Origin of the sequence: Comamonas granuli NBRC 101663, assembly GCF_000739995.1 — a bacterium.
In the GTDB taxonomy this organism is placed as follows: Bacteria; Pseudomonadota; Gammaproteobacteria; order Burkholderiales; family Burkholderiaceae_C; genus Simplicispira; species Simplicispira granuli.
In genome coordinates this window covers 1-186,577 of record NZ_BBJX01000009.1, presented here as the reverse complement: position 1 = coordinate 186,577, position 186,577 = coordinate 1, and the positions used below count along the sequence as shown (strand labels likewise).

188 protein-coding genes, 7 tRNA genes, 1 other RNA gene, 1 pseudogene and 1 riboswitch are annotated in these 186,577 nt (G+C 68.4%); of the genes and pseudogenes, 92 read left to right on the top strand and 105 right to left on the bottom strand.

The features are described from left to right. A partial coding sequence (locus tag CGR01S_RS11340; protein ID WP_156967558.1) for a PAS domain-containing protein occupies positions 1–1,192 on the bottom strand: 1,192 nt, incomplete at its 3' end. A gap of 162 nt (positions 1,193–1,354) precedes the next feature. On the opposite strand from CGR01S_RS11340, the gene CGR01S_RS11335 reads away from it, so the two are divergent. The 4 genes from CGR01S_RS11335 to CGR01S_RS11320 all read left to right on the top strand — a co-directional run bounded on the left by CGR01S_RS11335 (position 1,355) and on the right by CGR01S_RS11320 (position 4,342). After that, positions 1,355–1,708, top strand: a complete 354-nt coding sequence (locus CGR01S_RS11335) for a hypothetical protein (protein ID WP_042426824.1) — start codon at positions 1,355–1,357, stop codon at positions 1,706–1,708. A 78-nt stretch (positions 1,709–1,786) separates the two neighbouring features. Continuing rightward, entirely contained in the window at positions 1,787–2,737 is a 951-nt protein-coding gene (locus CGR01S_RS11330) for a homoserine kinase (protein WP_042426822.1), read from the top strand. Between the two features lie 32 nt (positions 2,738–2,769). Beyond that, positions 2,770–3,603, top strand: coding sequence for a BPSS1780 family membrane protein (locus tag CGR01S_RS11325; RefSeq protein ID WP_042426819.1), 834 nt, complete (start codon positions 2,770–2,772; stop codon positions 3,601–3,603). After that, positions 3,557–4,342 (top strand): FecR family protein, encoded by a 786-nt coding sequence (locus CGR01S_RS11320; RefSeq protein WP_156967557.1) that lies wholly within the window; start codon positions 3,557–3,559, stop codon positions 4,340–4,342. The genes CGR01S_RS11325 and CGR01S_RS11320 overlap by 47 nt, the downstream gene beginning before the upstream one ends. Before the next feature lie 103 nt (positions 4,343–4,445). On the opposite strand, the gene CGR01S_RS11315 is transcribed toward CGR01S_RS11320, so the two are convergent. From CGR01S_RS11315 to CGR01S_RS11305, 3 genes are all read right to left on the bottom strand, one after another. Next, the gene (locus tag CGR01S_RS11315; protein WP_042426816.1) at positions 4,446–6,653 is read right to left on the bottom strand and encodes a PhoX family protein; all 2,208 of its coding nucleotides are present in this window, start codon (positions 6,651–6,653) and stop codon (positions 4,446–4,448) included. Positions 6,654–6,799: 146 nt separating this feature from the next. Continuing rightward, positions 6,800–7,810 (bottom strand): FUSC family protein, encoded by a 1,011-nt coding sequence (locus CGR01S_RS11310; RefSeq protein WP_245616794.1) that lies wholly within the window; start codon positions 7,808–7,810, stop codon positions 6,800–6,802. A gap of 113 nt (positions 7,811–7,923) precedes the next feature. After that, positions 7,924–10,329, bottom strand: a complete 2,406-nt coding sequence (locus CGR01S_RS11305) for a UvrD-helicase domain-containing protein (protein ID WP_042426813.1) — start codon at positions 10,327–10,329, stop codon at positions 7,924–7,926. 44 nt (positions 10,330–10,373) lie between these two features. On the opposite strand from CGR01S_RS11305, the gene CGR01S_RS11300 reads away from it, so the two are divergent. The 5 genes from CGR01S_RS11300 (at position 10,374) to CGR01S_RS11280 (ending at position 14,716) form a co-directional block, all read left to right on the top strand. After that, the gene (locus CGR01S_RS11300) at positions 10,374–11,108 is read left to right on the top strand and encodes a hypothetical protein (protein WP_042426810.1); all 735 of its coding nucleotides are present in this window, start codon (positions 10,374–10,376) and stop codon (positions 11,106–11,108) included. 207 nt (positions 11,109–11,315) lie between these two features. Then, the gene (locus CGR01S_RS11295; RefSeq protein ID WP_042426809.1) at positions 11,316–12,293 is read left to right on the top strand and encodes a GMP reductase; all 978 of its coding nucleotides are present in this window, start codon (positions 11,316–11,318) and stop codon (positions 12,291–12,293) included. Between the two features lie 39 nt (positions 12,294–12,332). Further along, positions 12,333–13,202, top strand: coding sequence for an NAD(P)-dependent oxidoreductase (locus tag CGR01S_RS11290; protein ID WP_042426806.1), 870 nt, complete (start codon positions 12,333–12,335; stop codon positions 13,200–13,202). Between the two features lie 74 nt (positions 13,203–13,276). Continuing rightward, positions 13,277–13,352, top strand: a tRNA-Lys gene (locus CGR01S_RS11285). Between the two features lie 131 nt (positions 13,353–13,483). Next, positions 13,484–14,716, top strand: coding sequence for a multidrug effflux MFS transporter (locus tag CGR01S_RS11280; RefSeq protein WP_042426804.1), 1,233 nt, complete (start codon positions 13,484–13,486; stop codon positions 14,714–14,716). Here CGR01S_RS11280 and CGR01S_RS11275 read toward each other — a convergent pair. Both CGR01S_RS11275 and CGR01S_RS11270 read right to left on the bottom strand, forming a co-directional pair. Continuing rightward, a complete protein-coding gene (locus CGR01S_RS11275) occupies positions 14,713–16,191 on the bottom strand; it encodes a sensor domain-containing diguanylate cyclase (RefSeq protein WP_174435702.1) in 1,479 nt (492 codons plus the stop codon). The two genes, CGR01S_RS11280 and CGR01S_RS11275, sit on opposite strands and share 4 nt — an antisense overlap. 112 nt (positions 16,192–16,303) lie before the next feature. After that, positions 16,304–18,043 (bottom strand): DEAD/DEAH box helicase, encoded by a 1,740-nt coding sequence (locus tag CGR01S_RS11270; RefSeq protein WP_042426799.1) that lies wholly within the window; start codon positions 18,041–18,043, stop codon positions 16,304–16,306. Between CGR01S_RS11270 and CGR01S_RS16720 the strand changes: the two genes are divergently transcribed. Next, positions 18,042–18,194 (top strand): hypothetical protein, encoded by a 153-nt coding sequence (locus CGR01S_RS16720; protein WP_156967556.1) that lies wholly within the window; start codon positions 18,042–18,044, stop codon positions 18,192–18,194. The genes CGR01S_RS11270 and CGR01S_RS16720 overlap by 2 nt on opposite strands. Before the next feature lie 86 nt (positions 18,195–18,280). Here the strand turns inward: CGR01S_RS16720 and orn are convergent, their stop codons facing one another. Then, entirely contained in the window at positions 18,281–18,907 is a 627-nt protein-coding gene (gene orn / locus CGR01S_RS11265) for an oligoribonuclease (protein WP_042426797.1), read from the bottom strand. A 37-nt stretch (positions 18,908–18,944) separates the two neighbouring features. Here orn and CGR01S_RS11260 point away from each other — a divergent pair, with 37 nt between their 5' ends. The 3 genes from CGR01S_RS11260 to rsgA are packed head-to-tail and all read left to right on the top strand — an operon-like array spanning position 18,945 to position 21,556. Further along, the gene (locus tag CGR01S_RS11260) at positions 18,945–20,261 is read left to right on the top strand and encodes a M48 family metallopeptidase (RefSeq protein WP_042426795.1); all 1,317 of its coding nucleotides are present in this window, start codon (positions 18,945–18,947) and stop codon (positions 20,259–20,261) included. After that, the gene (locus CGR01S_RS11255; RefSeq protein ID WP_042426793.1) at positions 20,258–20,596 is read left to right on the top strand and encodes a 4a-hydroxytetrahydrobiopterin dehydratase; all 339 of its coding nucleotides are present in this window, start codon (positions 20,258–20,260) and stop codon (positions 20,594–20,596) included. Before CGR01S_RS11260 ends, CGR01S_RS11255 begins: the two co-directional genes overlap by 4 nt. Before the next feature lie 15 nt (positions 20,597–20,611). Next, positions 20,612–21,556, top strand: a complete 945-nt coding sequence (gene rsgA / locus CGR01S_RS11250; RefSeq protein ID WP_042426791.1) for a ribosome small subunit-dependent GTPase A — start codon at positions 20,612–20,614, stop codon at positions 21,554–21,556. A 27-nt stretch (positions 21,557–21,583) separates the two neighbouring features. Here the strand turns inward: rsgA and CGR01S_RS11245 are convergent, their stop codons facing one another. The 6 genes from CGR01S_RS11245 to rpsP all read right to left on the bottom strand — a co-directional run bounded on the left by CGR01S_RS11245 (position 21,584) and on the right by rpsP (position 25,614). Continuing rightward, positions 21,584–22,570 (bottom strand): CobD/CbiB family protein, encoded by a 987-nt coding sequence (locus CGR01S_RS11245; RefSeq protein ID WP_042426789.1) that lies wholly within the window; start codon positions 22,568–22,570, stop codon positions 21,584–21,586. 64 nt (positions 22,571–22,634) lie between these two features. After that, entirely contained in the window at positions 22,635–23,348 is a 714-nt protein-coding gene (locus CGR01S_RS11240; protein WP_042426787.1) for a CoA pyrophosphatase, read from the bottom strand. 85 nt (positions 23,349–23,433) lie between these two features. Then, complete coding sequence (rplS, locus tag CGR01S_RS11235) at positions 23,434–23,820, bottom strand: 50S ribosomal protein L19 (protein WP_042426784.1); 387 nt, start codon at positions 23,818–23,820, stop codon at positions 23,434–23,436. Positions 23,821–23,932: 112 nt separating this feature from the next. Continuing rightward, a complete protein-coding gene (gene trmD, locus CGR01S_RS11230) occupies positions 23,933–24,703 on the bottom strand; it encodes a tRNA (guanosine(37)-N1)-methyltransferase TrmD (protein ID WP_042426781.1) in 771 nt (256 codons plus the stop codon). A gap of 12 nt (positions 24,704–24,715) precedes the next feature. After that, positions 24,716–25,285: a ribosome maturation factor RimM gene (gene rimM / locus CGR01S_RS11225; protein WP_042426778.1), complete on the bottom strand. Its 570-nt coding sequence runs from the start codon at positions 25,283–25,285 to the stop codon at positions 24,716–24,718. 74 nt (positions 25,286–25,359) lie between these two features. After that, positions 25,360–25,614 (bottom strand): 30S ribosomal protein S16, encoded by a 255-nt coding sequence (gene rpsP, locus CGR01S_RS11220; protein WP_042426891.1) that lies wholly within the window; start codon positions 25,612–25,614, stop codon positions 25,360–25,362. Between the two features lie 194 nt (positions 25,615–25,808). Between rpsP and CGR01S_RS11215 the strand changes: the two genes are divergently transcribed. Then, the gene (locus CGR01S_RS11215) at positions 25,809–26,255 is read left to right on the top strand and encodes a TM2 domain-containing protein (RefSeq protein ID WP_042426775.1); all 447 of its coding nucleotides are present in this window, start codon (positions 25,809–25,811) and stop codon (positions 26,253–26,255) included. Between the two features lie 140 nt (positions 26,256–26,395). Here CGR01S_RS11215 and CGR01S_RS11210 read toward each other — a convergent pair whose 3' ends face one another. The 8 genes from CGR01S_RS11210 to CGR01S_RS11175 form a co-directional block, all read right to left on the bottom strand. Next, on the bottom strand, positions 26,396–27,406 hold the full coding sequence (locus CGR01S_RS11210) for an inorganic phosphate transporter (protein ID WP_042426773.1): 1,011 nt from the start codon (positions 27,404–27,406) through the stop codon (positions 26,396–26,398). Positions 27,407–27,430: 24 nt separating this feature from the next. After that, positions 27,431–28,078: a DUF47 domain-containing protein gene (locus CGR01S_RS11205; protein WP_042426770.1), complete on the bottom strand. Its 648-nt coding sequence runs from the start codon at positions 28,076–28,078 to the stop codon at positions 27,431–27,433. 116 nt (positions 28,079–28,194) lie between these two features. Continuing rightward, complete coding sequence (locus CGR01S_RS11200; protein ID WP_042426768.1) at positions 28,195–28,566, bottom strand: DMT family protein; 372 nt, start codon at positions 28,564–28,566, stop codon at positions 28,195–28,197. Between the two features lie 76 nt (positions 28,567–28,642). Next, positions 28,643–29,368: an ABC transporter ATP-binding protein gene (locus CGR01S_RS11195; protein ID WP_042426765.1), complete on the bottom strand. Its 726-nt coding sequence runs from the start codon at positions 29,366–29,368 to the stop codon at positions 28,643–28,645. A gap of 2 nt (positions 29,369–29,370) precedes the next feature. Further along, positions 29,371–30,153 carry an ABC transporter ATP-binding protein gene (locus tag CGR01S_RS11190; protein WP_042426762.1) on the bottom strand — a complete coding sequence of 261 codons (783 nt, stop codon included), beginning with the start codon at positions 30,151–30,153 and terminating at the stop codon, positions 29,371–29,373. A gap of 22 nt (positions 30,154–30,175) precedes the next feature. Further along, positions 30,176–31,252, bottom strand: coding sequence for an ABC transporter permease subunit (locus CGR01S_RS11185; protein WP_042426888.1), 1,077 nt, complete (start codon positions 31,250–31,252; stop codon positions 30,176–30,178). A gap of 13 nt (positions 31,253–31,265) precedes the next feature. Next, the gene (locus CGR01S_RS11180; RefSeq protein WP_042426760.1) at positions 31,266–32,195 is read right to left on the bottom strand and encodes a branched-chain amino acid ABC transporter permease; all 930 of its coding nucleotides are present in this window, start codon (positions 32,193–32,195) and stop codon (positions 31,266–31,268) included. Positions 32,196–32,451: 256 nt separating this feature from the next. Then, positions 32,452–33,852 (bottom strand): replication-associated recombination protein A, encoded by a 1,401-nt coding sequence (locus tag CGR01S_RS11175; protein ID WP_042426757.1) that lies wholly within the window; start codon positions 33,850–33,852, stop codon positions 32,452–32,454. A gap of 29 nt (positions 33,853–33,881) precedes the next feature. On the opposite strand from CGR01S_RS11175, the gene CGR01S_RS11170 reads away from it, so the two are divergent. From CGR01S_RS11170 to CGR01S_RS11160, 3 genes are all read left to right on the top strand, one after another. Continuing rightward, positions 33,882–34,271, top strand: a complete 390-nt coding sequence (locus tag CGR01S_RS11170; RefSeq protein ID WP_042426885.1) for a DUF488 domain-containing protein — start codon at positions 33,882–33,884, stop codon at positions 34,269–34,271. Next, complete coding sequence (locus tag CGR01S_RS11165) at positions 34,271–34,855, top strand: uracil-DNA glycosylase family protein (protein ID WP_042426754.1); 585 nt, start codon at positions 34,271–34,273, stop codon at positions 34,853–34,855. The genes CGR01S_RS11170 and CGR01S_RS11165 overlap by 1 nt, the downstream gene beginning before the upstream one ends. A 67-nt stretch (positions 34,856–34,922) precedes the next feature. Next, positions 34,923–35,279 carry a DUF1304 domain-containing protein gene (locus CGR01S_RS11160; RefSeq protein ID WP_042426751.1) on the top strand — a complete coding sequence of 119 codons (357 nt, stop codon included), beginning with the start codon at positions 34,923–34,925 and terminating at the stop codon, positions 35,277–35,279. Positions 35,280–35,289: 10 nt separating this feature from the next. Here the strand turns inward: CGR01S_RS11160 and lolA are convergent, their stop codons facing one another. Genes lolA through CGR01S_RS11145 form a run of 3 tightly spaced genes read right to left on the bottom strand, consistent with a single transcriptional unit; the run spans position 35,290 to position 38,997 of the window. Next, on the bottom strand, positions 35,290–35,922 hold the full coding sequence (lolA, locus tag CGR01S_RS11155) for an outer membrane lipoprotein periplasmic chaperone LolA (protein ID WP_042426745.1): 633 nt from the start codon (positions 35,920–35,922) through the stop codon (positions 35,290–35,292). A 20-nt stretch (positions 35,923–35,942) separates the two neighbouring features. Next, entirely contained in the window at positions 35,943–38,282 is a 2,340-nt protein-coding gene (locus CGR01S_RS11150) for a DNA translocase FtsK (protein ID WP_042426741.1), read from the bottom strand. 40 nt (positions 38,283–38,322) lie between these two features. Beyond that, complete coding sequence (locus CGR01S_RS11145) at positions 38,323–38,997, bottom strand: Crp/Fnr family transcriptional regulator (RefSeq protein WP_042426738.1); 675 nt, start codon at positions 38,995–38,997, stop codon at positions 38,323–38,325. Positions 38,998–39,143: 146 nt separating this feature from the next. On the opposite strand from CGR01S_RS11145, the gene trxB reads away from it, so the two are divergent. Beyond that, positions 39,144–40,097, top strand: a complete 954-nt coding sequence (gene trxB, locus CGR01S_RS11140; RefSeq protein ID WP_042426735.1) for a thioredoxin-disulfide reductase — start codon at positions 39,144–39,146, stop codon at positions 40,095–40,097. Between the two features lie 57 nt (positions 40,098–40,154). After that, positions 40,155–40,242: transfer RNA gene (locus CGR01S_RS11135), tRNA-Ser, on the top strand. 146 nt (positions 40,243–40,388) lie between these two features. Here the strand turns inward: CGR01S_RS11135 and CGR01S_RS11130 are convergent. Beyond that, complete coding sequence (locus tag CGR01S_RS11130; RefSeq protein WP_042426732.1) at positions 40,389–41,372, bottom strand: quinone oxidoreductase family protein; 984 nt, start codon at positions 41,370–41,372, stop codon at positions 40,389–40,391. Positions 41,373–41,469: 97 nt separating this feature from the next. On the opposite strand from CGR01S_RS11130, the gene CGR01S_RS11125 reads away from it, so the two are divergent. After that, entirely contained in the window at positions 41,470–42,369 is a 900-nt protein-coding gene (locus tag CGR01S_RS11125; RefSeq protein ID WP_042426728.1) for a DMT family transporter, read from the top strand. On the opposite strand, the gene CGR01S_RS11120 is transcribed toward CGR01S_RS11125, so the two are convergent. From CGR01S_RS11120 to CGR01S_RS11110, 3 genes are read right to left on the bottom strand one after another with little or no spacing between them, the layout of a single operon-like run. After that, positions 42,358–44,994, bottom strand: coding sequence for a bifunctional diguanylate cyclase/phosphodiesterase (locus CGR01S_RS11120; RefSeq protein ID WP_042426725.1), 2,637 nt, complete (start codon positions 44,992–44,994; stop codon positions 42,358–42,360). The genes CGR01S_RS11125 and CGR01S_RS11120 overlap by 12 nt on opposite strands. Then, a complete protein-coding gene (locus CGR01S_RS11115) occupies positions 44,991–46,082 on the bottom strand; it encodes a TRAP transporter substrate-binding protein (protein WP_084690647.1) in 1,092 nt (363 codons plus the stop codon). Before CGR01S_RS11115 ends, CGR01S_RS11120 begins: the two co-directional genes overlap by 4 nt. A 32-nt stretch (positions 46,083–46,114) precedes the next feature. Continuing rightward, a complete protein-coding gene (locus tag CGR01S_RS11110) occupies positions 46,115–46,945 on the bottom strand; it encodes an SDR family oxidoreductase (RefSeq protein WP_042426721.1) in 831 nt (276 codons plus the stop codon). 92 nt (positions 46,946–47,037) lie between these two features. On the opposite strand from CGR01S_RS11110, the gene CGR01S_RS11105 reads away from it, so the two are divergent. Both CGR01S_RS11105 and CGR01S_RS11100 read left to right on the top strand, forming a co-directional pair. After that, positions 47,038–47,616 carry an SH3 domain-containing protein gene (locus CGR01S_RS11105; protein WP_156967554.1) on the top strand — a complete coding sequence of 193 codons (579 nt, stop codon included), beginning with the start codon at positions 47,038–47,040 and terminating at the stop codon, positions 47,614–47,616. 10 nt (positions 47,617–47,626) lie between these two features. After that, positions 47,627–48,622 carry a M48 family metalloprotease gene (locus tag CGR01S_RS11100; RefSeq protein ID WP_042426715.1) on the top strand — a complete coding sequence of 332 codons (996 nt, stop codon included), beginning with the start codon at positions 47,627–47,629 and terminating at the stop codon, positions 48,620–48,622. Between the two features lie 54 nt (positions 48,623–48,676). Here the strand turns inward: CGR01S_RS11100 and CGR01S_RS11095 are convergent, their stop codons facing one another. The 3 genes from CGR01S_RS11095 to CGR01S_RS11085 all read right to left on the bottom strand — a co-directional run bounded on the left by CGR01S_RS11095 (position 48,677) and on the right by CGR01S_RS11085 (position 54,991). Next, a complete protein-coding gene (locus CGR01S_RS11095) occupies positions 48,677–50,479 on the bottom strand; it encodes a methyl-accepting chemotaxis protein (protein WP_042426713.1) in 1,803 nt (600 codons plus the stop codon). 100 nt (positions 50,480–50,579) lie between these two features. Then, a complete protein-coding gene (parC, locus tag CGR01S_RS11090) occupies positions 50,580–52,928 on the bottom strand; it encodes a DNA topoisomerase IV subunit A (RefSeq protein WP_042426710.1) in 2,349 nt (782 codons plus the stop codon). Between the two features lie 86 nt (positions 52,929–53,014). Continuing rightward, complete coding sequence (locus CGR01S_RS11085; RefSeq protein ID WP_042426705.1) at positions 53,015–54,991, bottom strand: DNA topoisomerase IV subunit B; 1,977 nt, start codon at positions 54,989–54,991, stop codon at positions 53,015–53,017. 116 nt (positions 54,992–55,107) lie between these two features. Here CGR01S_RS11085 and CGR01S_RS11080 point away from each other — a divergent pair, with 116 nt between their 5' ends. From CGR01S_RS11080 to bamC, 5 genes are read left to right on the top strand one after another with little or no spacing between them, the layout of a single operon-like run. Continuing rightward, positions 55,108–56,325 (top strand): MFS transporter, encoded by a 1,218-nt coding sequence (locus tag CGR01S_RS11080; RefSeq protein WP_042426702.1) that lies wholly within the window; start codon positions 55,108–55,110, stop codon positions 56,323–56,325. A gap of 13 nt (positions 56,326–56,338) precedes the next feature. Continuing rightward, a complete protein-coding gene (locus CGR01S_RS16855; RefSeq protein ID WP_169742456.1) occupies positions 56,339–56,494 on the top strand; it encodes a hypothetical protein in 156 nt (51 codons plus the stop codon). A 43-nt stretch (positions 56,495–56,537) separates the two neighbouring features. Then, positions 56,538–57,116 (top strand): class I SAM-dependent methyltransferase, encoded by a 579-nt coding sequence (locus CGR01S_RS11075; RefSeq protein WP_042426699.1) that lies wholly within the window; start codon positions 56,538–56,540, stop codon positions 57,114–57,116. A gap of 30 nt (positions 57,117–57,146) precedes the next feature. Further along, entirely contained in the window at positions 57,147–58,043 is an 897-nt protein-coding gene (dapA, locus tag CGR01S_RS11070; RefSeq protein WP_042426696.1) for a 4-hydroxy-tetrahydrodipicolinate synthase, read from the top strand. 43 nt (positions 58,044–58,086) lie between these two features. Beyond that, complete coding sequence (gene bamC / locus CGR01S_RS11065) at positions 58,087–59,181, top strand: NlpB/DapX family lipoprotein (protein ID WP_042426693.1); 1,095 nt, start codon at positions 58,087–58,089, stop codon at positions 59,179–59,181. A gap of 92 nt (positions 59,182–59,273) precedes the next feature. Here the strand turns inward: bamC and selD are convergent, their stop codons facing one another. Beyond that, positions 59,274–60,350 carry a selenide, water dikinase SelD gene (gene selD / locus CGR01S_RS11060; RefSeq protein ID WP_042426878.1) on the bottom strand — a complete coding sequence of 359 codons (1,077 nt, stop codon included), beginning with the start codon at positions 60,348–60,350 and terminating at the stop codon, positions 59,274–59,276. A gap of 59 nt (positions 60,351–60,409) precedes the next feature. Between selD and mnmH the strand changes: the two genes are divergently transcribed. Then, positions 60,410–61,459 carry a tRNA 2-selenouridine(34) synthase MnmH gene (gene mnmH, locus CGR01S_RS11055; RefSeq protein WP_042426690.1) on the top strand — a complete coding sequence of 350 codons (1,050 nt, stop codon included), beginning with the start codon at positions 60,410–60,412 and terminating at the stop codon, positions 61,457–61,459. 76 nt (positions 61,460–61,535) lie between these two features. Here mnmH and CGR01S_RS11050 read toward each other — a convergent pair whose 3' ends face one another. Beyond that, complete coding sequence (locus CGR01S_RS11050) at positions 61,536–61,784, bottom strand: DUF2249 domain-containing protein (protein ID WP_042426686.1); 249 nt, start codon at positions 61,782–61,784, stop codon at positions 61,536–61,538. Between the two features lie 101 nt (positions 61,785–61,885). Next, positions 61,886–63,289, bottom strand: a complete 1,404-nt coding sequence (fumC, locus tag CGR01S_RS11045; protein ID WP_042426683.1) for a class II fumarate hydratase — start codon at positions 63,287–63,289, stop codon at positions 61,886–61,888. 120 nt (positions 63,290–63,409) lie between these two features. Between fumC and CGR01S_RS11040 the strand changes: the two genes are divergently transcribed. Together CGR01S_RS11040 and murI are read left to right on the top strand one after the other, a co-directional pair. Further along, on the top strand, positions 63,410–64,960 hold the full coding sequence (locus CGR01S_RS11040) for a fumarate hydratase (RefSeq protein ID WP_042426681.1): 1,551 nt from the start codon (positions 63,410–63,412) through the stop codon (positions 64,958–64,960). A gap of 26 nt (positions 64,961–64,986) precedes the next feature. Further along, positions 64,987–65,859, top strand: a complete 873-nt coding sequence (gene murI, locus CGR01S_RS11035) for a glutamate racemase (RefSeq protein WP_042426677.1) — start codon at positions 64,987–64,989, stop codon at positions 65,857–65,859. Positions 65,860–65,915: 56 nt separating this feature from the next. Here the strand turns inward: murI and CGR01S_RS11030 are convergent, their stop codons facing one another. The 12 genes from CGR01S_RS11030 to CGR01S_RS10975 all read right to left on the bottom strand — a co-directional run bounded on the left by CGR01S_RS11030 (position 65,916) and on the right by CGR01S_RS10975 (position 77,928). Continuing rightward, entirely contained in the window at positions 65,916–66,542 is a 627-nt protein-coding gene (locus tag CGR01S_RS11030; RefSeq protein WP_042426674.1) for a DUF6806 family protein, read from the bottom strand. 15 nt (positions 66,543–66,557) lie between these two features. Further along, positions 66,558–66,649, bottom strand: a tRNA-Leu gene (locus CGR01S_RS11025). Between the two features lie 135 nt (positions 66,650–66,784). Beyond that, a tRNA-Gly gene (locus CGR01S_RS11020) sits at positions 66,785–66,860 on the bottom strand. A gap of 114 nt (positions 66,861–66,974) precedes the next feature. Beyond that, positions 66,975–67,048 (bottom strand) — tRNA-Cys (locus CGR01S_RS11015). Between the two features lie 51 nt (positions 67,049–67,099). Next, positions 67,100–67,175 (bottom strand) — tRNA-Gly (locus CGR01S_RS11010). An 89-nt stretch (positions 67,176–67,264) separates the two neighbouring features. Further along, the gene (lon, locus tag CGR01S_RS11005) at positions 67,265–69,694 is read right to left on the bottom strand and encodes an endopeptidase La (RefSeq protein ID WP_042426671.1); all 2,430 of its coding nucleotides are present in this window, start codon (positions 69,692–69,694) and stop codon (positions 67,265–67,267) included. A 161-nt stretch (positions 69,695–69,855) separates the two neighbouring features. Continuing rightward, the gene (clpX, locus tag CGR01S_RS11000; RefSeq protein WP_042426668.1) at positions 69,856–71,121 is read right to left on the bottom strand and encodes an ATP-dependent Clp protease ATP-binding subunit ClpX; all 1,266 of its coding nucleotides are present in this window, start codon (positions 71,119–71,121) and stop codon (positions 69,856–69,858) included. Positions 71,122–71,222: 101 nt separating this feature from the next. Then, positions 71,223–71,831, bottom strand: a complete 609-nt coding sequence (clpP, locus tag CGR01S_RS10995) for an ATP-dependent Clp endopeptidase proteolytic subunit ClpP (RefSeq protein WP_042426665.1) — start codon at positions 71,829–71,831, stop codon at positions 71,223–71,225. Positions 71,832–71,965: 134 nt separating this feature from the next. Beyond that, the gene (gene tig / locus CGR01S_RS10990; protein ID WP_042426662.1) at positions 71,966–73,291 is read right to left on the bottom strand and encodes a trigger factor; all 1,326 of its coding nucleotides are present in this window, start codon (positions 73,289–73,291) and stop codon (positions 71,966–71,968) included. A 70-nt stretch (positions 73,292–73,361) separates the two neighbouring features. Continuing rightward, positions 73,362–73,448: transfer RNA gene (locus tag CGR01S_RS10985), tRNA-Leu, on the bottom strand. Between the two features lie 93 nt (positions 73,449–73,541). Then, a complete protein-coding gene (locus CGR01S_RS10980; protein WP_042426659.1) occupies positions 73,542–76,703 on the bottom strand; it encodes an efflux RND transporter permease subunit in 3,162 nt (1,053 codons plus the stop codon). 7 nt (positions 76,704–76,710) lie between these two features. Beyond that, complete coding sequence (locus CGR01S_RS10975) at positions 76,711–77,928, bottom strand: efflux RND transporter periplasmic adaptor subunit (RefSeq protein ID WP_084690645.1); 1,218 nt, start codon at positions 77,926–77,928, stop codon at positions 76,711–76,713. 109 nt (positions 77,929–78,037) lie between these two features. On the opposite strand from CGR01S_RS10975, the gene hpnC reads away from it, so the two are divergent. Both hpnC and CGR01S_RS10965 read left to right on the top strand, forming a co-directional pair. Then, positions 78,038–78,892 carry a squalene synthase HpnC gene (gene hpnC / locus CGR01S_RS10970; protein WP_042426657.1) on the top strand — a complete coding sequence of 285 codons (855 nt, stop codon included), beginning with the start codon at positions 78,038–78,040 and terminating at the stop codon, positions 78,890–78,892. Positions 78,893–79,173: 281 nt separating this feature from the next. After that, positions 79,174–80,559 carry an L-serine ammonia-lyase gene (locus tag CGR01S_RS10965; RefSeq protein ID WP_042426654.1) on the top strand — a complete coding sequence of 462 codons (1,386 nt, stop codon included), beginning with the start codon at positions 79,174–79,176 and terminating at the stop codon, positions 80,557–80,559. A gap of 49 nt (positions 80,560–80,608) precedes the next feature. Here the strand turns inward: CGR01S_RS10965 and CGR01S_RS10960 are convergent, their stop codons facing one another. Both CGR01S_RS10960 and CGR01S_RS10955 read right to left on the bottom strand, forming a co-directional pair. Continuing rightward, positions 80,609–81,772, bottom strand: a complete 1,164-nt coding sequence (locus CGR01S_RS10960; protein WP_042426651.1) for a branched-chain amino acid ABC transporter substrate-binding protein — start codon at positions 81,770–81,772, stop codon at positions 80,609–80,611. Positions 81,773–81,921: 149 nt separating this feature from the next. Beyond that, positions 81,922–82,359, bottom strand: a complete 438-nt coding sequence (locus CGR01S_RS10955) for a CBS domain-containing protein (protein WP_042426648.1) — start codon at positions 82,357–82,359, stop codon at positions 81,922–81,924. 327 nt (positions 82,360–82,686) lie between these two features. Here CGR01S_RS10955 and CGR01S_RS10950 point away from each other — a divergent pair, with 327 nt between their 5' ends. Then, positions 82,687–82,983: a hypothetical protein gene (locus CGR01S_RS10950; RefSeq protein ID WP_084690649.1), complete on the top strand. Its 297-nt coding sequence runs from the start codon at positions 82,687–82,689 to the stop codon at positions 82,981–82,983. A gap of 180 nt (positions 82,984–83,163) precedes the next feature. Next, positions 83,164–84,081, top strand: a complete 918-nt coding sequence (ybiB, locus tag CGR01S_RS10945; RefSeq protein WP_042426641.1) for a DNA-binding protein YbiB — start codon at positions 83,164–83,166, stop codon at positions 84,079–84,081. An 86-nt stretch (positions 84,082–84,167) separates the two neighbouring features. On the opposite strand, the gene mdeB is transcribed toward ybiB, so the two are convergent. Next, positions 84,168–86,828 carry an alpha-ketoglutarate dehydrogenase gene (gene mdeB / locus CGR01S_RS10940; RefSeq protein ID WP_042426635.1) on the bottom strand — a complete coding sequence of 887 codons (2,661 nt, stop codon included), beginning with the start codon at positions 86,826–86,828 and terminating at the stop codon, positions 84,168–84,170. Between the two features lie 102 nt (positions 86,829–86,930). On the opposite strand from mdeB, the gene CGR01S_RS10935 reads away from it, so the two are divergent. After that, a complete protein-coding gene (locus CGR01S_RS10935) occupies positions 86,931–87,416 on the top strand; it encodes an Lrp/AsnC family transcriptional regulator (protein WP_042426628.1) in 486 nt (161 codons plus the stop codon). Here the strand turns inward: CGR01S_RS10935 and CGR01S_RS10930 are convergent. Beyond that, positions 87,352–88,626 (bottom strand): methionine gamma-lyase, encoded by a 1,275-nt coding sequence (locus CGR01S_RS10930; protein WP_042426626.1) that lies wholly within the window; start codon positions 88,624–88,626, stop codon positions 87,352–87,354. The two genes, CGR01S_RS10935 and CGR01S_RS10930, sit on opposite strands and share 65 nt — an antisense overlap. Positions 88,627–88,759: 133 nt before the next feature. Here CGR01S_RS10930 and CGR01S_RS10925 point away from each other — a divergent pair, with 133 nt between their 5' ends. After that, positions 88,760–89,233, top strand: coding sequence for an Lrp/AsnC family transcriptional regulator (locus tag CGR01S_RS10925; RefSeq protein ID WP_042426623.1), 474 nt, complete (start codon positions 88,760–88,762; stop codon positions 89,231–89,233). Here the strand turns inward: CGR01S_RS10925 and CGR01S_RS10920 are convergent, their stop codons facing one another. The 5 genes from CGR01S_RS10920 to CGR01S_RS10900 all read right to left on the bottom strand — a co-directional run bounded on the left by CGR01S_RS10920 (position 89,234) and on the right by CGR01S_RS10900 (position 92,259). Then, a complete protein-coding gene (locus CGR01S_RS10920) occupies positions 89,234–89,905 on the bottom strand; it encodes an alpha/beta hydrolase (protein ID WP_042426619.1) in 672 nt (223 codons plus the stop codon). Between the two features lie 49 nt (positions 89,906–89,954). Continuing rightward, a complete protein-coding gene (locus tag CGR01S_RS10915; protein WP_042426615.1) occupies positions 89,955–90,791 on the bottom strand; it encodes a DODA-type extradiol aromatic ring-opening family dioxygenase in 837 nt (278 codons plus the stop codon). 117 nt (positions 90,792–90,908) lie between these two features. Further along, positions 90,909–91,319: an alternative ribosome rescue aminoacyl-tRNA hydrolase ArfB gene (arfB, locus tag CGR01S_RS10910; protein WP_042426612.1), complete on the bottom strand. Its 411-nt coding sequence runs from the start codon at positions 91,317–91,319 to the stop codon at positions 90,909–90,911. A 4-nt stretch (positions 91,320–91,323) separates the two neighbouring features. Continuing rightward, on the bottom strand, positions 91,324–91,770 hold the full coding sequence (gene aroQ / locus CGR01S_RS10905) for a type II 3-dehydroquinate dehydratase (protein WP_042426608.1): 447 nt from the start codon (positions 91,768–91,770) through the stop codon (positions 91,324–91,326). A gap of 123 nt (positions 91,771–91,893) precedes the next feature. Next, positions 91,894–92,259 carry a hypothetical protein gene (locus tag CGR01S_RS10900; RefSeq protein ID WP_042426605.1) on the bottom strand — a complete coding sequence of 122 codons (366 nt, stop codon included), beginning with the start codon at positions 92,257–92,259 and terminating at the stop codon, positions 91,894–91,896. A gap of 177 nt (positions 92,260–92,436) precedes the next feature. Between CGR01S_RS10900 and CGR01S_RS10895 the strand changes: the two genes are divergently transcribed. The 3 genes from CGR01S_RS10895 (at position 92,437) to CGR01S_RS16715 (ending at position 97,410) form a co-directional block, all read left to right on the top strand. Continuing rightward, entirely contained in the window at positions 92,437–94,275 is a 1,839-nt protein-coding gene (locus CGR01S_RS10895) for a glutamine--tRNA ligase/YqeY domain fusion protein (RefSeq protein WP_042426602.1), read from the top strand. Next, a complete protein-coding gene (locus CGR01S_RS10890; RefSeq protein ID WP_042426599.1) occupies positions 94,276–94,866 on the top strand; it encodes an ATPase in 591 nt (196 codons plus the stop codon). A gap of 258 nt (positions 94,867–95,124) precedes the next feature. Next, positions 95,125–97,410 (top strand): hypothetical protein, encoded by a 2,286-nt coding sequence (locus CGR01S_RS16715; RefSeq protein ID WP_156967553.1) that lies wholly within the window; start codon positions 95,125–95,127, stop codon positions 97,408–97,410. Between the two features lie 73 nt (positions 97,411–97,483). On the opposite strand, the gene CGR01S_RS16960 is transcribed toward CGR01S_RS16715, so the two are convergent. Then, the gene (locus tag CGR01S_RS16960) at positions 97,484–97,714 is read right to left on the bottom strand and encodes a hypothetical protein (RefSeq protein ID WP_217997535.1); all 231 of its coding nucleotides are present in this window, start codon (positions 97,712–97,714) and stop codon (positions 97,484–97,486) included. A gap of 183 nt (positions 97,715–97,897) precedes the next feature. Between CGR01S_RS16960 and CGR01S_RS10875 the strand changes: the two genes are divergently transcribed. The 4 genes from CGR01S_RS10875 (at position 97,898) to CGR01S_RS10860 (ending at position 99,482) form a co-directional block, all read left to right on the top strand. Continuing rightward, entirely contained in the window at positions 97,898–98,227 is a 330-nt protein-coding gene (locus tag CGR01S_RS10875) for a hypothetical protein (RefSeq protein ID WP_084690643.1), read from the top strand. Positions 98,228–98,425: 198 nt separating this feature from the next. Continuing rightward, positions 98,426–98,716, top strand: a complete 291-nt coding sequence (locus CGR01S_RS10870; protein WP_042426591.1) for a nucleotidyltransferase family protein — start codon at positions 98,426–98,428, stop codon at positions 98,714–98,716. After that, a complete protein-coding gene (locus CGR01S_RS10865) occupies positions 98,713–99,066 on the top strand; it encodes a HepT-like ribonuclease domain-containing protein (protein WP_042426588.1) in 354 nt (117 codons plus the stop codon). Before CGR01S_RS10870 ends, CGR01S_RS10865 begins: the two co-directional genes overlap by 4 nt. Positions 99,067–99,152: 86 nt before the next feature. Continuing rightward, a complete protein-coding gene (locus tag CGR01S_RS10860; RefSeq protein WP_042426585.1) occupies positions 99,153–99,482 on the top strand; it encodes a hypothetical protein in 330 nt (109 codons plus the stop codon). Positions 99,483–99,512: 30 nt separating this feature from the next. Here CGR01S_RS10860 and CGR01S_RS10855 read toward each other — a convergent pair whose 3' ends face one another. After that, positions 99,513–99,740: a DUF2798 domain-containing protein gene (locus CGR01S_RS10855; RefSeq protein WP_042426583.1), complete on the bottom strand. Its 228-nt coding sequence runs from the start codon at positions 99,738–99,740 to the stop codon at positions 99,513–99,515. A 49-nt stretch (positions 99,741–99,789) separates the two neighbouring features. Further along, the gene (locus CGR01S_RS10850) at positions 99,790–100,281 is read right to left on the bottom strand and encodes a DUF2938 family protein (RefSeq protein WP_042426581.1); all 492 of its coding nucleotides are present in this window, start codon (positions 100,279–100,281) and stop codon (positions 99,790–99,792) included. 86 nt (positions 100,282–100,367) lie between these two features. On the opposite strand from CGR01S_RS10850, the gene CGR01S_RS10845 reads away from it, so the two are divergent. Continuing rightward, a complete protein-coding gene (locus tag CGR01S_RS10845; RefSeq protein WP_042426579.1) occupies positions 100,368–100,793 on the top strand; it encodes a helix-turn-helix domain-containing protein in 426 nt (141 codons plus the stop codon). 73 nt (positions 100,794–100,866) lie between these two features. Further along, positions 100,867–101,424 carry a DUF924 family protein gene (locus tag CGR01S_RS10840; RefSeq protein WP_042426576.1) on the top strand — a complete coding sequence of 186 codons (558 nt, stop codon included), beginning with the start codon at positions 100,867–100,869 and terminating at the stop codon, positions 101,422–101,424. Here the strand turns inward: CGR01S_RS10840 and CGR01S_RS16710 are convergent. The 3 genes from CGR01S_RS16710 to CGR01S_RS10825 are packed head-to-tail and all read right to left on the bottom strand — an operon-like array spanning position 101,421 to position 102,684. After that, a complete protein-coding gene (locus tag CGR01S_RS16710) occupies positions 101,421–101,900 on the bottom strand; it encodes a hypothetical protein (protein ID WP_052382546.1) in 480 nt (159 codons plus the stop codon). The two genes, CGR01S_RS10840 and CGR01S_RS16710, sit on opposite strands and share 4 nt — an antisense overlap. Beyond that, complete coding sequence (locus tag CGR01S_RS16705; protein ID WP_042426573.1) at positions 101,897–102,319, bottom strand: MarR family winged helix-turn-helix transcriptional regulator; 423 nt, start codon at positions 102,317–102,319, stop codon at positions 101,897–101,899. Before CGR01S_RS16705 ends, CGR01S_RS16710 begins: the two co-directional genes overlap by 4 nt. Then, positions 102,316–102,684, bottom strand: a complete 369-nt coding sequence (locus CGR01S_RS10825) for a GIY-YIG nuclease family protein (protein WP_042426866.1) — start codon at positions 102,682–102,684, stop codon at positions 102,316–102,318. Before CGR01S_RS10825 ends, CGR01S_RS16705 begins: the two co-directional genes overlap by 4 nt. 316 nt (positions 102,685–103,000) lie before the next feature. On the opposite strand from CGR01S_RS10825, the gene CGR01S_RS10820 reads away from it, so the two are divergent. Both CGR01S_RS10820 and CGR01S_RS10815 read left to right on the top strand, forming a co-directional pair. Continuing rightward, on the top strand, positions 103,001–103,318 hold the full coding sequence (locus CGR01S_RS10820) for a DUF2322 family protein (RefSeq protein WP_042426570.1): 318 nt from the start codon (positions 103,001–103,003) through the stop codon (positions 103,316–103,318). A gap of 111 nt (positions 103,319–103,429) precedes the next feature. Next, positions 103,430–103,882: an SRPBCC family protein gene (locus CGR01S_RS10815; RefSeq protein ID WP_042426566.1), complete on the top strand. Its 453-nt coding sequence runs from the start codon at positions 103,430–103,432 to the stop codon at positions 103,880–103,882. Between the two features lie 72 nt (positions 103,883–103,954). On the opposite strand, the gene CGR01S_RS10810 is transcribed toward CGR01S_RS10815, so the two are convergent. Next, positions 103,955–104,884, bottom strand: a complete 930-nt coding sequence (locus CGR01S_RS10810; RefSeq protein WP_042426564.1) for a M14 family metallopeptidase — start codon at positions 104,882–104,884, stop codon at positions 103,955–103,957. Between the two features lie 107 nt (positions 104,885–104,991). On the opposite strand from CGR01S_RS10810, the gene CGR01S_RS10805 reads away from it, so the two are divergent. Continuing rightward, the gene (locus CGR01S_RS10805; protein ID WP_042426561.1) at positions 104,992–105,243 is read left to right on the top strand and encodes a hypothetical protein; all 252 of its coding nucleotides are present in this window, start codon (positions 104,992–104,994) and stop codon (positions 105,241–105,243) included. A gap of 22 nt (positions 105,244–105,265) precedes the next feature. Here the strand turns inward: CGR01S_RS10805 and CGR01S_RS10800 are convergent, their stop codons facing one another. Both CGR01S_RS10800 and CGR01S_RS10795 read right to left on the bottom strand, forming a co-directional pair. Beyond that, on the bottom strand, positions 105,266–105,796 hold the full coding sequence (locus CGR01S_RS10800) for a DUF2242 domain-containing protein (RefSeq protein WP_042426863.1): 531 nt from the start codon (positions 105,794–105,796) through the stop codon (positions 105,266–105,268). A 251-nt stretch (positions 105,797–106,047) separates the two neighbouring features. Beyond that, positions 106,048–107,775, bottom strand: coding sequence for an AMP-binding protein (locus tag CGR01S_RS10795; protein ID WP_042426559.1), 1,728 nt, complete (start codon positions 107,773–107,775; stop codon positions 106,048–106,050). 222 nt (positions 107,776–107,997) lie between these two features. On the opposite strand from CGR01S_RS10795, the gene CGR01S_RS10790 reads away from it, so the two are divergent. Together CGR01S_RS10790 and CGR01S_RS10785 are read left to right on the top strand one after the other, a co-directional pair. Continuing rightward, positions 107,998–108,489, top strand: a complete 492-nt coding sequence (locus CGR01S_RS10790) for a hypothetical protein (RefSeq protein ID WP_052382544.1) — start codon at positions 107,998–108,000, stop codon at positions 108,487–108,489. Positions 108,490–108,511: 22 nt separating this feature from the next. After that, on the top strand, positions 108,512–109,207 hold the full coding sequence (locus CGR01S_RS10785; RefSeq protein ID WP_042426557.1) for a DUF4124 domain-containing protein: 696 nt from the start codon (positions 108,512–108,514) through the stop codon (positions 109,205–109,207). 213 nt (positions 109,208–109,420) lie between these two features. On the opposite strand, the gene CGR01S_RS10780 is transcribed toward CGR01S_RS10785, so the two are convergent. Beyond that, complete coding sequence (locus tag CGR01S_RS10780; RefSeq protein WP_042426857.1) at positions 109,421–110,362, bottom strand: NAD-dependent epimerase/dehydratase family protein; 942 nt, start codon at positions 110,360–110,362, stop codon at positions 109,421–109,423. A gap of 115 nt (positions 110,363–110,477) precedes the next feature. On the opposite strand from CGR01S_RS10780, the gene CGR01S_RS10775 reads away from it, so the two are divergent. Then, positions 110,478–111,542: a CDP-6-deoxy-delta-3,4-glucoseen reductase gene (locus CGR01S_RS10775; RefSeq protein ID WP_042426555.1), complete on the top strand. Its 1,065-nt coding sequence runs from the start codon at positions 110,478–110,480 to the stop codon at positions 111,540–111,542. Positions 111,543–111,760: 218 nt separating this feature from the next. On the opposite strand, the gene CGR01S_RS10770 is transcribed toward CGR01S_RS10775, so the two are convergent. Together CGR01S_RS10770 and CGR01S_RS10765 are read right to left on the bottom strand one after the other, a co-directional pair. Continuing rightward, positions 111,761–112,366, bottom strand: coding sequence for a 2-hydroxychromene-2-carboxylate isomerase (locus CGR01S_RS10770; protein WP_042426552.1), 606 nt, complete (start codon positions 112,364–112,366; stop codon positions 111,761–111,763). 34 nt (positions 112,367–112,400) lie between these two features. Next, on the bottom strand, positions 112,401–113,147 hold the full coding sequence (locus CGR01S_RS10765; protein WP_042426548.1) for an SDR family oxidoreductase: 747 nt from the start codon (positions 113,145–113,147) through the stop codon (positions 112,401–112,403). Between the two features lie 93 nt (positions 113,148–113,240). On the opposite strand from CGR01S_RS10765, the gene CGR01S_RS10760 reads away from it, so the two are divergent. After that, on the top strand, positions 113,241–113,804 hold the full coding sequence (locus tag CGR01S_RS10760) for a TetR/AcrR family transcriptional regulator (protein WP_042426855.1): 564 nt from the start codon (positions 113,241–113,243) through the stop codon (positions 113,802–113,804). Positions 113,805–113,911: 107 nt separating this feature from the next. Here CGR01S_RS10760 and CGR01S_RS10755 read toward each other — a convergent pair whose 3' ends face one another. Continuing rightward, the gene (locus CGR01S_RS10755; protein WP_245616793.1) at positions 113,912–114,697 is read right to left on the bottom strand and encodes a ChbG/HpnK family deacetylase; all 786 of its coding nucleotides are present in this window, start codon (positions 114,695–114,697) and stop codon (positions 113,912–113,914) included. Between the two features lie 6 nt (positions 114,698–114,703). Here CGR01S_RS10755 and CGR01S_RS10750 point away from each other — a divergent pair, with 6 nt between their 5' ends. Further along, a complete protein-coding gene (locus CGR01S_RS10750) occupies positions 114,704–115,204 on the top strand; it encodes a GtrA family protein (RefSeq protein ID WP_369345551.1) in 501 nt (166 codons plus the stop codon). Here CGR01S_RS10750 and CGR01S_RS10745 read toward each other — a convergent pair. The 6 genes from CGR01S_RS10745 to hda all read right to left on the bottom strand — a co-directional run bounded on the left by CGR01S_RS10745 (position 115,164) and on the right by hda (position 121,432). After that, positions 115,164–116,729, bottom strand: coding sequence for an ArnT family glycosyltransferase (locus tag CGR01S_RS10745; protein ID WP_042426542.1), 1,566 nt, complete (start codon positions 116,727–116,729; stop codon positions 115,164–115,166). The genes CGR01S_RS10750 and CGR01S_RS10745 overlap by 41 nt on opposite strands. Continuing rightward, on the bottom strand, positions 116,726–117,658 hold the full coding sequence (locus CGR01S_RS10740) for a glycosyltransferase family 2 protein (RefSeq protein WP_042426539.1): 933 nt from the start codon (positions 117,656–117,658) through the stop codon (positions 116,726–116,728). The genes CGR01S_RS10745 and CGR01S_RS10740 overlap by 4 nt, the downstream gene beginning before the upstream one ends. Positions 117,659–117,887: 229 nt before the next feature. Next, positions 117,888–118,406, bottom strand: a complete 519-nt coding sequence (gene folK, locus CGR01S_RS10735; protein ID WP_042426536.1) for a 2-amino-4-hydroxy-6-hydroxymethyldihydropteridine diphosphokinase — start codon at positions 118,404–118,406, stop codon at positions 117,888–117,890. Beyond that, positions 118,403–119,989, bottom strand: coding sequence for a polynucleotide adenylyltransferase PcnB (gene pcnB, locus CGR01S_RS10730; RefSeq protein ID WP_042426534.1), 1,587 nt, complete (start codon positions 119,987–119,989; stop codon positions 118,403–118,405). The genes folK and pcnB overlap by 4 nt, the downstream gene beginning before the upstream one ends. After that, on the bottom strand, positions 119,986–120,684 hold the full coding sequence (locus CGR01S_RS10725; RefSeq protein WP_042426531.1) for a histidinol-phosphatase: 699 nt from the start codon (positions 120,682–120,684) through the stop codon (positions 119,986–119,988). Before CGR01S_RS10725 ends, pcnB begins: the two co-directional genes overlap by 4 nt. Positions 120,685–120,733: 49 nt before the next feature. Then, a complete protein-coding gene (gene hda, locus CGR01S_RS10720; protein WP_042426528.1) occupies positions 120,734–121,432 on the bottom strand; it encodes a DnaA regulatory inactivator Hda in 699 nt (232 codons plus the stop codon). Positions 121,433–121,715: 283 nt separating this feature from the next. Between hda and purM the strand changes: the two genes are divergently transcribed. The 3 genes from purM (at position 121,716) to CGR01S_RS10705 (ending at position 124,348) form a co-directional block, all read left to right on the top strand. Beyond that, positions 121,716–122,780 (top strand): phosphoribosylformylglycinamidine cyclo-ligase, encoded by a 1,065-nt coding sequence (gene purM / locus CGR01S_RS10715; RefSeq protein ID WP_042426525.1) that lies wholly within the window; start codon positions 121,716–121,718, stop codon positions 122,778–122,780. Between the two features lie 16 nt (positions 122,781–122,796). Further along, on the top strand, positions 122,797–123,843 hold the full coding sequence (locus CGR01S_RS10710; RefSeq protein ID WP_042426851.1) for an AI-2E family transporter: 1,047 nt from the start codon (positions 122,797–122,799) through the stop codon (positions 123,841–123,843). Between the two features lie 109 nt (positions 123,844–123,952). Further along, positions 123,953–124,348 (top strand): universal stress protein, encoded by a 396-nt coding sequence (locus tag CGR01S_RS10705; RefSeq protein ID WP_042426522.1) that lies wholly within the window; start codon positions 123,953–123,955, stop codon positions 124,346–124,348. A 66-nt stretch (positions 124,349–124,414) separates the two neighbouring features. Here CGR01S_RS10705 and CGR01S_RS10700 read toward each other — a convergent pair whose 3' ends face one another. Then, positions 124,415–125,254, bottom strand: a complete 840-nt coding sequence (locus CGR01S_RS10700) for a SirB1 family protein (protein WP_042426848.1) — start codon at positions 125,252–125,254, stop codon at positions 124,415–124,417. Positions 125,255–125,279: 25 nt separating this feature from the next. Further along, positions 125,280–126,845, bottom strand: coding sequence for a murein biosynthesis integral membrane protein MurJ (gene murJ / locus CGR01S_RS10695; protein WP_042426519.1), 1,566 nt, complete (start codon positions 126,843–126,845; stop codon positions 125,280–125,282). Between the two features lie 89 nt (positions 126,846–126,934). On the opposite strand from murJ, the gene rpsT reads away from it, so the two are divergent. The 4 genes from rpsT to ssrA all read left to right on the top strand — a co-directional run bounded on the left by rpsT (position 126,935) and on the right by ssrA (position 129,142). Beyond that, positions 126,935–127,234, top strand: coding sequence for a 30S ribosomal protein S20 (gene rpsT, locus CGR01S_RS10690; RefSeq protein WP_042426516.1), 300 nt, complete (start codon positions 126,935–126,937; stop codon positions 127,232–127,234). Positions 127,235–127,370: 136 nt separating this feature from the next. Beyond that, positions 127,371–128,084, top strand: coding sequence for a bifunctional 2-polyprenyl-6-hydroxyphenol methylase/3-demethylubiquinol 3-O-methyltransferase UbiG (gene ubiG / locus CGR01S_RS10685; protein ID WP_042426845.1), 714 nt, complete (start codon positions 127,371–127,373; stop codon positions 128,082–128,084). 2 nt (positions 128,085–128,086) lie between these two features. Further along, positions 128,087–128,752: an HAD-IA family hydrolase gene (locus CGR01S_RS10680; RefSeq protein ID WP_042426513.1), complete on the top strand. Its 666-nt coding sequence runs from the start codon at positions 128,087–128,089 to the stop codon at positions 128,750–128,752. Between the two features lie 13 nt (positions 128,753–128,765). After that, positions 128,766–129,142, top strand: a transfer-messenger RNA (tmRNA) gene (gene ssrA / locus CGR01S_RS16460). Between the two features lie 258 nt (positions 129,143–129,400). Here the strand turns inward: ssrA and CGR01S_RS10675 are convergent. Together CGR01S_RS10675 and CGR01S_RS10670 are read right to left on the bottom strand one after the other, a co-directional pair. Continuing rightward, a complete protein-coding gene (locus tag CGR01S_RS10675) occupies positions 129,401–131,539 on the bottom strand; it encodes a 7-cyano-7-deazaguanine synthase (protein ID WP_042426510.1) in 2,139 nt (712 codons plus the stop codon). Between the two features lie 119 nt (positions 131,540–131,658). Then, on the bottom strand, positions 131,659–131,922 hold the full coding sequence (locus CGR01S_RS10670) for a hypothetical protein (RefSeq protein ID WP_042426507.1): 264 nt from the start codon (positions 131,920–131,922) through the stop codon (positions 131,659–131,661). A 100-nt stretch (positions 131,923–132,022) separates the two neighbouring features. Between CGR01S_RS10670 and CGR01S_RS10665 the strand changes: the two genes are divergently transcribed. The 6 genes and pseudogenes from CGR01S_RS10665 to CGR01S_RS10640 all read left to right on the top strand — a co-directional run bounded on the left by CGR01S_RS10665 (position 132,023) and on the right by CGR01S_RS10640 (position 135,789). After that, entirely contained in the window at positions 132,023–132,334 is a 312-nt protein-coding gene (locus tag CGR01S_RS10665) for a cupin domain-containing protein (RefSeq protein WP_042426503.1), read from the top strand. Between the two features lie 50 nt (positions 132,335–132,384). Then, positions 132,385–132,561, top strand: a riboswitch (yybP-ykoY riboswitch). 4 nt (positions 132,562–132,565) lie between these two features. After that, positions 132,566–133,144, top strand: coding sequence for a TMEM165/GDT1 family protein (locus CGR01S_RS10660; protein WP_042426500.1), 579 nt, complete (start codon positions 132,566–132,568; stop codon positions 133,142–133,144). Positions 133,145–133,246: 102 nt separating this feature from the next. After that, positions 133,247–133,525, top strand: a complete 279-nt coding sequence (locus CGR01S_RS10655; RefSeq protein ID WP_042426495.1) for a metal/formaldehyde-sensitive transcriptional repressor — start codon at positions 133,247–133,249, stop codon at positions 133,523–133,525. Positions 133,526–133,557: 32 nt separating this feature from the next. Next, positions 133,558–134,253: pseudogene (locus tag CGR01S_RS10650) on the top strand (cation diffusion facilitator family transporter); the annotation flags it as partial. Then, a complete protein-coding gene (locus tag CGR01S_RS10645) occupies positions 134,250–134,567 on the top strand; it encodes a YnfA family protein (RefSeq protein WP_042426492.1) in 318 nt (105 codons plus the stop codon). The pseudogene CGR01S_RS10650 and the gene CGR01S_RS10645, both read left to right, overlap by 4 nt. Positions 134,568–134,589: 22 nt before the next feature. Continuing rightward, positions 134,590–135,789 carry an MFS transporter gene (locus CGR01S_RS10640; protein WP_042426489.1) on the top strand — a complete coding sequence of 400 codons (1,200 nt, stop codon included), beginning with the start codon at positions 134,590–134,592 and terminating at the stop codon, positions 135,787–135,789. A gap of 15 nt (positions 135,790–135,804) precedes the next feature. Here CGR01S_RS10640 and CGR01S_RS10635 read toward each other — a convergent pair whose 3' ends face one another. Beyond that, on the bottom strand, positions 135,805–136,047 hold the full coding sequence (locus tag CGR01S_RS10635) for a TIGR04438 family Trp-rich protein (RefSeq protein WP_042426486.1): 243 nt from the start codon (positions 136,045–136,047) through the stop codon (positions 135,805–135,807). A gap of 99 nt (positions 136,048–136,146) precedes the next feature. Here CGR01S_RS10635 and CGR01S_RS10630 point away from each other — a divergent pair, with 99 nt between their 5' ends. Beyond that, a complete protein-coding gene (locus CGR01S_RS10630) occupies positions 136,147–136,452 on the top strand; it encodes a c-type cytochrome (RefSeq protein WP_042426483.1) in 306 nt (101 codons plus the stop codon). A 156-nt stretch (positions 136,453–136,608) separates the two neighbouring features. On the opposite strand, the gene acs is transcribed toward CGR01S_RS10630, so the two are convergent. The 8 genes from acs to CGR01S_RS10590 all read right to left on the bottom strand — a co-directional run bounded on the left by acs (position 136,609) and on the right by CGR01S_RS10590 (position 146,604). Beyond that, the gene (gene acs, locus CGR01S_RS10625) at positions 136,609–138,603 is read right to left on the bottom strand and encodes an acetate--CoA ligase (RefSeq protein WP_042426481.1); all 1,995 of its coding nucleotides are present in this window, start codon (positions 138,601–138,603) and stop codon (positions 136,609–136,611) included. 123 nt (positions 138,604–138,726) lie between these two features. Further along, entirely contained in the window at positions 138,727–139,686 is a 960-nt protein-coding gene (locus tag CGR01S_RS10620; RefSeq protein WP_042426478.1) for an NAD(P)H-dependent flavin oxidoreductase, read from the bottom strand. Positions 139,687–139,796: 110 nt separating this feature from the next. Beyond that, positions 139,797–141,587, bottom strand: a complete 1,791-nt coding sequence (locus CGR01S_RS10615) for an acyl-CoA dehydrogenase (RefSeq protein ID WP_042426474.1) — start codon at positions 141,585–141,587, stop codon at positions 139,797–139,799. A gap of 71 nt (positions 141,588–141,658) precedes the next feature. Next, the gene (locus CGR01S_RS10610; RefSeq protein WP_042426471.1) at positions 141,659–142,591 is read right to left on the bottom strand and encodes an electron transfer flavoprotein subunit alpha/FixB family protein; all 933 of its coding nucleotides are present in this window, start codon (positions 142,589–142,591) and stop codon (positions 141,659–141,661) included. Positions 142,592–142,611: 20 nt separating this feature from the next. Continuing rightward, complete coding sequence (locus CGR01S_RS10605; RefSeq protein ID WP_042426469.1) at positions 142,612–143,361, bottom strand: electron transfer flavoprotein subunit beta/FixA family protein; 750 nt, start codon at positions 143,359–143,361, stop codon at positions 142,612–142,614. A gap of 169 nt (positions 143,362–143,530) precedes the next feature. Then, entirely contained in the window at positions 143,531–144,832 is a 1,302-nt protein-coding gene (locus CGR01S_RS10600; RefSeq protein ID WP_042426466.1) for a mechanosensitive ion channel family protein, read from the bottom strand. Then, positions 144,832–145,632, bottom strand: a complete 801-nt coding sequence (locus CGR01S_RS10595) for an enoyl-CoA hydratase (protein ID WP_042426464.1) — start codon at positions 145,630–145,632, stop codon at positions 144,832–144,834. The genes CGR01S_RS10600 and CGR01S_RS10595 overlap by 1 nt, the downstream gene beginning before the upstream one ends. 18 nt (positions 145,633–145,650) lie before the next feature. Continuing rightward, on the bottom strand, positions 145,651–146,604 hold the full coding sequence (locus CGR01S_RS10590) for a histone deacetylase family protein (protein WP_042426461.1): 954 nt from the start codon (positions 146,602–146,604) through the stop codon (positions 145,651–145,653). A 42-nt stretch (positions 146,605–146,646) separates the two neighbouring features. Between CGR01S_RS10590 and CGR01S_RS10585 the strand changes: the two genes are divergently transcribed. The 4 genes from CGR01S_RS10585 (at position 146,647) to mltB (ending at position 151,761) form a co-directional block, all read left to right on the top strand. Further along, positions 146,647–147,567 (top strand): AAA family ATPase, encoded by a 921-nt coding sequence (locus tag CGR01S_RS10585; protein WP_042426459.1) that lies wholly within the window; start codon positions 146,647–146,649, stop codon positions 147,565–147,567. A gap of 6 nt (positions 147,568–147,573) precedes the next feature. Further along, a complete protein-coding gene (locus CGR01S_RS10580; protein WP_042426458.1) occupies positions 147,574–148,563 on the top strand; it encodes a DUF58 domain-containing protein in 990 nt (329 codons plus the stop codon). 79 nt (positions 148,564–148,642) lie between these two features. After that, on the top strand, positions 148,643–150,691 hold the full coding sequence (locus CGR01S_RS10575) for a transglutaminase TgpA family protein (protein ID WP_042426456.1): 2,049 nt from the start codon (positions 148,643–148,645) through the stop codon (positions 150,689–150,691). Continuing rightward, positions 150,688–151,761: a lytic murein transglycosylase B gene (gene mltB, locus CGR01S_RS10570; protein WP_042426455.1), complete on the top strand. Its 1,074-nt coding sequence runs from the start codon at positions 150,688–150,690 to the stop codon at positions 151,759–151,761. Before CGR01S_RS10575 ends, mltB begins: the two co-directional genes overlap by 4 nt. A gap of 35 nt (positions 151,762–151,796) precedes the next feature. Here the strand turns inward: mltB and CGR01S_RS10565 are convergent, their stop codons facing one another. Then, complete coding sequence (locus CGR01S_RS10565) at positions 151,797–152,708, bottom strand: alpha/beta fold hydrolase (protein WP_245616791.1); 912 nt, start codon at positions 152,706–152,708, stop codon at positions 151,797–151,799. 111 nt (positions 152,709–152,819) lie between these two features. Between CGR01S_RS10565 and CGR01S_RS10560 the strand changes: the two genes are divergently transcribed. Then, positions 152,820–153,560 (top strand): AraC family transcriptional regulator, encoded by a 741-nt coding sequence (locus CGR01S_RS10560; protein WP_042426451.1) that lies wholly within the window; start codon positions 152,820–152,822, stop codon positions 153,558–153,560. A gap of 19 nt (positions 153,561–153,579) precedes the next feature. Here the strand turns inward: CGR01S_RS10560 and CGR01S_RS10555 are convergent, their stop codons facing one another. Continuing rightward, positions 153,580–154,917, bottom strand: a complete 1,338-nt coding sequence (locus tag CGR01S_RS10555; protein WP_042426447.1) for a branched-chain amino acid ABC transporter substrate-binding protein — start codon at positions 154,915–154,917, stop codon at positions 153,580–153,582. Between the two features lie 90 nt (positions 154,918–155,007). Between CGR01S_RS10555 and CGR01S_RS10550 the strand changes: the two genes are divergently transcribed. Beyond that, a complete protein-coding gene (locus CGR01S_RS10550) occupies positions 155,008–155,391 on the top strand; it encodes an Hsp20/alpha crystallin family protein (RefSeq protein WP_042426443.1) in 384 nt (127 codons plus the stop codon). 98 nt (positions 155,392–155,489) lie between these two features. On the opposite strand, the gene CGR01S_RS17125 is transcribed toward CGR01S_RS10550, so the two are convergent. Then, a complete protein-coding gene (locus CGR01S_RS17125) occupies positions 155,490–155,822 on the bottom strand; it encodes a phage integrase N-terminal SAM-like domain-containing protein (RefSeq protein WP_245616790.1) in 333 nt (110 codons plus the stop codon). Between the two features lie 279 nt (positions 155,823–156,101). Between CGR01S_RS17125 and CGR01S_RS17275 the strand changes: the two genes are divergently transcribed. From CGR01S_RS17275 to CGR01S_RS10525, 11 genes are all read left to right on the top strand, one after another. Continuing rightward, entirely contained in the window at positions 156,102–156,353 is a 252-nt protein-coding gene (locus CGR01S_RS17275) for an excalibur calcium-binding domain-containing protein (protein WP_084690648.1), read from the top strand. A 12-nt stretch (positions 156,354–156,365) separates the two neighbouring features. Further along, on the top strand, positions 156,366–156,458 hold the full coding sequence (locus CGR01S_RS17270) for a DUF1010 domain-containing protein (RefSeq protein WP_369345550.1): 93 nt from the start codon (positions 156,366–156,368) through the stop codon (positions 156,456–156,458). Between the two features lie 169 nt (positions 156,459–156,627). Continuing rightward, entirely contained in the window at positions 156,628–156,699 is a 72-nt protein-coding gene (locus tag CGR01S_RS17265) for a DUF1010 domain-containing protein (RefSeq protein WP_369345552.1), read from the top strand. Positions 156,700–156,708: 9 nt separating this feature from the next. Beyond that, entirely contained in the window at positions 156,709–157,128 is a 420-nt protein-coding gene (locus CGR01S_RS16700; RefSeq protein WP_156967551.1) for a hypothetical protein, read from the top strand. Between the two features lie 68 nt (positions 157,129–157,196). Next, entirely contained in the window at positions 157,197–157,637 is a 441-nt protein-coding gene (locus CGR01S_RS10540; RefSeq protein ID WP_042426440.1) for a hypothetical protein, read from the top strand. Positions 157,638–158,205: 568 nt separating this feature from the next. After that, positions 158,206–158,751, top strand: a complete 546-nt coding sequence (locus tag CGR01S_RS16695) for a hypothetical protein (RefSeq protein ID WP_156967550.1) — start codon at positions 158,206–158,208, stop codon at positions 158,749–158,751. A gap of 75 nt (positions 158,752–158,826) precedes the next feature. Continuing rightward, a complete protein-coding gene (locus CGR01S_RS16445) occupies positions 158,827–159,066 on the top strand; it encodes a DUF1010 domain-containing protein (RefSeq protein ID WP_084690639.1) in 240 nt (79 codons plus the stop codon). 39 nt (positions 159,067–159,105) lie between these two features. Continuing rightward, entirely contained in the window at positions 159,106–159,381 is a 276-nt protein-coding gene (locus CGR01S_RS16440; RefSeq protein WP_156967549.1) for a DUF1010 domain-containing protein, read from the top strand. Between the two features lie 33 nt (positions 159,382–159,414). Continuing rightward, on the top strand, positions 159,415–159,807 hold the full coding sequence (locus CGR01S_RS10535; protein ID WP_042426437.1) for a hypothetical protein: 393 nt from the start codon (positions 159,415–159,417) through the stop codon (positions 159,805–159,807). 335 nt (positions 159,808–160,142) lie between these two features. Further along, entirely contained in the window at positions 160,143–160,484 is a 342-nt protein-coding gene (locus CGR01S_RS10530; RefSeq protein WP_084690637.1) for an ArsR/SmtB family transcription factor, read from the top strand. Between the two features lie 83 nt (positions 160,485–160,567). Then, complete coding sequence (locus CGR01S_RS10525; RefSeq protein ID WP_042426434.1) at positions 160,568–161,359, top strand: SDR family NAD(P)-dependent oxidoreductase; 792 nt, start codon at positions 160,568–160,570, stop codon at positions 161,357–161,359. A 39-nt stretch (positions 161,360–161,398) separates the two neighbouring features. Here CGR01S_RS10525 and CGR01S_RS10520 read toward each other — a convergent pair whose 3' ends face one another. The 7 genes from CGR01S_RS10520 to CGR01S_RS10490 all read right to left on the bottom strand — a co-directional run bounded on the left by CGR01S_RS10520 (position 161,399) and on the right by CGR01S_RS10490 (position 168,037). Next, the gene (locus tag CGR01S_RS10520; protein WP_042426430.1) at positions 161,399–162,601 is read right to left on the bottom strand and encodes an ABC transporter permease; all 1,203 of its coding nucleotides are present in this window, start codon (positions 162,599–162,601) and stop codon (positions 161,399–161,401) included. Continuing rightward, positions 162,601–163,353 (bottom strand): ABC transporter ATP-binding protein, encoded by a 753-nt coding sequence (locus CGR01S_RS10515; RefSeq protein WP_042426427.1) that lies wholly within the window; start codon positions 163,351–163,353, stop codon positions 162,601–162,603. The genes CGR01S_RS10520 and CGR01S_RS10515 overlap by 1 nt, the downstream gene beginning before the upstream one ends. Then, positions 163,350–164,687, bottom strand: a complete 1,338-nt coding sequence (locus CGR01S_RS10510; protein ID WP_042426423.1) for an efflux RND transporter periplasmic adaptor subunit — start codon at positions 164,685–164,687, stop codon at positions 163,350–163,352. The genes CGR01S_RS10515 and CGR01S_RS10510 overlap by 4 nt, the downstream gene beginning before the upstream one ends. A gap of 40 nt (positions 164,688–164,727) precedes the next feature. Continuing rightward, on the bottom strand, positions 164,728–166,152 hold the full coding sequence (locus CGR01S_RS10505; protein ID WP_084690636.1) for an efflux transporter outer membrane subunit: 1,425 nt from the start codon (positions 166,150–166,152) through the stop codon (positions 164,728–164,730). A 113-nt stretch (positions 166,153–166,265) separates the two neighbouring features. Then, positions 166,266–166,928, bottom strand: a complete 663-nt coding sequence (locus CGR01S_RS10500; protein ID WP_042426420.1) for a glutathione S-transferase family protein — start codon at positions 166,926–166,928, stop codon at positions 166,266–166,268. Between the two features lie 39 nt (positions 166,929–166,967). After that, the gene (locus CGR01S_RS10495; protein ID WP_042426417.1) at positions 166,968–167,180 is read right to left on the bottom strand and encodes a DUF2788 domain-containing protein; all 213 of its coding nucleotides are present in this window, start codon (positions 167,178–167,180) and stop codon (positions 166,968–166,970) included. After that, positions 167,177–168,037: a DUF2189 domain-containing protein gene (locus CGR01S_RS10490; RefSeq protein WP_042426414.1), complete on the bottom strand. Its 861-nt coding sequence runs from the start codon at positions 168,035–168,037 to the stop codon at positions 167,177–167,179. Before CGR01S_RS10490 ends, CGR01S_RS10495 begins: the two co-directional genes overlap by 4 nt. 138 nt (positions 168,038–168,175) lie before the next feature. Here CGR01S_RS10490 and CGR01S_RS10485 point away from each other — a divergent pair, with 138 nt between their 5' ends. From CGR01S_RS10485 to CGR01S_RS10475, 3 genes are all read left to right on the top strand, one after another. Then, the gene (locus CGR01S_RS10485) at positions 168,176–168,568 is read left to right on the top strand and encodes a DUF2946 family protein (protein ID WP_156967548.1); all 393 of its coding nucleotides are present in this window, start codon (positions 168,176–168,178) and stop codon (positions 168,566–168,568) included. A gap of 107 nt (positions 168,569–168,675) precedes the next feature. Next, positions 168,676–170,934, top strand: a complete 2,259-nt coding sequence (locus CGR01S_RS10480; protein ID WP_042426408.1) for a TonB-dependent receptor — start codon at positions 168,676–168,678, stop codon at positions 170,932–170,934. Positions 170,935–171,058: 124 nt separating this feature from the next. Continuing rightward, on the top strand, positions 171,059–171,616 hold the full coding sequence (locus CGR01S_RS10475) for a hypothetical protein (RefSeq protein ID WP_042426405.1): 558 nt from the start codon (positions 171,059–171,061) through the stop codon (positions 171,614–171,616). A 7-nt stretch (positions 171,617–171,623) separates the two neighbouring features. On the opposite strand, the gene CGR01S_RS10470 is transcribed toward CGR01S_RS10475, so the two are convergent. Then, positions 171,624–172,079, bottom strand: a complete 456-nt coding sequence (locus tag CGR01S_RS10470; RefSeq protein ID WP_042426401.1) for a ferritin-like domain-containing protein — start codon at positions 172,077–172,079, stop codon at positions 171,624–171,626. A 252-nt stretch (positions 172,080–172,331) separates the two neighbouring features. Between CGR01S_RS10470 and CGR01S_RS10465 the strand changes: the two genes are divergently transcribed. The 5 genes from CGR01S_RS10465 to CGR01S_RS10445 all read left to right on the top strand — a co-directional run bounded on the left by CGR01S_RS10465 (position 172,332) and on the right by CGR01S_RS10445 (position 178,955). Next, positions 172,332–172,694 (top strand): TraR/DksA family transcriptional regulator, encoded by a 363-nt coding sequence (locus CGR01S_RS10465; RefSeq protein ID WP_042426398.1) that lies wholly within the window; start codon positions 172,332–172,334, stop codon positions 172,692–172,694. A 57-nt stretch (positions 172,695–172,751) separates the two neighbouring features. After that, the gene (gene hemH / locus CGR01S_RS10460; RefSeq protein WP_042426393.1) at positions 172,752–173,840 is read left to right on the top strand and encodes a ferrochelatase; all 1,089 of its coding nucleotides are present in this window, start codon (positions 172,752–172,754) and stop codon (positions 173,838–173,840) included. Between the two features lie 89 nt (positions 173,841–173,929). After that, complete coding sequence (locus CGR01S_RS10455) at positions 173,930–176,392, top strand: Lon protease family protein (protein WP_042426390.1); 2,463 nt, start codon at positions 173,930–173,932, stop codon at positions 176,390–176,392. Beyond that, a complete protein-coding gene (locus tag CGR01S_RS10450; protein ID WP_042426387.1) occupies positions 176,389–177,699 on the top strand; it encodes a glycerate kinase type-2 family protein in 1,311 nt (436 codons plus the stop codon). Before CGR01S_RS10455 ends, CGR01S_RS10450 begins: the two co-directional genes overlap by 4 nt. Positions 177,700–177,806: 107 nt before the next feature. Continuing rightward, on the top strand, positions 177,807–178,955 hold the full coding sequence (locus tag CGR01S_RS10445; RefSeq protein WP_042426384.1) for an ABC transporter substrate-binding protein: 1,149 nt from the start codon (positions 177,807–177,809) through the stop codon (positions 178,953–178,955). Positions 178,956–178,997: 42 nt separating this feature from the next. Here CGR01S_RS10445 and CGR01S_RS10440 read toward each other — a convergent pair whose 3' ends face one another. The 7 genes from CGR01S_RS10440 to CGR01S_RS10410 form a co-directional block, all read right to left on the bottom strand. Further along, positions 178,998–179,864 (bottom strand): alpha/beta fold hydrolase, encoded by an 867-nt coding sequence (locus tag CGR01S_RS10440; protein WP_042426830.1) that lies wholly within the window; start codon positions 179,862–179,864, stop codon positions 178,998–179,000. A gap of 70 nt (positions 179,865–179,934) precedes the next feature. Further along, positions 179,935–182,055, bottom strand: a complete 2,121-nt coding sequence (locus CGR01S_RS10435) for a D-(-)-3-hydroxybutyrate oligomer hydrolase (protein WP_042426381.1) — start codon at positions 182,053–182,055, stop codon at positions 179,935–179,937. A 48-nt stretch (positions 182,056–182,103) separates the two neighbouring features. Continuing rightward, a complete protein-coding gene (locus tag CGR01S_RS10430; protein WP_042426377.1) occupies positions 182,104–183,177 on the bottom strand; it encodes a branched-chain amino acid ABC transporter permease in 1,074 nt (357 codons plus the stop codon). A gap of 16 nt (positions 183,178–183,193) precedes the next feature. Continuing rightward, entirely contained in the window at positions 183,194–184,177 is a 984-nt protein-coding gene (locus CGR01S_RS10425; protein WP_042426374.1) for a branched-chain amino acid ABC transporter permease, read from the bottom strand. 86 nt (positions 184,178–184,263) lie between these two features. Then, positions 184,264–184,992, bottom strand: a complete 729-nt coding sequence (locus CGR01S_RS10420) for an ABC transporter ATP-binding protein (RefSeq protein WP_042426371.1) — start codon at positions 184,990–184,992, stop codon at positions 184,264–184,266. Further along, positions 184,989–185,765, bottom strand: coding sequence for an ABC transporter ATP-binding protein (locus tag CGR01S_RS10415; protein WP_042426827.1), 777 nt, complete (start codon positions 185,763–185,765; stop codon positions 184,989–184,991). The genes CGR01S_RS10420 and CGR01S_RS10415 overlap by 4 nt, the downstream gene beginning before the upstream one ends. A 213-nt stretch (positions 185,766–185,978) precedes the next feature. Continuing rightward, positions 185,979–186,577, bottom strand: a 599-nt coding sequence (locus tag CGR01S_RS10410; RefSeq protein ID WP_042426367.1) for an ABC transporter substrate-binding protein, incomplete at its 5' end; no start/stop codon positions are given.

Below are 186,577 nucleotides of genomic sequence, written 5' to 3'. Positions count from 1 at the left end.
CTTGCTTGCGGTCGGTGATGTCGCGCGAGACGCCCAGCACCCCGGTGGTGCGGCCCTGCACATCGCGGATAGGCGAGAGAATGGTCTCGAACTGGCCCTCGTAGCCGTCTTCGGCAAAGACCAGCGTGTCCTCCACCGCCAGGGGCTGCCAGGCTTGCATGGCGTGCCGGTCGTGGCGGCTGAAATGCGCGGCCGCCGCCGGCGCCAGGAGCTCGGCGTCGGTGCGGCCGAGGATCTCGCGCTCGCTGCGGCCCATGAAGCGCTCGAACACCGGGTTGCAGGCCTGGTAGACGCCCTGCGTATCCTTGAGGTAGACCATGTCGGGCATGGCTTTGAGCAGGCTGGTGAGCAAGGCCTTTTGCCGCTGGAGCTCGCTTTGCGCGTTCTTGAGTTCGGTCAAGTCGTAGGCGAAGAGCACGATGGAGCCGATCGCGCCGTCGGCCGTGCGCTCGGGCACCAGGGTGGTGTGGCGGTAGCGCACCTCGCCATCGGGGCGGTCGATGCGGTTGACGAACACCACCGTCTCGCCGCGCACGGCGCGCTCGAAGTACGGCGTCATGCGCTCCATCAGTTGCGCCGAGATCACCTCGGGCACGCGCTTGCCGATGAGCGTATCGGCCTCGGCATCCACCCACTGGGCCTGGGTGGAATTGACGTAGAGCACTTGCAGATCCAGGCCCAGCCGCGCCACGGCGCCGGGCAGGTGGCGCAGCACCCCGGCCAGCTGGGTCTCGTAGGCGCGCGTGGCGGCCTCGGCACGCACCTGGCCGGTGACGTCGGTCAGCAGCCCGTCCCAGGCCACGCGCCCATGGCCCAGGGCGCGCGGCGTAGCGCCCATGCGGATCCAGCGGATCTCGCCATCGGGCCGGTGGATGCGGAACTGCACCTGCACCGTCTCCAGGGATTCATAGGAATGGTTCACGGCGCCCTTGTAGGCCGGAAAGTCCTCCGCGTCGATCATGCGGTAGAACACCGTGAAATCTGCCAGCAGTTCGGCCGCATCCACGCCCGCAATACGCTCTATGCCCTCGCCCATGAAGGCAAAGCGCCGGCTGCCGTCGGCCTCGCGCACGCTCTGGAAGAGCACGCTGCCGGGCAGGTTGCGCCCCAGGGACTGCAGGCGCGCCTCGGCCTCCTGCAGGCGCTCCTGCAGGCAGGCAAGGGTTTCCGGGGGAGTGAACAGACCGGTCATGAGGGAGGCAGCAACAAGGACAAAAGGCACGCCCCAAGGGATGCAGGCCTATCGAACGACGCCGGGGTACGCGCCGCACCGCACCGCGCACCCCAAGCCCAATGTAGCGCAGCGGCACGCCTGCGGGCATCGGCGCGAACCCTAGAAGCCTACAATTGCGTCATGCGTGCCCTTCCCACCCTTTTGCTGCTGGCCTTGGCGGGCGCCCCTGCCTGGGCACAGAATTCGAGCCAAACAAGCCCCCAGGGCACAGCCCAAGAGCGCGAGCAGCTATCAAACCAAGAGCAATCCGCCGGCCGCCTGAACCAGCGCACCGAGCGCATCCGCGTGGAAGACGGCGGCAGCCGCATCGACGAGCTGCGCGTGGGCGGGCAGACGCAGAGCATCACCGTGCAACCCAAGGTGGGCGTGCTGCCCGAGTACGAGGTGCAGCCCGCCGATGGCGTGCGCAACCGCGCGCGCAGCGGCGCCGAAGCCACCACGGGCGCGCGGGTGTGGAACCTCAAGAAGTTCTGACCCGCACGCCCCGGCGCCTACCGTCCGCAGCGGCCGCCGCGCCCTGCCCTGCCTGCCCCCCTCCTCCTGTTCCGACCCATGGCCGTTTTCACCCCCGTGTCCGACACTGAAGCCAGCGCGCTGCTGCAGGCGCTGCAACTGGGCGCGCTGCACGCGCTGCGCGGCATCGAGGGCGGCATAGAGAACACCAACTACTTCGTCACCTGCGACGCGGGCGAGTTCGTGCTCACGCTGTTCGAGCGCCTGTCGCACGCGCAGTTGCCCTTCTACCTGCACCTGATGAAGCACCTGGCGCACAAGGGCATCCCCGTGCCCGACCCGCGCGCCAACGCGGCCGGCGACATCCTGCACACCGTGTGCGGCAAGCCGGCCGCCGTGGTCAACCGTCTGGCCGGACGCAGCCAGCTCGCGCCGGGCGCCGTGCACTGCGCCGCCGTGGGCGACATGCTGGCGCGCATGCACCTGGCCGGGCGCGATTACGAGCGCCAGCAGCCCAACCTGCGCGGCCTGCCCTGGTGGAACGAGACCGTGCCCGTGGTGCTGCCGCACCTGGGGCCCGAGCAGGCGGCGCTGCTGCGCGCCGAGCTCGCCTACCAGAACCACGTGGCCGCCGGCAGCGCCTACGCCGCCCTGCCGCGCGGCCCCATCCACGCCGATCTGTTCCGGGACAACGTGATGTTCGAGGGCGAGCAGCTCACGGGCTTCTTCGATTTCTATTTCGCCGGCGTGGACACTTTCCTGTTCGACCTGGCCGTGTGCCTGAACGACTGGTGCGTGGACCTGCCCACGGGCGTGCATGACGCCGCGCGCGCCGCCGCCATGCTCGGCGCCTACCAGGCCGTGCGCCCCCTCACCGCAGCCGAGCGCGAACTGCTGCCCGCCATGGCGCGCGCCGGCGCGCTGCGCTTCTGGATCTCGCGGCTGTGGGACTTCTATCTGCCGCGCGAGGCCGCCATGCTCAAGGCCCACGACCCTACCCATTTCGAGCGCGTGCTGCGCCAGCGCGTGCAACACCCCGTGGTGCTCTGACCAGCGCCCCCACCCCGCCTTACCATGCCCGCATGAAACTGCGCATCGTTCCCGCCCGCACCGGCATTGCCTGGGTGCGGGGCGGCATCTCCGTCTTTCGCCGCCAGCCGCTGGCCATGGCGGCGCTGTTCTTCATGGCCATGGCGGCCATGTCGCTGGCCTCGCTGTTTCCCTTCATCGGCCCGGTGCTCGCCCTGGTGCTGCTGCCCTCGGTCACGCTGGCGATGATGGTGGCCTCGGCCGAGGCCATGCAGGGGCGCTTTCCCACGCCCGAGGTGCTGCTGGCGGCCTTTCGCACCGGGCGCCAGCGCATGCGCCACATGCTGCAGCTCGGGCTGCTCTATGCGGCGGGCTTTCTGCTGGTGATCGGCGTGTCCGCGCTCATCGACGGCGGTGCGTTCGCCCAGGTGTACCTGGGGCGCGCGGCCCTCACGCCCGAGCTGGTGGACGATGGGGACTTCCAGGCCGCGATGTGGGTGTCCATGCTGCTGTACCTGCCACTGTCGCTGCTGTTCTGGCACGCGCCGGGGCTGGTGCATTGGCACGGGGTGCCGCCGGTCAAGAGCCTGTTCTTCAGCATCGTGGCCTGCACGCGCAACCTGGGCGCCTTTGTGGTCTACGGCCTGGGCTGGATGGCGGTGTTCGCCTTCGGCGGGCTGCTGGTGAGCCTGCTCGCCACCCTGCTGGGTGGCGCCGGCGCCCTGGGCGGCATCATGCTGGGGCTGGCCATGGTGATGGCGACCATGCTGTTCGGCTCCATCGTGTTCACCTTCCGCGACTGCTTCGAGCCGCCCGAGCAGGCGGCAGAAAGGCCCAGCGATGCAGAAACCCCTGTCCCCCCTGGCGGACCCGGCACGGGCACCTGAGGCCGACGACGCCCGCGCGCGCCGCCGCCTGGTCCAGGCGGCCCTGGCCGGCCCCCTGCTGCCCGGGTGGCACGCCGCCTGGGCACAACAGCCCGCCGCGGGCCGCGTGGTGCAACTGCGCGGCGACGTGCTGCGCAACGGCCAGCCGCTGCCACCCCAGGCCAGCGTGGCCGCAGGCGACCGCATAGACACCGGCCCGGGCTCCAGCGCCGTGTTCACCGTGGGCGACAGCGCCTACCTCGTGCGCGAGAACACGCGCCTGGAGCTGCAGGGCGACGCCCCCGGGGCCGTGCGCGTGCTGCGCCTGCTCACCGGCGCGGTGGCCAGCGTGTGGCGCCGGGGCACGGACCGCCAGGTCATCACGCCGACGCTGACAGCCGGCATACGCGGCACGGGCGTGTACGCCGAGGTTTTTCCCGAGGAGGACTGGCGCAGCTACTTCTGCAACTGCTATGGCACGGTGGAGCTCGCTGCCGGCGGCGAGCGCGTGCTGAGCGAGTCGCGCTATCACCAGTCCTTCTGGGCCGAGGCCAGCCCGCGCCAGGGGCGCAGCCTGCGGCCCGCCGCGGCCATCAACCACACGGACGAAGAGATGGAAATGCTCGCGGCGCTGGTGCAAGAGCGCACGGCCTGGCAGATCAGCGGCATGAAGGGCCCCAAGGACGGGCGCGGCCGGCAGTACGACAAACGCCCGGTGCCGGCGCCACAGCCGCCCTCCGGGCACGATATCTACAACTAGCGGTTCACGGGCCGCCCCGCCGCGCTGGCGGCCTCCCCCTTCCCGCATGGCGCTGCCATGCGGGAGAAAGGCGAAGCGGCGCAGTCGCTCAAGGGGTCGTCCGTCAGCTTCCGATGCGGCCGCCGTCGTTCTTGGTGATGACGATGGTGGCCGAGCGCGGGCGCTTGCCCGCGCCGTAGCCGGCGTTGGCGGGCCACTGGCTCTGGTACTTGGCGGGGTCGGCGATGTCGGCCATCTTGGTCGATTCGCCGGGGTGCTGGATGTTCACGAAGATGGCCTTGCCGTCGGGCGTCTCGGCCAGGCCGGTGATCTCGCAACCCTTGGGGCCCACCAGGAAGCGCTTGAGCGTATCGGGCGTGGCGGCCTTGCCGACGTAGGTGGCCACGTCGAGCTTGCTGCCGTCGGCCTTGGTGTAGCTCAGCGTCTTCTTGCCGCCGTCGCCCACGCTGCCGGGCAGAGCGGCGAGCATCATGCAGTTGGAGACATCGGTGAAGGCGCCGTCGTCGGTCTGGATCCAGCAGATACCGGTGGCCTTGCTGAACACCAGGCCATCGGGGCTGGAGAAGTCCTGCTCGGCCGTCAGCGCCGAGATGTTCACCATGCCCTTGTCCGCATCGGCCTCGGCGCCGAACAGGTACACGTCCCAGGTGAAGGCCTGGCCCGCGCCTTCCTTCATGCGCACGAGGTGGCCGTTGGGGTTGCCGTTCTGCTTGGTGGCGCCCTTCATGTCGGTGTAGGCACGCGGGTTGGCGGCGTCGGGCAGGTACTGGCCGCTGGCGGGGTCGATGCTGCGGTTGCTGTTGTTGGTGAGCGTGAAGTAGATCTCGCCGTTGGCGGGGTTCACGGCGTTCCACTCGGGGCGGTCCATCTTGGTGGCGCCCACAGCGTCGGCGGCCAGGCGGGTGTTGATGGCGATGTCGCCCGCGTCGCTGAACTTGTAGGCGGCGTAGCCGGCGATGGTGGCGTTGGCCATGGACAGTTCCACCCACTGGCCCGTGCCGTCGGCGTTGAACTTGGCGACGTAGAGCGTGCCGCTGTCGAGGTACTTGTCGCCCACGGCCAGGCGGTCGGCGGCATTGGCGTCCGCCGCGCTCCACAGCGCGGTGGAAACGAACTTGTAGATGTACTCGCCGCGCGAGTCATCGCCCATGTAGACGGTGAGCGGCTTGCCAACCTCGACCTTGCCGAAGGCCGCGCTCTCGTGGGCGAAGCGGCCCAGCGCGGTGCGCTTCTTGGCCGTGCGGGTCTTGTCGTAGGCGTCGATCTCGACGATGTAGCCCATGCCGTTCATCTCGTTGCGGTAGTCGTCGCTGCCGTCCGCCGAGGCGCCGGTCTTGCTGTTGTTCCAGCGGACGTACTGGTCGGCCGTGCCGCCGCTCTCCCAGCCGTGGCGCGAGGCGGCGCCCTGGTTGCGGCCGTAGCGCTTGAGCGCGGTCACGCTCTTGTCGTTGCCGCGCGCGGCATCGTCGGCGGCGCCGCGCGTGAAATAGCCGAACCAGTTTTCCTCGCCGGTCAGGAAGGTGCCCCAGGGCGTCTTGCCGGTGCCGCAATTGTTCAGCGTGCCGCGCGTCATGGTGCCGGTGGGCGAGTACTTGGTGACCATCTGCGCATGGCCGCGCGCCGGGCCGGCGATCTCGATGGGGCTGAGCGGCGTGAGGCGGAAGTTCAGCGCCGATCCGGGCACATAGCCCCACTTGCCGGCCGTCTTGGTCACCTCGATCACGGCGATGCCGTGCAGGGCCACTTCCTTGTCCACTTCGGATGCCGGGCGGGGCAGCGTGGAGGTACCGCCATTGGCATGGATGAAGAAGGACGAGAGCTTCTCGTCGGTGGTGGCCTCGTGGTTGATGGTCAGCAGGCCGCGCTCGGTGGCGCTGTCGTTGCGCTTGCCGTCGGCGCCCAGGCCGAACCACTCCATGCCGTCGTGGTGGTCGCCGCCGCGCTGGTCGAAGTCGGTGTCGGTGCCGTCGTTCTTGTAGGCCGGCGTGCCCGCGATGATCGGGTCGCCCAGCGCATAGAGCACGCTGGCGGTGTAGCCTGCGGGCACGCTCACCACGTCGGCCAGGCTCTTGGGCACGGCGGCAAAGCCCAGCAGCTTTTCAGCGGGCGCCAACGGGTCGTCGCCGCCGCCGCAGGCGCTCACGCCAAAGCCGGCCAGCATGGCCGTGCCCACGCTGCCCACGCTGCCGCGCAGCAGGCCCCGGCGCGAGAGGCGCGCACCCAGCACGGCCTCGAAGGTGGGGTTGGCACAGGTGTTGGAGTTTTCGTCGTTGAAGTTGGTGGCCTGCGTGGGATCGCCGCGATGGGTCATGGGGTTCCTCGGTGGGGTTGTGGTTGCAAACCCCTTGAGCGTAGGAAGCGACCATGACGGCGCCGTGAAGCTTGCATGACGCCAACAAGACACCCCGATCGCCTCGCCGCCGCGGCCTGAGCCTGGCAGCGCAAGAAAGGACGACTTCAGCGCCCCTGGCTGCGGTGCGCATGCAGGTGCACCCGGTCATCCACGCTGGAGAAGACCACGGCCGCCACGATGCCCAGGGCCGCGCCCAGGATGGTGTCGAGCACGCGCTCGACCGGCATGCCGCTGCCGACCGCGGGCGAGGCCAGGGAGGTCATCAGCAAGGCCATCGGCGTCACCGTGATCTGGCCCAGCGCGTAGTTGAAGCCGATCACCACCTCGGTGAGGAACTGGAACAGCACGATGGCCGCCACCACCGCCCAGAACGGCGGGTGCTGCGCCAGCAGGGCCCAGACCACGAAGGCCCCCACCACCGTGCCCGCCATGCGCTGCAGCGCGCGGTTCATGGTGACATGCAGGTGCCCGCCCTGCATCACGGCCGTGGCGCCGATGGCGGCCCAGGCCGGGTGCTGCCAGCCGGCGGCGTGGGCGATCAGCGCCGCCAGGCCCGCCACTGCGGCGATGCGGGCGCCCGCGATCGCCTGGTGGCTGAGCGGCGGCACATGGGCCGGCGGCAGGCGCAGGCCGGCCAGGCCGGGCGCGCGCAGCGGGTCGGTGAGCCAGCAGGTGCCCCAGGCCAGGGCACCGCCTGCGGCCGTGGCCAGCGTGCGCAGGAGCACGGTCTCCGGCGCCTGCGCCGGCGCGAGCGCAGCCCCGGCCGCGAACACGATGATCACCGCCCCGGGTCCGCCCAACTGCCAGCGCGCCACCGCCATGGTCGAGCCCCCGGCCACCAGGGCGAGCACGAGCACCAGCACCACCGGGGACGCCCCGAGCAGCGACGCCAGCGACGGCAGGAGCACCGCCAGCGTGAGCAGCGCGGCGCAGAGGGCCACAATGCGCATGCGCTCGCGCCCCAGCGGCGCGAAACGCCCGAACAGCGCGGCCAGCGCCCCCAGGGCCGGAAAGCCCACCAAGTGCGGCCAGGGCGAAAAATGCGCCACCACGATGGCGACCAGCACCGCCAGCGCCGACTGCAGGCCCGCCACGCAGGCGATGCGCAGGGACACCAGCGGAGCGATGGCCAGGCTCTCCCGCCACTGCGCCGGACTCAGCAGGTGCCGCGTCGCATGCTTGCGCGTCGGCCGCAGGGCCGGCGGTGCCGCGCTCCGCCGCGGCGGCACTACTCCACCACCGTCAGCTTGGCCACCGACAGCGCCAGCCACTTGGTGCCGTGGCGCGGAAAGCTGACCTGGGCGCGCGCGTCGTCGCCCTGGCCCTCGATGGCCAGCACCTTGCCTTCGCCGAACTTGGTGTGGAACACGCCCAGGCCCACGCGCAGGCCGTGCGCGGGCGGTGCTTTCTGCACCGGCACGGGCGGGCTGGCGAAGGTTTCGGATTTGAAGCCAAAAGTGCCTCTGGCGCCCTTCTGGTAAGCGCCACCAGCTCCTGAATCAGGAGCATACGTCCCAAATCCCTGCTGCCGGGGTGTGATCCACTTGAGGGTTTGCTCGGGCAGTTCGTCGAAAAAGCGGCTGCGGATGTTGTAGCGCGTCTGGCCGTGCAGCAGGCGCGTCTGCGCGTGGCTCAGGTACAGGCGCTGGCGCGCGCGCGTGATGGCCACGTACATCAGGCGGCGCTCCTCTTCCAGGCCGCCGTGGTCGCTCATGGCGTTCTCGTGCGGGAACAGGCCCTCTTCCAGGCCGGCGATGAACACGGCATCGAACTCCAGGCCCTTGCTGGCGTGCACGGTCATGAGCTGCACGGCGTCCTGCCCGGCCTCGGCCTGGTTGTCGCCCGCTTCGAGCGCGGCGTGCGTGAGGAAGGCCGCCAGGGGCGAGAGCGTCTCGCCCGTGTCCGCGTCCAGGATGCCGGGCGCGGCCGGCGCGGGCGCATCGGGCTCCAGCCCCTGGCTCACGGGGCTTTGCGTGAGCGGCGTGCCGTGCTCATCGAGCGGCAGGGCCACGGCATCGCGGCCAAAGCCCTCCTGGGTGACGAAGCTCTCGGCAGCGTTGATCAGCTCCTGCAGGTTCTCGATGCGGTCGGCGCCGTCCTTGTCGGCGCGGTAGTGCGCCAGCAGGCCGCTGTCGTCCAGCATGTGCTCGATGATGCCGCGCAGGCTCTGGCCCTGCGTGCGCTCGCGCAGCACGTCGACGAGCGCGACGAATGCGCCCAGGTTGGCCCCGGCCTTGCCCGGCACGGTGGTGACGGCGTCGTGCAGCGAACAGCCCGCCTGGCGCGCAGCGTCCTGCAGGTGCTCGAGCGTGCGCGCGCCGATGCCGCGCGGCGGGAAGTTGACCACGCGCAAAAAGCTGGTGTCGTCGTGCGGGTTCTCCAGCAGGCGCAGGTAGGCCAGGGCGTGCTTGATTTCGGCGCGCTCGAAGAAGCGCAGCCCGCCGTACACGCGGTAGGGAATGCTGGCGTTGAACAGCGCCGATTCGATGACGCGGCTTTGCGCATTGCTGCGGTAGAGGATGGCAATTTCGCGGCGCGGCAGGCCGTCGCTCTTCACGAGCTGGCGGATCTCATCGAGCATCCACTGCGCCTCGGCAAAGTCGCTCACGGCCTCGTAGACGCGCACGGGCTCGCCCGCGCCCTGCGCCGTGCGCAGGTTCTTGCCCAGGCGCGAGCGGTTGTGCGCAATCAGGTGGTTGGCCGCATCCAGGATGTTGCCGTGGCTGCGGTAGTTCTGCTCCAGCTTGATCTGCTGCTCCACGGCAAACTCGCGCACGAAGTCCTGCATATTGCCCACGCGCGCGCCGCGGAAGGCGTAGATGCTCTGGTCGTCGTCGCCCACGGCCATGACGCTGGCATGCGTCTGCAGGCGGCCGTCCACCTCGTCGCCCGCCATCTGCTTGAGCCAGAGGTACTGCAGGCGGTTGGTGTCCTGGAACTCGTCGACCAGGATGTGGCGAAAGCGCCGCTGGTAGTGCGCGCGGATGGCGTCGTTGTCGCGCAGCAGCTCGTAGGAGCGCAGCATCAGTTCGCCGAAATCGACCACGCCCTCGCGCTGGCATTGCGCCTCGTAGAGCTCGTAGAGCTCGACTTTCTTGCGGCTGTCGCTGTCGTGGACGGGCACGTCGCGCGGGCGCAGGCCCTCTTCCTTGCACCCGGCGATGAAGTACTGCAACTGCTTGGGCGGGAAGCGCTCCTCGTCCACATTGAACTGCTTGCACAGGCGCTTGACGGCCGAGAGCTGGTCCTGCGTGTCCAGGATCTGGAAGGCCTGCGGCAGACCCGCCGCCTGGTGGTGCGCGCGCAGCAGGCGGTTGCACAGGCCGTGGAAGGTGCCTATCCACATGCCGCGCACGTTGACGGGCAGCATGGCCGTGAGGCGCGCGACCATCTCGCGCGCGGCCTTGTTGGTGAACGTCACGGCCAGGATGCCGCCCGGCGTGGCCTGGCCGGTCGAGAGCAGCCAGGCAATGCGCGTGGTGAGCACGCGCGTCTTGCCCGAGCCTGCGCCCGCCAGGATGAGCGCGTGCCCGGCCGGCAGGGTGATGGCGGCCAACTGCTCCGGGTTGAGGTGGGACAGCAGCGGCGGTGGGGCCGGCACGGGCGTGCCGGTCAACGGATCTTGTGGGAACATGGGAGCATTGTAGAAAGCCCCCCGCGCAGCACAGGAGCACGACCATGAAGACCTTCCCGGCGCCATCGGCCGTTTTCCGGCACGCCCTCCGCCCGCTGGCCGCCGCAGTGCTGGCCTGGGCGGCCGGCACCGCCGCTGCGCAGATGAGCGCCTGCACCAGCGACGCAGCGCTGCCCCCGCCGGCCCTGTTCGAGCGCTTCATCAGCGCGGACTGCGCGGACTGCTGGCGCGACCCGCACACGCCGGCCCCCGGCGCCGCGGCCCTGCTGCTCGACTGGATCGTGCCCGGCGCCGCCGGCGAGGAGGCCCCGCTGTCCGCCGCCGCCCGGCGCGACGCGCTCGAGCGCCTGCAGGCGCTGGGGCGCGCCGTGCCGGCCACGAGCGACGTGCACACCGCCCCCGTGCGCGCGCCGCGCGGTCCGCGCCCCGCCCTGCGCCTGGCCCTGGGGCCGGCGGTGAACGACTATGTGGGCGCCAGCGTGCGCGTGCGCGCCCCTGCCAGGGGCACGACGCTGTGGCTGGTGCTGGCCGAGGCCCTGCCCGCGGGCAGCGAAGGCAGCCCGGTGGCCCGTTTTGTGGTCAGAAACACCTTCTCACGCTTGATGGGAGAGCGCGAGCAGCTATCAAAAGAGAAGCAACCGGCAGTCTGGCAGCAGATCGTTCCCATGTACCTGCCCGAAGGCACCCAGGTGCAGCGCCTGCAGTTGCTGGCCTGGATGGAGGCCGACTCCGGCGAAGTGCTCGCCGCCGCCCGGTCCGTGTGCGCGGCCACACCCTGAAGCGGCACACCCGGCACACGCGCGCGGCAAGGCAGGTACAATCAGTCACCGGGCCCAAGTTTCTTGACGCCCGGTTTTTTGTGCCCGCGCACTGCGGGGTCCGGTGCCGGCTGCCACGCCCGCACCCACGAAGCCGGTCTTCAGGCCAAGCGCCCCGCGCCGCCCAAAATCCTTTGGCGGCGACCTTTCACAGGAGCTTGGAATCTCATGGAAATCTTCGACTACGACAACATCCTGCTGCTGCCGCGCAAGTGCCGCGTGGACAGCCGCTCGGAATGCGACGCCAGCGTGCAGTTCGGCCCGCGGCGCTTTCGCCTGCCGGTGGTGCCCGCGAACATGAAGACGGTGGTGGACGAGGCCATCTGCACCTGGATGGCGCAGAACGGCTACTTCTACGTGATGCACCGCTTCGACCTGGACAACGTGCAGTTCGTGCGCAGCATGCAGGCCCAGGGCTGCTACGCCTCGATCTCCCTGGGCATCAAGCCGCAGGACTACGCCACGGTGGACCGGCTCAAGGCCGAGGGCCTGGTGCCCGAGTACATCACCATCGACATCGCCCACGGCCACGCCGACAGCGTCAAGGCCATGATCGCCTACCTCAAGCAGCACCTGCCCGCGGCCTTCGTGATCGCGGGCAACGTGGCCACGCCCGAGGCCGTGATCGACCTGGAGAACTGGGGCGCCGACGCCACCAAGGTGGGCGTGGGCCCGGGCAAGGTGTGCATCACCAAGCTCAAGACGGGCTTCGGCACGGGCGGCTGGCAGCTCTCGGCCCTGAAGTGGTGCGCGCGCGTGGCCACCAAGCCCATCATTGCCGACGGCGGCATCCGCAGCCACGGCGACATCGCCAAGAGCATCCGCTTCGGCGCCACCATGGTGATGATCGGCTCGCTGTTCGCCGGCCACGAGGAATCGCCCGGCCGCACGGTGGAAGTCGACGGCGAGCTCTTCAAGGAGTACTACGGCTCGGCCAGCGACTTCAACAAGGGCGAGTACCGGCACGTGGAGGGCAAGCGCATCCTCGAACCCGTCAAGGGCAAGCTCGCCGACACCCTGGTCGAGATGGAGCAGGACGTGCAAAGCTCCATCAGCTACGCGGGCGGCACCAAGCTCATGGACATCCGCAAGGTGAACTACGTGATCCTGGGCGGCGACAATGCGGGCGAACATTTGCTGATGTAAGCGCCGGCCGGCCCTGCCCGGCAGCCGCAAGGAGAACCCATGAAAGTAGCCGTACTGGGCATAGGCCTCATGGGCCTGCCCATGGCCCGGCGCCTGCTGCAGGCGGGGCACGAGGTCCATGTCTGGAACCGCACGGCCGCGCGCGCCGAGCCCCTGGCCGCAGAGGGCGCCACCGTGCACGCCAGCGCCGCACAGGCCGCCGCCGCGGCCGAATGCACCATCACCATGCTGGAGAACGGCCCCGTGGTGGACGAGGTGCTCTTCGGCCTGGGCACGGCCCAGGCCCTGGGCCCGGGCCAGCTCGTGATCGACATGTCCTCCATCCGCCCGGCCGAGGCCCGCGCGCACGCCGCGCGCCTGGGCGCGCGCGGCACAGCCCACCTGGACGCGCCCGTCTCCGGCGGCACCGTGGGCGCCGAGCAGGGCACGCTGGCCATCATGGCCGGGGGCGAGGCGCGCGACTTCGAGCGCGCCCTGCCCCTGTTCGCCGCCCTGGGCCGCGCCACGCACGTGGGCCCGCACGGCGCGGGCCAACTGACCAAGCTGGCCAACCAGATGATCGTGGGCATCACCATCGGCGCCGTGGCCGAGGCCCTGCTGCTCGCCGCCAAGGGCGGCGCCGACATGGCCCAGGTACGCGAGGCCATCAGCGGCGGCTTTGCCGACAGCCGCATCCTGCAACTGCACGGCCAGCGCATGGTCGAGCGCGACTTCGCGCCGCGCGGGCGCCTGAGCGTGCAGCTCAAGGACATGCGTAATGCCCTGGCCACGGCGCAGGAGATCGGCTTCGACGCCCCCATCACGCAGTTGTTCGAGTCGCTGTACGCCGCAGGCGAAGCCCATGGCCTGGGCGGGCTGGACCACAGCGGCCTGTTCGTGGAACTGGCGCGACGCAACGCCATGGAATAAATGCACATTTTTTCTTGCGGCCGCCAAAAAATGGTGCATAATTGTGGTCTTCGCCAAGCACGGCGAGGCACAGTGGGTTCTTAGCTCAGTTGGTAGAGCAGCGGACTCTTAATCCGTAGGTCGTAGGTTCGAATCCTACAGGACCCACCACTTTTTTCAGGGCCTGGCGCATGCCAGGCCCTTTTGCTTGGAGCCGGCGCCGTGCCCGGGAACCTGCGACACTCCCTGCTTGTCGCAGGTGCCCTCGCCCTGCACCGCAGAGCATCCACTCCACCTGCACCATGAATCCGCAAGCCGATCAACTGTGGCGCGGTCCGCGCTGGGCACTGGCCGTCCTCCTGGCCGTGCTGGGCATGCTCGGGCCGTTTTCCATCGACACCTACCTGCCCGCCTTCACCGGCATCGCCCAGGCGCTGGATGCCAGCCCGGTGCAGATGCAGCAGACGCTGTCGGCCTATCTGTTCGGCTTTGCCTTCATGAACCTGTTCCATGGCGCGCTCTCCGACAGCTTCGGGCGCCGCCCGGTGATTCTGTGGGGCCTGGCCATGTTCACGCTGGCTTCGGCCGGCTGCGCGCTGGCGCAGAACATCGGGCAGCTCGTGTTCTTCCGCGCGCTGCAGGGCTTTTCCACGGGCGCGGGCATCGTGGTGTCGCGCGCGGTCATCCGCGACATGTTCCCGCCCTCGCAGGCGCAGAAGGTCATGAGCCAGGTGACCATCTACTTTGGCGTGGCGCCTGCCGTGGCGCCCATCGTCGGCGGCTGGCTGTACGTGCATGCCAACTGGCACAGCATCTTCTGGTTCCTCACGGGCGTGGGGGTGGTGCTGTGGGTGGCGAACTGGCGCCTGCTGCCCGAGACCCTGCACACCAGCCACCGCCAGCCCTTCCACATGCGCCACCTGCTGCAGGGCTACGCGCACATGGCATCCAGCCCGCGCTTTCTGCTGCTGGCGCTGGCCAGCGGCGTGCCGTTCAACGGCATGTTCCTGTACGTGCTGGCGGCGCCGGCCTTCCTGGGCCAGCACCTGGGCCTGGGGCCGACGCAGTTCTTCTGGTTCTTCGCGCTCACCATCTCGGGCATCATGGCCGGCGCCTGGCTCAGCGGGCGCCTGGCGGGGCGCATTGCGCCCGAGCGCCAGATCCGCATGGGCTTTACCGTGATGCTGGTGGTGTCGGTGGTCAACCTGCTGGCCAACCTGCTGTTGGCGCCGCATGCGTCCTGGGCGCTGCTGCCCATCAGCATCTTTGCCTTCGGCTGGGCACTGATGGTGCCCGTGGTCACGCTGCTGGTGCTGGACCTCCACCCCGAGCGGCGCGGCATGGCCTCATCGCTGCAGGCCTGCATCGGCTCGGTGGCCAATGGGCTGGTCGCGGGCCTGATCGTGCCCCTGGTCATGCACTCGCCGCGCCTGCTGGCCGCCACGTCCCTGGCCATGATGGCCGTGGGCCTGGTGGCCTGGGTCTGGCTGCGCCACCGCTGGCCGGAGACCGGGGCGCACATCGCCGTGCACTAGCCCGCTGCGGGCCACTGCCGGCGCCGGTCCAGGGCGTGCTCGTCGTAGTAGCGCTTTTTTTCCTGGTACATGTTCTGGTCGGCCTGCTGCAGAGCCTCATCGACATGCTCGCCCGCCTGGCAGACGGCGCGGCCCATGGCCAGGCTCAGGTGCTGGCCGGGGTAGAACTGGTTGTTCATGTCCACGAGCGACTGGATGCGCTCCTGCACCGCCACGGTGCCGCGCTCGTCCACACCGGGCAGCAGCACCATGAACTCATCGCCCCCCACGCGCGCGGCGCAGTGCGCTGCCTCCACCGCCTTGGCCAGCACCTCGCCGGCGCGGCGCAGCATGGCATCGCCCGCGGCATGGCCATGCTCGTCGTTGATGGCCTTGAGGCCGTTGAGATCAATGGCCAGCACGCCCAGCGGCCAGGGCCCCTTGCGGCGGATGCGGTTGAGCTCCTCCACATAGAAGGCCCGGTTGCGCAGCTGCGTGAGCACGTCGTGCTTGCCCAGGTATTCGAGGTAGGCTTCGGCCTGCTTGCGTGCAGTGATGTCCACCAGCGAGAGCAGCACCAGCGACCAATCATCCTGGTGCCCCTCCATGACGGAGAACTGCATGTGGATGTTCACCGGCTCGCCCGAGAGCGCGTAGTTGACGACCTCGCGCTGCTGGAACAGCTTGCCATCCCACAGGTCCTGCAATTGCTCGGCAAAGGACTCGTGCATCTCGCCGCGGAACACGCGGGCGGTCTGGTTGAGCAGCTCGGCCTTGCTGTGCGCGCCGAACATGTGCAGCGTCTGCTGGTTCACGTCGATGACGCGGATCTCCTTCATGCAGCGGTCCACGAACTCGGGGTGCACCTTGATGAAGGTCTTGAAGTCGCGGATGCCCTGGCGCCGCACCTCGTCCATGAGGCGCTTGATGACGCTGAAATCCTCCACCCACAGCGATACCGGCGAATGCTCGAACAGGCCGCGCGCATAGCGTTCGCTGCGCTGAAGCTGTGCCTGGGCCCGCATCTGGGGCGTCACATCCTCCAGCGAGACCAGCACCCGGCTCCACGTGGCCTCATGCCCGGGCAGCACGCGCACGCGGATGAAGACGTCGAGCCGCCGCCCGTCCAGGGCGTAGTTCACGGTCTGGTTGGAATACTCCAGCGCACCGGACCACAGCGCCTCGAACTCGTTGCCCACCTGCAGCAGCATGTCGTCGCGAAAGATCTGGTCCAGGCTGCGCAGCAGCTCTTCCTGGCTGGCCGCGGCAAACAGGTCCAGGGTGCGCTGGTTGACGCGCAGCACCTGCAGGCTGGCCATGCACTGGTGCAGTTGCTCCGGGTCCTGCTCCAGATGGGCGCGCAAGTCGCTCACGCCCGCAGCGCGCCAGCCATCGAACAGACGCCGCAACTGGCTGAAATCCTCCAGCCAGAGCGACACCGGCGCCAATGCGAACATGTGTTCGAAATCCAGACCCGACGAAACCATTGCATCCATGTTCCCTGCCCTCCATGCAGCGCGATTGTGCGATGGAAGAGGGCTCCGTGTCGCTGCGGGCAAAAAAGGGCCTCGCAGGGAGGCCTTTTCATGCGATCACGCCCCCCTGGGATCAGGGGCGGGCGCTGCGCTTGCGCGGTTCGTAAGGGACGAAGGCACGGGCACCAGCGCCGGCCGCCTTGCCGTGGGCGGGGCGCTGCGGGGCAAAGCCGCCCTCGGAGCGGCGCGGCTGCGCGGCGCGCTGGGGCTCACCGAAACCGGCCTTGCGGCCATAGCCCTCGTGCTCGCGGCGGGCGCCGCCGCCTGCCGGCCGGCCGAAGCGCGGGTCGCGCTCCTCGCGCGCGCCGTAGCCGCCCTGGGGTGCGCCGCGGCGCTCGCCGCCGAAACCGCCGCGCCCGGGTGCGCCGAAGCGCCGCTCACGCCCGCCGCGGCCGGCGAAATCGGCCTGCGGAGCGCGCTGCACGGGCTCCAGGCCCGCCACCACGGATGCCTTGAAGGGCTGGCGCGTATAGCCTTCGATGTCGAAGATCTTGCGGCGGTCGCGGAATTCGGCAAAGGTCACGGCCAGGCCGTCACGGCCGGCGCGGCCGGTGCGGCCGATGCGGTGCGTGTAGTCCTCGGCCTTCATGGGCAGGCCGAAGTTGAACACGTGGGTGATGGTCGGCACGTCGATGCCGCGCGCCGCCACGTCGGTGGCCACGAGGATCTGCACCTGGCCGTTGCGCAGCGCCATGAGGCGGCGGTTGCGCAGGCCCTGGCTCAGGGCGCCGTGCAGCGCCACGGCCGAGAAGCCCGCCTGCTGCAGGTCGCCCGCGAGCTCGTCGCACTCGATCTGCGTGCTGGCGAACACGATGGCCTGGTTGATGGCCGTGTCGCGCAGCCAGTGGTCGAGCAGACGGCGCTTGTGCTGGGGATTGTCGGCCCAGTAGAGCATCTGCTGGATGTTGGCGTGCTTTTCCTGCGGGGTGTCGATCTGCACGCGCTGCACGTTGCTGCCGCCGTCGTGCATCACGCGCAGGGCCAGTTGCTGGATGCGCGGCGCAAAGGTGGCGCTGAACATCATGGTCTGCTTGCGGCCGCTGGTGAGCTGGTGGATCTCGGCCAGATCGTCGGCAAAGCCCAGGTCCAGCATGCGGTCGGCCTCGTCGATGACGAGGAACTGCACCTGGTCGAGCTGGATCTGCTGCGAGCGCTGCAGGTCCAGCAGGCGGCCCGGGGTGGCGACCACGAGGTCGGCGTTCTGCAGCTTGGCGATCTGCATCTGGTAGGGCATGCCGCCCACCACCGTGGCAATGCGCAGGCCCTTGCAGTGCTTGACCAGGTCGATGGCGTCGTGCGCCACCTGCTGCGCCAGCTCGCGCGTGGGGCACAGCACCAGCGCACCGGGCACGGCCGGCTGGAAGTTGCGCGCCAGCGTGGGGTTCTTGCGGCGCGGGCGCTTCGGCGGCGCCTCACCGCGTGCAGCGGCCTCTTGCGCCAGGCGCTCGAACTCGGCGCGCGCCGCACTCTCGGCCTGCGCCTTTTGCTCCATCAGCGTGTGCAGCACGGGCAGCAGAAAGGCTGCGGTCTTGCCGCTGCCGGTCTGGCTGGAGACCATGAGGTCGATGTAGCGCCCGTCCTGGGCCTGCGCGCCCATGGCCAGCGGAATGGCCTTGCGCTGCACGGCCGTGGGCTGGGTGTAACCCAGGTCGGCGACGGCTTGCACCAGCTCGCGGACCAGGCCCAGCTCGACGAAGCCATTGGGCTCGGCGCTCACGCCGCTGGCCAGGTCACCCATGTCGGGGGTGGAAAGATCGGAAACAAAGGAATCGGCAGGCGCAAAGTCGCCCCGCCCCTGGAGGGTGTCGGTCATGGTTTTCTCACGCGAAGAAAACAACCGCAGGCGCTTTCCTGCGGTGGTTTCGTTCGATGGTTACAAAACATCAACCATCAAACGAAACCTGGTGGCCGCAGCGGTCGGCCCAGGCGGGCATTATTTGCATGGCGCCGCGCAGATCGGGTGATTGCGCCGGCGTGCAGGGCCCGGTGTGTGAAGGGAGATGCACAAAACTTGCCGCGCAACGAGCGCTGCCCGGCAAGCCTGCGATTATCACACAGATTGGGGTTTTCCCGCAAGCGCCTCCGCCGGCAGGGGCTCGGGGACGGCGATGAAATGCCGGCGGTAGTGCATGAGCTCCTCGATGGACTCATGCACGTCGGCCAGCGCAGTGTGCTTTTGCGCCTTCTTGAAGCTGGCGTAGGCCTCGGGCTTCCAGCGTTTGGCCAGCTCCTTGAGGGTGCTGACATCCACATTGCGGTAGTGGAAAAAGGCTTCGAGCTTGGGCATGTAGCGCGCGAGAAAGCGCCGGTCCTGCCCGATGCTGTTGCCGCACAGCGGCACCTTGCCCTTGGGTACGTACTGCGTGAGAAAGGCCAGGAGCTGCGTTTGCGCCTGCTCCTCGGTCAGCGTGGAGGCCTTGACCTTGTCGATCAGACCGCTCTTGCCATGCGTGCCCTTGTTCCAGGCGTCCATCCGGCCCAGCAGCTCGTCGGACTGGTGGATGACCAGCACCGGCCCCTCGACGCGCGGCTCCAGATGCGGGCCGGTGACGACGACGGCGATTTCGATGATGCGTTCCTTCTCGGGGTCGAGGCCGGTCATTTCGCAGTCGAGCCAGACCAGGTTCTGGTCCGATTTGGCGAGCACGGAGGCGGTGGGGGCAGTGGTTCCAGACATGGGCGCAATTGTCGCCGATGGCCTACACTCGCGCCTCATGCCTGCCGACGCTCCCGCCGCCCTCTCTCCCTCGCTGGCCCTGACGCTGGCCTTTGTGGCAGCGCTGCTGGCCGGGCTCTGGCTCAAGCTCTGGCTGCAGTCGCGCCAGATCCGCCACGTGATGCGCCACCGCGCCCAGGTGCCGGCCGCGTTCGCGCAGCGCGTACCGCTCGCCGCCCACCAGAAGGCGGCCGACTACACCGTGGCCAAGGCGCGCCTGGGCCTGCTGGAGATGGCGCTGGGCGCGGCCGTGCTGCTGGGCTGGACGCTGCTGGGCGGCCTGGACGCGCTGCACCAGGCCCTGCTGGCCTGGCTGGGCGGCGGCATGCTGCAGCAACTGGCGCTGCTGGCCGCCTTTGCGCTGATCAACGGGGTGATCGACCTGCCCCTGTCGCTGTACCAGACCTTCGTGCTGGAGCAGCGCTACGGCTTCAACCAGATGACGCTGCGCCTGTGGCTGGCCGACCTGGCCAAGTCGCTGCTGCTGGGCGCGCTGATCGGGCTGCCCATCGCGGCAGCCATCCTGGGGCTCATGGGCAGCGCGGGCGGCCTGTGGTGGCTGTGGGCCTGGGGGCTGTGGATGGGCTTGAACCTGCTGCTCATGGTGGTGTACCCGCTGTTCATCGCGCCGCTGTTCAACAAGTTCGAACCCCTGGGCGACGAGTCGCTCAAGGCGCGCGTCACCGCGCTGATGCAGCGCTGCGGCTTCACGGCCAAGGGCCTGTTCGTGATGGACGGCAGCCGCAGAAGCCGCCATGCCAATGCCTATTTCACCGGGTTTGGCGCGGGCAAGCGCGTGGTCTTCTACGACACCCTGCTCAAGCAGCTCGCCCCCGCCGAGGTGGAGGCCGTGCTGGCGCATGAGCTGGGGCATTTCCACCACCGCCACATCGTGCAGCGCATGGTGATGATGTTTGCACTGAGTCTGGCGGGCTTCGCCCTGCTCGGCTGGCTCTCGGGGCAGGCCTGGTTCTACGCCGGGCTGGGCGTGCGCCCCGGCCTGGACCTGCTGGTGCCCGGCGCGCCGGCGGTGCCGCACGATGCGCTGGCGCTGCTGCTGTTCCTGCTCGTGGTGCCGGTGTTCACGGTCTTTCTGGCGCCGCTGTTCGCGCAGCTCTCGCGCCGCCACGAGTTCCAGGCCGACGCCTACGCCATGACCCAGGCCAGCGGCGCAGCCCTGGCCTCGGCCCTGCTCAAGCTCTACGAGGACAACGCCTCCACCCTCACGCCCGACCCGGTGTACGTGAAGTTCCACTACTCGCATCCCCCCGCGAGCGAACGCCTCGCGCGCATGCCCTCCCCCATCACCGCATGACCTCCATGTTGAAGCAAAAAGACTGGTCCACGCAGGCGCGACGTGCGCTGACAGCTCCTGAATTGGTAGCAAAACTCGCCCAGCTCGACGGCTGGCAGCTCCAGGGCGACGGTGCCGACCTGGCCATTGTCAAGACCTACCGCTTCGCCAACTACCACGAGACCATGGCTTTCGTGAATGCCGTGGCCTTCATCGCGCACACGCAGGACCACCACCCCGACCTGTCGGTGCACTACGACCGCTGCGTGGTGCGCTTCAACACCCACGACGTGGGCGGCATCTCGGACACCGACCTCGACTGCGCCCAGCGGGTGGACGCGCTGCTCGCGGCCTGAACCCGGACGGCCCCCATGCCCTCCCCCAGCACGCCACGTGAAGGTCTGGTGGTCGCCACCCACGGCCGCCACTGCGTGGTGGAGACCAGCGACGGCCAGCAGCGCATCTGCCACCCGCGCGGCAAGAAGAGCCAGGCCGTGGTCGGCGACCGCGTGCTGTGGCAGGGCGCCGCCGCCGGCCAGGGCGAGGAAGGGACGATCGAGCGGGTGCAGGAGCGGCGCAACCTGTTCTACCGGCAGGACGAGGTGCGCACCAAATCCTTCGCGGCCAACATCGACCAGGTGCTGATCCTCATCGCCGCCGAGCCGGTGTTTTCCGAAAGCCAGCTTGCGCGCGCCCTGATCGCGGCCGAGGCCGCGCACATCGCGCCGCTGATCGCCCTGAACAAGCGCGACCTGGCAGGCCCCTTTGCCCGCGCCTGGGAGCGCCTGGCCCCTTACCGCCGCATGGGCGGCGCCCACCCCTACGAGGTGCTGGCCCTGGGCCTGGCAGAGGCCGACGCCGCCGACCGCGCTGCGCTGCTCGATCGCCTGCAGGGCAAGGCCACGCTGGTGCTGGGCCCCTCGGGCTCGGGCAAGAGCACACTGATCAACCTGCTGGTGCCCGGGGCGCAGGTGCAGACGGGCGAGATCTCCCAGGCGCTGAACTCGGGCAAGCACACGACCACCGCCACGCGCTGGTACTGGGTGGACCGCGCCCGCGGCACGGCACTGATCGACTCGCCGGGTTTCCAGGAGTTCGGCCTGCGCCACATCGCCCCCACCCAATTGGCCGCCTGCATGCCCGATATTGCGGCCCATGCCCAGGGCTGCCGCTTCTACAACTGCACCCACCTGCACGAGCCGGGCTGCCGCGTGATTGCCGCCGTGGAAAACGGCGAAAGCGCTGACGGAATCAGCGCCAACCGCTACAAGATATATAGCGAATTGTTCGCCGAACTGGCGCAGACGCGGTATTGAGCGCGCTCGCCCCGGGGCGGCCGTGCGTCAGCCCAGCAGGCGCGCCAGGGTCAGCAGGGCGAGCAGCAGCATCCACACCACCACCGAGCGCCACACCAGGCCCACGACGCTGCGCAAATGCCCCACCTCGGGTGCACGGCCGGGGGTGCTCTCGCTCTCGCCGATGGGGGCATCGACCTGGAAGCCCTGGGTGCTCAGGGGGTGGGCATCGGCCTTGAGGGCCTCACCGCCCAGACGCACGTTCAGCGCGCCCGCCGTGGCGGCCAGGATGACGCCATCGTTGTCGTTGGGAAAGCGCTGCGCGTGAAAGCGCCAGCCCTCGATGGCCTCCTCGAAGCTGCCGACCACGGCGAAGCACAGGGCGGTCAGGCGCGCCGGCAGCCAGTCGATGACCGTCCAGGCCTGCGCCGTGGCCGCGCGCAGGGCCGGGCTGGCGCGCTGCGCCGCGTCGTCGCCGCCGTCGGCCCAATAGCGCGAAACGAACTCGGCCATGCGGTAGAGCACCGCCCCCATGGGCCCCAGGCCCAGGGCCGCCAGCACCGAGAACCAGGCGAGCACACCGAACACCGAGCGGTGCGCAGCCAGCACGGAATACTCGATCACGTGGCGCACGATCTCGCTGCGCGGCAGCTCACCCACGTCCACGCGCTGCCACTCGGCCAGGCGTGCACGGGCGCTGGCCTCGTCGCCCATTTCCAGCGCGTCGCGGATGCCGGTGAAGTGGTAGCTGAACTGGCGAAAGCCCAGCGTGATGTAGAGCACCGCCACGTTCCAGACCACGGCCACGGGCCAGCCCACCCACCAGGTCAGCGCGGCGTGCACCGCCAGCACGAAGACCGCGGGTACCAGCACCGCCAGACTCCAGGCCACCCAGCCGTGGTGCGCCGCGCCGGCATCGAAGCTGCGGCTGACCGACAGCGACCACGCGCGCAGCCCTGCATGGATGGGGTTGCTGCGCGCCAGCGGACGCGCCTGCTCGATCAACAGCGCAAACAGAATGGCGAAGAAACTCATGGCTCCGGATCATACCGGCCATACCACCGCCCGCGGCCAGCGCGGCGATGCGCTCAGCGCATTCCTAGCGCGCGCTCATGAAGCGGTAGAAATTGCGCAGCATGCCGGCCGTGGCGCCCCAGATGAAATGCGTCTTGGCCCCGTCGTCCCAGGGCATGGAAAACCACTCGCGGCGCACGCCTTCCCAGACGACGGCGTGGCGCCGGTGGTGCGCGGGGTCGAGCAGGAAGGACAGCGGAACCTCGAACACGTCCGCCACCTCATGCGGGTTGGGGCGCAGGGTGTGGCCGGGATCGACCAGGGCCACCACGGGGGTGATGATGAAGGCCGAGCCGGTGCGGTACAGGGGCAGGCTGCCCAACACCTCGGTGTAGCGCCGCTCCAGGCCGACCTCTTCGTGCGCCTCGCGCAGCGCCGTGTCGGCGGGGCTGGCGTCTTCGGGGTCGGCGCGCCCGCCCGGGAAGGCCACCTGCCCGGAATGCGTGGACAGATGGGCCGTGCGCTCGGTGAGCAGCACCATGGGCTCCTGGCGCAGCACGATGGGCACGAGCACCGCGGCCTGCGCGGGCGCGCGGCTGGAGAAGCGCCGCTCCACCACCACCTCGGGCTCCCAGGCCGGCGGCGCGCGAAAGCGCGCGCGCAGCGCCTCGGGCGTCTGCTGCGCCAGCGGCACGGCGGGCAGGTCGGCGTCCACGCGCTCGACGGGCACGCTGCGCGGGTCGAAGTCGGGCAGCGCGAGCGACTCCGTCGGCGGCGAAGGGGGAGAGGACGTACTCATGCGCGGCAGGCAGGACAAAAGCAAAAAGCCGCTGCGGGCAAAACCTGCAGCGGCTGGTGGCGGGCGTACAGAAGCAGGCGAGGCCTTATTCTGCCGCGCCTTCCGTGGTCTTGACGCGGGAAGGCAGCTTTTCCTTGATGCGGGCCGACTTGCCGCTGCGCTCGCGCAGGTAGTACAGCTTGGCGCGGCGCACGTCACCGCGGCGCTTGACCTCGATCTTGGCGATCAGGGGGCTGTAGGTCTGGAAGGTACGCTCCACGCCTTCGCCGCTGGAGATCTTGCGCACCGTGAAGGCGCTGTTGATGCCGCGGTTGCGCTTGGCGATGACCACGCCTTCGTAGGCCTGCACGCGCTTGCGCGTGCCTTCCACCACGTTGACGCTCACGATCACCGTGTCGCCAGGCGAAAAATCAGGGATGTTCTTGCCGAGGCGGGCGATTTCTTCCGCTTCGAGGGTCTGGATCAGATTCATGCTTGCATCCTTGCGATCGTGTCCGCGCCATGATTGGCTGTGTCGGGATTGACATCTGTGCTTCGCTGCGGTGTGCGCAAAGCGGCCGGGCAGAGGATCGAAAAGCCTTTGATTATAACGGTTTCTTGTCCAGATCCGCGAGGGCTTTCTCATCCTGCGCCGTGAGCCTGCCGCTGGCGCGCGCCTGGGCGATCAGGTCCGGGCGGTGGCGCGCCGTGGTCTGCAGGCGCTGGGCGCGGCGCCACTGCTCGATCTGCGCATGGTGGCCCGAGAGCAGCGCCGCGGGCACGCTGCGCCCCTCCCAGACTTCCGGGCGGGTGTAGTGCGGGCAGTCGAGCAGACCGTCGAGCTGCGGGTTGAAGCTGTCGAACTGGTGGCTGCCCTCGTCGCCCAGCACGCCGGGCTGCAGGCGCGCCACGGCGTCGAGCAGCGCCAGCGCGGCGATCTCGCCGCCCGAGAGCACGAAGTCCCCCAGGCTGATCTGCACATCCACATGCGCCTCGATGAAGCGCTGGTCTATGCCCTCGTAGCGCCCGCACAGCAGGATGGCGCCGCTGCTGGCGGCCCAGCGCTGCACGGCCGCGTGGTGCAGCGGCTCGCCGATGGGCGAGAACAGCACCACCGGCGCCTGCGCCGCCGGCGGCTCGGCGCGCGCGTTGCGGATGGCGGCCAGGCAGCGCGCCAGCGGCTCGGCCAGCATCACCATGCCGGGGCCGCCGCCGAAGGGCCGGTCGTCCACCCGCCGGTAATTGCCCTGGGCATGGTCGCGTGGGTTCCACAGGTGCACGTCCACCAGGCCCGAACCGAAGGCCCGGCGCGTCACCCCGCTCTGCAGGAACGGGCCGAACAGCTCGGGGAACAGGGTGATGACGTCAAACCGCATGGTGGCCCTGCCTCAGTAATCGGGCTGCCAGTCCACCGTGATGCGGCGGCCCGCCAGGTCCACCTGGTCGACAAACGCGGAGACGAAGGGAATCAGGCGCTCGCGCGGCTTGCCGCCCTCTTCGTACTCCAGCACCAGCGTGGTCTGCGGGCCGGTGGCCAGCAGGTCGCGCACCTGCCCGAGCGGCACGCCCTCGCGGTTGACAACCTGCAGGCCGATCAAATCCACCCAGTAATACTCGCCGTCCTGCGCGGGCGGGAAGTCGGCGCGCGCGAGGAATACCCGCGCGCCGCGCAGCAGCTCGGCGGCGTTGCGGTCCGCCACGTCCTGGGCGCAGGCCACCAGGCCGCCCGCGTGCTCGCGCACCTGGGTGATGGCCAGTTGCACGGTGCCGCTGAAGGTGCGCGCGCCGCGCTCCGCAGGCTGCAGAAACCAGCGCCGCGCAGTGCGCAGCGCCTGCGGCTGGGCGCTGTGGGGCACGACGTGGAACCAGCCCTTGACGCCCCAGGCATCGCCGATGCGCGCAAGCTCGACGGCATCGGCCGGCAGTTCGGCAGGAGAAAGCTGCAAGGCAGTGGTCATGGATGGGGAATAAAAAAAACGGGCTGCGTCAGCCATGCAGCGACGCAACCCGCATTGGCCGCAGCCCGGGAGGCTTAGGCGGCGATCTTCTTGGCAGCCACCTTGATCAGGCGCTCCACGGTGGGAGAAGCCTGGGCGCCCACGCCTTGCCAGTAGCTCAGGCGGTCCTGGGCGATGCGCAGGCCTTCCTCGTTGCCCTTGGCCAGGGGGTTGTAGAAGCCCAGGCGCTCGATGAAACGGCCATCGCGGCGCACGCGCTTGTCGGCCACGACGATGTTGTAGAACGGACGGGCCTTGGCGCCGCCGCGGGAGAGTCGAATCACGACCATGATCAATCCTTCGGGTGGTTGACAGCAATTGCTGCAGGTTTTTTGCGGCGTTTGAGACACGCGACATGGCCACCCGGCCAGCGACACGCTGCAAAGCCGCCGATTATATCTTTCTTTCTCCTGCCTGCGGCAGCTCCTGCCGGGACAAAGACCTCGGAGCGCCACCGAAGGCGTCCAGCCCCAATAATGGGCGCATGAAAAACAAGACCCTGGCCACCTGGCTGGCCTTTCTCGGCGGCCCACTGGGCCTGCACCGCTTCTACCTGCACGGCCTGACCGACCCGCTGGGCTGGCTGCTGCCCCTGCCCACGGCGCTGGGCGTGTACGGCATCGAGCGCGTACAGCAGTTCGGCGTGGACGACCATTGGAGCTGGCTGCTGATCCCGCTGCTGGGCTTCACCATCGCCGGCTGCGCGCTGCGCGCCATCCTCTACGCCCTCACGCCGCCCGAGCGCTGGAATGCGCGCTACAACCCCGCCGCAGACAGCGAGGCCGCCGCCGGCCGGACGAACTGGTTCACCATCGCCGCCATCGTTGCGGCGCTGATGGTGGGCGCCGGGGTGCTCATGGCCAGCCTGGCCTTCAGCTTCCAGCGCTACTTCGAATACCAGATCGAGGAAGCGCGCAAGATTTCTCAGTGAAATCGGGCTCCAGCGCTTGCGGGGCAAGCGCTGTCAGCTATAGAAAGAGAAGCAGAAGCGAGCGCCCGCACCTGGTACGGCAAAGGCCCGCGCGCCCGGAAAGACGCGGGGCCTGCCACCCGGCGCGCAGGGGCTGCTCCTCAGTACATCTGCAGGCTCACCCAGTAGGCCACTGCCGCGACGAAGGCGCTGGCCGGGATGGTGAGGATCCACGCCCAGACGATGTTGCCGGCCACGCCCCAGCGCACGGCGCTGGCGCGCTGCGTGGAGCCCACGCCGACGATGGCGCCGGTGATGGTGTGCGTGGTGGACACCGGAATCCCCAGCAGGGTGGCCATGAACAGCGTCAGGGCGCCGCCCGTCTCGGCGCAGAAGCCGCCCACGGGCTTGAGCTTGGTGATCTTCTGCCCCATGGTCTTGACGATGCGCCAGCCGCCGAACATGGTGCCCAGGCCGATGGCCGCATAGCACACGACGATGGTCCAGGTGGGCGGCGCGGAGTCCGCAGCCGAGGTGTAGCCCGTGGCGACGAGCAGTAGCCAGATGATGCCTATGGTCTTTTGCGCATCGTTGCCGCCATGGCCCAGGCTGTAGGCGCCGGCCGAGAGCAGTTGCAGGCGCCGGAACCAGCGGTCCACGCTGCTGGGGCGCGTGCGCCGGAACAGCCAGGCCACCGCCACCATCATCAGCGAGCCGAGCAGAAAGCCCAGCAGCGGCGAGACGAAGATGAAGGCCACGGTCTTGAGAATGCCCTTGGCCACGAGGGCGCCGGCCCCCGCCTTGGCGATCACGGCCCCCACGATGCCGCCGATGAGCGCATGCGAGGAGCTGCTGGGGATGCCGTAGTACCAGGTGATGACGTTCCAGGTGATGGCCCCCACCAGCGCGCCGAACACCACGTGCGTATCGACCACACCCGGGTCCACGATGCCCTTGCCGATGGTCGCCGCCACGCTCAGGTGGAAGATGAAGATGGCGACGAAATTGAAGAACGCGGCGAAGACCACGGCCTGGCCTGGGCGCAGCACGCCGGTGGAGACGACGGTGGCGATGGAGTTGGCCGCGTCGTGGAAGCCGTTCATGAAGTCGAACAGCACGGCCAGCGCGACCAGGAGGATGACGACCCAGAGGGCGGAAGGAACGGTTTCCATGGGGGGACCGCTTGCGCCAGGGGGTCAGGAGTTCTCGAGGACGATGCCCTCGATCAGATTGGCCACATCCTCGCACTTGTCGGTGATGGTCTCGAGCAGCTCGTAGATGGCCTTGAGCTTGATGAGCTCGCGCACGTCCACATCCTCGCGGAACAGCTTGCTCATGGCGCTGCGCAGCACGCGGTCGGCGTCGCCTTCGAGCTTGTCGATCTCCTCGCAGGTCTTGAGCGCGGCCTCGGCACTGGCCGGGTCGGCCAGCTTGTTGAGCAGCCGGACGGCGTCCTGCAGACGCTCGCAGCTCTTGACGCTCAGGTCCGTCAGGCGCGTGATCTCGTCCGTCATGTAGCGCACGTCGTACAGGCTCATGGTCTCGGCCGAGTCCTGGAACAGGTCGGCCACATCGTCCATGGTGTTGATCAGCGAATGGATCTGCTCACGGTCTATGGGCGTGATGAAGGTCTTGTGCACCGCCTTGTTGATGTCGTGCGTGACACGGTCGGCCGCGCGCTCGGCGTTGTCCACGTCCTGGGCGTATTTCTCGCGCAGGTGCAGATCGTTGTAATTGGCCACCAGCTGCGAGAAGGCACGCGCCGCTTCGACGATGCGCTCGGCGTGCTGGTTGAACATATCGAAAAAATTGCCTTCGCGCGGCAACAGCTTGCCAAACAGCATGAGGGCTCCAAGTCGGGGTAGTCGTGGGGAGTAGGGTCGGGGTATGCCGCAATTGCATCATTGTGTGAACACGGCGGCAGACCGCAGAGTTTAACCGGGCCGCCGCCCGCAGGCGCTCAGCCCCCGCGGAAAATGAAGTACACCGCCCCCACCATGCACAGGCCGGCCCACAAATAGTCCCATTTGAGCGGCTGCCCCAGGTAGAGCACGGCAAAAGGCACGAAGACCGACAGGGTGATGACCTCCTGCAGGATCTTGAGCTGCCCCACGTCGAATTGCGTGAAGCCGATGCGGTTGGCGGGCACCTGCAGCAGGTACTCGAACAGGGCAATGCCCCAGCTCGCCAGGGCGGCGATGTACCAGGGCGCGGTGGCCAGGTTCTTCAGGTGGCCATACCAGGCAATGGTCATGAACACATTGCTGGCCACCAGCAGCAGCACGGTTTGCAGACCGACGGGCAGGGATTGGAGGGTTTGCAGGACGTGCATGGCGATCAGGCAGCGGCAGGCAGAAACGACAAGGCACCGCCTTGCGGTGCCTTGCTGCGCAAGGGGCGAGAGCGTATCACTCGCCCAGGTAGGCGGCGCGCACCTTGGGGTCGCTCAGCAGGTCCTGGCCCGCGCCGGTCATGGTGATCAGGCCGGACTCCATGACGTAGCCGCGGTCGGCCAGGGCCAGCGCGCGGCTGGCGTTCTGCTCGACCAGCACGACGGTCACGCCGAGCTGGTACACGTCGCGCACCACCTCGAAGATCTTGTCCACCATGATGGGCGACAGGCCCATGGAGGGCTCGTCGAGCAGCAGCACCTTGGGCTGGCTCATGAGCGCGCGGCCCATGGCCAGCATTTGCTGCTCGCCGCCCGACATGGTGCCGGCGAGCTGGTCCTTGCGCTCGCGCAGGCGCGGGAAGATGGTGAACATCTTCTCGATGTCGGCGGCGATGCCCGCCTGGTCATTGCGCGTGTAGGCACCCATGAGCAGGTTTTCCGTGATGGTCATGCGCGCGAACACGCCGCGTCCTTCGGGCACCATGACCAGGCCTTCCTTGACCAGGTCCCAGGCGCCGCGGCCGCGGATGCTCTTGCCCAGGTATTCGATGTCGCCATCGTTCATGCCCAGGGTGCCGGTGATGGCCTTCATGGTGGTGGTCTTGCCCGCGCCGTTGGAGCCGATCAGCGAGACCAGTTCGCCCTCGCGCACCTCGAAGTCCACGCCCTTGACGGCCTGGATGCCGCCGTAGGCGACCTTCAGGCCCTTGACCTTCAGCAATACGTTGGTTTTTTCGGCCATGCTCAGTGTCCTCCGGTGCCCAGATAGGCCTCAATCACTTTTTCGTTCTTCTGCACTTCAGCAGGCGTGCCTTCGGCGATCTGCTTGCCGTAGTCCAGCACCGTCACGCGGTCGCACAGGCCCATCACCAGCTTCACATCGTGCTCGATGAGCAGGATGGTGCGGTTGTCGTTGCGGATGCGGTCGATCAGCTCGCGCAGTTGCACCTTCTCGGTGGCGTTCATGCCGGCGGCGGGCTCGTCCAGCGCGATGAGCTGCGGGTCCGTGGCCAGGGCGCGGGCGATCTCCAGGCGGCGCTGGTCGCCGTAGGACAGGGTGCGCGCCTTGTAGTCGGCGAACTTGCCGATGCCCACGTAGTCGAGCAGTTCCTGGGCGCGCTGGGCGATCGCGGCTTCCTCGGCCTTGAAGCCCTGGGTGCGGAAGATCGCGCCCATGAGGCCGGAATGCGTGCGGATATGGCGCCCCACCATCACGTTCTCCAGCGCCGTCATCTCGGCAAAGAGGCGGATGTTCTGGAAGGTGCGCGCAATGCCGGCCTTGGCCACCAGGTGCACGGCCGTGGGCTCGTAGGGCTGGCCGGCGAGCTCGAAGCTGCCGCTGTCGGGGGTGTACAGGCCCGTGATCACGTTGAAGAACGTGGTCTTGCCCGCGCCGTTGGGCCCGATCAGGCCGTAGACCTGACCGCGCTGGATGGTGATGCCCACGTCGGAGAGGGCCTGCAGGCCGCCAAAGCGCTTGGAAATGCCGGCGACCTTCAGCACCACATCGTTGGTTTTTTCTGCCATGTTCAAACTCTCGGTGGTGTTCTCAGGACTTTTGCGTCAGGCTCTTGCCGTGCTCGGGCGAGGGCCACAGGCCGCGCGGACGCAGCAGCATGACGATGATCATGGCCAGGGCGATGAGCAGCTGGCGCAGGATGGCGGCGTCCAGGCGCCCGTCGGTCATGGCCTGCAAGGGGCCGGCCACGTAGCGCAGCACCTCGGGCAGGGCCGACAGCAGCACGGCCCCCAGGATCACGCCCGGCAGGTGGCCGATACCGCCCAGCACCACCATGGCGACGATCATCACCGACTCCATCAGGCTGAACGACTCGGGCGAGACGAAGCCCTGGAAGGCACCGAACATGGCGCCCGACACACCGCCGAACGAAGCGCCCATGCCGAAGGCCAGCAGCTTCATGTTGCGCGTGTTGATGCCCATGGCCTTGGCGGCGATCTCGTCCTCGCGGATGGCCATCCAGGCGCGGCCGATACGCGAGTCCTGCAGGCGGTAGCAGATGATGATGGTGAAGATCACCAGCACCAGGAACAGGTAGTAGTACAGCGTGACGGAGTTGATGTCGTAGCCGAACAGCTCCAGCCGCCGCCCCAGGTCCAGGCCGAAGACGCGCACCGAGTCGATCTGGCCAATGCCCTTGGGGCCGTTGGTCAGGTTGACGGGGTGGTCCAGGTTGTTCATGAAGATGCGGATGATCTCGCCGAAGCCCAGCGTCACGATGGCCAGGTAGTCACCACGCAGCTTGAGCACCGGAATGCCCAGCAGCACGCCGGTGCAGGCCGCCAGCACCAGCGCCAGCGGAATCACCAGCCACAGCGAGATGTGCATCCCGTCGGGGAAGGTGGCGGCAAACCAGGCGAAGTTGTCCGTCAGGTGAGGCGAGGCCAGCAGGCCGAACATGTAGGCGCCCACGGCGTAGAAGGCGACATAGCCCAGGTCGAGCAGGCCGGCGTAGCCGACGACGATGTTCAGGCCCAGGGCGAGCATGACGTAGAGCAGCGCCAGGTCGGCGATGCGCACCCAGGCGTTGCCGAAATACTGCAGCACGAGGGGCAGCACGAGCAGGGCAATGCCGCCCAGGATCCACTGGATCTTTTGGTTCTTCATGGTGTGGTTCTCCTCAGGCGCGATCGGCCACTCGCTCACCCAGCAGACCCGAGGGGCGCAGCGTGAGGATGATGATGAGCACGATGAACGCAAAGATGTCGGTGTAGTGGCTGCCCAGCACGCCGCCGGTCAGCGAGCCGATGTAGCCCGAGCCGATGGCTTCGATCAGGCCCAGCAGGATGCCGCCGATCACGGCGCCGGCCAGGTTGCCGATGCCGCCGAACACGGCGGCGGTGAAGGCCTTGAGGCCGGGCAGGAAGCCCATGGTGTGCTGCGCCGTGCCGTAGTTGGAGGCGTACATCATGCCGGCGATGGCCGCGAGCACGGCGCCGATGATGAAGGTCGCCGAGATCACCATGTCCGGCTTGACGCCCATGAGGGCGGCCACACGCGGGTTCTCGGCCGTGGCGCGCATGGCGCGGCCCAGGCGGGTGTAGTTCACCAGGTACACCATGGCCGCCAGCGAGACCGCCGTGATGCCCAGGATGAGGATCTGCGTGGGCGTGATGAAGGCCCCGCCGATGGAGAACGGCGTGCTGGGCAGCAGCGTGGGATAGGGCTTGTAGTTGGGCTTCCAGATGATCATGGCCAGCGTCTGCAGCAGCAGCGACATGCCGATGGCGGTGATCAGCGGAGCCAGGCGCGGACTGTTGCGCAGGCGCTTGTAGGCCACTTTCTCAATCGTGTAGTTGAGCGCGGCCGCGACGATGCAGGCGATCAAGGCGGCCAGCAGCAGGATGAGCCAGCCGGGGGCATCGGGCATGGCTTCCTTCATCAGGCCAATGCAGGTCCAGCTCGTGAGCGCTCCGATCATGAGCACTTCGCCGTGGGCAAAGTTGATCAGTTGGATGATGCCGTACACCATGGTGTAGCCCAAGGCTATCAAGGCGTACATGCTGCCGAGTACCAGACCGTTGATGATCTGTTGCAGCAAGATGTCCATAAGAAATGTCCTTCGTTTTTGACGGGTTCGCGCTGGAGGCACCAGGAACGGTACAGCCTTTTGAGCCCGCCTGCCATGTAGCAAAAAACCCGCTGGGAATGCGGCCACGCGGGTTTGGGTGCGGAATTGTAGCTATTGGAACCTTGGCACCGCCACCCCGTCACGGAGGGGTTTTCCCTCGGGTTTACAACGCATCAGCCATGATCGCACCACATAAGATTATTTGATGCCCCGCTGAATACTGCACCCCTTCTTATCAATCTGGGGACGGGTCGGGCGCCGCGGATGCCGGCGCGGCAGGCGCCGGAGAGGGTTCCTGGGCGGCCGCGTTGCGTGCACGCAGGTCGGCCAGTTTTTGGGCGATCTTGATCTCCAGCCCGCGCTCGACCGGCTGGTAGAAGCCGGGCGGCGCCATGCCCTCGGGCAGGTAGCTTGCGCCAGCGGCAAAACCGCCCTCCTCGTCGTGCGCGTAGCGGTAGCCCTTGCCGTAGTCGAGCTGCTTCATGAGCTTGGTGGGCGCATTGCGCAGGTGCAGGGGCACGGGGCGCGTGGCGTCCTGCTTCACGAAAGCGCGTGCCGCGTTGTAGGCCTTGTAGCCCGCGTTGCTCTTGGGCGCCACGGCCAGGTAGATCACGGCCTGGGCCAGGGCCAGTTCGCCCTCGGGGGAGCCCAGGCGCTCGTAGGTCTGGGCGGCCTCATTGGCGATCTGCAGGGCGCGCGGATCCGCGAGGCCCACGTCCTCCCAGGCCATGCGCACGATGCGCCGCGCCAGGTAGCGCGGGTCGGCGCCGCCGTCGAGCATGCGCACCAGCCAGTAGAGCGCAGCGTCGGGGTCGGAGCCGCGCACCGACTTGTGCAGCGCGCTGATGGTGTCGTAGAACTGCTCGCCGCCCTTGTCGTAGCGGCGCATGCGCTCGCCCAGCACCTTGAGCAGCCAGGCGTCGGTGATTTGCGCCAGCCCCTCCTGCGCCGCCGCCATCTCCAGTGTCTCCAGCGTGTTGAGCAGGCGCCGCGCATCGCCATCGGCATAGGACACCAGGCGCTCCAATGCTTCATTTTCGATAGCTGGCAGCGCTTGCTGTGCCTGCGCCAGAGCCACAATTTGCTTCAAATCATCGGCCGACAAGGGCTGCAGCACATACACCGCGGCGCGCGACAGCAGGGCCGAGTTGACCTCGAACGAGGGGTTCTCGGTGGTCGCGCCGATGAAGGTGAACAGGCCGCTCTCCACATGCGGCAGGAAGGCGTCCTGCTGGCTCTTGTTGAAGCGGTGCACCTCGTCCACGAAGACGATGGTGCGCTGCTGCATCAGGCCCTCGCGCGCGCTCTGCGCGCGCTCCACGGCGTCGCGGATGTCCTTCACGCCGCCGAGCACGGCGCTGATGCTGATGAACTGCGCGTCGAAGGCATCGGCCATGAGGCGCGCGATGGTGGTCTTGCCCACGCCCGGCGGCCCCCAGAGGATGCAGCTGTGCGGCCGGCCCGACTCGAACGCCAGCCGCAGCGGCATGCCCGGCCCCAGCACATGCTGCTGGCCGATGACTTCGGAAAGCTGGCGCGGGCGCAGGCGCTCGGCCAGGGGCTGGTGGGGGGGGACGGACGGTTTCACGGTAGCCACGATGGTAGCGGGCAAATACGCCCCCAAGCCGCCCGCCATGGGTCAGAATGGCCGCCCAGGAGGTTCCCATGGCAGTCCGCATCGTTCAACTCGGCAGCCCGCGCGCCCCCGGCGAAGGCACGCGCATCGGCACCGTGCGCCGCCCGCCGCGCGGCGTGCCCAAGGAGCAGTTCGCGGCGCAGAACTGGTACGACGTCTGGTACCCCAACCTCGCGCCCAGCCCCGAAACCGTGAAACAGGCCCAGGCCGCAGCCACACCCCAGGAATGGGCCGCCTTCGTGCGCAAATACCGCGCCGAGATGGCCACGCCCGAGAACCGCCATACCCTGGCGCTGCTGGCCCGCCTGTCGCAGGACGCAAACTTCTCGGTGGGCTGCTACTGCGAGGACGAGGCGCACTGCCACCGCTCGGTGCTGCGCGAGCTGCTGGCCGAAGCCGGTGCACGCATCACACCGTGATGCCGGGCGAGCCGCTCGACGCCCTGCTCGCGCGCGTGCGCGCCTGCCAGCTCTGCGCGGCGCACCTGCCGCTGGGGCCGCGCCCGGTGCTGCAGGCCCATGCGGATGCGCGCATCCTCATCGCCGGCCAGGCGCCGGGCCGCAAGGTGCATGCCTCGGGCGTGCCCTTCGACGACGCCAGCGGCGAGCGCCTGCGCGCCTGGCTGGGCATCGGGCGCGACACCTTCTACGACCCGCGCCAGGTGGCCATCCTGCCCATGGGCTTTTGCTACCCCGGCAAAGGCCCATCGGGCGACCTGCCGCCGCGCCCCGAATGCGCCCCGGCCTGGCGCCAGAGCCTGCTGGACCACCTGCCGCACCTGCACCTGACTGTGGTGCTGGGCCAGCATGCGCTGGCCTGGCACCTGCCGCAGCACCGCGGCCCACTCACCGAGGCCGTGCGCCAGTGGCGCCGCCATGGCCCCCGCCTGCTCGTGCTGCCGCACCCGAGCCCGCGCAACAACGGCTGGCTGCGCCAGAACGCCTGGTTCGAGGCCGAGCTGCTGCCCGAGCTGCGTGCGCGCGTGGCACAGGCACTGGCCTGAGCAGGGCGCCTGCAGGTTTTGCGCGGCGCGACTATGCTGTGCCTCTTCGCCACCAGAATGCACCGCCATGTCCCTTGCCGCCAACGCCGTCGTCGCGCTGATCGCCCTGCTCCACGTCTATATCCTGGTGCTGGAGATGTTCCTCTGGGACAAGCCCGCCGGGCGGCGCGCCTTTGGCCTGACGCAGGAAATGGCCACGGCCACCAAGACGCTGGCGGCCAACCAGGGGCTGTACAACGGCTTCCTGGCCGCCGGCCTGTTCTGGGGGCTGTGGCTGGGCGGCGCCGGGCAGGCGGTGCAGGTGTTCTTCCTGCTGTGCGTGCTCGTGGCCGGCGTGTTCGGCGCCGCCACGGCCAGCCGCAAGATTTTGTTCATCCAGGCGCTGCCGGCCGCCATCGGCCTGACGCTGGTGCTGCTGGCCTGAAGGCTGCGGCTTATTGCTTGAGCATGTCGGCCCCGGCCGGGGGCTTGAACTGGAAGGTGCTTGCGGGCAGTTGCGGGTTGGCCTGCAGGTTGGCGAAGCGGATGGAGGAGCGCTGGCCGAAGCCGTCGAGGATCTCCAGCACTGCGAGCTGCCCGTCGCGGAAACCCACGCGCACGTTCTGCAGCGCCCCGTCCTTGGCCTTCGGGACGGCCTGCACCCACTCCAGGCCGTCCTGCGCAGGCGCGGATTCGAGCGTGAAGTCGCTGCGCAGCGCCTGCAGGTCGGGCGCCGAGGCCAGCAGCGCCGCCGGCGTGCTGCCCAGGGCCTGGGCCTGCGGGCGCTGGGTGACCTGGTTCAGGTCCACGTCGTACAGCCACAGGCTCGTGCCGTCGGCGACGATGGTCTGCTCAAAGGGCTTCTTGTAGACGAAACGGAAGCGCCCGGGCCGCTGGAACTCGAAGCTGCCGCTGGACGTCTTCTGGCGCGCCTCCTGCCCGTCCTTGGCGGGCGTGGTCACCACCTGGGTGAAATCGGCACGCGCCGACTGGGTGCCCTTCATGAAGGATTCCAGGCTTTTCAGGCCGTCAGCGCTTGCCCACTGAGCGCCAGTAGCTATCAAAACAGCAGCAAAAATACGTTTCATCGGAGCTCCGGAAAGACGGCCTACTCGCCGCCGCGCATGGGCACCAGGACTTCGCGCTGCCCGCTGGCGGTGAGCGCGCTGACCAGGCCGGCCTTCTCCATGTCCTCCAGCAGCCGGGCCGAGCGGTTGTAGCCGATGCGCAGCTTGCGCTGCACGTAGGAGATGCTGGCCTTGCGGTCCTTGAGCACCACTTCGACGGCCTGGTCGTACATGGGGTCCTTCTCGCCGCCCTCGCCGCCGCCGCCTTCGAACCCGGCGTCGCCCTCGCCGTCCAGGCTGCCGCCCTCCAGCACACCTTCGATATAGTCCGGCTCGCCTTGTTCCTTGAGGTAGCTGACGACGCGGTGCACCTCGTCGTCGGAGACGAAGGCGCCGTGCACGCGGATGGGCAGGCCCGTGCCGCTGGCCATGTAGAGCATGTCGCCCATGCCCAGCAGGGCCTCGGCGCCCATCTGGTCGAGGATGGTGCGGCTGTCGATCTTGCTGCTCACCTGGAAGGCGATGCGCGTGGGAATGTTAGCCTTGATCAGGCCCGTGATCACGTCCACGCTGGGACGCTGCGTGGCCAGGATGAGGTGGATGCCCGCCGCGCGCGCCTTCTGTGCCAGGCGGGCGATGAGCTCCTCGATCTTCTTGCCCACGACCATCATCAGGTCGGCCAGCTCGTCGATCACCACCACGATGTGCGGCAGGCGCTGCAACGGCTCGGGCTGCTCGGGCGTGAGGCTGAAGGGGTTGGGGATGTGCTCCTCGCGCTGCCCCGCCTCGTCGATCTTGGTGTTGTAGCCCGCGAGGTTGCGCACGCCCAGCTTGCTCATGAGCTTGTAGCGCCGCTCCATCTCGGCCACGCACCAGTTCAGGCCGTGGGCGGCCTGCTTCATGTCGGTGACCACGGGCGCGAGCAGGTGCGGAATGCCCTCGTAGACCGACATTTCCAGCATCTTGGGGTCGATCATCAGGAGGCGCACGTCGCGCGCCTCGGCCTTGTAGAGCAGCGAGAGGATCATGGCGTTGATCCCCACCGACTTGCCCGAGCCCGTGGTGCCGGCCACCAGGCAGTGCGGCATCTTGGCCAGGTCGGCGACCACGGGGTTGCCCACGATGTCCTTGCCCAGGCCCACCGTGAGCATGCTCTTGGCGTTGTGGTAGACCTGCGAGCCCAGGATCTCGGACAGGCGGATGGTCTGGCGCCGGGCGTTGGGCAGCTCCAGCGCCATGGTGGTCTTGCCCGGAATGGTCTCGACCACGCGGATGGACACCAGGCTCAGCGAGCGCGCCAGGTCCTTGGCGAGGTTGACGATCTGCGAGCCCTTGACGCCCGTGGCGGGCTCGATCTCGTAGCGCGTGATGACCGGACCGGGCTGGGCAGCCATCACGGTCACCTCCACGCCGAAGTCGCGGAGCTTCTTCTCGATCAGGCGGCTGGTCATCTCCAGCGTCTCGGGCGCCACGGCCTCCTTGTGCTGCGGCGCGCCGTCGAGCAGATCCACCTGCGGCAGGCGGCTGTCGGGCATCTCGGCAAACAGGGGTTTCTGGCGCTCCTTGGCCACGCGCACGCTCTGCGGCACCTCGGCCAGCACGGGTTCGATGATCTGCACGGGCTGCGGGTGGTGCTCCTCGATCTCGTGGCGCTCCTCGCGCACCACTTCCTGGCGCTCGCGTGCGGCGCGCCGGCCTTCGGCCGCGTCGCGCGCCGCCTCGCGCCGTGCGCGGCCCGACTGCACCAGCGCCTCGATGCGCGCGCCCAGCTGTTCGGCCAGCAGGCCCCAGGAGAAGCGGAACACCAGCGCCACCGACGCCACCACGAGCACGATGCCCACCAACCCCGAGCCCGTGAAACCCAGCCAGCGCACGCTCAACGGCCCCAGCAGGTAGCCCAGCAGGCCGCCCGCATGCCCGGGCAGGGCCGGCTCGAAGCGGTACAGGCGCGACCACTCCAGCGCCGTGCTGGCGCACAGCAGCACCGCCAGCCCGCCCCAGAACCAGGCCCGCACCCAGAGCGCATGGCGCGGGCGCGCCCCATCGGGCAGCGGCTCGCCCGCCCGCATCCAGCGCGCCAGGCCGCTGAGCCAGGCGAACACCGCGGCCGCCACGCACCACCAGACGGAAAAACCGAGCGCGAAATAGCTCGCATCGGCCAGCCAGGCGCCCAGGCGCCCGGCCCAGTTGCGCACTGCGCCGCCCGCCACGCCCGTGGTGGACCAGGCCGGGTCCAGCGGCGAATAGCTCACCAGCGCCAGCAGCCAGAGCACCAGCGCCAGCAGGCCCAGCGCCAGGACGGCATCCTGCCCCAGGCGGGGGCCGGTGCGCGCGGTGTGTTTCTCGGACGAGGCGTTCAGGGTATTGAGCGAATAGGTCATAGGCGTGCGGCCGCAAGCTTACCGCAAGCCCCGCGCCCCATCAGCCCAGGGTCTGCAGGTGCGTGCGCAGCAGCGTCGCGCCCTCGGGCAGCAGTTCGATGAAGCCGCGGTTTTCCAGGTCCTTCATCACGCGGCTGACCATTTCGCGCGAGGCGCCTATGGACTTGGCCAGATCCTGGCGCGAGATCTTGCCGGCAATGAGCATGCGCCCCTGGGCGTCGGTCTCGGCCCGCTCCAGCAGGGCATGGGCCACGCGCCCATAGACGTCGAGCAGCGCCAGCGATTCGATCTTGCGGTCGGCCTGGCGCAGCCGCTTGACCAGGCCGCGCATCAGCACCAGGCCCATGGAGGCGTTCTCCAGCAGGCAGCGCGTGAACTCCGCGCGCCCGAGCACCAGCACATCGGTGTGCACCTCGGCGCGCACGGTGGCCGAATGCGGCTCGTTGTCGATGATGCTCATCTCGCCCAGGTAGTCGCCCGGCCCCAGCGTGGCCAGGATGACCTCGCGCCCGCGGCTGTCGGCCGCCGTGACGCGCGCGCGCCCGGTCAGCAGCAGGAACAGCGCATCGGACTTGCACCCCTGCTCCACCAGCACCTCGCCGCGCTTGTAGCGCCGCTTGATCACGGCCGCGCCGATCACCTGGGCCTGCACCTCCGTCAGGCGCGCAAACAGCGGCACGCGGCGCAGCAGATCGAAATTGGACAACATCGCCATTCATGGTTCTCCTTGCCTGCGCTGCCGTTCTTCGCTTTGTTCAATAGCCGCCATAAAGCGGGTATTGCTGGCGCGCGTGGCACATGGTTGATACTTATGCCCTCACTCTTCATGCGCCATCGGCGCACAAAACCCGAGCTTTTACCATGTCCGACGCCCTGCACGCCAAAGTCCTGATCCTCGGCTCCGGCCCTGCCGGCTACACCGCCGCCATCTATGCCGCCCGCGCCAACCTCCAGCCCGTGCTGATCACCGGCATGGCCCAGGGCGGCCAGCTCACCACCACCACCGAGGTGGACAACTGGCCCGCCGACGTGCACGGCGTGCAGGGCCCGGCGCTGATGGAGCGCTTCCTGCAGCACGCCGAGCGCTTCCAGACGCAGATCGTCTTCGACCAGATCAACGAGGTCGATCTCTCCCGGCGCCCCTTCACCCTCACCGGCGACAGCGGGCGCTACACCTGCGACGCGCTGATCATCGCCACGGGCGCGTCGGCCAAATACCTGGGCCTGCCCTCGGAGGAAGCCTTCATGGGCCGCGGCGTCTCGGCCTGCGCCACCTGCGACGGCTTCTTCTACCGCGACCAGGACGTGTGCGTGGTCGGCGGCGGCAACACCGCCGTGGAAGAGGCGCTGTACCTCGCCAACATCGCGCGCAAGGTCACGCTGGTGCACCGGCGCGACAAGTTCCGCGCCGAACCCATCCTCGTGGACAAGCTCATGGCCAAGGTGGCCGAGGGCAAGATCGTGCTCAAGACCTTCTTCGCGCTCGACGAGGTGCTGGGGGACGCCAGCGGGGTGACGGGCATCCGCATCCGGCACACGCAGGACGGCCACACCGAGGACATCGCCCTGCAGGGCTGCTTCATCGCCATCGGCCACGCCCCGAACACCGCGATCTTCCAGGGCCAGCTGGCGCTGGAGAACGGCTACATCGTCACCCAGGGCGGGCTGCAGGGCTTTGCCACGCAGACCTCGGTGCCCGGCGTGTTCGCCGCGGGCGACGTGCAGGACCATGTCTACCGCCAGGCCATCACCAGCGCGGGCACGGGCTGCATGGCCGCGCTCGACGCCCAGCGCTACCTCGAACAGCAGGGCTGAGCGCGCCGCGCAGCGGCCGCCGGAGGCCTGCCCATACGCACATACAATGGCGGCCTCGGAGAGCTGGCAGAGTGGTCGATTGCACCGGTCTTGAAAACCGGCAGCCCGCAAGGGCTCCAGGGTTCGAATCCCTGGCTCTCCGCCAACAGCGTCCGCCTGCGGCTGGCCCGCCCTCGGGCGGGCACCCGCCCAAAGCTCCTCATTCGATAGCTGCCAGCGCTTACCCAGTAAGCGCTGGAGGCAGATTTGACTTGAAATACCCACCCCGCCCGCCCACAGGGCCGGCCGCCGTCACAGCGTGAGGATGGTGGAGCCCGTGGTCTTGCGTGCCTCCAGGTCGCGGTGCGCCTGCTGCACGTCGCGCAGGGCATAGCGCTGGGCGATGTGGATCTTCACCTGCCCGCTCTGCACCACGGCGAACAAATCGTCGGCCATGGCCTGGGTGGACGCGCGCGTGGCCATGTGCGTGAACAGCGTCTGGCGCGTGACGTAGAGCGAGCCCTTGGCGCCCAGCATGCCCGGCGCAAAAGGCGGCACCGGGCCCGAGGCGTTGCCGAAGCTCGCCATCAGGCCGAAGGGACGCAGGCAGTCCAGGGATTTGTCCCAGGTGTCCTTGCCCACGGAGTCGTACACCACCTTCACGCCCTGGCCGCCGGTGATCTCCTTGACGCGCGCGGCAAAGTCCTCGGTGTTGTAGTTGATGGCATGGGCGGCGCCATTCTCCAGGGCCAGACGGCATTTGGCGTCGCTGCCGGCCGTGGCGATGAGCTGCAGGCCCAGGGCCTTGGCCCACTGGCAGGCGATCAGCCCCACGCCGCCGGCCGCCGCGTGGAACAGCACGTAGTCGCCGCTCTGCAGGCCCTGCACGGGCAGCGTCTTCTTGAGCAGGTACTGCGCCGTCAGGCCCTTGAGCATCATGGCCGCGCCGGTCTCGAAGCTGATGGCGTCGGGCAGCTTGCACACGCACCGGGCGGGCATGACGCGCACCTCGCAGTAGCTGCCCGGCGGCTGGCTGGCGTAGGCCGCGCGGTCGCCCGGCTGCAGGTGCGTAACGCCCGCGCCCACGGCCTCGACCACGCCCGCGCCCTCCATGCCTATGCCTGCGGGCATGGCCAGGGGGTACAGGCCGGTGCGGTGGTAGACGTCGATGAAATTCAGGCCGATGGCGTGGTGGCGGATACGGATCTCGCCGGGGCCGGGCTCGCCCACGGCGAGGTCGACGAGCTGGAGTTCTTCGGGACCGCCGTGCTGGCGGATCTGGACGGCAAGGCTCATGGCGGCATTTCTCCTGCGGCAAACAACACCCAGCATGGTGCCATGGTTCCCGCCGCGCTGCACTGCGGCGCGCAGCACAGGCCGTTACAGTAAGGGCATGAATCAACCATTGACGCCAGGCACGGCACTGCTGCTGGCGGCCGCGCCCCTGCTCTGGGCGGGCAATGCCGTGGTCGGGCGGCTGGTGCACGAGCTGATCTCGCCCAGCCTGCTCAATTTCCTGCGCTGGGTACTGGCCTTTGCCATCCTGCTGCCCCTGGGCCATGGGGTGCTGCGCCCCGGCCACGCGCTGTGGCGCCACTGGCGGCGCTATGCGCTGCTGGGCCTGCTGGGCATCGGCAGCTACAACGCGCTGCAATACCTGGCGCTGCAGACCTCCACCCCCATCAACGTGACGCTGGTGGGTTCGAGCATTCCGGTATGGATGCTGGCCGTGGGCGCCCTGTGCTTCGGCACGCCGGTCACGCGCCAGCAGTTCACCGGGGCCCTGCTGTCCATGGCCGGGGTATTGATCGTGCTCAGCCGCGGCGAGTGGGCACAGTTGCTGGCCCTGCGGCTGGTGCCCGGGGACATGTTCATGCTGCTGGCCACGCTGGCCTGGGCGTTTTACAGCTGGCTGCTGGCGCGTACCAGCGAGCCGGCGGGCGTGCGCACCGACTGGGCCGCCTTTCTGATGGCGCAGCTGGTGTTCGGCCTGGGCTGGTCGGGGGCCTTTGCGGGGCTGGAGGGCGCGCTGGGCCACACGCACATCGACTGGGGCTGGCCCCTGGCGGCGGCGCTGGTCTTCATCGCCGTCGGGCCGGCCGTGCTGGCCTACCGCTGCTGGGGCGTGGGCGTGCAGCGCGCGGGGCCGGCGGTGGCGGGGTTTTTCTCCAACCTCACGCCGCTGTTTGCCGCCCTGCTGTCGGCGGCCTTTTTGGGGGAGCCGCCGCGCGTGTTCCACGCCGTGGCCTTCGCCCTCATCGTGGGCGGCATCGTGGTGTCGTCACGCCGCTGAGGCGCTCACGCCCTGCAGCAGGGCCTGCAGCGCCTGCACGGGCGCGGGCCGGCCCAGCAGGTAGCCCTGGTACAGGTCGCAGCCGTGCTCGGCGAGTATGTCCTTCTGCGCCTGGGTTTCCACGCCCTCGGCGATGACCTCCAGGTCCAGGTTGCGGCCCATGCCGATGATGGTCTGCACGATGACGTCGTCCGACGGGCGCATGCCCAGGTTGCGCACGAAGGACTGGTCGATCTTGATCTGGTGCAGCGGCAGGCGCGTGAGGTAGGACAGCGAGGAGTAGCCCGTGCCGAAGTCGTCCACGGCGAAGCGCACGCCCTTGGTGCGCAGCTGGTGCATCTTCTCGATGGTGTCCTCGACGTTGTCGAGCACCAGCGATTCGGTGAGCTCCAGCGTCAGCAGGTGGGCGCGCGCGCCGGTGGTCTGCAGGGTCTCGACGACCTGGTGCACGAAGTCGCTCTGGCGGAACTGGCGCGCGCTCACGTTGACCGAGAGTTGCAGGTGCGCGCACTGCGGCTGGTGCTGCCAGGCGGCCAGTTGCGCGCAGGCCGTCTGCAGCACCCAGCGGCCGATGGCGAGGATGAGTTCGCTGTTCTCGGCCACGGGAATGAACTGCCCCGGCGGCACCATGCCGCGCTGGGGATGGGGCCAGCGCAGCAGGCATTCGGCGCCCACGATGCTGCCGTCAGGCCGGCATTGCGGCTGGTAGTGCAGTTGCAATTGCCCGCGCGCCAGGGCGTGGCGCAGGTCGGACTCCAGTTGCGCACGCTCGTTGATGGCCGTCTGCATGGCCGGATCAAAAAAGCACAGCCCATTGCCGCGCTGCGCCTTGACCTGGTACATGGCGATGTCGGCGCGGCGCAGCAGCTCGATGGCCGTTTCCGCATGGGCGCCAAACAGCGTGGCGCCCACGCTGGCCGCGCCCTCGTACACGTAGTCGCCGAGCTGGAAGGGTTCGCCCAGGCAGCGCAAGACCTTGTCGCCGATGCGCTGCGCCTGGGCGCCGGCCTCCTGGCTATCGGCCGAGAGATCGCTGAGCATGACGACGAACTCGTCCCCGCCGAGCCGCGCCACGGTATCGGCCACGCGCACATTGCCCAGCAGGCGCTGGGCCACCTGCTGGAGCAGCGCATCGCCGACCTCGTGGCCCTTGGTGTCGTTGAGCGCCTTGAAGTGATCCAGGTCGAGGAACAGCAGGGCCCCGATGCGGCCCGAGCGCTGGGCGAGCACGATGGCCTGGCTCAGGCGGTCGAGCAGCAGGCGCCGGTTGGGCAGCCCGGTGAGCGGATCATAGAAGGCGAGGCTCTCGATTTCCTCGCGCGCCCGGCGCAGGTCGGTGACGTCGTGGTAGGTGATGACCATGCCCCCTTCGGGCGTGCGCCGCTCCAGCACCTGGATGCACCGCCCGTCGGGCAGCAGCAGGTCATGCGTGCCCGCGGCCTGCTGCTGCAGGGCCAGGCGCTCCTCCACCCACTGCTGCCGCTCGACGGCGCTGCCCCCCGGCAGCACATGCGCGGACGCCGCCTCCAGCAGGCTGCGGAACGGCAGCTGCGGCGCCAGCATGGCGCGCACCCAGGGGAACAGCTCGCCGTAGCGGCGGTTCCAGTGCACCAGCCGGTTCTGGCGGTCGAGCAGCATGAAGCCGCCCACCATGGCCTCCAGCGCCTGGTCCAGCAGGGCCTTGGAGGCAGCCGTGTCCTGGCGTGCCGCACTGATCTGGCGGAACACCGCCACCGTCACCGCGGCGGCCAGCAGCACCATGGCGCAGAACAAGAGCGTTACCACCACCACGGCATCGCGCTCGGCGCGCCAGCGCTGCAGGGCCTGGGCCTCGTGCAGGCTGACGGACACGCGCAGCCCCGGGTAGACCAACTGGCGCGAGAGCACCAGCGCAGGCACGCCGCTCAGGCGCGCTGGCGTGCCCCAGACGGGCTCGGGCACTGCCGTGGCGGCGGCGCCCGCATTCGCCGGCGCCAGCGGTGGCAGGTCGGGCACGGCCAGCAGGCGCTGGCCGTCATTCTTCTCGAACAGGATCTCCAGGCCCGACAGGTCGTGCCCCTGCGCCCCATGCGACATCTTGGCCAGCGGCACCTCGGCCACCACCCAGCGCGGGCCGTCGCGCCCCTGCATGGGCCGGGCAAAGTACAACACCTGCTGGGCCGTGGCAAAGCTGCGCGAGGCGGCGCTGATGTGCAGGCGCTGCACGGACGCCGCCGCCGCCGCGGCCAGAAAACCCGGGGGCAACGCAAAGTCCTGCTGCACCCCTCCCGGGCCGGAGGCCGCATGCACCCGGCCCTGCACGTCGAGCACTGCCAGGCGGCCGACCAGCAGGTTGTCGCGCGAGACCAGCGAGAGCATGCGGCTGTCGCTCTGCGCATCGGCCACCGGCTGCAGGCGCAGCAAGTCCTGCACGCCCGAGAGCAGCAGGTCGATGGAGAGCAGGTTGCGGTTGAGCGAGGCCTCCACGTCCGAGAGGATGTGCTCGGCCAGCTGCTCGCTGCTGCGCAGGGCGGTGGCGCGCATGTTCCAGAGCAGCCCCGTGGCTGCGGCCGCCAGCACGGCGACGAACGCCGCCGCCAGCAGCCAGACGTAGAGCGGAATGCGGGCGGGGTTCAGACGCCTCATCGCGCAGGAATCCCCCGCGCGGGGCCTATGGTCTGGTTCCAGACGGCGGCGCAGCTCTGGCCGCAGCGCTGCAGCCAGCGCGGCAGCACGGTGGCGGCAAAGATCTCCTGGCGGCGGCGCTCGTCGCCTGGCGCCACCGGCACCAGCGCCATGCGGCCCAGGCGCCCCTTGGTGCAGGCGGCCTGGCCGGTATTGCAGGCAATGCCCTGGGCCGTATCGCGCTCGGACTCGTTCCAGATGGCGGCCTCCAGCTTGGGCAGCTCGCGCAGCAGCAGGCTGCGCAAGTCGGCGGGCAAAGACTCCCAGGTGTTCTGGTTGACGGCAAACAGGGCCACGCCCCAGTTGAGCGGCAGGGCGTGCAGGTAGCGCGTCACCTCGTGCAGGCCCAGGCCGTTGCCCGAGAGTGTGCCCGTGACCGCGCAATCCACGCTGCCCGACTCCAGATGCGCCACGATCTGGGCAAAGGGCGTATGCACCGGCTTGGCGCCCAGGGCCTCGAGAAAATCGGCCTGCCCGGCAGAGGAAACGCGCACGCGCCGCCCGGCCAGGTCGGCCAGCGCGGCAAACGGCTTTTTGCAGAACACGACCTGCGCCGGGTAGACGTACAGGGCCAGCAATTGCACGCCATGCTGCTCGCGCAGGCTGTGCTCCAGGTAGGGCCGGAAGACGGCCACGCTGGCGCGCGCGCTGGCCATGTCGGGGTTGAGCCCGGCGAGGTCGGGCGCGGAATACTGCGGATGGCTGGCCGTGAGACTGCTCATGAGCACGGTGCCGAACGGCACCACGCCCAGTTGCAACAGGCGCAGCATGTCGTCGCCCGAAATGCCCGCGCGGTCGAAGGGCACGATGTCGGCCTTGAAGCGCCCGCCGCTCATGCGCGGCAGCTCGCGCGTCCAGAAAGGCTCTTCCCACTGGGTGAACTGGCTCACCCCGGCCAGGCCGCCCACCACGCGGAACTGGTACTCGGGGGGGGCGGCGCGCACCGGCGCGCTGCACAGGGCCAGGCACAGGGCGCCGCCCACCAGCCCACGCAGGGCGGCGGGCCAGCGGCCGGGCAACGGAATCAGCGAACGAAGCGGTATGGGCATGCTTTCCTGGGGTCGTCCGGCTTGTGGAGGGATCAGTGCACGCCCGGGTAAGCGCCCCCGTCGGCCAGCCAGTTCTGGCCGGTAATATAGCCTGCATGCACGCTGCACAGGAAGGCGCAAATGGCGCCGAACTCCTGCGGCGTGCCAAAGCGGCCGGCCGGAATCTGCGCCATGTGCGCGGCGCGCACCTCGGGCAGCGTGCGCGCGCTGCGCTCGGCCTGGGCCGTGAGCGTGGCGGCCAGGCGGTCGGTGTCGAACTTGCCGGGCAGCAGGTTGTTGATCGTCACTCCGCGCGCGGCCAGGCGGCTGCGCGCCGCCCCGGCGACGAACCCCGTCAACCCGCTGCGCGCGCCATTGGACAGGCCCAGGATGTCGATGGGCGCCTTCACCGCGCTGGAGGTGATGTTCACGATGCGCCCGAAGCCGCGCTCGGCCATGCCGTCCACGGTGGCGCGCATCAGCTCGATGGGCGTGAGCATGTTGGCGTCCAGCGCCTGCAGCCAGGCCTCGCGCCCCCAGTCGCGGAAATCGCCGGGCGGCGGCCCGCCCGCGTTGGTGACCACGATGTCAAAGGCCCGCCCCGGCCCGCCCGGCACGCCGAACACCGCCGCGCGGCCCTCGGGGGTGGTGATGTCGGCAGGCGCGCACAGCACCTGCGGTTTTGCATGTTTTTGGCCTGTAGCGCCCGCAGATTCATCGCCAGCAGCTAGCAATTCAGTAGCAGTCTGCTGCAAAACCCCCGGCTCGCGCGCGTTGATGACGAGGTTCACGCCCTCGCGCACCAGCGCCTGGGCGCAGCCGCGCCCCAGGCCTTTGCTCGCGCCGCACACCAGCGCCCATTTGCCGGCGATTCCCAAATCCATAACAATCTCCTGTCGTTCTTGTCCGGCCGCAGAGCCCAGGCGCTGTGCGCACGGGGGAAGCGGTGGCACATCATATAAAAATGGAGGTTTCGATGAGAGGACCCTTGTGGCATGCCCTGGCCCGGGCACTGGTGGTATGGGGGCTGTGCGGCGCTGCAGCGCTGGCGCAGGCCCAGGAGGCCACCGTCAAGCGCGCCACGGCGCTGCGCGCAGCGCCGGGCGACCAGTCCGCCAGCCTGGGCGAGCTGGCGCCCGCCAGCGCGGTGGCGCGCACCGGCGAGCGCCAGGGCTCCTGGGTCAAGGTGCGCACCGCACAGGGCACGGCCGGCTGGGTGCACATGTTCGACCTGGGCGCACAGCCCGCCGCCGCCGCGGGCAACAGCACGGCAGGCGGCCTGCGCAGCCTGGGCGGCCTGTTCGGCGGCGGCAGCACGACCACGGCGACCTCCACGGTGGGCATCCGCGGCCTGAGCGCCGAGGACATCGCCAACGCCCAGCCCAACCCCGCTGCCGTGCAGGAGGCCGAGAAGATGCGCCTGTCTGCCGACCAGGCGCGCCAGTTCGCCGGCAGCGCCGCCCTGCACGCGCGCAGCATCGAGCCCCTGCCCGAGCCGCCCCGCCCGGCCAGCACGACCCCCGCCGCCACCCCCGATGCCACCTACGCCAACTGAGGAGCCCGCCATGCCTGCACGACTTCCTGCCGCGCGCGCCCTCCGGGCCGGCGCCCTGTGCCTGGCCCTGGGCCTGGCACCCGCTCTGGGCCAGGCCCAGGGCGGTGTGATGAACCTGCTCAACTCCCTGGGCGGCAGCTCCGGCGGCGGCCTGCTGGGCGCCGTCACCGGCCAGAGCGCCCAGCCCCAGGGGGACGACCTCATCAGCCTGCTGTCGCGTTCGGTGGAGAACATCGACGAGGCGCGCGAGATCGAGATCGGCCGCCAACTGGCCGCCGTGCTGCTGGGCAGCAAGCCGCTGCACCCCGACATGCGCCTGCAGCGCTACGTGAACCAGCTCGGCCGCTGGATCAGCCTGCAGTCCGCACGCCCCGGCCTGCCCTGGACCTTCATCGTCCTCGACGACAAGGGTTACAACGCCTTTGCCGCGCCCGGCGGCTATGTGTTCGTGACCAAGGGCCTGATCGACACCTGCGCCGACGAGGCCGAGCTCGCCGGCATCCTGGCGCACGAGATCACGCATGTGACGGCCAAGCACCATCTCCATGCCATGCGCAAGACGGCGCAGTCGGGCGTGCTCACGCAGCTCGTGGCCTCGCAGATCCGCACCAATGCCGTGGGCAATCTGGTGGCCTCGCAGGTCCTGGCGCTGGGTCGCAACCTGTATGCGCGCGGCCTGGACCAGGCGGACGAATACCAGTCCGACCGCGAAGGCGTGGTGCTGGCCGCGCGCGCGGGCTTCGACCCCTACGGCCTGGTGGCCGTGCTGCAGGGCCTGCGCACCGCCACGCCGGACAACCCGCTGTTCACCCTGGCGCTGGCCACGCACCCGCCCGCCCAGTCGCGCCTGGACCAGCTCGAACAGGCCATGGGCCGCCGCCTCGACGGCCTGCCGCCCGGGCCGGAGAAAACCCTGGCGCAACGCCTGGGGGGCCAGGCACCGGCCGCACAGGCGGCACCCGCTGCGGCGCCCGTGCCCGCCGCAGCGCGCAAGGCCAAGAAGTAGGCCACGGCGGCGGCGCGGGTGCGCGGCCTGCGCACGCCGCCGCAGCGCTGGCGTTCAGAAGGTTTCCCAGTCGTCGTCGTTCCCTGGGGCCGGCGCGGCCGCGGCCGGCTTGGGCGCTGCCGGCTTGGGCGCAGCCGCCGCGCGCGGTGCGGAAGGCGCTGCCGGCCGGGCCAGGCTGGCGGCTGCCTTGGGCGCCGGGGCGCGCACGGCTGCGCTCGCGCGCGCTGGCGCCGGGGCACTGACCGGCCGAGGTGCCGGTGCGGCCACCGGTGCGCGCGCCACGGGCGGGGCGGCGTGGAATACGCCCGCCCCCTCTTCGCCCACCTTGAACACGGCCACAGCCTGCGCCAGTTGCTCGGCCTGCTCGCGCAGGCTTTGCGCGGCGGCCGTGCTTTGCTCGACCAGGGCGGCGTTCTGCTGCGTCATCTGGTCGAGCTGGCCCACGGCCTGGTTCACCTGGGCGATGCCCGCGCTCTGCTCGGTGCTGGCCGCGGTGACCTCGCCGATCATGTCGGTCACGCGCTGCACCGACTGCACGATGTCCTGCATGGTGCTGCCCGCGTTCTGCACCAGTTGCGAACCGGCCTCGACCTTTTCGACCGACACGCCGATGAGCTGCTTGATCTCCTTGGCCGCCTCGGCCGAGCGCCCGGCCAGGGCGCGCACCTCGGAGGCTACCACGGCAAAGCCGCGGCCCTGCTCGCCCGCGCGCGCCGCTTCCACGGCGGCGTTGAGCGCCAGGATGTTGGTCTGAAAGGCGATGCCGTCGATCACGCCGATGATGTCGGCAATCTTGCGGCTGCTGTGCTGGATGTCCTCCATGGTCGAGACCACCTGCGCCACCACCTCGCCGCCCTTGCGCGCCACGCTGGCCGCGCCGTTGGCCAGGCTGCTGGCCTGCGCCGCGCTGCTGGCGCTTTGCTGGATGGTGCTGGTGAACTGCTCCATGGCGGCCGCGGTTTCCTGCAGATTGCTCGAGGTCTGCTCGGTGCGCGCGGAGAGGTCGTGGTTGCCCTGGGCGATCTCGGCGCTGGCGGTGGCGATGCTGTCGGTGCTCTGGCGCACCTGGTGCACCATGCGACCCAGCGCACCGCTCATGGCATAGAGCGCATGCAGGAGCTGGCCGAACTCGTCGCTGCGCGTGATGGTTTCGCGCGCGCTCAGGTCGCCGCCGGCGATGCGCTCGGCCAGCAGGCGCGCCTGCAGCAGGGGCTGCTCGATGCTGCGGATCAGGAAGAAGGCCCCCACCACGATGCCCAGCAGCACCAGGGCCACCATGCCGGCGGCCCACTGCACGGTGCGCAGGCGGTCCGCCCCCAGATCCGTCTGGCGCTCGCGCGAATAGCGCTGCTGCAGGTCCACGAACTCGCGCAGCGACTGCAGGTAGGCCGCCACGGCCGGGTTGTACGACTGCTTGACCAGGGCAATGGCCTCGTCGGCGCGCCCTTGGTCCTTGATCTCGTTGGCTTTCTTGCGCAAGTCCAGCATGGCGGCGCGCGCCGCCGCGATCTTGGCCATCTGCGCCTTGTCGGCATCCGTGAGCGCCATGCCTTCGAGCGATTTCTGCACTTCGCTGATCTGCGCCGAGGTCGCGGCGATCGCGTCCTTGAACTCGGCCCCCACGGCCGGATCGCTGCTCACGATCATGGCCTGCGTGCGCGCGGCATTGGTTTCCGTCAGGCCTTTCCAGAGGATGGCCGACTCGACCCGCAGGGCCAGTTCCTTGAGGATGGCGTCGGCCTGCGCCTGGGATTGGGACGAGCGGTAGCCCGCAAAACCCACCACCGAGACCAGCATGACGACGATCAGCAGAACGGCCAGCCACAGCTTGTGGGCCGTACGCAGGTTGGACAGCATGGTGTATCTCCTAAGTGCTAAACCATGGCAGATATGCAACAGAGTGCAAATACCATGACCTTGAGTTTACGCAGTTTGGCGCGCGTCTACACCTGCCGGTTCACTCCACGCGCAGCACGGCGGCCGGCTTGAAACCCAGGTCCGCGGCCTTGCCCTTGCGCCCGCGCAGGGCGCGGGCGTTGTTGAGGCTGCGGATTTCGAGCTGCTCCTCGCGCTCCTTGCCGCCGCGCCCCAGGCCGGCGATGCGCACGCTGCGCGTGTAGGCCGCCACGCCCGCCAGACTGTCCTTGGCGTCCAGGTCGATGAGCATGAGCCCGCGCCCGCCATGGGCCATCTGCTTGAGCTCGCCGATCTCGAAGGTGAGGATGCGTCCGCCCACCGAGGCGCAGCACACATGCGTGGCCGGCGCCAGGGGCGTGCTGGCGTTGCTGCCCGCGGCGTGCGCGGGGGCGCACAGGCTCTCGCCCTCGCCCAGGGTGACAAAGGCCTTGCCGCCCTTCTGGCGTGAGACCATGTGCTCGACCAGCGCCAGAAAGCCATAGCCCCCCGTGCCGGCGAGCAGCAACTGCGCCTGCAGCGGCCCGGCAAAGAAGTGGCGGATCTGCGTGCCCGGCTCCAGTTCGATCAGCGTGGTCACGGGCTGGCCGTCGCCGCGCCCGCCGGGCAGGCTGGAGACGGGCACGGAGTACACGCGCCCATTGCTGCCGAAGACGATCAGCGGATCGACCGTGCGGCATTCAAAGGTGCCGTACAAGGCGTCGCCCGCCTTGAAGGCAAAGCTGTCCACGGCGTGGCCATGGCCCTGGCGCGTGCGCACCCAGCCTTTTTGCGAGACCACGACGGTGACGGGCTCGTCCACCACCTTGAGCTCGGCGACCACCTTTTTCTCGGCCTGGATGAGGGTGCGGCGTGCATCGGCAAACTGCCTGGCGTCGGCTTCGATCTCTTTGACCATCAGGCGGCGCAGCGACGCCGGGTGGGCCAGGATGTCTTCGAGCTTGCCCTGCTCCTCGCGCAGCTCGGCCAGCTCCTGCTCGATCTTGATGGCTTCGAGCCGCGCGAGTTGGCGCAGGCGGATCTCCAGGATGTCCTCGGCCTGGCGCTCGCTCAGGTGGAAGCGCTCCATCAGCGCCGCCTTGGGCTCGTCGGCCGCGCGGATGATGGCGATCACCTCGTCGATGTTGAGCAGCACCATCTGCCGCCCTTCGAGGATGTGGATGCGCTCGAGCACCTTGCCCAGGCGGTGCTGGCTGCGCCGCGTGATGGTCTGCTGGCGAAACTCCACCCACTCCACCAGCATCTGGCGCAGCGACTTCTGCGTGGGCTTGCCGTCCAGCCCCACCATGGTGAGGTTGATGGGCGCGGAGGTCTCCAGGCTGGTGTGCGCCAGCAGCGCCGTGGCGAGCTCCTGCTGCGGCACCTTGCCCGTCTTGGGCTCGAAGACGATGCGCACGGGCGCGTCCTTGCTCGACTCGTCGCGCACGCCGTCGAGCACGGCCAGCATGCTGGCCTTGAGCTGCGTCTGCTCCTGCGTGAGCGCCTTCTTGCCCGCCTTGACCTTGGGGTTGGTGATGTCCTCGATCTCTTCCAGCACCTTCTGCGCCGACACCCCCGGCGGCAGCTCGGTCACCACCATCTGCCACTGGCCGCGCGCCAGCTCCTCGATCTTCCAGCGCGCGCGCACCTTGAGGCTGCCGCGCCCGCTGCGGTAGGCGTCCTGGATGTCGCTGCTCGTGCTGATGATCTGCCCGCCGCCGGGGTAGTCCGGCCCGGGGATCAGCGTGAACAGCTCTTCGTCGGACAGTTGCGGGTTCTTCACCAGCGCCACGCAGGCGTCGGCCACCTCGCGCAGGTTGTGGCTGGGGATTTCGGTGGCCAGGCCCACGGCGATACCGCTGGCACCATTGAGCAGGGCAAACGGCAGGCGCGCCGGGAGCTGGCGCGGCTCCAGCGTGCTGCCGTCGTAGTTGGGCTGGAAGTCCACCGTGCCCATGGCGATCTCGTCGAGCAGCAAGCGGGTGATCTTGCTCAGGCGCGCCTCGGTGTAGCGCATGGCCGCGGCGCCGTCGCCGTCGCGCGAGCCGAAGTTGCCCTGGCCGTCGATCAGCGGGTAGCGCTGGTTGAAGTCCTGCGCCAGGCGCACCAGCGCGTCGTAGGCCGACTGGTCGCCATGCGGATGGAAGCGGCCCAGCACGTCGCCCACCACGCGCGCGCTCTTGACCGGCTTGGCCGGCGTGTTGCCGCCCGGGCCGCCGTAGCCCAGGCCCATCTGCTCCATGGCGTAGAGAATGCGCCGCTGCACGGGCTTGAGCCCGTCGCACACATCGGGCAGGGCGCGGCCCTTGACGACCGAGAGGGCGTATTCGAGGTAGGCGCGCTGGGCGTAGCCGCCCAAGGAGTCATCGCTCGCCGAAGGGGCCGAAAAATCGAGAACGGGTTGGTCGGTCATGCTTCAAAAATAAGAGCGGTCAGCGCTTGCTGGAAAAGCGCAAAACCCGAAAACTTCCAATATCTTCCTGCAGGGCGGCAGCGGGCTCAGACATCCACTTCCACCGCGTCCCCATGCAGCTCCATGAGCGCGCGGCGCGCGGCCGCCTCGCCCTTGCCCATGAGCTGCGTCATCAGCGCCTCGGTCGCCGGCACGCCCAGCGCCCCCACCTGCACCGCCAGCAGGCGGCGGGTGTCGGGGTTGAGCGTGGTCTCCCACAGTTGCTCGGCGTTCATCTCGCCCAGGCCCTTGAAGCGGCTGATCTGGCATTTCTCGCGCGCCACGCCCTCCTTGGCGGCCTTGTCGAGAATGGCGTCGAGCTCGCCCTCGTCGAGGGCGTAGAGCTTGGCGGCCGGCTTTTTGCCGCGCGCCGGGATGTCCACGCGGTAGAGCGGCGGGCGCGCCACGTAGATATGCCCGGCCTCGATGAGCCCGGGGAAGTGGCGGAAGAACAGCGTGAGCAGCAGCACCTGGATGTGCGAGCCGTCCACGTCGGCGTCCGACAGGATGCAGATCTTGCCGTAGCGCAGGCCCGTGAGGTCGGGCGTGTCCTGCGGCCCGTGCGGATCGACGCCGATGGCCACCGAGATGTCATGCACCTCGGTGTTGGCGAACAGACGGTCGCGCTCGACCTCCCAGGTGTTGAGCACCTTGCCGCGCAGCGGCAGCACGGCCTGGGTTTCCTTGTCGCGCCCCATCTTGGCGCTGCCGCCCGCGCTGTCGCCCTCGACGAGGAAGAGCTCGTTGTAGGCCAGGTCGCGGCTTTCGCAATCCGTGAGCTTGCCGGGCAGCACGGCCACGCCGCTGCCCTTGCGCTTTTCCACCTTCTGCCCGGCCTTCTGGCGCGTCTGCGCGGCCTTGATGGCCAGCTCCGCCAGCTTCTTGCCGTACTCCACATGCTGGTTGAGCCACAGCTCCAGCGCAGGCCGCACGAAGCTGCTCACCAGGCGCACGGCGTCGCGCGAATTGAGGCGCTCCTTGATCTGCCCCTGGAACTGCGGGTCCAGCACCTTGGCCGAGAGCACGTAGCTGGCGCGCGCGAACACGTCTTCGGGCATGAGCTTGACGCCCTTGGGCAGCAGGCCGTGCAGCTCGATGAAGCCCTTGACGGCCTGGAACAGCCCGTCGCGCAGGCCGCTGTCGTGCGTGCCGCCGGCGCTGGTGGGGATGAGGTTGACGTAGCTCTCGCGCACCACCGCGCCCTCTTCGGTGAAGGCCACGGCCCAGGCGGCGCCCTCGCCCTCGGCAAAGCTCTCGTGGCCGCTGTCGGCAAAGCCCTCGCCTTCGAACAGCGGGATGACCGGGTCCGCGCTCAGGGTCTGCGAGAGGTAGTCGCGCAGGCCGCCCTTGTACTGCCAGGTCTGGGTTTCACGGGTTTTCTCGTTGACCAGGGTGACGGCCACGCCGGGCATGAGCACGGCCTTGCTGCGCAGCAGGTGGGTGAGCTCGCCCAGGGGCAGTTGGCTCGACTCAAAGTAGCGCGCGTCGGGCCAGGCGCGCACGGTGGTGCCCTGCTTGCGCTCGCCGGCTTCCAGGGGGCGTGCGACCAGGGGCTCGATCACGTCGCCGCCCGCGAACACCAGGCGCGCCACCTGGCCCTCGCGGTGCGTGGCCACTTCCAGCCGGGTGGAGAGCGCGTTGGTCACCGACACGCCCACGCCGTGCAGGCCGCCCGAGAAGCTGTAGGCCCCGCCCTGGCCCTTGTCGAACTTGCCGCCCGCGTGCAGGCGCGTGAACACCAGCTCCACCACCGGGGCGTTTTCCTCGGGGTGCAGGCCAAAGGGGATGCCGCGGCCGTCGTCCTCCACGCTGACCGAGCCATCGGCATGCAGCGTGACCTTGATCTTCTTGCCAAAGCCGGCGAGCGCCTCGTCGGCGGCGTTGTCCAGCACCTCCTGGATGATGTGCAGGGGGTTGTCGGTGCGGGTGTACATGCCCGGGCGCTGCTTGACGGGCTCCAGGCCCTTGAGCACACGGATCGAGCCTTCGGAATACGCGGGTGCGGGGGTGGGTTTGACTGCCATGGGCGCGAATTGTAGTGGGCGCCGCGCCGGAATGCTGGATAAACAAACAGCCTTTGCGGCGCCTGAGCGCCGCGTGCGCCAGCGCAAACGGCGCAAGCCCGTTACCATTTGTGCATATGCACAACGCTCCCCCCAAACTCTCCATGGTGCAGGTGCTGGCCTGCGGCGCCGCCGTCGTCACCCTGTCCATGGGCATACGCCACGGCTTCGGCCTGTGGCTGCAGCCCATCACCCAGGCCATGGGCTGGACGCGCGAATCCTTTGCGCTGGCCCTGGCCATACAGAACATCGCCTGGGGCCTGTTCGGCGTGTTCGCCGGCATGGCGGCCGACCGCTTCGGCGCCTTCCGCGTGCTGGTGGGCGGGGCCGCGCTCTACGGCCTGGGCCTGGTGGGCATGGCGCTGTCGCCCAGCACGCTGCTGTTTGCGCTCACCGCGGGCGTGCTCATCGGCGCGGCGCAGGCGGGCACCACCTATGCCGTGATCTACGGCGTGCTGGGGCGCCAGATCGCACCCGAGAAGCGCTCCTGGGCCATGGGCGTGGCGGCAGCGGCGGGCTCGTTCGGGCAGTTCCTCATGGTGCCGGTGGAAGGCTTCTTGATCACCCGCCTGGGCTGGCAGGACGCGCTGCTGGCGCTCGCGCTGCTGGTGCTGCTGATCGTGCCATTGGCGCTGGGCCTGCGCGAGCCGGGCTTCCAGGGCACGGCGCCCGCGCAGCGCAGCCAGACCGTGGGCCAGGCGCTGACGGAGGCACTGCGCACGCCCAGCTTCACGCTGCTGACGCTGGGCTACTTCGTCTGTGGCTTCCAGGTGGTGTTCATCGCCGTGCACATGCCCAGCTACATCAAGGACCTGGGCCTCTCGCCCCAGGTGGCGAGCTTCTCGCTGGCGCTGATCGGGCTGTTCAACGTGTTCGGCACCTACATCGCGGGCTCGCTGGGCCAGCGCATGCCGCGCCGCTTCATCCTGGCCTTCATCTACCTGGCACGCTCGGTGGTCATCGTGGTGTTCCTGCTGGTGCCGATCTCGCCCATGTCGGTGTACGTGTTCTCGGCCGTGATGGGCGTGCTGTGGCTGTCCACCGTGCCGCCCACCAACGCCACCATCGCGCAGATCTTCGGCGTGCAGCACCTGTCCATGCTGGGCGGCCTGGTGTTCTTCAGCCACCAGATCGGCAGCTTCATGGGCGTATGGCTGGGCGGCGTGCTGTACGACCGCACGGGCAGCTACGACATCGTCTGGTACATCTCCATCGGCCTGGGCGTGCTCGCCTGCCTGGTCAACCTGCCCGTGCGCGAGCGCCCGCTGGTGCGCACGGCGCCACAACCCGCCTGAGGGCCCCGCGGCCATGGACACGCCCTCCCCCACCCCCCGCACAGCGCCGCGCTGGCGCCGCTGGCTGGGCGCAGCCGCGGCCCTGCTCGTGCTGCTGCTGGTGCTGCAGCTCTACCGCGACCCGGAATTCATGCGCATGCTGGCCGACCAGGTCTGGGCCTGTTTCTAAGCCCAAAGTGGCTCCAGCGCCCGCCGGACAAGCGCGATCAGCTATGACTTCAATAACATCACCACCCGCACCCCCCGCTCCGGGGCCGGATGCGCCCTCGGCCTGGGTGCGCCGCTGGGCGCACCTGGTGCCGCCCGGCGCGCCGGTGCTCGACCTGGCCTGCGGCGCGGGCCGGCACCTGCGCTGGTTCCGGGCGCAGGGCCACCCGGTGACAGGCGTGGACCGCGACCCCCAGGCCGTGCAGGCGGCGGCCCGGGAGGGCGAGGCCATTGCCGCCGACATCGAGAACGGCGCCTGGCCGCTGGCGGGGCGCCAGTTCGGCGGCGTGGTGGTGACGAACTACCTCTGGCGCCCCCTGCAGCCCGCCATCGTGCAGTGCGTGGCGCCGGGCGGCGTGCTGATCTACGAGACCTTTGCCCAGGGCCAGGAGACGGTGGGCCGCCCCGCGCGGCCCGAGTTTCTGCTGCAGCCGGGCGAATTGCTGCGCGCCTGCACGGACCTGCGCACCGTGGCCTACGAGGACGGCTTTGTGGATGCGCCCGCGCGCTTCGTGCAGCGCATCGCCGCCGTGCGCCCGGCCGCCGGCGCCGCGGGCCCCCTCAGGTACCGGCTGCATAGTTAGAATGCCCCTTTACCGTTTTTTGCCGCGGACATGACCACTCCCACCGCCCCCCTCACCGGCAGCATCGTCGCCCTTGTCACCCCCATGCTCGAAGACGGCAGCGTGGACTACGCGAGCCTGCGCAAACTCATCGACTGGCATATCCAGGAGGGCACGGACTGCATTGGCGTGGTCGGCACGACGGGCGAGTCGCCCACGGTGAACGTGGAGGAGCACTGCGAGATCATCCGCGTATCCGTCGAGCAGGCCGCCGGGCGCGTGCCCATCATGGCGGGCTGCGGCGCCAACTCGACGGCAGAGGCCATCGAACTGGCCAAGTTCGCCCGCAAGGTGGGCGCCAACAGCCAGCTGCAGGTCGTGCCCTACTACAACAAGCCCACGCAAGAGGGCCAGTACCAGCACTTCAAGGCCATCGCCGAGGCCACGGGCGACCTGCCCATCGTGCTCTACAACGTGCCCGGCCGCTCCGTGGCCGATATGCAGCACGACACCGTGCTGCGCCTGGCGCAGGTGCCGGGCATCATCGGCATCAAGGAGGCCACGGGCAACATCGAGCGCGCGCAGTGGCTGATCCGCGACGTGCCCAAGGGCTTTGCCGTCTACTCGGGCGACGACCCCACCGCCGTGGCCCTGATGCTGTGCGGCGGCCAGGGCAATATCAGCGTGACGGCCAACATCGCCCCGCGCCTCATGCACGCGCTGTGCGTGGCTGCCATCGCCGGTGACGTCAAGCGCGCCATGGAAATCCAGTTCCAGCTCCTGCCCGTGCACAAGCACCTGTTCGTCGAGGCCAACCCCATCCCCGTGAAGTGGGCCATGGCCCGCCTGGGCCTGTGCGGCGGCACCCTGCGCCTGCCCATGACGCCGCTGTCGCGCAGCAGCGAAGGCGTGGTCGAGGGCGCACTGCGCGCCGCCGGCCTGCTGTGACCCCTGGCTGCTCCCTGCCCCCCGTTTTCAAGAGGATTGCCGCGTGAAATCCATCGCTAGCCTGGGCCTGCTTGGCCTGACCCTCGCCCTGGGCGCCTGCTCCGTGCTGGAGGGCGACAAGATCGACTACAAGAGCTCCGCCAAGGGCACTTCGCTGGAGGTGCCGCCCGACCTGCGCCAGCTCTCGCGCGACACGCGCTACGCCGTGCCCGGCAGTTCGGTCTCGGCCAACGCCCTGGCCGCCAGCCAGGCCGCACAGCCCTCGGGGCCGCAGACGGCCGCCACCACCCTGGGCGACGTGCGCGTCGAGCGCAACGGCAACCAGCGCTGGCTGGTCGTCAACCGCCCGGCCGACAAGCTGTGGGAGCCGGTGCGCGAGTTCTGGCTGGAAAACGGCTTCACGCTGGCGCTGGACCAGGCCAACCTGGGCATCATGGAAACCGACTGGGCCGAGAACCGCGCCAAGATCCCGCAGGACCTGATCCGCAGCACGCTGGGCAAGGTGCTCGATTCGCTCTACTCCACGGGCGAGCGCGACAAGTTCCGCACGCGCCTGGAGCGCAATGCCCAGGGCGGCACCGAGATCTACATCAGCCACCGCGGCATGCAGGAGGTGTTCAACACCTCCACCAAGGAGTCCACCGTCTGGCAGCCCCGCCCGGCCGACCCCGAGCTGGAGGCCGAATTCGTGCGCCGCCTCATGGTCAAGCTGGGGGTGAGCCAGGAGCAGGCCCAGGCGGCCGCCGCCTCCAGTGCCGCCCGCCCGCCCGCAGCGCGCGTGGCCAGCGCCAACGGCGCGCCCGTGGTGCAGATCGACGAGGGCTTCGACCGCGCCTGGCGCCGCGTGGGCCAGGCGCTGGACCGCACGGGCTTCACCGTGGAAGACCGCGACCGCAGCCAGGGCCTGTACTACGTGCGCTACGTGGCCCCCAAGGCCGACAAGAAGGAGCCCGGCTTCCTGGGCAAGCTGCTGAGCTTTGGTTCGTCGGAAAAGGCTGTTGCGCCGCTCAAGTACCGCATCGTGGTGCGCAGCCAGGGCGAGGCCACCACGGTGTCGGTGCTCAACGCCGCCGGTGCGCCCGAGACCTCGGCCAACGCCGAGAACATCGTGCGCGTGCTCGCCGACGACCTGAAGTAAGCCGTTCCCTGCCCATCCCCCTGGCGCCGCGCGGCGCCACGGCGGCAACCAGCCACCAGCCCGCGCCGCGTTTCAGGCGCGCGCGCCGCGCGTCACGCAAAGACCAGCAGGGGCCCGTCGGCCGGCGCAGCCGCCTGCATCTGCCCCACCACGCCCGCCTGAGCAAAGCCATCCGCCGCGAAAGCCTGCAGCACGGCCGGCACGGCCGCGGGGGCGCAGCTCACCAGCAGGCCGCCGCTGGTCTGCGGGTCGGTGCACAGCGCGCGCAGCCACTCGGGCGCCTGGGCCGGCCAGTGCACCTCGTGCCCATAGGCCGCCCAGTTGCGCGCCGAGGCGCCCGTGAGCACGCCCTGCTGCGCCCAGTGCACGGCGCTGGCGATCAAGGGCAGGCGCGCCAGCTCCACGCGCGCCGACACGCCCGAGCCCCGGCTGATCTCCAGCAAATGGCCGGCCAGGCCGAAGCCCGTCACGTCGGTCATGGCGTGCACGCCGTCGATCTGCGCCAGGGCGCTCCCCACGCGGTTGAGCTGGGTGGTGTGGCGCAGCATCTCGGCATAGCCTGCGGCGTCGAGCAGGCCCTTCTTCAGCGCCGCCGAGAGCACGCCCACGCCCAGCGGCTTGCCCAGCACCAGCGCATCGCCCGCCTGCGCGTCGGCGTTGCGCCGCACGCGGTCCGGGTGCACCAGGCCCAGGCCCACGAGGCCGTAGATGGGTTCGAGCACGTCGATGGAATGCCCCCCGGCGATGGGGATGCCCGCCTCGCGGCACACGGACGCGCCGCCTTCGAGCACGCGGCCGATGACCTCGGGCGCCAGCTTGGCGATGGGCATGCCCACCACGGCCAGCGCCAGGATGGGCGTGCCGCCCATGGCGTAGATGTCCGACAGCGCATTCGTCGCGGCGATGCGGCCGAAGTCGTAGGGATCATCGACGATGGGGGTGAAGAAGTCCGTGGTGGCGACCAGCGCCTGCGCATCGTTGAGACGGTAGACGGCGGCGTCGTCGCTGGTTTCCGTGCCCACCAGCAGTTCGGGCGGCACCAGGCCCTGCGGCGCGCGTGCCAGAATCTCGCGCAGCAAGCCCGGCGCAATTTTGCAGCCGCACCCGCCGCCATGGGCGAACTGGGTGAGCTTGATGGTTTCTTCGATTACGGGTGCGGAGTCGGTCATGGTGGCGGCCATTGTGCCAGCCGGGCTGGCTCCCCGCCCCTCTCCACTGGAGTTCTCCCATGAGCCACCGCGGCCCTGTGCGCGTGCACGAACGGCATGCCTTCGACGCCCTGATCGACGCCCGTTCGCCGGCCGAATTCGCGCTCGACCACCTGCCAGGCGCCATCAACTGCCCCGTGCTCGACGACGAGGAGCGGCGCATCGTCGGCACGCTGTACAAGCAGCAGGGCGCCTTCGAGGCGCGGCGCGTGGGCGGCGCTTTCGTGGCGGCCAACCTGGCGCGCCATTTGCGGGAGCAGTTTGCTGACAAGCCCGCCTCCTGGCGGCCGTTGGTGTACTGCTGGCGCGGCGGCATGCGCAGCGGCTCCATGGTCACCTGGCTGCGCCTGGTGGGCTGGGATGCGCAGCAGCTCGCGGGCGGCTACAAGTCCTGGCGCCGCCATGTGATCACCCAGTTGGAGACGCTCAGCCCGCAACTGCCTCTGCGCGTGCTCAGCGGCCCCACGGGCAGCGCCAAGACGCGCGTGCTGCATGCCCTGGCCGCCCTGGGCGCGCAGACCCTGGACCTGGAGGCCTGCGCGCGCCACCGCGGCTCGGTGCTCGGCGCACTGCCCGGCGTGGCCCAGCCCGCGCAAACGGCGTTCGAGACGCTGATCGCCGCGCAGATCGAAGGCCTGGACCTGCAGCGCCCCGTGTACGTGGAGGCCGAGAGCAGCCGCATCGGCCGCCTGACGGTGCCGCTGCCGCTGATCCGCCACCTGCGCGCCAGCCCGTGCATCGCCATCGAGGCCGATACCGGCGAGCGCCTGGCCTTTCTGCTGCGCGAATACGCCCACCTGGGCCAGGACCGCGCGGCGCTGGCAGGGCTGCTGGGCACGCTGTGCGAGCTGCATGGGCGCCAGGTCATCGAGCGCTGGCAGGCCTGGGCTGCAGAAGGGGCCTTGCAGCCCCTGTTCGCGGAGCTCATGGCGCTGCATTACGACCCACTGTACGCCCGCTCGCAAAGCACCCATTTGCACCAGTGGGCACAGCGCCGGACGGTGCGCGCCGACAGCCTCACGGACGCCGGCATCGAGGCGCTGGCGTGCCAGATCCTGGCGCTGCCCTGAGCGGAGCAATACATATAAAAACAGCTTCCAGCGCCCTATATACAAGCGTTGGAAGCTATTTTTTTGATAGCGAATCTTATTCGCGGATGAAGTCGATCAGGATGGCGCCGGGCTCGCGCTGGCGGTACTCGATGCGCACGCCATTGCCATAGCGCATCTGCATCTGGTGCAGCAGCGGCAGGGGGTCGTGGTCGTTCACGAAACGCATGGTCTCGCCCGGGTGCAGCGCGTCGAGCGCACCAAAAATGGCCGCATGGCGAAACCGCTTGGCAACGCCGCGGGCATCGAACGGGTAGATGGCTTCAGGGGTGGAATGGTCGTGCATGGCTTAAACATTCATGTGAAATGAACTTTAAGTATACGCCGGTTTCCCGCGCCGTGCCTTTGCCGGGCCGCGGGCGCCAGGCAAAGACCGCCAACACGTCCCTACACCATGCGCGCAGGCTGCACCCAGGCGTCGAACTGCTCGGCCGTCACATGGCCGCTGGCAATGGCCGCGGCGCGCAGGCTCAGGCCCTGCTGGTGCGCGGCCTTGGCGATCTGCGCGGCCTTGTCGTAGCCGATGTGCGGGTTGAGCGCAGTCACCAGCATCAGCGAGCGCTCCAGCAGCTCGGCGATGCGCGCGCGCTGCGGCTCTATGCCCACGGCGCAATGCTGATCGAAGCTGCGCATGCCGTCGGCCAGCAGGCGCACGCTCTGCAGGAAGTTGTGCGCCACCAGGGGGCGGAACACGTTGAGCTCGAAGTTGCCGCTGGCCCCGCCGATGTTGATGGCCACGTCGTTGCCCAGCACCTGGCAGCACAGCATGGTCAGCGCCTCGCACTGCGTGGGGTTGACCTTGCCGGGCATGATGGACGAGCCCGGTTCGTTCTCCGGGATGCTGATCTCCCCCAGCCCGCTGCGCGGCCCGCTGGCGAGCCAGCGCACGTCGTTGGCGATCTTCATCAGGCTGGCGGCCAGGGTCTTGAGCGCGCCATGCGCGTGCACCAGGGCGTCGCAACTGGCCAGGGCCTCGAACTTGTTCGGCGCCGTCACGAAGGGCATGCCCGTCAGGTCGGCCAGCTCCTGCGCCACGGCCTGGGCGTAGCCCGGCGGGGCGTTGAGCCCGGTGCCCACGGCCGTGCCGCCCAGGGCCAGCTCGCACAGGTGCGGCAGCGCAGCGCGCACATGCTGCTCGGCGTGCTGGAGCTGCGCCACCCAGCCCGAGATCTCCTGGCCCAGCGTCACCGGCGTGGCGTCCTGCAGGTGCGTGCGGCCGATCTTCACCACGTCGGCAAACGCCTCGGCCTTGCCCGCCAGCGTGGCGCGCAGGGCCTGCAGCGCGGGCAGCAGGCGGTGCAGCAGCGCATCCACGGCCGCCACGTGCATGGCCGTGGGGAAGACGTCGTTGCTCGACTGGCTCAGGTTCACCTCGTCGTTCGGGTGCACCAGGCGTGCCGGCCCGCGGGCGCCGCCGAGCAGCTCGCTCGCGCGGTTGGCGAGCACCTCGTTCATGTTCATGTTCGTCTGCGTGCCCGAGCCCGTCTGCCAGACCACGAGCGGAAACTCCGCCCCCGGCCCGTTCGCGATGATCTCGTCCGCCGCAGCGACGATGGCCGTGGTCTTGCCCGCGTCGAGCAGGCCCAGGCGGTGGTTCACGTAGGCACAGGCGCGCTTGACCTGGGCGAGCGCGCACAGCAGCTCGGGCGCCATGCGCTCGCCCGAGATGGCGAAATGCTGCAGCGAGCGCTGGGTCTGCGCGCCCCAGAGCCGCTCGCGCGGCACCTCGATGGGGCCGAAGCTGTCGCGCTCGGTGCGCGTGGCGTGGCTGGATGCGGCAAGGCTGGACATGGCGGCTCCCGGGTAGACACGGCCGCAGCATACCCCGGCCCCCTGCAGGGCGACAGATCCATGCAAGCCCCGGGGGGATAATCGGGGGTTTCGCGACACCCGTTCCCCCTCCCCCACGCCATGACGACCATCCGCCAAGAAGACCTGATCGAGTCCATCGCCGCCGCGCTGCAGTACATCAGCTACTACCACCCGGCCGACTACATCCAGCACCTGGCCCGCGCCTATGAGCGCGAGCAAAGTCCCGCCGCCAAGGACGCCATGGCGCAGATCCTGACCAACAGCAAGATGAGCGCCTACGGCCACCGCCCCATCTGCCAGGACACGGGCATCGTCAACGTCTTCCTCAAGGTGGGCATGAACGTGCGCTGGGAAGGCTTCACCGGCAGCCTGGAAGACGCCGTCAACGAAGGCGTGCGCCGCGGCTACAACCACCCCGACAACACGCTGCGCGCCAGCGTGGTGGCCGACCCGCTGTTCGCGCGCAAGAACACCAAGGACAACACGCCCGCCGTCATCTTCACCGAGATCGTGGCCGGCGACACCCTGGACATCACCGTCGCGGCCAAGGGCGGCGGCAGCGAGAACAAGTCCAAGATGGTCATGATGAACCCCAGCGACAACCTGGTGGACTGGGTGCTCAAGACCGTGCCCACCATGGGTGCCGGCTGGTGCCCGCCGGGCATGCTGGGCATCGGCATCGGCGGCACGGCCGAAAAGGCCGTGCTGCTGGCCAAGGAAAGCCTGATGGACGACCTGGACATGTACGAGCTGCAGGCCAAGAGCGCGCGGGGCGAGAAGCTCACGCAGGTGGAAGAGCTGCGCCTGGAGCTGTTCGAGAAGGTCAACGCCCTGGGCATCGGCGCGCAGGGCCTGGGCGGCCTGACCACGGTGCTGGACGTGAAGATCAAGATGTACCCCACGCACGCGGCCAGCAAGCCCGTGGCCATGATCCCCAACTGCGCGGCCACGCGCCACGCCCATTTCGTGATGGATGGCTCCGGCCCGGTCTACATGGACCCGCCCAGCCTGGACCTCTGGCCCAAGGTGGACTGGGCGCCCAACACCGAGACCAGCAAGCGCGTGGACCTCAACACGCTCACCAAGGAAGAGGTCGCGAGCTGGAAGCCCGGCCAGACCCTGCTGCTCAACGGCAAGATGCTCACCGGCCGCGACGCCGCGCACAAGCGCATCCAGGACATGCTGGCCAAGGGCGAGAAGCTGCCCGTGGACTTCACCAACCGCGTGATCTACTACGTCGGCCCCGTCGATCCGGTGCGCGATGAAGTCGTCGGCCCCGCCGGCCCGACCACCGCCACGCGCATGGACAAGTTCACCGACATGATGCTCTCGAGCACCGGCCTGATCGCCATGGTGGGCAAGGCCGAGCGCGGCCCCGCCGCCATCGAGGCCATCAAGAACCACAAGAGCGCCTACCTCATGGCCGTGGGCGGCGCCGCCTACCTGGTCTCCAAGGCCATCAAGGGCGCCCAGGTGGTGGGCTTTGCCGATCTGGGCATGGAAGCCATCTACGAATTCGACGTGGTGGACATGCCCGTGACCGTGGCCGTGGACGCCGGCGGCACCAGCGCCCACATCACCGGCCCGGCCGAGTGGCAAAAGCGCATCGCCACGGGCGAGTTCAAGGGCATCAGCGTCAACGCCGGCTGACCGCCCGGGCGCTCTCTGCCGCACGCATGACCGACGCAGCGCAGCAGCCCATCGGCGTGTTCGACAGCGGCGTCGGCGGCCTGAGCGTGCTGCAGGCGCTGCGCACCGAGCTGCCGCACGAGCGCTTCGTCTACCTGGCCGACAGCGGCAACGCGCCCTACGGCGAGCGCGGTGACGCCTTCGTGGCGGCGCGCACGCACGCCATTGGCGACTACCTCTGCACGCAGCACCACATCAAGGCCTTGGTCGTGGCCTGCAACACGGCCACGGCCGCCGCCATCCACGAAGCGCGCGCACGCCATCCGCAACTGCCCCTGGTGGGCGTGGAGCCCGCGCTCAAGCCCGCCGTGGCCGCGACACGCACCGGGCGCATCGGCGTGATCGGCACGCGCGGCACCCTCAGCAGCCACAAGTTCGCCCGGTTGCTGGCCTCGCTGCACGGGCAGGCGGAGTTCATCGTCCAGCCCTGCAACGGCCTGGCCCACGCCATCGAGCGCAGCACGGCCGTACCGCCCGCCGCGGTGCAGGACGCTACTGAAATAAGAGCGCTTTGCGCCCGCTACACGGGCGCTATGGGCCGATTTGGCTCAAATCCCGGAGACATCGATACCCTGGTGCTGGGCTGCACGCACTACGTCTTCGCCCAGGAGGTGCTGCGCGACCTGCTGGGCCCCGGCGTCACGCTGATCGCCACGGGTGAGCCCGTGGCGCGCCAGACGCGCCGCCTGCTGCAGGCCGCCGGCACCCTGGCCGCAGAGAGCGGGCTGCCGCCCCTGCCGCAGGAGCGCATCACCCTGCTGACCACCGGCGCGCTGGAGCCGCTGCAAAACGCCGCCCAGCGCTGGCTGCAACTGCCGCCGCACTGCTGCGCCACGGTGGACGTGCCGCATCCGCGTTAACGGCCCGCTCCCACTGGCATTGCCAGTGCGCGCCGGCCCTGGGCCGGTACCGCCGCTCAATGCAGGTGGCGCGGGCGGCGGCCGCCGCCATGCCCGCCCGCCGGGCCGCCGGGACCGCGCGGTGGCTTGCCCAGCTCCAGCGAGTTGACCAGGGCATCGAAACGCTGGGTGAACAGCTTGTCGATCTCGGCGACCACGCCGCCGAGCTCCGAGCCGTCGAAATGGCGCTCCATCATGTTCACCACGTCCTGCACCAGCAGGTCGCGCTGCGCCTGCATGATGGCCGCCGGCGTGGGGCCCACGAACAGCATGACGAAGTCATCCCGCGCCTCGGCATCCGCGTCGGCCTCGTCCTCATCGAACTCGGTGTCGTAGAAGGTCACTTCCAGGGCAGCGCCCTGCTCGGCCAGCTCGTTCAGGCCCATGCACAGGTCGTCCAGCGACTGGCGAAAATCCTCGTCGCCCCGCACCGTCCAGCAGATCTGCAGCAGATGGGTCTTGGCGTCGAATTCGATGCCCGGCTCCTCTTCGTAGGCGCTGGCCGCCCCGGCAGCCAGGGAGCGCGCGCCTGCGTACTTCCACAAGGGCTTGAGGGCCTCCTGCAACTGGTCGTAGCCGACATCCGCGCGCAAGGGCACCTGGCCATGCACATGGATTTCAAAAGGAGCGTTGTAGTTTGACATGTTCGTTCTCAGTGGTGGTGCCCCGAGCCGGGGTCGAACCGGCACGCCCCTTTGCAGGAAGCGGCGGATTTTAAGTCCGCAGTGTCTACCAATTTCACCATCGGGGCGCGCCAGGCCCGCTCTGCCCGCACGGGCACAGGGTACTCCCTGGACCGCCGTGCGTGCAATGCCCGGCACCGCAGCTGCCCTGGCCACCGTTTCCGCAAAAGCAAAAGGGAAGCCGAAGCTTCCCTTTTTCAAACTGGAGCGGGAAAAGAGTCTCGAACTCTCGACCTCAACCTTGGCAAGGTTGCGCTCTACCAACTGAGCTATTCCCGCACGGTGCCTGTTCGACCTGCTGTCGCAGACCTAGGCTGGCAAGCCTCGCATTATAGTGCATTTTCACGCACTTTCCAGAAAATTTGCACCGCCTGTCCGCCGGGCCCATTCATCTGGAGGCGCGGCCCGGAGTCGAACCGGGCTAACCGGATTTGCAATCCGGGGCATAACCGCTTTGCTACCGCGCCGCAAACCTATGACAAAAAAGGGAAGAGCAAGCCTTCCCTTTTCTGAAAATGTGGAGCGGGAAAAGAGTCTCGAACTCTCGACCTCAACCTTGGCAAGGTTGCGCTCTACCAACTGAGCTATTCCCGCATTGACTACAGCCTCACATTATACAACGCTTGTCTGCAGTGTTTGCATTGTAGCGCATTTTTTGGGTGGTTTTGCAAAAAATCCGCATCTCAATGCTTGATGGATTGCGCGGGCAGGGCCTTGCCCTCGCCCGCCACGGCAGCGGCCGCGGCGGCGGCCACCTCCTCGTCGGTCAGCGGCACGGGCTTGCGCTCCAGGGCCACCTCGAGGACCTTGTCGATCCACTTGACGGGCACGATCTCCAGGCCGCTCTTGACGTTGTCCGGGATCTCCTGCAGGTCCTTGACGTTCTCTTCGGGGATCAGCACCGTGCGGATGCCGCCGCGCAGCGCCGCCAGGAGCTTCTCCTTGAGACCGCCGATGGCCGTGACCTCGCCGCGCAGGGTGATCTCGCCCGTCATGGCGACGTCGCCGCGCACCGGGATGCCGGTAAGCGCCGAGACAAAGGCCGTGACCATGGCCGCCCCGGCGCTCGGGCCGTCCTTGGGCGTGGCGCCGTCGGGCACGTGGATGTGCACGTCCTTCTTCTCGAACACCTCGTCCTTGATGCCCAGCAGGCGGGCGCGCGAGCGCACCACGGTGCGCGCCGTCTCGACCGACTCCTTCATCACGTCGCCCAGCGAGCCCGTGCGCGTGATCACGCCCTTGCCCGGCATGGTGGCCGCCTCGATCGTGAGCAGGTCGCCGCCGACCTCGGTCCAGGCCAGGCCCACGACCTGGCCCACCTGGTTCTGCTGCTCGGCGCGGCCGTAGGTGTACTTGCGCACGCCCAGGAAGTCGGGCAGGTTGTCGGGCGTGACCACGACCTGGGGCGTGTACTTCTTGAGCAGCAGGCCCTTGACCACCTTGCGGCAGATCTTGGAGAGCTCGCGCTCGAGCGAGCGCACGCCGGCCTCGCGCGTGTAGTAGCGCACCATGTCGCGCACCGCCGCCTCGGTGACCTCCAGCTCACCTTCCTTCACGCCGTTGTTCCGGATCTGCTTGGGCAGCAGGTAGGTCATGGCGATGCGGGCCTTCTCGTCCTCGGTGTAGCCCGAGAGGCGGATGACCTCCATGCGGTCGAGCAGCGCCGGGGGGATGTTCATGGAGTTCGACGTGGCCACGAACATCACATCCGACAGGTCGAAATCGACCTCGATGTAGTGGTCGGAGAAGGTATGGTTCTGCTCGGGGTCGAGCACCTCCAGCAGCGCACTGGACGGATCACCGCGGAAGTCCGTGCCCAGCTTGTCGATCTCGTCGAGCAGGAACAGGGGGTTGCGCGTGCCCACCTTGTGCAGGCTCTGCAGCACCTTGCCCGGCATGGCACCGATGTAGGTGCGGCGGTGGCCGCGGATCTCAGCTTCGTCGCGCATGCCGCCCAGCGCCATGCGCACGTACTTGCGGCCCGTGGCCTTGGCGATGGACTGACCCAGCGAGGTCTTGCCCACGCCCGGCGGGCCCACCAGGCACAGGATGGGCGCCTTGACCTTGTCCACGCGCTGCTGCACGGCAAGGTATTCCAGGATGCGGTCCTTGACCTTTTCCAGGCCGTAGTGGTCCTCATTGAGCACCACCTCGGCATGACCCAGGTCGTGCTTGATCTTGGTCTTCTTGCTCCAGGGCAGCGAGACCAGGGCGTCGATGTAGTTGCGCACCACGGTGGCCTCGGCCGACATGGGCGACATGAGCTTGAGCTTCTTGAGCTCGCCCTCGGCCTTCTTGCGCGCCTCGGCGGGCATCTTGGCGGCCTTGATCTTTTTCTCGATCTCTTCGAGGTCGGCGCCGTCCTCGCCCTCGCCGAGTTCCTTCTGGATGGCCTTGACCTGCTCGTTGAGGTAGAAGTCGCGCTGGTTCTTCTCCATCTGGCGCTTGACGCGGCCGCGGATTTTCTTGTCCACGTTGAGGATGTCGACCTCGCGGTTGAGCTGCTCAAAGAGGTTTTCCAGGCGCTCCTTCACGTCGGCCAGGTCCAACACGGCCTGCTTGTTGTCCAGCTTGAGCGGCAGGTGCGCGGCAATGGTGTCTGCCAGGCGCCCCGGGTCGTCGATGCTGCCGATCGAGGTGAGGATCTCGGGCGGAATCTTCTTGTTGAGCTTGACGTACTGGTCGAACTGCTGCATTACCGCGCGGCGCAGCGCCTCGATCTCGCTCGGCGCATGGGCCTCCAGCATGGCCTCGACGGGGGCCACCGTGGCGTTGAAGTGCGTCTCCACGTCCTGGATGTCGCGCACCTGGGCGCGCTGCTGGCCTTCGACGAGCACCTTCACCGTGCCGTCGGGCAGCTTGAGCATCTGCAGGATGGTGGAGATGCAGCCCACGTCGAACATGTCCTTGACGGAGGGTTCGTCCTTGGCGGCGGCCTTCTGGGCCACGAGCATGATGCGGCGGTCGGCCTCCATGGCCAGCTCCAGCGCCTTGATGCTCTTGGGGCGGCCCACGAACAGCGGAATCACCATATGGGGGAAAACGACCACGTCGCGCAGCGGCAGCAGCGGCAGCTCGACGGGGGTGGAGGGCAAGGGGGTATGTCCGGACATGGGATTCCTCATCTAACTATCGGGAATATGGCCCGCCGACGACGGATTTCAAGTCGTATGTGCAGCGCCACAGTCCGCACACCGATCACGCTGCAGCATACACGGCAGCGGTGCCGGCGCGCCAGCCGGGGCCGGGCGCGCCGCAGCAGCCGGGAGGCTGCTCAGGCCGTCTTCGCTGCCTCGCGGTACACCAGCAGCGGCGGCTTGCCTTCCTCGATGGTGGACTCATCGACCACCACCTTCTCGACATTGCTTGCGTTGGGCAGATCGAACATGGTGCCGATCAGCGCCTGCTCCAGAATGGAGCGCAGGCCGCGCGCACCGGTCTTGCGCGCCAGCGCCTTGCGGGCGATGGCCTTGAGCGCGGCCGGGCGGATCTCCAGCTCGGCGCCCTCCATGGCCAGCAGCTTGTTGTACTGCTTGACGAGCGCGTTCTTGGGTTCGGTGAGGATTTGCACCAGCGCGTCCTCACCCAGCTCGGCCAGCGCAGCGACCACCGGCATGCGGCCCACCAGTTCGGGGATCAGGCCGAACTTGATCAGGTCCTCGGGCTCGATGTCCTGGAACACCTCGCTCAGGGAACGCTGCTTCTTGCTGCGCACGGCGGCGCCAAAGCCGATGCCCGAGGCCTCGGTGCGGCTTTCGATGACCTTTTCCAGGCCGGCGAAGGCACCTCCGCAGATGAACAGGATGTTGGTCGTGTCGATCTGCAGGAAATCCTGGTTGGGATGCTTGCGCCCACCCTGGGGCGGCACGCTGGCCATGGTGCCCTCGATGAGCTTGAGCAGCGCCTGCTGCACGCCCTCGCCCGACACGTCGCGCGTGATGCTGGGGTTGTCGGACTTGCGCGAGATCTTGTCTATCTCGTCGATGTAGACGATGCCGCGCTGGGCGCGCTCGACCTCGTAGTTGCAGCTCTGCAGCAGCTTCTGGATGATGTTTTCCACATCCTCGCCCACGTAGCCGGCCTCGGTCAGCGTGGTGGCGTCGGCCATCACGAAAGGCACGTCGAGCTGGCGTGCCAGGGTCTGGGCCAGCAACGTCTTGCCCGAGCCCGTGGGGCCGATGAGCAGGATGTTGCTCTTGGAGAGCTCGACATCGTCCTTGTGCGCCTTGTCCTTGTGGCGCAGGCGTTTGTAGTGGTTGTACACGGCCACGGCCAGGGTGCGCTTGGCCGCCTCCTGGCCGATGACGTAGTGGTCCAGGTTGGCCTTGATCTCGGCCGGCGTGGGCAGGTCGGTGCGCGCCTCACGGCCCGCGTCACTGCCGGGCAGCTCGTCGCGGATGACTTCGTTGCACAGATCGATGCACTCGTCGCAGATGAAGACCGACGGGCCGGCAATCAGCTTCTTTACCTCGTGCTGGCTCTTGCCGCAGAACGAGCAGTAAAGGGTTTTTTCGCTGGATGAGCCTTTTTTCTCGGCCATGGGGAAGCTGTGCCTTGTGTAGTACGGAAAGTGGACCGGATGATAACCAAAGGAGAGCGCGGGTGCCGGGCGGCGCTGCGCCCGGCCCCAGGCCCGTCAGGTCAGGGGCGCTTGGCGATGACCTGGTCGATGATGCCGTAGTCCTTGGCCTCGTCGGCCGTCATGAAATAGTCGCGCTCGGTATCGGCCTTGACCTTCTCCATCGGCTGGCCGGTGCGCTCGGCCAGGATGCGGTTCATCTGGTCCTTGGTGCGCAGGATGTCGCGCGCATGGATCTCGATGTCGGTGGCCTGGCCGCGTGCGCCGCCCAGCACCTGGTGGATCATGATCTTGGAGTTGGGCAGCGAGAAACGCTTGCCCTTGGCCCCCGCAGCCAGCAGGAAGGCGCCCATGCTCGCGGCAAAGCCGCAGCACAGGGTCGAGACGTCGGGCTTGATGAACTGCATGGTGTCATAGATGGCCATGCCCGCGGTGACGCTGCCGCCCGGCGAGTTGATGTAGAGCGAGATGTCCTTGTCCGGGTTTTCGCTCTCCAGGAACAGCAACTGGGCGACCACGAGGTTGGCCGTCTGGTCGTTGACCTCACCCACGAGGAAGATGACCCGCTCCTTGAGCAGGCGCGAGTAGATGTCGTAGGCACGCTCGCCGCGGCCCGACTGTTCGATGACCATGGGGACCATGCCCAGGGCCTGTGTTTCCAGTGCGCTCATGTGTATTTCTCCATTCAGGCGGGTACTGTACCCAGAAATGAATTGGGGCTTGTGCCCTTGACCACAAGCCCCTCCCGGCATGGTTTCGCCGCCCGCCGGGGCCGCAAGCGCACGGCCCCGGTACGGCAGACCGATCAGGCCTGCGCCTGGGCGGCGCTGCCCATCAATTCGTCGAAGGACACGCTCTTGGTGTTCACCTTGGCCTTGCCCAGGACGAATTCGGCGACATTGTTCTCGATCACCACGGCCTCGACCTCGCCCAGGCGCTGGCGGTCGCTGAAGTACCAGCGCACCACGTCCTCGGGCTTCTCGTAGCTGGCGGCCAGCTCGTCGATGTGGGCCTTGAGCTGCTCGGGCTTGGCCTGCAGTTCGTTGGCGCGCACCACTTCGGCCACGACCAGGCCCAGGCGCACGCGACGCTCGGCCTGGGGGCGGAAGATGTCGTCGGGCAGCTCGGCCTTGTCGGCGTCCTTGATGCCGCGCTGCTTGAGGTCGGCACGGGCGCCGTCCTTGAGGCGCTCGATCTCGGCCTGCACGCTGGCGTTGGGCAGGTCGAGCTCGGCCTTGGAGAGCAGCGCGTCCATCACGGCAGCCTTGTTGCGGCCCAAGAGGCGGAACTTGACCTCACGCTCCAGGTTCTTCTTGATGTCGGCGCGCAGGGCGTCCACGGTGGCTTCGAGAATGCCCAGCGACTTGGCGAACTGCTCGTTCACTTCGGGCAGGTGCGAGGCCTCGATCTTCTTGACGGTCACGAGGAAGTCCGCCGTCTTGCCCGCCACATCCTTGCCATGGTAGTCCTCGGGGAAGGCAAGCGGGAAGGTCTTGCTCTCGCCGGACTTCATACCGCGCACGGCGTCCTCGAATTCCTTGAGCATCTGACCTTCGCCGACGAGGAACTGGAAGCCCTCGGCCTTGCCGCCGGCAAAGGGTTCGCCGTCGATCTTGCCCTCGAAGTCCACGGTCACGCGGTCGCCGTCCTGGGCGGCGGCGTCCAGCGCGCGCTGGGCAAAGCTGCGGCGCTGCTTGCGCAGGATCTCCAGGGTGCGGTCGATGGCGCCGTCGGTCACTTCGGTTTCGAGTTTCTCGACCTCGACCTCGGACAGGTCACCGATCTTGACTTCGGGGAACACCTCGAACACGGCATCGAAGGTGACCTCGCCCTCGGGCGCGCCTTCCTTCTCGCTGATGCGCGGCTGGCCGGCCACGCGCAGCTTGGCCTCGTTGGCCGCCTGGGAAAAGGCTTCGCCGACCTTGTCGTTGAGCACCTCGTAGTGCACCGAGTAGCCATAGCGCTGCGAGACCACGCTCAGCGGCACCTTGCCGGGACGGAAGCCGTCCATCTTGACGGTACGCGCCAGGCGCTTGAGGCGCGACTCGACCTCGTTCTGGATGGCCGCCAGGGGCAGGCTCAACGTGATCTTGCGTTCCAGTTTTTCCAGGGTTTCAACGGTAACTGCCATGGCTACTCCTACATTTGTGATGAATGCGCCGACCGCTCGGCAGCGGCGCCGTGTCCCGAATTCAGATACGTGGTGCGCGGGGGGGGACTCGAACCCCCACACCATTGCTGGCGTCAGGACCTAAACCTGGTGCGTCTACCAATTTCGCCACCCGCGCGGTCTGCAAACAGGCAGGCGGCATGGCCACGCATGCCCCTGCATGAATTTGGTGAACCCTTGATTTTAACCTGACGCGCCCGGCACCCCCCGCTCAGCCCACCTCGGGCGCCGGCCGACGCACGCGGAACCAGGCCGCGTACATGGCAGGCAGGGCCAGCAGCGTGAGCACGGTGGCAACGATCAGCCCGCCCATGATGGCCACAGCCATCGGCCCCCAGAACACGCTGCGCGAGAGCGGGATCATGGCCAGCACGGCGGCGGCGGCCGTCAACACGATGGGGCGCAGGCGGCGCACGGCCGACTCGACGATGGCGTCCCACGCGGGCACGCCGCGCGCCCTGTCCTGCTCGATCTGGTCGATCAGGATCACCGAGTTGCGCTGGATCATGCCCATGAGCGCGATCACGCCCAGCAGCGCCACGAAGCCGAACGGCCGCCCCAGCAGGATCAGCGCCGCCGCCACCCCGGCAATGCCCAGCGGGCCGGTCAGGAACACCAGCATGGCGCGGCTGAAGCTGTGCAGTTGCAGCATGAGCAGCGTGAAGGTGATGAACAGCATGATGGGCACGCCCGCCGCGATGGACGACGAGCCCTTGGAGCTTTCCGCCACGGCGCCCGCCACGGTGATGCGGTAGGCATTCTGCCCTGCGGCGTGCCAGTCGGCCTCGATCTTGCGCAGCGCGGGCAGGAGCTGCTGCGTGACCGTGGCGCCCTGCAGGCCCTGCACCACGTCGCCCTGCACGGTGATGGCGTACTCGCGCCCCTCGCGCCACATCACGCCCGGCTCCCAGGTGAACACCGGCTTGGCGATCTGCGTGAGCGGGATCGACTTGCCCGAGGCCGTGGGCAGGTAGGCGTTGGCAATGTCCGTGATGGCGCGGCGCTCGTCCTCGGGCTGGCGCAGCACGATGTCGATGAGCTTGTCACCCTCGCGGTACTGCCCCACCTGCATGCCCGACTGCATGACCTTGGAGGCCTGCGCGATGGACTGGCTGGTCACGCCCAGCGCGCGCGCCTTGTCCTGGTCTACCTCCAGGCGCAGCACCTTGACGGACTCGTTCCAGTTGTCGTTCACTCCGCGCATGTTCGGCGAGGCGCGCAGCACGGCCTTCACCTCGTCGGCGTGCGCGCGCAGCAGCGCCGGGTCGGGGCCCAGCACGCGGAACTGCACCGGGTACGGCACCGGCGGCCCGTTGGGCAGCAGCTTGACGCGCCCGCGCACCTCCGGGAACTCCTGCGCCAGCAGGGCCGGCAGCGCGCGCAGCAGGGCTTCGCGCTTTTTCAGGTCCTCGGCCAGCACGATGAACTGCGACACATTGCTCTGCGGAAACACCTGGTCCAGCGGCAGATAGAAGCGCGGCACGCCCGAGCCCACCCAGCCGCTGACCGTGGCCACGCCGGGCTGCTCCCTGAGGCGCTTTTCCACGCGCAGCGTGACTTCCTCGTTGCCCGCAAACGAGGTGCCCTCGGGGAACCACAGGTCCACCAGGATCTCGGGGCGGTTGGAATCCGGGAAGAACTGCTGCTGCACCTTGCCCATGCCCACGATGCCCAGGGCAAAAACCAGCACGGTGGCGCCGATGGTGACCCAGCGGTGCTCCACGCACCAGTGCACCAGGCGCCGGAAAGCCGTGTAGAACGGGCTGTCGAACACCTCGTGCGGGTCGTCGGTGATGCCCGCCGCCAGCACATGCGGCGGTGGCTTGAACAGCAGCGTGCCCAGGTAGGGCACGAAATACACCGACGCAATCCAGCTCAGCACCAGCGCGATGACCGTGACCGCAAAGATGGCGAAGGTGTACTCCCCCACCGCCGACTTGGCTATGCCGATGGGCAGGAAGCCCACCGCCGTGATCAGCGTGCCGGTGAGCATGGGAATGGCCGTGATCTCGTAGGCAAAGGTGGCCGCGCGCAGCTTGTCGTAGCCCTCTTCCATTTTGCGCACCATCATCTCGACGGCGATGATGGCGTCGTCCACCAGCAGGCCCAGCGCGATGATGAGCGAGCCCAGCGACACCTTGTGCAGGCCGATGCCCCAGTACCACATGGCCAGAAAGGTGACCGCCAGCACCAGCGGAATGGTGATGGCCACCACCAGCCCGGGGCGCGGGTCGATGTACCAGCGGCGCCACCAGCGCTGCGCGCCCGTGCGCTGGTGCAGCCCCAGGCTGACAAAGCTCACGGCCAGCACGATGGCCACGGCCTCGATCAGCACCTTGACGAATTCATTGACCGAGCTGGCCACCGACTGGGGCTGGTCCTGCACGTTCACCAGTTGCACGCCGGCGGGCAGGGTCTTGGCGAGTGATTCGGTGGCTGCGTGCAAGGCCTTGCCCAGCCGGATGATGTCGCCGCCCTTGGTCATGGAGACGCCCAGCGCAATCACCTCCTGGCCTTCGTGGCGCACCTTCACCGCCGTGGGCTCCACGTAGCCACGCCGGATCTCGGCGATGTCGCCCAGGCGCAGCATGTGGCCCGACGCCCCCCGGATGGGCATGGCGCGCAGGTCTTCGATGGCCTGGAACTGCCCGGCCACGCGCACCTGCACCTGGTCCTGCGGCGTCTGCACCACACCTGCGCTCTCCACCGCGTTCTGCTGGCCCAGTTGCGCCAGCACCTGGTTCATGTCCAGGCCGAGCTGCGACAGGCGCCTCTGCGAGATCTCGATGTAGAGCTTCTCGTCCTGCACGCCGAACAGCTCCACCTTGGCCACGTCGGGCACGCGCAGCAGTTGCTGGCGCACGTCGTCGGCGAACTGCTTGACCTCGGCATAGCTGTAGCCCTGGGCCTGCAGCGCATAGATCACGCCGTAGACATCGCCGAAGTCATCGTTGAAGAACGGCCCCTGGATGCCCTGCGGCAGGGTGTAGCGCATGTCGCCCACCTTCTTGCGCACGGTGTACCAGATGTTCGCCACCTCGGCGGCGCGCGTGCTGTCCTTGATCTCCAGGATGATCTGCGACTCGCCCGGCTTGGAGTAGCTGCGGATCTTGTCGGCGTTGGGCACCTCCTGCAGGGTGCGCTCGATCTTGTCGGTCACCTGCTCGGCCACCTGCTGCGCCGTCGCGCCGGGCCAATAGGTGCGCACCACCATGGCGCGGAAGGTGAAGGGCGGGTCTTCGTCCTGCCCCAGTTGGAAGTAGGCCGCAATGCCCAGCACCATCAGCACCACCATCAGGTAGCGCGTGAGCGGGGCATGCTCGATGGCCCAGCGGGAGAGGTTGAAGCCCTCTTTCGGTTGCACTGGCGTCATGGCAGGCTCACTGGGCAGAGGAGGCCGCGGCCGGCGCGGCGCCATTTGCTACTGTTTTTGTAGCTGCTTGCGCCTGCCCAGATTGCCCTGGAGCCGATTTTTGCTGATAGACCACGACCTTCTGCCCCGGCGTGAGCACATGCACGCCGGTGCTCACCACCTGCATGCCGGGCGTGAGACCGCCCACGATGACGGCCTCATTGCCGTCGGCCGTGGCCACCTGCACGGCCTGCGAGCGCACCGTGCCCTTGTCGGCCTCGTACACCCACACCGCCGTGGCCTGGCCCTCCTGGCGCAGCGCCGTGGTGGGCAGCTTGATGGCCTGCTGCCCCTGGGCCGCCAGCGCCTGCGGCGCCACGTACACCGTGGAGCCCAGCGGCGGCGCGCTGGCCGCGGCGATGTCCACCTTGACGGTGAAGGTGCGCGTGACCGGGTCGGCGCTGGCCGCCACCTCGCGCACCGTGCCGGGCAGGGACGCGCCCGTGGCCCAGGCGCGCACCTGCACCGGCTGGCCCGCCCGCAGGCGGGCGACCTTGTCCTCGGGCACGGCAAACACCACGTCGCGCGCGCCGTCCTGCGCCAGGCGCAGCACCGGCGTGCCCGCCGCCACCACCTGGCCGGGCTCGGCCTCGATAGCGGTGATGACGCCCGCGGCATCGGCCAGCAGGCGCGTGTACTGCGCCTGGTGGCCCTGCGCCTGCGCCTGGGCCTGGGCCTGCTGCAACTGCGAGCGCGCCGCCTTCAGCGCGCTCTCGCGGCGCTCGAGCTCGGCGCCGCTGATGAAGTTCTGCTCCTGCAGCTTGGCAAAGCGCTGGAAGTCTGCCGCCGCCAGGTCGTACTGGGTTTGCGCGGCGGCCACCTGGGCGCGCGCCGCGGCGGCGCTCAGTTGGTAGTCCTGCGGATCGAGCTGCGCCAGCACCTGCCCGGCCTGCACGCGCTGGCCCAGTTGCGCGGGGCGCTCGACCAGCTTGCCCGCCACGCGAAAGCCCAGGCGCGACTCCACGCGCGCACGCACCTCGCCGGCGTATTCCTGCTCGGCCTGCAGCGCACTGGCGCCCACGGTCAGCAGCTTGACCGCGCGCACGGGCTCGGCCACAGGCTCGGCGGGCGTGCAGGCGGCCAGCAGGGCCAGCGCCGCCGCCGCAGCGGCCGCCTGGGCCCCGGGCCGGGCGGCGGAAACCAAAAAAAGCCCCTGACGGGGCCGCGGTGCGGACGAGGTGCGCATGGGTGGGTCCAGAAAATTACTGACTGACTGGTTAGTAATCTATGTGATCGCCTGCCGCTTGTCAAGGCACCCGCGCAGCGCAGGCGGCGCCTGCAGCGACAATGCGCGCGTGGACCCGAACCCCAGCCCCCCCCTCGCCGTCACGCACTACGAGAACTTTCCCGTCGCCTCCTGGCTGTGCCCGCCGCAGCTGCGCGCGCCCATTGCCGCCATCTACGCCTTTGCGCGCACGGCGGACGACCTGGCCGACGAGGGCCCGGCCAGCGCCGCCGAACGCCTGGCCGCGCTCGCCGCCTACCGCGCCGACCTGCACGCCCTGGCGGCGGGCCAGGCCCCGTCGGCGCGCTGGCCGGCGGTGTTCGCGCCCCTGGCAGTCATGCTGCAGCGGCACAGCCTGCCCGTGCCGCTGCTCGACGACCTGCTCAGCGCCTTCATCCAGGACGTGGAGAAGACGCGCGACGGCGCGGGCTACGCCCAGCGCACCGAGCTGCTGGACTACTGCCGCCGCTCGGCCAACCCCGTGGGCCGGCTGCTGCTGCACCTGTATGGCGTGCACGACGCGCAGGCCCTGCGCGAGAGCGACGCCATCTGCACCGCGCTGCAGCTCATCAATTTCTGGCAGGACCTGAGCGTGGACCTGCCGCGTGGGCGCTTTTACCTGCCCGAGGCCGACTGCGCCGCACACGGCGTGGACCGCGCGCAGTTGCAGGCGCTGCAGCCGACGGCGCAGACCACGGCGCTGATCGGCGACCTCGCGCACTGGGCGCGCAGCACCATGCAGCAGGGCACGCCCCTGGTGCACCGCCTGCCCGGCCGCATCGGCTGGGAGCTGCGCCTGGTGGTGCAGGGGGGGCTGCGCATCCTGGACAAGGTGGACGCGCTGCGCGGCCGCAGCCTGTGCCAGCGCCCGCGCATCCGCGCCTGGGACGCTCCGGGCATGCTGGCCCGTGCCCTGGCCATGTAAGAAACATTCATGGGCCGCAACCGGGGCTGCTCAGCGCCAAAGAAATCAGACAAAAACGGCTCCAGCGCCCTGGGATAAAGCGCGAGCAGCTCTTTTTTTCATAGCAAACTCCACTCCCGCCCCACCCGACACGCACGGGTCGGGCTGCCGGCTCAGGGAATGCGCGCTTGCCAGCGCGCCGCGGCGGCCGCACGCTGCGGGCCAACGGCCCCAGGCTGCGCCCATCCGCGGCGGCCTGGTTCATTTCCCCGGGGGCGCTGGCCCCCGTTGCACACCAGACCATGACCGTCAGCGTATTCGACCTGTTCAAGATCGGCATCGGGCCGTCGAGCTCCCACACCGTGGGGCCGATGATCGCCGCCCGGCATTTCGCGGGCCGCCTGCAGGACGCGGGCCTGCTGGCGCACACCGCCGAGGTGCGCACCGAGCTGTTCGGCTCGCTCAGCGCCACGGGCCTGGGCCACGGCACGGACAGCGCCATCCTGCTGGGCCTGGCCGGGCACGAGCCCGACCGCATTGACCCCGACCAGATTGCCCCCCTGCTGCTGGCCATCCGCAGCCGCCAGGAGCTGGCGCTGCTGGGCACCCATAGCGTGCGCTTCAGCACCAAGGAGCACCTGCTGATGCGCCGCAAAAGCCTGGCGCACCACCCCAACGGCATGCGCTTTGCCGCGCTCGGCGCCGCGGGCCAGGAGCTGGCCACGGCCGAGTATTTCTCAGTGGGCGGCGGCTTTGTCACCGATGCGCAGGGCGAGCGCGTGTACAGCCGCCCGCCTGCCGCGCTGGCCCGCAGCCCGGTGCCCTTCGCCTACGCCAACGCCGCCGAGCTGCTCGCCCAGTGCCAGGCGCAGGGCCTGAGCGTGGCGCAGCTGCAGCGGGCCAACGAAGAGCACCTGCGCAGCCCCGCACAGGTGCAGCAGGGCCTGGCCGAGCTGTGGCAGACCATGGCCGCCTGCGTGCAGCGCGGCTGCACGGCCCAGGGCCACCTGCCCGGGCCGCTGCAGATCCGGCGCCGCGCCGCCGAGCTGCACCGCCAGCTCAGCAGCCAGCCTGAAGCGGCGCTGCGCGACCCGCTCTCCATGCTCGACTGGGTGAACCTCTACGCCATGGCCGTGAACGAGGAAAACGCCGCCGGCGGGCGCGTGGTGACGGCGCCCACCAACGGCGCGGCGGGCGTCGTCCCGGCCGTGCTGCACTACTACGTGAAGTTCATTCCCACGGCCAGCGAGGCGGGCATTGCCGACTTCCTGCTCACGGCCGGCGCCATCGGCGCCATCTACAAGATGAATGCCTCGCTCTCGGGCGCCGAGGTCGGCTGCCAGGGCGAGGTGGGCGTGGCCTGCTCCATGGCGGCCGGCGCCCTGGCCGCGGTGCTGGGCGGCACGCCCGCGCAGGTGGAGAACGCGGCCGAGATCGGCATGGAGCACAACCTGGGCATGACCTGCGACCCCGTGGGCGGCCAGGTGCAGATCCCGTGCATCGAGCGCAACGCCATGGGCGCCATCAAGGCCATCAACGCCGCGCGCCTGGCGCTGCGCGGCGACGGCACGCACGTGGTGTCGCTCGACCAGGTGATCCGCACCATGGTGCAGACGGGCAAGGACATGATGTCCAAGTACAAGGAGACCTCGCGCGGCGGCCTGGCCGTGAACGTGGTCGAGTGCTGAAAAATTGCGGCGGGCCAGCGGCCCGCGCGCCCGGCCTACGCCCGCACCATCACCAGCGGTCGGAGCGCATGCGCAGCTCCCAGTTGCCGCGGCGCAGCTCGTACACGCCCACGGCTGCGTAGCGCTGCTCGCCCTTTTCGTCCCACTTCATGGTGCCGGTGACGGGCGCGTAGCCGTTGATGCGATGCAGCGCAGCCACCACGTCCCGGGGCTTGACGGACTTGGCCGCCTGCATGGCCGCCGAGAGCACGTACATGCTGTCGTAGGTGTAGTGCCCGCCATAGGCCGGAGGGATCTTGAAGGCGCCCAGGTACTTTTCCAGGAACTGGCGCCCGGCCACGAATTCCTTGGCCTCCAGCACCGGCGAGGTGGCAAAGATGCCCTGGATCAGGCCTGCCCCCTTGGTCATGTCGGTGGTCTTGGCCGTGTCGCCCCCGAGCATGCGCACGTTGGTGTAGTCGATCTTCCTGAGGGCCTCGATCAGCGCGAGGTTCTGGAAGTCGTTGAGCGTGGTCACGATGACCGCGATCTTTTCGGCCTTGATCTTCTCGGCCAGTTCCTCGAATGCGACGGTCTTGTCGTCAAAGGATTCGCGCAGCACGACTTCGCGCTTCTCGGCCTTGAGCTGTTCGACGGCGCCGTCGATCAGGCCCTTGCCGTAGGGCGTGCCGTCGTCGAACGCGGCGTAGCGCGCCGCCTCGCCGAACTGGCCTGCAGCGAAGGCACCGATGGCGCGCGCCTGCAGGTTGTCGTTGGCCACCATGCGGAAGGTGGTGTCGTAGCCCAGCTGCGTGAACTTCGGGTTGGTGGAGATGGCGATCTGCGCCATGCCCGCACCGGAGTAAATGGGCGCGGCCTCGATGCTCACCCCCGAGTTCAGGTGCCCGATCACGGCCACCACCCCGGCATCGACGAGTTGCTGCGCGACCGCCTTGCCCGTGGCGGCGTCCGACTTGTCGTCCACCGACATGATCTCCAGCGCCACGCGCTTGCCATCGATGGAGAAGTTGGCCTTGTTGAGCTCGTCCACGGCCAGCTGCACGCCATTGAGCAGGTCTTTGCCCAAGGCGCTGATCGGCCCGCTCAGCGGCTGGGCCACCCCGATCTTGACGCTGTCGGGAATGCTGCTGCAGCCAGAAAGCAAACCGCCCGCGGCCCAGGGAGCCACGGCCAGACCAGCGGTAAACCGGCGCCGGTTCAAGGATGAAGGCATGAAATCACTCCGTGCAAATCGTTACGATGCGGCGGGTATAACGGAGCTCCCCGCGAAAAACCACCGGGTAAGCCCTTGCATAAGCAATTATCCATGCCCGCAAGCCCACCCCGAGCGGACGGGCGGCACGGACTCGCGTCCGCGCACACTCAGCGCCGGCCGGCGATGTAGTGCTCCAGCTGCTCGATGATGAACTGCTGCTCGGAGATGATGTCCTTGACCAGGTCGCCAATGGAGATCATGCCCAGCAGGCGGCCATCGTCCACCACGGGCAGGTGGCGCAGGCGCTTGCCTGTCATGATCTGCATGCACTGCTCGCTGGTCTGCGTGGAGCGCACGCACAGCACGGTGGACGTCATCACGTCGCGCACGGGCGTGCTCATGGAGGGCCGGCCCTGCAGGGCCAGGCGGCGGGCGTAGTCGCGCTCGGTGAAGATGCCGACGATGGCCCCGGCCTCGAGCACCAGCAGGGCACCCACGTCCTTGTCGGCCATGGTGCGCAGGGCCTGGAACACGGTGTCGCCGGGGGCCACGCTGTGCACGCTGGCATCGGGCTTGGATTTGAGGATTTCTGCAACGCTGGTCATGCTGCCTCCTTGTGCACGGGGTCTTGGACCAGCCCATTTCAGCCCATCCTTCGGCGGAAAGCAACCCATGCCGCGCCCCGCGCACGCCGTCAGGTGCCACGGCGCAACACCCCGGGCCCGCCGCGCCCGTGCCAGCACCGTAGATTATTTCTATAAACGAAATGGTCAATTCGCGACCAGGCGGTTTTTTTGCAGGCGGATGAGGAATACAGTCTCCCCATCGATGAGACGCAAACACACACCGCCCTCACCGACACCGCTCCCGCAAGCACCCCCAAGCCTTTGCAGGAGCACTTTGACAAGTGACTTTTGACCAAGGAAAACATCATGCAAAACGCACGCATCCTCGCTATCGCCGCCCTCTCCGCTTTCGCCACGCTGGGCGCCCAGGCCGCTGAACTCAACGGCGACCTGTACGGCACCGACTTCGAAGCCAAGGTGCAATCCGTGCGCAACCGCACCGATGTGCGCGCCGAAGGCCAGAAGGCGCTGCCCCAGTTCGCCCGCGGCCCTGTGGCCGACCACGCCGCTGCCGCCGCCAGCACCCAGGAGCGCCCTGCCGTGCGCAACGAAGGCGCCATCGCTGCCCGCGCACACCGCATCGCCCTGGGCGAACTGAGCTGATCGGCCCAGCGCCCGCCTCCCGGGCGCATCTCGGCGCACCCCGGCGCGGCTCCGCCAGGCGCCCCCCCCCCCGGCCCGCAGGTCCGCCTGCGGGCCGGGCGTTTTGGCGGCGTACCACTTGCTTGGATGGCTACCGATTGCTGCACAATGGCCGGCCCTGCAGCCAACACACAGCTATCCATGGGCATTCGCCATTACCTCAAGGACATAGGCCGCGGCAAGGAGGGCGCGCGCGCCCTCGACCGCACCCAGGCCGCCGACCTGCTGGGCCAGGTGCTCGACGGCGCCGTGAGCGACCTCGAAGTGGGCGCCTTCTGCCTGGCCATGCGCATCAAGGGCGAAACGCCCGAGGAAATGGCCGGCTTTCTCGACGCCATCCACCAGCGCCTGCCGCACCTGCCTGCCAGCACCGCCCCCCTGGTGGTGCTGCCCAGCTACAACGGCGCGCGCAAGCTCCCCCTGCTCACGCCGCTGCTGGCTCTGCTGCTGGCGCGCGAGGGCCTGGCCGTGCTGGTGCACGGCACGGCCACCGAAGAGCGCCGCGCCAGCAGCGCCGAGGTGCTGGCCGCCCTGGGCGTCGAGGCCCTGGCGCAGCCGCAGGCCGTGGCCGCGGGCAGCGTGGCCTATGCGCCCACGGCGTTGCTGTGCCCCGGCCTGGAGCGCTTGCTGCAGGTACGCCGCGTGCTGGGCCTGCGCAACAGCGCGCACAGCCTGGTCAAGCTGCTGGACCCGCTGGTGCCCGCAGGGGCGCACAGCATCGTCGTCGGCAGCTACACCCACCCCGAATACGCGCAATCCATGGCGGCTACCCTGGCGCTGACCGGCGCCTGCGCCCTGCTGCTGCGCGGCACCGAGGGCGAACCCGTGGCCGATGCACGCCGCACCCCGCAAATGGACGCCTACCTGTACGGCCAGGCCCAGCGCATGCAGGAGGCCCAGGGCGGCCCGCTCGCCAGCGTGCCCGCCCTGCCCACCGACATCGGCGCGGCCAGCACCGCGGCCTATACCCGCGCCGTGCTGCAGGGCGAGGCGCCGGTGCCAGCCCCCGTGGCGCTGCAGGTGCAGCACATCGTGGCGCTGGCGCGGCAGATGCGCTGAGGCAACGCTGAACAAGTCCCTCGCGCGCCGCGCATCCCATCCCAAAGCCGGGCGCGCGCCATCACAGGGACCTATTCAGCGTCGCCCTAAGCCACCAGGTGGCGCGCGGCCTGGGCGATGTGCGCCGCATCCACGCCGAAGTGGCTGCGCAGCGCAGCCCGCGTGTCGCTGCAGCCGAAGCCGTCCGTCCCCAGCGTGACTAAGCGCCGCCCCGGCGGCAGGAAGGCGCGCACGGTCTCGGGCACGGCGCGCACATAGTCGGTGGCGGCGACCACCGGGCCCTGCGTGGCCTGCAGCACCTGGGCAATCCAGGGCGTGCCGGGGGCCGGCTCGCCCGCCAGCAGGCGCGCCTCGCAGGCCTGGCCGTCGCGCGCCAGTTCGCTCCAGCTCGTCACGCTGACCACGGTGGCGGCAATGCCCTCGGCGGCCAGCAGCGCGGCGGCTTTGATGACCTCGGTGAGGATGGCGCCGGAGCCCAGCAGGGTCACGGATTTTTCAGATGAAAAAGGGCTCTGACGCCCACCCGACAAGCGCGGGTAGCTATTGAAGATATAGCACCCGCGCAGCACGCCCTCGTGCGCGCCGGGTGGCAGGTCGGGCTGGGCGTAGTTCTCGTTCATCAGCGTGACGTAATAGAACACATCGCGCTGCTCGGTCACCATCTCGCGCATGCCGGCGTCGATGATGACGGCCATCTCGCCCGCGAAGGCCGGGTCGTAGGCCTTGCAGTTGGGGATGGTGGCGGCCACGAGGTGGCTGCTGCCGTCCTGGTGCTGCAGGCCCTCGCCGCCCAGCGTGGTACGCCCCGAGGTGGCGCCCAGCAAAAAGCCGCGCGCGCGCTGGTCGGCGGCGGCCCAGATGGCGTCGCCCACGCGCTGGAAGCCGAACATGGAGTAGTAGATGTAGAACGGCAGCATGGCCAGGCCGTGCACGCTGTAGCTGGTGGCCGCCGCCGTCCAGCTCGCAATCGCACCCGCTTCGCTGATGCCTTCTTCCAAGATCTGGCCGTCCAGCGCCTCGCGGTAGCTCAGCACCGAGCCGATGTCCTCGGGCGCGTAGCGCTGGCCCACGCTGCTGTAGATGCCGACCTGCTTGAACAGGTTGGCCATGCCAAAGGTGCGTGCCTCGTCGGCCACGATGGGCACGATGCGCGGGCCGAGTTGCCCATCTTTCAGCAGCGTGCCCAGCATGCGCACGAAGGCCATGGTGGTGCTCATCTCCTTGCCATCGGCCGCCAGCGCGAACTGCGCGTAGCTGGCGAGGGGCGGCACGGGCAGCGCCTCGCACACCGTCTCGCGCCGGGGAAGGTAGCCGCCCAAAGCCTGGCGGTGGCGGCGCAGGTACTGCATCTCGGCGCTGTCCTCCTGTGGCTTGTAGAAGGCCAGGCCAGTGGCCTGCGCGTCGCTCAAAGGCAGGTTGAAGCGGTTGCGGAACTCGATGAGGTCGCCATCGTCCAGCTTCTTCTGGCTGTGCGTGGTCATCTTGCCCTGGCCGGCCTGACCCATGCCGTAGCCCTTCTTGGTGTGCGCCAGGATCACCGTGGGCTGGCCCTGGTGGGCGGCGGCGGCGGCGTAGGCGGCGTGGATCTTCACCAGGTCGTGGCCGCCGCGCTTGAGGCGGTCGATCTGCTCGTCCGTCATGCCCTGGGCCAGCGCGGCCAGCTCGGGGTTCTGGCCGAAGAAGTTGTCACGGTTGTAGCGCCCGTCCTTGGCGGCGAAGGTCTGCATCTGCCCGTCCACCGTGCCTTCGAGCGTGCGCACCAGCGCGCCTGTGAGGTCGCGGGCGAACAGGCCGTCCCAGTCGCTGCCCCAGACCAGCTTGACCACGTTCCAGCCCGCGCCAGCGAACAGGCGCTCCAGCTCGTCGATGATGCGGCCGTTGCCGCGCACCGGGCCGTCCAGGCGCTGCAGGTTGCAGTTGACCACCCAGACGAGGTTGTCCAGGCCCTCGCGCGCGGCCAGCGTCAGCGCACTCATGCTCTCGGGTTCGTCCATCTCGCCGTCGCCGAACACGCCCCACACCTTGCGGCCCGTGCAGTCGAGCAGGTTGCGGTGCGTGAGGTAGCGCATGAAGCGCGCGTGGTAGATGCTGCTGATGGGGCCGATGCCCATGGAGCCCGTGGGGAACTGCCAGAAGTCGGGCATGAGCCAGGGGTGCGGGTAGCTGGAGAGGCCGCGCGCGCCCACGCTGGGCGCGGTGATTTCCTGGCGGTAGTGCATCAGGTCCTGCTCGGAGAGGCGCCCTTCGAGGAAGGCACGCGCGTACACGCCGGGCGCGCTGTGCGGCTGGAAGAACACCAGATCGCCGCGGTGCTGGCCCGCGCCCAGGCCCTCGCGGGCGTGGAAGAAATGGTTGAAGCCGGTCTCGAACAGATCCGCCGCGCTGGCGTAGCTGGCGATGTGGCCGCCCAGCTCGCCATAGGCCTGGTTGGCGCGCACCACCATGGCCAGCGCGTTCCAGCGCATGATGGACGCGAGCCGCTCTTCCACGGCCAGGTCGCCGGGGAACACGCCCTGGTCCTGCACGGCCACGGTGTTCACATAGGGCGTGTTCAGGCCCGGCTGCCAGCCCACGCGCTGGGCGCGCGCCAGGCGCGCGAGCTCGTCGAGCAGGAAGCGCGCGCGCTCGGGGCCTGCGGTGGCCACGAGGGCCAGGAAGGCCTCGCGCCACTCGGCGGTCTCCTGGGGGTCGGTGTCGGGCAGGCCCTCGGCAGGGGCCAGGGCGGACAGGGGCGTGGGTGCGTTCATGGCTGCCACTCTATTCCTTGACAAGCAAAATGGGCTGCCGTTTTGCGGGCAAAATCAGCAAACAGCAGCATGAAATACTGACCAAAACGCTTTTTTCAGCATATGAAGCTTGACGCCATCGACCTGCGCATACTGGCCGAACTGCAGGCCGACGGCGCGCTCTCCAACGTGGAGCTGGCGCGGCGCGTGCATCTCTCGCCCTCGCCCTGCCTGGCGCGCGTGAAGGCGCTGGAGGCCGCGGGCGTCATCAGCCGCTACGTGGCGCTGGCCAACGCCGCCGCGCTGGGCCTGGGGCTCAATGTGTTCATCAGCGTCAGCCTCAAGACGCAGAGCAAGGCAGCCCTGGCCGGCTTCGAGCAGCGCATCGCCGAGCAGGACGAGGTGATGGAGTGCTACCTCATGACCGGCGACAGCGACTACCTGCTGCGCGTGGCCGTGGCCGACATGGCGGCGCTGGAAAAGCTCATCCTGGAGCGGCTCTCGCCCATCCCGGGGGTGGAGAAGATCCGCTCCAGCTTCGCCCTCAAGCAGGTGCGCTACAAGACGGCGCTGCCGTTGCCGCAGCCGCCCCAGGCTGGGCGCGGCTGAAGCCCAGGGCCTGCACCAGGTCGAGGGCCTGGCCCACGTCGGCCAGGATGTCCTCCACGTCCTCCAGGCCCACCGACAGGCGCACCAGCCCCTCGGAGATGCCGTGCGCGGCGCGCTCTTCGGGCGTGTAGGTGGAATGCGTCATGCTGGCCGGGTGCTGGGCCAGGGACTCGCCGTCGCCCAGGCTCACGGCGCGCGTCACCAGGCGCAGCGCGTCCATGAAGCGCACACCGGCCGGCAGGCCGCCGTGCAGCTCGAAGGCGATCATGCCGCCCATCTGGCGCATCTGCCGCTGGGCCAGCGCGTGCTGGGGAAAGCTGGGCAGGCCGGGGAAGTGCACCACGGCCGCCGCCGGGTGCGCCGCGATGAACTCGGCCACCTTTTGCGCGCTCTGGCAGTGGCGGTCCATGCGCAGCGCCAGGGTCTTGAGGCCGCGCATCACCAGGTGCGCGTCGTGCGCCGACATCACCGCGCCCGTCATGTCCTTGAGGCCGTACAGGCGCACGCGCTGGGCCAGTTCGGCGTCGGCAAAGACGGCGGCGCCCGCTGTCAGGTCGCCATGGCCGCCCAGGTACTTGGTAACGGAGTGCACGCTCACATCGGCACCCAGCACCAGCGGCTGCTGCAGGTAGGGCGTGCAGTAGGTGTTGTCCACCACCACCTTGGCGCCCTTGGCATGGGCCAGCGCCGCGATGGCGGCGATGTCCGCCAGGCGCATGTTGGGGTTGGCGGGCGACTCCAGGTAGACCACGCGCGTCTTGTCGCTGAGCGCCGCGGCGACGTTGGCCGGGTTGGTCATGTCCACATGGCGCACCGCCACGCCAAAGCGCCCCAGGCCGTGGTGCAGGAACGCAAAGGTGCAGCCGTACAGCGTCATGTCGGTCAGCACCTCGTCGCCGGGCTCCAGCATGGACCACAGCGTGGCCGTGATGGCCCCCATGCCCGAGCCGAAGACCACCGCGGCCGCGCCCTGCTCCAGACTGGCCAGGCGCCCTTCGAGCAGCGCCAGCGTGGGGTTGGCAATGCGCGTGTAGATGTAGCCGCTTTCCTCGCCCGCAAAGCAGCGCGCGCCGTAGCCCACGTCGGGAAACACCCAGGTGGCCGAGGTGTGGATGGGCGGCACCAGCGCGCCCTGGTTCTCGGCCGGGTCGTAGCCGAAGTGGATGGCGCGCGTGGAAAAACCGCCGCGGTGGTCGTAGGCCTTGCTCATGGTGGGGTCTCCTGGAGGGGTTGGAATGAGCAAAATTGTTTGCCAAAACCACTGGAAAATTTTCGCCATTAGCGCGGTTATTTCGCGCAAAATTGGAATTAATTTCCTCCAATCAAACCAATCAAGGCATACCATGCCCCACCCTGTCACCCCCCTGGATGCCGTGGACCGTGCCCTGCTGGGCGCGCTGCAGCAGGACGGCCGCGCCACCGTCGGTGAACTGGCCGAGCGCGTCCACCTCTCGCCCTCGCCCTGCTGGCGGCGCGTGCGCCAGCTGGAGGACAGCGGCATCATCAGCGGCTACCACGCGCACCTGGACCGCCACCACGTGGGCCTGGGCGTGCTCGGCTTCGTGCAGATCGGCCTGTACAACCACACGGCGGAAATCACCGCCGCCTTCGAGCGCGAAGTGCAGGCCTTGCCGCAGGTGCTGGCCTGCCACAACCTCTCGGGCCGCTACGACTACCAACTGGAGGTGGTGGCGCCCGACCTGGAGTTTTTTGCCGAATTCGTGCGCACCAGCATCCGCAGCCTGCCCGGGGTGCGCGAAATCTCCACCAGCTTTTCGCTCAAGGAAGTCAAGCGCACGGTGGCGCTGCCGGTGTAGTCAAAACGCCGTGGGCGTGGTGGACAGGCCCTCCAGCCAGGCCAGGGTTTGCGCCAGCTCGGACGGGCGGATCTCGTGCGCGCTGGAGAACTCGCGGCTGGTGACGGACACCGGCAGCGTGTCGAAATGGTGGCAAATGGCCTGCGCGCTGGAGCGCGGCACCACGTCGTCGTGCACGCCGTGGCTCACCCACAGCTTGCGGCCATGGAAGGCGTCGGCCGCGGCTTGCAGGGGCAGCACCTCGGTCAGCAGGCGGCCATGCCAGACGATGCAGCCCAGCAGCAGCTCGGGCCGCGTGAGCAGCATGGACAGCGCCATGGTGCCGCCCTGGCTGAAGCCGCCCACCACCACGCGCTCGGGCGGGATGCCGGTCTGGTGCGCCGCCGCCTCCAGGGTCTGCGCGATCAGCGCACGGCTCTGGGCCTCCTGCGCCTCGTCGATGCGGCGCGTGCCCCCGGGCTCCAGCGAGAAGTCGTACCACGCGAACGATCCCGGCCCCATGCGGTGCGGCGCGCGCAGGCTGAGCACGTAGTAGCGCTCCGGGAACTGCCCGGCCAGAGCGAACAGGTCCTGCTCATTGCTGCCCACCCCGTGCATCAGCACCAGCAGCCAGGGCTTGGGCGTAGCAGGCGCCGCAGGGCGCTGCAGAAAAGTGAGCGGCAAATCCAACATGGCCTGGCTCCCAAAGCAGTGGTTTCCGATGGTACTGCAGCAGGTGCCATCACACCACCGGCTGCAGCGCAAACGCATCCATGGCCAGCATGCGGTACATCACTTCACGGCTGATGTACTGGGCCTGCCAGTCCTGCGGCGCCGCACCCAGGGCGAAGAACAGGGGCAGGAAATGCTCGTCCGTGGGGTGCGCGCGCCGTGCATGCGGTGCGCGGTCCCGGTAGTCCAGCAAGGCCGGCACATCGCGGCGCCGCAGCGCGTCTTCCACCCAGCGGCTGAAGGCCTGCACATAGGGGTCGGGGCCGCCCTCGGTACCCCCTGCGCCCATGAACTCGGCCAGGTTGTGCGTCATGCTGCCCGTACCCACCAGCAACACCCCCTGCTGCGCCAGCGGGCGCAACACCGCCCCCAGGGCATGCACCTGCGTGGGCCCGGCGCCCACGGGCAGGGCCACCTGCACCACGGGTACATCGGCCTGGGGGAACAGGTGCCGCAACGGCACCCAGGCGCCGTGGTCGAAGGGGCGCTGCGCATCGCCCTGCGCGGCCACGCCGGCGGCGGCGAGCAGGTCCAGCACCTCCTGCGCCAGCCCCGGTGCGCCCGGCGCGGGGTATTGCAGTTCGTACAGCGCGGGCGGAAAGCCGCCAAAGTCATGCCAGGTGGCCGGCTGGGCACCGGTGGTCACGCGCACCCCCCGCGCCATCCAGTGCGGCGACATGAGCACCACGCCACGCAGGCCCGGGAAGCGCGCACGCAGCTCCTGCCCCCAGCGGGTGAGCGCGGGGCCGGTTTCGCCCGCGTCCACGGCGAACAGCGGCGCACCGTGCGACACGAACATCGGGGGAACAACGGGGTGGGGGGAGGCGGTGGCGGTCATGGTGGTCATCCTTTACCGGCACTCTAAGAGTTTGGCGTGTGCGCATAAAGCACCCACCATCCGACTCTTCGTTCCAAAAACAAGACCAATGAACCCGCTTGCCGCAGCGCAGCGTGAAACCCCGTTTTACATGGGCACCTTGCCGCGCAGGGCCTTGGTCTGGCCGCGCTGGCTTTTGGACTCCAGCCGGCGCTGTTTCGATCCGTAGGTGGGCCTGGTGGGGCGGCGCACCGGCGGCGGCTGCGCCACGCTTTGCACCAGCGCATTGAGGCGTGCCAGCGCGTCGGCGCGGTTCTGCTCCTGGCTGCGGTACTGCTGAGCCTTGATGACGACCACGCCCTCCTGCGTGATGCGGCTGTCGCGCAGCGCCAGCAGGCGCGCCTTCACGTCCAGGGGCAGCGCGGAGGCGCCGACGTCAAAGCGCAGGTGCACCGCACTCGACACCTTGTTGACGTTCTGCCCGCCCGCGCCCTGGGCGCGCATGGCGGTGAACTCGACTTCGCTCTCGGTGATCGCGGGCAGTGCCCCGGCGGTCATGGCGTCACTGCATTTGCGCCAGCGCGTCGATGGCCAGCCCGTAGCCCGCCACGCCAAAGCCGCACATCACCGCGCGCGCCACGGCCGACAGATAGGAATGGTGGCGGAACGGCTCGCGCGCGTGCACATTGCTGATGTGCAGCTCGATCAACGTCACGCCCGTGCCCTTGACGGCGTCCGCCAGCGCCACGCTGGTGTGCGTATAGGCGCCGGCGTTGAGCACCAGGCCCGCCAACTCCCCGGCGGCCTGCAGGCGGCCAGCCTCGTGGATCCAGTCGATCAGCGCGCCCTCGTGGTTGCTCTGGTGAAAGCGCAGCGCCAAGCCATAGCGCGCGCAGGCGGCGGCGCAGATCTGCTCCACATCGGCCAGGGTTTGCGCGCCGTACACGGCAGGCTCGCGCGTGCCCAGCAGGTTCAGGTTGGGGCCATTGAGGACGAAAACGGTTTTCACGGGCAGCAGCCTCCGCAATGCACATGCCCACCACAGTGGCGGGCATGGCTTGGGATTATGCGGTCAGGCGGGCCGCAGGGTGGACAGGCGGGCGCCGTTCATGGTGCCCGTGGGCGCCCTCCTTCAGTTACGCCAGTGGTCGCGCCCGTGGCGGTGATGGCGGTGGTGCTCGCGGTAGTAATGCCCGGGAGGCGGCCCGTAGTACACCGGCGCCGGTGGGGCGTAATACACGGGACGCGGCGGCGCGTAATACACCGGGCGCGGGGGCGGCGGCGGGGGGGCGTAATAGACGGGCGCCGGGGCCACGTATACCGGGGCCGGCGCCACATACACCGGATAGCCATTGCTCACGCCCACGGACACACCGGGCGAACTCAGGCCCACAGACCAATTCACATCGCGCGCCTGCGCCGGGGCGGCGCCCACCGTCAAGGCCACTGCCACACCGGCAGCCAGTGCCATGCCGAGGAAAGAACGGGTTGAGGTCATCGACAACTCCTATTAACCAGACGAGCCCAGGCACCCTGCCAAGCCCGACCCATGCGCCCATAACGCACGAGATGCCCCCAAGGATGGCAGAAACCGCAGGGTTTATTGTTTCCGAAGGTACACACCCCCAGGCCGTGGCGCGCATTACTGCACGGATGCGCCGCCTAAAATGGCCGCATGAGTACCCTCTCCCCCGCCAACCCCCCTGCCGCGGCGCCCGCCGCAGGCCCTGAAGCCGCCAAACCCAGCAACTTCCTGCGCCAGATCATCGAAGCCGACCTGGCCAAGGGCACCTACGCCAGTCGCCGCTGGGCCGGCAGCCCCGGCGACGCCGCCCACCACGCGGCCGGCCAGCCCGACCCCGCCAAGATCCGCACCCGCTTCCCGCCCGAGCCCAACGGCTACCTGCACGTGGGCCACGCCAAGAGCATCTGCCTGAACTTCGGCCTGGCGCGCGACTACGGCGGCGTGTGCCACCTGCGCTTTGACGACACCAACCCCGAGAAGGAAGACCAGGAGTACGTCAACAGCATCATCGACGCCGTCAAATGGCTGGGCTTCGACTGGGCCCAGCCCGGCAACGACCAGCCCTACCAGGCCAGCGACTACTTCGACTTCATGTACCGCGCCGCCGAATACCTGATTGAGGCCGGCCACGCCTATGTGGACGAGCAGACGCCCGAGCAGATGCGCGCCAACCGGGGCGACTTCGGCAAGCCCGGCGTGGACAGCCCCTTCCGCAGCCGTACCCCCGCCGAGAACCTGGCGCGCTTCCGCGAAATGCGCGACGGCAAGCACGCCGACGGCGCCATGGTGTTGCGCGCCAAGATCGACATGGCCTCGCCCAACATCAACCTGCGCGACCCGGCCATCTACCGCATCAAGCACGCCGAGCACCACAACACCGGCAACAAATGGTGCATCTACCCCATGTACACCTTCGCGCACCCCATCGAGGACGCACTGGAGCAGATCACCCACAGCATCTGCACGCTGGAATTTGAAGACCAGCGCCCCTTCTACGACTGGCTGATGGAGCGCTTGATCGAAGGCGGCCTGCTCGCCGCCCCCGCGCCGCGCCAGTACGAATTTGCCCGGCTCAACCTCACCTACGTCGTCACCAGCAAGCGCAAGCTCGCCCAGCTGGTGAACGAAAAACACGTGAGCGGCTGGGACGACCCGCGCATGCCCACAATAGTCGGCCTGCGCCGCCGGGGCTACACGCCCGAGAGCATCCAGCTCTTCGCCGAGCGCATCGGCGTGACCAAGGACTACTCCTGGATCGACTACAGCACCCTCGAAGGCTGCCTGCGCGAAGACCTGGAGCACAAGGCCCACCGCGGCATGGCCGTGCTGGACCCGGTCAAGCTCGTGCTCACCAACTGGGCCGAGGTGTTTGGCTCCGACGCTTACCTGGAAACCTGCACCCAGCCCGCCCTGCCCCACAGCGCCATTGCGGAGGGCCAGACGCCCCCGCCCGACCGCGTGTTCCAGATCGGCAAGGAAGTGTGGATCGAGCGCGAGGACTTCGAGGAAGTGCCGCCCAAGGGCTACAAGCGCCTGTTCCCCGGCAACGTGGTGCGCCTGAAGGGCGGCTACGTCATCGAATGCACCGGTGTGGGTGCGAAAGACGCCGACGGCAAGGTCACCGAAGTGCACGCCAAGGTCATCCCCAACACCAAGAGCGGCACGCCCGGCGCAGACAGCGTGAAGGCCAAGGCCGCCATCACCTGGGTGGGCGCCGCCGACGGCGTGCAGGCCGAAGTGCGCCTGTACGACCGCCTGTTCACCGACGCCCAGCCCGACGCGGGCGGCAAGGACTTCCTGGCCCTGCTGAACCCCGGCAGCCTGAAGGTGGTGACGGCGTATGTGGAGCCATCACTGGCGGCAGCCCAGCCCGACGACAAGTTCCAGTTCGAGCGCTTTGGCTACTTCGTGGCCGACCGCAAGGACCACGCGCCGGGCAAGCCGGTGTTCAACCGGGTAACGGGCTTGAAGGACTCGTGGGGGAAGTGAATGTCCCTTGACCCGCCCGCCCCGCGCGTCGTGGTGTTCGCTGGCCCCAACGGGGCCGGCAAGTCCACCCACGCCGATGCGATCTTGGGGGCGCTGGGCATCCCCACCTTCGTCAACGCGGACTACATTGCCCGCGGCCTGGCCGGCCAACGCACCGAGACCGTGGCCTTTGCGGCGGGCCGCATCATGCACAACCGCTTGCGCGAGCTGGCCCAGGCGCGAGCCGACTTTGCTTTTGAGTCCACCTTGTCCAGCAGGAGCTTTCACCCATTCTTGTTGCGGCTCAAGGAGCGCGGCTACCATGTGGCCATCTACTACTTTGTCTTGAGCAGCAGCCGGCTGGCCCAGCGCCGCGTCAAACACCGCGTGGCCCTGGGTGGCCACGATGTACCGGCCGATGTGATCAAGCGCCGCTTCGGGCGCAGCCTGCGGAACTTCTTGCAGCTTTATGCAGGCGTGGCAGACGAGTGGATGGTGTTTGACAATTCCAGCGGGCACACCGCCCAGACCGTGGCCCATCTGACCCACGGACAGCAGACCATCGAGGACACAGCACTATGGCGCAAACTGCAAACCATGGCCCGCAACTGACCCCCAGCCCCCGCGCGCTGCAAAAGGCCCTGCTGCAATCCGCCCAGCAGGCCCAAAAACTGGCCCAGGCCTTCGGCAAAGTGGTGCCGGCAGAAAAGCGAAAGGCCACACCGCCCCCAGAGAAAACGGCCCTCGCCAGCCCTTCCGCGCACTGATTGCATTGAAAACGATGGCTCGTTTCAGGAGTGGAAACTCCGGCGCTGACAGCGTATTGAAATCACAAATTTTGCGGGTATTAAAACCATAACGGGAGACAAAATGAAACGCGATTACTCGTATCGCCAGCACATGCGGCCATTTTCACTTGGCCTGGTCGTGTGCCTGTGCAGCGGCTTGGGGTTCGCACAGGGCAAGGGGGATATCCAGCGGCTCGAAGCACTGGGTAAAGGCTTGGAAGCCTTGGGGCGATCTATGGCGGCAGAAGAACAACGCAATGCCGCGCGCCAGCGGATGCAAGAAGAGCGCGAGCGGCAGCAACAGGCCCAGGAGCGGGCGGCAGAAGCCGCCGCTGCAGCGCAGCGCCAGCGCCAAACAGCTATCGCACGTGAAAATTGGCGTCAAACCATTACCCCTCCCGTTGAGTATGCAGGCCGCATCAGCATTCACCGACAGGTTTTTTTGGAAAATACGAAAAACCCACAATCACCACCGCCAGATTTTGAACTTCCATCATCTACCACGAATATTTCCCCACAGGGGCGATGGCACGCCTACATTGATCAGAGTGGGGCTCTTAAATTACGGGATCCAGCGACAAAGGATGAGAAAATTTTGCGCACAGGCTTAAAAGATATTTACTCCATATACTTTGTGGATGAAGAAAGCCTGGTTTTTGGATCTTTGAATTTTTTTGAATTTATTGATCTCCAGGGCAATACCCTGCAAAAATTTTCGGGCCTTGCCTTTCCAGTTACATCTTCCTCTGGCCGTTATGTTTTGCACACCAAAAATCGGTACGACACAGAGAAGCATAAGTGGTTCTGTGACGGCGCTGCGCTCTATACAGCAAAAGGCCAGCTCATCGATAACGTTGATGCTGCCAATTCGGAGCATTGTGCGACTCGCATCACTGATGACGGTCGACTAGAAGTGCTCACCTTGAATGACAATTCTCTTTTTTCTGGCGAAACCATTACAGTACACAGAGCCGGCATAAAAATCGCCTCCTTCGAAGGTGACAACCGCCCAATCGATAAAAACAAAGGGGGTGGCAAATATGCGACATGGCTGGGCAAAAGCTCTTATGCCGTCACCTATGCTGGCCATTCATCCTCCCCTCGTTTGTGGGATATTAGTCAAGGAAAAATGCTGTGCGATCTTTCGAGCATTTCCCCAAATTCCATCAATGATAATCCTTACGGAATCCGAGGGATGTTTTTGGAAGATGGTTTTGGAGGTTTCTATGTCAACTACCCCGCTCAACGCTTGACCCTTCCGGGCTGCCAATTACAACGGCTCGGCGCTGCCAATGAAAGATTAATGATTCGCGGCAATCTGGCATACCTTCACGAAACACAAACCGGGCGCGTAGATATTATTGACATTGCCTCATGGAAAATTCGTCACACCGTCCAGACGGATTTTACTTTATCCAATGGCCTGGATTCTAAATTTTCTGACCTATGGCTGCAATCACCAGCAAACCCCAATTTGCTCCTAGGGATGGTCTATGTGTATTCAGGGGTAGATTTGGATCAAATCCCGCGCTCCGTTTTGGTTAATCTCGATTCTGGGCAGGTGCGGAGAGATTTGCCCCGCTTCAATGATGTGCAAGGCGGATATCTGCGCTCTTACGAGAGAGGTAAATATTCACGTTTTTGGAAAATTACTTTCCAAGAAGATCCACCTACTGAAAAATTCATAGCTTCGCTGCAGAAAGACAAATTTGAGTCCACAGCAGAATACCGAGCACGCCTTGCTGGGCTCACGCTGCCGTATCGCTTGAATGTAAGCCTGCACGACTACGACGCTGATGCGGGAGCATTCAGCGGCTCTTGGAATGGTGCGCCCGTCCATGTGCCGTTGGCGCCGACAGATGCCCGTCTTTTTGCCCAGGCCCGCAACATCGAGGTGCAGGGTGATTTAGCCTTGCTAGACGGGGATTTTTTAGAACTGCGCAACCCGAGCGTGACTGCACCCGACGGACGGCGCATTGCGCTCAAGGTCGCAACCGGCCCTGCACCAACGGTCAAGCCCGTTTCAAATGCCCCGGCTGCCATGGGCGGCAGCGCGCTGCTTCAGTCCGTTACGGCAACGAACCAACTGACCAATCCGGCGAATGCAGCTCATTCGGTTGGCGCGTCTGCGATTGATTTGGGTAGTGATTGCAAAGCAGCTGAAACAAGAGGCATGGCGCAAATAGAAGAAATTCGGCAGCGGGTGCTTGCCAACAAACCCGGCGCGTGCGAAGCGGCCCGGCTGAACCGCAAGGTGGGCGAGATTGGCTTGTCGGTCTATACGGTCTGCAAAAGTCGGGAGGGCATTGACGCGATGAATCAAATGATTCGCGAAACAGACGCCACTATTCGCGGTGTTTGCGGTTAGTCATTGCCCGTGCCGCCGACCAGCCTGGCGGCTTTATTGTTGATTTTCTTGAATCAGTCTCTTGAAATTTTCACTACAACCGGGCCATTTGCGCATCGTGCGAGGGGTTCCTGGCATGACGGGCATCCAGGCCATCGGCCTGGCGTGGGGCGATGGTGGAGACACCCTGGGTGGGCGGGCCATTGTCCATGCGCACGGTATGGTGCTGGATGCGGCACAAATCAGCCAGGGCCGATTCGGGAGGCAGATCGCCACCGGCTCTCTGGAGACGCTGGAGCGTGACGCGGTACAGGATCAGCGCCATGAGGCCACGGCCATAACCCAGGCGGTGCCAGCACACCTGGTCTGGAATGCTACGTTTTCAGTAGCTATTAGCGCTTTAGCTGCAAGCGCCAGATGCCAATTTGACACTTGAACGCAGCCCGCCCCTGACACACCGCAATCCGCGTGGCGGTCGGCCCCGCGCGTTTGGGATACAAACATCGCCATGCTTCTGACCCCGCCCCACGCGCCGACCTTCACACCCACCTATGCCCATGTACCGCCCGGTCCGGTGGCGGGCCCCTTGCAGTTGCTCCCCATCAACGCCGAGGTGGTCGCAGTGCACACAGCCACAGGCGCGCATGTGGGCTCGCTCAAAAAGGTGGGCGGGGTCTGGAAGTTCAAGGCCATGGGCTACGACGCGGCCGGTGGCATGGAGCCCGGCCACGGCCCGCTGACGGAGCAGCACAACATGCAGTTCGCCACGCCCGATGCCACCGAAGTGAGCGCGCGGTTGCTGGGTGCGCTGGCGGGCAGGCCGGATTCATCGCCTTGATTTCTTGCGCGCCCAGCTTGCTTCTATTTTAATAGCTTCTTGCGCTTGTATTTCAAGGGCTGGAAGTGCTTTCACCCTCTAAAGACGGTCATGAACGCTGGCCACGGGCCTCAGCGCATTTGGGGTCAAGCTCCAGTGGCCGTGGACAGAAGAAGTTGCATGTTGTCGATACACGCCCCCTGTCAGTACACTTGGCCCATGCGCCCCTCTGAAGCCCTCTCACAGCACCGCGCGGAGATCCGCGCGATAGCGTTGCGCCATCGCGTCGGCAGCGTGCGGGTGTTTGGTTCCGCACTCCACGGCACTGACACGCCCGAAAGCGATCTGGACTTGTTGGTCGAACCGACTGCTGAAACCACGCTGATGGACATCGGCGCCATCCGGTTTGAACTGAAGCAGTTGCTGGGCATGGATGTGGACGTGCTGACCCCCAACAGCCTGCCCGCGAGCTTCCGCGATCAGGTGCTGCGCGAGGCCATCGCGGTATGAGCCGGGCGCACCCGCTGCGGGTGGCAGATTATTTGCAGCACATTCAGCAGGCCATCGGCAACATTCAGGACTACATCGCGGGCATGGACTTGACCGCGTTCATGGCAGACCGCAAGACTTGCGATGCCGTGATCCGCAATCTTGAAATCATTGGCGAGGCCTGCAACAACGTCGCCAAAAACCACCCCGACTTTGCGCGAGAGCACGCCCATGTGCCTTGGGGCTTTGCCTATGAAATGCGCAACGCCCTTGCGCATGGTTACTTCACCGTAGATGTGGGCATCGTCTGGCAAACCGTGCAGAGCGATCTGCCTGCGCTCCAAAAACAAGTGTCTGCACTTCAGCCCTGATTTGCTACGATTTTGATAGCTATTCCCGCTTTCTCACGGGCGATGAAGGCAAAAATTCGCAGTAACCTGTTGCGCTCATCCCTCGCATGCGCCGCCGCCAACCCCACCACCACGTCTATGTGGTCGAACTCTCCAAGGACGTGCTGAACGAGCCACGCTTTCGCAAGTGCAACCCCGGCTACATCGACGGCAAGCCCTGCGTGTACGTGGGCATGACGGGGCTGGACCCGGATGTGCGCTTCGACAAGCACAAGGCGGGCATCCAGGCCAACCGGTTTGTGACGCAGTACGGCCTGCGCCTGCTGCCCGATTTGTACGAGGGCTTCAACCCCATGGGCTACGACGAGGCGGTGGACCGGGAGATCGAGATCGGCATCGACCTGCGTTCGGCAGGCTTTGGGGTGTGGCAGGCCTGAGAGCCTTCGGCAGCACCCGCCACCGGTGCATCACCCCTGCCGCGTCAACCAGCCCACCGCCTTGCGCGTGAGCGGCGCCACCACCAGCACCACCGGAAAGGCGATGAGCCACGCCGTCAGCCAGGCCGTGGCCCACAGGCCGGGGAAATGGGCCGCCAGCCCTACGGCGCGGGCGGTGGAGATGCCGGAGACCAGAAAGGACATCAGGCCGGAGAGGATGAAGCCGAACAGTGCGGGGGCGTATTTTGGGGGAAACATGGTGGACTCTCTTTCGTGGATGAAGGTGGACGGGAAATGACTCGGCCGCTCAGCGGCCGATCTGCTGCACGGCGGCGGCCGCGAGGTACAGGCCCGCGCCGAAGACGGCGTGGTTGGTCAGGCTGCGCGCGCAGTTCTGGAGCGGCGCGGGCGTCTTGCGGGCGGCCACGCCCAGCCCCATGGCCGGCTGCATGACGAACAGCGGCACGGCCACGGTGCCCACGCCAAAGGCCAGCGCGGGCCACAGCGTGGGGGCCTGCAGCCAGCCGCCCGGCAACGCCGCCAGCACCCCGGCGAAGGCGATGCCGACGAGGTAGTGCACCAGCCAGCCCAGGCCGCGCTCGCCCGGCACGGGCACGGCCTGCGCGATGGAGGCGTGCCGCCAGCGTCCGCGCAGGCCGTGCCCGACCCAGCGGCCGAGCAGCACGAAGTTCATGGTGGGCAGGCCCAGGCGCTGCAACAGCAGCAGCCAGGCGTCCAGCACGGCGGTGGCGCCCGCGCCCACGAGGGCGATGGTGGCGATGTCTGGAAGTGAGGGCATGTGGAAACTCCTTTTGCAATGGACCGCTGGAGCGGTTGCTGGTTAATATAGAAGTTCAAGTCAACTTCAAGTCAAGAGGTTTTTGCATGGACATTTCCGAGGTGGCCCGGCTGTCGGGCGTGCCGACCTCGGCGCTGCGCTATTACGAGAGCAAGGGGCTCATCCACGCGCTGGCGCGGGACGGCGGGCGGCGCCGCTTCGCGCCCGAGGTGCTGGACCAGCTCGCGCTCATCGCGCTGGGGCAGGCGGCGGGGTTCTCGCTGGACGAGATCCGCTGCATGTTCACGCCCGGCGGGGAGCCCAACATCGACCGCGCGCTGCTGTCCGCCAAGGCCGACGAGCTGGACCGCACGGTCAAGCGCCTCAAGGCCATGAGCGAGGGCCTGCGCCACGCCGCCGTGTGCCCCGCGCCCAGCCATGCGGCTTGCCCGTCGTTCCAGCGGCTGCTGAAGGCGGCGGCGGCCGGCATGATGGAGGCGCAGCCCCGGCCGCTGGCGCCGCGCGGGAAGTGAGCGCAATAGCTCCTCTTTCAATAGCTTGTGGCGCTTGATCCATGGGCGTTACAAGCCAATTTGATTCAAAACCATGACCCATTCAATCCCCACCGACCCCACGGCCGTCCTGCAATTCTGGTTTGACGAGCTGAGCGCCGCGCAGCATTTCGCCAAGGACGCCGCGCTCGACGCCGCCATCGCCCGGCGCTTCGGCCCCACCCTGGAAGCTGCCGCGCGCGGCGAGCTGTCGGGCTGGCGCGCCAGCACGCCGGGGCGGCTGGCCGAGATCGTGGTGCTGGACCAGTTCTCGCGCAACGTGTGGCGCGATACGCCGCGCGCCTTCGCGCAGGACGGCATGGCCCTGGTGCTGGCGCAGGAGCTGGTGGCCAGCGGGCAAGACCGCGCCCTGCCCCCGGCGCAGCGGGCGTTCGCCTACATGCCCTACATGCACAGCGAATCGGCCGCCATCCACGCGCAGTCGGTGCGGCTGTTCGCGCAGCCGGGGCTGGAGGGCAACCTGCGCTTCGCGCTGCAGCACCAGGCCATCATCGAGCGCTTTGGCCGCTACCCGCACCGCAACGCCGTGCTGGGGCGGGCGTCCACGGCGCAGGAGCTGGCGTTCCTGCGCGAGCCGGGGTCGAGCTTCTAGCGGCTGGCGAATGTCTCCCGCGGCGCCCGCACCCGCCGCGCCGCCAGCGCCTGCCAGGCCGGCGTGCCCAGGCCCGCCACCAGGTCGTGGCGCAGCAGGCCCCAGTGCGGGTCGTCCGGGTCCAGGCCCAGGGCCTCAATGAACGGCACCTGCACGATGAAGCACTGGCGCCGGTAGGGCAGCAGGTAGGCCGCGCGGTCGGCATCGAGCACGGCCAGGGCGTCCTCGTGGCGCGCGAACCAGTGGTTGAGCAGGATGCCGGTGCCCGGCGCGTGCCAGAAGTCGCCCAGGTCATCCCCCGCCGTGGACAGGCCGCCGAGCACGCAGCGGGCGTGGTCCCAGTGGGCAAAGCCCACGGCGCGCGCAGCGTCGTGCAGGCAGTCGGCCAGTTGCAGGCTGCCCGCCACGCCCTCGCGCCGCGCGCGGTTGAGCCGCACGCGGGCTCGGGTCTTGAGTTCGTCGAGCGCGCTGTTCATGCCGCCCTCGCCGTGGTGGTGGGCGCCAGGTGGTGCAACAGCGCCGCCGCCGCATCCGTGGCGCCCTCGGGCAGGCCCCGCAGCGCCTCGGCGCACAGAGCACCGGCCGTGGTGCGGGCTTGGTCCAGCACGGCGCGGCCGGCGGGGCGCAGGCTGACATGGCCCGCGTCGCGCGCGATATGGCCGGTCTTTTCCAGCGGGATCAGGCGGCGCACCACGGCCGACTGCGGCACGCCCAGCGGCGCCACCAGCGCGGCCAGGGGCAGGCGGCCGCCCTCGGCCCGGGCGAGCGCGTGCAGCAGGATGAAGTCGGCATGGGCTATGCCGTGCCAGGTGCCCAGCGCGTCGTCGAGCGCCAGTTGCAGCCTGGCGTGGGCCCGGCTGACGTCCAGGCAGAGGTCCAGGGCCGGCGCGCTCATGCCGCCAGCTCCTCTTGCCACAGCGCAAGCAGCGCGGCGAGCTCACGGCGGTGCTCGGCCTCGGTGGCGTCGGCGCGGGGTTTCAGCGTATCGAGCACCTCGAAGCACAGCGCCGCCTCGCCGTGCGTGCGCCAGGCCTGCTGCAGGCGCCGGTCGGGGTGGCCGCCCAGGCGCAACTGGAAGCGCTCGCGGTTGAACGCGCCCGGCAGGTTGGTGCTGGCCTTGACGCAGACGAGCCCTTCCGCAGCGCAGCGGATTGCGTACACGCCCATGGGCGGCGGGTTGTCCTTGTAGTGGCGGACGAGCGCGCGGCGCTGCGCGGCGGCGCCGGGTTGGGAGGACGGGGAAACGGGGGATGAGTCCATGACAGGTTCCTTGGCATCGTGTGCGGCCACCCCGCGCGGGGCCGACGAAACAAGGGATGAAGCTGTCAGGCAACGAGAAAGCAACCCGGAAACCGGGCCGAGGGTGAGAGCCTCTTGTGCGGGCGGGCGCCCCTCAGCACCCGAGGGGCGGATTCTAGCAAGGGCGCGCGTTTTCTCGCGCCCGGCCGGGCTGGCGCAGCGGGCGACTGCCGCCGGGGGAACGCGGGTTGCTTCGATCTTGCTAGCATGCAGCGCTGGATCCCCATGCCGCAATGGCACTTTTGCGCCCCAGCGCCCTCCCCATCCCGTCCGGACCATGAACTTCGCCGACCGCCTCCAGCAACTGCCCGCCACCACCCACCTCGCCGCCCTGCAACTGCTGGACGCTAGCGGCCAGGTGCTCGCCACCATCGAGAACAAGCCCGGCCAGGCCGGCTCCCTGGCGGTGTACGCCGCGCTGGCCGCGCTGTATGGCGGCGTCATCACGCCCGCCGCCGCGCGCCTGGGGCTGGAGTGGTATGCCGAGCACACGCAGGACGCGCTGGCCCACCCCGGCAAGCACCCCAATATCGACCGCCTGCGGGCCTGGGCCGAGGGCAGCGCGAGCTACCGCGCGCGGACCGTCGCCGCCTGACGGGCGGCCGGGCCTGGGCGAGCGCGCCCGGCGCGTTCGGCGTAGAGTGGCCCACGGGCCGCGCCGCCCCGTGGTGCGGCCCGCCCCCCTCGCGTCGAAAGGAGCCTGCCCATGACCACCACCGGCACCGTCACCCTGCACCGCGTGCTGCGCGCGCCGCCCGAGCGCGTGTACCGCGCCTTCCTCGACCCCGATGCCATGTGCAAATGGCTGCCGCCGCACGGCTTTACCGGGCGCGTGCTGGAGCAGGACCTGCGCGCGGGCGGCCGCTACCGCATGCAGTTCACGAACCTGGGCAACGGCCAGGTGCATGCCTTCGGCGGCGAGTACCTGGAGCTGGTTCCGGGCGCGCGCATCGTGCACACCGACCGTTTCGACGACGCCCACCTGCCGGGCGAGATGCGCACCACGGTCACGCTCCAGGCCTTGGCCGTGGGCACGGAGCTGCGTGTGGTGCAGCAGGGCATCCCGGCCGCCATTCCCACCGAGGCGTGCTACCTGGGCTGGCAGGAGTCGCTGCAGTTGCTGGCGCTGCTGGTGGAGCCGGACATTCCCGCTGCATGACAGCGCTCCTTTTTCAGTAGCTGGTCGCGCATGCAGCATCTGCCCTGGAGGCAGATTTCATTCAAAAAACAGTCAGCCCTGCGCGAGCACGAAGCCGATGGCCGCGCACACCGCCGCCGCCTGCGCGGCGTTGCACTGCGCGGGCGTGGCGCGCGGGCTGTCGGGGTAGACCTCGGTGGTGGTGGTGTAGCGCGCGCCGGTGACGCTGGCGCACAAGCCCAGCGCGCGCAGTGGGTAGCGCACCACGCCGCGCGCCACGGCGGGCGTGCCAATGAGCTGGCCCTGGGCGTCGGCGGGCGCGATGTGCGTGATGGGCTCCACCGCCTCGATGATGGCCTGCTGGAACGCGGGCTGCGGGTTCTCGGTGTCGTCCACCAGGTAGAAGCCGTCCGGGATGCTGCCGGGCTCGAACGGCTTGCCGTCGCGCGCGGCCAGCGCGGGGCGGAATTCGCTCTCGTCGGTGTCGGTGGTTTCGTGCAGGTCGATATGCGCTGCGAACTGCCCGCGCAGCGGCGCCACCAGGCGCATGAGCGCCGCCGACTCCTGCGCCGGGCTGGGCTCGCGGAACGCGCGGTTGGGGTCGATGGCGTCATGGTTCCAGCGGTGGATGCGCTCGTAGGCCCAGGGGCTCACGCAGGGCGCCACGAGCAGGTTCACCTGCGCGGCGCAGGCCTCGGCATGCAGGTCCAGAAAGCGCAGCGCGCCGTGCACGCCGCTGGTTTCATAGCCGTGCACGCCGCCCGTGACCAGCACGCCGGGCCGGCCCGGCCGCCAATCGCGGCTGCGCAGCGCGAGCAGGGGGTAGCGCTCGGGCCCGTAGATCACCTCGCCGTAGGGCTGCACGGCGAAACGCGGGCGCAGGCGCTCGATGGGGGCCAGCACCTCGTCGGCGTAGCTGCGCCGGCGCACCTGGCGTGCGCGCCACTGGGCGATTTCCGCCGGGCCCCAGGGCTGGCCGGGGGTGCCGATGGCGGCGTGGCGGGGAGCGGGTTCGGGGGGCATGGTGCGGGCGGTGCGGGCAATGCCCGAGGGGTGTGATCAATGGACACACGATTGTGCCGGCACTTGCGTTACCCTCGGCCCCCTTCCCCTTTTTTTGGAGCGCCGCCATGAGAACCCTCAAAGTCACCATCGAGCTGGAGATGTCCGTCCCCGACGACTGGGAGCTGGTGCAAACCTCCGAAGGCACGCCGGTCATCCGCATGGCGGATGGCGCCTACCTGGACATGGCGGTGGAGCCGCTGTTCGCGGCCGACCCCGAGGATGTATGGAGCAGCACCGAGGACGAGGACGAGCTCAACGACATCCTCGACATGGTGGACAGCGAAGCCGTGACCTACGAGTTCGCCACCGACGACTGAGCCCGCCCCAGGCGCACGCGCGTCAGTGCGCAGCCTCGGGTTCGGTGGAGTCCAGGTAGCCGCGCACCAGCTCGAAGAAACTGTCGTAGAACGATTCGCTGGCGATGGTCTCGCTGCCCACCTTGACCAGCGCCTCGCTGCCCGCCGACAGAGGCAGCGAGAGCGAGCCTATGCCGCCCACGCCCAGGCTGGCGGAGTTGCTGACCTTCTTGATGGTGTAGCGGTCCTGCACCGCCGTGACGAAGCCGGTGCTGAGCACGCCGTGCGGCGCATCGGGCACGCAGACCACGCGGATGTAGATCTGCAGGTGCGATTCGGTGTCGGGCTGGAAATTCTTGCGTCCTTCCACCTGCTCGGCCGTGGCGCCCTGGATCAGGTAGCCCTGGCTCAGCAGGGCGCGGCGCGCGGCCTCGCAGGTCTGGGCGGGCGGGGCGTCAAACAGGCGGGCGTATGTGGCCACGGAGCTGAAGCGCTCCTGCGGCCCGTAGTGCGGCAGCGGCGCGGAGCCGCAGCCCGCCAGCAGCAAGGCCAGCACCAGCCCCAGGCTGCGCAGCACGGCGCCCCTACGGGCAGGCAGGGCAAGGGGCAAGGGCAGGCACACAGGCAGGCGAGGCACGTTCCAGAACTCCAGCAAAGCACAGAGGCCGCAGCACGCCGCACCGCCCACTCCAAGGTGAGCCAGGGCGCGAGCCGCGGCACGCAAGGTCCGCCGAGTTTAGCGGACCGGGGGCCTTGCCTGCTATCTTATCAATAGCTGCTGGCGCTTGCTGTGTATGGCTTCAATGCCAATTTGGCATTAAATCATCAAGCGGTGCGCGCTTCCTGCAGGCCCAGCTCGGCGATCATCTTCTCGCGCATCACGAACTTCTGCACCTTGCCGGTAATGGTCATGGGCATGTCGTCCACGAAGCGGATGTAGCGCGGCACCTTGTAGTGGGCGATCTGGTCGCGGCAGAAGTCGCGCACCTCGTCCTCGGTGCAGCTCTGGCCGGGCTTGGGCACGATCCAGGCGCAGATTTCCTCGCCGTACTTGGCGTCGGGCACGCCGAACACCTGTACCGACTGCACCTTGGGGTGGCGGAACAAAAACTCCTCGATCTCGCGCGGGTAGACGTTCTCGCCGCCACGGATCAGCATGTCCTTGGCGCGGCCGACGATGTTGCAGTAGCCCTCGGCGTCGATGGTGGCCAGGTCGCCGGTGTGCATCCAGCCGTCCCGCACCGCCTCGCGCGTGCGTTCCTCATCGCCCCAGTAGCCCTGCATCACCGAGTAGCCGCGCACCAGCAGCTCGCCCTTCTCGCCCACGGGCACCACCTGGCCCTCGGCATCGACCACCTTGGCCTCCAGCATCGGCTGGATGCGGCCCACGGTGGAGACGCGGCGCTCCAGCGGGTCGGTGGTGGAGCTTTGGAACGACACGGGCGAGGTTTCCGTCATGCCGTAGGCGATGGTGATCTCGGAGAGGTGCATCTCGGCGATCACACGCTTCATGGTCTCGATGGGGCACGGCGAGCCGGCCATGATGCCGGTGCGCAGGCGCGAGAGGTCGAACTCGGCGAAGCGCGGGTGATCGAGTTCGGCGATGAACATGGTGGGCACGCCGTGCAGCGCGGTGCAACGTTCCTCGCTCACGGCCTGAAGCGTGGCCACGGGCTCGAACGACTCGCCCGGGAACACCATGGTCGCGCCCGTGGACACGCAGGCCAGCACTGCCAGCACCATGCCGAAGCAGTGGTACAGCGGCACGGGGATGCACAGGCTGTCGGCCTCGGAGAAGTTCATGGCCTGGGCGATGAAGCGCGCGTTGTTCACCACGTTGTGGTGCGTGAGCGTGGCGCCCTTGGGGTTGCCGGTGGTGCCGCTGGTGAACTGGATGTTGATGGCGTCGTGGCACGACAGCCCGGTGCCCAGCGCGTCCAGCGCTGCCACATCCACGCGGGCGCGGCCGTTGGCGAGCACGTCGTCGTAGTTGAGCATGCCGGGCGTGCGCTCGCTGCCCAGGCGGATCACCATCTCCAGCGCGCTCAATCGCGCGGCCTGGAGCGCGCCGGGCGCGCAGGTGGCCAGCTCGGGCGCCAGGCGCTGCAGCATCTCCAGGTATTTCGAGGTCTTGAGCTGCTCGGCCGTGACCAGGGCGCGGCAGCCCGAGAGGTTGAGCGCGTATTCTAGCTCGGCGATGCGGTAGGCCGGGTTGATGTTCACCAGCACCAGGCCGGCGCGCGCCGTGGCGAACTGCGTCACCAGCCATTCGACACGGTTGGGCGACCAGATGCCCACGCGGTCGCCCACGCGCAGGCCCAGCGCGATGAAGCCCGCTGCCAGCGCGTCCACCTCGGCCTGGAACTGCGCCCAGGTCCAGCGCACGCCCTGCTCGCGGAAGACCACGGCGGGCCGGTCGGCGAAGCGCTGGACGGTATCGAGCAGGAAGCGGTGGATGGGCGCCTCGGACAGCGCGGCGTCCGTGCGGCCCTTGACCTGCGAGAGGCCATTGAGCGGGGCGATGTTCCAGTCGGGGGTAGGGGCAGCGGCCATGGCGAAGTCTCCTTGGGAATGCAGCGGGCCATTGTGCAAAGCGCCGGCCCACGAAAAAAGACAAAATGGTTGCAAAAACAACCACCGCACACGCCTTGTCAAGGCGGTGCATGCGCCGCACATTACACCTTGGGACGACACCGAAGCAGGTCAACCGCCAGGGCGCCTGGCGCGTCATTCAAAGATGGGGCCGCCCCTGCACACTGCCGAAAGATACACGCCATGAAACACCTACCGCTGAGCGCACGCACCCTCGTCCTGGGTGGCCTGGCCTTGCTGGCCTCGGGCTGCGCCACCACCGAGGGCCCCTACCGTGCAGGCCCGCCCGGCTACCCCTATCCCTACCCCGGCCCGAGTGAGTCCGTGATCATCCACAGCCCCGGCGTGCAGCCCGTGTACCCGGTTTATCCCGCGCCCGACTGGCGCCAGAACGAGCGCGAGCGCGAACGCTGGGAGCGTGAACGGCGCGATCGCGAGCGCTGGGACCGCGACCAGCGCGAGCGCCAGGCGCGCGAACGCGACGCCCGTGCCCGCGACCAGCGCGAACGCGAGGCCCGCGAGCGCCAGCAGCGCGAACAGGAAGCGCGCCGCGAGCAGGAAATGCGCGAGCGCGAACGGCGCGAACGCGAGCGCCAGAACGCCAACCGCCGCGACTACGACCGCTACAACCCGCGCAGCGGCCAGTGGATGCCGCGCTCGGAAGACATGCCCTGAGCGCCCCGCCGGCAGATCCGCCATGGCACGGCTGCGCCCTGCATCCCTCCTGCTGTGCGCCAGCCTGCTCGGCCTGGGCGCCCAGGCCCAGGTCGTGCGCTGCCAGGACGCGCGCACCGGCCAGGTGACCTACACCGACGGTGCCTGCGCCAGCGGCGAGAAGGCGCGCGAAGTCGAAGCGCGCAAAACCGCCGAGGAACTCGAACGGGAACGCGCCCAGGCCGCCGAGGCGCTGGAGCGCAAGCAGCAGCGCCTGGAACTGGAAAAAACCCGCCAGGAGGCCGAAGCCGCACGCCTGCAGGCCCAGCGCCAGCGCGAGCTGCTGGAGCGGCCCGCGCCGGTGCGGCCGGACTATGCCGCCTCACCCCAATGCCAGGCCGCGCGCCGCCAGTGGCAGGAGCTGAACGAAGCGCAAATGCGCGAGCCCCTGGTGCTGCAGCCCGGCCTGGACGCCGCCCAGCGCCAGATGGACCTCCACTGCCTGGGCCCCGAGGGCTATGCCGAGCTGGAAAAGGCCCGCGCCCAGCGCCCGCAGATCGTGGTCGTGCCCCCGGCGCGGGCGCGCCCCGCCCCGCCGCCGCCCCGGCCGCGGCTCACGCACTGCTCGGAATTCCAGTGCTTTGACGACCAGGGCAAGTCCTACCCGCGCGCCGGCCCCGGCCGCCTGCCCGGGCCGGACGGCACCTGCCGTTCGGCCGGCGGGCGCGCGCCGTGCTAGCGAACCTTAGCGCACACCCCCCTGAGCGGCTACGCCGCTTCCCCCCGCTCTCGCAGCGCTGCGCGCTGCGGGCAGGGGGACGCACCCAGTGGCCGGGCGGAGCCCGCTCCACGGGTGCTCTGGTCATCCGCTGGAGAGGGCAAGGGGGACCGCCCGCCGTCCACGCCCCCAAGGCCCGCATGAGAACAAAACCCCGGAGCAGGGCGTAGTGGATCAGGCCGTGCGCAAACCCTGCACCACCGTGGGGTAGCGCAGGCGCACACGCAGTTCGCGGCGCAGGCGCGTGTTGTCCATGCGGCGCGACTCGCTCATGAAGCTCAGCAGCATGGGGGCGATCTCGGCCTGCGCCTGGGCGCGCGGGATGCGCGGCGGGCGCACCAGGCCGTACAGGCCCGCCGCCAGGTCGAAGTAGTCGCCCATCTTCAGGTCGCTGTCGTCGCTCGCGTGGTACACGCGCTGCGCGGCGCCGCGCCACAGGGCGGCCACGCAGGCGCGGGCCAGGTCGTCGGCGTGGATGTGGTTGGTGTACACATCGTCCTCGGGCGTGAGCACGGGCGTGCCCCGGCGCAGGCGCGCTTCGGGCGTGCCGCCCTCGCGGTCGGGGGCATAGATGCCGGGCACGCGCAGGATGCTGGCGCGCACCCCGCTGGCGCGGCCCCAGGCGCGCACCACGCGCTCGGCATCCACGCGGCGCCGGGCGCGCGCGGTGGCCGGGGCCACGGGCCGGGCCTCGGTCACCCGGGCGCCGCCGCAGTCGCCGTACACCCCGCTGGTCGAGGCGTACACCAGCGCCGCCGGCAGGCTGCGCCGGCGCAGCGCGCGCACCAGCGCCAGGGTGCGCGGGTCGCGCTCGCCCTGGCCGGGCGGGGGCGCCAGGTGCAGCACATGCGTGGCCAGGGCGGCCAGGCGCCGCAGGCTGGCGGCCTGGTCCAGGTTGCCGCACAGCGGCGTGATGCCCAGCGCGCGCAGGGTGGGCTGGCGCTCGGGGCTGGAGGTCAGCGCCAGCACACGCACGGGCGGGCGGCGCGCCGCGGGCGCCTGCAAGGCGCGCGCCACGCGCGTGCCCACGTCGCCGCAGCCGACGATGAGCACCCGTGCACGCCGAAAACGCGCAGGCAGGGCGCCCAGAGAACAGGCGGAGGAGGCAGAGCTCATGAAAAATCCGATGGACACCCCTGGATAGGCAAGGGCCGGACACGGGAAAGGGCTTAAGGCAGCGGGCACAATTCGGGGCATTGCCGTGTTCGACCCCCGCGAGGATAACCAAAGCATGACCTCCGCAGCGCCTACGCCCGCCCTGCCCCACACCATCACCGTGCAGCCCAGCGGCCGCAGCTTTGACGCCCAGCCGGGCGAGACCATCCTGGCCGCCGCCATCCGCGCCGGCGTGGGCCTGCCCTATGGCTGCAAGGACGGCGCCTGCGGCTCGTGCAAATGCCGCAAGCTCGAAGGCTCCGTGGTGCACGGCACGCACCAGGACAAGGCGCTGAGCGCCGAGGAGGAGGCCGCGGGCTGGATCCTGACCTGCTGCGGCGTGGCGCAGACGCCGGTGGCCATCGAGTCGCGCCAGGTGACGGACGAAAGCGCCTACCCCATCAAGAAGCTGCCCGTGCGCGTGAGCACGCTGCAGCGCCGCTCAGTCGACGTGATGCAACTGCAACTGCAACTGCCCGCGGCCGACACCTTCCGCTACCACGCCGGGCAGTACGTGGAATTCGTGCTGCGCGACGGCGCACGCCGCGCCTACTCCATGGCCAACGCACCGCACACGCAGGCGCAGGCGCCCGGCATCGAACTGCACATCCGCCACATGCCCGGGGGGCGCTTTACCGACCATGTGTTCGGCGCCATGAAGGAGAAGGAGATCCTGCGCATCGAAGGCCCGTTCGGCAGCTTCTACCTGCGCGAGGATTCGAGCAAGCCCATCGTGCTGCTGGCCTCGGGCACGGGGTTTGCGCCCATCAAGGCCATCATCGAACACCTGCGCCACAAGGGCATCAACCGGCCGACCCACTTTTACTGGGGCGGCCGCCGCCCGGCCGACCTGTACCTGGACGCCTGGGTGCGCGAGCAGGCCGCCCACATGCCCCAACTGCGCTACGTGCCCGTGGTCTCCGACGCCCTGCCCGAGGACGCCTGGAGCGGCCGCACCGGCTTTGTGCACCAGGCCGTGCTGGAGGACTTTGCCGACCTCTCGGGCCACCAGGTGTACGCCTGCGGCGCCCCCATCGTCGTCGACTCCGCCCGCACCGCGTACACCACGCAGCGCGGCCTGCCGAGCGAGGAGTTTTACGCCGATGCGTTCACGTCGGAGGCGGACAAGCATCCGCAGTGATTTTCAGGAAGAAATCGGGCTCTATCGCTTATGGAGCAAGCGCTAGCAGCTATGTTTTCAGGAGCAGAAGGGCTGTAGCCTCTCCGCCATCGACGCCGGTCGGCGCCTCCAGCGGTTCTGGCAACCGCTCAAAGATTCGGCACAGCATGGGCCAGCAGCCATTCATGCCTTGAGCAGCTTGAAGCTGATCTGGTAGCGGAAAAACCCGATGCTCGGCGTCAGGCGGCCTCTGCCGCGGCCAGCGCCTGGTCCACGAAGGCCAGCCGGTCCTGGCCCCAGAACATCTGCCGACCCACGAAGAAGGTCGGCGCCCCGAACACACCACGCTCCACGGCGCGCACGGTGTTCTCCTTGAGTCTGTCCTTGACGGCCGGCTCGGCGATCCACTGCAGGAATTGCGCTGGATCGAACCCCGCAGCGGCCAGTACTTCGCCGACCACGGCGGGCTCGCCCAGGTTGCGCGGCTGCTCGAACATGGCGCCGAAGATGGCCGCCAGATAGCGCTGCAGCACCTCGTCGCCCTGCCTCTGCGCCGCCACGGCGCCACGCATCAGCGCCAGGGTGTTGATGGGAAAGTGCGGATTCATGCGAAACGGCACGCCGTAGCTGCGCGCCCAGCGCTGCAGGTCGGTCTGCGAATACAGGCTCTTGGCCGGCACCTCGGCCGGGCTGGCGTTGCCCGTGGCCTGGAAGATGCCGCCCAGCAATACCGGCGTCCAGACGATCTGCGCGCCATGCGCCTGGGCCATCTTGGGCAGGTGGTGATACGCCAGATAGGTGTAAGGACTGCCGACATCAAAGAGGAATTCCACAGTGGTGCTCATGCTTGCTCCAAAAAAGGGGGGAAGAGAAAGGGGTTCACCAGCGCTCGATCCAGGGACGCAGATCGAGCTCGTGCGTCCAGGCGTCGCGCGGCTGGGTGTGCAGGTGCCAGTAGTTGTCGGCGATGTGGTCGGGGTTGAGGATGCCGTCCTGGTCCTTGAGCGCATAGCGCTCGGGGAAGGTCTCGCGGATGAAGTCGGTGTCGATGGCGCCATCGACCACCACGTGGGCCACGTGGATGTTCCTCGGCCCGAGTTCGCGCGCCATGCTCTGGGCCAGCGCGCGCAGCGCATGCTTGGCGCCGGCAAAGGCGGCGAAGTTCGCCGAGCCGCGCAGCCCGGCGGTGGCGCCGGTGTAGATGATGGTGCCGCGCCCGCGCGCCACCATGCGCCGCGCCACCTCGCGCCCCACGAGGAAGCCGCTGAAGCAGGCCATCTCCCAGATCTTGAAGTACTTGCGCGCGGTTTCGTCGAGGATGCTGCAGGGCACGTTGGCGCCAATGTTGAACACCATGACCTCGATGGGCGCGATGTCGCGCTCGATGTCGTCCACGAGCTTCGCGACCTCGTCCTCCTTGCGCGCGTCGGAAGCAAAACCATGGGCACGCCCCCCTGCGGCGGTGATCTCCTGCACCAGGGGGGTGAGCTTGTCGGCCGTGCGGCGCGTGACGCAGGCGATCAGCCCTTCACGCGCGAAGCGCCGGGCGATGGCGCCGCCCGTGGCGTCCCCGGCGCCGATGATGAGGGCCGCACGGTCTTCGCGATGGTCCAGGGTTGTCTTCATTTTTTCTCCAGTTGAAATAACGATCGTTATAGTAACGAGCGTTATGCAACAATGCAAACACTGTTGCAAAACCGCCGAATCGAACCCAACGCCATGCGCTACGCCCCCACCCACAAGGAAGAGGCCCGCTCGCGCCTCGTACAAGCCACGGGCGCCCTGGCCAAGCAAAAAGGCTTTGCGGCCAGCGGCGTCGACAGCCTGATGGCGGCTGCCGGGCTGACCTCGGGGGCTTTCTATGCCCACTTCCGTTCCAAAAACGAGCTGCTCAAAGCCATTGTGGAAAACGAACTGCAGCGCTCTGCCAAGCGGTTCGCAGCCCCCACGCGGGAGCAGGCGCTGGAGGTCTTGCGCCGCTACCTCAGTGCGGCGCATGTGGAGCACCCCGGCTCAGGCTGTGCGCTGCCCGCCCTGGCGTCCGAAATCGCGCGGGCCGATGCCGCCACACGCCAGGTCTTCGCGCAGGGCATTGGCGAACTCCAGGCCCGGCTGCGCGATCTGACAGGCGACGATGCCACCGCCTGGGCGCTGATGGCGCAACTGGCAGGCGCCGTGCTGGTAGCCCGGGCCCTGCCGCCGGGGCCCGAACGCGAGGCCCTGCTGGCAAGCGCCCTGCAGCAGGCAGAGCGGATGCTGGGCGCGGCGCCCGGGCCATCTTGAAGCCAAGGGGCCTTTCCACGGCCCGCTCCGCCGGGAAAGAGGCTTGTGCAAGCGTGCAGGCCGGCGATCCTGGGTGATCGGGACCGGCTGCCCCGAAACCGGAGGATTCACGGTGCGGGTGTGGCCAAGATTTCACCCATGGGGCGCAGCACCACCCCGGCCGCCTCCAGCAAAGCGTCCAACGTGGAGGCATCGAGAACGCAGTATTCGTTGTACCGGGCCGCGGCCAAGGCATCGCCCGGTAGGGACTGCAGGCTGGCATGGCTCATGAGCAGGTCGCCGTCCCGTGCGCAGGCCAGCCAGCGCTGGAGCCGGTCGCGGTACTGCGCGGCCGTCCCGCCAAAGCCATAGACACCGAGGAGGCGCCCGTTCTGCGGCAAGCCGCTGCGCCGGGCCAGTTGTGCCAGCCCCCGAGAGCCCAGGAGCGAGATCACATGGCTCTTGCAGGCCGTGGGCCCATCGCCGTGGGCGCTCCAGGGCGGGCTGCGCGTGGCGCGCAGCCAAGGGCGGCGCAACGGATACCGGCGCACCAGCTCCGCCACCAGGGCATCGCGCACCATGGGAAGCTGATGGACATGCTGATGGCCATCGACGTAATCCGGCGCGCGCCCCATGGCCGCTTCAAAGGCATCGAGCTGCGCCGCAATTTCCTGCGCCAGCGCCGCGCCGTCCAATCCACGCCCATAGGCACGCGCGACCAAGCCCGTCAACCCAAAGCGCATGCCCGGGTGGCAGGGGAATTCCGTCAAATCCAGGTGCAGGCCCACCTCCGGCGCGTCGGCCCCCAGGCTGCGCAGCAGCGCGACACCACGCTTCCACGCCGGCCCGCCCACCAGTGCCGACGCCGCCTGCACCCGCCCGCGTGCGGCCAATTGGACTGCCGCTGCGTTCACGCCCGCATGCATTCCAAAATCGTCCACGCACACACTGATGCGCCGCCTGCTGCTGCTATGCTGCGCCGCTGCATGCATCCCGTTGACTACCGCCATCGCTCCGTGCTCCTAGTGCGCCGCCAGGCCGGCCACGTGGCCTGGTTCATCGTGGTGGGAAGCTGTGCAGCCGCCGTCCACTGGACTGTTGCCACGGCCAGCGTGGCCTATGCCGGGCTGCCCCCGCTGCGGGCAAACGTCATGGGGTGGCTGGTCGCCCTTGCGGTGTCGTTTGCCGGTCACCATTTGCTGAGTTTTCGCGGGCACGGCAATCGCCTGGGCCAGGCGGCTGCCCGATTTTTCCTCATTTCCGCCGGTGGCTTTGCCGTCAACGAAACCGCATACGCACTGCTGCTGCGCTGGTCCGGCCTGCGATACGACCTCTTGCTGGCCCTGGTGCTCGCTGGCGTCGCCGGCCTGACCTACGTGCTCAGCCGCCATTGGGCATTCCTGCGCAATCCGCAGCACTGAGCCCATCCGCGGACTGCACGCGCCACAGCGACCTGCCCTGGACGCTGTACACCTCCTGGGCACGGGCAAGCACAGGGTAACGCTCCCGCACCGACGTCCTGGCCATCACCCAGCTGACGGGGGCGCAAGCGAGCGCCGCAGGCAGTTGCGCGGGGCGCAGCAAAACGCGCCGGGCCATGGAGTCATCAAACCTCGCGGCGTCGGCGAGCTCCTTTCGCCAGTCGTCACGCAAGCGCTCCCCGGGCGCGCGCCAGTCGGCAACGACGCGCACGGGCTCCCCAAGGTGCGCATAGAACGGCACGTCATAGAAATAATCTTCCAGCATGTACACGGGCTGGCCCTGGACATGCTGCGCCCCCAGCGCCAGGCCGAACAGCCGCGTCGTGTGCCGCCCATCGTGGGCGATGGCCAGTACCACCGCCAAGCCCAGCAGGCCGCTGACCGCCACACTGGCGCGCCAGAGATGGCAGCGCCAGCGGGTCGTCACGAGCACCTGGCTGGCATCGGCCATCCACCAGGCCAGCGGCGGGACCGCAGGCAGGATATAGCCGACGAGCTTGGATTTCGGGAGGGAAAAGAAGCCCACCACGGCCACCACCGCCAGCACCATGAGCCAACGCACTGCAGCATGGGGCTCGGTCTGGCCCGCGGTGCCGGTGCGCCGAAGGGCCGCGCCCCCCCAAAACAAGCATGGCATGCTGCAGACGGCCACGAGAACGGGGTAGAACCACAGCGGCATGGCATTGTTGAACCCCCCGCCCGCATAGCGCTGGAAATGCTGGACCAAAAAAAAATAGTGCCCGAAATCCGCAAACCGGGACTGCATAGCGACAAACCATGGCGCGGCCACCAGCAGCAGCACGAGCATGCCCGCAAGCGACACCAGGGCCCAGGCAGTGGCCCAGCGCCGGCGCACCGCCAGCCACAAGCCCAGGACCAGCGCGGGAATCACCAGGCCGATCAGCCCCTTGGCCAGCAGCCCCATGCCCGCGAGCGCGTAACCCAGGAGCAAGGCCCCGCGGTGGTCTTGGTGCGCCTCCAGGCGCAGCGCGGCATGCGCCAGTGCCAGCACCGTGGCAGTGATGCAGCCCGCGACCAGCATGTCGAGGTTGGCGAACTGAGCGCCCACGAAAAAAAGCGGCTGCGCCAGCAGGACCCACAGCACGCGCCGCGCCAACGGCCGCCCGCACCAATGCCGCGTAAACACATACAGCGACAGGGCGCCCAGAGTAGCGCCCAGCAGCGCGGGCACACGCCCGGCGATTTCCACGGAACCCGCCAGCGCCAGCGCGGCCCCAGCAAGCCAATAGAACAGGGGAGGCTTGTGAAAAAACGGCAGCCCATTGAGGGTGGGCGTCAACCAATCTCCCGAGCGCAGCATTTCCCAGGCCACCCCCACGTACCGCCCTTCATCAGGCGTCATCAAGGGGCGCATCCATGCCGTGCAGGCCAGCCAGGCCAGTACCAGCAGCAGCACCTTCAGGGTATCGCGGCCCTCCTCCCGGCCCTGGGTTCCGGTGGTCATCCGTGCTCCGGCAGCCCCCGGCCCATTTGCCGCTTGACGACGTACAGCGGACGGCGCTTGACCTCCTCATAGATGCGGCCGACATATTCGCCCACGACCCCCAGCGACACCAGTTGGATGCCCGCGATCAGCATCAGGCTCACGACGATGGTCGTCCAGCCGCTCACGTCGTGGCCGTACAGGAGGTAGTCCACCGACAGGTACGCGCCGTACGCAAAGGCCACCATGGCCAGCAGGAACCCCACGGCGATCAGGGCGCGCAACGGCCATACGGTGAACGCCGTCAGCCCATCAAGGGCCAGCCCTATGAGCCGCAGCTTGCCGTAGTGGCTCTGCCCATGCGCCCGCACATCGGGGAGGTAGGGCACCGCCACCGCTTCGAAACCCACCCAGGCATACAACCCCTTGAGGAAGCGGCTGCGTTCGGGAAACTGGCGCAGCGCTGCCACGACGCTGCGGTCCATGAGCCGGAAATCCCCCGCACCCGGCGGCACCTTGAAGCGGCGGCCACCGTTGAGCATGCCATAGAACAGGCGCGTTCCCAGTTGCTTGAACCGGCCTTCGTCCTCACGGTCCGCGCGCACGGCGTACACCATGTCCGCGCCGCTGCGCCAATGGCGTACGAAAACATCCAGCAATCCGAGCGGATGCTGCAGGTCGGCGTCCATGAGTACCACCACATCGCCCGCGGCGGCCTCCAGGCCTGCGGTCAGTGCCGCCTCCTTGCCGAAATTGCGCGCCAGCTGCACCACCCGCACGCCGGGCTCCTGCAGCCACAACGGCCATTGCTCCGCCGTGCCGTCGGTACTGCCGTCGTCGACCAGCACAATTTCCCACTGCGGCGCCAGGGTCGCGAGCCTGGCCCGCAGCAACGGGAGCAGGACGTCCAGGTTCTCTTTTTCGTTGAAGCACGGCAGGACGCACGACATCGAGTGCAGCACCCTCCCATGGCCGGCGCCTTCCAGCACGGACGACAGCGGTGGGCAGGATGGCGATTCGGGGGTCAGGGAGGAGGTCACAGCAATACTCCCGCTGCCGATCACGAGGCAGTCTTCCCCGCGAGTATTCCGCACCTTGCCTTAGCGGAGCCTTAGATGCAAGGGCTGCACCGGAAACTACCGCGGCACGGCAGACGAAACTGCAAGGAAATGGCTGATGTCAGTCGGCCCACCCAACGGGCCGCCACAGGCCAATGGCCTGATCCTGCACGGCCTGCAACGCCGCTGGCGGCACTTGCTGCGGCGCCAGTTCGGCCAGGGGGCGCAGGACGAAGGCGCGCTCAAACATGCGGGGGTGGGGCACGGTGAGGTCGGGGGTGGCGATGTGCTGGTCGCCGTAGAGCAGCAGGTCCAGGTCCAGCGTGCGGGGGGCGTTGCGGTAGGGGCGTTCGCGCCCGGCAGCCTGCTCCAGGGCCTGCAGGACGGCCAGCAGGGCGTGGGGGGCGAGGGTGGTGGCGATTTCGGCCACGGCGTTGACGTAGTCGGGGCCGCCGGCATCCACCGGCGCGCTGCGGTACAGGGAGGAGGTGCGCAGCAGGCGAATGCCCGGGGTGTGCGCCAGGGCCCGCACGGCCTGGCGCAGGGCGGCGGCGGGGTCGCCCAGGTTGGCGCCCAGGCCGACCCAGGCCTGCACGGCGGGGGCCGGTGCGCCCGCCTGCGGCGCAGGGTGCGTGCTCACGCGTCTGCGGCAGGGGCGCTGCCACCTGCGGCGCCGCCGGGTTTGCGGCGCCGGCGGCGGCGTTTCTTGGGGGCGCTGCCTTCGCTGGGCGAGGCGGTGTCGGGGGCGTGTTCGTCACCGCCCTCCTCCAGCGCCAGGCCGCGCGGGTCGGCGGCCTGGGTGCGCGGCGGCACGCGGTGCACGGTGCCCTGGGCCTGGCGGCTGCGGGCTTTTTGCTCCTCGCGCGCCTGCTCCAGGAGGTCGTAGCGCTCGTCCTCGTCGGCGGTGCTGAACTTTTGCCACCAGTCGGCCAGGGCTTCGTCCACCTCGCCCACGTCGGCGCGCAGGCGCATGAAGTCAAAGCCCGCACGGAAACGCAGTTGCGCCACCATGCTTTCGGGGATGCGGCCCACGCGCTTTTCAAAGCGGGGCTGCATGACCCAGATTTCGCGCATGTCGGCGGCCAGCTTGCCGCGGCCCGAGACGTCGCCGATGCGCTGGTTGAAGACCTCGTCGATGGCGTCCTGCAGCGCGGGGAAGGCGTGCGCGCGCGCATCCAGGCGGCGCTGCCAGCCTTCGCGCACGTCCTGCCAGAGTACGCAGGCAAGCAGGAAGCTGGGCGCCACGCGCTTGCCTTCGGCCAAGCGGCGGTCGGTGTCCTGCAGGGCGGCGTGCACCAGGGGGGTGTCGGCGCGCTCGACCACTAGGTCCAGCAGCGGGTAGATGCCGCGCTGCAGGCCCAGCTTGCGCAATTGCTCCACGGTGGCCAGCGCGTGGCCGGTCTGCAGCAGCTTGAGCATTTCGTCGAACATGCGGCTTTGCGGCACCTCCTGCAGCAGGTGCTGCGACTGCGCCAGGGGCGCGGCGGTCTTGGGGTCCAGGGTGAAGCCCAGGGGGCTGAGCTTGGCCGCAAAACGCACGGCGCGGATGATGCGCACGGGGTCTTCGCGGTAGCGCTGGGCGGGGTCGCCGATCATGCGCAGCAGTTTCTTCTTCGCGTCCTGGATGCCCTTGTGGTAGTCCACCACGATCTGGGCCTCGGGGTCGTAGTACATGGCGTTGACGGTGAAGTCGCGCCGCGTGGCGTCTTCATCCTGCGGGCCCCAGACGTTGTCGCGCAGCACGCGGCCGCTGGCGTCCACGGCGTGCTGCATGCCGGCCAGTTGCGCCTTGCTGGTCTTCTCGTTGCCCCCCACCTGTTCGGCGGCCACGTTATCGAGGTAGGCGCGGAAGGTGGAGACTTCGATCACCTCGTGCTCGCGCCCGCGCCCGTGCACCACGTGCACGATGCGAAAGCGCTTGCCGATGATGAAGGCGCGGCGAAAGAGCTGCTTGACCTGCTCGGGCGTGGCATTGGTGGCCACGTCGAAGTCCTTGGGGCGCAGGCCCAGCAGCAGGTCGCGCACGGCGCCGCCGACGACGTAGGCCTCGTAGCCCGCCTGCTTGAGGGTGTGCACCACCTCCACGGCGCGGCGGTCCACCAGCGCGGGGTCGATGCCATGCACGCTGGCCGGCACCTCCACGCGCTTGCCGAAATGGGGCTTGCCGCCGTTGCCGCCCTTGGAGGCCTTGCCCAGCAGTTTGTCGATGAAGGTCTTGATCATGGGTGTGCAGAAAACAGGTCGAGGATGCGCCAGCCCCGCGCCTGCGCCAGGGCGCGCAGGCGCGGGTCGGGGTTGGTGGCCACGGGGTGGTCCACTTTCTCCAGCAGGGGCACGTCGTTCATGGAGTCGCTGTAAAAAGTGCTTTCCACATCGGCCCAGCGCAGGCCACGCCCGGCCAGCCATTCTTCCATGCGCCGCAACTTGCCTTCGCGCATGGTGGGAGTGCCTTCAATGTCGCCGGTATACCAGCCGCTGGCGTCCACGGACAGGCCCATGGCCACCAGCTCCGGCACGCCCAGCGCCTGCGCGATGGGGCGCGTGACGAACTCATTGGTGGCCGTGACGATGAGCACCGTGTCGCCCGCCTGCTGGTGCTGGCGCACGAGCTGCAGCGCCTCGGGGCGGATGGCGGGGTGGATCACCTCGCGCATGAAGCGCGCGTGCGCGGCGTGCGCCTGCTCGGGGCCGCGCTCGCGCAGGGCCGCGGTGGCAAAGCGCACGTAGTCGTGCACGTCCAGCGTGCCGGCCTGGTAGTGGGCGTAGAACTCGTCGTTGCGGCGCGCGAAGTCCACCGGGTCGGTCCAGCCGATGCGGATGGTGAACTCGCCCCACTCGTAGTCGGAGTCGAGCGGCAGCAGGGTGTGGTCCAGGTCGAACAGGGTCAGCCGGGGGCGATGGGTCGGGGTATCAGTCATTCATTCTGGGGGTGCGATGGGCCACCGGCGCGGCGCAAGGGGGTGTTCTTCATTCTTCCTCAAGCATGGCCTTGAGCAGCGGAATGGTGACGGCACGCTGCGCGCGCAGAGCGTAGGCGTCGAGCCGCTCAAGCAGTTGCATGAGGCTGCCCAGGTCGCGCGAGAAGCGGTTGAGCATGTAGTCCATCACCTCGTCGGACAGGAAGATGCCGCGCGCGTCGGCCTGCTGGCGCAGCACGGCGCGGCGGGCGGTTTCGTCCAGCACCTGGAGCTGGAACACATGGCCCCAGCCCAGCCGGGTGCGCAGGTCGTCGCGCAGCGGCAGGTCGGCCGGGGGCAGGCTGCCCGCGGCCAGCACCCAGCGCGGCGCGCCGCCGCCCGGGCTGGTGGCGTTGACGAACCAGTTGAACGCCAGGGCCTGCTGTTCCGTGGAGTACAGGTGCACGTCGTCCATGAGCACGGCGGCCCAGCGCTCGTCGAACTCGGGCCGCCCATACACACCGGGGTCGAGCCAGCCCACGCTGGCCCCCTGCTCGCGCAGCGCGGCGCCCACGGCCTGCAGCAGATGCGACTTGCCGCTGCCCTGCGCTCCCCACAGGTAGGTGGGCACGGGCGCGCGCGTGGCCTGGCTGCTGCCCGCGCCGGCCCACAGGCGCAGATGCTGCAGCGCGGCCTCGTTCGGGCCGGCGAAGAAGCTGGCCAGCGACGGGGCCGTGGCCAGGCCGATGTCCAAGGCCAGTTGCTTCATGGACGGCCTCGGGAGACCCGCGGAGTCGAGGGGGCGGATGAGCGACGAAACAACGGCATCACGTGTGGGTTGGAAGGGCCTGCCCGCCACAGGCGGCGGCAGCGGCGGCGGTCCGGGTCAGGCGGCGCGGGCACCGGGCCCGCGCGGGCCTGGGCAGCGATGGGCAGATTTTAGTCGTTCCGGGGGCCGCGCGCCCCGGGGCTGCGGGGTGCAGGCCCCCTCCCGCATAGAATCCGGGGTTTCGCGGCCGCCGCATGTGCCGCCTCCCTGCACCACGAGACCCATGAGCACTTCTGCCACCCCTCCCATTTCCTACAAGGACGCTGGCGTCGACATCGACGCGGGCGACGCGCTGGTCGATCGCATCAAGCCCCTGGCCAAGAAGACGATGCGCGAAGGCGTGCTGGCGGGCATCGGCGGCTTTGGCGCCCTGTTCGAGGTGCCCAAGCGCTACCGCGAGCCCGTGCTCGTTTCCGGCACCGATGGCGTGGGCACCAAGCTCAAGCTGGCCTTCGAGTGGAACATGCACGACACCGTGGGCATCGACCTCGTGGCCATGAGCGTGAACGACGTGCTGGTGCAAGGCGCCGAGCCGCTGTTCTTCCTCGACTATTTCGCCTGCGGCAAGCTCGACGTGGACACCGCCGCCGCCGTGGTGGGCGGCATCGCCCGGGGCTGCGAGCTCTCGGGCTGCGCGCTGATCGGTGGCGAGACGGCCGAGATGCCCGGCATGTACCCCGCGGGCGAATACGACCTGGCCGGCTTTTGCGTCGGCGCTGTCGAGAAGTCCAAGATCCTCACCGGCCGCGAGGTGCAGGCGGGCGATGTGGTGCTCGGCCTGGCCTCCAGCGGCGTGCACAGCAATGGTTTTTCGCTGGTGCGCAAATGCATCGAGCGCGCCGGCGCCCAGCACCCCGCCACGCTGGACGGCAAGCCCTTCCGCCAGGCCATCATGGAGCCCACGCGCCTGTACGTGAAAAACGTGCTCGCTGCGCTGGCGCAGCACCCGCATACGCAGGATGGCGCCGGCGGCATCAAGGCCCTGGCCCACATCACGGGCGGCGGCCTGCTGGAGAACATCCCGCGCGTGCTGCCCGAAGGCCTGGCCGCGCACCTGCGCAAAGGCAGTTGGCCCCAGAGCGAACTTTTCGCCTGGCTGCAGCAGACCGCGGGCATCGACGACACCGAGATGAACCGCACGTTCAACAACGGCATCGGCATGGTCGTCGTCGTGGCGGCTGCGGCCGCCGAGGCCACGGCCGCCACGCTGCGCGCCGCGGGTGAGTCGGTCTACACCCTGGGCACCATTGCCGCGCGTGGCACGGGCGCGGCCGTGGTGGTGGCCTGACAGCGCCGCGCGCGCCATGGCGCCGTCCCGCGCACCCGCCACCGCCCCGGTCCCGCCGCACGTGCTGGCGGCCAGCTACCTGCTGATGGCAGCCACGCTGCTGCTGGTACTCTGGCGCGGCCTGCTGCCCGGCCTGCTGTGCGTGTGCCTGGGCTATATGCTCACGCTCGCCTGGACGGGCTGGCTCGCGCGCCTGCGCCCCGGCCCGACCCCGGCCCAGCCCCCGCGGGCGGCGCAGGTCGCCGCGGCGGCGCTGGTCATGCTGGTGCCGCTGTGTGCGCTTGCCGCGGGCCTGACGCAGTCGCGCAGCCTCGTTGTCGAGGCGCCGCAGCAGTACCGCGAGCTGCTCGAATACATGGCCAAGACGGTGCGCGAGCTGCGCCTGAAGCTGCCACCCGACTTTCCCCTGCAGTTGCCCGACGGCACGGCCGGCGTGCAGCGCGTGCTGGCCAACTACCTCGGCGCCAAGGCTGGCGACCTCGCCACCACGGGCCGCGCCTGGCTCGCCGGGCTGCTGTTTGCCTATGTGGGTCTGGTCATCGGCACCCTGGCAGCGGTGCGCACAGCGGGCGCATCGTCCGGCCCGCTGACACGCGCCCTCGCCCAGCGCATCACGCTGTTTGGCGAGGCGTTCCGCCAGATCGTCGCCGCGCAGTTCTGGATTGCGGCCTTCAATACCCTGCTCACGGCGCTGTTCCTGCTGTTCGTGCTGCCCTACTGGGGGCTGCAGCTGCCGTATACGCCGCTGCTCATCAGCTTCACCTTCGTCGCCGGGCTGGTGCCCATCGTGGGCAATCTGGTGTGCAACGCCGTCATGACCATCGTGGGCCTGTCGGTCTCGCCGCTGGCCGCCGCCGCCTGCCTGGGCTTTCTGATCCTGATCCACAAGGCAGAGTACGTGATCAACGCCAAGGTGGTCGGCCGCCGCACGCAAATGGGCGTGTGGGAGCTGCTGGCCGTGATGTTCGTGGCCGAGGCGCTGTTCGGCCCCGCCGGTCTCGTGGCCGCGCCGCTGTACTACGCCTACACCAAGAAAGAACTGGCCGCCGCGCGCCTGGTGTGAAGAGCCCGAGTGACTCGCCAATGCCATGGCGATGGGCTATGCTGCGGCTTGGCGCTGCCTGCCAGCGCCACCTTACAAACAACCATTGCCATAGCAAGGAATCGCACACATGACCATCCTCGTCGCCTACGTGCCCCGCCCCGAAGGCCGGGCCGCACTGGACAAGGGCATTGAAATCGCCAAGCGCCGCCAGGAGCGGCTGCTGGTCGTGAACGCCGGCCCCGGCGGCACACAGGAAGACCCCTCGCTCGCCCTGGGCAGCGAGGTCGAGCAGCTCGAGACCATGCTCCAGAACCAGGGCATCATGGGTGATTTCAAGCAGTTCGTGCGCGGCCGCAGTGCCGTGGAGGAAATCAACGAACTGGTGGAGACGCAGGACATCTCCGTCCTCGTCATCGGCCTGCGCAAGCGCACCGCCGTCGGCAAGCTGCTGCTGGGCAGCGTCGCTCAGGAGCTGCTGATGACCGTCTCCTGCCCGGTGCTGTGCGTCAAGTCCCAGAGCTGAACGCTACCACTACCATAGCATGTCGCGCTTGATCCATAAGGGCTACACGGCTATTTCATCCAAAAATCACAGCAAGCCGCGGATGCGCTCGGCGATGCGGGCGGCATCCGGCGCGTCCGGCCGCTGCGCCAGGTAGGCACGCAAATCCTCCACGGCCTGCGCCGCATGCCCGCAGGCGGCATGCGCCAGGCCGCGGTCGCGCCGCGGCTCCCCGTCCTGCGGCAGCAGGATGACGAGCCGCTCCAGCACGGCCAGGGCGCGTGGCCAGTCTTCCTGCATGCGGTGCACCTGCAAGAGGTTGCGCAGCATGCGCGCCACAGTCTCGCGTGGCGTGGCGGCCTGCAGGTAGGGGTGGAGGGCCGCGCCCTCGGCGTCCAGCACCATGGCCTGCTGCGGGCCGGGCGCGAGCAACTCGATCAGATCCTCGCGCGCGAGCGACCGCCCGGTGAGCGGATCGAGAAGCACCTGCCCCTGAGCCAGCAGCGCCCTGACCAGGAAATGCCCCGGGAACGCCACGCCCTGCACCTTCAGGCCCACCCCCTGCGCCAGCTCCAGCCACAGCACCGCCAGGCTGACGGGAATGCCGCGGCGCGTGCGCAGCACGTCGTTGAGGTAGCTGTTCTCGGGCGCGTGGTAGTGGTTCACATTCCCGGCAAAGCCCAGGGTGCCGAAGAAGAACTGGTTGAGCACGCGCAGGCGCTGCACGGCGGGCGCATCGGCTGCCACGCGCCGCCGCAGACGCCAGAGCAGATGGTCCATTTCGCCCAGCACCTGCTGCACGTCAAGCTGCGGGTACTCGTCCTGGGCAATGCTGGCGGCCGCTTCCAGGAGCGGAAAGCCCGCGTCCCCCTGCACGAGTGCGGCAAAGTACTCCAGCGGGGTCGGTACGGACAGACGCAGCGGCATGGCCCAGCCTCCCGTGCACACCGGCTCAGCGCCGCAGCAGGCTGCGCAGCCGCAGCCCACCCACGCGCAGCACTGCGAAATACAGGAGCGCCGCCGCCGCGATCAGCAGCGCCAGCAGACCGGCACGCTGCAGGCTGTGCGCGCGCATCTGCTCCCAGGCGAAATGGTCCGAGCCCCACAGCAGCAGCACACCCATCAGACAGCTGGCCGCCGCCACCTGCAGGCCGAACAGGGCCCAGCCCGGCGCGGGCGCGTAGGTGCCGCGGCGCAGCAGGCCCCACAGCAGCCACAGCGCATTCACCAGGGCACCGAGCCCGATGGACAGTGCCAGCCCCGCATGCGCCAGCCGCGGCACCAGCGCCAGGTTGAGCAATTGCGTGACCACCAGCACCACCACGGCGATCTTGACCGGCGTGCGGATGTCCTGGCTGGCGTAGTAGCCCGGCGCCAGCACCTTGATGGCCACCAGCCCCAGCAGGCCGGCCCCATAGCCCGCCAGGGCCACGGCGATCTGCCCGACATCGGCGTCGGTGAGCCGGCCGTGGTGGAACAGCGTGGCCACCAGCGGGCGCGCAAAGGTCAGCAACGCCACGGCGCAGGGCACGGCCAGCAGCACCACCATGCGCAGGCCCCAGTCGAGCATGGCCGAGTAGCGCGCGGCATCGCCCGCCGCGCGGGCCGACGCCAGTTGCGGCGTGAGCACCACCCCCAGCGCCACGCCCAGCAGCGCTGTCGGGAATTCCATCAGCCGGTCGGCATAGAACAGCCAGGTCACACTGCCCGGCGCAAGGTAGGAGGCGATCTGGGTGTTGATCATCAGCGAGAGCTGCGCCACCCCCACGCCGAGCAGCGCGGGCGCCATGAGCGCGAGGATGCGGCGCACCTCTGTCGTCTGCCAGGCCGCACGCGCCGCCCCCCACGCCAGGCTGATGTGCGGCAGCAGGCCCAGCCGGCGCAATGCCAGCCACTGGGCGGCCAGTTGCAGCACGCCGCCGGCCACCACCCCGCCGGCCATGGCATAGATCGACTCGATGCCACGCACCGCCAGCAGCGGGGCACCCCACCACGCCGCGGCGATCATGCAGACATTGAGCAGCACCGGCGTGGCGGCCGGAACGGCAAAGCGCTTCCAGGTATTGAGCACCCCCGCCGCCAGCGCCACCAGGGACATGAAGCCGATGTACGGAAACATCCAGCGCGTCATGACCACGGCGGCATCAAAGCTGTCCGGGTCCTGCCGCAGGCCGCTGGCCAGCAGCCACACCAGCAGCGGCGCGCCCAGCACGCCCAGCACGCAGGTCAGTGCCAGCGCCCAGGCCAGCGCCGTGGCCACGCTGTGAATCAGCCGGTGCGTCGCCTCCTCCCCCTGCTGCGCCCTGGTGGCGGCCAGCACCGGCACGAAGGCCTGACTGAACGCCCCTTCGGCGAACAGGCGCCTGAACAGATTGGGGATGCGAAAGGCCACGTTGAAGGCATCGGTAAGCGCATTGGCGCCAAAGACCGAGGCCATGAGCAGGTCGCGGATCAGACCGGTCACGCGGGAAGCCAGCGTCAGCAGCGAGACCGTGGAAGCAGCTTTGAACAGAGTCACGGCGCACAGTGTATGCGCTCTGCCAAGCCCACATGGGCTATAATGCTCGGCTTTGCTGGCAACATCCACAGACACAAGGAACCCATATCATGGCATCTGGTAAGCCCAAGAAAAAGAACCCCCGCCTGGCATCCGGCCGCAAACGCGCCCGCCAGAACATCAAACTCAACGCAGCGAACTCCTCGCTGCGCTCCAAGTACCGTACGGCCGTCAAGAACGTCGAGAAGGCCGTCCTGGCCGGCGACAAGTCCAAGGCGACCGAACTGTTCGCCAAGATGCAATCGGTGGTGGATACCATCGCCGACAAGGGCATCTTCCACAAGAACAAGGCCTCGCGCGACAAGAGCCGCCTGTCCGCCAAGGTGAAAGCCCTGGCCGCGGCCGCCTGACCCTCTCAGGTCCACAGCCCGGGCGGCCCTGCCGCCCGCCGTTTGTAACGGGTGCGCTGCCAGCAAAGACAACGAAGCGCCCTCCGGGGCGCTTTTTTGTTGCCCCGGCCCGGCACGCCTGTTGGACAATACCGCCATGACCCACACCACCCTCAACGTCGATCCCGCCGAACTGGCCAAGTTTTCCGATCTGGCGCACCGCTGGTGGGATCCGCACAGCGAGTTCCGCCCCCTGCACGAAATCAACCCCCTGCGGCTGGACTGGATCCACAGCCTGGTGCCCCTGCCAGGCCAGCGCGTGCTTGACGTGGGCTGCGGCGGCGGCATTCTGGCCGATGCCATGGCACGCAAGGGTGCCGAGGTGCTGGGCATCGACCTGGCAGAGAAGTCCCTGCGCGTGGCCCAACTGCACGCCCTGGAGGCGCAAACGCCGCGCGTGCACTACCGCGAGGTGAGCGCCGAAGCCCTGGCGGAGGAACAACCGGGCAGTTTCGACGTCGTCACCTGCATGGAAATGCTGGAACACGTCCCCGACCCCGGCTCCGTGGTGCGCGCCTGCGCCCAGCTCGTCAAGCCCGGTGGCTGGGTGTTCTTCTCCACCCTCAACCGCAATCCCAAGGCCTTTCTGCTGGCCATCGTCGGCGCCGAGTACGTGCTCAACATGCTGCCGCGCGGCACGCACGAATACGCACGGTTCATCCGCCCCAGCGAGCTCGCCGCCCATTGCCGCAGCGCCGGCCTGGACCTGCAGCATTCCCGCGGGTTGCAGTACAACCCCCTCACGCGCCGCTACTGGCTCAGCGGCGACACCAGCGTGAACTACCTGCAGGCCACCCGCCGGAGCGCCTGAGCATGTTCCATGGCATTCGCGCCGTCCTCTTCGATCTGGACGGCACGCTGATCGACAGCGCCCCCGACCTGGGCGCCGCCGCGGACAAGATGCGCACCGATCGCGGCCTGCCATCGCTGCCGCTCGCGCACTACCGCCCCCTGGCCGGCGCCGGCGCCCGGGGCATGCTGACCTGCGCATTCGGCATAGGGCCTGAAGACCCTGAATTCCCGGCACTGCGCGAAGAATTCTTCTCCAATTACCAAGCCTGCATGACCCAGCGCACACGCATCTTTGACGGTGTGGAGGAGCTGGTCAGCCGCCTGCACCAGCAAGGCCTGGCCTGGGGCGTGGTCACCAACAAGTCGCGCCGCTTCACCGAGCCCCTGACCCAGGGCATGCCCCTGTTCGCCAGCGCCGGCACTGTAGTGAGCGGGGACAGCACCCCGCACGCCAAACCCCACCCTGCACCGCTGCTGGCGGCGGCCGCACAACTCGGCCTGCCTCCGGAGCACTGCATCTACGTGGGCGACGACGAGCGCGACATCATCGCGGGCCGCGCTGCGGCCATGGGCACCGTCGCCGCCACCTATGGCTACCTGGGCCAGGCGGCCGACACCCGGCAATGGGGCGCACACGCCGCCATTCATTTTCCCCTCGCCCTCTTGCAATTGCTGCATCTGTCCTAAAATAGCGTGTCTAGGGGCTGTCCTGGTTTCGACGTGGGTTCGGAATCGGCGCGGTGCATGTCGAGCTTGAGTGACGCTCGTAAATCTCCATTCACAAAAGTAACTGCAAACGACGAACGTTTCGCACTCGCCGCTTAATCCGGTGAGCCTTGCAACAGCACGCTGATGGGCTGGGCAAGGGGGTAGCAATACCTCCCGGCTGCAAGGGAATTCACATCAGCTGGCTCCCTGCCGGGCACCTTGGCAGGAAGCGAGATCCAAGGGTGCTGGCTGGCGGTATAGCGTGTGTCTGCGCGATACCGGTGGCGAGATCCAAATCAGAACACTAAACATGTAGATCTGCCCGAAGAAGGCTTGCGGACGCGGGTTCAATTCCCGCCAGCTCCACCACTATTCAAAAAACCAACCACTCTCGGTTGGTTTTTTTTTGCCCGTTTCCCCCAGTGCTGGCGCGGGTTCGGTCCTCGCTGCGACGGACGCCGCTGCCCCGGACAACCCGGCTTCGGGCCGTTTTCCGTTCTCTGTTCCCGCCCATTCTCTGTTTCTGCGAAGGACGACTCCGCGCCTGAGCCAGCAATGACACGGGTTTCCGGCTCCTTGTTCGTCAGGAATACCGCCTTCACGCGGGCGACCCGGCCCTGGAACGGGCTACCCGTTCACGATGGGCCGAACGTCCCAGGTGATCGGCGACTCGGGTCGGTAGCCCACTACCTCGCCACGCTTGATGCTGTTGTCCAGGTGTTCTGCCAGCGGTTTGTCGTACTTCGCAATTTGCTTGATGGCACGGTCAACGGCGTTGCGGAAGGCGTCCCGGACGTTCTTCCGCTTGTCCCCGGCCTTGCGTTGCCGCCCTCCGAGGCCTTTGCCGCCTTCCATTGCCTTGGTCAGGAAAGCCATTTCCTCCTCGATCTCCTCAATGCGTGCGTGGTCACCGGCATCGCGCGCCTCCTCAATCTCGCCCAGCAGCTCGCGGGCTCGCTGCTGCCATTCGCGGAGGGCCTGCCTGTCTGCGACGTCTCCCGCGTCACCAAGAGGAACGCCTTGGGTCACCTGGAAGCCTTCCTCAATATCCTCCGGTGCCACCCCGGTGTTGGCAGGTAGATCAATGGCGTTGGCCGCGCTTCCAACAGCAATCTCATAGACCGATGTCTCCCGATCCGGGAACGCCAGCAGCAGGTTGATGTACTCGGCCCCCTTGTCTACGCCCTGGATCAGGATGGTGTGTCGTCCCCGACCTTGAAACCGAGCCTCCCAGACACCACCGCGCTTTCGGAAGATGTTGTCTGGCAGCTTCTCGGCCGAGACCACGGCGGGCATCGAGACAACCGAACCGGACTCATAGGCCGTCCGAAGCAGGCAGTCGCCTGGGAGCGTGCGTTCACGAATCTCCTTGCTGTAGCGACTGAGCAGATCGTCCAATGCCCCCATCACCTCGTTGGCATGCCGCTTGTACAGATCGAACACCCGCTGTGCAGCCTGCCCAGCTTTGTCGTAGTTCAGATACTTGAAGACCCGGCCCACGTCGGGGTAGCTGGTGACGAACTGCGCCACGTCCGTGAGACCTTTCACCTGATTGGCTCGCTCCAGATAGGCTGCCGCCATGATCTTGTCCACGTTCTTCTTCTGATCTTGGGCATCGCGGCTCTGGGTGAACACGTCGAACTTGTAGTGTTCGGCCGGGTCGTGCTGGTCAGCCTTGGCGGCGAGAACAGCAAATCGGCGGTCGATGCATTGCGAACAGCCTCCGCAGTGCGTGTGCTGGTTCGTCATCTCCCAGGTATGGGTGCAGGTCATCGAATGCTTGATCAGGTCGTGGCAACCAGCGTCCGTGATGACCTTGACGACGTCCGCCTTCGTTTTCCAGATGTAGAGGTTCTCGACTGCGAAGGGCTCACCTGCCACCAATGAAAGCAGGTCTTGGAAGCCTTTCATCACTCTCGGGTGCGTTGTCCTTGTGGCACGGCCACCGACCACCTGAGCGCACACAGGAAGGTTCAGGCTGATGACGCCGTTCTCGTAAAAGCGGACGCTCTTGAGATTGAGCATCCGAGCAATCGTCGCGCCGATGGAGACGTACAGGAACGACCGGCTGCGCTGGGTGTACTCGTGGTTCAGTTCTTTGGTCTTGTGGACGCGAACGGTAATGCGGTGCGGTACGTTGTCGCCTGCTTTCGCGGCCAGCATCTCTTCGAGTACGCGGTGTCGCTTGTTGAGCTTGGAGGTCGACTTGTGGGTGACCAAGAGCACGCGCCGCTTCTGGTTCACAACCTCATCGATGGCACCGGCCAGGGAATCCAGTCCCCCGGAAAACATGACCACCTGCTCCGGCATCCCGTACATCTGCTGGGTGTCATTGAACTCGAGGTATTCCTGGAACTGGTGATCCTGGTCGAGTTTGACGAAGTCGAACTCGTACTGATCGTCGGACAGAAACCCGAGCGTCGAGCACAGCGTCTCCTGTACCTCCGCGCTGTTCCAGAAATCGGGATTGCGCACCGGAACCACGAAATGCAGGTCGCGCCGCCAGCCGTCACCGAAGCTATCGACATCGTCCGCGCCGCGTCTGACCACCTGATCGGCGCTGTAGACGTAGGTGGCGATCTCAAGCAGGTCGTGGAACAGCGGCGGCACACCACGAAACATTTTGGTGTGGACGTCTTCGATCCGCAGGGTGATGTTGCCGTGCCCGGCCTTGCCAGAGAGCCGCAGCCGCAGATCGCGCGAGGGGTCTTCGCTGATGCCTTTGGCGGATGCGTTGCCGCACAGAACGTATCGTTTACTTTGCATCGCTGCGCGCCCCCGCTTTCAACTCGTCCTTCATCTTTTTCAGCGCGTAGCCTGCGAATCCGTCCGACGACTTTCTGGAAATGTCACCGCCCTCATGAAACCGGTGCTTTGAGAACCACTCACTTGAAAACTTCTCGACGATGGATGCCCGCTGCCGCAAGGTGCTGGTGGATATCTGGCTTCTTGGCGGCAATGGCCATCTGGGTCATAAGCCAGACGGCTTCGGTGTAGCCAACATCGTCCATGACGAAGGAGAAGGCCTTTTCGGCCGCCGTGATGGTGGCATTGGCAATTTGGGAGACGTCAGCACCGGCGGCGATCAGTTCGACGACCTCCTTCCACGCCTTCGTTCTTGGCAGTACCCCGAGCCGAACATGCCCCATCCAGGATTCCCCTCTATGAAATCAAAGCATCGCGGTCAGGCACCTTGGCTTTCCTCGACGCAGGCACCAACCCGCCAGGCAAACGAAGGAGTGAGAGACCATGAAGATCATCCGCAGCCGGGAGTTCCGGGCCGACCGTGCATGGGGTGCACTGGACATCGCGTCCATGAATGGCATCACCACACGCCTGCACTGGACCGACCAACCCTACCGCTGGCACGTCAACGATGGCGAAGAGGTGTTCGCCGTGCTCGACGGACAAGTCGAAATGCGCTACCGGCAGGACGGCGAGGAGCATCGCACGCTGCTGGGCCCGGGCGATGTGTTCTTCGCCGGTGTCGGCTGCGAGCACGTCGCGCATCCGCTGGGCGAGGCGCGCATTCTGGTGATTGAGAAAGAAGGCTCCGTGTGACAGCCTCTCGGCCCTGCGCAAGGTTCTGTCGCCCCTGCTACGGATAGAATCACGCGGTCATTGGGGAGTAGCCGCTCTTCTTCGCGAAGAGGCTTACGTCAACACACTTGACCCGCAGGTCATGGCGTAAGCGGTTTCCGAGCTTGGCAAGACCTTTGACCACAGCGCCTCCGTTCTTGGCCGGGGATGCGCTGTGGTCAACCGTCTTTGCACCGGCCTTGGACAATACTGATGGAATCTCTCCTCGTCTCCGCGGGGGTGGTCGCCCTTGCAGAAATCGGCGACAAGACCCAACTTCTGGCCTTCCTCCTCGCTGCCCGCTTCAAGAAGCCGATACCAATCGTTCTTGGCATTCTGGTGGCGACCATCGTCAATCACGGCCTTGCAGGCGCCCTCGGCGCCTGGATCACGGCCACGCTCAGCTCCGAGGTCCTGCGCTGGGTCCTGGGCATTTCCTTCCTCGGCATGGCGATCTGGACCATAGTGCCGGACAAGATCGAGGAAGAGGAAATCCAGGTCGCCAAGCGGTTCGGCGTCTTCGGGGCCACGGTGATCACCTTCTTTCTTGCCGAAATGGGCGACAAGACGCAGATCGCCACCGTCGCCATGGCGGCCCACTACGCCGCCCCGTTGATGGTGGTCATCGGCACCACGCTCGGGATGCTGCTGGCCGATGTTCCGGCCGTTTTCGTCGGTGACAAGCTGGGCAACAAGATCCCAATGAAGCTGGTGCATTCGGTGGCTGCTGCAGTCTTTGCACTGCTGGGCATAGCCACTTTGCTCGGCGCGGGCTCCCAGTTCGGGCTCTAGCCTCCCTGGCGCACAGATTCCATCGATGCGGTGGCTGCCCGTCGATGGTGTCCGCCCGGCATTTTGAATACCATACCCCCCTATCTTATTTTTTGCACCGCCATGAGCCACACCATCCGGGAAAAGTCCAGGCTAGTGGCCCGGGTGCGCCGTATCCGGGGCCAGGTGGAAGCCCTGGAGCGTGCCCTCGAAGCCGAAAAGGGCTGCGCCGAGATTCTTCACCAGATCGCCGCAGCCCGCGGGGCCATCAACGGATTGATGGCTGAGGTGCTGGAGGAGCACATCCGCACGCACATCGCCGACCCTGCCATCACCAGCGCCGCAGAGCGCACCCAGGGCGCCGACGAGCTGATCGCCGTTCTGCGCGCCTACGTCAAGTAAGGGACCGGGCCATGCATGCCGAAGACCTTTCCGCCTGTGCCATTTTCCTGCTGGGCGTGGCAGTGATGGTGCTGGTGGGCTCGGTGGAGCGGATTCTTGCACCGCAGCCCATCCAGTACCAGGAGGCCATCGCCATTGCCATCCTCGGTCTGGTGGTCAACGTGGTGTGTGCGCTGATCCTGGGCAGGGCGCAGCACCACGGGCACGGACCTGGACATGATCACGGGCACAGTCACGACGGACATCACCACGACCACCACCATGATCTCAACCTGAAATCAGCCTATGTGCACGTGATCGCCGATGCCGCCACGTCGGTGCTGGCCATCGCGGCACTGTGTGGCGGCTGGATTTTCGGCTGGGCGTGGCTGGACCCCTTGATGGGCATCGTTGGCGCGGTGCTCGTCGCCGTCTGGGCCAAGGGCCTGATGGCCAATACGGGCAAGGTACTGCTGGACCGCGAGATGGATCACCCGGTGGTCGATGAAATCTGCGCAGCCGTGGAAACCGGGGCGGGCGCCGGCGACACGCGGATCACCGACCTGCACGTCTGGCGCATGGGCAAGCAGGTCTATTCCTGCGCCATGACGGTGGTCACCCGCGCCCCATCGCTCATCCCGAAGCTGGTGCGCGAGCGTCTGTCCGTGCACGAGGAAATCGTCCACTCGACCCTTGAAATCCACCACCGCCCGCATGCCGGCGCCCAAAGGCCGGGAGCTGCAGCATGAGAACCATTGCGCTGTACCTCGTCACGGCCCTGGCAGAAATCATCGGCTGCTACCTGCCCTGGCTCTGGCTCAAGCACAACGGCTCCGCATGGTGGCTCGTGCCTGCCGCAGCCAGCCTGGCCGCATTCGCCTGGCTGCTGACCTTGCACGACAGCGCCTCCGGCCGGGTGTACGCGGCCTATGGCGGGGTTTATATTGGCGTAGCCATCCTGTGGCTGTGGGCCGTGGATGGCATCCGCCCATCCGGTTGGGATGTGGCGGGAGTCGCCGTGGCGCTGGCGGGCATGGGCATCATTGCCTTCCAGCCCCGCTAAGTCCTTCAGCAAGTTTGCCTCCATGCCCAGCCCAACGCCCGAGACGAAGTCCGGCACGCCGCTCCCAACGGCCCAAATCCCCGCCGGAATCTGGATTCTGGGATGCGTCAGCATGCTGATGGACATCTCGTCCGAGATGATTCACAGCCTGCTGCCCTTGTTCATGGTCGGCGCCCTGGGCGCCAGCGCGCTCGTGGTGGGCTTGATCGAAGGGCTGGCCGAAGCGACGGCACTGGTCGTGAAGGTGTTCTCGGGCGCGATCAGCGACTACCTGGGCCGGCGCAAGGGCCTGGCCGTGTTCGGCTACGCCCTGGGCGCATTGACCAAGCCCTTGTTCGCCATCGCACCGACGACCGGCATCGTGCTCACCGCGCGCCTGCTCGATCGCGTGGGCAAGGGTGTGCGCGGCGCCCCGCGTGATGCCCTGGTGGCCGACATCACGCCGCCCGAACTGCGCGGCGCCGCCTTTGGCCTGCGGCAGGCGCTGGACACGGTGGGCGCATTCCTCGGGCCGTTGCTGGCCGTGGGCCTGATGCTGCTGTGGGCCAATGACTTCCGCGCCGTCTTCTGGGTGGCCGTGGTGCCAGGACTGCTCGCCGTGGCCCTGCTGCTGTTTGGCATCCGCGAGCCCGAGCGCCCCGCCAGCGGCAAGCGCACCAACCCGATTCGCCGGGACAACCTGCGGCGCCTGGGCAACGACTACTGGTGGGTGGTAGGCGTGGGCGCGGTCTTCACGCTGGCGCGGTTCAGCGAGGCCTTTCTGGTCTTGCGCGCCCAGCAGGGCGGGATTGCCGTCGCGCTGGTGCCGCTGGTGATGGTAGCCATGAACGCCGTCTACGCGGCGTCCGCCTACCCGTTCGGAAAGCTGTCCGACCGCATAAGCCACAAGACGCTGCTGGCCTGGGGCCTGGTGGTGTTGATGGCCGCCGATATCGTCCTGGCGGTGGATGACCACTGGACCACCGTGCTGGCCGGTGTGGCACTGTGGGGCATTCACATGGGCATGACGCAAGGCCTGCTGGCAACCATGGTGGCCGCCACGGCACCGGCCGACCTGCGGGGCACGGCGTATGGATTTTTCAATCTGGTGAGCGGTGTGGCCCTGCTGCTCGCCAGCACCGTGGCGGGCCTGCTGTGGGACCGATATGGCGCGGCGTGGACCTTTTATGCGGGCGCTGCATTCAGCGCCCTGGCCTTGCTCGGATTGGCCCGGAAAACCTGAACCGCCGCCCTGCCCTCAACGCGGCTTGCGCGGGCGCAGGCCCATGGCTTCCTTGTGCTTGTTGACGCGGTCCTGCTTGCGCTTGTCGACTTTTTCCATCTCCTTGCGCTTGGTGTAGCCCGTGGCATCGGCCCAAGCCCACCACAGCAGCGTCAGCCCGAACGGGATGAGCACGACCCACCAGGACCACTGCGCCATGGGTCCGATTTCAAGGTACTTCAGCAGCGCCAGAAGAATGCCAAGGCCAAGCAGGTACATGATTTGCCTCAAATAAGAAAGTGTTGCCAAGGATATTTGTCAACGACTTTCACTACAATGACATTATCGACAATGTAACCCAACCCAAGGAGTACCACGATGAAGCGTTCCCTGATCGTCCTCGCAATGGCGGTATCTGTTGCAGCTCCGGCCATGGCTGACGAAGCGCTGGCCAAGTCCAAGAACTGCATGTCCTGCCATGCCATCGACAAGAAACTGGTCGGCCCCGCCTACAAGGAAGTGGCCAAGAAATACGCTGGCCAGAAGGACGCCGCCGCCACTCTGGTGACGCACGTCATGAAGGGCAGCAAGGGCGTGTGGGGCCCGGTTCCCATGCCCGCCAACCCCCAGGTGAACGACGCCGAAGCCAAGAAGCTCGTGGACTGGGTGCTGTCCCTCAAGTAAGCCCTGCCTCTTCCTGCCCTGGGGCAGGAACCGCGAGACCGCCGCCCTCCTTCGGGAATGCGGCGGTTTTTTCATGGCCGCCCGCAAACACGAAGAGCGCCTTGCGGCGCCCTTCGGGTTGGGGGTCAGGCAATGGCCCCGCGCGGGGGCGCCCGTTCAGTTGTTCTGGGCCAGTTGGTCCAGGATGGCCGGGTTCTCCAGCGTGCTGGTGTCCTGGGTGATGGACTCACCCTTGGCCAGGGAGCGCAGCAGGCGGCGCATGATCTTGCCGCTGCGCGTCTTGGGCAGGTTGTCGCCGAAGCGGATGTCCTTGGGCTTGGCGATGGGGCCGATTTCCTTGGCCACCCAATCGCGCAGCTCCTTGGCGATCTGCTTGGCCTCGTCGCCCACGGGGCGCGGGCGCTTCAAGACCACGAAGGCGCAGATGGCCTCGCCCGTCAGGTCGTCGGGGCGGCCGACCACGGCAGCCTCGGCGACGAGGTCGGACTTGGCCACCAGGGCGGACTCGATCTCCATGGTGCCCATACGGTGGCCCGAGACGTTGAGCACGTCGTCGATGCGGCCCGTGACGCGGAAGTAGCCCCGGTCGACGCTGCGCACCGCACCGTCGCCGGCAAGGTAGTAGCCCTTGAGCTCATCGGGGAAGTAGGACTTCTTGAAGCGCTCCGGATCATTCCAGATGGTGCGGATCATGCTGGGCCAGGGCCGCTTGATCACCAGCATGCCCCCCGAGCCATTGGGCATTTCCTGGCCGGTTTCATCGACGATGGCCGTGTAGATGCCGGGCAGCGGCAGGGTGCAGGAACCGGGAACCAGCGGCGTGGCGCCGGGCAGCGGGTTCATGATGTGGCCGCCGGTTTCCGTCTGCCACCAGGTGTCGATCACGGGGCAGCGCTCGCCGCCCACATGGCGGTAGTACCACATCCAGGCTTCGGGGTTGATGGGCTCGCCCACGCTGCCGAGGATGCGCAGGCTCGACAAATCCCAGTTCTTCGGGTGCACCGCAGCATCGGAGTCGGCCGCCTTGATGAGCGAACGGATGGCCGTGGGCGCGGTGTAGAACACCGTGCACTTGTGGCGCTCGATCATTTGCCAGAAGCGGCCGGCGTTGGGATAGGTCGGGATGCCCTCGAAGATGATCTCGGTGGCGCCTGCCGCCAGCGGGCCATAGGTCACGTAGCTGTGGCCCGTGACCCAGCCGATGTCGGCCGTGCACCAGAACACGTCCTCGGGCTTGAGGTCGAAGCTCCAGTCCATGGTCAGCTTGGCCCACAGCAGGTAGCCGCCCGTGCTGTGCTGCACACCCTTGGGCTTGCCCGTGGAGCCGCTGGTGTACAGGATGAACAGCGGGTGCTCGGCCCCCACAGGGGTGGGAGGGCATTCGGTGCTTTGGCCGGCCAGGGCCTCGTCCCAGGTCTTGTCGCGCCCGGGCACCATGGCGCAGGCCGTGGCCGTGCGCTGGTAGACGAAGATGCTGCGCACGCACTCGCAGCCGCCCATGGCCAGGCCTTCGTCCACGATGGCCTTGAGCGGGAGCTCCTTGCCGCCGCGCACCTGGTAGTTGGCGGTGATGACGGCCACGGCGCCGGCGTCGATGATGCGCTCGTTCAGGGCCTTGGCCGAAAAGCCGCCGAACACCACGCTGTGCGTGGCGCCGATGCGCGCGCAGGCCTGCATGGCGACGACGCCCTCCACGCCCATGGGCATGTAGATGAGCACGCGGTCACCCTTCTCCACGCCATGCGCCTTGAGGGCATTGGCGAACTGGCTCACGCGCGCCAGCAGTTCCTTGTAGGTGACCTTGGTGACGGCGCCGTCATCGGCCTCGAAGATGATGGCGGTCTTGTTCTCGACCGCGGTGCCCATGTGCCGGTCCAGGCAGTTGGCACTGGCGTTGAGTTCGCCATCGGCAAACCACTGGTAGAAGGGCGCGTTGGATTCGTCCAGGGTGCGCGTGAAGGGCTTGGTCCACTGCAGGTTTTCGCGCGCCAGCCGGGCCCAGAAGCCCTCGAAGTCCCGGTCGGCCTCGGCGCGCAAGGCCTCGTAGCCAGCCATGCCGGAAATCCGTGCTGCCTTGACCAGGGCCTCGGAGGGCGGAAAAACCCTGTTCTCCACCAGGTTGGATTCGATGGCAGTCGATGGCGCACTCATGTCTTGTCTCCTGAAGGTCGGTGGTATGAAAAAACCCCGACACTGTCAGCGCACGCACTTACATGCCACTGACTGGCACGAAGCTTACAGTGCGGCAGCGCGGCGCCGCGCGGGCGCACGCCGTCAGGGGCGCAGCAGGCGCTCACGCGCCGCCTGGTACTCGCGCCGCAGGCGCGCCACCAGATCAGCGGTGCTGGTGACCTCCTGGATGGCACCAATGCCCTGGCCGCAACCCCAGATGTCCTTCCAGGCCTTGGCGGCTGCGCCGCCGCCGAAGTTCATCTTGCTGGGGTCGGATTCGGGCAGGTGCTCCGGGTCCAGCCCGGCGGCGCGGATGGAGGGTGCCAGGTAGTTGCCATGCACCCCGGTGAAGAGGTTGGTGTAGACGATGTCGTCCGAGGTGCCGTCCACGATGGCCTGCTTGTACGCCTCGGCGGCGCGCGCCTCGTGCGTGGCAATGAAGGCCGAGCCGATGTAGGCGAAGTCGGCCCCCATGGCCTGGGCCGCCAGAATGCCGCCGCCCGTGGCAATGGCGCCCGACAGCGCCAGTGGGCCGTCGAACCAGGCGCGGATCTCCTGCACCAGCGCGAACGGGCTCTTGGTGCCCGCGTGGCCACCGGCGCCCGCGGCCACGGCGATCAGGCCGTCGGCGCCCTTCTCCACGGCCTTGTGGGCGAACTTGTTGTTGATGACATCGTGCAGCACGATGCCGCCCCAGGCGTGCACGGCCTGGTTCACGTCCTCGCGCGCGCCCAGGCTGGTGATGACGATGGGCACCTTGTACTTGGCGCAGACCTGCATGTCGTGCTCCAGGCGGTCATTGCTCTTGTGCACGATCTGGTTGATGGCAAACGGCGCTGCGGGCTGCTCGGGGTGCGCCCGGTCCCAGGCGGCCAGGGTTTCGGTGATTTCGGCGAGCCAGTCCTCGAGCTGCGCGGCCGGGCGCGCGTTGAGCGCAGGCATGGAGCCCACGATGCCGGCCTTGCACTGTTCGATCACGAGCTGCGGGTTGCTGATGATGAACAGGGGCGAGCCAATGACGGGCAGCGTGGGCTTGTGCAATACCGGGGGCAACGTCGACATGCGGGTCTCCAAATAGGGATCAAAAAAGCCTCTAGCGCTTTATTGACAAGCGCCAGCAGCTACTTTTTTTGTAGCATGGGCCGGTGCGATCCACACCGGCCCATGCATGCTCAGAACAGTTCCAGCGGCAGCGCGGTCACGCTGTCCGCGCCTTCGACGATGCCGTCGCGCAGGCCCTGCGCGCGCACCAGGATGTGCTCGGCATAGAACTGGGCGGTGGCGATCTTGGCACGCATGAAGGCTTCGTCCTGTCCCTTGTGCAACAGCTCCTGGGCCGCCAGCAGGGCACGGCCCATCTGCCAGCCCGCCACCAGGTTGCCCGCCAGCATGAGGTAGGGCACGCTGCCCGCGTACACGGCGTTGGGCGAGGCCTTGGCGCTGTTGCAGACGAAGTCCACCACGTCCAGGTAGGCCTGGCGTGCGGCCGCCAGGCGCCGGGCCACGGCCTGGGCCGCGGGCGTGCCGCTGGCGGTCAGCTCAGCTTCGGTCTTTTCGATCTGCGCAGCGATGGCCCGGGCCGTCTGGCCGCCGTCGCGCGCCGTCTTGCGACCCACCAGATCGTTGGCCTGGATGGCCGTCGTGCCTTCGTAGATGGTCAGGATCTTGGCATCGCGGTAGTACTGGGCAGCGCCCGTCTCCTCGATGAAGCCCATGCCGCCGTGCACCTGCACGCCCAGGCTGGTGACTTCCAGGCTCATCTCGGTGCTGTAGCCCTTGACCAGCGGCACCATGAACTCGTAGAACGTGGCGTTGTCCTTGCGCACCTGCGCATCGGGGTGGTGGTGCGCGGCGTCGTAGGCGGCAGCCGCCGTGCTGGCCATGGCGCGGCAGGCCTCGGTGGTGGCGCGCATGGTCATGAGCATGCGGCGCACGTCCGGGTGGTGGATGATGGCGGCGCTGGCGGCCACGCTGCCGTCCACGGGGCGGCTCTGCACGCGGTCGCGGGCGTACTGCACGGCCTTCTGGTAGGCGCGCTCGGCAATGGCGATGCCCTGGATGCCCACGCCGTAGCGCGCGGCGTTCATCATGATGAACATGTATTCGAGGCCGCGGTTCTCCTGGCCCACCAGGTAGCCCACGGCGCCGCCGTGGTCGCCGAACTGCAGCACGGCGGTGGGGCTGGCCTTGATGCCCATCTTGTGCTCGATGCTGACGCAGTGCACATCGTTGCGCGCGCCCAGGCTGCCGTCCTGGTGGACCATGAACTTGGGCACGACGAACAGGCTGATGCCCTTGACGCCCTCGGGCGCGCCCGCGACGCGGGCCAGCACGAGGTGGACGATGTTCTCGGCCATGTCGTGCTCGCCCCAGGTGATGAAGATCTTGGTGCCGAAAATCCTGTACGTGCCGTCAGGCTGCGGATCGGCCTTGGTGCGCACCAGCGCCAGGTCGGAGCCGGCCTGGGGCTCGGTCAGGTTCATGGTGCCGGTCCACTGGCCGGAGATGAGCTTTTCGAGGTAAATGGCCTTGAGCTCGTCGCTGCCCGCCGTGAGCAGCGCCTCGATGGCGCCGTCGGTCAGCAACGGGCACAGGGCAAAGCTCATGTTGGCGCTGTTGAGCATCTCCATGCAGGCCGCGCCAATGGTCTTGGGCAGGCCCTGGCCACCGAAGTCCTGCGGGTGCTGCAGGCCTTGCCAGCCGCCTTCGGTGAGCTGGCGGAAGGCGTCCTTGAAGCCCGGCGTGGCCGTGACCACGCCGTCCTTCCAGGACGAGGGGTTCTTGTCCCCCTCGAAGTTCAGCGGCGCCAGCACGCCCTCGGTGAACTTGGCGCACTCTTCGAGCACGGCGGTGGCCGTGTCCAGGCCTGCGTCCTCAAAGCCTGGAATCTGCGCGACCTGTTCGATATGGGCCAGATGCTGCATGTTGAACAGCATGTCCTTGACGGGGGCGGTGTAGCTCATGGGGTTCTCCGGGAGATGCAAAAGTCAAAAAAAAGGCATCGCAAGCGATGCCTTTTCGCGCACGACAGTGCTTACAGGGCCTTGACCAGTTCCGGCACGGCCGTGAACAGGTCGGCTTCCAGGCCGTAGTCGGCCACGCTGAAGATCGGCGCTTCGGGGTCCTTGTTGATCGCCACGATCACCTTGGAGTCCTTCATGCCGGCCAGGTGCTGGATGGCGCCCGAGATGCCGGCGGCGATGTAGAGCTGCGGCGCCACGATCTTGCCGGTCTGGCCGACCTGCAGGTCGTTGGGGGCGTAGCCGGCGTCCACGGCAGCGCGCGAGGCGCCGATGGCCGCGCCCAGCTTGTCGGCCAGGGGAGTCATCACTTCGTTGAACTTCTCGGCGCTGCCCAGGGCGCGGCCGCCGGAGACGATGATCTTGGCGGCGGTCAGCTCGGGGCGGTCGCTCTTGGTGACTTCGCGGCCGGCAAAGCTGCTCTTGCCCGAATCGGCCACGGCGGCCACGGATTCCACGGCGGCGCTGCCACCGGTGGCGGCTGCGGCGTCGAAGCCCGTGGTGCGCACGGTGATGACCTTGATGGCGTCAGCGCTTTGCACGGTGGCGATGGCGTTGCCGGCGTAGATGGGGCGCTCGAAGGTGTCGGCGCTGTCGACCTTGGTGATCTCGCTGATCTGGGCCACGTCGAGCTTGGCGGCCACGCGCGGGGCCACGTTCTTGCCGCCCGCGGTGGCGGGAAACAGGATGTGGCTGTAGTTGCCGGCAATGGCCAGCACCTGGGCGGCGAGGTTCTCGGCCAGGCCATCCTTGAGGCTGGCGCCGTCGGCGTGGATCACCTTGCTCACGCCGGCGATCTGCGCGGCGGCCTGGGCGGCGGCTGCGGCGCCCTCACCGGCGACCAGCACATGCACGTCGCCGCCGCAGGCCTTGGCTGCGGTGACGGTGTTGAGCGTGGCGCCCTTGAGGCTGGCGTTGTCGTGTTCTGCAATGACGAGTGCGGTCATGGGTATTACTCCTTCGGGCCTCAGATGACTTTGGCTTCGTTCTTGAGCTTGTCCACCAGGGTGGCGACGTCGGGCACCTTGATGCCGGCGCTGCGCTTGGGCGGCTCAGCCACTTTCAGGGTCTTGATGCGCGGGGCCACATCCACGCCCAGGTCGGCCGGCTTGACGGTGTCGAGCGGCTTCTTCTTGGCCTTCATGATGTTGGGCAGGGTGACGTAGCGCGGCTCGTTCAGGCGCAGGTCGGTGGTGACCACGGCGGGCAGGCTCAGCTGCACGGTCTCCAGGCCACCATCGACTTCGCGCGTCACGCTGGCCTTGCCGTCCGCCACTTCGACCTTGGAGGCGAAGGTGGCCTGGGGCAGGTCGCACAGGGCGGCGAGCATCTGGCCGGTCTGGTTGGCGTCGTCGTCAATGGCCTGCTTGCCCAGGATGATCAGGCCGGGCTGCTCCTTGTCCACCAGGGCCTTGAGCAGCTTGGCCACGGCCAGGGGCTGCAGCTCGGCGTCGGTCTCGACCAGGATGCCGCGGTCGGCACCGATGGCCATGGCCGTGCGCAGGGTTTCCTGGCACTGGGCCACGCCGCAGGAGACGGCGATGACTTCGGTCACCACGCCTTTTTCCTTCAGGCGCACGGCCTCTTCGACGGCGATTTCGTCAAAGGGGTTCATGCTCATCTTGACGTTGGCGATGTCCACGCCCGTGCCGTCCGACTTCACGCGGACCTTCACGTTGTAGTCCACCACGCGCTTGACAGGGACCAAAACCTTCATTGCAGCGACTCCTGGGGTTGAGAGATAAATTGACGTTACGTAAACCGGATCATTGTATGCTGCAGCGCAGCGAGCCGGGTTGAACGTGGATCAGCAAATAAAAACGAACGACCGTGCTTTTATGGATTATAGGCCAGCACCCACCCTGATTGTCCAGTGGTTTCCTGTCTCATACTGGACTGACGCCTCCAGAAGGCGCCTGGGGTGCGGCCATGTGCAGCACCCGCTGGGGGTAGGGAATGTCGATGCCATGCGCGCGCAAGGCGTGCAGTATGGCCAGGTTGATCTGCGAGCGCAGCCCCAGCAGGCCGTTTTCGGGATCGGCGATCCAGAAGCCGACGGTGAACTCCAGGCCATCGGCGCCAAAGGCCGACAGCGCGGCGCTGGGTGCGGGATCGCGCAGCACGCGCGGGCTGCTCAGGGCGGCCTCGGTCAGCAGGCGCATGACCAGGTCCACATCGCTGTCGTAGCCCACGCTCACCACGGTGGAATGCCACACGCGCGGATCGGCCAGGGAGAAGTTCTCGACCCGGCTGGTCACCAGCATGTCGTTGGGCACGATGGATTCGCGCCCCGAGCCCGAGCGCACCACGGTGTAGCGCCCGGTGATGTCGGTCACGCGGCCCTCGAAGCCGTCCACGCGCACGTTGTCGCCGATGCGCACGCTGCGCTCGGTCAGGATCACGAAGCCGCTCACGTAGCTGGCGGCCAGCCTTTGCAGGCCCAGGCCTATGCCCACGCCGATGGCGCCGCCCAGCACGGACAGCGCCGTGAGGTCTATGCCCACGGCCGTCAGCGCCACGATGAGCCCGATGAGGACGAGCAGCGCGCGCAGGGCGTTGCTCACGGCCTTGCGCAGCGACAGCTCGTCGCCCGTGGCCGCGCGCAGCAGCCGCGCCTCGATGGAGGCAGACACCCACAGGGCCAGCAGCAGGACGAAGCCGGCCGTCACCGTGCCCTCGATGAGGCTGCGCAGCGTCAGCGTCGCCCCGCCGACCTTCCAGCCCACGCCTTCGAGCTCGTGCAGCACCAGGGGCAGCAGGCCCGTCACCCACAGCACCATGGCCAGCCAGGCCAGCCACGAGACGCTGCGCTCGAGCGGCCGCACCCAGGCGGACTGCGGAAAGGCCACCTGCAAGACCTTGGCGCCCATGCGGATCGCGGCCAGGGCCACGAGCACGGGAATGGCGACGACGAACACGGCCAGCGGCGCCCACTGCTGCACCACCGTGCGCGCCACATAGGCCAGCGCCAGCAGCAGCAGGGGGAACAGCGCGCCATCGACCACGCTGCGCCCCAGCAGGATGGAGTTGGGGTTCTTCACCCCGCGGCGCAGCAAGGCCACCAGGCCGGCGGCCAGCAGCCCGCACAGGGCGAGCGCGGCGAGTTCGCCCAGCACCGTGGGCTGCATGAAGGCGCTGGCCCAGGCCTGCAGCCCGTCCTCGACGGGCGTCTGCACCGTGCGCGCCATCAGGGTTTCCAGGCGGGCTTGCGCTTTTCGGCGAAAGCGCGTGCGCCTTCCTGCGCGGCCGCGTCCATCATGTTCACGGCCATGGTCTGGCCGGCCAGCTGGTAGGCGGCCTCCAGACCCAGCTCGCGCTGGCTGTACACCAGGGCCTTGCCCATGGCCAGGGCGGCACGGGGTTTCTCCAGGATGGACTGCACGAGCTTCTCGACCTCGGCGTCGAGCGCGTCGGCGGGCACCACGCGGTTGACCAGGCCTTCCTGCAGCGCCGTGGCGGCGTCGATGAAGTCGCCCGTGAGCAGCATCTCCATGGCGCGCTTGGGCGGCACGTTGCGCACCAGCGGCACGCTGGGGGTGGCGCAGAACAGGCCGTAATGGATGCCGCTGGTGGCAAAGCGGGCGCAGTCTGCCGCCACAGCCAGGTCGCATTGCGCCACGAGCTGGCAGCCCGCGGCCGTGGCCATGCCGTGCACGCGCGCGATCACGGGCACGGGCAGCTTGTGGATGGACAGCATCATGCGCGAGCACTGGGCAAAGAGCTGCTGGTACCAGGCCAGGTCGGGGTGCTGGGCCATGTCCTTGAGGTTGTGGCCCGCGCAAAAGGCCTTGCCCGCGGCGGCGAGCACCAGCACGCGCAGCGTGTCGTCCTGCGCCAGGGTATCGAGGGCCTGCTGCAGGGCCGCGAGCATCTCGCTGCCCAGGGCGTTGAAGCGCGCCGGATCGTTGAGCGTGAGCGTGGCCACGCCGCGCGCGTCGTGCGCCACGTGTACCAGTTCGCCGGAAGGGGTGGGGTTGCTGGGTGTCATGGCCGGGGTTCCTGCAAATCAGATATCGGCAAGCACGCGCACATGGGCCTCCACGCTGCGCGCCAGCGGCCCCATGACGTAGCCCCCTTCGAGGCAGGAGACGATGCGCCCGGCGCAGAAGCGGCGCGCCACGTCCTTGATGCGCTGGGTGATCCAGGTGTAGTCCTGCTCGGTCAGGCCCAGTTGGCCCATGTCGTCCTCGCGGTGCGCGTCAAAGCCCGCGCTGATGAAGATCATCTCGGGCTTGAAGGCCTCCAGCCGCGGGATCCACATCATCTCGACGATCTCGCGGATGTCCATGCCGCGCGTGTACGCGGCCACCGGCACGTTGAGCATGTTGGAAGCGGGATTGTGGTCGCCGCTGTAGGGGTAGAACGGGTGCTGGAAGAAGCTCACCATCAGCGCGCGCTCGTCACCCGCGAGGATGTCCTCGGTGCCGTTGCCGTGGTGCACGTCGAAATCGACCACGGCCACGCGGCTCAGGTTGTGGCGCTGCAGCGCGTACTTGGCGGCCACGGCCACGTTGTTGAAGAAGCAAAAGCCCATGGCCTTGTCGCGCGTCGCATGGTGCCCGGGCGGGCGCACGGCGCAAAAGGCGTTCTCCAGCTCGCCGGCCAGCACCGCGTCGGTGGCCGCCATGGCCGCGCCGGCCGCGCGCAGGGCCGCGTTCCAGGTGTGCAGGTTCATGGAGGTGTCGGGGTCCACCTGCGTGTAGGGCGGGCCGCCGGCCTGCACCTCCTCGCGCAGCCAGTCCGTCAGGCCGCGCATGGCGGCGATGTGCAGGCGGTTGTGCGCCAGCTCGAGATCGGCGAGCGCGGCCTGCGGGGCCTCGCAGCGCTCCAGCGCGTCGGCCACGCCGGTCACGAGCAGCCGGTCCTCGATGGCGTCGAGCCGGCCGGGGCATTCGGGATGGCCCGGCCCCATCTCGTGCAGCCAGCAGTCGCGGTGGGAAAAATAACCCGTCTTGCCCATTGCCTTGACTCTCCGCCTGAAAATCTGGGTTAACTTCACGCCATGCAAGCGCATTTGAAAATCCAATCGATACTGGATCAGCTTAACACGGTGATCGTTGGCAAAACTGACAGCGTGCGGGACTGCGTGGCCTGCCTGCTCGCCGGCGGCCACCTGCTGATCGAGGACGTGCCCGGCGTGGGCAAGACGACGCTGGCCCATGCGCTGGCCCACACCTTCGGCCTGCGCTTTGCGCGCGTGCAGTTCACCGCCGACCTCATGCCCAGCGATCTGGTCGGCGTCTCCGTGTACGAGCGCGGCAAGGAGGCCTTCGTCTTCCACCCCGGCCCGGTGTTCGCCCAGGTGCTGCTGGCCGACGAGATCAACCGCGCCAGCCCCAAGACGCAAAGCGCCCTGCTCGAAGCCATGGAGGAAAAGCAGGTCTCGGTCGAGGGCGAGACGCGCGCCCTGCCCGAGCCCTTCTTCGTCATCGCCACGCAGAACCCGCACGACCAGCTCGGCACCTACGCGCTGCCCGAGTCGCAGCTCGACCGTTTCCTCATGCGCATCTCGCTGGGCTACCCCGACCGCGCTGCCGAGCGCCTGCTGCTGGCCGGGCAGGACCGGCGCGCGCTGGCGCACACCCTGCCGCCGCTGCTGTCGGCCGCGGAGCTCGCGGCGCTGCAGCAGCAGGTGCTCGCCGTGCATGCCAGCGCGCCGCTGCTGGACTATGTGCAGGACCTGATCGCGGCCACGCGCTCGGGGCGCTGGTTCCTGCAGGGCCTGTCGCCGCGCGCAGGTATTGCGCTGGTGCGTGCGGCCCAGGCCCAGGCGCTGATTGCCGGGCGCGACTACGTCGCGCCCGACGACGTGCAGGCCACCATCGCCCAGACCATCGCCCACCGCCTGGTGCCCGTGGGCGATGCCGGGCGCGGCGCGGTGGAGCAGGTGCGCGCCATGGTGGCCTCGGTCGCCCTGCCCTGACGCCCCATGCCGCTCGCCCTGCGCGCCTTCCATCCCCTGGCGCCGCTGCGCCGGCGCGTGCACCAGTGGATGCTGGCGCGCCTGCCCCTGACCGACACGCTGGAGCTGTCGCAGCGCAACGTCTACATCCTGCCCACGGGCGCGGGGTGGATGCTGGCGTTCACGCTGCTGCTGCTGCTCGTGGCGTCCATCAACTTCCAGCTCAACCTGGGCTATCTGCTCACCTTTTTGCTGGCCGGCAGCGCCGTCGCGGGCATGCATGTGTGCCACAGCCAGCTGCGCGGCCTCACGCTGCACCTAGTCACGCCCGAACCGCAGTTCGCCGGCCAGAGCGCGCCATTGCAGGTGCAACTGAGCCACACGCGGCGCACGCCGCGCCACGCCATCGCGCTGGCCGTGCACGGCAGCGGGCACTGGGCCTGGGCGGATGTGCCCGCCCAGGGCAGCACCAGCGTGCAGATCGGCTTTGCGCCGCCGCGGCGCGGGCTGCACCGCGTGCCCACGCTCACGGCGCAGACGCTGTACCCGCTGGGCAGCTTTCGCGTCTGGACGGTCTGGCGCCCGGCGGCCCAGGTGCTGATCTACCCCGCGCCCGAGCCGCACGCGCCCCCCCTGCCGCCGGGCGAGCCGCGCAGCGGCGGCACGGGCCGCGCTGCCGCGCAGGGCATGGCCGACTTCGAGGGCGTGCGCGGCTACCGCCGCGGCGACCCGCTCAAGCTCGTGGTCTGGAAGAAAGCCGCCCAGGCCCTGGCCAGCGGCAGCGGCAGCCTGCTCAGCCGCGACGCCCAGCAGCCGCAGCGCCACGAGCTGTGGCTGGACCACCGCCACACCGGCCTGGCCGACCCCGAGGCGCGCATCTCCCGCCTCACGGCCTGGGTGCTGCAGGCCGACCGCCTGGGGCTGGACTACGGCCTGCGCCTGCCGGGGCAGGAGATCGCCCAGGCCGGCGGCCCCGCCCAGCGCCGCCGCTGCCTGGAGGCCCTGGCCCTGTGCTGAAACATAGAATCAAAATGGCATCCAGCCCTTTACTGGCAAGCGCAAGCAGCTATTTTTTCAATAGCATGAGGAGGCCCAGGTGACGCTGCGCCAACGCCTGGAAGCCCTGCCGCGCGATGCGCGTGACACCCTGTTCCTGCTGCTGGTGATCGCCTGGGTGATCGCCCCGCAGGCCCGGGTGCTGCCGCTCTGGACCAGCGTGGCCGCGGCCCTGCTGCTGCTGTGGCGCGCCGGCCTGGCCTGGAGCGCCAGGCCGCTGCCCGGGCGCTGGACGCTGCGCCTGCTGCTGCTGGGCGCCGTGGCGGGCACGCTGCTGACGCACCACACCATCCTGGGGCGCGACCCCGGGCTCACCCTGCTGGTGATGCTGCTGGCCCTCAAGACGCTGGAGGCGCGCGCCCAGCGCGACGCCATGGTGATCTTCTTCCTGGCCTTCTTCACCATGCTCAGCAACTTCTTCTACTCGCAGTCGCTGGCCACGGCGGCGGCCATGCTGCTGGGCTTGCTGGGCCTGCTCACGGCGCTGGTCAATGCCCACTCGCCGCTGGGGCGCCCGCCGCTGGCGCAGTCGCTGCGCACGGCGGCCACCCTGGCGCTGTGGGGCACGCCGGTGATGCTGGCGCTGTTCCTGTTCTTTCCGCGCATCGCGCCGCTGTGGGGCGTGCCCAGCGACGCGCTGGCCGGGCGCACGGGCCTGTCGGGGCAGATGCGCGTGGGCAGCATTGCCGAGCTGGCGCTGGACGAGCGCATCGCCTTTCGCCTGCGTTTTGACGATCCGCAGTTCCGCCCCACGCAGGCGCAGCTCTATTTCCGCGGCCCGGTGCTGGCCAGCTTTGACGGGCGCGAGTGGCTGGCCGACCCGGTGCGCGAGGACGACGCGCACCGCAACCGCTACACCGTGCCCGCCGAGCTGCAGGTGCGCGGCCCGGCCCTGGGCTATGAAATCACCCTGGAGCCGAGCAACCGCCCCTGGCTGCTGGTGCTGGAGGCCGCCGCCCAGCCGCCGCAGGTGCCGCAGCGCCAGCCCTTCATGACGCAGGACCTGCAGTGGCTGGTGCGCCAACCGATCAACGAGCTGCTGCGCTACCGCGCCAGCAGCTACACCGACTTCCGCCACGGCCCCCTGCAACCCGTGCCCGCGCTGCGCACCTTCACCCTGCTGCCGCCGGACAGCAACCCGCGCACCCGCGAGTGGGCCGCACAGCTGCGCGCCGACCCGCAACTGACCGCGGGCGGCAGCATGGCGCTGGTGAACGCGGCGCTGCAGCGCCTGCGCAGCGGCGACTACACCTACACGCTGGAGCCCGGGCTCTACGGCGAGCACACGGCCGACGAATTCTGGTTCGACCACAAGCAGGGCTTTTGCGAGCACATCGCCTCGGCCTTCGTGGTGCTCATGCGCGCAGCCGGGGTGCCCGCGCGCATCGTCACCGGCTACCAGGGCGGCGAGCTCAACGCCGTGGACGGCTACTGGACCGTGCGCCAGAGCGACGCCCACGCCTGGGCCGAGGTCTGGATCGAGGACCGCGGCTGGGTGCGCGTGGACCCCACGGGCGCCGTCTCGCCCGGGCGCGTGGGCCAGTTCCAGCGCCTGCAGCCGCGCCCGGGCGCGCTGGCCAGCGCCATGGGCACCGTCATCAGCGCCAGCACGCTGCAGCGCCTGCGCGCCGTGTGGGAGGCCGCCAACAACCGCTGGAACCAGTGGGTGCTCAACTACTCGCAGGAGAGCCAGTTCAACCTGCTGCGCCACCTGGGCTTTGCCAGCCCCGACTGGCAGGACCTGGCCCGGCTGCTCGCCGCGCTCATCGCCGCCAGCGCCCTGGGGGGCGCGGCCTGGTCGCTGTGGGAGCGCCTGCAGCACGACCCCTGGCTGCGCCTGCTGCAACACGCGCGCACGCGCCTGGCGCGCGCCGGCCTGGAGCTGCCCGCCCACACCCCGCCACGCACCCTCGCCGCCCAGGCGCTGGCGCACTTCGGCCCCCCGGCCCAGGCCGTGGCCGACTGGCTGCTGCGCCTGGAGCGCCTGCGCTACGCCCCGCCTTCCCCCGCCCCGCGCACGGCCCTGCGCAGCCTGCAGCGCGAGATGCGCCAGCTCCCCTGGCCGGCCGCACCCACCCGCACACCATGATTCGCACCCTTGCAATAGCTACTTTTTTCATAGCTGCCAGCGCTCTATCCACGGGCGCTGAAGCCAAAAAACGCCCTAAACCACCCGCCGCCACCCAGGGCAGCAGCGCCTACGCCAGCCGGGCAGACGCCATGCAGTTCGCCGACGACGTGGCCGCGCGCCGCGACCTCGACCCCGCCTGGGTGCGCCAGGCCATAGGCCAGGCGCGCCTGCTGCCCGTGGCGCAGCGCCTGGTGCTGCCGCCGCCCAAGGGCACGGCCAAGAACTGGCAGGCCTACCGCGCGCGCTTCATCGAGCCGGTGCGCATCCGCGCCGGGCTGCGCTTCTGGCAGGCGCACGCCGCCGCCCTGGCGCGCGCCGAGCAGGAATACGGCGTGAACGCCGCGGTCATCGTCGGCATCCTGGGCGTGGAGACGCTCTACGGCCAGCAGATGGGCAACTTCCGCGTGCTGGACGCGCTCGCCACGCTGGCCTTCGACTTCCCCGAGGCGCACCCGCGCGCGGCCGAGCGCCGCGCCTTCTTCCAGCGCGAACTGGAGCAGTTCCTGAGCCTGGTGCACCGCACGGCGCAAGACCCGGCGGCGCCGCGCGGCAGCTTTGCCGGCGCCATGGGCTGGCCGCAGTTCATGCCCTCGAGCTGGGTGCGCTACGCCATCGACTTCGACGGCGACGGCCGCGTGGACCTGTTCACCAGCCCGCAGGACGCCATCGGCTCGGTGGCCCATTACCTTGCCGCCCACGGCTGGCAGCCCGGCATGCCCACGCACTACGCCGTGCAGCCCGCAGGCACGCCCGAACAGACCGAGGAGCTGCTGCTGCCCGACATCCTGCCCAGCTTCAGCGCCGCGCGCATGCAGGCGCTGGGCGCCCGGCTCGACGCCGCGGGCCAGCAGCACGCCGGCCCCCTGGCGCTGGTGGAGCTGCAAAACGGCGCCGAGCCGCCGAGCTACGTGGCGGGCACGGAGAACTTCTACGCCATCACGCGCTACAACTGGTCCAGCTACTACGCCATGGCCGTGATCGAGCTGGGCCAGGCCGTGCAGGCCGAGCGCGCCGCCGCCGCGCCCTGAGCAGGCGCCCTGGGCCGCCCCTCCACGCCAGCGGCTCAGGGAGCCGGCTGCAGCGCCAGAAATGCCGCGTAGGCCTGGGCGCTGGAGGCCGGCGCCTCCATCATGGGCAAATGCCCGGCCTCTCCCAGCACCTGGAGCTGCGCCGCCGGCAGCAGCTCGCGCAGCCGGGCCGCGCCGGAGACGTGGAAGACGCGGTCCTGCCCACCCCACAGCGCCAGCAGCGGCGTCTGCAGCCGCGCAAGCACGCCATCGAGCAGGTAGCGGTCGCGCAATTGCGCCCCCCACACCCGCTGGTCGGAGGCCGCCTGGGCCAGGGCCTGCGCCTGGGCCTGGGCGCGCACCGGGTACGGCAGAAACGGGCGCTGCGCAAACACCAGGTCGAGCATGGCCTCGAACTGGGCGGCATCCTGCGGCACCAAGGGCGCGCGCCCGGCGTCGATGGCGCGGTCCATGTCGCTGGCCTGGGCGCTGCGCAGGCCGTGCGGGGCGCCGATGAAGGCCAGGCTGCGCACGCGCTGCGGCGCGTGCAGCGCCAGCAGGGCCCCCAGGGTCGCCCCCATGGAGCTGCCGGCGATGTGCGCCTGCTGCACGTCCAGCGCATCCAGAAACGCCTGCAGGTACGCCCGTTGCGCGGCGTAGTCGTAGGGCCGTGCGGGGTCGCGCCCCGTCTGCCCGAAGCCCGGCAGGTCGGGAATGATCAGGCGGTAGCCCTCGGGAAAGGCGCGGGCAAAGTCCACCCAGTGGTCTTTCTCCGCAAAAATGCCGTGCAGCAGCACGACGACCGGCCCGCTGCCGCGCTGCAGGTAGTGCACGCGGTGCGTGCCGGTATCGACCACGGCGGCGTGCAGGCCGGCACTGTGGCGGTTCGCCGCCACCAGCCACGGCGCCACCTGGGCGGGCAGGCCGTACCAGGCGCCGCCGGCGAGCACGGCCAAGATGAGAGCCAAAGGCCAGGGTCTGAAAAATGAGCGCATGCGCACGACAATCTCCTGCAATGCAAAATGCCGCACATGCTGCCGGACCCGCGGGCGGCGTGCTGGTACGTTTGGGCTGCGTCCATGAAGAATGAACTGGTGATGGCCCGCGACCGGGCCCTGTATCTGGGCGAGCTGCCCGCCACGGGCATGCATTGCCACCCCTGCCCGGTGCTGCTGCTGGGACTGTCCGGCCGCTTTGCGCTGCACCGGGCGCAGCACGGCCACACCACCACGCACACGGCCAGCAGCGCCGTGGTGGCGGCAGGCGTGGAGCACCTCCTGGACCCGCAGGGCGAGTGCGTGGCGCTGATCTACCTGGAGCCCGATGCGCCCCCGGCCCGCGCCCTGACGGCCTGGCTGGCCCAGAACGGCGGCGTGCTGTGGGAGCCCTGCCCCAAGGTGCGCCAGCGCAGCCTCACCCACGACCGGCTGCGCCATTTCGACCTCGACGCCCTGCTGACCCGCCCCCTGCCGCCGCCCTGCGCCATGGAGCCGCGCGTGCAAAACGCCCTGCAGGCGCTGCGGCTGCATGCCGGCGATGGCGTGAGCCGCACCAGCGCCGCGGCCCGGCTGCACCTGTCGGCCTCGCGCTTCAACCACCTGTTCAGCGAGCACGCCGGCGTGAGCTTTCGCCGCTACAAGGTGTGGTGCCAGTTGCGCGCCGCCATCGGCGCGCTGGCCGCGCACCAGCGGCTGACCGACGCCGCCCTGGAAGGCGCCTTCACCGACGGCTCCCACTTCAGCCGGCAGTTCCGCAACACCTTCGGCATGACGCCCAGCAGCGTGCTGCGGCCGTTGCGCACGGTCACGCTGCTGGCTTGAGGCCGGCAGCCTGCGGCCCTCAGTAACGCTGCATCTGGCAGGTGGTGGGCATTTGCGCCTTGGCGGCGGGGATGTCGCGCACCACGCGGAAGCCGTAGCCCGAGCCCTCGACGTCGAACTTCACGCCCGGCGCGCCCTGCTTGTCCATCACGCCCACCACCAGCGGCTGCTGGAACTGGTGGTCGGCCGCGCGCATGCTGCCGCTGCGCCCGGCCAGTTGCACGCGCGCCTTCTCCATCTGGCGCGCCACGGCGGCGGCCTCCAGGCTGCCCGCGCCCTCGATGGACTGGGCCAGCGCCTCGACCATGAGCTGCATGCGCATGTGCACGTAGTCGTCCTGCGGCCGGGGGAAGCGCTCGCGGAAGGACTGGTAGAACGCCTCGCTCTGCGCGGCGGGCACGTTGGGCAGCCAGTCGGCCACGGCCACCACCTTGCCGATGCCCGCGTCGCCGATGGCGGCGGGCGCCCCGAGGGCGTTGCCGTAGAAGGTGTAGAAGCTGCCGCCGTAGCCCACCTCGCGCGCGGCCTTGACGAGCAGCGTGAGGTCATTGCCCCAGTTGCCGGTGATCACCGCCTGCGCGCCGCTGGCCTTGATCTTCACCGCGTAGGGGGCAAAGTCCTTCACCCGGCCCACGGGGTGCAGCTCGTCGCCCACGATGGCCACGTCCGGGCGCTGCGCGGCGAGCTGCTTCTTCGCCTCGCGCAGCACGGCCTGGCCGAAGCTGTAGTCCTGGCCGATGAGGTAGACGCTCTTGAGCGCCTTGTCGCTCTGCAGCACGTCCATGAGCGCGGCCATGCGCATGTCGGCGTGCGCATCGAAGCGGAAGTGCCAGAAGCTGCACTTCTCGTTGGTCAGGATGGGGTCCACCGCCGAATAGTTGAGGAACAGCACGCGCTTGCCGGGCTCGCGCTCGTTGTGCTTGTTGATGGCGTCGAGCAGCACCGCCGCCGTGGCCGAGGAGTTGCCCTGCATGACGACGCGCGCACCGTCGTCGATGGCCGCGCGCAGCGCCGAGAGCGCCTCCTCGTTCTGGCCCTTGCTGTCGTAGCGCTGCACCTGCAGCGCGCGCGCGCCGCCCTGGGCGGCCGGCAGCAGCACGCCGCCACGCGCGTTCACGCGCTCCACGGCCCAGAAGATGTTGCGAAACACCGCCTCGCCCGTATTGGCGAAGGGGCCCGAGAGGCTCTCGATGAGCGCCAGCTTGACCGGCGCTGCCGCCGGGGTGGCGGCGCTGGGCGCGCCCGCCGTCTGCGCTTGTGCGCCCGGCCCGGCCAGGGCGGCCGCTGCGGCCAGGCACAGCGCGCGCCATGGGGCGCAGGGCAGGAATCTCAAGCGCAGGGAGCGAAAAACATTCATCGGATTGCTTTCTTGAAAACCACAGGCACATGCCTATCTGCAGGGGCATGCGGCACATCCCCCGGCCGCGCAGTATAAGGAGTAACCCTGATGATCCCTACCGCCGTCATGCCTTACGCCACCTGGGCCGGAATGGCCCGCAATGCCGCCCTGCGGCGCTGGCTGCACAGCCGCCTGCATGAAGGCCAGCCCCAGCCCGCCGCGGGCGTACAGGTCACGCAGGACGACAAGGCGACCACGCTGCAACTGGACGTGCCCGGCCTGACGCGCGAGCAGCTCGACATCACCATCAACGGCCCGCGCGTGCGGGTGCGCAGCAAGGAGGGCGCGCCGCGCCGGGTGCACCGCGCCTGGGAGCTGCCCGCGCCCATCGACGCCGCCGCCAGCTCGGCCAAGCTGGAGCACGGCGTGCTCACCCTCTCCCTGGCCCGCCAGGCCCCCGGCGCGCGCGCCGTGGAGTTGACGGTGCATTGAGGCCCCCCGCACCGCCAGCTATTTTTTCGATAGCTGCTAGCGCCCGCTGCGTATACGCTGCGGGCGTTTTTTTATTCCATATTTCCGGTACGTGCCGCTCAGCTTTGCCAGCCCTTTTCGAGGACCGGGGGCAGCGGCGGGCATGGATACAGGGGTTCTTGCGCCGCAAGCCCGGCGCTCATTAAGCCTAGGCCCGTGCCGTAGAGCAATTGGGCGACCAAGCCCGCAGTGCCCTCCATGTGCATGAGGAGTTCGCGTACCTCCGACGGCGTGAGCACCACCGGCAGACGCCGAGGACGCTTGGCCTGGATCACTTCATTGAGCCAGGGCAATTCCATGCCCAGCACCTGCTTGTACAAATACAAAATCGCTGACTTGGCCTGATTCTGGGTCGATGCAGCCACCTGGCGATCGACGGCAAGATGGCTCAAAAACGCCTCCACTTCCTGGCGCCCATATCACGCGGATGGCGCTTGTGATGAAACAGAATAAACGCCGCGCCCAATCTATATACGCCTCTTCGGTGCGAATACTGTCATGGCGCGTGCGCAAATGAATGCTCATGCTCTCCAGCAGCTTGGGCGGCCGGTATGGGGGAGCAGGCGGGGCGGTTTCATCCGGTACCATCCGCGAAATTTCAGTTTTGCCTATTCATGCGTCTGTCGGGGTTTTCCTGGGGATAGACTCCATGACCTTGTCTTGGCGGATCAATCCGGCTAGCATGCTGGTCGTCTATTTCTAGTTATCCTTTTATCCCGGAGTGTTATGAAATACGCAAAACAAGTTTTTTTATTTTTATCGCAATAACACTGACCGCTTGCGGTGGTGGAGGAAGTGATGATGCGGATTGCTCAGATTTCGCATACCAACAAGATGCTCAAGCATGGCATCAAAGTAATCCAGGCTCAGATCTGGATGCTGATAATGATGGAATTGCATGTGAACATCTCCCTCGTCGTTAATTTTGCAGCGCTATGTGTCTGCGCAGCATTCTCGGTTTGGCCACTGTGGCTAACCGGTCAGTCAAGCCGACCCGCCTTCGGCGGTCGGCTTACCTCGCCCGTTAGGCATCATGAAAATAACCGTTCGGAAGCAAAGATACTGGCGCCTTTTATGCGTGGCCGTACTGCTTGCTGTCGTTCTGGGGGCACTCATGTTTGCTTCACGCTTCTTTGCCATAGACAGTTGCCTGGATCGCGGAGGTCGCTGGGACTACGAAACGAACGAATGTGAACTATGAGAGTTTGCTTGTCTAACCCTGCGGTCAAGCCGATCCGCCTACGGCGGCCGGCTTACCTTGTTCGTTAGGCTACACAAATGATTCGTCTCGCCGACACATCAATCAGGCTGTACCGGACGCGTGATTGGTCGGTGTCCGTGCGATTGCATAGCTATTTCATGATTCACAGCAAAGGTACCGGCTTTCGGTTGTCGACCTACTTGAATCGCTTCGACTGCTCTCTAACGCTCGAATCAGGAGAAGTTGTCGAACTGAACGAATACTCTTACACCGATGCGTGTATCCATCGGATGGATCACATGATCCACGAGTTCTGGGCATCAGGGCAAACAGAACTTGAGTCGATTCAGAATGGAGCAGCACGCCTTCAAGTTGTCTATAGGCTGTTCTCATTCGATGGACAAGGTGACCCCGATATCATTGAAACGGTCGTTCCCGTTTTGGCCAGAGGCAACTACAAAGATCGTTGGGCGCGGAATGGACGCAGCGCAGCCTAACCCTTCCATCGGGAGGATGCTGCCCGGCAAACCGGTCAGCGCCTCTCTTTTCAAACGTTGGGGCTGATATGACAGTTAATCTCAATCTGGTAGGGACGATTGCATCCGTAGTCAGTCTCATACTCGCCGTCGTTTTTTGGTGGCTCACCAGTCGGCAAGCAGAGCGCGCAGATTCCATACTTGCCGAAATCAGGGACAAGATGCTTTCATGGCAAAACGACATCAACAACGCCGCGATCAACTTGATCCAAGCGAGGCCTGAGGTCATAGCCCAAAAGGTCTCTCTTGAGGAGGCGAAGAGCCAAGCAGCCTTTGCAGAGCGTCTTGCGACTGTTGCTGAGTCACTTGCTACGGGCCTCACCGAAGATTCCGCTGGCTATCGGATTGCCGCCCTCAAGGAGATTCTTGATCATCAGCGCCAATCTTTGCTCGGGAGTGAGCAGATCAAAGCCACCGTGGTTGCCGCACAGCAAGCCACCACCTCCAAGGTTTCTGGGCATCAGCCCTAACAATTCATTCAAGCCGACGCCGTTTCGCGGCGCGGCTTAATTCAGGCGTTAGGGAAAATGTCGGTTAACTCGCAAATTCATGAATTCGACCGCTTTTGGAAGCAGACGCGACTTCCTGTGGTGTTTCAACGTCAACGCCCTTCCCCCTTATTGGTTCGCCTCCCTTACGCGCCAGACAACAAGGCATGGCTCCGAAATGGCGAAAGGAATAAGCCGACTTGGGACAAAAAGAATGGAGCTTGGGAAGTACCACAGGCGTGGTTTGAGCGAGTCATTCGCTTATCATTTGCGAGGTACGGTGCCTGCTACGTCATTCAGCTTTACCGAGAAAAGGAGATTTGTGCTCCAGCGTGCTGGAACGCCATAGGCGCAGACTGCGAATGCTCCTGCATGGGTGCAAATCACAGTTCAGGTCGTCCCGAGGGGCGCTGGTACGAAGTAAGCGACACGTTTGCAGTCATGTGGGGCGTACAGCGTTACTCGGCTCGTTTACTAAAATTGCCCTAACCCACTGGTCAAGCGGACTGGCCTACGGCCAGTCGCTTACCGTATTCTTAGACATTTAAATATGAAAAAAAACAAATCAGCAGATGTCAAAGTTATCGCAGGAGATCCATATGCCTATTATCTAAGCATATGGGATACAGAGGAATCTTTGCAAGAAAGAAATCGAACAATGTTTATAACCTTGCAAGGGATCCTCTTAACAGTGGCCTTACTTTATATTGAATCCAATAAAGGGATGGTTATATATTTCTCATTGATGGCAATTCTCCTATTTACCGAATGGCTTCCCGGCTCACTAGCAAGGTCAAAAAAAATTGCATTTGTAAAATGGTTAATAATAGAGCACGAAACAAACAACTACTCAACACTAAAAGTGTTTAGTGCCATTGACAGGCTTGAAAAAAAATGCATGCACAATAACATCTCGCTTCTAACCAACGAATCTTTCAGAAAAAATTTATATGAAGCCAGAAAAATTGAATTTACTGTTGCAGGTGGTTTTTTGTTTCTATGGTCAGCGCTTATCAGTTTTGCATTGAGTCCAAATTCAGAATCGAAAATGATGGGAGATTGGATTTTAAGCATTTTTGGTATTGGAACAATATAATTCTTATTAATCCTACATAAAAATCTTTTTTATTCAGGCCATGCTTTTCAAACGGCATTTAATTTCTCAGACGTTATGTATCGCCTAGTTTGCCGTTTCTCCGAGCTTCGCCTGCGAACGGTTTGTTTGTTTCAAGCCTTTTTGGTCGCTGGCCCTTGCATAGCAAGCGCAAGCAGCTATCATTTTAAAAGCGTTGCGCCGCCTTGGTGGCGCTTTGCTTTTTCGCAGTTTGCGCCCGTCGTCAAGTTGAGGTTTCCCGTTTTGGCATTCGGGTCTAACTTTTCATCGCAGCCGACCGCCTTCGGCGTCGGCTGAATTCAGGGCGTTAGTCCCTTCACCCGCCATATTCAGGCCATGCTTATTCAAAAGGCATTTAGTTTCTCAGGCGGCAGTGGTTGGGGTTTTGTGCGGCCTGGCGGGCTTCGCCTGCGAGTGGCTTGCTTTTTTCAAGCCTTTTTGGCCTCTAGCCCTTGCGTAGCAAGCGCCACCAGCTATCATTCTTGCAGCGCAGCGCCGCTCCCATGGCGCTGCGCTGTTTCACGGCTTGCGCCCGTCTTCAAGTCAGGGCGCTCCCTTTTGGCCTTCGGGTCTAACTGTTCGTTCAATCCGGACGGCTTCGCCGCCGGTTAATTTGGGCGTTGGGCCGCATAGGAAAGTGTGGGCATGCCTGATGAATTCGTGAGAATCTTGGCGCTCTGTATCGTGCTCGCCGGAGTCGAGACGCTCCACGGAATATTCAGGGCCACAGTCCTGGTCCCGAGGATCGGAAAGAGCCGGGCCCTAAAATTGAGCATTGTTACGGGTTCCGCGCTGGCGTTCGGCGTTTGCTATCTCCTGGTTCCTGGCATCGGGGTCGTCCAGCCGTTCGGCCTTCTTGTCATCGGACTGGCTCTGGCACTCTTCATGGCAGGCTTTGATATCGCTTTGGCGAAGATGCTGCTGAGGCAGCCTTGGGCCAAGGTATTCCAAGATTTCGACCCGCGAACCGGAAACTACTTGTCGTTCGGCCTGTTGCTGCTGGTCTTTTTTCCGTACGTTGTCATGCAGTTGCGTTGAGGGGCTCGCACCAGTGCTGCGCACCAAGCATTCGCTGCAGGCGCGACCACCCTGGTGAGCCGCTGCTTGCTTGCGCGTGGTTTTCAGGTGTTTTAGGCCTCTAGCCCTTACCCCACCTGCGCAGTCAGCTCCGGTTTTCATAGCGAATGGCCCGTGTGGCCATGCCCCATTTCGTACGCCGGGGTCCACCCAGGCGGTGCATTGAGGCCTCTGGGGCCGCGGGCCCGGACCCAGGGCGCGGCGGGCGGCCATTACCCCCGCATCATCCAGGGATTTGGCACTCGGTTTTGCCGCCGGGTTCATTTGCTCCATAATTCGTTTAAACATTTGAACAGATGAACTCCGCAACACCCCATTCCCCCGCCCCCACCGCGTCGCTGGACGACGTGTTGCTGAGCTTTCGCGCCTGTGCGCCGGTGTTCAATGCCCTGGGCGACAAGTTCCGGCAGGACATCGTCATGCTGCTGGCGCAGGATGAACGCCTCAATGTGAACCAGATTGCAGAGCGCATGCCGCTCTCGCGCCCTGCCATTTCGCACCACCTCAAGGTGCTGCTGCAGGCGGGTCTGGTCACTTTGGAGCGGGTATCCCGTGAGAACTTTTACCGCCTGAGCCTGGATACGGCGCTGGCGGATCTGCGCACCCTGGTGGAGCAGGCCGAGGCGTCCTGTACCTGAGCCTGCTCGATCGAGCCCCTGGCACTGCGGTGCCATTTTTCAACCCCTATCCGTCGAACGGATTAAACCATTAGGAATCAACCATGACCACCACCCCGCGCACCGCACTGATCACCGGCGCTTCTTCCGGCATCGGCAAGGCACTGGCCGCCGAATTTGCCCGCGATGGCTATGACCTGGTGCTGGCCGCCCGCAGCGTGCCCGCGATGCAGGCGCTGGCCGAGGAACTGCAGCAGCGCCACCAGGTGAGCGTGACGGTCATCGCCGCCGACCTGGCCACCGAGGACGGCGCGGCGCAACTGCACGCGGCCGTCAAGGCCCGCCATCTCACCATCAGCGCCCTGGTCAACAACGCGGGCTACGGCAGGTTTGGCGAATTCAAGGACTCTGCCCTGGAGCCCGAGCTGGCCATGATGCGGCTCAACATGAACACCGTCGTGGCGCTGACCAAATACTTTCTGCCCGACCTGATCGCCACCCGGGGCCGGCTGCTCAACGTGGCGTCCACCGCGGCCTTCCAGCCCGGCCCCTACATGGCGGTGTACTACGCCAGCAAGGCCTTTGTGCTGAGCTTCACCGAGGCCATCGCCGCCGAGCTCGCGCCCCAGGGCGTGAGCGTGACGGCCCTGTGCCCGGGGCCCACGGCATCGGGCTTTCAGGACGCCGCTGCGATGCAGGCCTCCGCCCTGGTGCGCGGGAAGAAGCTGCCCAGCGCGGAGGCCGTCGCTGCCCAGGGCTACCGCGCCTTGCAGCGCGGGCAACGGGTCTACATTCCCGGTGCCCTGAACTGGGTCATGGCCCAGAGCGTGCGCCTGACGCCGCGCAACATGGTCACGGCGCTGGTCCGGCACCTGTCGCGGCCCGCCACCGCCTGAGCCTGGGCGCTGCGGGCAGACCGGCGCCGTGGCCGCCGCTCATTCGTGCCGCAGGGCCTCGATGGGGTCCATGCGCGCCGCGCGCCGCGCCGGGAAGTAGCCGAACAGCACCCCGATGCCCGCCGAGAACACGAAGGACAGCAGGTTGACCCCCGGGCTGAACACGTAGGGCACCTGCATGAGTTGCGCCAGCAGCAGCGAGGCCGCCGTGGCCAGCACGATGCCGATGACACCGCCCAGCGCGGCCAGCACCACGGCCTCGATGAGGAACTGCAGCAGCACCTCGCGTTCGAGCGCACCTATGGCCAGGCGCAGCCCGATCTCGCGCGTGCGCTCGGTCACGCTCACGAGCATGATGTTCATGATGCCTATGCCGCCCACCAGCAGGCTCACGGCGGCCACCGCGCCCAGCAGCATGGTCATCACCTTGGTGGTGCCCGAGAGCGTGTCGGCCAGTTGCCGCGTGTCCAGGATGTTGAAGTTGTCCTCGTCGGTCTCGGCGAGCTTGCGCCGCTCGCGCAACAGCTCGCGCAGGCTGGCCTTCACGCGCTCGGGGTCGCTGCCATCCTGCATGGAGACGAGCAGGGTCTGCACGCGCGTGCTGCCCGTCACGCGCCGCTGCAGCGTGGCCAGGGGCAGCAGCACCACGTCGTCCTGGTCGTTGCCGAAGGCGCCCTGCCCTTTGCTCGCGAGCACGCCGATGACCTCGCAGGCAAAGGCCTTGACGCGCAGCAACTGGCCCAGCGGGTCCTGCCCGCCGAACAGCTCGCGCTGCAGGGTGGCGCCGATCAGGCACACGGCGGCGCCCGCGCGCAGCTCCTCGGGGCGGAAGGCGCGGCCCAGGCGCACCTGCCAGTTGCCCGTCTCCAGCCAGGCGTTGGTGCTGCCGATGATGCTGGTCGTCCAGTTGCGCCCGGCCGCCACCACGGTGCCGCCGGTGCGCCCCTCGGGCGCCACGGCCTGGATGCCGCCGATCTGCTGCGCGATGGCGTCGGCGTCCGCGTCCTTGAAGGCGGGGGCGCTGCCGCTGCCCGGCCCCAGGCGCTGGCCCGGGCGCACCTGCAGCAGGTTGGTGCCCAGGCTGGCAATCTGGTTCTGCACCGCCAGCGTGGCGCCGTTGCCCAGGGTGACCATGGTGATCACGGCGCTCACCCCGATGACGATGCCCAGGATGGTGAGGAAGGAGCGCAGCAGGTTGCGCCGGATGGAGCGCAGCGCCAGCAGCAGGGTGTTGAGCCACATCAGGCCGGCTCCTGCGCAGCCGCGGCCGCCGTGTGCGCATGGTGGCGGTCGCTCTCGACCACGCCATCGACGAAGCGCACCACGCGCCGCGCATAGGCGGCCATGTCGGGCTCGTGCGTGACCATGATGACGGTGATGCCGCGCTCGCGGTTCAGGCGTGCGATGAGCTCCATGATCTCCACGCTGCGCTGGGTGTCGAGGTTGCCCGTGGGCTCATCGGCGAGCAGCACGGCCGGTTCGGTGACGATGGCGCGCGCAATGGCCACGCGCTGCTGCTGCCCGCCCGAGAGCTCGCCCGGGGTGTGGTGCTCCCAGCCCTTGAGGCCCACGGCGTCGAGCGCGCGCGCGGCCGCCGCGTGGCGCTCGGCGGCGCTGGCGCCGCGGTAGAGCAGGGGCAGCTCCACGTTCTCCTGCGCCGTGGTGCGCGCCAGCAGGTTGAAGCCCTGGAACACGAAGCCGAAGAAGCGCCGCCGCAGGCGCGCGCGCTCGTCGCGCGCGAGCGCCTCCACATGCACGCCCTGGAACAGGTAGGCGCCCGCGCTGGGCCGGTCCAGGCAGCCGATCAGGTTCATGGCCGTGGACTTGCCCGAGCCGCTGGGCCCCATGATGGCCACGAACTCGCCGCGCGCGATGTCCAGGTCCACGCCGCGCAGGGCCTGGAAGGCGAGCGCGCCTTCGCCGTACACCTTGGTCACGCCGCGCAGGCGGATCAGGGGGGCGTCGGCCGTGGCCGCTGGCGCCGCCACGCTCATGGCGCGGCTCCGGCGCTGCGCTGGTCGGTGATCACGGCCATGCCGGGCTGCAGGCGCTCGCTGCGCACCTCGGTCATGCGGCCGTCGCTGATGCCGACCTCGACCGTCACCGCCTGGGGCTGGCCGTCCTGCAGCACCCAGACCTGCTTTTGCCGGCCCTCGGCCGGGCCCTTGTCCGCGGCGCTGCGCCGGGCCATGGCGCCGGGCGGGCGCGGCATGATCTGCGAGACGATGCCGCCGCTGCGCGCCGGCGCCGCCGCGCCCGCCTTGAAGGGCGCAAAGCGCAGCGCGGTATTGGGCACCAGCAACACGCCGCTGCGCTCGGTGGCCACGATGGTGGCCGCCGCCGTCATGCCCGGGCGCAGGCTCAGGTCGGCGTTGTCCACCTGCATCCAGGTGGTGTAGGTCACGACGTTGTCAGTCTTGGTCGAGCCGTAGGCCACGCGGGTGATGGTGGCCGGGTAGGCGCGCGCCGGGTAGGCGCTCACGGTGAAGCTGGCCTTCTGCCCCACGCGCACGGCGCCCACGTCGGCCTCGTCCACGTTCACCTGCAATTGCAGTTGCGCCAGGTCCTCGGCCACGGTGAACAGCGTGACCGCCTGCAGCGATGCCGCCACGGCGTTGCCCGGCTCCACGCTGCGCGTGAGCACCACGCCATCGATGGGCGAGCGGATGGAGGCCTTGGAGAGGTTGGTCTCGTCGGTGGAGAGCGCGGCGCGCGCATCGTCCACGCTGGCGCGCGCGCTCGCCTCGTCGGCCTGGGCGCGCGCCAGCGCGGCGCGGCCCGCGTCGAGTTCGGCGGCCGAGGGCACCTTGCCGCCCGACAGGCGCGCCACCTCCTGCAGGCGCTGCAGGGCGATCTGCGCCTCCTGCACGGTGGCCTGGGCCTGCGCCACGCGCGCATGCGCCGAGGCCAGCGCCGCACGCGAACGCTGCACCTGCGCGGCCAGCTTGGCCGTGTCCAGCTCCACCAGCACCTGGCCTTGGCGGATGCGGTCGTTCACATCGACGAGCACCTGGCGCACCGTGCCGGAGAGCTCGCTGCCTATGGTGACCGAGCGCGTGGGCTGCAGCGTGCCGGTGGCCGAGACGGTGAGCGTGAGGCCGCCGCGCCGCACCTCCTCGGTCACGTACTGCGGCGCCTGTGTGGCGCGCCGCTGCTGCAGCAGGTACAGCCCGAGCGCCACGGCAGCGCACAGGGCCAGGCCGCCCAGCCAGACGGCGGGGCGCCGCCACCAGCGCTGCGCGTGCTCCGGCCCGAGCAGGTCCTGCAGGCTGTGCGCCGCCGCGGCAAGGGCAGCGGGGGTGGCGGTTTCGTTCGTGGGTGTGGTCATGAAAAAATATCCCCCATGGGGCGCACAGGCGCGGCCCGGCTCACGGCCAGCCCCCGCCCAGGGCCTTGTACAGCCGCACATGGCCCGTGCCCAGGCTGGCCTGAGAGACGGCCACGGCGTCCTGCGTGGCCAGCAGGGTGCGCTGGGTCTCCAGCACCGCGGCAAAATCGATCAGCCCGCTGGCGTAGCGCTGGCCCGCCAGCAGGGCCGCCTGGTCCGCGGCCTGCGCAGCCTCCTGCAGGCGGGCCAGGCGGGCGCGCTCGCCCTGCAGGACGGCCAGGGCATCCTCCACCTCCTGCAGCGCCGCGAGCACCGCGGACTGGTAGGCGCTGCGCGCCTGCTCCAGCGCCTCCTGCTGCACATCCACGCGCGCCTGGGCCGCGCCGCCGTCGAACACGGGCACGGCCAGGCTGCCCAGCAGCGTCTGGACCACGGAGGCGCCGTCACCCAGCGCCCCCAGCGTGAGGGCGCGCAGCCCCAGGCTGCCCGACAGGCGCAGGCTGGGGTAGCGCGCCGCATCGGCCTGCGAGACGCGCGCCAGCGCCGCCTGCACGCGCTCCTGGGCGGCGCGCACATCGGGGCGCTGGCGCAGGGTGTCGGCCGGTATGTCCAGCAGCACGGCCTCCGAGGGCAGGGGCACGGGGCCGGGCGCGGCCAGCGCGGCGTCGAGTGCGGCCGGCGCCTGGCCCGTGAGCACGGCCAGGGCATGGCGCGCCTGCGCCAGGCTGGCCTGCAACTGGGGCACCTGCGCCGCGGTCTGCGCCGCGGCCGCGCGGGCCTGCTCGGCCACGAGCGCGGTGGCCAGCCCGGCCTGCACGCGCCAATCGGTGATCTGCAGGGTCTGCTGCTGGCTTTCGAGGTTGCGCTGCGCAATCGCCAGGCGCTGCTGCAGGCCGCGCACGCTGATGTACTGCAGAGCCACTTCCGCGGCGAGCGACACCTGCACCTGCTCCAGGCTGGCCTGGGCGGCGCGCGCGTCGGCCGCGCTGGCCTGCAGGCCGGCATCGAGGCGACCGAAGAGGTCCGGCTCCCAGAGCGCATCGAAGCCGGCCTGGAAGCTGTTGCCCGCCGTGCCGCCGCTGCGGCTGCGCTGGGCCGAGGCGGACGCATCGACCTGCGGCAGCAGGCCCGCCTGCTGGACGCGCACCTGGGCGCGGGCCTGGCGCAGCGCGGACTGCGCCGCCTGCACGCTAGGCTGGGCCTGCAGGGCCTGGGCCACCAGGGCGGCCAGTTGCGCGTCCCCCAGGCCCTCCCACCAGCGCGCCAGGGCGCCTGCCTGGGCCGGCCCCGCGGCGCCGGGCGCGGCCGTGCTCCATTGGGCAGGAACATCCACCGGGGGCAGCGCGCCGGCCGGGGGCGGCGCGCTGGCGCAAGCCGCCAGCAGCGCCAGGCCGCAGCCCAGCGCCGCGGCACGCCAGGGCCGCCAACGCCCCGGACGGGCAGGAATACACGCTGCGCAATGCATGCCGCCATGGTACCCAGCCACGGCAAGCGCCGGGTGAAGCTGCGGTAAAGGCGGCACTGAACAAGCCCCCCGGGAGGGCCTGCCTCAGCGCTGCCGCAAGCCGCCGGCGCGGCTCAATGTTGCTGGCGTGCCAGCGCCCGCATGGCCTGCTGCGCCGGCCGCTCCAGGCAGCGCGCCAGCCAGGCCTGGGTGGCGGGAAAGGACTCCAGCAGGTCGCGCGCCGGCTTGGTCCAGCCCAGCACGCTGGCCGTGCACAGGTCGGCCACGGTGAAGCGTGCGGCCGCCAGGTGCTCCTGGCCGCGCGCGGCCTGGCGCTGCAGGTGCTGCTCCAGCACGCGCAGCGGCACGTGCAGGCGCTTCTCGGCGGCTTCGGCCAGGTGGGCCTTGCGCTGCTCGGGCGGCATGGCCAGGCGGTGCATGAGCACGGTCAGCGCGTCGGCCTCCAGCGCGTTCACCGTCCAGAAGCTCCAGCGCAGGGCCTCGGCGTCCTCGTGCGCATTGGCGGGCGCGAGGTCGGTGCCATCGCCCTTGCCATGGTGGCGCGCGATGTACAGCGTGCAGGCCATGCTCTCCCACAGCACCACCTCGCCGTCGGGGCGGCGGTCCACCAGCACCGGGATGTGGCCGTTGGGGTTGAGGGCGAGGAACTCGGCCGTGCGCGTGCCGCCGTGCTGGTAGGGCGTGGGCACATGCTCGAACTGGAGCCCCAGTTCCGTGGCGGCCCACAGGGGGCGCACGGCGCGCGAGGCGGCAATGCCGTAGATGGTCAGACCCATGGTGCAATGAACTCCCGTAGTACAGAACAGCGAGGGTGGCTATTTTTCCAGCCACCACTGGATGAGGTATTTGGCCAGAAAACCCAGAAAGCCCACCCCCAGGCCCATGTAGAGCACGAAGGTGCCGAAGCGCCCGGCCTTGGACTCCCAGGCCAGGTGCCCGATGATGAACAGCATGAACAGGATGAAGGCGCCCACGCCATAGGAGAGAAAGAAAGCCGATATCTCGGCTTCGGTGTAGCCAAAAATCACGATGCCATTGCCTTGTGGTGGGATGGCCCTGCTGCTGCGCCCACGGGGGGCTCGCGCTCGGGCAGAGCGGATGCATCAACGAGTTCGCGGTACGCATGCCAGCTCGCGTGGCCCAGCACGGGCACGGCCAGCGCCAGGCCCCACATCCATGCGGCCATGCCCAGCAGAGTGAGGGCCAGGATGAGCGCCGTCCACATCGCCATCGTGGCCGGGTTGGCCAGCACCGCCTGCCAGCTCGTGTACACGGCCTGCCACAGGCCGATGCGGCGGTCGAGCAGCAGCGGGATGGACACCACGCTGGAGGCGAACATCGGTGCCGCGAGCAGGCTGCCCAGCAGCAGCCACAGGGTAAACAGCGTGCTGTCGGGCGCCAGCACCACGTGCTGCAGGAAGTCCTGCGGCGAGCGCACAGGCGCGGGCGCCAGCAGGGTGATGAGCGCGGCCGAGATCAGCACCCAGCCCGTGCCCGCCAGCGCCAGCAGCAGGCCGAAGCGCACCAGGCTCCAGTAATCATGGTCCCAGCGGCTGCGGTAATGGCTCTGCCAGAACAGCCAGGTGCGCAGCACCACGCCAGGGCCGGCCCGCTCGCCGCGCTCGAGCGCGCGGCTGAGCACGTAAAACCCCGTGGCCAGCACCGGCGCGACCACCAGAAACCCCGACAGCGCCCCGGCCAGCAGCCAGAAGCGCTCCTGGCCCACGCGCCACAGCAGGGCGCTGGCAACGGCCAGCGCCAGGCCCTGGGCCAGGCTGGCGAGCCGGCTGCGCCACAGATCCTGCCAGCCCAGGGCCAGCCAGGCCAGGGGGCGGGTGAAGCGGATGGAACGCACCGGGGGCAGGGCATTGGGGGGATGGGTCATGGCTGCGGTACGGGTGAAGGGGGGACGGCACGGCCCGCGCGGGGCGACGCAGAATACCCCAGCCCCCATTCCCTTGTCCGGCGCAAGCTTGATGCACGACAAGACGCACCCCCACCCGCCGGGGTGACAATGCCCAGCGTGAAAGCCGCCGCCCCCTCCTCCCTGCACGGCCGCCTGGGCATGGCCCTGGCGCTGCTGGCCCTGCTGGCCCAGTTCTGGATGGGGCAGGTCAGCAGTGCGCACATGGCGCGCATCCTCACGGCCCCGGCCCTCGCAGGCGACATCTGCACGGTGCAGGACGGCCCGGCCCTGCCGGATGCGGGCGCGACCGGCCACCCCGCCGCCCAGGCGCTGCTCAACTGCCCGGTCTGCGCCGTGGCCACGGCCAGTTCGGCCCTGGGCAGCAGCGCCACGCGCCAGGCCACGCTGGCGCACCAGCCCTCCACCGCCTTCCGCCATGTGCCGGCAACGCCACGCGCGCTGCGGCATGCCAGCCTCTACCCGCCCGCGCACGCGCCGCCGCGGGCCTGAACGGTATTTCTCTCTCTTGGTAACTGGCCCGCAGCCCCGGCTGCGGGCCGGACTGTCTGTGCGCCGCAGCGCCAGAACCCCTCCCTCTTCCCGACCGCTTTCCGACCATGACTCCCGCATTCCGCGCGCCTGTCCGCGCCCGCCACCGCTTTGCCCTGCAACCCCTGTGCGCCCTGCTGGCCAGCCTGCCCTTGGCGGCCCTGGCGCAGGAGGCCGCGCTGCAGCCCGTCACCGTCAAGGCCGCCAGGCCCGCCGCCCAGGGCCTGGACACGAGCGAGCTGCCGGCCGACCGGATCGAGGCCGCACGCGCCGGCACCAGCGATACCGCCCGCCTGCTGCTGGGCCTGCCCGGCGTGAGCCTGTACGGCACCGGCGGCGTCTCCAGCCTGCCGAGCGTGCACGGCCTGGCCGATGACCGGCTGCGCATCCAGGTCGACGGCATGGACCTGGTCTCCGCCTGCGGCAACCACATGAACCCGCCGCTGTCGTACATCGACCCCACGCGCGTGGGCAGCGTACGCCTGTTCGCCGGCATCACGCCCGTGAGCGTGGGCGGCGACAGCATTGGCGCGACCATCCAGGTCGATTCGCCCGCCCCCGAATTCGCCGCGCCGGGCCAGGGCCGGCTGCTCCAGGGCCAGGCCGGCACGCACTACCGCAGCAACGGCGATGGCACGGGCGTGAACCTCTCGGCCACCTACGCCACCGAGCAGACCAGCCTGCGCTACGACGGCTCGACCGCACGCGCCGGCAACTACCGCGCGGGCGCCGCCTTCAAGCCCGCGGGCCCGGCGGCGAGCAACAAGCCCGAGCGCTGGCTCGCGGGCGACGTTGTGGGCTCGTCGAGCTACCAGACCACGAACCACGCCCTGGCCTACGCCCTGCGCAACGAGGACCACCTGCTCGAAATGCGCGTGGGCCTGCAGGACATTCCCTACCAGAACTTCCCCAACCAGCGCATGGACATGACGGGCAACGACAGCCACCAGTTCAACCTGCGCTACCAGGGCCAGTACGCCTGGGGCCAGCTCCAGGCACGCGCCTACCACGAGAACACGCGCCACCGCATGAACTTCGGCGAGGACAAGCAGTTCTGGTACGGCCCCGCCAACAACGTGCCCGGCATGCCCATGGACACCGAGGGCCGGACCACGGGCCTGCGCGTGCAGGCCGCGCTGCCGCTGTCGGCACGCGACACGCTGCGCGTGGGCAGCGAGCTGCAGCGCTACCGCCTGGACGACTGGTGGCTGCCCTCGGGCGGCGGCATGGCGCCCAACACCTTCTGGAACATCCGCGACGGCCAGCGCGACCGCTTCGACGTCTACGGGGAATGGGAGGCGCGCTGGAACCCGCAGTGGCTCTCGCAGGTGGGCCTGCGCGCCGGCCAGGTGCGCAGCAACAGCGGCCCGGTGCAGGGCTACAACAGCAGCTACGACATGGAGGCCAACGCCTTCAACGCCAAGGACCGCAAGCGCAGCGACGGCTCCGTCGACCTGACCGCGCTGGCGCGCTACACGCCCAGCGCCAACGCCAGCTACGAGTTCGGCTTCGCGCACAAGACGCGCTCACCCAACCTGTACGAGCGCTACACCTGGTCCACCGGCGGCATGGCCATGCGCATGGTCAACCTCGTGGGCGACGGCAACGGCTATGTGGGCAACGCCGACCTCCGGCCCGAAACCGCCAACACCTTGAGCGCCACGGCCGACTGGCACGACGCCACGGGCGAGCAATGGGGCGTGAAGTTCACGCCCTACCTGAGCTACGTGCAGAACTACATCGACGCAAAGCGCTGCAGCGGCAGCGGCAGCGGCGCGATGACGGCCTGCACCGCCGCCAACCGCACGGCCACCACGGGCTTCGTCTACCTGCAGTTCGCCAACCAGGACGCGCGCCTGCACGGTTTCGACCTCTCGGGCTTTGCCGACCTGGGCAAGACCGAACGCTGGGGCCAGTTCACGCTCCACGGCATGCTCAGCTACGTGCAGGGCAAGAACCGCAGCACGGGCGACAACCTCTACGGCATCATGCCGCTCCACGCGCGCCTGGCCCTCACCCAGCGCCTGGGCGCCTGGAGCGGCACGGCCGAGCTGCTGATGGTCAGCGGCAAGACCCGCGTCTCGGCAGTGCGCAACGAACTGCCCACCGCCGGCTACGGCCTGGTGAACCTGCGCGCCAGCTACGAATGGAAGCAGGTGCGGCTGGATGTGGGCATCGACAACCTGTTCGACCGCTTCTACCACCACCCGCAAGGCGGCGCCTACCTGGGCCAGGGCATGACCATGGCCGGCACCGCCGTGCCCTGGGGCGTGCGCGTGCCCGGCATGGGCCGCTCGGTGAACGTGGGTGTGACCGTGAAGTTCTGAAGCCACGAGGCCCGGGCGGCGGGGCCGGCACCATCGCCGCCGCTTTACTCCGTTTTTGATAGCACCTTGCGCTGACTCCATCAGCCCAAGGTGCTTTTTTATTCATGGGCTATAGTGCCTGGCCATGGAGTTCCGCCTGATCTACGAAGGCCCCCTGCACGGCCAGGGCGCCAAGTCCTCGCACAAGTGGGAAATCCGCCGCGCCCTGCACCCGCAACTGCAGCGCCTGTGGCGCGAGCGCCCGCTCAAGGACGCCGCGCCGGCGCTGCTGGCGCATCCGGCGCGGCCGGGCAAGGCCTCGGTCATCGTGGAGAAGGGCGGCCTGCTGTTCGCGCCCCTGGTCACCCAGCGGCTGGACCTCTACGCCGAGCTGTCGGTGCTGCTGTTTCGCCAGCAGCCGCGCGGCACGCTGATCACCGACGGCGGCGACATCGACAATCGGCTCAAGACCCTGCTCGACGGCCTGCGCGTGCCGCACGGCTCGCTGGAGGGCCGCACCGAGCTGCCGCTGGAGCCCGACCCGCAGCCCTTCTTCTGCCTGCTGGAGGACGACTCCCTGGTCACCAAGGTGTCCGTCGAATCCGAGCAGCTCCTGCGCCCGGCCAAGCCCGACGAGGTGGTCGCCATCATCTCGGTGCACGTGAAGAAGACCGTGCTCTCGCCCGAGAACATGACGCTGTAGCGCCGCCTCAGGCGGTGAACACGGCCGTCTCGCCCGGCCGGCGCAGCATCTTGTTGACCTCGTCCTGGTGCAGTTCTTCGGCGACGATCATCTCGCGCGCGTACTCCTCCAGCAGCACGGAATGGCCCTCGGCGATGCGCAGCAGGTCGTAGTAGGCCGCCAGGGCGGTCTTCTCGTGGTCCAGGCTTTCGCGCAGGATGTCGCCGATGTCGTGCTGCTCGGTCTCCAGCAGCGGGCCGATCTTGAGCGAGGGGTGCCCACCCAGCAGGGTGACCAGTTCACCGGCCTTGTGCGCATGGGCCAGGCTCTCGTCGGCATTGCCCTTGAGCCAGGAGACGATGGGGATGCGGTTGTAGCCGTACACCATCAGCGCATAGTGGGTGTACTTGACCACGCCCGCGAGCTCCAGCTCCATGATGCGGTTGAGGGCATCGATCGCGGTCTTTTTCTTTGCATCATCCATGGCACGCTCCTTCTTGAATGGTGGGATGAGGGCCCGTCACGCCGGTCCGCTGCATTCTCCGCCCGTTGCGGGGCAGCGCGAGCGCCCGCGGCCCGCATTCCCCCTGCCGGCATTGGGGTATTGGCCGCAGGCCGCGCCCCGCCCTGCCCGGCCCCGGAGAAGGGCTGGCGGAATGCTATTCTGCGGGCATCCCCCGGCAGCGCCCCGAGCCCGCCCTGCCCCAGCAACCACGGCCCCATCCAGGAGTAAGACATGACGCAAGCATTGACCCCAGCCCAGCGCGAGGAACTCAAGGCGCTGCTGCTCGTGCGCCAGCGCGAACTGCTGGCGCAAATGCAGCAAAACCGGGAAAACCTGGCACCGCCCGCCGCCGACCAGGACGGCATCGTCCAGGGCAACGTCGGCCGCGAGGTGGACCAGGTGCTCACCGACATCGACACCGCCGACCTGGCGCGCATCCGCCTGGCGCTCGACGCCATGGAGGACGGCAGCTACGGCCTGTGCGCTGAATGCGGCTGCGACATCCCCTTCGAGCGCCTGCGCGCCGAGCCGCAAACGCAGCACTGCGTACCCTGCAAGTCGCGCTGGGAGGCCGCCCAGGGCGCGGCGCGCTGACGCACACATACATGCCCCGCGCTCGCGGGCGGACGCCCGCGTGCGCGAGAATGCGGCATGCCATTCGCCACCGAACCCGCCTACACCCACGGCAGCGCCGAGCGCACCGCCGTGCTGCTGTGCAACCTGGGCACCCCCGACGCCCCCACCGCCCCGGCGCTGCGCCGCTACCTGGGGCAGTTCCTGTCCGACCCGCGCGTGGTCGAGATCCCGCGCGCCCTGTGGCTGCCGCTGCTGCACGGCGTGATCCTGCGCACGCGCCCCGCCAAGTCGGCCGCCAAGTACGCCAGCATCTGGACCCCCGAGGGCTCGCCCCTGGCCACCTGGACCGACAAGCAGGCCAAGCTGCTGCGCGGCTGGCTGGGCGAGTCCGGCTGCAACGTGCTGGTGCGCGCCGCCATGCGCTACGGCCAGCCCTCCATCGCCAGCGGGCTTGACGCCCTCAAGGCCGAGGGCGCGACGCGCATCCTCATCCTGCCGCTGTACCCCCAGTATTCGGGCACGACCACGGCCAGCGTGTTCGACGCCGTGTACGCCTGGGCCGGGCGCCAGCGCCGCGTGCCCGAGCTGCGCTTCGTCAACCACTACCACGACGAGCCGCTCTACATCGAAGCGCTGGCGCGCCGCGTGGAGGCGCACTGGAAGGAGCACGGCCCGGCCGAACAACTGGTGATGAGCTTTCACGGCGTGCCCGAGCGCACCCTGCACCTGGGCGACCCCTACCACTGCGAAAGCCGCAAGACGGCGCGCCTGCTGGCCGAGCGCCTGGGCCTGCGCGCCGGGCGCTACCAGGTGACCTTCCAGTCGCGCTTTGGCAAGGCCAAGTGGCTGCAGCCCTACACCGAGCCCACGCTCATCCAACTGGCCCAGGGCGGCACGCGCCGCGTGGACGTGGTGTGCCCGGGCTTTACCAGCGACTGCCTGGAGACGCTGGAGGAAATCGCCCAGGAGGCGCGCGCGGCCTTTCTGCAGGCGGGCGGCCAGGAGTTCCACTACATCCCCTGCCTCAACGACAGCCCGGCCTGGATCGCCGCGCTCAGCCAGGTCGCCCGCCAGCACCTGGCGGGCTGGCCGGTGCAGCCCGCGGACGGCGCCGCCTGCGCACGCGCCCGCGAGCATGCCCTGGCGGGCGGTGCGCCCTCTTGATGCGCCGGCCGAATGCTATTGATTTGGTAGCCTCCAGCGCTTGCTGAACAAGCCCTGGAAGCCGATTTGACCCCAAACTACAGCCCGCCATGCACGCCACCGCCCTCGCCCCCGAACAACTGCGCCTGACCATCAGCCCCGCCAGCCTGGGCTTTGCCAGCACGGCCGAGCTGCACGACCAGAGCCTGCCCTGGATAGGCCAGGAGCGCGCCGAGGCGGCCGCGCACTTCGGCCTCGCGCTGGAGCACCCGAACTACAACCTGTTCGTGCTCGGCGAGCTGGGCAGCGGGCGCGTCTCGCTGCTGCTGCAGGCCATGCGCCAGGCGGCGGCGCAGCGCGCCGTGCCGCCCGACCTGTGCTACCTGCACCACTTCGACCAGCCCGAGCGCCCGCGCGCGCTGCGCCTGCCCGCGGGCCAGGGGCGCGTGCTGCGCCAGGGCATGGAGCAGTTCGCGCGCACGCTGCAGGGCGACATTCCCAAGCGCCTGGACGGGGCGGACTTCCGCTCCGAGAGCGAGCGCATCGACAAGGCCTACCAGGCGCAGGAGGCGCAGGCCTTTGCCGCCCTCGATGCGCTGGCCGAGTCGCTGCACTTTCGCCTGACGCGCGAGGAAGGGCACATGGTCTTCACCCTGCTCGGCGCCCAGGGCGAGCCGCTGACCGAGGATGAGGCCCGCGCGCTCACGCGCGAGCAGCGCGCCGCCATCGACGCCGCCGAGCAGCGGCTGCGCGCCGAGATCGCCCGCTTTCTCGACGCCATGCGCCCGCTCGAGCGCCAGCGCGACGAGGCCTTTGCGCAACTGCGCCGCCAGGTCGTGCGCCCGCTCATCGACCATGCCCTGCAGGAGGTGCGCAGCAGCCTGCGCAAGCAGATCAAGGACACGATGAAGATCGGCAAATGGCTGGACCGCGTGCGCCAGCAGGTGCTCGACCGGCTGGACCTGTTCACGCCCGCCCAGGCCGGCGACGAGGGCGGCGAGGAGCGCAAGGCGCAGCTCGAGACCCTGCTCGCGCGCTGCCACGTGAACCTGGTGGTGGACAACGCCGACCTCACCAGCGCGCCCGTGCTCACCGAGGACAACCCGCAGTTGCGCAGCCTGTTCGGCAGCATCGACTACCAGGCCGACGACGACGCGGTCAGCGCCGACGTCAGCAGCATCCACGCCGGCAGCCTGCTCAAGGCGCACGGGGGCTTTCTACTGCTGCACCTGCGCGACCTGCTGGGCAACGAGGGCCTGTGGGAGCGCATGCGGCGCTTTCTGCGCTGCGGGCGCCTGCAGATCGAGGAAGGCGCGAGCGCGCACGGCGCCGTGGTGGGCGCGGCGCTGCAGCCCGAGGCCGTGGACGTGGACGTCAAGCTCGTGCTCATCGGCTCGGTGGAGGAGTACTACGCCCTGCAGGAGGGCGACCCCGAGGTGGCGCAGCGCTTTCGCGTCAAGGTGGACTTCGCCGAGTCCTTCAGCGCCAGCGCGGCGTCGCGCCACGCCAGCAGCGTGTTCATTGCCCGCGCCTGCCAGCGCTTTGGTCTGCCGCACTTCGGCGCCGACGCCGTGGCGCGCGTGATCGAGCAGACCCACCGCGAGGCCGACGACCAGGCGCGCCAGAGCGCCCTGTTCGGCCACACCGAGGCCCTGGTCATCGAGGCCGCGGCCCTGTGCCGCGCACGCGGCGCCAGCATGGTGGCGGCGCAGGACGTGCAGGCCGCCCTGCAGGCGCGCACCGAGCGCCACAACTACCCCGAGCAGCGCCTGCACGAGAGCATTGCCGACGGCGAGCGCCTGCTCGCCCTGCACGGCGCGCACGTGGGGCAGATCAACGCGCTCACGCAGATCGACCTGGGCGACTACCGCTTCGGCTTTCCCGTGCGCATCACGGCGCGCACCTACGCGGGCCAGGAGGGGCTGATCAACATCGAGCGCGAGGTCGAGATGTCCGGCCCCATCCACGACAAGGGCGTGCTCATCCTGCACAGCTACCTCACCGCCCTGTTCGGCCACCTGGCGCCGCTGGCGCTCAACGCCTCCATCGTGTTCGAGCAGGAATACAGCGGCGTGGAAGGCGACTCGGCCTCCTGCGCCGAGCTGTACGCGCTGCTGTCCTCGCTCTCGGGCCTGCCGCTGGCGCAGGGCATCGCCGTCACGGGCGCGCTCAACCAGCACGGCGAGGTGCTGCCCGTGGGCGGCATCAACGAAAAAATCGAGGGCTGGTTCAAGACCTGCGAGGCCGCCGGTCTCAACGGCACGCAGGGCGCGCTCATCCCCGCGCGCAACCAGCGCCATCTGATGCTGGAGCCGCGCATCGTCGAGGCCGTGCGGCAGGGGCGCTTTCACCTCTGGAGCGTCTCCCACGTGGCCGAGGGCATTGCCCTGCTGACCGGCCAGCCCCCCGGCATCCACACCGACGGCCGCCCGGCCGAGCCGGACAGCGTGGCCGCGCGTGCCGCCCTGCAGTTGCGCGCCTACCGCCGCGCCTGCCAGGCCGCCGCCCATGCCCGCGCACGCCCGGGCCCGCGGCTGCGCTCCTTCACCAATCCACAAGACCCCATGGCATGACCCCCACCACGACCCCCCCCGCCGACCCGCGCGCCTTTCTGCGCGCCCTGTTCGACGCCGCCGTCGCCCGCGCCCAGCCGGCGCAGGTGCTGGCGCCCTATCTGCCGGCGCCGCCGCGCGGGCGCACCGTGGTGGTGGGCGCAGGCAAGGCGGCCGCGGCCATGGCCGCAGCCGTCGATGCGCTGTGGCCCGCAGACGCGCCGCTCAGCGGCCTGGTGGTCACGCGCTACGGGCACGTGCCCGCCGGCCAGCCCGCGCCCGGCGCGCGCATCGCCGTGGCAGAGGCGGCCCACCCGGTGCCCGATGCGGCGGGCGCCCAGGCCGCCGCGCGCATCGCCGCCCTGGTGCAGGGCCTGGGCCCGGACGATCTGGTGCTGGCGCTGATCTCGGGCGGCGGCTCGGCCCTGCTGGCCCAGCCCGCCCCCGGCATCACCTTGGCGGACAAGCAGGCCATCAACCAGGCCCTGCTGCGCAGCGGCGCGACGATTGCCGAGATGAACTGCGTGCGCAAGCACCTCTCGGCGCTCAAGGGCGGGCGGCTGGCCCGGTTGGCCGCGCCCGCGCGCGTGGCCGCGCTCGTCATCAGCGACGTGCCGGGCGACGATCCGGCCGTCATCGCCAGCGGCCCCACGGTGCCCGATGCCAGCACCTGCGCCGACGCCCTGGCCATCTGCGCGCGCTACCAGCTCGCCCTGCCCGCGGCGGCGCTCGCCGGGCTGCAGAGCGGCGCCTTCGAGACGCCCAAGCCCGGCGACCCGCAGTTCGCGGGCCACACGGTCGCGCTCATCGCCACGCCGCAGCAAAGCCTGGAGGCCGCTGCCGCGCTGGCGCGCGCCCAGGGCGTGGCGGCGCACATCCTGTCCGACGCCATCGAGGGCGAGAGCCGCGAGGTGGCCAAGGTGCACGCCGCCCTGGCGCTGCAGGTGGCGCAGCGCGGCCAGCCGTTCGCGCGCCCCTGCGTGCTGCTCTCGGGCGGCGAGACCACGGTCACGCTGGGGCCGGGCGCGGCACGCGGGCGCGGGGGCCGGGCGAGCGAGTTCCTGCTCGCCTGCGCCCTGCAATTGCAGGGGGCGCCCGGCATCCATGGCCTGGCGGCCGACACCGACGGCATCGACGGCGTGGAGGACAACGCGGGCGCGCTCATCGGCCCGGACACGCTGGCGCGCGCCCAGGCCCGCGGCCTGTCTGCGGCGCAATTGCTGGCGCAGCACGATGCCTACGGCTTTTTCGCCGCGCTGGACGACCTGGTGGTGACGGGGCCGACGCACACCAATGTGAACGACTTCCGCGCCCTGTACGTTGCCTAGGCTTTGTCGCCCAGGCGACGTTCGCGCCCGCTTGGCCCGCGCTTGCCCGATTGACACAAAAACTCGGCGGCCAATACTGCAGCCCACCTCAGCTGCCAAGGACCGCCATGCCCCGCAACGCCCCCGCCACCCCGCTGCTGCACCGCCGCCGCCTGCTCCAGGGCACGGCCGCTCTGGCCACCCTGGGCCCGGCCGCCTGGACGCGCGCCCAGGGCGATGCCTGGCGCATCGGCCAGACGGCAGCCCTGACCGGGCCGCTGGCCTACCCCTTCGTCGAGATGAACAAGGGCATTGCGGCGGCGTTCAAGGAAGTGAATGAGCGCGGCGGCATCGACGGCAGGCCCCTGGAATTCCTCGCCCTGGATGACGGCGGCGCCCCCGAGAAGGCGGCCGAGAACACCGCCGTGCTGCTGCGCAAGGAGCAGGCCTTCACGCTGTTCGCCTGCGGCGGCACCACCAGCGTGATGGGCGCGCTCAAGGTGCTGACCGAGGCCAGGGTGCCGCTGATCGCCCCGGCCACGGGCTCGGACGCGCTGCGCCCCTTCCACCCGCTGGTGTTCCACAGCCGGGCCAGCTATGCGCACGAACTGCGCCAGATCGCGCGCCAGCTCAAGTCCACGGGTTTCACGCGCATCGCCATTCCCTACTTCGACAACCCGTTCGGCAAGGCCACCTTGGCGGCCTTCGAGGCGGCCGCCCAGGCGACGGGCAACACCGACTGGAAGGCCTTTCTCGTGGCCGAGTCCGCCGAGGGCATCGCCCAGGCGGTGCAGGAGATCGCCCAGTTCCAGCCCACGGCGCTGATGTCGCTGGCCATAGGCAGCCAGGGCATTCCGCTGTTCAAGGCCATACGCCAGCGCGTGAAGGCGCAGGCGTTCTCGATCTCCTTCCTCGGCTCGCGCCCGCTGCTGGCGGCGCTGGGCGAGGCGGCCACCGGCATCACGGTGGCGCAGGTGGTGCCCAACCCGAGCAACCCGGCCATCCCCGTGGTGCGCGCCTACCAGGAGGCGATCAAGAAGCTCGGCGGGGTGGACATTGGCTACTCCTCGCTCGAAGGCTATGTGAATGCGCGCATCCTCATCGAGGGGCTGCGGCGCGCGGGCAGGAACGCCACGCGCGAGAAATTCATCGACGCCCTGCAGAGCATGCGCCCCTACGACATGGGCGGCTTCGAGGTGCGCTATGGCCCGAACGACCACGACGGCACGGATTTCGTGGAGCTGACCTACTTCAACGGCGAGCGCTTCCGAAGGTAGAGGGCGCGCCCCCCCGAGCGGCTGCGCAGGAGGGGCGAGGCATCAATGGGCCTGCGCGAGGAAGGCGTCCACCAGCGCGTAGTGCGCGGGCACGTTGAGCGCGGGCGCGTGGCCGCAGCCGGGCACCTCGATGACCTGCAGCAGGCCGCGCGCGCCCGGGCCGCGCGTGGCCATCTCGGCCGTGGTCTCGCGCAGCACCAGGTCGGAGTCGGCGCCGCGCAGGCACAGCACGGGGATGTCAAGCCGGTCGTAGTGGTCCCAGATCAGGTAGTCGTTCGCGTGCTGCGTGAACTGCTGCACCATGGCCGGGTCGTAGTGCGGCGTCACGCGCCCGTCGGGTAGGCGCCGGGTGGAGGTCTCGGTCAGCAGGCGCCACTGCGCGTCGCTGAGCCAGCCGTAGGGTGCATACACCTGGCGGAAGAAGGCCTCCAGTTCGCGCACCGTGTCGAAGGCGGGCGGCTGGCCCGCATAGGCCTTGATGCGCTCGAGCGCCGCATCGGCCAGGCGCGGGGCGTTGTCGTTGAGCAGCAGGCTGCGGATGCGCCCGCGCAGGCCCGGCTCGAACAGGCCCGAAGCGCACACCATGCCGATGGCGCCGCCCATGGAGGTGCCTATCCAGTGCGCCTGGCCGATGCCGAGCTGGTCGAACAGGTCGGCCGCGATGCGCGCATAGAACTGCAGGCGGTACTCCGCGCCCGGCGCGCGGCTCCACTGGCTCAGGCCGCGGCCCAGGGTGTCGGGGCAGATGACGCGGTAGCGCCCCGCCAGGTGGGCGGCCAGCGCATCCATGTCGCGCCCCGTGCGCGCCAGGCCATGCCACGCAATCACCACCGGGGCGTCGGGCGCACCCCATTCGGTGTAGTGGATTTCATAACCGGCGCAGGTCGCGTAGCAGGAGGAGGGAGACATGGTCATGGGCCTGGAAAAGCATGGAAAGGCGCCGGGCGCGGCCCTGCGGCAGCGCCCGGCGTGCGAGCCGTCAGTCCGGGATGGCGATGGCGCCCGCCGTGACGGCGATGGCATCGCCCGCAGCAGGCGCAGCGGCAAGGGCCGGCAGATGGGCTGCCGTGATGGCGGGCGCATTGCCCGGCGTGCCGCCGCGCGGCAGGGTGCGCACCACCTGGCTGGCCGGCAGGGGCTTGCCACTGGCCAGGTGGTCGTACACGGCGTCCAGCGCACGGTTCAGGTACACATGCAGGGGGATGAAGCGCGTGTCATAGCCCGGCAGCACTGTGGGCAGGCCGATGAAGCTGTCGAAATGCTGGGCGTTGGCCACCTCGATGTAGCTCAGGCGGCTGGCCGCGCCTTCGACCTTCTTGTTGAGCGCGGCGTAGGGGCGCGAGGTGTGGTTCACGGGCAAGAGCGCGTCCGAGCGGCCGTGCACGATGATGGCCGGCTTGCCGCGCAGGTTGCCGTTGCGCTGCGTCTCGCGCATGCCCGCCTGCAGGCTTTGCGCCGCGGCGCTGGTGCCGGTCACCAGGTTGCGCAGGCACAGGGCGCCTTCGGTGTTCCAGTCGGCCAGGCCGTTGGACGAGACCGACAGGAAGTCGCGCGCCGCGCCCAGCTTGCCGTTGTTGTTGATGAGCTGGATGCCCCCCGAGGGCGGCACGCCATTGCCCGTGGCGAACATGCCGGCCAGCGCCGCCGGCGCCAGCGGCGCCACCGCGCCCGCCGCCGTGGTGGCGGCATAGCTGAAGCCGCAGAGGTGGTCCTTCACGCTGGCGCGCGCGAGGCTGTTGGCAAAGGTGATGGAGACGGCCGGCGCGATCTCGAACGCAGCGTGCGAGGCGTGCAGATCGTTGGCCTCGGGCTCCCAGCCGTAGGCGCGCAGCTTCTGCAGGGCTTCCTCGGCCTGGGTGGCCGTGGTGCTGGCCGTGAGCAGGCCCGCGGTCTTGAGCGCCGCGCAGCGGTTGGGCGCGATGGGCAGGGCCGGCGCCGCAAAGCCCGCGGCAAAGGCCGCGGCGTAGGGGCTGGCGGCAACGGACGGCGCCAGCGCGGCGCAGGCCTGGTACAGGTTGGCGTAGGTGGTGAAGTCCACCAGGTTGCGGCCCGTGACGGCCACCGTGCCCGTGCCGCGCTGCACCGTCACGCCCGCGTTGGCCGGCAGCTCCACGGCGGGCTCGGAGACGGCCACGCCGCTGATCAGGCCCTGCGTGTCCTGCTCGGCCGCAGCGATGGCCGCACCGCCGCCGTTGGAGATGCTGGACGCGATGACGATGGTGTTCGCCGGCGTGAGCGATTTCAGGCGCTGGCCGTTGTCCAGCGCGCCAAAGCGTTCGTTGAGCACGTAGTAGGCGAACTCCACCGCCTGCAGCGTGGTCTTGCCCCAGTCCTTCTCGGCGTTCTGCTGCGAATGCGCGTGCTTGAAGGCGAAGCGGTTGGGGGTGGCCGTGTTGAAGGCCGCCAGCTCGCTGGCCGTGAGGCCGGCATTAAAGGCCGCGCTCTTGCCCGCGGCGGCGGCGCTGGCGCGCGTGCCGTCGATCAGCGGCACCGTGTCGTTCATGAGGTCGTGCGGCGCACCGCCCGTGCCCTTGTCGGAATAGGCCACGGCGCAGCCGCGCTTGAGGCCCCACTCGCCCGTGCTGATGGCGCCGTACACGCCGCGCGAACCCGAGGCCGTGGCGGTGATGATGCAGGGCTTCTGCGGGTTGAAGCTGGCAGGCACCTGCACCATGAGCGTGACGTTCTGGCGCCCGCTGCCGTCGTCGGCGTAGGCGATGTACTCGGTACCGGGCACCCGGCCCTCGCTGGCCGTGACCGTGCCCTGCGCGTCCACGTTCGGGCCGTACAGGCTGCCGTAGCCCCCGGCGGCCGTCATGTCGAGCATGGCGCGGTAGTTGGTGTGGATGGCGCTGCGGCGCAGCTCGGCCGCCGTGGGCTTGAGCGGATCGGCATAGGCGGGCGGCAGGGCGGCGGCCAGGCCGGTCTTGCCCAGGCCGGCGGTGAGCAGGTCGTCCGCCATGCCGTCGTAGGCCGTGGCCTGGACGGCGCCCAGCCACACGGGCTTGGCGTTGAGCTGGGGGTTGTCGCCGCCGCCGCAGGCAGCCAGGGCCGCCGCGGCGAGCGCGGCGGGAAGGAACGGGCGAATACAGGTCTTCATGCGCTTGTCTCCAGAGTGTTGTGGTTGCAGGACCTTCAGGAAAAGCATTCAGCCGGGCCGGTGCGCCGCCGCAGCGCGCAGGCGCCCCACCACGCCGGTGGGGAAGTAGTAGACCGAGAGCACGAACAGCAGGCCGAGCCAGAGCAGCCAGCGGTCGGGCGAGAGCAGCGCCGCCAGCCAGGGCAGGCCGGATGCGGCCTCGCTCCCCAGGCGCAGCAAGTCCTGCAGGTAGCTTTGCGCCACAAGGAACAGCACGGCGCCGATGGCCGCGCCATAAATGGTGCCCATGCCGCCGATGACGACGATGAGCAGGCAGTCCATCATGATCTCGAACGACAGCGAGGTGTCCGGCCCGTTGTAGCGCAGCCAGAGCGCCAGCATGCAGCCCGCAGCGCAGGCGAACAGGGCCGACAGCACGCTGGACGTGGTGCGGTACACCACCACGCGGTAGCCGATGGCTTCGGCGCGGAACTCGTTCTCGCGGATGGCCTGCAGCACGCGGCCGAACGGCGAGTTGACGATGCGCAGCAGCGCCAGCACCAGCGCCACGGCGCAGACGAACAGCAGGTAGTAGCAGATCAGCTTGCCGTCGATGGCCACGCCCAGGAAGGGCTCGTCGAAGGGCTCGAAACTGGGCGAGAGCAGCTCCGGGATCTTGAAGGTCAGGCCGTCCTCGCCGCCCGTGAGGTCCGACAGTTGCGAGGCCAGGGTCTGGAAGGCCGCCGCCACGGCCAGCGTGATCATGGCGAAGAAGATGGCGCGCACGCGCAGCGAGAACAGGCCCACGGCCAGCGAGAGCAGCAGCGACAGCAGCAGCGCGCCGCCCACGCCCGCCGCCAGCGCGCTCCAGGTGGGCCCCAGGCGCGTGGTGGCCACGGCGATGCCGTAGGCGCCGATGCCGAAGAACATGGTGTGCGCAAAGCTCACGATGCCGGTGTAGCCCAGCAGCAGGTCGAAGCTGGCCACGAGCACCACAAACACCAGCACCTTGGCCGCGACGTTGAGCGCCTTGACGCCGGGGAACAGGAAGGGCGCGAACGCCAGGCCCAGCAGCACGGCCAGGAGGATGGCCGCGAGCCACTTGCTGCGCGGGTAGTCGCCGGAGAGAAGTCGATTCAGCATGGTGTGGCGCTCCTCTTCAACGGTTCGCGACGGGGTAGACGCCCTGCGGGCGCCACAGCAGCACCGCGACCATGAGCGCGATGTTGGAGAACAGCGCCACCTTGGGCACCAGAAAGCCGGTGTAGTTGGCCATCAGGCCCACCAGCAGCGCGCCGATCAAGGCCCCGCCGGTCGAGCCCAGGCCGCCGATGATGATGACGATGAAGATCAGCACGTTGACCTGCGCGCCCATCTGCGGGACCACGTTCTGCTGGTACAGGCCCCACATCACGCCGCCCAGGCCGGCCAGCGCCGAGCCCGCCACGAACACGCCCACGAACAGGCGCCGGATGCGGTAGCCGAGCGCCTCGACCATCTCGCGGTCCTGCACGCCGGCGCGGATCAGCAGGCCCACCTTGGTGCGCGAGAGCGTCCAGGCCAGCAGGCCGAACACCAGCAGGCCCACGGCCACGGCCACCAGCCGGTATTTCTCGATGGCGGCGTCGCCCACCAGCAGCGAGCCGCGCATGCCCTCGGGCAGCGGCAGCGGAATCTGCTGCGGCCCCCAGATGACCTTGATGAGCTCCTCACCGATGATCATCCCGCCCATGGTGATGAGGATCTGCTTGAGGTGCTGGCCGTACACCGGGCGCACGATGAAGCGCTCGAACGCCAGGCCCACGGCGCCCGCCACCAGCATGGCCACGACCATGGCGGGCAGCACGGCCACGAGGTTGCGCCACAGCTCGTTGGATCCCGTCCAGTCGCCCATGGCGCCGAGCACGCTGGTGGCGACGAAGGCGCCCAGCGCGATGAACACGCCGTGACCGAAGTTGAGCACGTCCATGAGGCCGAACACCAGGGTGAGGCCCGAGGCGATGATGAAGATGATCATGCCCATGGCCAGGCCCGCCACGGTGAGCGTGAGCCAGGTGGAGGGCGAACCGATGAGCGGCAGCACCAGCAGCGCCAGCAGCGGCACCAGCGCCAGGGGTTTCCAGTCGAGGTCGCGGGCAATCATGGCGCGGCCCTTTCATTCACTATTGTTTTGATAGCTGCTTGCGCCTGATGGATAAGCGTTGGAGGCATTTTTTTCATAGATCCTCCTTACAGCGCCAGGCCCAGCAGCGACTGCTGCAGCGCCTCGTCGGCGGCCAGGTCGGCCATGCGGCCGGCGTGCACCACGCGGCCGTTGTCCATCACGGCCACGGTGTCGCCCAGGCGTTTGGCGAAGTGGATGTTCTGCTCGACCAGCAGAATGCTCACGCCGCTCTTCTTGAGCTGGTCGAAGGCCTCGATCATGTTGTTGATGATGGCCGGCGCCAGGCCCTTGCTGGGCTCGTCCACGATGAGCAGGTCGCGCGGCTCGACGATGGCGCGCGCCACGGCCACCATCTGCTTCTGCCCGCCCGAGAGCTTGCCCGCGGGGTGGTTCCAGAACTTCTCCACGGCCGGGAACAGCTTGAAGATCCACTGCAGGCGCGCCTCGTCCATCTGCCCGGCATGGCTGGCCTTGCGTGCGGCCAGCAGCAGGTTCTCCTTCACCGTGAGGTCGGCGAAGATGCCCATGTTCTCGGGCACATAGGCGATGTTCAGGCCGGCGATCTGCGGCGTGTGCAGGCGCGTGATGTCCTGCCCGCCAAAGTGGATGCTGCCCTGCGACGCATGCCACAGGCCCATGATGGTGCGCAGCGTGGTCGTCTTGCCCGCGCCGTTGCGGCCCAGCAGCATGGTGAGCTGTCCCTTGGGTACGGCCAGGTCCACGCCGTGCAGGATGTGGTACGCGCCGATGTGCGTGTGCACGCCCCTGAGCTCCAGAAGATGGGTGGTGCTCATGCGGCCTCCTTGTCTGCGTCCTTGGAGACGCCCAGGTAGGCTTCCTGCACCACGGGCGATGCAATCACCTCGGCCGGCGGGCCGTCGGCCACCAGCGTGCCGTTGGTCAGCACGATGATGCGGTCGGCCAGTTCGCGCACCACGTCCATCTTGTGCTCGACCAGCAGGATGATCTTGCTCTTGTCCTTCTTCAGTTCGCGGATCAGGTTCAGGATCACGGGCGCCTCGTCGTGGCTCATGCCGGCCGTGGGCTCGTCGAACATGTAGACCTGCGGCTCCAGGGCCATGAGCAGGGCCACCTCGAGCTTGCGCTGGTCGCCGTGCGGCAGGCTGGCCACGGGCGTGTCGCGCCGCTCGAACATGGCGACCTGGCGCAGGATGGACTCGGCGCGCTCGGTGAGCTGGCGGTGGTCGCTCCAGATGCTCCAGAGGTTGAGCCCGCGGCGGTGCCGGCCCTCCTGCGTGGCCTGCACGGCCAGGCGCACGTTCTCCAGCACCGAGAGGTTGGGGAACAGGTTGGTGAGCTGGAAGGCCCGCCCCAGGCCGGCGCGGGTGCGCGCCGAGGGGCTCAGGCCCGTCAGCTCACTCGCGCCCAGGCGCACCGTGCCGGCGCTGGCCTTGAGCTGGCCCGAGATGAGGTTGAAGTACGTGGTCTTGCCCGCGCCGTTGGGGCCCACGATGGCGGTCAGCGTGCCCGGCTCGAAGGCGCAGGTCACGGCGTTGACCGCCACGTGGCCGCCAAAGCGGATGGTCAAGTCTTGGGTTGCCAGCATCCGGGGTCCAGGCTCCACAAAATTGAAGAAAAAGTGCTCCCAGCGCTTGCACAGCAAGCGTCAGCAGCTATGAAATCAGTAACAACCGAGCGCTGCGATCGCAGCGGGCGCGGCCCGGGCCCGCTGCCACCGCGCGGGTGGCATCCCCCTTCCCGGCCCGCGCAGCGAGGCGAGAGAAGGGGGGAAGCGGCGCCGCCGCTCGGGGGGATGCCCTTACCTCTTGTTGCGGATCGGCACCTGCATTTCCTCGGCCTTGATCTCGCGCACCAGCTCGGGCACGCCCCAGGCGAAGGCCGGGTCCACCTTGATCTTGAAGTGGTACATGCTCTGCATGGCCTGGTGGTCTTCCTTGCGGAAGGTCATCTTGCCCTTGGGCGTGTCAAAGCTCATGCCTTCCATGGTCTTGATGAGCTTGTTGGTGTTGGTGTCGCCATTGGTGGCCTTGAGGGCCGTGACCAGCGCCATGGCCGCCGAGAAGCCGCCCGCGGTGAAGAAGTCCGGCGGCGTCTGGAACTGCTTGTAGTGCATGGACACCATCGCCTCGTTCGCCGGATTCTTGGGGATGCCGAAGTAGTAGTACGTCGCACCCTCCATGCCGGGGAAGTTCTTGTAGCTGGCCATGGCGGGCAGGATGTTGCCGCCCGTGGCGATCTCGATGCCGTAGCGCTTCAAGTCCAGGTCGGCGATCTTGAACGGGTTGCCCGCCCCCGCCCAGATGATGAAGATGATCTTGCGCCCCGGCTGGTCCTTGAGTTTGTCGATCAGGCGCTGCGCCCCGGCCGTGAAGTCCGTGGTGTTCGTCGGCAGGTATT

Excerpts from the sequence above, each read along its gene's own strand:
- CGR01S_RS11335 (WP_042426824.1), top strand. The coding sequence starts at position 1,355 with ATGCGTGCCCTTCCCACCCTTTTGCTGCTGGCCTTGGCGGGCGCCCCT.
- CGR01S_RS11330 (WP_042426822.1), top strand. The coding sequence starts at position 1,787 with ATGGCCGTTTTCACCCCCGTGTCCGACACTGAAGCCAGCGCGCTGCTG.
- CGR01S_RS11325 (WP_042426819.1), top strand. The coding sequence starts at position 2,770 with ATGAAACTGCGCATCGTTCCCGCCCGCACCGGCATTGCCTGGGTGCGG.
- CGR01S_RS11320 (WP_156967557.1), top strand. The coding sequence starts at position 3,557 with ATGCAGAAACCCCTGTCCCCCCTGGCGGACCCGGCACGGGCACCTGAG.
- CGR01S_RS11315 (WP_042426816.1), bottom strand. The coding sequence starts at position 6,653 with ATGACCCATCGCGGCGATCCCACGCAGGCCACCAACTTCAACGACGAA.
- CGR01S_RS11305 (WP_042426813.1), bottom strand. The coding sequence starts at position 10,329 with ATGTTCCCACAAGATCCGTTGACCGGCACGCCCGTGCCGGCCCCACCG.
- CGR01S_RS11300 (WP_042426810.1), top strand. The coding sequence starts at position 10,374 with ATGAAGACCTTCCCGGCGCCATCGGCCGTTTTCCGGCACGCCCTCCGC.
- CGR01S_RS11295 (WP_042426809.1), top strand. The coding sequence starts at position 11,316 with ATGGAAATCTTCGACTACGACAACATCCTGCTGCTGCCGCGCAAGTGC.
- CGR01S_RS11290 (WP_042426806.1), top strand. The coding sequence starts at position 12,333 with ATGAAAGTAGCCGTACTGGGCATAGGCCTCATGGGCCTGCCCATGGCC.
- CGR01S_RS11280 (WP_042426804.1), top strand. The coding sequence starts at position 13,484 with ATGAATCCGCAAGCCGATCAACTGTGGCGCGGTCCGCGCTGGGCACTG.
- CGR01S_RS11275 (WP_174435702.1), bottom strand. The coding sequence starts at position 16,191 with ATGGATGCAATGGTTTCGTCGGGTCTGGATTTCGAACACATGTTCGCA.
- CGR01S_RS16720 (WP_156967556.1), top strand. The coding sequence starts at position 18,042 with ATGGTTTTCTCACGCGAAGAAAACAACCGCAGGCGCTTTCCTGCGGTG.
- CGR01S_RS11270 (WP_042426799.1), bottom strand. The coding sequence starts at position 18,043 with ATGACCGACACCCTCCAGGGGCGGGGCGACTTTGCGCCTGCCGATTCC.
- orn (WP_042426797.1), bottom strand. The coding sequence starts at position 18,907 with ATGTCTGGAACCACTGCCCCCACCGCCTCCGTGCTCGCCAAATCGGAC.
- CGR01S_RS11260 (WP_042426795.1), top strand. The coding sequence starts at position 18,945 with ATGCCTGCCGACGCTCCCGCCGCCCTCTCTCCCTCGCTGGCCCTGACG.
- CGR01S_RS11255 (WP_042426793.1), top strand. The coding sequence starts at position 20,258 with ATGACCTCCATGTTGAAGCAAAAAGACTGGTCCACGCAGGCGCGACGT.
- rsgA (WP_042426791.1), top strand. The coding sequence starts at position 20,612 with ATGCCCTCCCCCAGCACGCCACGTGAAGGTCTGGTGGTCGCCACCCAC.
- CGR01S_RS11245 (WP_042426789.1), bottom strand. The coding sequence starts at position 22,570 with ATGAGTTTCTTCGCCATTCTGTTTGCGCTGTTGATCGAGCAGGCGCGT.
- CGR01S_RS11240 (WP_042426787.1), bottom strand. The coding sequence starts at position 23,348 with ATGAGTACGTCCTCTCCCCCTTCGCCGCCGACGGAGTCGCTCGCGCTG.
- rplS (WP_042426784.1), bottom strand. The coding sequence starts at position 23,820 with ATGAATCTGATCCAGACCCTCGAAGCGGAAGAAATCGCCCGCCTCGGC.
- trmD (WP_042426781.1), bottom strand. The coding sequence starts at position 24,703 with ATGCGGTTTGACGTCATCACCCTGTTCCCCGAGCTGTTCGGCCCGTTC.
- rimM (WP_042426778.1), bottom strand. The coding sequence starts at position 25,285 with ATGACCACTGCCTTGCAGCTTTCTCCTGCCGAACTGCCGGCCGATGCC.
- rpsP (WP_042426891.1), bottom strand. The coding sequence starts at position 25,614 with ATGGTCGTGATTCGACTCTCCCGCGGCGGCGCCAAGGCCCGTCCGTTC.
- CGR01S_RS11215 (WP_042426775.1), top strand. The coding sequence starts at position 25,809 with ATGAAAAACAAGACCCTGGCCACCTGGCTGGCCTTTCTCGGCGGCCCA.
- CGR01S_RS11210 (WP_042426773.1), bottom strand. The coding sequence starts at position 27,406 with ATGGAAACCGTTCCTTCCGCCCTCTGGGTCGTCATCCTCCTGGTCGCG.
- CGR01S_RS11205 (WP_042426770.1), bottom strand. The coding sequence starts at position 28,078 with ATGCTGTTTGGCAAGCTGTTGCCGCGCGAAGGCAATTTTTTCGATATG.
- CGR01S_RS11200 (WP_042426768.1), bottom strand. The coding sequence starts at position 28,566 with ATGCACGTCCTGCAAACCCTCCAATCCCTGCCCGTCGGTCTGCAAACC.
- CGR01S_RS11195 (WP_042426765.1), bottom strand. The coding sequence starts at position 29,368 with ATGGCCGAAAAAACCAACGTATTGCTGAAGGTCAAGGGCCTGAAGGTC.
- CGR01S_RS11190 (WP_042426762.1), bottom strand. The coding sequence starts at position 30,153 with ATGGCAGAAAAAACCAACGATGTGGTGCTGAAGGTCGCCGGCATTTCC.
- CGR01S_RS11185 (WP_042426888.1), bottom strand. The coding sequence starts at position 31,252 with ATGAAGAACCAAAAGATCCAGTGGATCCTGGGCGGCATTGCCCTGCTC.
- CGR01S_RS11180 (WP_042426760.1), bottom strand. The coding sequence starts at position 32,195 with ATGGACATCTTGCTGCAACAGATCATCAACGGTCTGGTACTCGGCAGC.
- CGR01S_RS11175 (WP_042426757.1), bottom strand. The coding sequence starts at position 33,852 with ATGGCGGGCGGCTTGGGGGCGTATTTGCCCGCTACCATCGTGGCTACC.
- CGR01S_RS11170 (WP_042426885.1), top strand. The coding sequence starts at position 33,882 with ATGGCAGTCCGCATCGTTCAACTCGGCAGCCCGCGCGCCCCCGGCGAA.
- CGR01S_RS11165 (WP_042426754.1), top strand. The coding sequence starts at position 34,271 with ATGCCGGGCGAGCCGCTCGACGCCCTGCTCGCGCGCGTGCGCGCCTGC.
- CGR01S_RS11160 (WP_042426751.1), top strand. The coding sequence starts at position 34,923 with ATGTCCCTTGCCGCCAACGCCGTCGTCGCGCTGATCGCCCTGCTCCAC.
- lolA (WP_042426745.1), bottom strand. The coding sequence starts at position 35,922 with ATGAAACGTATTTTTGCTGCTGTTTTGATAGCTACTGGCGCTCAGTGG.
- CGR01S_RS11150 (WP_042426741.1), bottom strand. The coding sequence starts at position 38,282 with ATGACCTATTCGCTCAATACCCTGAACGCCTCGTCCGAGAAACACACC.
- CGR01S_RS11145 (WP_042426738.1), bottom strand. The coding sequence starts at position 38,997 with ATGGCGATGTTGTCCAATTTCGATCTGCTGCGCCGCGTGCCGCTGTTT.
- trxB (WP_042426735.1), top strand. The coding sequence starts at position 39,144 with ATGTCCGACGCCCTGCACGCCAAAGTCCTGATCCTCGGCTCCGGCCCT.
- CGR01S_RS11130 (WP_042426732.1), bottom strand. The coding sequence starts at position 41,372 with ATGAGCCTTGCCGTCCAGATCCGCCAGCACGGCGGTCCCGAAGAACTC.
- CGR01S_RS11125 (WP_042426728.1), top strand. The coding sequence starts at position 41,470 with ATGAATCAACCATTGACGCCAGGCACGGCACTGCTGCTGGCGGCCGCG.
- CGR01S_RS11120 (WP_042426725.1), bottom strand. The coding sequence starts at position 44,994 with ATGAGGCGTCTGAACCCCGCCCGCATTCCGCTCTACGTCTGGCTGCTG.
- CGR01S_RS11115 (WP_084690647.1), bottom strand. The coding sequence starts at position 46,082 with ATGCCCATACCGCTTCGTTCGCTGATTCCGTTGCCCGGCCGCTGGCCC.
- CGR01S_RS11110 (WP_042426721.1), bottom strand. The coding sequence starts at position 46,945 with ATGGATTTGGGAATCGCCGGCAAATGGGCGCTGGTGTGCGGCGCGAGC.
- CGR01S_RS11105 (WP_156967554.1), top strand. The coding sequence starts at position 47,038 with ATGAGAGGACCCTTGTGGCATGCCCTGGCCCGGGCACTGGTGGTATGG.
- CGR01S_RS11100 (WP_042426715.1), top strand. The coding sequence starts at position 47,627 with ATGCCTGCACGACTTCCTGCCGCGCGCGCCCTCCGGGCCGGCGCCCTG.
- CGR01S_RS11095 (WP_042426713.1), bottom strand. The coding sequence starts at position 50,479 with ATGCTGTCCAACCTGCGTACGGCCCACAAGCTGTGGCTGGCCGTTCTG.
- parC (WP_042426710.1), bottom strand. The coding sequence starts at position 52,928 with ATGACCGACCAACCCGTTCTCGATTTTTCGGCCCCTTCGGCGAGCGAT.
- CGR01S_RS11085 (WP_042426705.1), bottom strand. The coding sequence starts at position 54,991 with ATGGCAGTCAAACCCACCCCCGCACCCGCGTATTCCGAAGGCTCGATC.
- CGR01S_RS11080 (WP_042426702.1), top strand. The coding sequence starts at position 55,108 with ATGCACAACGCTCCCCCCAAACTCTCCATGGTGCAGGTGCTGGCCTGC.
- CGR01S_RS16855 (WP_169742456.1), top strand. The coding sequence starts at position 56,339 with ATGGACACGCCCTCCCCCACCCCCCGCACAGCGCCGCGCTGGCGCCGC.
- CGR01S_RS11075 (WP_042426699.1), top strand. The coding sequence starts at position 56,538 with ATGACTTCAATAACATCACCACCCGCACCCCCCGCTCCGGGGCCGGAT.
- dapA (WP_042426696.1), top strand. The coding sequence starts at position 57,147 with ATGACCACTCCCACCGCCCCCCTCACCGGCAGCATCGTCGCCCTTGTC.
- selD (WP_042426878.1), bottom strand. The coding sequence starts at position 60,350 with ATGACCGACTCCGCACCCGTAATCGAAGAAACCATCAAGCTCACCCAG.
- mnmH (WP_042426690.1), top strand. The coding sequence starts at position 60,410 with ATGAGCCACCGCGGCCCTGTGCGCGTGCACGAACGGCATGCCTTCGAC.
- CGR01S_RS11050 (WP_042426686.1), bottom strand. The coding sequence starts at position 61,784 with ATGCACGACCATTCCACCCCTGAAGCCATCTACCCGTTCGATGCCCGC.
- fumC (WP_042426683.1), bottom strand. The coding sequence starts at position 63,289 with ATGTCCAGCCTTGCCGCATCCAGCCACGCCACGCGCACCGAGCGCGAC.
- CGR01S_RS11040 (WP_042426681.1), top strand. The coding sequence starts at position 63,410 with ATGACGACCATCCGCCAAGAAGACCTGATCGAGTCCATCGCCGCCGCG.
- murI (WP_042426677.1), top strand. The coding sequence starts at position 64,987 with ATGACCGACGCAGCGCAGCAGCCCATCGGCGTGTTCGACAGCGGCGTC.
- CGR01S_RS11030 (WP_042426674.1), bottom strand. The coding sequence starts at position 66,542 with ATGTCAAACTACAACGCTCCTTTTGAAATCCATGTGCATGGCCAGGTG.
- lon (WP_042426671.1), bottom strand. The coding sequence starts at position 69,694 with ATGTCCGGACATACCCCCTTGCCCTCCACCCCCGTCGAGCTGCCGCTG.
- clpX (WP_042426668.1), bottom strand. The coding sequence starts at position 71,121 with ATGGCCGAGAAAAAAGGCTCATCCAGCGAAAAAACCCTTTACTGCTCG.
- clpP (WP_042426665.1), bottom strand. The coding sequence starts at position 71,831 with ATGAGCGCACTGGAAACACAGGCCCTGGGCATGGTCCCCATGGTCATC.
- tig (WP_042426662.1), bottom strand. The coding sequence starts at position 73,291 with ATGGCAGTTACCGTTGAAACCCTGGAAAAACTGGAACGCAAGATCACG.
- CGR01S_RS10980 (WP_042426659.1), bottom strand. The coding sequence starts at position 76,703 with ATGACGCCAGTGCAACCGAAAGAGGGCTTCAACCTCTCCCGCTGGGCC.
- CGR01S_RS10975 (WP_084690645.1), bottom strand. The coding sequence starts at position 77,928 with ATGCGCACCTCGTCCGCACCGCGGCCCCGTCAGGGGCTTTTTTTGGTT.
- CGR01S_RS10965 (WP_042426654.1), top strand. The coding sequence starts at position 79,174 with ATGACCGTCAGCGTATTCGACCTGTTCAAGATCGGCATCGGGCCGTCG.
- CGR01S_RS10960 (WP_042426651.1), bottom strand. The coding sequence starts at position 81,772 with ATGCCTTCATCCTTGAACCGGCGCCGGTTTACCGCTGGTCTGGCCGTG.
- CGR01S_RS10955 (WP_042426648.1), bottom strand. The coding sequence starts at position 82,359 with ATGACCAGCGTTGCAGAAATCCTCAAATCCAAGCCCGATGCCAGCGTG.
- CGR01S_RS10950 (WP_084690649.1), top strand. The coding sequence starts at position 82,687 with ATGCAAAACGCACGCATCCTCGCTATCGCCGCCCTCTCCGCTTTCGCC.
- ybiB (WP_042426641.1), top strand. The coding sequence starts at position 83,164 with ATGGGCATTCGCCATTACCTCAAGGACATAGGCCGCGGCAAGGAGGGC.
- mdeB (WP_042426635.1), bottom strand. The coding sequence starts at position 86,828 with ATGAACGCACCCACGCCCCTGTCCGCCCTGGCCCCTGCCGAGGGCCTG.
- CGR01S_RS10935 (WP_042426628.1), top strand. The coding sequence starts at position 86,931 with ATGAAGCTTGACGCCATCGACCTGCGCATACTGGCCGAACTGCAGGCC.
- CGR01S_RS10930 (WP_042426626.1), bottom strand. The coding sequence starts at position 88,626 with ATGAGCAAGGCCTACGACCACCGCGGCGGTTTTTCCACGCGCGCCATC.
- CGR01S_RS10925 (WP_042426623.1), top strand. The coding sequence starts at position 88,760 with ATGCCCCACCCTGTCACCCCCCTGGATGCCGTGGACCGTGCCCTGCTG.
- CGR01S_RS10920 (WP_042426619.1), bottom strand. The coding sequence starts at position 89,905 with ATGTTGGATTTGCCGCTCACTTTTCTGCAGCGCCCTGCGGCGCCTGCT.
- CGR01S_RS10915 (WP_042426615.1), bottom strand. The coding sequence starts at position 90,791 with ATGACCACCATGACCGCCACCGCCTCCCCCCACCCCGTTGTTCCCCCG.
- arfB (WP_042426612.1), bottom strand. The coding sequence starts at position 91,319 with ATGACCGCCGGGGCACTGCCCGCGATCACCGAGAGCGAAGTCGAGTTC.
- CGR01S_RS10900 (WP_042426605.1), bottom strand. The coding sequence starts at position 92,259 with ATGACCTCAACCCGTTCTTTCCTCGGCATGGCACTGGCTGCCGGTGTG.
- CGR01S_RS10895 (WP_042426602.1), top strand. The coding sequence starts at position 92,437 with ATGAGTACCCTCTCCCCCGCCAACCCCCCTGCCGCGGCGCCCGCCGCA.
- CGR01S_RS10890 (WP_042426599.1), top strand. The coding sequence starts at position 94,276 with ATGTCCCTTGACCCGCCCGCCCCGCGCGTCGTGGTGTTCGCTGGCCCC.
- CGR01S_RS16715 (WP_156967553.1), top strand. The coding sequence starts at position 95,125 with ATGAAACGCGATTACTCGTATCGCCAGCACATGCGGCCATTTTCACTT.
- CGR01S_RS16960 (WP_217997535.1), bottom strand. The coding sequence starts at position 97,714 with ATGGCGCTGATCCTGTACCGCGTCACGCTCCAGCGTCTCCAGAGAGCC.
- CGR01S_RS10875 (WP_084690643.1), top strand. The coding sequence starts at position 97,898 with ATGCTTCTGACCCCGCCCCACGCGCCGACCTTCACACCCACCTATGCC.
- CGR01S_RS10870 (WP_042426591.1), top strand. The coding sequence starts at position 98,426 with ATGCGCCCCTCTGAAGCCCTCTCACAGCACCGCGCGGAGATCCGCGCG.
- CGR01S_RS10865 (WP_042426588.1), top strand. The coding sequence starts at position 98,713 with ATGAGCCGGGCGCACCCGCTGCGGGTGGCAGATTATTTGCAGCACATT.
- CGR01S_RS10860 (WP_042426585.1), top strand. The coding sequence starts at position 99,153 with ATGCGCCGCCGCCAACCCCACCACCACGTCTATGTGGTCGAACTCTCC.
- CGR01S_RS10855 (WP_042426583.1), bottom strand. The coding sequence starts at position 99,740 with ATGTTTCCCCCAAAATACGCCCCCGCACTGTTCGGCTTCATCCTCTCC.
- CGR01S_RS10850 (WP_042426581.1), bottom strand. The coding sequence starts at position 100,281 with ATGCCCTCACTTCCAGACATCGCCACCATCGCCCTCGTGGGCGCGGGC.
- CGR01S_RS10845 (WP_042426579.1), top strand. The coding sequence starts at position 100,368 with ATGGACATTTCCGAGGTGGCCCGGCTGTCGGGCGTGCCGACCTCGGCG.
- CGR01S_RS10840 (WP_042426576.1), top strand. The coding sequence starts at position 100,867 with ATGACCCATTCAATCCCCACCGACCCCACGGCCGTCCTGCAATTCTGG.
- CGR01S_RS16710 (WP_052382546.1), bottom strand. The coding sequence starts at position 101,900 with ATGAACAGCGCGCTCGACGAACTCAAGACCCGAGCCCGCGTGCGGCTC.
- CGR01S_RS16705 (WP_042426573.1), bottom strand. The coding sequence starts at position 102,319 with ATGAGCGCGCCGGCCCTGGACCTCTGCCTGGACGTCAGCCGGGCCCAC.
- CGR01S_RS10825 (WP_042426866.1), bottom strand. The coding sequence starts at position 102,684 with ATGGACTCATCCCCCGTTTCCCCGTCCTCCCAACCCGGCGCCGCCGCG.
- CGR01S_RS10820 (WP_042426570.1), top strand. The coding sequence starts at position 103,001 with ATGAACTTCGCCGACCGCCTCCAGCAACTGCCCGCCACCACCCACCTC.
- CGR01S_RS10815 (WP_042426566.1), top strand. The coding sequence starts at position 103,430 with ATGACCACCACCGGCACCGTCACCCTGCACCGCGTGCTGCGCGCGCCG.
- CGR01S_RS10810 (WP_042426564.1), bottom strand. The coding sequence starts at position 104,884 with ATGCCCCCCGAACCCGCTCCCCGCCACGCCGCCATCGGCACCCCCGGC.
- CGR01S_RS10805 (WP_042426561.1), top strand. The coding sequence starts at position 104,992 with ATGAGAACCCTCAAAGTCACCATCGAGCTGGAGATGTCCGTCCCCGAC.
- CGR01S_RS10795 (WP_042426559.1), bottom strand. The coding sequence starts at position 107,775 with ATGGCCGCTGCCCCTACCCCCGACTGGAACATCGCCCCGCTCAATGGC.
- CGR01S_RS10790 (WP_052382544.1), top strand. The coding sequence starts at position 107,998 with ATGAAACACCTACCGCTGAGCGCACGCACCCTCGTCCTGGGTGGCCTG.
- CGR01S_RS10785 (WP_042426557.1), top strand. The coding sequence starts at position 108,512 with ATGGCACGGCTGCGCCCTGCATCCCTCCTGCTGTGCGCCAGCCTGCTC.
- CGR01S_RS10780 (WP_042426857.1), bottom strand. The coding sequence starts at position 110,362 with ATGAGCTCTGCCTCCTCCGCCTGTTCTCTGGGCGCCCTGCCTGCGCGT.
- CGR01S_RS10775 (WP_042426555.1), top strand. The coding sequence starts at position 110,478 with ATGACCTCCGCAGCGCCTACGCCCGCCCTGCCCCACACCATCACCGTG.
- CGR01S_RS10770 (WP_042426552.1), bottom strand. The coding sequence starts at position 112,366 with ATGAGCACCACTGTGGAATTCCTCTTTGATGTCGGCAGTCCTTACACC.
- CGR01S_RS10765 (WP_042426548.1), bottom strand. The coding sequence starts at position 113,147 with ATGAAGACAACCCTGGACCATCGCGAAGACCGTGCGGCCCTCATCATC.
- CGR01S_RS10760 (WP_042426855.1), top strand. The coding sequence starts at position 113,241 with ATGCGCTACGCCCCCACCCACAAGGAAGAGGCCCGCTCGCGCCTCGTA.
- CGR01S_RS10750 (WP_369345551.1), top strand. The coding sequence starts at position 114,704 with ATGCATTCCAAAATCGTCCACGCACACACTGATGCGCCGCCTGCTGCT.
- CGR01S_RS10745 (WP_042426542.1), bottom strand. The coding sequence starts at position 116,729 with ATGACCACCGGAACCCAGGGCCGGGAGGAGGGCCGCGATACCCTGAAG.
- CGR01S_RS10740 (WP_042426539.1), bottom strand. The coding sequence starts at position 117,658 with ATGTCGTGCGTCCTGCCGTGCTTCAACGAAAAAGAGAACCTGGACGTC.
- pcnB (WP_042426534.1), bottom strand. The coding sequence starts at position 119,989 with ATGATCAAGACCTTCATCGACAAACTGCTGGGCAAGGCCTCCAAGGGC.
- CGR01S_RS10725 (WP_042426531.1), bottom strand. The coding sequence starts at position 120,684 with ATGACTGATACCCCGACCCATCGCCCCCGGCTGACCCTGTTCGACCTG.
- hda (WP_042426528.1), bottom strand. The coding sequence starts at position 121,432 with ATGAAGCAACTGGCCTTGGACATCGGCCTGGCCACGGCCCCGTCGCTG.
- purM (WP_042426525.1), top strand. The coding sequence starts at position 121,716 with ATGAGCACTTCTGCCACCCCTCCCATTTCCTACAAGGACGCTGGCGTC.
- CGR01S_RS10710 (WP_042426851.1), top strand. The coding sequence starts at position 122,797 with ATGGCGCCGTCCCGCGCACCCGCCACCGCCCCGGTCCCGCCGCACGTG.
- CGR01S_RS10705 (WP_042426522.1), top strand. The coding sequence starts at position 123,953 with ATGACCATCCTCGTCGCCTACGTGCCCCGCCCCGAAGGCCGGGCCGCA.
- CGR01S_RS10700 (WP_042426848.1), bottom strand. The coding sequence starts at position 125,254 with ATGCCGCTGCGTCTGTCCGTACCGACCCCGCTGGAGTACTTTGCCGCA.
- rpsT (WP_042426516.1), top strand. The coding sequence starts at position 126,935 with ATGGCATCTGGTAAGCCCAAGAAAAAGAACCCCCGCCTGGCATCCGGC.
- ubiG (WP_042426845.1), top strand. The coding sequence starts at position 127,371 with ATGACCCACACCACCCTCAACGTCGATCCCGCCGAACTGGCCAAGTTT.
- CGR01S_RS10680 (WP_042426513.1), top strand. The coding sequence starts at position 128,087 with ATGTTCCATGGCATTCGCGCCGTCCTCTTCGATCTGGACGGCACGCTG.
- CGR01S_RS10675 (WP_042426510.1), bottom strand. The coding sequence starts at position 131,539 with ATGCAAAGTAAACGATACGTTCTGTGCGGCAACGCATCCGCCAAAGGC.
- CGR01S_RS10670 (WP_042426507.1), bottom strand. The coding sequence starts at position 131,922 with ATGGGGCATGTTCGGCTCGGGGTACTGCCAAGAACGAAGGCGTGGAAG.
- CGR01S_RS10665 (WP_042426503.1), top strand. The coding sequence starts at position 132,023 with ATGAAGATCATCCGCAGCCGGGAGTTCCGGGCCGACCGTGCATGGGGT.
- CGR01S_RS10660 (WP_042426500.1), top strand. The coding sequence starts at position 132,566 with ATGGAATCTCTCCTCGTCTCCGCGGGGGTGGTCGCCCTTGCAGAAATC.
- CGR01S_RS10655 (WP_042426495.1), top strand. The coding sequence starts at position 133,247 with ATGAGCCACACCATCCGGGAAAAGTCCAGGCTAGTGGCCCGGGTGCGC.
- CGR01S_RS10645 (WP_042426492.1), top strand. The coding sequence starts at position 134,250 with ATGAGAACCATTGCGCTGTACCTCGTCACGGCCCTGGCAGAAATCATC.
- CGR01S_RS10640 (WP_042426489.1), top strand. The coding sequence starts at position 134,590 with ATGCCCAGCCCAACGCCCGAGACGAAGTCCGGCACGCCGCTCCCAACG.
- CGR01S_RS10635 (WP_042426486.1), bottom strand. The coding sequence starts at position 136,047 with ATGTACCTGCTTGGCCTTGGCATTCTTCTGGCGCTGCTGAAGTACCTT.
- CGR01S_RS10630 (WP_042426483.1), top strand. The coding sequence starts at position 136,147 with ATGAAGCGTTCCCTGATCGTCCTCGCAATGGCGGTATCTGTTGCAGCT.
- acs (WP_042426481.1), bottom strand. The coding sequence starts at position 138,603 with ATGAGTGCGCCATCGACTGCCATCGAATCCAACCTGGTGGAGAACAGG.
- CGR01S_RS10620 (WP_042426478.1), bottom strand. The coding sequence starts at position 139,686 with ATGTCGACGTTGCCCCCGGTATTGCACAAGCCCACGCTGCCCGTCATT.
- CGR01S_RS10615 (WP_042426474.1), bottom strand. The coding sequence starts at position 141,587 with ATGAGCTACACCGCCCCCGTCAAGGACATGCTGTTCAACATGCAGCAT.
- CGR01S_RS10610 (WP_042426471.1), bottom strand. The coding sequence starts at position 142,591 with ATGACCGCACTCGTCATTGCAGAACACGACAACGCCAGCCTCAAGGGC.
- CGR01S_RS10605 (WP_042426469.1), bottom strand. The coding sequence starts at position 143,361 with ATGAAGGTTTTGGTCCCTGTCAAGCGCGTGGTGGACTACAACGTGAAG.
- CGR01S_RS10600 (WP_042426466.1), bottom strand. The coding sequence starts at position 144,832 with ATGGCGCGCACGGTGCAGACGCCCGTCGAGGACGGGCTGCAGGCCTGG.
- CGR01S_RS10595 (WP_042426464.1), bottom strand. The coding sequence starts at position 145,632 with ATGACACCCAGCAACCCCACCCCTTCCGGCGAACTGGTACACGTGGCG.
- CGR01S_RS10590 (WP_042426461.1), bottom strand. The coding sequence starts at position 146,604 with ATGGGCAAGACGGGTTATTTTTCCCACCGCGACTGCTGGCTGCACGAG.
- CGR01S_RS10585 (WP_042426459.1), top strand. The coding sequence starts at position 146,647 with ATGCAAGCGCATTTGAAAATCCAATCGATACTGGATCAGCTTAACACG.
- CGR01S_RS10580 (WP_042426458.1), top strand. The coding sequence starts at position 147,574 with ATGCCGCTCGCCCTGCGCGCCTTCCATCCCCTGGCGCCGCTGCGCCGG.
- mltB (WP_042426455.1), top strand. The coding sequence starts at position 150,688 with ATGATTCGCACCCTTGCAATAGCTACTTTTTTCATAGCTGCCAGCGCT.
- CGR01S_RS10560 (WP_042426451.1), top strand. The coding sequence starts at position 152,820 with ATGAAGAATGAACTGGTGATGGCCCGCGACCGGGCCCTGTATCTGGGC.
- CGR01S_RS10555 (WP_042426447.1), bottom strand. The coding sequence starts at position 154,917 with ATGAATGTTTTTCGCTCCCTGCGCTTGAGATTCCTGCCCTGCGCCCCA.
- CGR01S_RS10550 (WP_042426443.1), top strand. The coding sequence starts at position 155,008 with ATGATCCCTACCGCCGTCATGCCTTACGCCACCTGGGCCGGAATGGCC.
- CGR01S_RS17270 (WP_369345550.1), top strand. The coding sequence starts at position 156,366 with ATGTGTCTGCGCAGCATTCTCGGTTTGGCCACTGTGGCTAACCGGTCA.
- CGR01S_RS16700 (WP_156967551.1), top strand. The coding sequence starts at position 156,709 with ATGATTCGTCTCGCCGACACATCAATCAGGCTGTACCGGACGCGTGAT.
- CGR01S_RS10540 (WP_042426440.1), top strand. The coding sequence starts at position 157,197 with ATGACAGTTAATCTCAATCTGGTAGGGACGATTGCATCCGTAGTCAGT.
- CGR01S_RS16695 (WP_156967550.1), top strand. The coding sequence starts at position 158,206 with ATGAAAAAAAACAAATCAGCAGATGTCAAAGTTATCGCAGGAGATCCA.
- CGR01S_RS16445 (WP_084690639.1), top strand. The coding sequence starts at position 158,827 with ATGTATCGCCTAGTTTGCCGTTTCTCCGAGCTTCGCCTGCGAACGGTT.
- CGR01S_RS16440 (WP_156967549.1), top strand. The coding sequence starts at position 159,106 with ATGCTTATTCAAAAGGCATTTAGTTTCTCAGGCGGCAGTGGTTGGGGT.
- CGR01S_RS10535 (WP_042426437.1), top strand. The coding sequence starts at position 159,415 with ATGCCTGATGAATTCGTGAGAATCTTGGCGCTCTGTATCGTGCTCGCC.
- CGR01S_RS10530 (WP_084690637.1), top strand. The coding sequence starts at position 160,143 with ATGAACTCCGCAACACCCCATTCCCCCGCCCCCACCGCGTCGCTGGAC.
- CGR01S_RS10525 (WP_042426434.1), top strand. The coding sequence starts at position 160,568 with ATGACCACCACCCCGCGCACCGCACTGATCACCGGCGCTTCTTCCGGC.
- CGR01S_RS10520 (WP_042426430.1), bottom strand. The coding sequence starts at position 162,601 with ATGTGGCTCAACACCCTGCTGCTGGCGCTGCGCTCCATCCGGCGCAAC.
- CGR01S_RS10515 (WP_042426427.1), bottom strand. The coding sequence starts at position 163,353 with ATGAGCGTGGCGGCGCCAGCGGCCACGGCCGACGCCCCCCTGATCCGC.
- CGR01S_RS10510 (WP_042426423.1), bottom strand. The coding sequence starts at position 164,687 with ATGACCACACCCACGAACGAAACCGCCACCCCCGCTGCCCTTGCCGCG.
- CGR01S_RS10505 (WP_084690636.1), bottom strand. The coding sequence starts at position 166,152 with ATGCATTGCGCAGCGTGTATTCCTGCCCGTCCGGGGCGTTGGCGGCCC.
- CGR01S_RS10500 (WP_042426420.1), bottom strand. The coding sequence starts at position 166,928 with ATGGGTCTGACCATCTACGGCATTGCCGCCTCGCGCGCCGTGCGCCCC.
- CGR01S_RS10490 (WP_042426414.1), bottom strand. The coding sequence starts at position 168,037 with ATGACCCATCCCCCCAATGCCCTGCCCCCGGTGCGTTCCATCCGCTTC.
- CGR01S_RS10480 (WP_042426408.1), top strand. The coding sequence starts at position 168,676 with ATGACTCCCGCATTCCGCGCGCCTGTCCGCGCCCGCCACCGCTTTGCC.
- CGR01S_RS10475 (WP_042426405.1), top strand. The coding sequence starts at position 171,059 with ATGGAGTTCCGCCTGATCTACGAAGGCCCCCTGCACGGCCAGGGCGCC.
- CGR01S_RS10470 (WP_042426401.1), bottom strand. The coding sequence starts at position 172,079 with ATGGATGATGCAAAGAAAAAGACCGCGATCGATGCCCTCAACCGCATC.
- CGR01S_RS10465 (WP_042426398.1), top strand. The coding sequence starts at position 172,332 with ATGACGCAAGCATTGACCCCAGCCCAGCGCGAGGAACTCAAGGCGCTG.
- hemH (WP_042426393.1), top strand. The coding sequence starts at position 172,752 with ATGCCATTCGCCACCGAACCCGCCTACACCCACGGCAGCGCCGAGCGC.
- CGR01S_RS10455 (WP_042426390.1), top strand. The coding sequence starts at position 173,930 with ATGCACGCCACCGCCCTCGCCCCCGAACAACTGCGCCTGACCATCAGC.
- CGR01S_RS10450 (WP_042426387.1), top strand. The coding sequence starts at position 176,389 with ATGACCCCCACCACGACCCCCCCCGCCGACCCGCGCGCCTTTCTGCGC.
- CGR01S_RS10445 (WP_042426384.1), top strand. The coding sequence starts at position 177,807 with ATGCCCCGCAACGCCCCCGCCACCCCGCTGCTGCACCGCCGCCGCCTG.
- CGR01S_RS10440 (WP_042426830.1), bottom strand. The coding sequence starts at position 179,864 with ATGTCTCCCTCCTCCTGCTACGCGACCTGCGCCGGTTATGAAATCCAC.
- CGR01S_RS10435 (WP_042426381.1), bottom strand. The coding sequence starts at position 182,055 with ATGAAGACCTGTATTCGCCCGTTCCTTCCCGCCGCGCTCGCCGCGGCG.
- CGR01S_RS10430 (WP_042426377.1), bottom strand. The coding sequence starts at position 183,177 with ATGCTGAATCGACTTCTCTCCGGCGACTACCCGCGCAGCAAGTGGCTC.
- CGR01S_RS10425 (WP_042426374.1), bottom strand. The coding sequence starts at position 184,177 with ATGATTGCCCGCGACCTCGACTGGAAACCCCTGGCGCTGGTGCCGCTG.
- CGR01S_RS10420 (WP_042426371.1), bottom strand. The coding sequence starts at position 184,992 with ATGAGCACCACCCATCTTCTGGAGCTCAGGGGCGTGCACACGCACATC.
- CGR01S_RS10415 (WP_042426827.1), bottom strand. The coding sequence starts at position 185,765 with ATGCTGGCAACCCAAGACTTGACCATCCGCTTTGGCGGCCACGTGGCG.